201 protein-coding genes, 4 tRNA genes, 1 pseudogene and 1 riboswitch (2 of these 207 running past the window's edge) are annotated in these 229,737 nt (G+C 71.3%); of the genes and pseudogenes, 97 read left to right on the top strand and 109 right to left on the bottom strand.

What is annotated here, in order from left to right:
* Positions 1-175 carry the 3' portion of a hemolysin III family protein gene (locus ABZ809_RS01385; protein ID WP_357560334.1) on the top strand. Its footprint begins 503 nt before the window's first position, so only the last 175 of its 678 coding nucleotides appear in the window; its start codon lies off the left edge, out of view; its stop codon occupies positions 173-175.
* Positions 176-235: 60 nt separating this feature from the next.
* Here the strand turns inward: ABZ809_RS01385 and ABZ809_RS01390 are convergent, their stop codons facing one another.
* Positions 236-520 carry a DUF6458 family protein gene (locus tag ABZ809_RS01390; protein WP_357560335.1) on the bottom strand — a complete coding sequence of 95 codons (285 nt, stop codon included), beginning with the start codon at positions 518-520 and terminating at the stop codon, positions 236-238.
* A gap of 115 nt (positions 521-635) precedes the next feature.
* Between ABZ809_RS01390 and ABZ809_RS01395 the strand changes: the two genes are divergently transcribed.
* Positions 636-1,172, top strand: coding sequence for a histidine phosphatase family protein (locus ABZ809_RS01395; protein ID WP_357560336.1), 537 nt, complete (start codon positions 636-638; stop codon positions 1,170-1,172).
* 46 nt (positions 1,173-1,218) lie between these two features.
* Here ABZ809_RS01395 and ABZ809_RS01400 read toward each other — a convergent pair whose 3' ends face one another.
* From ABZ809_RS01400 to ABZ809_RS01415, 4 genes are all read right to left on the bottom strand, one after another.
* Complete coding sequence (locus ABZ809_RS01400; RefSeq protein ID WP_013730795.1) at positions 1,219-1,488, bottom strand: DUF6458 family protein; 270 nt, start codon at positions 1,486-1,488, stop codon at positions 1,219-1,221.
* Between the two features lie 693 nt (positions 1,489-2,181).
* Complete coding sequence (locus tag ABZ809_RS01405; protein WP_357560337.1) at positions 2,182-4,038, bottom strand: acyl-CoA dehydrogenase; 1,857 nt, start codon at positions 4,036-4,038, stop codon at positions 2,182-2,184.
* Positions 4,039-4,154: 116 nt separating this feature from the next.
* The gene (locus ABZ809_RS01410) at positions 4,155-5,282 is read right to left on the bottom strand and encodes a PP2C family protein-serine/threonine phosphatase (protein WP_357560338.1); all 1,128 of its coding nucleotides are present in this window, start codon (positions 5,280-5,282) and stop codon (positions 4,155-4,157) included.
* A 100-nt stretch (positions 5,283-5,382) separates the two neighbouring features.
* A complete protein-coding gene (locus tag ABZ809_RS01415; RefSeq protein ID WP_357560339.1) occupies positions 5,383-6,012 on the bottom strand; it encodes a septal ring lytic transglycosylase RlpA family protein in 630 nt (209 codons plus the stop codon).
* A gap of 242 nt (positions 6,013-6,254) precedes the next feature.
* Here ABZ809_RS01415 and ABZ809_RS01420 point away from each other — a divergent pair, with 242 nt between their 5' ends.
* Complete coding sequence (locus ABZ809_RS01420) at positions 6,255-6,806, top strand: phosphoribosyltransferase family protein (RefSeq protein ID WP_357560340.1); 552 nt, start codon at positions 6,255-6,257, stop codon at positions 6,804-6,806.
* 34 nt (positions 6,807-6,840) lie between these two features.
* On the top strand, positions 6,841-7,953 hold the full coding sequence (locus tag ABZ809_RS01425) for a hypothetical protein (RefSeq protein ID WP_357560341.1): 1,113 nt from the start codon (positions 6,841-6,843) through the stop codon (positions 7,951-7,953).
* Here the strand turns inward: ABZ809_RS01425 and ABZ809_RS01430 are convergent.
* On the bottom strand, positions 7,941-8,477 hold the full coding sequence (locus ABZ809_RS01430) for an alpha/beta hydrolase (protein WP_357560342.1): 537 nt from the start codon (positions 8,475-8,477) through the stop codon (positions 7,941-7,943). The two genes, ABZ809_RS01425 and ABZ809_RS01430, sit on opposite strands and share 13 nt — an antisense overlap.
* A 104-nt stretch (positions 8,478-8,581) precedes the next feature.
* Between ABZ809_RS01430 and ABZ809_RS01435 the strand changes: the two genes are divergently transcribed.
* On the top strand, positions 8,582-9,013 hold the full coding sequence (locus ABZ809_RS01435) for an ASCH domain-containing protein (protein ID WP_357560343.1): 432 nt from the start codon (positions 8,582-8,584) through the stop codon (positions 9,011-9,013).
* 8 nt (positions 9,014-9,021) lie between these two features.
* On the opposite strand, the gene ABZ809_RS01440 is transcribed toward ABZ809_RS01435, so the two are convergent.
* Complete coding sequence (locus ABZ809_RS01440) at positions 9,022-9,909, bottom strand: LLM class flavin-dependent oxidoreductase (protein WP_357560344.1); 888 nt, start codon at positions 9,907-9,909, stop codon at positions 9,022-9,024.
* 88 nt (positions 9,910-9,997) lie between these two features.
* On the opposite strand from ABZ809_RS01440, the gene ABZ809_RS01445 reads away from it, so the two are divergent.
* The 3 genes from ABZ809_RS01445 to ABZ809_RS01455 all read left to right on the top strand — a co-directional run bounded on the left by ABZ809_RS01445 (position 9,998) and on the right by ABZ809_RS01455 (position 12,421).
* A complete protein-coding gene (locus ABZ809_RS01445) occupies positions 9,998-10,318 on the top strand; it encodes a helix-turn-helix transcriptional regulator (RefSeq protein ID WP_357560805.1) in 321 nt (106 codons plus the stop codon).
* Positions 10,319-10,453: 135 nt separating this feature from the next.
* Positions 10,454-11,548, top strand: coding sequence for a hypothetical protein (locus ABZ809_RS01450; protein ID WP_357560345.1), 1,095 nt, complete (start codon positions 10,454-10,456; stop codon positions 11,546-11,548).
* Between the two features lie 75 nt (positions 11,549-11,623).
* Positions 11,624-12,421, top strand: coding sequence for an AAC(3) family N-acetyltransferase (locus ABZ809_RS01455; protein WP_357560346.1), 798 nt, complete (start codon positions 11,624-11,626; stop codon positions 12,419-12,421).
* A gap of 33 nt (positions 12,422-12,454) precedes the next feature.
* Here ABZ809_RS01455 and ABZ809_RS01460 read toward each other — a convergent pair whose 3' ends face one another.
* Entirely contained in the window at positions 12,455-13,381 is a 927-nt protein-coding gene (locus ABZ809_RS01460; RefSeq protein ID WP_357560347.1) for a helix-turn-helix transcriptional regulator, read from the bottom strand.
* A gap of 103 nt (positions 13,382-13,484) precedes the next feature.
* Between ABZ809_RS01460 and ABZ809_RS01465 the strand changes: the two genes are divergently transcribed.
* From ABZ809_RS01465 to ABZ809_RS01490, 6 genes are all read left to right on the top strand, one after another.
* On the top strand, positions 13,485-14,993 hold the full coding sequence (locus ABZ809_RS01465) for an MFS transporter (protein ID WP_357560348.1): 1,509 nt from the start codon (positions 13,485-13,487) through the stop codon (positions 14,991-14,993).
* Between the two features lie 469 nt (positions 14,994-15,462).
* The gene (locus ABZ809_RS01470) at positions 15,463-15,762 is read left to right on the top strand and encodes a hypothetical protein (RefSeq protein WP_357560349.1); all 300 of its coding nucleotides are present in this window, start codon (positions 15,463-15,465) and stop codon (positions 15,760-15,762) included.
* A 599-nt stretch (positions 15,763-16,361) separates the two neighbouring features.
* Positions 16,362-17,174: an alpha/beta hydrolase gene (locus ABZ809_RS01475; RefSeq protein WP_357560350.1), complete on the top strand. Its 813-nt coding sequence runs from the start codon at positions 16,362-16,364 to the stop codon at positions 17,172-17,174.
* A gap of 53 nt (positions 17,175-17,227) precedes the next feature.
* Positions 17,228-18,385, top strand: a complete 1,158-nt coding sequence (locus ABZ809_RS01480) for an MFS transporter (protein WP_357560351.1) — start codon at positions 17,228-17,230, stop codon at positions 18,383-18,385.
* Between the two features lie 504 nt (positions 18,386-18,889).
* Positions 18,890-19,411: a SigE family RNA polymerase sigma factor gene (locus tag ABZ809_RS01485; protein ID WP_357560352.1), complete on the top strand. Its 522-nt coding sequence runs from the start codon at positions 18,890-18,892 to the stop codon at positions 19,409-19,411.
* The gene (locus ABZ809_RS01490) at positions 19,408-20,406 is read left to right on the top strand and encodes a hypothetical protein (protein ID WP_357560353.1); all 999 of its coding nucleotides are present in this window, start codon (positions 19,408-19,410) and stop codon (positions 20,404-20,406) included. Before ABZ809_RS01485 ends, ABZ809_RS01490 begins: the two co-directional genes overlap by 4 nt.
* Before the next feature lie 175 nt (positions 20,407-20,581).
* On the opposite strand, the gene ABZ809_RS01495 is transcribed toward ABZ809_RS01490, so the two are convergent.
* A tRNA-Gly gene (locus ABZ809_RS01495) sits at positions 20,582-20,655 on the bottom strand.
* Positions 20,656-20,944: 289 nt separating this feature from the next.
* Here ABZ809_RS01495 and ABZ809_RS01500 point away from each other — a divergent pair.
* Positions 20,945-21,934: a zinc metalloprotease gene (locus tag ABZ809_RS01500; RefSeq protein ID WP_357560354.1), complete on the top strand. Its 990-nt coding sequence runs from the start codon at positions 20,945-20,947 to the stop codon at positions 21,932-21,934.
* A 106-nt stretch (positions 21,935-22,040) separates the two neighbouring features.
* On the opposite strand, the gene ABZ809_RS01505 is transcribed toward ABZ809_RS01500, so the two are convergent.
* Positions 22,041-22,589, bottom strand: coding sequence for a pyridoxamine 5'-phosphate oxidase family protein (locus ABZ809_RS01505; protein ID WP_357560355.1), 549 nt, complete (start codon positions 22,587-22,589; stop codon positions 22,041-22,043).
* Positions 22,590-22,667: 78 nt separating this feature from the next.
* Here ABZ809_RS01505 and dcd point away from each other — a divergent pair, with 78 nt between their 5' ends.
* Positions 22,668-23,246: a dCTP deaminase gene (gene dcd, locus ABZ809_RS01510; RefSeq protein ID WP_357560356.1), complete on the top strand. Its 579-nt coding sequence runs from the start codon at positions 22,668-22,670 to the stop codon at positions 23,244-23,246.
* A gap of 71 nt (positions 23,247-23,317) precedes the next feature.
* On the opposite strand, the gene ABZ809_RS01515 is transcribed toward dcd, so the two are convergent.
* Complete coding sequence (locus tag ABZ809_RS01515) at positions 23,318-24,358, bottom strand: NlpC/P60 family protein (RefSeq protein WP_357560357.1); 1,041 nt, start codon at positions 24,356-24,358, stop codon at positions 23,318-23,320.
* A 12-nt stretch (positions 24,359-24,370) separates the two neighbouring features.
* Positions 24,371-24,505, bottom strand: a riboswitch (cyclic di-AMP (ydaO/yuaA leader).
* A 249-nt stretch (positions 24,506-24,754) separates the two neighbouring features.
* Here ABZ809_RS01515 and ABZ809_RS01520 point away from each other — a divergent pair.
* Complete coding sequence (locus ABZ809_RS01520; RefSeq protein ID WP_357560358.1) at positions 24,755-26,764, top strand: peptidoglycan recognition family protein; 2,010 nt, start codon at positions 24,755-24,757, stop codon at positions 26,762-26,764.
* A 65-nt stretch (positions 26,765-26,829) separates the two neighbouring features.
* Here the strand turns inward: ABZ809_RS01520 and ABZ809_RS01525 are convergent, their stop codons facing one another.
* A complete protein-coding gene (locus ABZ809_RS01525) occupies positions 26,830-27,828 on the bottom strand; it encodes an NlpC/P60 family protein (protein ID WP_357560359.1) in 999 nt (332 codons plus the stop codon).
* A gap of 343 nt (positions 27,829-28,171) precedes the next feature.
* On the opposite strand from ABZ809_RS01525, the gene ABZ809_RS01530 reads away from it, so the two are divergent.
* Complete coding sequence (locus ABZ809_RS01530) at positions 28,172-28,849, top strand: GPP34 family phosphoprotein (RefSeq protein ID WP_357560360.1); 678 nt, start codon at positions 28,172-28,174, stop codon at positions 28,847-28,849.
* A 60-nt stretch (positions 28,850-28,909) separates the two neighbouring features.
* Here the strand turns inward: ABZ809_RS01530 and ABZ809_RS01535 are convergent, their stop codons facing one another.
* The gene (locus ABZ809_RS01535) at positions 28,910-31,111 is read right to left on the bottom strand and encodes a heterodisulfide reductase-related iron-sulfur binding cluster (RefSeq protein ID WP_357560361.1); all 2,202 of its coding nucleotides are present in this window, start codon (positions 31,109-31,111) and stop codon (positions 28,910-28,912) included.
* A gap of 342 nt (positions 31,112-31,453) precedes the next feature.
* Positions 31,454-31,717 carry a cell division protein CrgA gene (locus ABZ809_RS01540; RefSeq protein ID WP_357560362.1) on the bottom strand — a complete coding sequence of 88 codons (264 nt, stop codon included), beginning with the start codon at positions 31,715-31,717 and terminating at the stop codon, positions 31,454-31,456.
* A 226-nt stretch (positions 31,718-31,943) separates the two neighbouring features.
* Here ABZ809_RS01540 and ABZ809_RS01545 point away from each other — a divergent pair, with 226 nt between their 5' ends.
* From ABZ809_RS01545 to ABZ809_RS01560, 4 genes are read left to right on the top strand one after another with little or no spacing between them, the layout of a single operon-like run.
* Positions 31,944-32,750, top strand: a complete 807-nt coding sequence (locus ABZ809_RS01545) for a DUF881 domain-containing protein (protein WP_357560363.1) — start codon at positions 31,944-31,946, stop codon at positions 32,748-32,750.
* Positions 32,747-34,471, top strand: a complete 1,725-nt coding sequence (locus tag ABZ809_RS01550) for a class E sortase (protein ID WP_357560364.1) — start codon at positions 32,747-32,749, stop codon at positions 34,469-34,471. Before ABZ809_RS01545 ends, ABZ809_RS01550 begins: the two co-directional genes overlap by 4 nt.
* A gap of 3 nt (positions 34,472-34,474) precedes the next feature.
* Complete coding sequence (locus ABZ809_RS01555) at positions 34,475-34,753, top strand: hypothetical protein (protein WP_357560365.1); 279 nt, start codon at positions 34,475-34,477, stop codon at positions 34,751-34,753.
* Positions 34,754-34,760: 7 nt separating this feature from the next.
* The gene (locus ABZ809_RS01560; protein WP_357560366.1) at positions 34,761-35,411 is read left to right on the top strand and encodes an aminodeoxychorismate/anthranilate synthase component II; all 651 of its coding nucleotides are present in this window, start codon (positions 34,761-34,763) and stop codon (positions 35,409-35,411) included.
* Positions 35,412-35,442: 31 nt separating this feature from the next.
* Here the strand turns inward: ABZ809_RS01560 and ABZ809_RS01565 are convergent, their stop codons facing one another.
* From ABZ809_RS01565 to ABZ809_RS01600, 8 genes are all read right to left on the bottom strand, one after another.
* The gene (locus ABZ809_RS01565) at positions 35,443-36,132 is read right to left on the bottom strand and encodes an ElyC/SanA/YdcF family protein (protein ID WP_357560367.1); all 690 of its coding nucleotides are present in this window, start codon (positions 36,130-36,132) and stop codon (positions 35,443-35,445) included.
* Entirely contained in the window at positions 36,126-37,931 is a 1,806-nt protein-coding gene (pknB, locus tag ABZ809_RS01570; protein WP_357560368.1) for a Stk1 family PASTA domain-containing Ser/Thr kinase, read from the bottom strand. Before pknB ends, ABZ809_RS01565 begins: the two co-directional genes overlap by 7 nt.
* Positions 37,928-39,355, bottom strand: a complete 1,428-nt coding sequence (locus tag ABZ809_RS01575) for a protein kinase (protein ID WP_357560369.1) — start codon at positions 39,353-39,355, stop codon at positions 37,928-37,930. The genes pknB and ABZ809_RS01575 overlap by 4 nt, the downstream gene beginning before the upstream one ends.
* A gap of 1 nt (position 39,356) precedes the next feature.
* Positions 39,357-40,862, bottom strand: a complete 1,506-nt coding sequence (locus ABZ809_RS01580; RefSeq protein WP_357560370.1) for a penicillin-binding transpeptidase domain-containing protein — start codon at positions 40,860-40,862, stop codon at positions 39,357-39,359.
* Complete coding sequence (locus ABZ809_RS01585; protein ID WP_357560806.1) at positions 40,859-42,238, bottom strand: FtsW/RodA/SpoVE family cell cycle protein; 1,380 nt, start codon at positions 42,236-42,238, stop codon at positions 40,859-40,861. Before ABZ809_RS01585 ends, ABZ809_RS01580 begins: the two co-directional genes overlap by 4 nt.
* A gap of 137 nt (positions 42,239-42,375) precedes the next feature.
* A complete protein-coding gene (locus tag ABZ809_RS01590) occupies positions 42,376-43,809 on the bottom strand; it encodes a PP2C family serine/threonine-protein phosphatase (RefSeq protein ID WP_357560371.1) in 1,434 nt (477 codons plus the stop codon).
* Complete coding sequence (locus tag ABZ809_RS01595; RefSeq protein ID WP_357560372.1) at positions 43,806-44,291, bottom strand: FHA domain-containing protein; 486 nt, start codon at positions 44,289-44,291, stop codon at positions 43,806-43,808. The genes ABZ809_RS01590 and ABZ809_RS01595 overlap by 4 nt, the downstream gene beginning before the upstream one ends.
* Positions 44,292-44,297: 6 nt before the next feature.
* Positions 44,298-45,089, bottom strand: coding sequence for a DUF3662 and FHA domain-containing protein (locus tag ABZ809_RS01600; protein ID WP_357560373.1), 792 nt, complete (start codon positions 45,087-45,089; stop codon positions 44,298-44,300).
* A 294-nt stretch (positions 45,090-45,383) separates the two neighbouring features.
* On the opposite strand from ABZ809_RS01600, the gene ABZ809_RS01605 reads away from it, so the two are divergent.
* The 3 genes from ABZ809_RS01605 (at position 45,384) to ABZ809_RS01615 (ending at position 47,454) form a co-directional block, all read left to right on the top strand.
* A tRNA-Leu gene (locus ABZ809_RS01605) sits at positions 45,384-45,469 on the top strand.
* A gap of 66 nt (positions 45,470-45,535) precedes the next feature.
* Positions 45,536-46,651: an NAD-dependent epimerase/dehydratase family protein gene (locus ABZ809_RS01610; RefSeq protein WP_357560374.1), complete on the top strand. Its 1,116-nt coding sequence runs from the start codon at positions 45,536-45,538 to the stop codon at positions 46,649-46,651.
* The gene (locus tag ABZ809_RS01615; RefSeq protein WP_357560375.1) at positions 46,633-47,454 is read left to right on the top strand and encodes a WecB/TagA/CpsF family glycosyltransferase; all 822 of its coding nucleotides are present in this window, start codon (positions 46,633-46,635) and stop codon (positions 47,452-47,454) included. Before ABZ809_RS01610 ends, ABZ809_RS01615 begins: the two co-directional genes overlap by 19 nt.
* 71 nt (positions 47,455-47,525) lie before the next feature.
* On the opposite strand, the gene ABZ809_RS01620 is transcribed toward ABZ809_RS01615, so the two are convergent.
* Positions 47,526-49,388, bottom strand: coding sequence for a S8 family serine peptidase (locus ABZ809_RS01620; protein ID WP_357560376.1), 1,863 nt, complete (start codon positions 49,386-49,388; stop codon positions 47,526-47,528).
* 218 nt (positions 49,389-49,606) lie between these two features.
* On the opposite strand from ABZ809_RS01620, the gene ABZ809_RS01625 reads away from it, so the two are divergent.
* Positions 49,607-50,206 (top strand): hypothetical protein, encoded by a 600-nt coding sequence (locus tag ABZ809_RS01625; RefSeq protein WP_357560377.1) that lies wholly within the window; start codon positions 49,607-49,609, stop codon positions 50,204-50,206.
* On the opposite strand, the gene ABZ809_RS01630 is transcribed toward ABZ809_RS01625, so the two are convergent.
* The 3 genes from ABZ809_RS01630 to ABZ809_RS01640 all read right to left on the bottom strand — a co-directional run bounded on the left by ABZ809_RS01630 (position 50,174) and on the right by ABZ809_RS01640 (position 51,846).
* On the bottom strand, positions 50,174-50,578 hold the full coding sequence (locus tag ABZ809_RS01630) for a hypothetical protein (protein ID WP_357560378.1): 405 nt from the start codon (positions 50,576-50,578) through the stop codon (positions 50,174-50,176). The genes ABZ809_RS01625 and ABZ809_RS01630 overlap by 33 nt on opposite strands.
* Before the next feature lie 195 nt (positions 50,579-50,773).
* Positions 50,774-50,995, bottom strand: a complete 222-nt coding sequence (locus tag ABZ809_RS01635; RefSeq protein WP_357560379.1) for a DUF397 domain-containing protein — start codon at positions 50,993-50,995, stop codon at positions 50,774-50,776.
* Positions 50,965-51,846 (bottom strand): helix-turn-helix transcriptional regulator, encoded by an 882-nt coding sequence (locus ABZ809_RS01640; RefSeq protein WP_357560380.1) that lies wholly within the window; start codon positions 51,844-51,846, stop codon positions 50,965-50,967. Before ABZ809_RS01640 ends, ABZ809_RS01635 begins: the two co-directional genes overlap by 31 nt.
* Positions 51,847-52,446: 600 nt before the next feature.
* Between ABZ809_RS01640 and ABZ809_RS01645 the strand changes: the two genes are divergently transcribed.
* Complete coding sequence (locus tag ABZ809_RS01645; RefSeq protein WP_357560381.1) at positions 52,447-52,734, top strand: hypothetical protein; 288 nt, start codon at positions 52,447-52,449, stop codon at positions 52,732-52,734.
* Between the two features lie 99 nt (positions 52,735-52,833).
* Positions 52,834-53,271, top strand: coding sequence for a hypothetical protein (locus tag ABZ809_RS01650; protein WP_357560382.1), 438 nt, complete (start codon positions 52,834-52,836; stop codon positions 53,269-53,271).
* 30 nt (positions 53,272-53,301) lie between these two features.
* On the opposite strand, the gene ABZ809_RS01655 is transcribed toward ABZ809_RS01650, so the two are convergent.
* A complete protein-coding gene (locus tag ABZ809_RS01655; protein WP_357560383.1) occupies positions 53,302-54,018 on the bottom strand; it encodes a PASTA domain-containing protein in 717 nt (238 codons plus the stop codon).
* Positions 54,019-54,280: 262 nt separating this feature from the next.
* Positions 54,281-54,961 (bottom strand): PASTA domain-containing protein, encoded by a 681-nt coding sequence (locus tag ABZ809_RS01660; RefSeq protein WP_357560384.1) that lies wholly within the window; start codon positions 54,959-54,961, stop codon positions 54,281-54,283.
* Positions 54,962-55,073: 112 nt separating this feature from the next.
* On the opposite strand from ABZ809_RS01660, the gene ABZ809_RS01665 reads away from it, so the two are divergent.
* Positions 55,074-56,582, top strand: coding sequence for a hypothetical protein (locus ABZ809_RS01665; RefSeq protein WP_357560385.1), 1,509 nt, complete (start codon positions 55,074-55,076; stop codon positions 56,580-56,582).
* Between the two features lie 15 nt (positions 56,583-56,597).
* On the opposite strand, the gene ABZ809_RS01670 is transcribed toward ABZ809_RS01665, so the two are convergent.
* Both ABZ809_RS01670 and ABZ809_RS01675 read right to left on the bottom strand, forming a co-directional pair.
* Positions 56,598-58,076, bottom strand: a complete 1,479-nt coding sequence (locus ABZ809_RS01670; RefSeq protein WP_357560386.1) for a glutamate--cysteine ligase — start codon at positions 58,074-58,076, stop codon at positions 56,598-56,600.
* A gap of 419 nt (positions 58,077-58,495) precedes the next feature.
* A complete protein-coding gene (locus ABZ809_RS01675) occupies positions 58,496-59,077 on the bottom strand; it encodes a YceI family protein (RefSeq protein WP_357560387.1) in 582 nt (193 codons plus the stop codon).
* A 102-nt stretch (positions 59,078-59,179) separates the two neighbouring features.
* Here ABZ809_RS01675 and ABZ809_RS01680 point away from each other — a divergent pair, with 102 nt between their 5' ends.
* Positions 59,180-59,689: a MarR family transcriptional regulator gene (locus ABZ809_RS01680; RefSeq protein ID WP_357560388.1), complete on the top strand. Its 510-nt coding sequence runs from the start codon at positions 59,180-59,182 to the stop codon at positions 59,687-59,689.
* 252 nt (positions 59,690-59,941) lie between these two features.
* Here ABZ809_RS01680 and ABZ809_RS01685 read toward each other — a convergent pair whose 3' ends face one another.
* The 3 genes from ABZ809_RS01685 to ABZ809_RS01695 all read right to left on the bottom strand — a co-directional run bounded on the left by ABZ809_RS01685 (position 59,942) and on the right by ABZ809_RS01695 (position 65,614).
* Positions 59,942-62,620, bottom strand: a complete 2,679-nt coding sequence (locus tag ABZ809_RS01685; RefSeq protein ID WP_357560389.1) for a helix-turn-helix domain-containing protein — start codon at positions 62,618-62,620, stop codon at positions 59,942-59,944.
* A 143-nt stretch (positions 62,621-62,763) separates the two neighbouring features.
* Complete coding sequence (locus ABZ809_RS01690) at positions 62,764-63,918, bottom strand: acyl-CoA dehydrogenase family protein (RefSeq protein ID WP_357560390.1); 1,155 nt, start codon at positions 63,916-63,918, stop codon at positions 62,764-62,766.
* A gap of 163 nt (positions 63,919-64,081) precedes the next feature.
* The gene (locus ABZ809_RS01695; protein ID WP_357560391.1) at positions 64,082-65,614 is read right to left on the bottom strand and encodes an acyl-CoA carboxylase subunit beta; all 1,533 of its coding nucleotides are present in this window, start codon (positions 65,612-65,614) and stop codon (positions 64,082-64,084) included.
* Between the two features lie 187 nt (positions 65,615-65,801).
* Here ABZ809_RS01695 and ABZ809_RS01700 point away from each other — a divergent pair, with 187 nt between their 5' ends.
* Complete coding sequence (locus ABZ809_RS01700) at positions 65,802-66,359, top strand: snapalysin family zinc-dependent metalloprotease (RefSeq protein WP_357560392.1); 558 nt, start codon at positions 65,802-65,804, stop codon at positions 66,357-66,359.
* 53 nt (positions 66,360-66,412) lie between these two features.
* Here ABZ809_RS01700 and ABZ809_RS01705 read toward each other — a convergent pair whose 3' ends face one another.
* Positions 66,413-67,324: a hydroxymethylglutaryl-CoA lyase gene (locus ABZ809_RS01705; RefSeq protein ID WP_357560807.1), complete on the bottom strand. Its 912-nt coding sequence runs from the start codon at positions 67,322-67,324 to the stop codon at positions 66,413-66,415.
* A 213-nt stretch (positions 67,325-67,537) separates the two neighbouring features.
* Between ABZ809_RS01705 and ABZ809_RS01710 the strand changes: the two genes are divergently transcribed.
* Complete coding sequence (locus tag ABZ809_RS01710; protein ID WP_357560393.1) at positions 67,538-68,071, top strand: hypothetical protein; 534 nt, start codon at positions 67,538-67,540, stop codon at positions 68,069-68,071.
* Positions 68,072-68,204: 133 nt separating this feature from the next.
* Here the strand turns inward: ABZ809_RS01710 and ABZ809_RS01715 are convergent, their stop codons facing one another.
* The 6 genes from ABZ809_RS01715 to ABZ809_RS01740 form a co-directional block, all read right to left on the bottom strand.
* Positions 68,205-69,572 carry a biotin carboxylase N-terminal domain-containing protein gene (locus ABZ809_RS01715; protein WP_357560394.1) on the bottom strand — a complete coding sequence of 456 codons (1,368 nt, stop codon included), beginning with the start codon at positions 69,570-69,572 and terminating at the stop codon, positions 68,205-68,207.
* A 223-nt stretch (positions 69,573-69,795) separates the two neighbouring features.
* A complete protein-coding gene (locus ABZ809_RS01720) occupies positions 69,796-70,428 on the bottom strand; it encodes a TetR/AcrR family transcriptional regulator (RefSeq protein WP_357560395.1) in 633 nt (210 codons plus the stop codon).
* A 131-nt stretch (positions 70,429-70,559) separates the two neighbouring features.
* Positions 70,560-73,430, bottom strand: a complete 2,871-nt coding sequence (locus ABZ809_RS01725) for a hypothetical protein (RefSeq protein ID WP_357560396.1) — start codon at positions 73,428-73,430, stop codon at positions 70,560-70,562.
* Between the two features lie 3 nt (positions 73,431-73,433).
* Positions 73,434-75,221: an HSP90 family protein gene (locus ABZ809_RS01730; protein WP_357560397.1), complete on the bottom strand. Its 1,788-nt coding sequence runs from the start codon at positions 75,219-75,221 to the stop codon at positions 73,434-73,436.
* A 116-nt stretch (positions 75,222-75,337) separates the two neighbouring features.
* The gene (locus ABZ809_RS01735) at positions 75,338-75,796 is read right to left on the bottom strand and encodes a hypothetical protein (RefSeq protein WP_357560398.1); all 459 of its coding nucleotides are present in this window, start codon (positions 75,794-75,796) and stop codon (positions 75,338-75,340) included.
* A gap of 3 nt (positions 75,797-75,799) precedes the next feature.
* Complete coding sequence (locus ABZ809_RS01740; protein WP_357560399.1) at positions 75,800-78,235, bottom strand: molybdopterin-dependent oxidoreductase; 2,436 nt, start codon at positions 78,233-78,235, stop codon at positions 75,800-75,802.
* 185 nt (positions 78,236-78,420) lie between these two features.
* Here ABZ809_RS01740 and ABZ809_RS01745 point away from each other — a divergent pair, with 185 nt between their 5' ends.
* Together ABZ809_RS01745 and ABZ809_RS01750 are read left to right on the top strand one after the other, a co-directional pair.
* Positions 78,421-78,717 (top strand): metalloregulator ArsR/SmtB family transcription factor, encoded by a 297-nt coding sequence (locus ABZ809_RS01745; RefSeq protein ID WP_357560400.1) that lies wholly within the window; start codon positions 78,421-78,423, stop codon positions 78,715-78,717.
* A complete protein-coding gene (locus ABZ809_RS01750; RefSeq protein ID WP_357560808.1) occupies positions 78,717-79,103 on the top strand; it encodes a VOC family protein in 387 nt (128 codons plus the stop codon). Before ABZ809_RS01745 ends, ABZ809_RS01750 begins: the two co-directional genes overlap by 1 nt.
* Positions 79,104-79,266: 163 nt before the next feature.
* Here ABZ809_RS01750 and ABZ809_RS01755 read toward each other — a convergent pair whose 3' ends face one another.
* Positions 79,267-79,785 carry a hypothetical protein gene (locus tag ABZ809_RS01755; RefSeq protein WP_357560401.1) on the bottom strand — a complete coding sequence of 173 codons (519 nt, stop codon included), beginning with the start codon at positions 79,783-79,785 and terminating at the stop codon, positions 79,267-79,269.
* Positions 79,786-80,087: 302 nt separating this feature from the next.
* The gene (locus ABZ809_RS01760; RefSeq protein WP_357560402.1) at positions 80,088-81,242 is read right to left on the bottom strand and encodes an FAD-dependent oxidoreductase; all 1,155 of its coding nucleotides are present in this window, start codon (positions 81,240-81,242) and stop codon (positions 80,088-80,090) included.
* Between the two features lie 109 nt (positions 81,243-81,351).
* Between ABZ809_RS01760 and ABZ809_RS01765 the strand changes: the two genes are divergently transcribed.
* The 3 genes from ABZ809_RS01765 to ABZ809_RS01775 all read left to right on the top strand — a co-directional run bounded on the left by ABZ809_RS01765 (position 81,352) and on the right by ABZ809_RS01775 (position 84,115).
* The gene (locus ABZ809_RS01765) at positions 81,352-81,930 is read left to right on the top strand and encodes a TetR family transcriptional regulator (protein WP_357560403.1); all 579 of its coding nucleotides are present in this window, start codon (positions 81,352-81,354) and stop codon (positions 81,928-81,930) included.
* A gap of 122 nt (positions 81,931-82,052) precedes the next feature.
* The gene (locus ABZ809_RS01770; protein ID WP_357560404.1) at positions 82,053-82,496 is read left to right on the top strand and encodes a SigE family RNA polymerase sigma factor; all 444 of its coding nucleotides are present in this window, start codon (positions 82,053-82,055) and stop codon (positions 82,494-82,496) included.
* A gap of 53 nt (positions 82,497-82,549) precedes the next feature.
* Entirely contained in the window at positions 82,550-84,115 is a 1,566-nt protein-coding gene (locus ABZ809_RS01775; RefSeq protein WP_357560405.1) for a recombinase family protein, read from the top strand.
* A 21-nt stretch (positions 84,116-84,136) separates the two neighbouring features.
* On the opposite strand, the gene ABZ809_RS01780 is transcribed toward ABZ809_RS01775, so the two are convergent.
* Together ABZ809_RS01780 and ABZ809_RS01785 are read right to left on the bottom strand one after the other, a co-directional pair.
* Positions 84,137-85,396, bottom strand: coding sequence for a hypothetical protein (locus tag ABZ809_RS01780; RefSeq protein WP_357560406.1), 1,260 nt, complete (start codon positions 85,394-85,396; stop codon positions 84,137-84,139).
* A 271-nt stretch (positions 85,397-85,667) separates the two neighbouring features.
* Complete coding sequence (locus ABZ809_RS01785; protein ID WP_357560407.1) at positions 85,668-85,979, bottom strand: hypothetical protein; 312 nt, start codon at positions 85,977-85,979, stop codon at positions 85,668-85,670.
* 1,094 nt (positions 85,980-87,073) lie between these two features.
* Between ABZ809_RS01785 and ABZ809_RS01790 the strand changes: the two genes are divergently transcribed.
* The 3 genes from ABZ809_RS01790 (at position 87,074) to ABZ809_RS01800 (ending at position 89,685) form a co-directional block, all read left to right on the top strand.
* Positions 87,074-87,820 (top strand): DUF2637 domain-containing protein, encoded by a 747-nt coding sequence (locus ABZ809_RS01790; RefSeq protein WP_357560408.1) that lies wholly within the window; start codon positions 87,074-87,076, stop codon positions 87,818-87,820.
* 447 nt (positions 87,821-88,267) lie between these two features.
* Positions 88,268-89,224 carry a replication-relaxation family protein gene (locus ABZ809_RS01795; RefSeq protein WP_357560409.1) on the top strand — a complete coding sequence of 319 codons (957 nt, stop codon included), beginning with the start codon at positions 88,268-88,270 and terminating at the stop codon, positions 89,222-89,224.
* Between the two features lie 320 nt (positions 89,225-89,544).
* Complete coding sequence (locus tag ABZ809_RS01800) at positions 89,545-89,685, top strand: hypothetical protein (protein WP_357560410.1); 141 nt, start codon at positions 89,545-89,547, stop codon at positions 89,683-89,685.
* A gap of 220 nt (positions 89,686-89,905) precedes the next feature.
* Here the strand turns inward: ABZ809_RS01800 and ABZ809_RS01805 are convergent, their stop codons facing one another.
* Positions 89,906-90,538: a 2'-5' RNA ligase family protein gene (locus tag ABZ809_RS01805; protein ID WP_357560411.1), complete on the bottom strand. Its 633-nt coding sequence runs from the start codon at positions 90,536-90,538 to the stop codon at positions 89,906-89,908.
* A 15-nt stretch (positions 90,539-90,553) separates the two neighbouring features.
* Complete coding sequence (locus tag ABZ809_RS01810) at positions 90,554-92,023, bottom strand: helix-turn-helix transcriptional regulator (protein WP_357560412.1); 1,470 nt, start codon at positions 92,021-92,023, stop codon at positions 90,554-90,556.
* Between the two features lie 383 nt (positions 92,024-92,406).
* Between ABZ809_RS01810 and ABZ809_RS01815 the strand changes: the two are divergent.
* The 11 genes and pseudogenes from ABZ809_RS01815 to ABZ809_RS01865 all read left to right on the top strand — a co-directional run bounded on the left by ABZ809_RS01815 (position 92,407) and on the right by ABZ809_RS01865 (position 103,009).
* Positions 92,407-93,812 (top strand): annotated as a pseudogene (locus tag ABZ809_RS01815) (APC family permease).
* 5 nt (positions 93,813-93,817) lie between these two features.
* Positions 93,818-94,837 (top strand): acetamidase/formamidase family protein, encoded by a 1,020-nt coding sequence (locus ABZ809_RS01820; protein ID WP_357560413.1) that lies wholly within the window; start codon positions 93,818-93,820, stop codon positions 94,835-94,837.
* Complete coding sequence (locus ABZ809_RS01825) at positions 94,834-95,508, top strand: GPP34 family phosphoprotein (protein ID WP_357560414.1); 675 nt, start codon at positions 94,834-94,836, stop codon at positions 95,506-95,508. The genes ABZ809_RS01820 and ABZ809_RS01825 overlap by 4 nt, the downstream gene beginning before the upstream one ends.
* A 25-nt stretch (positions 95,509-95,533) precedes the next feature.
* On the top strand, positions 95,534-96,415 hold the full coding sequence (locus ABZ809_RS01830; RefSeq protein ID WP_357560415.1) for a hypothetical protein: 882 nt from the start codon (positions 95,534-95,536) through the stop codon (positions 96,413-96,415).
* 60 nt (positions 96,416-96,475) lie between these two features.
* Complete coding sequence (locus ABZ809_RS01835; protein WP_357560416.1) at positions 96,476-97,045, top strand: DUF4254 domain-containing protein; 570 nt, start codon at positions 96,476-96,478, stop codon at positions 97,043-97,045.
* A complete protein-coding gene (locus tag ABZ809_RS01840; RefSeq protein ID WP_357560417.1) occupies positions 97,042-98,949 on the top strand; it encodes a hypothetical protein in 1,908 nt (635 codons plus the stop codon). Before ABZ809_RS01835 ends, ABZ809_RS01840 begins: the two co-directional genes overlap by 4 nt.
* The gene (locus tag ABZ809_RS01845; protein WP_357560418.1) at positions 98,946-99,500 is read left to right on the top strand and encodes a phosphoribosyltransferase; all 555 of its coding nucleotides are present in this window, start codon (positions 98,946-98,948) and stop codon (positions 99,498-99,500) included. The genes ABZ809_RS01840 and ABZ809_RS01845 overlap by 4 nt, the downstream gene beginning before the upstream one ends.
* On the top strand, positions 99,497-100,573 hold the full coding sequence (locus ABZ809_RS01850; RefSeq protein WP_357560419.1) for a glycosyltransferase family 9 protein: 1,077 nt from the start codon (positions 99,497-99,499) through the stop codon (positions 100,571-100,573). Before ABZ809_RS01845 ends, ABZ809_RS01850 begins: the two co-directional genes overlap by 4 nt.
* Complete coding sequence (locus tag ABZ809_RS01855; protein WP_357560420.1) at positions 100,570-101,703, top strand: hypothetical protein; 1,134 nt, start codon at positions 100,570-100,572, stop codon at positions 101,701-101,703. The genes ABZ809_RS01850 and ABZ809_RS01855 overlap by 4 nt, the downstream gene beginning before the upstream one ends.
* A complete protein-coding gene (locus ABZ809_RS01860; RefSeq protein ID WP_357560421.1) occupies positions 101,700-102,437 on the top strand; it encodes an SDR family oxidoreductase in 738 nt (245 codons plus the stop codon). Before ABZ809_RS01855 ends, ABZ809_RS01860 begins: the two co-directional genes overlap by 4 nt.
* The gene (locus tag ABZ809_RS01865; protein ID WP_357560422.1) at positions 102,434-103,009 is read left to right on the top strand and encodes a histidine phosphatase family protein; all 576 of its coding nucleotides are present in this window, start codon (positions 102,434-102,436) and stop codon (positions 103,007-103,009) included. Before ABZ809_RS01860 ends, ABZ809_RS01865 begins: the two co-directional genes overlap by 4 nt.
* Here the strand turns inward: ABZ809_RS01865 and ABZ809_RS01870 are convergent.
* The 12 genes from ABZ809_RS01870 to ABZ809_RS01925 all read right to left on the bottom strand — a co-directional run bounded on the left by ABZ809_RS01870 (position 103,001) and on the right by ABZ809_RS01925 (position 124,875).
* Positions 103,001-103,447: an NUDIX domain-containing protein gene (locus ABZ809_RS01870; protein WP_357560423.1), complete on the bottom strand. Its 447-nt coding sequence runs from the start codon at positions 103,445-103,447 to the stop codon at positions 103,001-103,003. The two genes, ABZ809_RS01865 and ABZ809_RS01870, sit on opposite strands and share 9 nt — an antisense overlap.
* 241 nt (positions 103,448-103,688) lie before the next feature.
* A complete protein-coding gene (locus tag ABZ809_RS01875) occupies positions 103,689-109,139 on the bottom strand; it encodes a hypothetical protein (RefSeq protein WP_357560424.1) in 5,451 nt (1,816 codons plus the stop codon).
* Positions 109,136-110,734 carry a hypothetical protein gene (locus tag ABZ809_RS01880; protein ID WP_357560425.1) on the bottom strand — a complete coding sequence of 533 codons (1,599 nt, stop codon included), beginning with the start codon at positions 110,732-110,734 and terminating at the stop codon, positions 109,136-109,138. The genes ABZ809_RS01875 and ABZ809_RS01880 overlap by 4 nt, the downstream gene beginning before the upstream one ends.
* Positions 110,734-114,870 (bottom strand): protein kinase, encoded by a 4,137-nt coding sequence (locus tag ABZ809_RS01885; protein WP_357560426.1) that lies wholly within the window; start codon positions 114,868-114,870, stop codon positions 110,734-110,736. The genes ABZ809_RS01880 and ABZ809_RS01885 overlap by 1 nt, the downstream gene beginning before the upstream one ends.
* Before the next feature lie 2 nt (positions 114,871-114,872).
* Complete coding sequence (locus tag ABZ809_RS01890) at positions 114,873-116,285, bottom strand: hypothetical protein (RefSeq protein ID WP_357560427.1); 1,413 nt, start codon at positions 116,283-116,285, stop codon at positions 114,873-114,875.
* The gene (locus tag ABZ809_RS01895) at positions 116,282-116,926 is read right to left on the bottom strand and encodes a hypothetical protein (RefSeq protein WP_357560428.1); all 645 of its coding nucleotides are present in this window, start codon (positions 116,924-116,926) and stop codon (positions 116,282-116,284) included. Before ABZ809_RS01895 ends, ABZ809_RS01890 begins: the two co-directional genes overlap by 4 nt.
* 28 nt (positions 116,927-116,954) lie before the next feature.
* Positions 116,955-118,253, bottom strand: a complete 1,299-nt coding sequence (locus ABZ809_RS01900; protein WP_357560429.1) for an AAA family ATPase — start codon at positions 118,251-118,253, stop codon at positions 116,955-116,957.
* Entirely contained in the window at positions 118,250-120,376 is a 2,127-nt protein-coding gene (locus ABZ809_RS01905) for an N-6 DNA methylase (protein ID WP_357560430.1), read from the bottom strand. Before ABZ809_RS01905 ends, ABZ809_RS01900 begins: the two co-directional genes overlap by 4 nt.
* A gap of 103 nt (positions 120,377-120,479) precedes the next feature.
* Positions 120,480-120,674 carry a DUF397 domain-containing protein gene (locus tag ABZ809_RS01910; protein ID WP_357560431.1) on the bottom strand — a complete coding sequence of 65 codons (195 nt, stop codon included), beginning with the start codon at positions 120,672-120,674 and terminating at the stop codon, positions 120,480-120,482.
* Between the two features lie 330 nt (positions 120,675-121,004).
* Positions 121,005-122,996, bottom strand: a complete 1,992-nt coding sequence (locus ABZ809_RS01915) for a hypothetical protein (RefSeq protein ID WP_357560432.1) — start codon at positions 122,994-122,996, stop codon at positions 121,005-121,007.
* Complete coding sequence (locus ABZ809_RS01920) at positions 122,996-124,150, bottom strand: 5'-methylthioadenosine/S-adenosylhomocysteine nucleosidase (RefSeq protein ID WP_357560433.1); 1,155 nt, start codon at positions 124,148-124,150, stop codon at positions 122,996-122,998. The genes ABZ809_RS01915 and ABZ809_RS01920 overlap by 1 nt, the downstream gene beginning before the upstream one ends.
* Positions 124,147-124,875, bottom strand: coding sequence for an NUDIX domain-containing protein (locus tag ABZ809_RS01925; protein ID WP_357560434.1), 729 nt, complete (start codon positions 124,873-124,875; stop codon positions 124,147-124,149). Before ABZ809_RS01925 ends, ABZ809_RS01920 begins: the two co-directional genes overlap by 4 nt.
* A 324-nt stretch (positions 124,876-125,199) precedes the next feature.
* Between ABZ809_RS01925 and ABZ809_RS01930 the strand changes: the two genes are divergently transcribed.
* The 4 genes from ABZ809_RS01930 (at position 125,200) to ABZ809_RS01945 (ending at position 128,073) form a co-directional block, all read left to right on the top strand.
* Positions 125,200-125,610: a RusA family crossover junction endodeoxyribonuclease gene (locus tag ABZ809_RS01930; protein ID WP_357560435.1), complete on the top strand. Its 411-nt coding sequence runs from the start codon at positions 125,200-125,202 to the stop codon at positions 125,608-125,610.
* On the top strand, positions 125,607-126,461 hold the full coding sequence (locus tag ABZ809_RS01935) for a hypothetical protein (protein WP_357560436.1): 855 nt from the start codon (positions 125,607-125,609) through the stop codon (positions 126,459-126,461). Before ABZ809_RS01930 ends, ABZ809_RS01935 begins: the two co-directional genes overlap by 4 nt.
* 305 nt (positions 126,462-126,766) lie before the next feature.
* The gene (locus ABZ809_RS01940) at positions 126,767-126,892 is read left to right on the top strand and encodes a hypothetical protein (protein WP_357560437.1); all 126 of its coding nucleotides are present in this window, start codon (positions 126,767-126,769) and stop codon (positions 126,890-126,892) included.
* Positions 126,889-128,073 carry a hypothetical protein gene (locus ABZ809_RS01945; protein ID WP_357560438.1) on the top strand — a complete coding sequence of 395 codons (1,185 nt, stop codon included), beginning with the start codon at positions 126,889-126,891 and terminating at the stop codon, positions 128,071-128,073. The genes ABZ809_RS01940 and ABZ809_RS01945 overlap by 4 nt, the downstream gene beginning before the upstream one ends.
* Positions 128,074-128,180: 107 nt before the next feature.
* On the opposite strand, the gene ABZ809_RS01950 is transcribed toward ABZ809_RS01945, so the two are convergent.
* Positions 128,181-129,083, bottom strand: coding sequence for a sulfurtransferase (locus ABZ809_RS01950; RefSeq protein ID WP_357560439.1), 903 nt, complete (start codon positions 129,081-129,083; stop codon positions 128,181-128,183).
* A 113-nt stretch (positions 129,084-129,196) separates the two neighbouring features.
* On the opposite strand from ABZ809_RS01950, the gene ABZ809_RS01955 reads away from it, so the two are divergent.
* Together ABZ809_RS01955 and ABZ809_RS01960 are read left to right on the top strand one after the other, a co-directional pair.
* Positions 129,197-129,724, top strand: coding sequence for a SigE family RNA polymerase sigma factor (locus ABZ809_RS01955; protein WP_357560440.1), 528 nt, complete (start codon positions 129,197-129,199; stop codon positions 129,722-129,724).
* Positions 129,717-130,955, top strand: coding sequence for a hypothetical protein (locus ABZ809_RS01960; RefSeq protein WP_357560441.1), 1,239 nt, complete (start codon positions 129,717-129,719; stop codon positions 130,953-130,955). The genes ABZ809_RS01955 and ABZ809_RS01960 overlap by 8 nt, the downstream gene beginning before the upstream one ends.
* A gap of 51 nt (positions 130,956-131,006) precedes the next feature.
* Here the strand turns inward: ABZ809_RS01960 and ABZ809_RS01965 are convergent, their stop codons facing one another.
* Together ABZ809_RS01965 and ABZ809_RS01970 are read right to left on the bottom strand one after the other, a co-directional pair.
* Complete coding sequence (locus ABZ809_RS01965; RefSeq protein ID WP_357560442.1) at positions 131,007-131,453, bottom strand: hypothetical protein; 447 nt, start codon at positions 131,451-131,453, stop codon at positions 131,007-131,009.
* 3 nt (positions 131,454-131,456) lie between these two features.
* On the bottom strand, positions 131,457-132,224 hold the full coding sequence (locus tag ABZ809_RS01970; RefSeq protein WP_357560443.1) for an SGNH/GDSL hydrolase family protein: 768 nt from the start codon (positions 132,222-132,224) through the stop codon (positions 131,457-131,459).
* A 418-nt stretch (positions 132,225-132,642) separates the two neighbouring features.
* Between ABZ809_RS01970 and ABZ809_RS01975 the strand changes: the two genes are divergently transcribed.
* The 6 genes from ABZ809_RS01975 (at position 132,643) to ABZ809_RS02000 (ending at position 137,067) form a co-directional block, all read left to right on the top strand.
* Positions 132,643-133,014, top strand: coding sequence for a hypothetical protein (locus tag ABZ809_RS01975; RefSeq protein ID WP_357560444.1), 372 nt, complete (start codon positions 132,643-132,645; stop codon positions 133,012-133,014).
* Positions 133,011-133,502 carry a roadblock/LC7 domain-containing protein gene (locus ABZ809_RS01980; protein ID WP_357560445.1) on the top strand — a complete coding sequence of 164 codons (492 nt, stop codon included), beginning with the start codon at positions 133,011-133,013 and terminating at the stop codon, positions 133,500-133,502. Before ABZ809_RS01975 ends, ABZ809_RS01980 begins: the two co-directional genes overlap by 4 nt.
* A gap of 146 nt (positions 133,503-133,648) precedes the next feature.
* Positions 133,649-135,424: a proline--tRNA ligase gene (locus tag ABZ809_RS01985; protein WP_357560446.1), complete on the top strand. Its 1,776-nt coding sequence runs from the start codon at positions 133,649-133,651 to the stop codon at positions 135,422-135,424.
* A 58-nt stretch (positions 135,425-135,482) separates the two neighbouring features.
* Entirely contained in the window at positions 135,483-135,908 is a 426-nt protein-coding gene (locus ABZ809_RS01990) for a CBS domain-containing protein (protein WP_357560809.1), read from the top strand.
* Between the two features lie 74 nt (positions 135,909-135,982).
* Positions 135,983-136,411 carry a SufE family protein gene (locus ABZ809_RS01995; RefSeq protein ID WP_357560447.1) on the top strand — a complete coding sequence of 143 codons (429 nt, stop codon included), beginning with the start codon at positions 135,983-135,985 and terminating at the stop codon, positions 136,409-136,411.
* A gap of 20 nt (positions 136,412-136,431) precedes the next feature.
* Entirely contained in the window at positions 136,432-137,067 is a 636-nt protein-coding gene (locus ABZ809_RS02000; protein WP_357560448.1) for a DsbA family oxidoreductase, read from the top strand.
* 74 nt (positions 137,068-137,141) lie between these two features.
* Here the strand turns inward: ABZ809_RS02000 and ABZ809_RS02005 are convergent, their stop codons facing one another.
* From ABZ809_RS02005 to ABZ809_RS02025, 5 genes are all read right to left on the bottom strand, one after another.
* Entirely contained in the window at positions 137,142-137,690 is a 549-nt protein-coding gene (locus tag ABZ809_RS02005; protein ID WP_357560810.1) for a YbaK/EbsC family protein, read from the bottom strand.
* A 131-nt stretch (positions 137,691-137,821) separates the two neighbouring features.
* Complete coding sequence (locus ABZ809_RS02010) at positions 137,822-138,016, bottom strand: hypothetical protein (protein WP_357560449.1); 195 nt, start codon at positions 138,014-138,016, stop codon at positions 137,822-137,824.
* 88 nt (positions 138,017-138,104) lie between these two features.
* Positions 138,105-138,746, bottom strand: a complete 642-nt coding sequence (locus ABZ809_RS02015) for a GAP family protein (protein WP_357560450.1) — start codon at positions 138,744-138,746, stop codon at positions 138,105-138,107.
* Between the two features lie 66 nt (positions 138,747-138,812).
* Entirely contained in the window at positions 138,813-140,195 is a 1,383-nt protein-coding gene (locus ABZ809_RS02020) for an MFS transporter (protein ID WP_357560451.1), read from the bottom strand.
* Between the two features lie 178 nt (positions 140,196-140,373).
* Entirely contained in the window at positions 140,374-140,634 is a 261-nt protein-coding gene (locus ABZ809_RS02025; RefSeq protein ID WP_357560452.1) for a hypothetical protein, read from the bottom strand.
* A 242-nt stretch (positions 140,635-140,876) separates the two neighbouring features.
* On the opposite strand from ABZ809_RS02025, the gene ABZ809_RS02030 reads away from it, so the two are divergent.
* Complete coding sequence (locus ABZ809_RS02030; RefSeq protein WP_357560453.1) at positions 140,877-145,382, top strand: HAD-IC family P-type ATPase; 4,506 nt, start codon at positions 140,877-140,879, stop codon at positions 145,380-145,382.
* Between the two features lie 210 nt (positions 145,383-145,592).
* Here ABZ809_RS02030 and ABZ809_RS02035 read toward each other — a convergent pair whose 3' ends face one another.
* Positions 145,593-146,579 (bottom strand): L-threonylcarbamoyladenylate synthase, encoded by a 987-nt coding sequence (locus ABZ809_RS02035; RefSeq protein ID WP_357560454.1) that lies wholly within the window; start codon positions 146,577-146,579, stop codon positions 145,593-145,595.
* Positions 146,580-146,588: 9 nt separating this feature from the next.
* The gene (locus ABZ809_RS02040; protein WP_357560455.1) at positions 146,589-147,212 is read right to left on the bottom strand and encodes an MFS transporter; all 624 of its coding nucleotides are present in this window, start codon (positions 147,210-147,212) and stop codon (positions 146,589-146,591) included.
* 276 nt (positions 147,213-147,488) lie between these two features.
* Between ABZ809_RS02040 and ABZ809_RS02045 the strand changes: the two genes are divergently transcribed.
* From ABZ809_RS02045 to ABZ809_RS02055, 3 genes are all read left to right on the top strand, one after another.
* Positions 147,489-147,710: a hypothetical protein gene (locus ABZ809_RS02045; RefSeq protein WP_357560456.1), complete on the top strand. Its 222-nt coding sequence runs from the start codon at positions 147,489-147,491 to the stop codon at positions 147,708-147,710.
* A 139-nt stretch (positions 147,711-147,849) separates the two neighbouring features.
* Positions 147,850-148,428, top strand: coding sequence for a SigE family RNA polymerase sigma factor (locus ABZ809_RS02050; protein WP_357560457.1), 579 nt, complete (start codon positions 147,850-147,852; stop codon positions 148,426-148,428).
* Positions 148,425-149,630: a hypothetical protein gene (locus ABZ809_RS02055; RefSeq protein WP_357560458.1), complete on the top strand. Its 1,206-nt coding sequence runs from the start codon at positions 148,425-148,427 to the stop codon at positions 149,628-149,630. The genes ABZ809_RS02050 and ABZ809_RS02055 overlap by 4 nt, the downstream gene beginning before the upstream one ends.
* A gap of 206 nt (positions 149,631-149,836) precedes the next feature.
* On the opposite strand, the gene ABZ809_RS02060 is transcribed toward ABZ809_RS02055, so the two are convergent.
* From ABZ809_RS02060 to gyrB, 6 genes are all read right to left on the bottom strand, one after another.
* Positions 149,837-149,909, bottom strand: a tRNA-Ala gene (locus tag ABZ809_RS02060).
* Between the two features lie 41 nt (positions 149,910-149,950).
* Positions 149,951-150,079, bottom strand: a complete 129-nt coding sequence (locus tag ABZ809_RS02065) for a DLW-39 family protein (protein ID WP_357560459.1) — start codon at positions 150,077-150,079, stop codon at positions 149,951-149,953.
* Between the two features lie 44 nt (positions 150,080-150,123).
* Positions 150,124-150,197 (bottom strand) — tRNA-Ile (locus ABZ809_RS02070).
* 220 nt (positions 150,198-150,417) lie between these two features.
* Positions 150,418-151,362: a DUF3566 domain-containing protein gene (locus tag ABZ809_RS02075; RefSeq protein ID WP_357560460.1), complete on the bottom strand. Its 945-nt coding sequence runs from the start codon at positions 151,360-151,362 to the stop codon at positions 150,418-150,420.
* Positions 151,363-151,366: 4 nt separating this feature from the next.
* A complete protein-coding gene (gene gyrA, locus ABZ809_RS02080; protein WP_357560461.1) occupies positions 151,367-153,886 on the bottom strand; it encodes a DNA gyrase subunit A in 2,520 nt (839 codons plus the stop codon).
* A 130-nt stretch (positions 153,887-154,016) separates the two neighbouring features.
* Positions 154,017-155,963: a DNA topoisomerase (ATP-hydrolyzing) subunit B gene (gene gyrB / locus ABZ809_RS02085; protein WP_357560462.1), complete on the bottom strand. Its 1,947-nt coding sequence runs from the start codon at positions 155,961-155,963 to the stop codon at positions 154,017-154,019.
* 508 nt (positions 155,964-156,471) lie between these two features.
* On the opposite strand from gyrB, the gene ABZ809_RS02090 reads away from it, so the two are divergent.
* Positions 156,472-157,026 carry a hypothetical protein gene (locus tag ABZ809_RS02090; protein WP_357560463.1) on the top strand — a complete coding sequence of 185 codons (555 nt, stop codon included), beginning with the start codon at positions 156,472-156,474 and terminating at the stop codon, positions 157,024-157,026.
* On the opposite strand, the gene ABZ809_RS02095 is transcribed toward ABZ809_RS02090, so the two are convergent.
* On the bottom strand, positions 157,011-157,499 hold the full coding sequence (locus ABZ809_RS02095) for a MarR family transcriptional regulator (RefSeq protein ID WP_357560464.1): 489 nt from the start codon (positions 157,497-157,499) through the stop codon (positions 157,011-157,013). The two genes, ABZ809_RS02090 and ABZ809_RS02095, sit on opposite strands and share 16 nt — an antisense overlap.
* A 97-nt stretch (positions 157,500-157,596) precedes the next feature.
* On the opposite strand from ABZ809_RS02095, the gene ABZ809_RS02100 reads away from it, so the two are divergent.
* Positions 157,597-157,824: a hypothetical protein gene (locus ABZ809_RS02100; protein ID WP_357560465.1), complete on the top strand. Its 228-nt coding sequence runs from the start codon at positions 157,597-157,599 to the stop codon at positions 157,822-157,824.
* Between the two features lie 36 nt (positions 157,825-157,860).
* Here the strand turns inward: ABZ809_RS02100 and ABZ809_RS02105 are convergent, their stop codons facing one another.
* From ABZ809_RS02105 to dnaA, 5 genes are all read right to left on the bottom strand, one after another.
* Positions 157,861-158,484, bottom strand: a complete 624-nt coding sequence (locus ABZ809_RS02105) for a DciA family protein (RefSeq protein WP_357560466.1) — start codon at positions 158,482-158,484, stop codon at positions 157,861-157,863.
* Entirely contained in the window at positions 158,474-159,607 is a 1,134-nt protein-coding gene (gene recF / locus ABZ809_RS02110) for a DNA replication/repair protein RecF (protein WP_357560467.1), read from the bottom strand. Before recF ends, ABZ809_RS02105 begins: the two co-directional genes overlap by 11 nt.
* A 17-nt stretch (positions 159,608-159,624) precedes the next feature.
* On the bottom strand, positions 159,625-160,497 hold the full coding sequence (gnd, locus tag ABZ809_RS02115) for a phosphogluconate dehydrogenase (NAD(+)-dependent, decarboxylating) (RefSeq protein ID WP_357560468.1): 873 nt from the start codon (positions 160,495-160,497) through the stop codon (positions 159,625-159,627).
* Between the two features lie 40 nt (positions 160,498-160,537).
* Positions 160,538-161,671 (bottom strand): DNA polymerase III subunit beta, encoded by a 1,134-nt coding sequence (gene dnaN / locus ABZ809_RS02120; protein ID WP_357560469.1) that lies wholly within the window; start codon positions 161,669-161,671, stop codon positions 160,538-160,540.
* A gap of 791 nt (positions 161,672-162,462) precedes the next feature.
* The gene (dnaA, locus tag ABZ809_RS02125; protein ID WP_357560470.1) at positions 162,463-164,313 is read right to left on the bottom strand and encodes a chromosomal replication initiator protein DnaA; all 1,851 of its coding nucleotides are present in this window, start codon (positions 164,311-164,313) and stop codon (positions 162,463-162,465) included.
* A 684-nt stretch (positions 164,314-164,997) separates the two neighbouring features.
* Here dnaA and rpmH point away from each other — a divergent pair.
* The 9 genes from rpmH (at position 164,998) to ABZ809_RS02170 (ending at position 173,528) form a co-directional block, all read left to right on the top strand.
* Positions 164,998-165,135 carry a 50S ribosomal protein L34 gene (gene rpmH / locus ABZ809_RS02130; RefSeq protein WP_089002791.1) on the top strand — a complete coding sequence of 46 codons (138 nt, stop codon included), beginning with the start codon at positions 164,998-165,000 and terminating at the stop codon, positions 165,133-165,135.
* A gap of 36 nt (positions 165,136-165,171) precedes the next feature.
* Positions 165,172-165,585 (top strand): ribonuclease P protein component, encoded by a 414-nt coding sequence (gene rnpA, locus ABZ809_RS02135; protein WP_357560471.1) that lies wholly within the window; start codon positions 165,172-165,174, stop codon positions 165,583-165,585.
* A gap of 44 nt (positions 165,586-165,629) precedes the next feature.
* Entirely contained in the window at positions 165,630-165,869 is a 240-nt protein-coding gene (gene yidD, locus ABZ809_RS02140) for a membrane protein insertion efficiency factor YidD (RefSeq protein ID WP_357560472.1), read from the top strand.
* Between the two features lie 3 nt (positions 165,870-165,872).
* Complete coding sequence (gene yidC / locus ABZ809_RS02145) at positions 165,873-166,850, top strand: membrane protein insertase YidC (protein WP_357560473.1); 978 nt, start codon at positions 165,873-165,875, stop codon at positions 166,848-166,850.
* Positions 166,851-167,064: 214 nt separating this feature from the next.
* A complete protein-coding gene (locus ABZ809_RS02150; protein WP_357560474.1) occupies positions 167,065-167,655 on the top strand; it encodes a R3H domain-containing nucleic acid-binding protein in 591 nt (196 codons plus the stop codon).
* A 4-nt stretch (positions 167,656-167,659) separates the two neighbouring features.
* Positions 167,660-168,520 (top strand): 16S rRNA (guanine(527)-N(7))-methyltransferase RsmG, encoded by an 861-nt coding sequence (rsmG, locus tag ABZ809_RS02155; RefSeq protein ID WP_357560475.1) that lies wholly within the window; start codon positions 167,660-167,662, stop codon positions 168,518-168,520.
* Positions 168,521-168,797: 277 nt separating this feature from the next.
* Complete coding sequence (locus ABZ809_RS02160) at positions 168,798-170,099, top strand: AAA family ATPase (RefSeq protein WP_357560476.1); 1,302 nt, start codon at positions 168,798-168,800, stop codon at positions 170,097-170,099.
* A 27-nt stretch (positions 170,100-170,126) separates the two neighbouring features.
* Entirely contained in the window at positions 170,127-171,173 is a 1,047-nt protein-coding gene (locus tag ABZ809_RS02165; RefSeq protein WP_357560477.1) for a ParB/RepB/Spo0J family partition protein, read from the top strand.
* Positions 171,174-172,796: 1,623 nt separating this feature from the next.
* Positions 172,797-173,528 carry a hypothetical protein gene (locus ABZ809_RS02170; RefSeq protein WP_357560478.1) on the top strand — a complete coding sequence of 244 codons (732 nt, stop codon included), beginning with the start codon at positions 172,797-172,799 and terminating at the stop codon, positions 173,526-173,528.
* A 74-nt stretch (positions 173,529-173,602) separates the two neighbouring features.
* On the opposite strand, the gene ABZ809_RS02175 is transcribed toward ABZ809_RS02170, so the two are convergent.
* Together ABZ809_RS02175 and ABZ809_RS02180 are read right to left on the bottom strand one after the other, a co-directional pair.
* Positions 173,603-174,601, bottom strand: coding sequence for a D-alanine--D-alanine ligase (locus ABZ809_RS02175; protein ID WP_357560479.1), 999 nt, complete (start codon positions 174,599-174,601; stop codon positions 173,603-173,605).
* A gap of 7 nt (positions 174,602-174,608) precedes the next feature.
* Positions 174,609-175,922, bottom strand: a complete 1,314-nt coding sequence (locus ABZ809_RS02180; RefSeq protein WP_357560480.1) for a PLP-dependent aminotransferase family protein — start codon at positions 175,920-175,922, stop codon at positions 174,609-174,611.
* 294 nt (positions 175,923-176,216) lie between these two features.
* Between ABZ809_RS02180 and ABZ809_RS02185 the strand changes: the two genes are divergently transcribed.
* Positions 176,217-176,882, top strand: a complete 666-nt coding sequence (locus ABZ809_RS02185; RefSeq protein ID WP_357560481.1) for a GNAT family N-acetyltransferase — start codon at positions 176,217-176,219, stop codon at positions 176,880-176,882.
* Between the two features lie 4 nt (positions 176,883-176,886).
* Here the strand turns inward: ABZ809_RS02185 and ABZ809_RS02190 are convergent, their stop codons facing one another.
* From ABZ809_RS02190 to murJ, 7 genes are all read right to left on the bottom strand, one after another.
* Positions 176,887-178,050, bottom strand: coding sequence for an N-acetylmuramoyl-L-alanine amidase (locus tag ABZ809_RS02190; RefSeq protein WP_357560482.1), 1,164 nt, complete (start codon positions 178,048-178,050; stop codon positions 176,887-176,889).
* A gap of 152 nt (positions 178,051-178,202) precedes the next feature.
* On the bottom strand, positions 178,203-178,526 hold the full coding sequence (gene trxA, locus ABZ809_RS02195) for a thioredoxin (RefSeq protein ID WP_132235478.1): 324 nt from the start codon (positions 178,524-178,526) through the stop codon (positions 178,203-178,205).
* Positions 178,527-178,559: 33 nt separating this feature from the next.
* Positions 178,560-179,513, bottom strand: coding sequence for a thioredoxin-disulfide reductase (gene trxB / locus ABZ809_RS02200; RefSeq protein WP_357560483.1), 954 nt, complete (start codon positions 179,511-179,513; stop codon positions 178,560-178,562).
* 179 nt (positions 179,514-179,692) lie between these two features.
* A complete protein-coding gene (locus ABZ809_RS02205; protein WP_357560484.1) occupies positions 179,693-180,667 on the bottom strand; it encodes a hypothetical protein in 975 nt (324 codons plus the stop codon).
* A complete protein-coding gene (gene sigM, locus ABZ809_RS02210; protein WP_357560485.1) occupies positions 180,664-181,467 on the bottom strand; it encodes an RNA polymerase sigma factor SigM in 804 nt (267 codons plus the stop codon). The genes ABZ809_RS02205 and sigM overlap by 4 nt, the downstream gene beginning before the upstream one ends.
* 43 nt (positions 181,468-181,510) lie before the next feature.
* Positions 181,511-183,112 carry a protein kinase family protein gene (locus ABZ809_RS02215; RefSeq protein ID WP_357560486.1) on the bottom strand — a complete coding sequence of 534 codons (1,602 nt, stop codon included), beginning with the start codon at positions 183,110-183,112 and terminating at the stop codon, positions 181,511-181,513.
* Positions 183,113-183,573: 461 nt separating this feature from the next.
* Positions 183,574-185,325: a murein biosynthesis integral membrane protein MurJ gene (gene murJ, locus ABZ809_RS02220; RefSeq protein ID WP_357560487.1), complete on the bottom strand. Its 1,752-nt coding sequence runs from the start codon at positions 185,323-185,325 to the stop codon at positions 183,574-183,576.
* 132 nt (positions 185,326-185,457) lie between these two features.
* Here murJ and ABZ809_RS02225 point away from each other — a divergent pair, with 132 nt between their 5' ends.
* Positions 185,458-186,918: a CCA tRNA nucleotidyltransferase gene (locus tag ABZ809_RS02225; protein ID WP_357560488.1), complete on the top strand. Its 1,461-nt coding sequence runs from the start codon at positions 185,458-185,460 to the stop codon at positions 186,916-186,918.
* A 126-nt stretch (positions 186,919-187,044) separates the two neighbouring features.
* Here the strand turns inward: ABZ809_RS02225 and ABZ809_RS02230 are convergent, their stop codons facing one another.
* The 3 genes from ABZ809_RS02230 to ABZ809_RS02240 are packed head-to-tail and all read right to left on the bottom strand — an operon-like array spanning position 187,045 to position 190,948.
* On the bottom strand, positions 187,045-188,562 hold the full coding sequence (locus ABZ809_RS02230; protein WP_357560489.1) for an SPFH domain-containing protein: 1,518 nt from the start codon (positions 188,560-188,562) through the stop codon (positions 187,045-187,047).
* 30 nt (positions 188,563-188,592) lie between these two features.
* Positions 188,593-189,114 carry a hypothetical protein gene (locus ABZ809_RS02235; protein ID WP_357560811.1) on the bottom strand — a complete coding sequence of 174 codons (522 nt, stop codon included), beginning with the start codon at positions 189,112-189,114 and terminating at the stop codon, positions 188,593-188,595.
* Between the two features lie 28 nt (positions 189,115-189,142).
* A complete protein-coding gene (locus ABZ809_RS02240; RefSeq protein WP_357560490.1) occupies positions 189,143-190,948 on the bottom strand; it encodes a DUF4132 domain-containing protein in 1,806 nt (601 codons plus the stop codon).
* 97 nt (positions 190,949-191,045) lie between these two features.
* Here ABZ809_RS02240 and ABZ809_RS02245 point away from each other — a divergent pair, with 97 nt between their 5' ends.
* Entirely contained in the window at positions 191,046-191,525 is a 480-nt protein-coding gene (locus ABZ809_RS02245) for a methylated-DNA--[protein]-cysteine S-methyltransferase (RefSeq protein ID WP_357560491.1), read from the top strand.
* Between the two features lie 25 nt (positions 191,526-191,550).
* Here ABZ809_RS02245 and ABZ809_RS02250 read toward each other — a convergent pair whose 3' ends face one another.
* The 3 genes from ABZ809_RS02250 to ABZ809_RS02260 form a co-directional block, all read right to left on the bottom strand.
* Positions 191,551-192,240, bottom strand: coding sequence for a hypothetical protein (locus ABZ809_RS02250; RefSeq protein ID WP_357560492.1), 690 nt, complete (start codon positions 192,238-192,240; stop codon positions 191,551-191,553).
* Positions 192,241-192,384: 144 nt separating this feature from the next.
* Entirely contained in the window at positions 192,385-193,464 is a 1,080-nt protein-coding gene (locus ABZ809_RS02255) for an inositol-3-phosphate synthase (protein ID WP_357560493.1), read from the bottom strand.
* Positions 193,465-193,487: 23 nt separating this feature from the next.
* Positions 193,488-194,126, bottom strand: a complete 639-nt coding sequence (locus ABZ809_RS02260; RefSeq protein ID WP_357560494.1) for a PadR family transcriptional regulator — start codon at positions 194,124-194,126, stop codon at positions 193,488-193,490.
* A 188-nt stretch (positions 194,127-194,314) separates the two neighbouring features.
* Between ABZ809_RS02260 and ABZ809_RS02265 the strand changes: the two genes are divergently transcribed.
* The 3 genes from ABZ809_RS02265 (at position 194,315) to ABZ809_RS02275 (ending at position 199,513) form a co-directional block, all read left to right on the top strand.
* Positions 194,315-194,782, top strand: a complete 468-nt coding sequence (locus ABZ809_RS02265) for a DUF5318 domain-containing protein (RefSeq protein WP_357560495.1) — start codon at positions 194,315-194,317, stop codon at positions 194,780-194,782.
* Positions 194,783-194,979: 197 nt separating this feature from the next.
* Positions 194,980-197,889, top strand: a complete 2,910-nt coding sequence (locus ABZ809_RS02270; RefSeq protein ID WP_357560496.1) for a transglycosylase domain-containing protein — start codon at positions 194,980-194,982, stop codon at positions 197,887-197,889.
* Positions 197,890-198,007: 118 nt separating this feature from the next.
* A complete protein-coding gene (locus ABZ809_RS02275; protein WP_357560497.1) occupies positions 198,008-199,513 on the top strand; it encodes a glycosyltransferase 87 family protein in 1,506 nt (501 codons plus the stop codon).
* A 52-nt stretch (positions 199,514-199,565) separates the two neighbouring features.
* Here ABZ809_RS02275 and ABZ809_RS02280 read toward each other — a convergent pair whose 3' ends face one another.
* On the bottom strand, positions 199,566-201,878 hold the full coding sequence (locus ABZ809_RS02280) for a hypothetical protein (RefSeq protein WP_357560498.1): 2,313 nt from the start codon (positions 201,876-201,878) through the stop codon (positions 199,566-199,568).
* Positions 201,875-202,666, bottom strand: a complete 792-nt coding sequence (locus ABZ809_RS02285) for a deoxyribonuclease IV (protein ID WP_357560499.1) — start codon at positions 202,664-202,666, stop codon at positions 201,875-201,877. Before ABZ809_RS02285 ends, ABZ809_RS02280 begins: the two co-directional genes overlap by 4 nt.
* 673 nt (positions 202,667-203,339) lie before the next feature.
* Between ABZ809_RS02285 and rpsF the strand changes: the two genes are divergently transcribed.
* The 4 genes from rpsF to rplI all read left to right on the top strand — a co-directional run bounded on the left by rpsF (position 203,340) and on the right by rplI (position 204,992).
* The gene (gene rpsF, locus ABZ809_RS02290; protein WP_074315517.1) at positions 203,340-203,630 is read left to right on the top strand and encodes a 30S ribosomal protein S6; all 291 of its coding nucleotides are present in this window, start codon (positions 203,340-203,342) and stop codon (positions 203,628-203,630) included.
* Between the two features lie 80 nt (positions 203,631-203,710).
* Entirely contained in the window at positions 203,711-204,250 is a 540-nt protein-coding gene (locus ABZ809_RS02295) for a single-stranded DNA-binding protein (RefSeq protein ID WP_199729229.1), read from the top strand.
* Positions 204,251-204,291: 41 nt separating this feature from the next.
* Positions 204,292-204,531, top strand: coding sequence for a 30S ribosomal protein S18 (gene rpsR, locus ABZ809_RS02300; protein ID WP_007073789.1), 240 nt, complete (start codon positions 204,292-204,294; stop codon positions 204,529-204,531).
* Positions 204,532-204,545: 14 nt separating this feature from the next.
* Entirely contained in the window at positions 204,546-204,992 is a 447-nt protein-coding gene (gene rplI, locus ABZ809_RS02305; protein ID WP_357560500.1) for a 50S ribosomal protein L9, read from the top strand.
* 143 nt (positions 204,993-205,135) lie between these two features.
* Here the strand turns inward: rplI and ABZ809_RS02310 are convergent, their stop codons facing one another.
* On the bottom strand, positions 205,136-206,599 hold the full coding sequence (locus tag ABZ809_RS02310; protein ID WP_357560501.1) for a hypothetical protein: 1,464 nt from the start codon (positions 206,597-206,599) through the stop codon (positions 205,136-205,138).
* 381 nt (positions 206,600-206,980) lie between these two features.
* Here ABZ809_RS02310 and dnaB point away from each other — a divergent pair, with 381 nt between their 5' ends.
* Together dnaB and ABZ809_RS02320 are read left to right on the top strand one after the other, a co-directional pair.
* Positions 206,981-209,596, top strand: coding sequence for a replicative DNA helicase (dnaB, locus tag ABZ809_RS02315; RefSeq protein WP_357560502.1), 2,616 nt, complete (start codon positions 206,981-206,983; stop codon positions 209,594-209,596).
* A gap of 17 nt (positions 209,597-209,613) precedes the next feature.
* The gene (locus ABZ809_RS02320) at positions 209,614-209,937 is read left to right on the top strand and encodes a hypothetical protein (protein ID WP_357560503.1); all 324 of its coding nucleotides are present in this window, start codon (positions 209,614-209,616) and stop codon (positions 209,935-209,937) included.
* Here ABZ809_RS02320 and ABZ809_RS02325 read toward each other — a convergent pair.
* The 5 genes from ABZ809_RS02325 to ABZ809_RS02345 all read right to left on the bottom strand — a co-directional run bounded on the left by ABZ809_RS02325 (position 209,903) and on the right by ABZ809_RS02345 (position 215,478).
* Positions 209,903-210,532, bottom strand: a complete 630-nt coding sequence (locus ABZ809_RS02325; RefSeq protein ID WP_357560504.1) for a maleylpyruvate isomerase N-terminal domain-containing protein — start codon at positions 210,530-210,532, stop codon at positions 209,903-209,905. The two genes, ABZ809_RS02320 and ABZ809_RS02325, sit on opposite strands and share 35 nt — an antisense overlap.
* A gap of 111 nt (positions 210,533-210,643) precedes the next feature.
* The gene (locus ABZ809_RS02330; RefSeq protein WP_357560505.1) at positions 210,644-211,045 is read right to left on the bottom strand and encodes a zf-TFIIB domain-containing protein; all 402 of its coding nucleotides are present in this window, start codon (positions 211,043-211,045) and stop codon (positions 210,644-210,646) included.
* A gap of 22 nt (positions 211,046-211,067) precedes the next feature.
* The gene (locus ABZ809_RS02335) at positions 211,068-211,700 is read right to left on the bottom strand and encodes a phosphoribosyltransferase family protein (RefSeq protein WP_357560506.1); all 633 of its coding nucleotides are present in this window, start codon (positions 211,698-211,700) and stop codon (positions 211,068-211,070) included.
* 3 nt (positions 211,701-211,703) lie between these two features.
* The gene (locus ABZ809_RS02340; RefSeq protein WP_357560507.1) at positions 211,704-213,014 is read right to left on the bottom strand and encodes a glycosyltransferase 87 family protein; all 1,311 of its coding nucleotides are present in this window, start codon (positions 213,012-213,014) and stop codon (positions 211,704-211,706) included.
* 37 nt (positions 213,015-213,051) lie between these two features.
* A complete protein-coding gene (locus tag ABZ809_RS02345) occupies positions 213,052-215,478 on the bottom strand; it encodes a bifunctional diguanylate cyclase/phosphodiesterase (protein ID WP_357560812.1) in 2,427 nt (808 codons plus the stop codon).
* An 881-nt stretch (positions 215,479-216,359) separates the two neighbouring features.
* Here ABZ809_RS02345 and moaC point away from each other — a divergent pair.
* Genes moaC through ABZ809_RS02365 form a run of 4 tightly spaced genes read left to right on the top strand, consistent with a single transcriptional unit; the run spans position 216,360 to position 219,043 of the window.
* The gene (moaC, locus tag ABZ809_RS02350; RefSeq protein WP_357560508.1) at positions 216,360-216,851 is read left to right on the top strand and encodes a cyclic pyranopterin monophosphate synthase MoaC; all 492 of its coding nucleotides are present in this window, start codon (positions 216,360-216,362) and stop codon (positions 216,849-216,851) included.
* On the top strand, positions 216,848-217,318 hold the full coding sequence (locus ABZ809_RS02355) for a MogA/MoaB family molybdenum cofactor biosynthesis protein (RefSeq protein ID WP_357560509.1): 471 nt from the start codon (positions 216,848-216,850) through the stop codon (positions 217,316-217,318). Before moaC ends, ABZ809_RS02355 begins: the two co-directional genes overlap by 4 nt.
* A gap of 16 nt (positions 217,319-217,334) precedes the next feature.
* On the top strand, positions 217,335-218,594 hold the full coding sequence (locus tag ABZ809_RS02360; protein WP_357560510.1) for a molybdopterin molybdotransferase MoeA: 1,260 nt from the start codon (positions 217,335-217,337) through the stop codon (positions 218,592-218,594).
* Between the two features lie 29 nt (positions 218,595-218,623).
* Positions 218,624-219,043 carry a molybdenum cofactor biosynthesis protein MoaE gene (locus ABZ809_RS02365; protein ID WP_357560813.1) on the top strand — a complete coding sequence of 140 codons (420 nt, stop codon included), beginning with the start codon at positions 218,624-218,626 and terminating at the stop codon, positions 219,041-219,043.
* 19 nt (positions 219,044-219,062) lie between these two features.
* Here ABZ809_RS02365 and ABZ809_RS02370 read toward each other — a convergent pair whose 3' ends face one another.
* Both ABZ809_RS02370 and ABZ809_RS02375 read right to left on the bottom strand, forming a co-directional pair.
* Positions 219,063-220,505 (bottom strand): glycosyltransferase 87 family protein, encoded by a 1,443-nt coding sequence (locus tag ABZ809_RS02370; protein ID WP_357560511.1) that lies wholly within the window; start codon positions 220,503-220,505, stop codon positions 219,063-219,065.
* A gap of 215 nt (positions 220,506-220,720) precedes the next feature.
* Complete coding sequence (locus ABZ809_RS02375; protein WP_357560512.1) at positions 220,721-221,266, bottom strand: DoxX family protein; 546 nt, start codon at positions 221,264-221,266, stop codon at positions 220,721-220,723.
* 125 nt (positions 221,267-221,391) lie between these two features.
* Here ABZ809_RS02375 and ABZ809_RS02380 point away from each other — a divergent pair, with 125 nt between their 5' ends.
* Complete coding sequence (locus ABZ809_RS02380) at positions 221,392-221,946, top strand: N-acetyltransferase (protein ID WP_357560814.1); 555 nt, start codon at positions 221,392-221,394, stop codon at positions 221,944-221,946.
* A gap of 41 nt (positions 221,947-221,987) precedes the next feature.
* Here the strand turns inward: ABZ809_RS02380 and ABZ809_RS02385 are convergent, their stop codons facing one another.
* The 3 genes from ABZ809_RS02385 to ABZ809_RS02395 all read right to left on the bottom strand — a co-directional run bounded on the left by ABZ809_RS02385 (position 221,988) and on the right by ABZ809_RS02395 (position 225,099).
* Positions 221,988-223,229 (bottom strand): ATP-binding protein, encoded by a 1,242-nt coding sequence (locus ABZ809_RS02385; protein WP_357560513.1) that lies wholly within the window; start codon positions 223,227-223,229, stop codon positions 221,988-221,990.
* 149 nt (positions 223,230-223,378) lie between these two features.
* Positions 223,379-223,795 carry a hypothetical protein gene (locus tag ABZ809_RS02390; RefSeq protein WP_357560815.1) on the bottom strand — a complete coding sequence of 139 codons (417 nt, stop codon included), beginning with the start codon at positions 223,793-223,795 and terminating at the stop codon, positions 223,379-223,381.
* A gap of 659 nt (positions 223,796-224,454) precedes the next feature.
* The gene (locus tag ABZ809_RS02395; protein WP_357560514.1) at positions 224,455-225,099 is read right to left on the bottom strand and encodes a hypothetical protein; all 645 of its coding nucleotides are present in this window, start codon (positions 225,097-225,099) and stop codon (positions 224,455-224,457) included.
* 80 nt (positions 225,100-225,179) lie between these two features.
* On the opposite strand from ABZ809_RS02395, the gene ABZ809_RS02400 reads away from it, so the two are divergent.
* Both ABZ809_RS02400 and ABZ809_RS02405 read left to right on the top strand, forming a co-directional pair.
* Positions 225,180-226,208 carry an EamA family transporter gene (locus ABZ809_RS02400; protein ID WP_357560515.1) on the top strand — a complete coding sequence of 343 codons (1,029 nt, stop codon included), beginning with the start codon at positions 225,180-225,182 and terminating at the stop codon, positions 226,206-226,208.
* Between the two features lie 10 nt (positions 226,209-226,218).
* Positions 226,219-226,959: an A24 family peptidase gene (locus ABZ809_RS02405; RefSeq protein WP_357560516.1), complete on the top strand. Its 741-nt coding sequence runs from the start codon at positions 226,219-226,221 to the stop codon at positions 226,957-226,959.
* Positions 226,960-227,119: 160 nt separating this feature from the next.
* Here the strand turns inward: ABZ809_RS02405 and ABZ809_RS02410 are convergent, their stop codons facing one another.
* Positions 227,120-229,737 carry the 3' portion of a UvrD-helicase domain-containing protein gene (locus ABZ809_RS02410; protein WP_357560517.1) on the bottom strand. It continues 577 nt past the right edge of the window, so only the last 2,618 of its 3,195 coding nucleotides appear in the window; its start codon lies beyond the right edge, outside the window; it ends in the stop codon at positions 227,120-227,122.

Consider the following 229,737-nt stretch of genomic DNA (forward strand, 5'->3'; position numbering starts at 1 on the left):
GCTGGTGCTGCTCATCGTGGGCGGCGCGATCTACAGCGTCGGCGCGTTCTTCTACGCGCTACGCCGGCCCAACCCGTGGCCCACCGTCTTCGGCCACCACGAGTTCTTCCACGCCTGCACGCTGCTGGCCGCCATCTGCCACCACATCGCCATCTACTTCGCCCTGTTCGCCTGACGGACGAGCGCCGGGGCCCCGCCGCATGACGGAGCCCCGGAGAGACGGTGTGCCAGGACGTCAGGCGGTGCCGTACGGCCGGCGCACCTCGCGGTACTCCTCCACGACCCGGTCGTCCTGCACCGGCACCACCCGCTCGGCGACCACCCGGTTTCCGCGCACCGGGGTGACCACCGTCCGGCGGCGCGAGTTCCAGAAGTGGAGGGTGACCAGCAGCGCCGCCACGCCGGCGAGCATCAGCACCCAGCCGACGACGGCCACGTTGAGCCAGCCCAGATCCGCCTCCACGGCGAACGCGAAGATCGCACCCAACGCGATCAGGAAGATGCTGCCACCAATACCCATGTCGTCGCCTCCTCGGCTGTCCCCTGGCGTTTCCCTCCGCCGCGGCCATCGGTGAGGGTGCGGCATCCATCGACTTACCCAGGCACTCTGATCGCCAATCGGGCAAGCTGGGGACATGACGGACGCTCACGCCCAGGGACGAACGTTGGTGCTGCTCAGGCACGCCAAGGCCGAGCAGCCCGGGGAGAGACCGGACGAACGCCGCCCGCTGGCCCCGCGGGGGCAGGCCGACGCCGCGGCGGCGGGGGCGTGGCTGGCCAGGCACGACCTGTTGCCGGATCTGGTCATCTGCTCGACCGCCCGGCGCACCCGGGAGACCTGGCACGCCGTGGCGATGGGCATGACCGGAGCGCCGCCGGAGGGCGGTTCGGCCGGTCCCGCTCCCGTCGTCCGTTACGAGGCGGACGCGTACGAGGCGCACCCGGAGGACCTGCTGACCCTGGTCCGGCGCGTGGACCCGGCCGTCCGTACGGTGCTGCTCGTCGCCCACAATCCGGGCATCTCGCTGCTCTCCGCCCTGCTCGATCCGGCGCGGGCGGATCAGGACGGGATGCGCACGAGCGACGTGGTGGTGCATCGGTCCGACGTCGACTGGGCGAAATTCGACCGGGATTGCGCGCCGATCACCGACCGGCACACGGCACGCGGCTGAGCCACCCGCCGGTGCGTGGCGGGTGGCTCGTGGGCCGTGCGTCGGCTCAGGACGGCGGCGCGGTCGGCGGCGGCGGGTCGGGCGGCGGCGGCATCATCGCGGTCGGATGTGAGAGCCGGTTCTCCTCCACGATCAGGGTCCGCGCCCGCTTTCGCCGGTCCTGCCAGAACCAGAGCGTGGTGAGCAGTACGCCCAGCCCGGCCAGGATGAACACCCAGCCGACCGCACGCAGGTCGACCCACCAGACGTTGGCCCTGATGGCGAAGGTGAGGATCGCGCCGATCGCGATCAGGAAGATTCCGCTACCAATGCCCATGTGCGCTGCACTCCTTCGTGCGGTGGCTCTGGGCGTTCTCTGACCTGGCCCAGCGACGGTTACCCGTCACATCGACCGGCTACCCGGATGGCGTCCCCGAATCCGGCCAGCGGAACGCCGCCGACGCCACCACGATCGGTGACTGCCCACCGAAGCGCGAGCGTCAAGAGCCACTGGGCCACCACCACGGAGCGTCATTGCCGCAAAAGGTGCAAACCCGAGGAACGGACTCAATTCGGCGCGCTTGGGCGCCGTAGTGACACCATCCCGCAGCCGCTTTGCTTTGCAGCCACGGAAGCAACAGCTACCGAGAGTCGCTGGTGCTTCCGTGGCTGCAGAGCAAAGGGCGGGGAGAGTGACTGGTCACGGAAGCGCGGGCCCACCACGCTGCGTGATCGGCCGAGCGGGCAAATCCGGTGATCGGCCGAGCGGGCAAACCCGGCAGAGCGGCATGGGGATCACGGCCCCGTCCCGGCCGCCGCCGCGCGACCCCCTCGGCATGCGGCGGAAGGACGACAGCGAGGGCAAGGGCGAGGGCAAGGGCAAGGGCAAGACGAAACGAGGGCCGACGGGACATGAACGACGACGGCCGGGAGCAACGACAACGGACGGGGAGCAAACGACGACGGCCGGCGGGTGCTGCCCGCCGGCCGTCGTGCCGAGTCACCGCCGGGACACGCCCGGCGGCCTACCTCAGAAGGCCTCCTCCGGGAGGTCCATGATGTCCAGGTCGGTGCCCTCGATGATCCGCCGGTCGGCGCCGATGCGGGGCAGCACCTCGCGGGCGAAGAACCGGGCCGCGGCAACCTTGCCGGTGTAGAACGCCTTGTCGGCGGCGCCGACCTCGCCGGCCAGCGCCTTCAGGGCCACGTCGGCCTGCTTCTGGAGCAGCCAGCCGACGACCAGGTCGCCGATCGCCAGCAGGAACCGGCGACCGCTCAGGCCGACCTTGTAGAGGGCACGGGTGTCGCCACCCTGCGCCTCGCCCAGCCAGCCGGTGAGCACGCCGACCATGTTCTGGATCTCGGCGAGCGCCTTGCCCAGCGCCTGCCGCTCCTCCTTGAGCTGACCGTTGCCGGCCTCGGTGGTGATGAACTCCTGGATCTCGCCGGCAACCGCCATCAGCGCCTTGCCGTTGTCCCGGACGATCTTCCGGAAGATGAGGTCCAGGCTCTGGATGGCGGTGGTGCCCTCGTACAGGGTGTCGATCTTCGAGTCCCGGACGTACTGCTCCAGCGGGTAGTCCTGGAGGAAGCCGGAGCCACCGAAGGTCTGCAACGACTCGTGGCCGAGCAGCTCGTACGCCCGCTCCGAGCCGACGCCCTTGACCAGCGGAAGGAGCAGGTCGTTGACCCGCTTGGCGAGCTTGGTCGTCTTCTCGTCGCCGGCCGCCTCGGCAATGGCGATCTTGTCCTGCCAGGTGGCGGTGTAGCAGACCAGGGCGCGCAGGCCCTCGGCGTACGACTTCTGCAGCATCAGCGAGCGGCGCACGTCCGGGTGGTGAGTGATCGTGACGCGCGGCGCGGTCTTGTCGGCCTGGTTCGTCAGGTCGGCGCCCTGCACCCGGCTCTTGGCGTACTCCAGGGCGTTCAGGTAACCGGTCGAGAGGGTGGCGATGGCCTTGGTGCCGACCATCATCCGGGCGTTCTCGATGATCATGAACATCTGCCGGATGCCCTCGTGCTTCTCACCCAGCAGCCAGCCCTTGGCCGGTACGCCGTGCTCGCCGAAGGTCACCTCGCAGGTGTTGGAGACCTTCAGGCCCATCTTGTGCTCGACGTTGGTGGCGAAGACGCCGTTGCGCTCGCCCAGCTCGCCGGTGTTCTCGTCGAAGTGGTACTTCGGCACCACGAACAGGGACAGGCCCTTGGTACCGGGGCCGCCGACGCCCTCGACGCCGACCGGACGGGCCAGCACGTAGTGGATGATGTTGTCGCTCAGGTCGTGCTCGGCGGAGGTGATGAACCGCTTCACGCCCTCGATGTGCCACGAGCCGTCGGGCTGCGGGATGGCGCGGGCACGACCGGCGCCCACATCCGAGCCGGCGTCCGGCTCGGTGAGCACCATCGTGGAGCCCCACTGCTTGTCGGCGAAGAGCTTGGCCCACCGCTTCTGCTGCTCGGTGCCCTCGACGTGCAGCACGTGCGCGAAGGACGGGCCGGAGGCGTACATCCAGACGGCGGCGTTGGCACCGAGGATCAGCTCGGCGAAGGACCACACGAGCGCCCGGGGCGCGTTGCTGCCGTCCAGCTCCGCCGGAAGCTCCAGCCGCCAGAACTCGGAGTTCATGAACGCCTGGTACGACTTCTTGAACGGCTCCGGCAGCGGCGCGGTGTGCGTGGCCGGGTCGAAGACCGGCGGGTTGCGGTCGCTGTCCGTGTAGCTGGCCGCCAGGTCCTCGCGGGCGAGGCGGTCGACCTCGGCGAGGATGTCGCGTGCGGTGTCGACGTCCAGGTCCGAGTACGGCGCCTGGCTGAACGCCTGGTCCGCCCCGAAGACCTCGAAGAGGTTGAACTCGAGGTCTCGAAGGTTGCTCTTGTAGTGGGTCATGCTCGCTGGCCCCGCTTCCGGACAGGTGTTACCGATCAGTAACCCCGACTGTATTACTGATCGGTAGGCAGCGACAACCCAGTCTCGGAAGTGACGGCGATTACACACTTGCCGGCTCAGCTCTCGGCTGCGCCGACCTCCCAGCTCGGCACGGCCGCCGTCGCGACGCCCCGCGAGCCCGTGTACTCCATGAGGACCAGGGCGATGTCGTCGTCGAGCCGGCCGTGCACCCACTCGACCAGGGCGGTCTCCAGCGAGGCGAGCCCGTCGGCGACCGTGCCGTGGCCCAGCAACCCCCAGGCCCGGTCGGCGGTCGGGAAGAACTCCCCGTCGCGGCGGGCCTCGCCGAGCCCGTCGGTGAACAGCAGCAGCCGGTCGCCGGGCTCCAGCCGTTCGACCCGGGGACGAACCACCGGCATGAAGCCCAGCGGCGGCGCGGGGGCCGGCGGTTCGAGCGGAATGACGGCGCCCCGGCGCAGCAGCAGCGGTGGCGGGTGCCCGCAGTTGACGATGGTGAGCGTCCCGCCCCGCTCCTCGACCAGCGCGGCCGTGACGAAGTCCTCGTCACCCACGCTCCGGGCCACCGCCCGGTCCAGGTCGGTCACGACGGCCCGCAGGTCCGCCCGCTCGTACGCCACGTGCCGGTACGAGCCCAGCACGATGCTCGCCAGCCGGACCGCGTCCAGGCCCTTGCCCCGTACGTCGCCGATGATCATCCGCACCCCGTACGGCGTGTCGACCGCCTCGTACAGGTCGCCGCCGATCTCTGCGGTGGCGGTGGAGGAGATGTACCGGGCGGCGACCGAGAGCGTCCCGACCTGCGGCCCGAGCGGACGGAGCACGGCCTGCTGGGCCACCGAGGCCAGCCGGGACAGCTCGACGATCTGCTCGGCCTGGCGCTGCCGTACGGCTGCCGTCGCCACCGCGATCGCGGTGCCCAGCGCGATGCACGCGACGGCGACCGCGGTGGGGAGCGGCACGGTCTCCGCGGCGAGGGCGAACGCGGCCCCGAGTGCCGTGGCCGCGACCCCCAGGCCGAGCACGATCCGCCAGGAGGCCAGTGCCGCGGCCAGGAACGGCGCGCCGACCATGAACGCGATGTAGTTCGCCGGACGGCCGTCGGCCAGCTCCACGGCGGAGACGATCGCGAGCAGGGCGAGGGCCGCGCCGAGACCGGCGCGGGATCCGGGGCTCAGCGGGCCGGGGCCCGACTGGAAGGGTCGCATTCGTACGAGGGACAGCATGCCTGATTGAAGTGAACGGGTGAATGAACCTGGCCCGTCGTCTGACAAGGTTCTGCCCGCGCGGGTCGCGGCACCGGCCCGATCGCCGCCCGGCACGGGCTCAGCCGAGCACCTCGTAGCGAACCTCGACGTGGCCGGCGTCGAGCGAGGCGATCCTGGCGAACGCGGCCCGGGACAGGTCCAGGCAGCGCCCCTCGATGAACGGGCCACGGTCGTTGATGCGTACCGTCACGGACTTGCCGTTGGCCGGGTTGGTGACCCGGACCCGCGTGTCGAACGGCAGGGTCTTGTGGGCGGCGGTCAGCGCCGACGGGTCGAAGTTCTCGCCGTTCGCGGTGAGCTGCCCCTCCGAGTAGAACGAGGCACCGCACGAACCGCTGTCCACCACCGGGCGGGCGGTGCTGCTCTTCTTCGTCGCGGTGGGCTTCGGCGTGGCCGTACGCGGCTTGCTCCGCGAGGGGGCCTGGGCGGACCGGGTGACCTTCGGGCTGGCGGTCGCGCTCGGCGACGCGCTGGCGCTCGGCGGAGCGGCCGGCGTGCTGGGTACGGTGCTGCTCGGCACAGCGGTGGGCGGGAGGTCGACGGCGACGGGGGCGGCGGGCTCGGCACCCGACGTCAGCTGGACGGCGCCGACGGTGCCGCCGACGGCGAGGACGACCCCGACCGCCGCGGTGGCCGCGATGCCGGCCGGCGAGGAGAACATGCGGGTACGGGAGTGCCTACCAGCCACCGGCCCGGTCCTTTCGTCAGCTGAACAAACCGGGTCGGACCGTAACGAGAGAAGCACTTCCGAAGTCAACGTGATCATGGCGTTATGCCCGGAATTGCGGCAGTACGTGTGTCCGATCATCCGACCCGTCGTGGGCCGCGCGGCCCGGTGCGGAACGCGTTAGGAAGGGCACCTTGCACAGCAGAAAGCGATAGCAAGGGGCCCTTCCTAACAGCCGGGCGCGGTGGCGCAGGATGGGCGACATGCCCTCCGAGCTGAGCGGACGTCTCGCCGAGCTGGTCCGGTGGATCGATCCCGGCCCCGGCGCCAGTCACCTGGTCAGCGACGTCTCCGGCTGGTGGCGGGATCCGCACGTCCTCGCCCGGTTGGGGCCGGCCCTCGTGGAGCCGTTCCGGGCCGCCCGGCCGACCGTGGTCGTCTCGCCGGCGGTCACGGGGTTCCTGCTCGGCCCGCTCGCCGCGACGGCGCTCGGGGTCGGCTTCGTGCCGGCGCACAAGCCGGGCGACGGCCGGTTGCCCGCCGGGCCGCTCACCTGGGCGCAGAGCCCGCCGGACTTCCGGGGGCGGCGGGTGGACCTGGCCGTCCGGGACCACGGTCTCGACCGGGGTGACCGGGTGCTGGTGGTGGACGACTGGGTCGCCACCGGGGCACAGGTCCGCGCGCTCTACGAGATCTGCGCGGCGCGCGGCGCCGAGCCGGTCGGCACCGCCACGGTGGTGCTGGACTGCGCCCCGGCGGTCGCCGCCGAGCTGCGCGTCCGGGGGTTGGTGAACGGCACCGAACTGACGGGTTGACCTGAACCTCGGTTCAGGTCCGAGGATCGGAGCCATGGACGAGGGAAGCGCCAGCGAGGACAGTTCGGTGGGCGAGGAAAGTGCCGTAGGCGAGGGGGTCCTGGACGAGGCGTACCGACGGCTGCACCGCACCGGGCCCGAGTACGAGGGCTGGCTCTCCAACCACGGGCCGATGGCCGTGGAGGCGCTGGTCCGACACGGCCACGGCCGTGGGGTGCACCGCTGGCTGGACTCGTACCTGCGGCGGCTGGACGAACTGCCGCGTGGCCTGCGCTCCATCGAGGACTGGCGCGATGCCCTGGGCGACCCGAAGCGGGCCGGGGACTGGCTGGTCCACTTCGACCGGGCGCTGCGGGAGCGCCCCTGGCGGGAGGTGCTCGGCACCTGGTGGCCGCGGCTGCTGCCCGGCATCGCCGCCGGTGCCACGCACGGCGTCATCCGGGTCGGTCACGCCGTCCGCGTCCTGCGGGAGATGCCGGAGAGCCCAGCGCGGCTCGCCGAGCTGGGTCAGGCCCTCGCCTACTGGGCCGCCCGGTGGCAACCGGTCCCCGGCCACGACCTGACGGGCGGGCACGACCTGACGGCGGCGGGCCGTCCACCGGCCGGCGGTGACGAGCCGCACGTCGCCGCCGCACTGGCCGGGCTGCCCCGGATCGCCGACCGGACCGGCGGCATCCGGGAGCGGCTCGGGCGGCTGCCGGCCGTACCCGACTGGCCGGCCGCCGTGGCGGCGCTGCGGCCGGCGCGGACCCCGGCCGGGGCCGAGCGGGACCTGGTCGCGCTGGTGCACGGCGCGAGCCTGGACTACCTACGCTTCGGGCACGCCGAGCCGGTGATGCTGGTGCACGCGGTGACCGCGCCGACCGCGGTGCTGCGTACCCTGCCGGCTCTCGATCCGGCGCTGTGGGCGCCGAGCGTCGCCGCGGCCTGGTCCGCGACGGCGGCCGTGATCTCGGTGTACGCGCCACCGCGGCCGGCCGCGCTCCCGGCGGTGGCCGGCGGCGACCCGGCGGAGGTCTTCGCACGGGCCGCCCGGCACGGCGACGCGCACGTGGTCAAGCTGGCAGACGCGGTCCTGGACGCGCACGCGACGAGCGGCGACGAGCGGGTGCTCGCCGCCGCCGGCTACGCCGGTCAGCTCATCTGAACGAACTCCTCGACGGCCGTGCAGACCCGACCGAGCGCCTCGGCGGAGCGGGCCAGCGGGCCCGGCACCATCAGCGCGTGATCGGCCTGGTCGATCTCCAGCACGTGCGGGGTGAGCCGGCGGGCGAGCGGACCGTCCCAGGAGGGGTCGGCGGTGCCGCCCACCAGCAGGAACGGCGCGGCGGCCCGGCGCAGGCCGTCGACCACGGCCGGCACCTGCAGTAGCGGCGTGAGCCAGACGGCCGGCAGCTCGCGGTCGGCGGCCAGCGGCGTGGCCATCGAGCCGAGCGACTTACCGACCAGCAGCTGCGTCGGCTCGGTGAGGGTCCGGGCGACCTGCCCGATCACCCAGTCGACGGCGGGGCCCGGCCCGTCGCGGTCGGGGGCGAACCGCTCCGGCACCTCCCAGGAGATGGCGTGCAGGGCATAGCCAGCGCGGCGCAGCGCCTCGCCGGCGTAGAGGAAGAGCGGGAACCGGGTGTCGTAGCCCCGGCCGGGGATGAGCACCGCGCGTCGGCTCGCCATGCCCGCCTCCTGATCGTCGCCCCACTCACCGTAGCGCCCACCACGCGATCTGTGGGGGCGGAAATGCCACGACGGGTGATCGACGGCGGCGTAGCGTCGGCAGGATGTGGCCTCGGATCGGCGGACTGCGCACCCTCGCCCTCGGCACCCCCGGCGAGCTGCGGGCACGGCTGAACGCCCTGGTGCTGGCCGGGGTGAAGACGGCGACCGCCGGGCTGGTCACCGAGTACGCCGCGGAGGACGAGAAGCTGGAGCACGCCGGCGAGCGGCTGGCCCTCGTCGACGACGCGGACGCGCTGGTCGGCGTCGTGGAGGTCACCGGCGTCGAGGTGGTCCGCTTCGCCGACGTGCCCTGGGATTTCGCCCGCTCGGAGGGGGAGGGCGACCGGTCCATCGAGGAGTGGCGCGAGGGGCACGCGGCCTACTGGGCACGGCTGGGCAACCACGTCACCGACGGCAGTGAGGTCGTCTGCATCCGGTTCCGGCTGGTCTCCGGCGGCGACGGCGGGATCGCCACCGGAGACCTCGGCACCTGAACGGCGCGTCAGGCGCGACGCAGCTCCGGCAGCAGGCGGGTGGCCACGTCCACCAGGACCGACTCGTCGCCGGCGTACCAGCTGCTGGCCCGGGGCCAGTGCGTGACCACGTCGGTGAAGCCGAGGGCGGCGGCCCGGCCGACCTGCTCGGCGAAGAAGTCGGCGCTGCGCAACGAGAACGCCGGCGCCGAGTCGAGCGAGAGGTAGCGGTCCAGGGTGCCCCGGTCGCGGTCGGCGGCGGCGAGCGCCGCGTCCATCCGGTCGCAGGCCCCGGCCACCCCGGCCCACCAGCTCTCCAGGTCCTTCTCGTCGGGGCCGGTGGTGACCCAGCCCTGGCCGTACCGCGCCACCAGCCGCATCGACCGGGGACCGTTGGCCGCCATCACGAACGGCACCCGGGGCGTCTGGACGCAGCCCGGATTGTTCCGCGCGTCCACAGCGGTGAACCACTCCCCCCGCCAGGTCGTGCCGTCCTCGCGCAGGATGAGGTCGAGCAGCTCGGTGAACTCGGCGAGCCGGTCCACCCGCTGGCGCGGCGGCAGCGTCTCCCCGCCCAGCACGGCCGAGTCGAAGCCGATCCCGCCCGCGCCGAGGCCGAGCAGCAGCCGCCCGTCGGAGACGTCGTCGAGCGCGGTGACCTGCCGGGCGAACGCCGCCGGGTGGCGGAAGTTCGGCGAGGCGACAAGCGTTCCGAGCCGGATGCGGGAGGTCACCGTCGCCGCGGCGGTCAGCGTGGTCACGGAGTCGAACCACGGCCCGTCGACCAGGTCCCGCCAGCCCAGGTGGTCGTACGTCCAGGCGTGGTCGAAGCCCCACTCGTCCGCCTGCCGCCAGCGATGTTGCGAGTCGGACCAGCGCTGGTCGGGGAGGATCACGATGCCAATCCGCATGATCACCAGCCTAACGGCGCCGGCCTCCGGACGTCCTTCACACGGGCCTTGACCATATATCGATGATCTGAATATGGTGACGCCCGTGACCGCGATGCGTGAGCCGACGTTCCTGATCCTCACCGCGCTGGCCGGCGGTCCGCGGCACGGCTACGGCATCGTCCGGGAGGTCACCGCCCTCTCCGCACAGCGCGTCACCCTGCTGCCGGGCACCCTCTACGCCGCGCTGGACCGGCTGCACGCGCAGGGGCTCGTCGCGCCCGACCGCGAGGAGACCGTCGACGGCCGGCTCCGCCGCTACTACCGCCTCACCCCCGACGGCGTCCGCGCCCTGGACGCCGAGACCGCCAGGCTCCGGCAGCTCGCCACCGCCGCCGAGACGCGGCTGCGCGCCCTGCGCCCCGGCACCGCCTGACCCGCCCACGCCACCTTCGCGACACCGCTCCGCGACCCACCACCGCGACGCCCGACCGCTACCGCGCCGACCCGCCGCCACACCGGCCCGCGCCGCCCGTGCGGCCGGTCCGGGCGTACCGACGAAAGGACGGCCATGCCGACGAACGGCGACCTGCTCGCCCGCCGCTACCGGCGGCTGCTGTTCTGCCACCCACGCGCCTACCGGCGAGCCCGGGCCGACGAGATGGTCGGTGTGCTGCTCGACGCCGCGCCCGCCGGTCGCACCCGGCCCACCGCGCGTGAGGCCGCGAACCTGATCCGGCACGGCCTGCGCTGCCGGCTGGGGCGCCCGGCCAGCCGCACCGTCGCCGCCTGGGCCACGCTCGCCGCCGTCGTCTGTGGCCTGTTCTCCGCCGCCGTCGCCGCCCGGGCCGCGTGGGAGACCGCCCGACCGCTGCCCGGCCGGGCCGAGACCGCCGCCCTCGTCGCCGCCGCGCTGCCCGGTCACGGCCTCGGTAAGGTCGACCCGGCGCCCCCGCTGTTCAGCTTCTACACCCGGCCGCTCACCGTGCGGCAGCTCGACAACCTGCTCCTCGGCGACGGCGGCGAATACCAGCAGGGCAGCGTCGTGGCCGAGGTGATCGCCGCACCTGCGACGTCCGCCGAGGAGACGCTCGCGCTGGCCCAGCGGCGCCTGCGCGAGACCGGTTGGCAGGTGTACGAGCCGACGGTCGCCCGCCACTCCGGTTGCGCCGACAAGTTCTGTACCCGGACCACGGTCACGACCGAGACCACGGTGCCCGCCCGGCGCGGCGACACCACGCTCACCCTGCAGGTCCGCACCGCCTCCGCGGACACCCCGCAGCTCTGGCTCGACCTGCGCCGGACGACCCCACCGGCCGTACTGCCAGCGGGCGTCGTCGGTGGCCTGCTCGGCGCGGGCCTCGGTTGGCTGGTGTTCGGCTGGGCGAGCCGCCGCACCGAGACACCGCACGGCGGCCGTGGCGCCGTCAGCGTGTCGTACGCGCTCACCATGGCCCTGTGGTGGGCGCCCGTCCTGCTGACCGTGCCGAACTTGCTCCGGCACCACCTCGACGAGCCGCACCCGACGTGGCATCCCCTGTGGGAGTGGCTCGGTCAACCGGCGGGCTCGCTCCTGTTCCTGGCCGGTACGGCCACCGCACTGCTCGCGCTGGCGTTGGCCGCGCTACCCCGCCGCGAGCCCCTGCCCACCGCCGCCGTCGACTGACGGGTCCGCCAGCGCGCGTCGCGCCCGGCGGAAACCCGGTGGGCGGGCGCGTGACCGCCGCATAGGCTGCCCGTCGTGGATCAGGCGACGCCGCACACCATCGAGTCCCTGGCCGCCGACCTGCGGGGCCTCGGCCTGGCCGCCGGGGACGTCGTGCTGGTGCACTCGTCGGTACGGGCTCTCGGGTTCGTCGCCGGCGGGACACAGGCGGCCGTCGCGGCCCTGTTGGAGGTGCTCGGGCCGGCCGGCACACTGGTGGTGCCCACCCACACGTCCGACAACACCGACCCCGCCGGCTGGCAGGCCCCGCCCGTACCCGAAGCGTGGTGGCCGGTGATCCGCGCGGCCACGCCCGGCTTCGACCCGGCGCGCACCCCCAGCCGGTACGTGGGCGTCCTTCCCGAGGTCGTCCGCGCCTGGCCCGGCGCGGTGCGCAGCGACCACCCTCAGGTCTCCTTCGCCGCCCTCGGCCCCCGGGCGGCGGAGATCGTGGCCGGCCACCGCCTGGACGACGCCCTGGGCGAGCAGTCGCCGCTGGGCGCGGTGTACCGCCTCGACGGCCGGGTGCTCCTGCTCGGGTGCGGGTACGACTCGAACACGTCGCTGCATCTCGCCGAGTGGCGACAGGCAGCCGCTCCGCGCGCCGAGCAGGGCGCCTCCGTGCTACGCCCGGACGGCGGCAGCCACTGGCTGACCTGGACCGACGTGCAGACCGACGAGGACGACTTCCCACAGATCGGCGCCGACTTCGAGGCGACCGGCGCGGCTGTCGTGGGCCGGGTCGGCGAGGCGACGGCCCGACTGATGTCCCAGCGTGCGCTTGTCGACTTCGCCACCGGCTGGATGGACACCCACCGGGGCGGTGTCAGCTGACGGGCATGTCACGGGTACGTCAGGCTCCGCCGGCTAGTTGTCGCGGGGCAGGCAGTTGTCGACGGATCGATCGCGACCGGCCGCAGGCCCCTCGGATGCCCTGACGCTCGGGTCGGTTTCTCCGGGTGCGCGTTGGGTGAGAACCCGTAGTGCGTCTGCCGAGGAGGCATCGTTCGGGGTGTAGATCTCGAGGCGGTGATCGGGGCTGTCGGGCTGAAGCCAGACCTGGTAGGCGACGCTCGCCGCGCCGACCGTGGGGTGTTGGAGATGCATGTCACCGGTGGTGCAGTCGGCGACTTCACCGGTTGCCCACATGGAGGCGAACTGGTCGCTGCGCATGGTGAGTTCACCGATGAGGTTCGCCAGGCGCGCGTCGGTCGGAAACCGTCCGGCGGTGAGACGCAAGTAAGCGACGTGGACCCGGGCGAGCTCGTCCCAATTTCGGTACAGATCCCTGGTGAGAGGGTCGAGGAAGAACATCCGCGGGACCGAGGGACGACAGCCCGGATCACGGGGCGACTCGAAGTCCACGTGCTCGGCGAGCAGCGCGTGTCCGGTGCGGTTCCAGGCGAGGACGTCGCCGCGCCGGCCCAGCACGATCGCTGGCGTCGCCTCGGCCAGTGATTCGAGCAGCGCGAGGACGCGCCGGTGGGGCTGCTCGACTGGTGGTTCGGCGAGGCCGGACCGGGAGGGCTGGCGGGCGAGATTGTGCAGGTGCACGACCTCCACGTCGTCCAGTTCCAGAACTCGTGCGAGGGCGTCGAGAACCTGTTCGGAGGCCGTCTCGGCCTGGCCCTGCTCCAGCCGTGTGTAGTAGCCGGCGCTGACCCCTGCCAGGTGGGCGAGTTCCTCGCGGCGCAGCCCCGGAACCCGGCGGGCGCTCCCGTAGGTTCGTAGCCCGATCTCGTCCGGGGTGACACGGTCGCGGCGGCTCTTCAAGAATGCTCCGAGGCTTTCCACGACATCGAGACTAGGTGCCGTCGCGCGTGGCTGGGTGTACCTGCTGGGTGTACCCACACCAGGTGGCTGGCTGCTCCCGGCTCTGCGCTGGAGCGTTGCCGGCATGGCGCAACACATTTCACGCACGACCGACGTCCGAGCCTGGCTCGGTCTGCTGGTCGTCCTCGGCCCGGTGCTCCTGGTCTCGATGGACGGGTCCATCTTGTTCCTCGCGATGCCACGAGTCAGTCAGGCCCTCAATCCCAGCGCCGACCAGGCGCTGTGGATCCTGGACGTCTACGGCTTCTCGGTCGGCTCCCTGCTTGTCGCATTCGGAAACATCGGCGACCGCTACGGGCGGCTCAGGCTGCTCATGATCGGCGCGATCTTCTTCGGCATCGGTTCGGCCGCCGCCGCGTTCGCGCCCACACCGGAGCTACTCATCGCCGCCCGTGCCGTGATGGGGATCGCCGGCGCCACCTTGCTACCGTCCGCCTTGGCGGTGCTCAGTGAGCTGTTCACTGACCCGAAGCGTCGGGCCCAGGCCATCGGCATCTTCGCTGCGGCATTCGCCGCGGGATTCGCGATCGGACCGGTCATCGGTGGCGTACTGCTGGAACGCTTCTGGTGGGGATCGGTGTTCTTGATCAACCTTCCCGTGATCGCGCTGTTCCTGTGCTTCGCACCCATGTTGCTCAGCGAGGTACGAACCACCCGCCCCGGACGAGTCGATCCGGTCAGTGTCGCGACCTCCGCGGTCGGTCTGCTGCTGGCGACCTACGGGCTCAAGCACGTTGCCGCCGAGGGCCTCTCCGTGTCGGCGGCGCTCGCCGGGCTCATGGGGGTCGCCGTGCTGGCATGGTTCGTCGTCCGTCAACGACACCTGGACCAACCACTCATCGACTTCTCCCTCTTCCGGGATCGGGTCTTCACCATCGCGGTGATCACCGGGCTTCTACCGCTGGCCGCGTGGTCAGCAGCCGCCTACCTGGCTGGCATCTACCTGCAGTCCGTCCTTGACATTCCGGTCCTGCAGGCTGCCTTGCTGGCGCTACCGGGAGCCGTCGTACTCATCGCGACCTGCATCGTCACCCCTGTGGTGGTCGATCGCGTCGGGAAACGCTCCGCGCTGCTGGTCTGCCACTTCTCCATCGCCACCGGGCTGCTCCTGCTCCTGCCCACCACCATCACTGGCGGGATCGGCTGGTACATCGCCTCCACCACGATCGCCGGCATCGGCTACGGCATCTCCTTCGCAGTCGTCGCTGACACCGCCGTCGGCGCGGTCCCGTCCGAGCGAGCAGGCTCAGCAGGCGCGATCGCCGAGACCAGCAACGAGATCGGTAACGCCCTGGGCATCGCACTGCTCGGCTCCCTGGCAGCACTGCTGTTCCGGCTCCAAGGGCCCGATCTCGCGCCGACCCTGGACGAAACGCTTCAGCTCGCCGGCCGGACAGACACGTTGATCACCGACGCCAAGTCGGCCTTCCTCACCGGCATGCACGTGGCCGCAGTTGCAGCCAGCTTGTTGCATCTCGTACTCGGCCTCGCAGCACTCCGCTGGCTACCCCGTGCGCGCAGGGACGACATCCCGGCTGATGGCGAGCACAGCGAGACGGTCCAGGCGCGATGACCGCGGCACACCGGCGACACCTCGGCTGGTGTCCGGCCGGGACCAGGCCGCGCTGCCTCACGCACCAGAGCCAGCCACGCGGACCTGATGGCCCGCATGGGCCACGCTTCGACCGGCCGCGCTGATCCGTCAGCACACCGCCCGCGAGCACGACGAGCACATCACTGATGCGCTCAGCTCGCAGATCAAGCAGAGCCGGGATCGGGCACGTGACGGGCACGGCCAGTGCAAGAAGCGGCAGCAACGATCAAGGCCCCAGCCAGGAATCCTGTCCTGAGCTGGGGCCTCACGCTGGAGCGGGTGACGGGAATCGAACCCGCACTGTCAGCTTGGGAACCGCACAGGATCGGACCGCCGCCCGGCGTTTCCCCTGCCTGGCGCGGCCCCAGGTGGCCTCGGTTGGCCTGGAGTTGCATCGGCTTGTGGCCCTTGGATGGCCCGGCACCACCGACCGCTAGCGTGGCCGCTCGTGGAAGAACCTTCACCGGGTACGGACGGCAGACGGCGGCTGCCGGTCAAGAATGTCGGCGACCGGGTGGTCTGCCTGTTCATAGAGCCGCTCGGCGAAGACTTCTGGATGCGGCCGGAGGAGACCTTCGTAGTGGTCGGCGATGCCGTCGATCCCGAGTTCTCCGTGAGCACCATGCCCGACCACGTGATCGTCTGGGTCAACGCCGGGGACCCGTACAACGCACAGGTTGTCGACGGCCGGTCCGGGAATGTCCTGGAGTGTGGTCACGGACGACCCGGCGAGCCTCCGCAAGAGTGAGGGCGACGAAGGCCCCTCCACAATCCGGCGTACAGGTCGACTCGTGCGTCGCCCACCAACTCAGAGCCACGATCAAGGCTGGAGCTGGTCTTTTATCTGGTGCCGTTGGTTGGCCTTGGTCATCGCTGGGAAGCGTTTGACGGCCTGGGACGGCCTGGGGACGGCCTGAGCGGGGGGGGGTCAGTGGACCGCCTTCTCCTGGCGCGTGCTGTCCCGTCGTGAAGCTTCCGGGCGGAATGGCAGGCACCCCTGTGCATTGCCGGCAGCGGTAGGCGAGGGCCGGGCACGTCCTGGCGGTGGAACTGCTGCCGCGATCCGGTGACACGGTGGCAGCCCCAGTCCCGGGTTTGGACTGGCTCGGCAGCCGAAAGCCCCGACCACGCGACCAGGCCGAGCCGCTGGCTTCCGTCACGGCCTCTCTGAGGCTGGTTCCTGCCTGCGATGGAGCGGCGCCCCGGCGGCTGCCGACTGATATGCGACACCTCAGCACGCTGATCGCGGCATGTGAGTGCGCTTCGGCATTGCCACAATGCGCCATACGACGACTGTGCCTATGCGCTGTATTGGTTGTTGCGTCGGGTGTCTAGCGGAGAGGCGATATGGATTTTGCGCTGCCGGACGGCCGAATCCTGGGCTGGGCGGAGTACGGCGATCCGGCTGGGCCGCCAGTGGTGTTCCTGCACGGCACGCCAGGCTCTCGGATCAGCCGCCCGGACGACACGGCGTTGGCGGGCGTCCGCCTGATCACCGTGGACCGGCCCGGGTACGGTCGGTCCACACCCGTCCGACAGCCAACGCTTCTCGGCGTCGCTGACGACGTCGGTGCATTGATGAGGTCTCTGCGGATCGAGCGCTTCGGCCTGATCGGATTCTCTGGTGGCGCCCCGTACGCCGTGGCCTGTGGGGCCAGGTTCCCGCATCGACTGACCGGGGTGGTCGCCGCAGGCTTCACCGGCCCTTATCGGGAACTACGCACAGTGCGTGGCTGGCAGCGGTTTCAGGCGTGGGCCTTGCGGACCGTTCCGGGGTTCGGGCACCGCTACGTAACCCGCGCCGCCGCATGGTACGCCGAGGATCCGCTCAAACAGCACCGGCAACTGCTTGCCGCGGGCCAGGACCTCTGGATGCGGCCCTACGAGGAGTCCAACCGCGAAGGTGCCCGCCAAGGCGCGGCCGGGCTGGCTGGCGACTGGCTCGCCGCCGACATCCGCCCATGGGGGTTCGGCCTGCGCGACGTCCCCTGCCGCGTCCTCATCTGGGCCGGTCGACACGACCCCGGCCGAGCCGTTCCCGACGCACCGCTGATCGCCGCACGGATGCCCAACGCCAAGATTCGCATCAGCGAGGACGCAGCCCACACGCCCTCGCCGGCCCATTGGCAAGCGATGCTGACGTGGGTAACGAGCGGCTGAGAATCGGGGTGGCAGCACCCCGCAGGGCACCGCCGTCGGAGATGAGCCGTCGGTTGACGTTCCTGTTCGCATTGGCGGCGGGAGTGGCCATCGGCAACCTGTACTGGGCGCAGCCGCTACTCGGCTTCATCGCAGGCGACCTGCGCGCCGCGACCGCGACGGCCGGCTGGCTCCTCACCGCGACGCAGGTCGGGTACGCCGTCGGCGTGCTGCTGCTCGTGCCGCTCGGTGACGTCCTGGACCGCCGCCGGTTCGTCCCGGTGATGCTGCTGACCTCGGCCGCCGCACTGCTGCTGTGCGCGCTGGCGCCGTCGATCGGCGTACTCCTGCTCGCACTGGGCGTGCTCGGCGTGACGACGATTTCCGGCCAGGTCCTCACACCGCTCGCCGGGGACCTGGCCGGCGACGCCCACCGCGGTCGGGTCGTCGGCGTTGTCGGGTCCGGAACCCTCACCGGCATCTTGGCCGCCCGCACGATCAGCGGGTTCGTCGCCGGCACCGCCGGGTGGCGTACGATCTTCGCCCTCGCCGCGGTCGTCGCCGTCCTGCTCGCGGTCCTCCTCTACCGCGCGATTCCACCGCTGCCACCGCGGACGCGCATGCCATATCCGCAGCTCATCGCCTCGGTCGGCGCGGTGGTCATGCGGGAGCGGGCAGCCCGATGGACGCTGGTCCTGGCCGCCACAGGGTTCGCCACGTTCTCGCTGTTCTGGACGGCGCTGACGTTCCTGCTCAGCGGCCCACCGTTCCGGTACCCGGTGGCGGTGATCGGGTTGTTCGGGTTGGCGGGCCTCGCTGGTGTCCTCTCCAGCCTGCACGGCGGTCGTCTGCACGACCGCGGTCGGTCACTCGCGGCCACCGGCACGGCCTGGGTGTTGGCCCTCGGCGCCTTCGTCGTCGCGGCGTTCGCTGGCCGCTCCGTCGCACTTATCATCGTCGCGATCATCATGATCGATGTCGCCCTACAGACGCAGGCCCTCCTCAACCGGGCGCGGCTGTTCGCCCTGTCCCACGAGGCCCGCAGCCGGCTCAACACGGCGTTAGCCACCGGCAACTTCATCGGCGCTGCTATCGGCTCCGCCGCCGCGACCACGCTCTGGTCCGCGGGCGGCTGGACAGCGGTCACGGTCACAGGCGCGGTGCTCTGCTGCTTCGCGCTCACCGTGTGGGCGCTGGGATGTCGGGGCCCACTCGTGATCGCCTCGCCGTGACGGACAACCGGAACGGGCCGCAGCGAAACCTCCTTTCAAACGGGCCGGAAGCAGCCCGACGACCCGGACGACGGGATGGCCGGAGGAAGTGGACCGGCGCCGGTAGTGGCCCGTGCATGGCCCGAGACATGATCGCGGGTCCGGTGAACGCCGAAAGCCCTGGTCGGGATCTGCGCGCCCTGACCAGGGCTTTCATGTTGGAGCGGGTAACGGGAATCGAACCGGCACTGTCAGCTTGGGAACCGTACAAGATCCGCTGACAACCGACGCTGCTGCCAGCTCGGCAACCCTTCGCGCGGCCTGGAGTGACCTGGAGCGGCCAGGCGTGATGGCCCGCTAATGGCCCGACCAGCTCAGGAGGGGGCACAGTGCTCGCCTCGATGGCGGGTGCCACGGTGGTACCCGGGCCCTGACGTGCGGCTGCCCCGCCTTGGACGGGATTGCTGCCGTCACCGGCGGCCAGACAGGGGAACCATCGCGCAGGTCCAGGACCCTTAGTTAGGTATGGGCTTGCTTCGCAGAGCGGAACCCGCCGGCTACGAGGACTTCGTCGCCAGCCGGGACCGAGAGATCGTTCGCTTCGGCGCGCTGTTGACCGGTGACGGCCGCCTGGGCGAGGACCTCGCCCAGGAGGGCCTGATCGCGGCCTATCGGTCGTGGCATCGGTTGAGCGTGCCGGACGGGCGACCGGAGGCGTACGTCCGGCAGGTGATGGTCCGTACCGCGATGCGGGCCAGGCGCCGGCGCTGGCGCGGCGAGGTGCCGACCGAGGAACTGCCGGATGCGTCCCGTCGTGGCTTCGCGGACCAGTCGGATCTCAGCGTGCAAGTGCTCGCCAGTCTGCGCCGGCTGCCCGCTGACCAGCGGGTGGTGCTCGTATTGCGGTTCTGGGCCGACGCCTCCGAGGCCGAGGTGGCGCAGACCCTCGGCGTTGCGGTGGGAACGGTCAAGAGCCGCACATCGCGTGCCCTGGCGGCGTTGCGCGCCAGTGGCCTGTTCGTCGGATCTTCCAAGGAGACTTCGTGAATCCCACCCACGTCAGCGAACTACTCGAACGCGCAGCCGCCTCCGTGACGCCGGCCGAGACCGATCCCACCTCCCGGCTGGTCAGCCTCGGGCGTCGCAGCGTGCAGCGCCGCCACGCCTGGGGAACTGCCGGCGCCAGCGCTGTCGCCGCCGCGGTCGCGGCCGTCGTGGCCCTGCCCTTCGCAACGGCGCCCCCGGACCGGCACGAGGCCGCCGGATCGCCCGAGACCACGGTGAGCCTGGATGGCCTGTCCGTGGCCGTCCCGGAGGGCTGGCGAACGAGCAACGTCACGACCTTCGACACCTGCAACGCCGAGCCACACACCGTCTACCTCGCCGAGCGTCGCGGACCGGGCCGCCTAAGAGGTGGCGTTCCTGGCCAACCCGTGGCTGCACCATCCAAGTGCAAGTCAGAAGGTCAAGCGTGGATCGCTCTCGTGCGGGACGCCTTCCCCCTGTACGTCAACCCGGACCGGCTGGTGGTCAAGGACGAGCAATTACTCCAAGTCGTGCAGGAAATCGAGCCCATATCGATGTACCGCGCCTTCAATGAGGAGTCCTTGGCGACGGGAGTCTTCATCTCGGGCGACGAGAAGGGTCGCGAGCAGCTGCTCAAGCGCGTCACCTGGCCCGCCGGCCCGCCGGCTCCGCCCTCCGGCGGCCTGGCGTTGCCCGACCGCATCACCAGCGCCGTCACCGAGGACGCGGGCCCGATGGTGACCGCGATGGACGCCAGGACGCTGACCCAGATCCGGACAAGACTCACCGAGCTGCGCGATCCCGTGCCCGCCGGTGAGGAATGCACCCTGCAGATGCCCGGTGCGGTCGGAATCGCCCTCAACGACGTCACGGTGGTGCTGGGTGACGCGACCTGCCCGCAGGCGATCTCGACCGGTGGTGGTCGCGTCCGGGTCCCGGCCGGGCTGGGCAAGGAGTTGCTCGACCTCATCGTGGCGAGTGACCGCGCTGCGGCCGAGCGTGCCACCAAGGATTGACCGAACTCTTCCCGCCCGTCGGCGTGAGACCTCGGAGGTCGGCCCCTGACCGGTAGATTGATCCGCCGGTCAGGGGCCAGAGCTGATAGCACGCTACGGGCACGTCGCGTGATTGCCGATCGTGGAACATCGAAGGCCCTGACCGGGACTGACGTCCTGGCCAGGGCCTTTGCGCTGGAGCGGGTGACGGGAATCGAACCCGCACTGTCAGCTTGGGAAGCTGATGTTCTGCCATTGAACTACACCCGCAGGCGGCACCACTGTACCTGAGTCGTCGCGACGGTGCACTGAGGCACCCCCTTCGGCGTGACGTGGCGACGAGATCTTGGCAGGAGGACGCCCCCGGGAGGGCCCGCTCGCTCCAAGATCGCGTAGGCCGGGAGGCCGGACAGCGGCGACAGGACTTGCCGGACGAAAAAGTTTCACCAGCGCAACATATAGGCGTTCTCAAACTCATCGATCGGTTGTAACGTCTGCCCAACGTTCTCAGCCATGGCGTGACATACCCCCTGTCGCGTCGCCAGAAAGAGGTGGGCCCATGGGACTCCGTCCCAACCTGCTGACCCGGCGTACGGCCGGTGTCGCGTCGACGACCCTCGCGCTGCTGCTCAGCACCGCCGCGGTGGGCGTCGTCCCGGCCGCTTCGGCCTTCTCCGCCGCCCCGGGCGAGGTCTGCGTCGAGCCGGCCGACGTCCACTCGGACGCCCGCGTCAAGCACGGCGGCGAGGCCAAGCACGAGCCGAACGAGCTGACCCTCGCGGAGACCCACGAGCGCGAGGCCGACCTGGCCGCCGCCCTGCGCGAGCGGGCGCGCTTCCGTACCGGCGCCGGTGCCGCCTCCACCACGCTGGCCACCGTCACCATCCCGGTGGTGGTGCACGTGATCCAGGAGAACAGCACCCGGGCCGGCGGCAACATCCCGGACTCGATGATCAACTCGCAGATCAGCGTGCTGAACCAGTCCTTCAGCGGGGCGACCGGTGGCGCGTCCACCGCGTTCGGCTTCCAACTGCAGAAGATCAACCGGGTGACGAACCCGGCCTGGTTCCCGATCGTGCAGGGCTCCTCGGCGGAGCGGTCGATGAAGTCGTCGCTGCGCGAGGGCGGCAAGAACACCCTCAACATCTACCTGGGTGAGCTGAGCGACGGCCTGCTCGGCTGGGCGACCTTCCCGACCCGGAAGCTCAGCAGCATGGATGGCGTCGTCGTGCTGAGCGAATCCCTGCCGGGCGGCACCGCCACCAACTACAACCAGGGCGACACGGGCACCCACGAGGTCGGCCACTGGCTGAACCTCTACCACACCTTCCAGGGCGGCTGCTCCGGCTCGGGCGACAGCGTCAGCGACACGGCGGCCGAGGCGTCGCCGGCCTACGAGTGCCCGACCGGGCGGGACACCTGCACCGCCCCGGGTACCGACCCGATCACCAACTTCATGGACTACACGTACGACTCCTGCATGTACCAGTTCACCGCCGGGCAGGCCAGCCGCATGCTGACCGCCTGGAACGCGTACCGCGCGGCCTGATCTCGCGTACGGCCATCGGTGCCGGCCCCGCTCGACGGGGCCGGCACCGATGTCTTGCACGGCGTGGCGCCCCGGAGGGGGACGACCCGGAGCGCCACGCCGCGTCTCAGGCGGCCGGGCGGGCGGCCTGGCCGCCGCCCCCCGACCACGTCTCGGGGACCACGGCGGTGCCGGCTGCAGTCGCCCGGGGATCGAGCCACACCTGGACGGCCGGCCCGCCGTGGACGCCGCCCACACCACCCGCGACGCCGGGCTCGCGGCGGGCCAGCATCGCCACGTCGACCGTGAACTCGAAGATCCGCCAGTCGACCTGCGGCGCGGCACGGTGGCCCCGGGCCAGCCGGGCGACCCGGGCCGGATCGGTCACCGGCCGGGCGTGACCGGCGACGTAGGCCTCGTCGTCGCTCTCCTCCGGCGGGAACGAGTGCAGCGCGTAGCGGCCGTCGCGCTCCAGGTCACGCCGCTTGGGCGAGTCGACGACGAAGCAGAAGAGCCCCTCGTCGGTGATCACCGGGGAGACCGGGTGCACCCGGGGCCCACCGTCGGCGCGGACGGTGGCCAGGTAGCCGAAGCCCGGCCCGTACTGCTGCATGAGGAGGCGGATCCCGTCGGCGAGGCGGGGCTCGTCGGCGGCGAATTCGGACCAGGAAGCCATGCCGGCATTCTATCGAACAAACGTACGAAGATGCACTCCGACACGCAGGTCACGCACATCGCTCGCTAAGGTGTTGCGATGCTGCTCTCCGACCGCGACCTGGTCTCCGAGATCGAGGCGGGCACGCTCACGCTGGAGCCGTTCGAGCCTGCGCTGGTGCAACCCTCCAGCATCGACGTACGCCTGGACAGGCTCTTCCGGGTCTTCAACAACCACCTCTACACCCACATCGACCCGGCGCAACAGCAGGACGACCTGACGTCGATGGTCGAGGTGCCCGAGGGCGAGCCGTACGTGCTGCATCCGGGCGAGTTCGTGCTCGCCTCGACGCTGGAGGTCATCTCGCTCGGCGACCAGCTCGCCGGGCGGTTGGAGGGGAAGTCGAGCCTCGGCCGGCTGGGCCTGCTCACCCACTCCACGGCGGGCTTCATCGACCCGGGCTTCTCCGGTCACGTCACGCTGGAGCTGTCCAACGTGGCCAACCTGCCGATCACCCTCTGGCCGGGCATGAAGATCGGCCAGCTCTGCATCTTCCGGCTCTCGTCGCCGGCCCAGCACCCGTACGGCTCGGCCGTCTACGGCTCGCGTTACCAGGGGCAGCGCGGCCCGACTCCCAGCCGCTCCTGGCAGCAGTGGCGCACCTGGCCGACCGGCTGACCCTGCCGCCATGTGTCAGGAAGGGCACCTTCCTCTACCGATTCCGTTAGGAAGGTGCCCTTCCCTACGTCTCAGCCGGGGCGGCCGTAGCTGTGGATCGGGCCGTCGTCGACCTTCTTCATCTTGATCGGCACCCCGGCCCGGGAGGCGTGCACCACCCAGCCCCCGCCGACGTACATGCCGACGTGGTGCAGGTCGCTGTAGTAGAAGACCAGGTCGCCAGGGCGCAGCTCGCCCCGGCTGACGGTCGCGGTGACCCGGCGCTGCTGCGCGGCGTTGTGCGGCAGCGAGACCCCGGCCTTCGCCCAGGCGGCGAGCATCAGCCCGGAGCAGTCGTACGAGTTGGGCCCCTCGGCGCCCCAGACGTAGGGCTTGCCGATCTGGGCGCAGGCGAACTTCACCGCCACGCCGGCCGCGCCGCCGGGATAGCTGGCCGGGCAGGGGGCTGGGCGCAGGGGCCCGCCGCCGCCGTTGCCGTAGATCCGCAGCCGCAGCTTCTGCAACCGGTCGATCTCGGCGTTGATCTGCTTCTTCTTCGCGGCGAGCTGGGCCTCGGTCCGGGCGAGCTGGACGACCATCTCGTCCAGCGGCGCCTTCTTCGCGGCCAGTTGGTCACGCAGCTCGGCGACCTGCCGCACGTCCTCCTGCTGGTGCTGGGCGAACCGGTCGAGCAGTTCGAGCTGCCCCACCACCTGGCTCGGTGAGCGACTGCCCAGCAGGGCGTTGATGGTGGAGACGTTCTCGCCCTTGTAGGCGCGGACGGCCAGCGCGTTGACCTTCGCCATCGCCTGGTCGACCCGCTCCTGCAGGGGCTTGATCTGGGCGGCGAGCGCGTCGGCCTGCTTCCGCTTGGCGGCGAGGTCTCCTCGGGTGGCGTTGTGTCGTTCGATGATCGGTTCGAGCTTGTTCCAGTCCTCGTCGATCTGGCGCTCGATCTCGGCGACCGTCGGTTCGGCGTGTGCCGCCGTGGCGCCGCCGGTCAGGACGACGGCGAACGCGGCCAGGGCGGCGAGGGCGGTGGTGCAGCGGTACCAGCGTGGGCGCGGCGCAGCCGTCGTCGGGTCGGCGAGCACCGACCGTGCCGACGGTGGCCGCGGGGCATGGTGTGCCACCGGGCTTCGTACTCCTTCTTCCGTACCGCCTACCGGGTTAGCTGACGGGTTCGGGCGGGAAGGGGGCGCCCTACCGCAGTGGCTGCGGATTCACCCCGGGAACCTGGGTCCCCGGCTCGCTCGGGAGCGACTCGGCGGTGTCGGACCGTCGCCCGCCCCGGATGGACGGACTGTCACCGGCCGACGAATGACCAGAGTAGAGACGACCGTTATCGATCCGCAACCCTCCGGGCCCTGACACTCCGTGCCCGACCGGCCGGTGGGACCGCAAGCCGGGCGGCGAAGATTTTCTTCCTGCTGAAGTGTCTGACGGAAAGGTATTGACCAAAGGCTGCGGGCGGGGCGAAGGTGGCCCCACATTTGCCCGTCCGAACTGGGGGTCTGATGCACCTGTCAGTGACAACGAGGAGCAGACGCGTCCTGCTGGCCGCCGCCGTGGCCGCCGCCCTGACCGCGACGCCGCTCACCGCCGCCGGATCCGCCGCCGCAGCGCCGGCGACCGACCGGCAGCAGCAGTACGCCGCCGCGGCAGCCGAGTACGGCGTGCCGGAGAGCGTCCTGCTGGGAGTCTCCTACCTGCAGTCCCGCTGGGACACCAACGCAGGCACGCCGAGCACCAGTGGCGGCTTCGGCCCCATGCACCTCACCGACGCCGAGCACGTCGCCGCCCTGCCCGGGGGCGGCCACCACGACGAGGGCTCGGAGGACCCGCGCGGCGACGACTCCCGCGTGTCCCTGGCCCCGGAGGCACCCGCCGAGGCGGAACCGGTGCCCGCCGAGCCGTCGTTGCAGACGCTCGACACCGCCGCCAGCCTGACGGGCGCCAGCGAGGAGGCGCTGCGGACGGACGTCACGGCGAACATCCGCGGCGGGGCGGCGCTGCTGGCCGCGTACCAGAAGGAGATCGGCGCCCCGGTCGGCGCCGACACCGACCCGGCGGCCTGGTACGGCGCGGTGGCCCGCTACTCGGGCGCGGACACCGCCGACGCCGCGGCGGCCTTCGCCAACGAGGTGTACACCACCATCAGCACCGGCGACAGCCGGCTGACCGACGACGGGCAGCGGGTCACGCTGGCCGCCCTCGCGATCCAGCCGGACAGCTCCTGGCTGGACCGGCTGGGCCTGCGCAAGCTCGCCCGGCCCGACGGGCTGGAGTGCCCCGAAACGATCTCCTGCGAGTGGATCCCGGCGCCCTACCAGAACTTCGGGCCCACCCTGGGCAACTACGGCAACCACGATCTCTCCGACCGGCCGTCCCGGCAGAAGATCGAGTACATCGTCATCCACGACACCGAGGGCTACTTCGGGCCCAGCGTCAACCTGGTCAAGGACCCGAAGCGGGTGGGCTGGCACTACACGCTGCGCTCCAGTGACGGGCACATCGCCCAGCACATCAAGACCAAGGACGTCGGCTGGCACGCCGGCAACTGGTACGTGAACGCCAAGTCCATCGGCCTGGAGCACGAGGGCTTCGCGGGGCACGGCACCTGGTACACCGAGGCGATGTACCGCACCTCCGCCAAGCTGGTCCGGCACCTGGCGCGGGCCTACAACATCCCGCTGGACCGCAACCACATCATCGGGCACGACAACGTCCCCGGAACCGTCGCGGCAAACGTGCGCGGCATGCACTGGGACCCGGGCCCGTACTGGAACTGGTCGCACTACTTCGACCTGCTGAAGGCGCCGTTCTTCTCGACCGGCACGTCGCGGACCGGGCTGGTCACCATCGACCCGGACTTCGCCACCAACCAGCCGCAGTTCACCGGCTGCAACCGGCAGCCCCCGGGCGTGCCGAACCCGCCGCCGCCGACGGCGCCCTGCCCGCTGCGCGGCTCGTCCGCGGTGCCCCTGCACAGCGCGCCGAGCCAGGACGCGCCGCTGGTCAACGACATCGCGCTGCGGCCCGACGGCACCCCGAACACGATGTACGTCTCCGACCACGGCGCCCGGGCCTCGGCGGGACAGACGTACGCCCTGGCCGGCGTGCAGGGTGACTGGACGGCGATCTGGTACCTCGGCCAGAAGGCCTGGTTCCACAACCCCGCCTCGGCGCCGACCGCGAAGTGGTCGCTCGGGCTCGTGGTGACCCCGAAGGCCGGCAAGGCCACCATCCCGGTGTACGGCCGGGCGTACCCCGAGCAGGCGGCGTACCCGGAGGGCGTGCCGTACCAGACGATCTCGCCCCTGCAGTACACGCTCTCGGCCGGCCAGCGGTACGCCGTCGGCAACGTGCTCCCCGGCGAGTACTACCGGGCCAGCACGTTCGACGGCTCCGCCCCGGGTGACTGGACGGTGATCCGCGGCGACAACAAGTACGTGCAGATCCAGTTCGGCCACCGGATCATGTACGTCAACCTGGACGACGTGAACGTGCTGCCCTCCCCGGTGGGCGCACCCCACTAGTCCCATCGCACGACGAGGGCCCCCGGTCGATCCGACCGGGGGCCCTTTCGTGTGCGGGTGCGGGATCAGCCGGGTCTGCGGAACCCGGCGACCGGCATCGTGTTGATGCTGGAGACGTTCACCGGTTTGCCGGCCCGGGGCGCGTGCACCATCTTGTCGTTGCCGAGGTAGAGGCCGACGTGACTCAGGTCCGACTTGAAGAAGACCAGGTCACCGGGGCGCGCCTCGGAGCGCGGGATGGCCTTGCCCTCGTTCCACTGGGCACCGGTGAAGTGCGTCAGGTGGATCCCCGCCGCCTTGTAGGCGTACTGGGTCAGGCCGGAGCAGTCGAACGAGTTCGGGCCGGTGGCACCCCAGACGTACGGGTCGCCGACCTGGGCGCAGGCGGTTCTGATCGCGATCCGGGCCTTCTCGCTGACCACGCCGTTGATGGTCGGGCAGTTCTCCGTCTTCACGGTGGTCTTCGGCAGCGACGCCTCGAGCTTCTTGATCTCGACGTCGATCTGCTTCTTCTTCGTCGCCAGCTCGGTCTGCTGCTTCTTCTGCGTCGTGATCAGCGTGTCGAGCTTCTGCTTCTCTCCCTCGTACTTGTCGCGGAGAGTGGTCACGCCCTGGATCTGCCTGCGCTCGTGGGCGGCCAGCCGGTCCAGCAGCGTCAGCTGCTCGGTCAGCGTGTCGGGCTTGGCGCTGACCAGCAACGCGCCGATGTCGTGCGACGGGCCGGAGATGTAGTAGCGGGAGGCGAGGTCGCCCACCCGGTCCATCGCCAGCTCGCTCTCGAGGGCCAGCGGCTGGATCTTCTTCTGCAGGTCCGCCGACTTCTTGTTGTTGACCTTGAGCTGCGCCCGCACCTTGTTGTACTGCTCGATGGTGGGCTCGAGCTGCTCCCACTTCTTGTCGATCGCGGCCTCGATCTCCTCGACCGAGGGCTCGGCGTACGCGGGCGCGGCCAACATGCCGGCGCCGACCGCCGCTGCGGCGACCAGGGTGAGCAGACGGTGGGCGACCCGGCGCAGGCCACCCGGACGAGCAGACCGTCCCGGTGCGTGACGATGAGGGGGCATGGTTGCCACCGGCACCGACTCCTTTTGCAACCCGACCGCCGGGCGCCTCGCGCGAGGGAAGAGGGGCGAGACAGACGACCCACAGCGGCCGGTGCCCAACATTAGGGAAGGCCGGCAGCGGAATCAAGGCGACCAACGTTCACATCACGCTAGCGCAACCGCTTGCGCACCAAGGGTATCGGCCCGGTCACCAACGATGACGGTCAATGCGCCGTCGAGCCCCTCGTGACGACACAGCAGGTCGGCGACCGTACGCGCCGGCGGCACCACCGCCAGCAGCTGGCAGACCGCCGCCGAGGCGCGAGACCCGGCCGCCCTCGTCCGGCCCGGTTACCGTCGAAACATGGCCTCCCTCACCCTCGCCCATGAACTCACCCTGCTCGGCTACGACGACGCCGGCGACAACCAGCTCGGCCGGCCGACCCTGGACTACGGCCTGGCCGGCGCCCTGCTGCTGGAGCTCGCGCTCGCCGGCCGGATCGAGGTCGCCGACGACCGGCTGGTGGTGACCGATTCGACCCCCGTCGGGCAGCGTCAGCTCGACGAGGCACTGGCCCGCATCGCCGCCGACGAGAAGCGGCGCAAGCCGAAGGACTGGATCAGCCGGCTCACCAAGGACCTGCCCGAACAGGTGCTGGACGGGCTGGTCACCGCCGGCCTGCTCCGCCGCGACCAGGACAGGGTGCTGTGGGTCTTCCCGCGTACCCGCTATCCGTCGACAACGGGCGCGGAGCCGGCGGCGGAGACACAGGCCCGACAGCGCATGGTCGCCGCCGTGGCCGGGGACGGGCCGGTGGACGGGCGGACGGCCGCGCTCATCGGCCTCACCCGGGCGGTGGGGCTGGACCGCAAGCTCTTCGCGGAGCTGCCGAAGCAGCACGTCACGCGCCGGCTGGACGAGATCGGTGCCGGCGACTGGGCGTCCGCCGCCACGAAGAAGGCGATCGAGGAGACGCAGGCGGCCATCATGATCGCGACCACCACGGCCACCACCGCCGCCGTCATCACCGCGGTCTCCTGAACGCGACGGCGGCGGCACCGCGAGGTGCCACCGCCGTCGGGCGTCGCAGCGGGGGACGCGTCAGCCGGCGACCGGCAACCGCTCGGTGTCGGTGCCGCCCGACGCCTGCTCCGGCTTGACCGAGCGGAGCAGCACGCTCGCCACGTCGACGACCTCGACCTCTTCCCCGGCGCCCTTGCCGTTCACCCCGTCGTTGAGCATCGTCGAGCAGAACGGGCAACCGACGGCGACCGTCTTCGCCCCGGTGGACATGGCCTCCTCGACCCGGTCCACGTTGATCCGCTTGCCGATCTTCTCCTCCATCCACATCCGGGCGCCGCCGGCACCGCAGCAGAAGGAGCGCTCGCTGTTGCGGGGCATCTCGGTGAGCTCGCCGGAAATAGCCGTTCCCAGCACCTCGCGCGGCGGGGCGAAGACCCGGTTGTGCCGGCCCAGGTAGCAGGGGTCGTGGTAGGTGACGCCGCCGTCTACCGGCTGGACCGGGGTGAGCTTGCCGGTGGCGACCAGGTGGGCCAGGAGCTGGGTGTGGTGGACCACCTCGAACTCGCCGCCGAGCTGGCCGTACTCGTTGCCGAGGGTGTTGAAGCAGTGCGGGCAGGTGGCGACGATCTTCCGCTTGCTCTTCTCCCGGCCCTCGAACGCCTCGTTCAGGGTCTCGACGTTCTGCTGGGCCAGCATCTGGAAGACGAACTCGTTGCCGATCCGGCGGGCCGGGTCGCCGGAGCAGGTCTCGCCCTCGCCGAGGATGGCGAACTTCACGCCCGCCTCGTTGAGCAGCGTTGCGACCGCCCGGGTGGTCTTCTTGGCCCGGTCCTCGAACGCGCCGGCGCAGCCGACCCAGAAGAGGTACTCGAAGTCGTCGACCTCGCCGACCCGCGGCACCTCGAAGTCCAGGCCCTTGGTCCAGTCCTCGCGGGTGTTCTGCGGGGCGCCCCACGGGTTGCCCTTGTTCTCCAGGTTGCGCAGCATCACGCCGGCCTCGGAGGGGAAGCTCGACTCGATGAGCACCTGGTAGCGGCGCATGTCGACGATGTGGTCGACGTGCTCGATGTCGACCGGGCACTGCTCCACGCAGGCGCCGCAGGTCGTGCAGGACCAGAGCACGTCCGGGTCGATGACGCCGCCGTCCTCGGCGGTGCCGATCAACGGCTTCTCGCCCTCGGCCAACGCGAGCACGTCGACGTGGGCGAGCTGCGCGGCGGTGGCCTTCTCCTCGCCGGTCAGGTCCTTGCCGCCGCCGGCCAGCAGGTACGGCGCCTTCGCGTACGCGTGGTCGCGCAGGCTGAGCACGAGCAGCTTCGGCGACAGCGGCTTGCCGGTGTTCCAGGCCGGGCACTGCGACTGGCAGCGACCGCACTCGGTGCAGGTGCTGAAGTCCAGCAGGCCCTTCCAGGTGAACTGCTCGACCTGGGCGACGCCGAACTGGTCCTTCTCGGGGTCGGCCTCCTCGAAGTCCAGCGGCTTGCCCTGGCTCGTCATGGGGCGCAGCGCGCCGAGGCCGGAGACGTTCGCGCCCGGGTCGCGCTTGAAGAAGATGTTGAAGAAGGCCAGGAAGCGGTGCCAGGCGACGCCCATGGTGACGTTCAGCGAGATCACGATGAGCCAGGTCATCGAAATCACGATCTTGATCAGCGCGGCGACGCTGACGCCGGCTCCCCAGTTCGGCAGCAGGCCACCGATGGCGTGGCTGACCGGGGCGGCCCAGACCGGGTACTCGAAGTGGTCGGTGGCGACCTTGAAGCCCCGGATGACGAAGCCCATGATCAGTACGGCGAGGATGATGCCCTCGACGAAGTAGCCCTGCCACATGGTCGAGCCGGTGAACCGGGACTTTCCGCCCGGGCGGGTGGGCCGGTTGCGGAGCCGGATCGCGATCAGCACCAGGATGCTGACGATGCCGAGGATGGCCAGCCACTCGGTGACCAGCCCGTAGAGCGCCCAGCCGCCGACCAGCGGCAGCCCGCCCGTCGGGGAGACGACCTCGAAGTACGCCTCCAGCACCAGCAGCGACAGCACGATGAAGCCGACCATCACGAACCAGTGCGCCGCGCCCACCACGCTCCAGCGGAGCATCCGGGTGTGCCCGGCGGTCTCGGCCAGCATGGTCTTCGCGCGGGTGCCCGTGTCGCCGAAGCGGGTCGGGTCCGGCTGACCGAGCCGGATGACGGCCACCATCTTCATGACCGCGCGTACCGCAAGCCACACCGCCACCGCGGTGATGGCGAACGCGAGGATCGTGGTGACGATCTGGACGCTGCCCATCGAGTTGGCCTCCCGGTCTGCTGCCTGTCGAGCGGCTCGGCGACCGGGGGCCGGGTCAGGACGCGTACGGTGAGACGCCGCCGCACTCCCGACCGGACCGGTCGATGACCTCGCTCCGCTCGGTCATGCAGTGCAGCCTACGCGCAAGGTTACCCAGCAGTAACGTGAGTCATCTCGCATTCAGGCCACGCCGCCCTGCGCACACCATAGGGCGCGATGGCCTGAACCGCCGGCCAGGGGCTCCACTGAGTGACATGGATTGCCGACGGCCGCCACCAGCGCGGGCGGCCGACGGTCACCTCGGGCCCCGCCGCCGGGCCGACGGCGAGGCCACGGCGACGCTCAGCGCCAGCGGGAAAGCACGATCAGGGAGGCGACCATCGCGCCGAAGCCCACCGCGAGGTTCCAGTAACCCCACGACATGACCGGGTACTCCTGCTCGGAGAGGTAGTAGATCACCAGCCAGCCGATGCCGAAGACGATCAGCGCGACCGCCGTGATCGGCAGCCAGACCGGGCTAGGCTTGCGCGTCGCCGCCGTCGCCGTCGGACGCACGTCCGTCGGGGGGGTGTACACCTTCTTCTTGCGAACCTGAGACTTGGGCACGACGCTCTCCAGAGGGGTTACGACCTCGTCCGGCCTGACAACCGGGCGCGGGGGCGACGGTCCATGGCCAATAATGTTCGACAGCTAGCGTAGTCCCGAAGGCCCGTCCAAGCCACGAATAGGGTGAGGCCGGTGCTCGGAGTGACCGAAATAGGCGGGACTGTTCGGGTCGCCGCAGTGGCCCGCGCCCTCGCGGGCTGACCCAGACGACGGGAAGGAGCGCTCGGTGGAGTACACATCCGGCGCAGCCTCCTGGCAGAAGGTGATCCGGCGGGCGATCGCCGGGCTGCTGCCTCGGCGGCCACGGCAGCGACGGCCGGGCTGGTCGATCGGGGTGCCGCTGATCGCCGCCGCGGCCGGGCTGCTCTTCACCACCACGGCGACGACCGCCGGCGGCACCGCCCTGCGGGAGGACCGGCGTCCCCAGCTCAACCAACTCATCTCGGATCGTCGCGCGGAGGTGGCGGCAAGCGAGCAGCGGGCCGCCGACCTGCGCGCCGAGGTCGAGGGCCGCACCACCGCCCTGGCCAGCTCCGACGGCCCGATCAAGGAGCAGCAGGACCGGGCGGCGGGCAGCCGCCACTCGGCCGGATTCACCGCGCTCGCGGGGCCCGGGGTCACGGTGGAACTCAACGACGCGCCCCGGCGCAACGACGGCACCCTGCCGGCCGGGGCCACCAACGACGACCTGGTCGTCCACCAGGGGGACGTGCAGGCGGTGGTGAACGCGCTCTGGGCGGGTGGCGCCGAGGCCATGTCCATCATGAACGTCCGCGTGCTGTCGACCAGCGCGGTACGCTGCGTAGGTAACACCCTGCTGCTGCACGGCCGGGTGTACTCCCCACCATTCAAGATCGTAGCAATCGGCGATCCCGCAGCTCTGCAACGGGCCCTCGCCGACTCTCAGGGAGTCCGGTTGTTCAGGGACCTGGTCGACGACTACAAGCTCGGCTACAAGGAGACCGTTTCCTCGGTGACCGTGCCGGCGTTCGAGGACTCGACGACGCTGCGTTCGGCGAAGGTGCCCAGGTGAGCCGCACGCCGGACGACTGGCCAGAAGAGCGCGACGCCCGCCGCCCCGACCAGGGTGACGGGCCGACCGCGTTCCTGCCCAAGGTCGACCGGTCCGGGCCCACCCCGGCCCGCCCCGCCCAGGCCAGCACCTGGCCCGAGCCGATGCTCCCGCCCCGTTCGCCGGCGTCCCGCCCTTCCCACGCTCCCGCGCCAGCGGGTGGCGACAACGGCCCACCCGCCGCGCCGTCCACGGGCCGGCAGCATGCCTTTCCCGATCCCGCCCGCCCGGCACCTCCCGATTCCGCCCGCCGGGCGCCGGAGGCGGGCCGTCCCGCGAACCCCGGCTGGTTCGAGCCGCCCGCCGACCAGAGCCGTGCCACGGCCGGCCAGGACCGCTCCGCCGCCGGCTCGCTGGCCTGGCCCGGTGGCAGCACGGACCGGCCCACCGCCAACCCCGCCGCCCGGCCCGCCGCCAGTCCGGGCCCTCGCCCTGACAGCCCGGCCACCCGGCCCGCCGACTCCGGCCAGACCCGGCCCGCCGCGTCCACCGGGGCGCCGCCGCCGTGGCCGGGCACCGCCCCGGTCCGACCGGCTGCCCCACCGCCCTCGGCCCCACCGGCCGACGTCCTCCGCTGGCCGGACGCGGACCGGGCCGCCGGGTCCCACGGCGAACATTCGCGCCGCCCGCCGGTCGACCGCGCCGCCGCGCAAGCCCCCCGGCCGGCGGCCGACGCGCCGACCGCCTTCATTCCGAAGGTGGGCGCGCCGACCGGTCCGCCGGCTCCGGTCTCCCCGGCCGGCCCGGCCCGCTCCGCCGACCCCGAGGCCACCGCGCTGATCCCGGCCGTTCCCGGGCGTACCCAGACCACCTCGGCCGCCCTCGTCGAGTCGACCGCCCTGATGGGTGCCGTGCCGCGTCCCCCGAAGAGCAGCGAGCCGGAGGGTTCCGACGTGGCCGCCGAGCAGCCCCGGCCGCGCCGGGGCGAGCGGGTCGTCCAGCTCCGCCCGGAGCAGACCGGCGAGGGCTACAAGAGCGTCTACTCGGAGCTCACCCGGCCGTCGCTGGCCTCGCGGCTGCGTACCGGCGTCCGGTTCGGCGGCGAGCTGCTGATCACCTTCGGTCTGGTGGTGCTCCTCTTCGCCGGCTACGAGGTCTGGGGCAAGTCCGCGATCGTCGACGCCCACCAGAGCGACCTCAGCCAGCAGTTGGCGCAGGCATGGGGCCCCGAGGGCGATCCGACGGTGGCGCCGTCGGCGAGCGCGTCCACCAAACCGAAGCCGCCCGTCCACGGCAAGCCCCTCGCCGGGCTCCACATCCCCAAGCTCGACAAGAACTGGGTCGTCGTCGAGGGGGTCACCCAGAAGGACATCCGGTACGCGCCGGGCCACTACCCCTCCAGCGCCCTGCCGGGCCAGGTCGGCAACTTCTCCGTCGCCGGACACCGCAACCGGGCCACCTTCTGGCGGCTCGACGAGCTGAACGACGGCGACGCGATCGTGGTGGAGGGCAAGACCGACTGGTACGTCTACAAGGTCACCCAGAGCCGGATCGTCAAGCCCACCCAGGTCGAGGTCGTGGCGCCGGTGCCGGGCAAGGCCGGTCAGAAGCCGACCAAGGCGATGCTCACCCTGACCACCTGCAACCCGAAGTTCGACAACTACCAGCGCCTGATCATCCACGCCGAGCTGGCGCGCAGCCAGCCGAAGTCGGCGGGTCGCCCGACGGAGCTGGGGGTCTAGACGGTGTACGGCTGGATCTGGCGCAAGCTCCCGTTCGGGCTCCCCGGCAAGCTCGTCGGCAGCCTGCTGATCTCCAGCGCGATGGTGGCCCTGCTCTGGTACGTGGTCTTCCCGTGGGCCGAGCCCCTGCTGCCGTTCGACGACGTGCAGGTCACCCAGGATTCCGGCGACCCGGCCGGTGACGTGGTGCCCGGGGGTGAGGACGCCCCACCCGGCGACGAGCACGATCTGCCGTACGACACCGACCAGAACAACACCCCACCTCCTTCCCCGGACGAGTGAGCCCCTGATGCGTGTCCTCGTGATCGACAACTACGACTCGTTCGTCTTCAACCTGGTGCAGTATCTCGGCCAGCTCGGCGTCGACTGCGAGGTCCGGCGCAACGACGAGATCGAGGTCGCCGAGGTGGGGAAGGTCGGTGCGGCCGGGGTGCTGCTGTCGCCCGGCCCCGGCAGCCCCGACCGCGCGGGCGTCTGCCTCGACGTCATCCGCGCGTACGCGGGCGAGCTGCCGATCTTCGGCGTCTGCCTGGGCCACCAGGCGATCGGTGAGGCCTTCGGCGCGACCGTGACCCGGGCTCCCGAGCTGCTGCACGGCAAGACCTCCGAGGTGCGTCACCACAACGTCGGGGTGCTCGCCGGTCTACCGAACCCGTTCACCGCCACCCGCTACCACTCGCTCGCGGTGCTGCGCGAGACGCTGCCCGAGGAGCTTGAGGTCACGGGCTGGACGGATTCCGGAGTGGTGATGGCGATGCGGCACCGGACGTTGCCGATCGAGGGCGTCCAGTTCCACCCGGAGTCGGTGCTTACCGAGGGCGGTCACCTGATGCTGGCGAACTGGCTCGCCGCCTGCGGGCACCCGGAGGCGCTGGAGCGGGCCCCGGAGTTGGCCGCAGAGGTGGACGCGCGCCGCCGCGCCGCCTTCGCCAACGCCTGAGGCCGACAGGGCGTCCCGCGTCGCCGGACGATCAGCCCTTCAGGGCGTCCCGCACGGCCGGGTCGGCGGGCGAGCTGACCGCGGGCGGCCTGCTCCGGACGGCGTCCCAAGCCGCCTTGCCGCTGGCGAAGTAGTCCCGGACCGTCTTGCGGAAGAGCAGGGCCGGCCCGCAGCCGGGACAGCGGGCGACCACCCCCTCGGCGTCCAGTCCGAGGTGCCGGCACAGCGTCACCGCGCGGGACAGGTGGTAGGACTGCGTCACGATCAGGGCACGCTCGATGCCGTACACGTCGCGCGCCCGGGCGCAGGTGTCGTAGGTGTCCAGGCCGAACGGGTCGGCCACGACGCGGCGCGGATCGACCCCGAGCCGCTCGGTCAGGTGGGAGGTCATCGTCGCCGGCTCGTCACCGGACGCCCCGCCCGCGTCGCCGGAGACGAGGACGACCCGGGCCCGTCCGCCGTTCACCAGCGCGGCGGCCGTCTCCAGGCGGCCGGTCAGCCGGTCACCCGGTTGGCGACGGTCCGCCGCCACCGCCGTGCCCAGGACGATCACGACGTCGGCCGTGGGTGCGTCGGCCTCGTCGTGCACGTGGCCGTGGGCGGCGATCGTCGTCCACAGCCAGGGAATGCTGACGAGTAGCAGCGCGACGAGGCCCAGCGCCGCCGCACCGGCCAGGCGTCGCCGCCGGCGGGTCCACCGGACCCGCCGGCCGGTCACCACTCAGGCAGCCGGATCGGCGGCGTGGTCGGCAGCGGGAGACCGCCGCCACCCCCGTTACCGGGGGTGGTCGGGGTGGTGGTGGGGGCCGGGGTCGCCGAGTCGGTGGGCGTCGGCTCGGCCTCGGGCACGGTGACGAAGATGGTCACGGTCTTGCCCTTCTCGAGCTCCGATCCGGCGCGCGGGTTCTGATTGGTGACCCGGCCGGCCTCGTCCGGCGGCACTGCCCGGCCCGGCTTCACGTCGACCCTGTAGCCCGCCTCGTCCAGTTCGTCCCGCGCGTCCTCCTCGGTGGAGTTGACCACGTTCGGCACCTGGCCCACCTTGCCGTTGGAGACGACGAGGGTCACCACGCTGCCTTCGGCGACCTGCTTGCCCTCCTCGGGCTTCACCTCGAGGACCTGGTCCTTCTCCTTCGCGCTGCTCTTTTCTTCCTTCTTGACCTCGAATCCCTCTCGGTCCAGTTGGGCCTTCGCGCTCTCGTAGGTGGAGCCCACGAGGCTGGTCGGGATCGCCTTCGTGGCCGGGCCGGCGCAGACCTGGACGACCACGTCCCGGTCGGGCTCCAGCGCGGAGTTGGCCGGCGGGTTCTGGCTGACCACCTGGCCCTTCGTGCAGTTGCGGTTGGCGACCTGCTCGCCCTCCTTGGGCACCAGGCCGGCCTGCTGGATCCGGGCGAACGCCTCCTGCTGCGTCAGGCCGGTCACGGTGGGGACCGTCACCTTTTCGTCGCCGCGCTGGCTCAGCAGGGCACCGGCGAGGGCGATCACCGCGAGCACCCCCACCGCCGCGAACGTCGCGATCAGCCAGGACGACGCCTTCCGCCGGCGCGGGTCGCCGACCCGGGCCGGCATCTGGCGGGTCTGCGGTGCCCCGGGGGCGCCCCCGTAGCCGGCGGCGGCGGGGGCGAGCTGCGTCGTCTCCTCCTGCGGCAGCACCGGGGTCGCCATCACCGGGCGGCCGGCGGCGGCACGGAGCAGGTCGGCCCGCATCTCACCGGCGCTCTGGTAGCGGTTGAGCGGGTTCTTCGACAGCGCCTTGAGCACGATCGCGTCGACTGCCGGGTTGACGTCGTGGTTGATGTCGCTCGGGGTCGGCGGGGCCTCCCGCACGTGCTGGTAGGCCACGCTGACCGGGCTGTCGCCGACGAACGGGGGGTGCCCGCAGACCAGCTCGAAGAGCACACAGCCGGCGGCGTAGACGTCGGAACGGGCGTCCACCGCCTCACCGCGCGCCTGTTCGGGCGAGAGGTACTGCGCCGTACCGATGACCGCGCTGGTCTGGGTCATGGTGGTGGCGCCGCTGGCCAGCGCCCGCGCGATGCCGAAGTCCATGACCTTGACCTGGCCGGTCTGGGTGAGCATCACGTTTCCGGGCTTGATGTCCCGGTGGATGATGCCGTGCCGGTGGCTGAACTCCAGCGCCGCGCACATGTCGGCGCAGATCTCCAGCGCCCGGCGCGGCTGGAGCCGACCCTCGGCGCCCAGCACCTCCTTGAGGGTCCGCCCGTTGACGAACTCCATGACGATGAACGGCAGGGTCTCGCCGGTCGGGGCGGTCTCCTCGCCGGTGTCGTAGACGGCGACGATCGCCGGGTGGTTGAGGGACGCGGCGTTCTGCGCCTCCCGGCGGAACCGCATCTGGAACGTGGCGTCCCGGGCGAGGTCGGTCCGGAGCATCTTGATCGCGACGTCCCGACCGAGCCGGAGGTCGCGACCGCGGTGCACCTCGGCCATGCCGCCGTAGCCGAGCAGCTCGCCGACCTGGTACCTGCCACCGAGCAGGCGGGCCTGCGCTGTCATCGCGTCTCTCGTCCTTCGCTCGTCGTCTCGTCGCCGCCCGACCGGGACGGTTCCTGTCGACGGTACGACGTCCCGGCCGGATCGTCGCGTCCGTCGAGCCGCAGCGCGCCGGACGTCACCGTCGGCGGGGTCACCGCACTCGACTGACTGCTGTCTCGCACCTTGTAGGAAATCACGCCGGAGCAGACCAGGACCAGTACGGCCACGAGGATGGCGAGGAGCACCATGCCGGGCCGGGACCCCCCACCCGACTGCGGTGCCGGCGGGTACGCCTGGCCCGCGTACGGCATCGGCCGCGACTGGGCCGGCGGCACGGCCGACGCGCCGCGCTGGTAGCCGGGCGGGGTCAGCTGCGGACGCGGCGCCGCTGCGGCGGGCGCGACCGACGTGGGGCGGTGCGGCGCGACGGGCGGGTGCGGGTTCGCCACGGGCGGACGCGGCGGCTGCCCGGTGGCGGCCTGCGGACGCGGCGGCTGCGCGGTGGCCGCCGGCGGGCGGTGCGGCGAGACCGGCGGGCGCGGCGGCGGCACCTGGGCGCGGCCGGGCGGCGCGGCCGGCGACGCCGGGGCCGCAGAGATGGGCTGACCGGCGGCCCGCGCCTGCTGGGAGAGCTGCGCCTTCATCTGGCGGGCCACCCCGGCCAGCGCGGCGGCGCTCGACCAGCGGGCCGACGGGTCCTTCGCCAGGGCCCGCTCGACCACCGACCGGACCTGCGGCGGGATGTCGGCGGGCAGCGGGCGGGGGGCCTCCCGGACGTGCCGCATCGCGATCTCGAGCGGGTTGTCGCCCTCGAACGGGCGCCGGCCGGCGAGGCACTGGTAGGCCACCACACCGAGCGCGTAGACGTCGGAGGCGGCCGTGGCGACCCCGCCGGTGGCCTGCTCCGGAGAGATGTACGAGGCGGTGCCGAGCACCGAGCCGGCGGCGGTGAGCTGGGCCACCAGCTCCGACCGGGCGATGCCGAAGTCGGTCAGCACCAGCGTGCCGTTGGGGCGGACCAGCAGGTTTCCGGGCTTCACGTCCCGGTGCACGATGCCCTTGACGTGCGCCGCGTGCAGCGCGTCGGCGGCCTGCGCGACGAGCGCCATCGTGCGGGCCGGGGTGAGCCGGCCGACCCGGGCCAGGGTGGCCGACAGCGCGTCACCCTCGACGTACTCCATGACCAGGAAGGCGATCTGCTGGTCGTTGCCGAAGTCGTAGACGTCGACCACGCCGGGGTGGTTGATCGTCGCCATGGTGCGGGCCTCGCCGCGGAACCGCTCGGCGAAGTCGGGGTCGTCGAGCAGCGCGGGGAGCAGGCTCTTGACGGCGACCGTCCGGCCGAGCACCTGGTCGGTGCCGCGCCAGACGTCGCCCATGCCGCCGCTGGCGATCCGCTCGTCGAGGCGGTAGCGGTTACCGAGCTGCACTCCGGGACTGAGCATGTCAGCGCCCCCCGGGATCCGCGATGACCGCCCGCATGATCTGCCCGGCGATCCGTGCCGCCTCACCGCTGCCGCCCGGCCCCGCCTGTTCCAGCACCACGCAGACCGCGGAGATCGGGTTGCCGTTCTTGTCCAGCACGAAGCCGATGAACCAGCCGTGGTCGGGCCGGTCCGGCGCGGACTGGGCGGTACCGGTCTTGCCGCCGACCGTGTAGCCGTTGATCTGCGCGTTGGTGCCGGAGCCGTTCTCCACCACGCTGACCATCATTTCCCGCAGGTCGTCGGCGACCTGGCCGCTGACCGGCTGCCGCAGCTCGCGGGGCTTGGCGGTGTAGTAGCTGGTGGTGCGGTCCGGGGCGAGCAGTTGGCGGACCAGGTACGGCCGCATCTGGCTCCCGCCGTTGGCCACCGAGGCGGCGATCAGAGCGCCCTGGAGCGGGGTCATCCGCACGTTGTTCTGGCCGATCGAGGACTGCGCCAACGCGGCCGGGTCGGTGCCGCCGTCCGGGTTCTGCATGTCCCCGGTGCGGCTCGCCGCCACCGGGTAACCGCCCTCGCCGAGCTGGCCGACGGTGAGGTCCTCCTGCTCGAAGCCGAACTGCCGGGCCTTCTCCTTGATCTTGTCGGCGCCGAGCTTGACGCCCAGCTTCGCGAAGCCGGTGTTGCAGGACTCGGTGACCGCGCTGATCAGGGTCACCTCGTCCTCGGGGCAGATCGACGGCGCGGCGTTGCGGATCGGCGTGCCCGAGGTCGGCGGGGTCCAACTCGACCCGGCCGGGATCCTCGTCTGCTGGCCGATGCCGTTCTCCAGCGCGGCGGCGGCCATCACGATCTTGAAGGTGGAGCCCGGGGGCAGCACCTCGCCCAGGGCCCGGTTCTTCAGCGGGCCCGCCGGGTCCTGCTCCAGCTTGTTGTACGCGGCCGTGGCCTCGCTGGTGCTGTGGCTGACCAGCGGGTTCGGGTCGAAACTGGGCATGGAGACCAGTGCCTGCACCGCCCCGGTACGCGGGTCGATGGCGATGGCCGCACCCCTGGAGGCGTCGTTGCGGTTGTTCCGGAGCTGCTCGTACGCGACGTCCTGGGCCCGCTTGGAGACCGTGAGCAGCACGTTGCCGCCGCCGGTCTGGTCGCCGGTGAACATGTCCCTGACCCGGTTGGCGATCAGCGCGTCGCTGGTGCCGGCCAGGAAGTCGTTCTCGAACTTCTCGATGCCGGTCTCGGCGAGGTTGACCGGCTTGTAGCCGAGCACGTGCGCGTACTTCGCCCCGCCGGGGTAGCTGCGCAGGAACTTAAGCTCGCCGTCGGTCTCCTTGCTCAGCGCGAAGGCGGTGCCGCCGGCCTCGATGTTGCCGCGCTTGCGGTCGTACTCGGCGACCTGGACCCGGCCGTTGTAGTCGCTGGTGCGGTACTCGTCGGCCTTGTAGGCCTGGATCCAGTTCAGGTTCGCGAAGAGCAGCCCGAAGAGAACCATCACGACGACGCCGACGCGGCGCAGGGGTGCGTTCACGGCCTGATCACCTCCGTGGGTGCACCGTGCAGCTGCTCCGGCGGACCGCCGGACGGACGGGCCGCCTTGCCGCCCCCACCCGTCACCGGCCGGCGGGCGCCGTCGGAGACCCGGAGCAGGACCGCGATGAGCAGCCAGTTGGCCATCAGCGAGGAACCGCCGGCGGAGAGGAACGGGGTGGTCTGACCGGTCAGCGGGATGAGCTTGCTGATCCCGCCGACGATCACGAAGACCTGGAGCCCGAGGGTGAAGGCCAGGCCGCCGGCCAGCAGCTTGCCGAACGAGTCCCGCACCGCCAGTGCCGCCCGCAGCCCCCGCTCGACGATCAGCAGGTAGACGACGAGCAGCGCGGAGAGGCCGAAGAGCCCGATCTCCTCGCCGATGCCGGCGAAGATGAAGTCGTTCTGCACCTCGGGCAGCAGACCCGGCTGACCGCCGCCCGGGCCGGCACCGAACAGGCCACCGGTGCCGAGCGCGAGCAGCCCCTGCACCAGCTGGTAGCCGTCGTTGTAGGGGTCGGCGAACGGGTCCAGCCAGATCTGCGCCCGCAGGTAGAAGTTGGCGAACGGCCCGCCGACGATGTCGCCCAGCACGTACGCCAGGTAGACGCCGCCGAAGAAGAGCACCAGACCGATGAGCAGCCAACTGACCCGCTCGGTGGCGATGTAGAGCGTCACCACGAACATGCCGAAGTAGAGCAGCGAGGTGCCGAGGTCCTTCTCGAAGACGAGGACCAGGACGCTGATCAGCCAGACCACGACCACCGGGCCGAGGTCCCGCCCACGCGGAAAGTCGATGCCGAGGAACCGGCGGCTGGCCAGCGAGAGCACCTCGCGCTTGCGCACCAGGTAGTAGGCGAAGAAGACCAGCAGGGCCAACTTCGCGAACTCACCGGGCTGGATGGAGAAGCCGCCCACCCGGATCCACAGCTTGGCGCCGTTGATCTCCGAGAACCGGCTGGGCAGCACCGCCGGGATCATCACCAGCACGATGCCGGCCAGCCCCAGGGTGTACGCGTAGCGGGACACCGAGCGGTGGTCGCGCATGATGGCGAGCAGGGCGGCGGCGAGGACGACCGAGGCGAGCGTCCAGGCCAACTGCCGACCACCCGTGCCGGCGAAGATGGCCAGGTCCTCCCGCTCGGCGGGGGCGGCGTTGCCCAGGTCGAGCCGGCGCAGGAAGCCCACCCCGATCCCGTTGAGCAGCGCGACCGCCGGCAGCAGGGCAGGGTCGGCGAAGGGCGCCAGGAACCGGATCACCAGGTGCAGCCCGAGGAAGACGGCGGTGAGCGCGGCAGCCGGCATCCAGAAGTCGGCCGTGACCGTGTCGAGCACCTTCGCCTCGACCATCGCGCCGTAGGCGGCCACCAGCACCATGGCCACCAACAGAAGCGAGAACTCGGCGTTGCGCCGGGACCGGGCCAGGCGTACGCCGGGCTGCTCGCCCACGGTGGCGGGCGAGGCTGCCGGAATGGCCGCTGCGGTCACGGATCGTCCTCGGATCGAGCCGCCGCCTACTCCGGCGACCGGCACGCGGCGGGTTCGAGCGCCGGCGAGACGGTGTCGGAGGGCGGGGCGTCGGGTGTGGTGGTCGGCGCGGCGGGAGTGCTCGGCCGGCTGGGGCTCGCGCTCGCGTCAACCGTCGGGCCGGGCGACGCCGAGCCGGTGGTCGGCGTCGGCGTGGTGGTGACGGAGTCGGCGCTCGGGCTCGGGCTCGGCGTGCAGACGGGCTTCAGATTCGGGTTCGTCGGGTCGTCGCTGGTCAGCTCCGCCAGTCGACGCTCGGCGTCCGGCTCGCTCTTGGCCGGGATGCCCTGCTTGACCTGCTCCTGGGCGGCCAGGGTCAGGTCGTCCAGGTCGGCGGGGCTGGTGGAGTGCACGGTCGAGAGGTCCATGCCCGCGATCTCGCCCTGGATGCCCCGGAACACGGCGACCTGGCCGTCCTCGGTCGCGCCGACGTAGTACTGCCGCTGGGTGTAGCTCCAGCCGCCGAAGACGCCCCCACCGACCAGGACCAGCAACGCCAGGGACATCGCGGCGGCCCGCACCGGCCGGTGCTTCGGGCGCTCCGGCTCGTCGTCGGCACCGGCCGCCGGCTCCTCCGGAACGGGCGGCCGGGGTGCGGCGAGGGCCGATGCGCGGGCGGCCGGCGTGGACACGTCGGCGGAGGTCGCCATGCCCCGGTCCCGGGCCGCGGCGCCGCCGACGATCGGGCTCGCCTCGACGATGTCCTGGTCGGTGGCGTCCGCGATGATCACCGTGATGTTGTCCGGCCCGCCGCCGCGCAGGGCGAGCTGCACCAGCCGCTCGACGCACTGCTGCGGGTCGGCGTACTCCCGCATGGTCTCGGCGATGGTGTCGGCACTGACCACGCCCGAGAGGCCGTCGCTACAGATCAGGTAGCGGTCCCCGGGGAGCACCTGGCGGACGCTGTACTCCGGGTCGATGTCGCGGCCGTCGAGCGCCCGGGTGAGCAGCGACCGCTGCGGGTGGCTGCTCGCCTCCTCGGCGCTGATCCGGCCCTCGTCGACGAGCATCTGGACGTACGTGTCGTCCTTGGTGATCTGCGCGAACTCACCGTTGCGCAGGAGATAGGCCCGCGAGTCACCGATGTGGACCATGCCCAGCTTGCTGCCGGAGAAGAGGGTCGCGGTGAGCGTGGTGCCCATCCCCTCCAGCTGTGGGTTGGCGTCCACGGTGTCGCGGAGCTGCTGGTTGGCGGTGCCCACGGCCGAACGCAACGCGTCGACGAGGGCGTCACCCGGGACGTCCTCGTCGAGCGGCGCCATGGCACCGATGACGATGTTGCTGGCGACGTCACCGGCGGCCATGCCGCCCATGCCGTCGGCGACGGCGAGAAGCCGCGGCCCGGCGTAGACGGAGTCCTGGTTACCGTCACGGATCAGACCGCGGTCGCTGTGGGCCGCATAGCGCAGGGTCAGAGTCATGGCCGTAATTCGAGAGAAGTGCGGCCGATCCGGATCGGCACGCCGAGGGGTACGGGGGTTGGTCCGGTGACCTTATCGCGCTCCAGGTATGTGCCGTTAGTCGAGCCGAGATCCTCGACGAACCACTGGCCGTCGCGGGGCACCAGCCGGGCGTGCCGTGCCGAGGCGTAGTCGTCGGTGATGACGAGGGTGGAATCCTCGGCCCTGCCGATGGTGATCTGCGCTTCGCCGAGGGTGATCCGGGTCCCCGCCAGTTGACCGGCGGTCACCACGAGCTGGTGCGCCGCCCTGCCCCGCTTCGCCTTCGCCGGTTTCGCCGCCTGCCCGAGCGAGGCGCCCACCGCCCGGGGAGCGGCCACCAGCCGGCTCGACCGCGCGCCTGCGAAGAGGTCCCGGCGGATCACGCCGACCACCGTGAACACGAAGATCCACAGCAGGATGAGGAACCCGAACCGGGCGACGGTGATGACGAGTTCCGGCAAGGCGGGTCAGCCGTCCACGCGGAAGGTCAGCGTCGTGGTGCCGAGCTGGACCATGTCTCCGGGGTTGAGCGCGACGGCGGAGACCCGCTGGCCGTTGACCATGGTGCCGTTGGTCGACCCGAGGTCGGTCAGCACGACCTGGCCGCCGTCGAAGTCCAGCCGGGCGTGCCGCCGGGAGATGCCGACGTCGGGCAGGCGCAGGTTGGCCTGGTCGCCGCGGCCGATCACGGTCGAGCCCATCTGGAGAGGGTAGGTGCGCCCGTCGCCGGAGACGAGCCGGACGTTGCGACCGCCGCCGTGGCCGGGCGGGGGCCCGTAGCCGCCGCCCTGGTCGTACCCGGGGTAGGCGGGCGGGCCCGCGTCGTAGCCGCCAGGCGCCGAGACCGGGGCGACCTCCCCGCCGGTGTAGACCTCGGCCGTGACCCGGAACATGCCGGTGTCCAGCCCTTCACCGCGTTCGATCTCGACGATCACGTCGCCGTAGACCGTCCAGGCCTGCTCGCCGATGAACTCCGCCTGCGACTGGGCCAACTCCTGCGCCAGCGCGGCGGCGTACGGCGCCAGACGACTGTGGTCGTAGGGCGAGAGATCGATCACGTAGCGGTTGGGCACCAGCGTGCGCCCACCGGCCAGGATCGCCTTGTGCGCCTCGGCCTCCCGCTGCATGGCGTTGAGGATCTCCACGGGGTGGACCACCCCTTTGAAGACCTTGGCGAAGGCCCCTTCGACCAGGCCTTCCAGACGCTTCTCGAAGCGTTGCAGCACGCTCACCGGCTCCTCCTCGGGTCCCGAGGACATGATGGTATCCGGCCGGCGCGCGCGCAGCTCACACGCCGCTCGGCCGTTTGACGGCGGCCCGTTCGGAGGGGCCGATGTTGCCGTGCTACTCTTTCGTCCGCCACGAACGGTAACCGCTCCACGAAACCCTAGTGCTTCACGGACGGTAACCGGTCGACGCAACGATCTACAGATCGACGGTTTTCAGATCGATGGTTTGCAGATCGACGCGATGATCACGGATCGGGTAGGATGTTCCGGGCCCGCTGGAGACAGCGAGACCGACACAGACTACAGTGTCCGAGGTCAAGCCACGGGGAAGTGGCGGAATGGCAGACGCGCACGGTTCAGGTCCGTGTGCCCGAAAGGGCGTGGGGGTTCAACTCCCCCCTTCCCCACCAACAAGCAAGGGCTCCGCAGCGATGCGGGGCCCTTGCGCCGTATCGGGGCGTGCCGAACGTCACGCTATGCTCCGATGGTCTCTGCCTCCGACGGACCAGGAGTGGCGTGTGAGTGTCGCATTCGTGACCGGATCGGGCGGGCTGATCGGCTCCGAGGCGGCCCGGCACTTTGCCGGCCTCGGTCTCGACGTCGTCGGCATCGACAACGACATGCGGCAGGAGTTCTTCGGCGCGGAGGCGTCGACCGCCTGGAACGTGCGGCGGCTGACAGACGAGCTGGGCTCCGCGTACTCGCACCACAGCATCGACATCCGTGACCGGGGCGCGCTGGGCAAGCTGTTCGAGCAGTACGGCACCGCCGTCGCCGTGGTGATCCACACCGCCGCCCAGCCGTCGCACGACTGGGCGGTGCGCGACCCGTTCACCGACTTCGACGTGAACGCCGCCGGCACGCTGAACGTCCTGCAGAACGTGCGCGAGCACTGCGTCGAGGCGCCGGTCATCCACTGCTCCACCAACAAGGTCTACGGCGACCGGCCGAACAGCCTGCCGCTGGTCGAGCTGGAGACCCGCTGGGAGATCGAGCCGGGGCACGCGTACGAGCAGGGCATCCGTGAGGACATGTCCATCGACGCCTGCCTGCACTCGATCTTCGGTGCCTCCAAGGTGGCAGCCGACGTCATGGTGCAGGAGTACGGCCGCTACTTCGGCATGCGGACGGCCTGCTTCCGGGGCGGGACACTGACCGGCCCGGCCCACTCCGCGACGGAGCTGCACGGCTTCCTCGGCTACGTGATGCGCGCCAACATGGAGCGTCGGACCTACAAGATCTTCGGCTACCAGGGCAAGCAGGTCCGGGACGCCATCCACAGCTCCGACGTGGTCTCCGCGTTCGAGGCGTTCTTCCGCAACCCGCGCTCGGCGGCGGTCTACAACCTCGGCGGCGGGCGGCACTCGAACACCTCCAACCGCGAGGCGTTCACGCTGGCCGAGCAGATCACCGGCCAGGAGATGGTCACCGAGTACGTCGAGGCCAACCGGATCGGCGACCACAAGTGGTGGATCGGCTCGAACGAGGCCTTCCAGGCCGACTACCCCGACTGGAAGCAGGTGTACGACGTACCCATGATCATGCGGGAGATCTACGAGGCCAACGTCGACAAATGGGTGCCGGGCGCATGATCGCGAAGGGCAAGCGGAACGTCCTCGGCGTCCTCGTCGACGCCACCGACTACGCCACGGCGACCGAGCAGGTGGTGGCGGCCGCGCAGGAGCGCCGGCCGCTGGCGCTGACGGCACTCGCCGTGCACGGGGTGATGACCGGGGTGCTCGACCCGGCGCACAACGCACGGCTGAACTCCTTCGAGGTGGTCACGCCCGACGGCCAGCCGGTGCGCTGGGCACTCAACCTGCTGCACGGCGCCGGGCTGAACGACCGGGTCTACGGCCCCACGCTGACCCTGCACGTGCTCTCCCGGTTCGCCGACGAGGGCCTGCCGGTCTACCTGTACGGCTCGACGGACGAGACCCTGGCCCGGCTGATCCCCGCGCTGGAGCGAATGTTCCCGGCGCTCAAGATCGCCGGGGTGGAGCCGTCCAAGTTCCGGGCGGTGCAGCCGGGCGAGGATGTCGAGATCGCCGACCGGATCAGGGCCAGCGGTGCCCGGCTCGTGCTGGTCGGGCTCGGCTGCCCGCGCCAGGAGGTCTTCACGTACGCCATGCGGCCGCTGCTGGACATGCCGCTGATGGCGGTCGGGGCGGCCTTCGACTACCACGCCGGGCTGCTGCGCCAGCCCCCGCCGTGGATGCAGCGGGCGGGCCTGGAGTGGTTCTGGCGGCTCGGCCTGGAGCCGAAGCGGCTCTGGAAGCGCTACGTGATCCTCAACCCGGCCTACCTGACCCGGCTCGCCGGGCAGAAGACGGGGCTGTGGAAGGCGAAGCCGCCGGCCCCGGCCACCGAGCGCCCCACCAGCTTCGCGGTCTGACGCCAGAGGTGCAAGGAAGGGCCCCTTCCTATCGCGTACGCGATAGGAAGGGGCCCTTCCTTGCACTCAGGTCAGAGGGTCAGGGTCCAGGTGTTGAGGTGGCCGGTGTCACCGGAGTAGACGTCCCGCACCCGCAGCTGCCAGGTGCCGTTCGCCGCCTCGCTGGAGAGGTTCACCGTGTAGGTGGCGTTGATGTTGTCCGCGCCGTCAAAGAGGCTGCTGTTCTTCAGGCGGTAGGACGTGCCGTCCGGGGCCACCAGGTCGATGACGACGTCACCGCGGTAGGTGTGCACGATGTCCACCGCGACGGTCGAGGCCGCCGAGGCGTTGCGCGCGCACCCCGAGATCGGGATCGAGCTGCTGACCGTGACGCCCGTGTCCGGGATCGCCACGTCGGTGCCGTTGCTGCCGGAGCAGCCGCCACCGGTGCCGGTCACCGTGAGCGAGTAGGTGGCGGTCCTGCTGCCCGAGGCCCCGGTACCCGTCACGGTCACGGAGTAGGTGCCGGACGGCGTGCTCGCCGAGGTGCTGATGGTCAGCGTCGAGGAGCCGCCCGAGGTGACGGTGGACGGGCTGAACGAGGCGGTCGCCCCGGACGGGAGCCCGCTGGCCGCGAGGTTCACCGACTGGGGGGAGCCGTTGGTCGTGGCGGTGGCGACCGTGGCGGTCACCGAGCCGCCCGGCGCGGTCGAGCCTGAGGTCGGCGAGACCGAGACGGCGAAGTCGTCGGTCGGCGGCGGGGTGTCGTCGTTCACGACGTAGAGCAGCTTGTTGGGCGAGCCGGTGCCCGGGTTGCCGACCGCGTTGTTGGTGGCGTTGTTCACCAGGTAGTCGCGGACCTGCTGCGGCGTCCAGCTCGGGTTGGCGCTGGCCACCAGGGCCGCCGCGCCGACCACGTGCGGCGTCGCCATCGAGGTGCCGCTGATCGTGTTGGTCGAGGTGTCGTTGGTGTGCCACGCCGAGGTGATCGACGAACCGGGCGCGAAGATGTCCAGGCAGGTGCCGATGTTGGAGAACGACGACCGGGCGTCCGTGTTGGTCGTCGACCCGACGGTGATGCCCTCGGCGGTCCGGGCGGGCGACGTGTTGCAGGCGTTGCCGCCGGAGTCGTTGCCGGCCGCCAGGCCGTAGCTCACGCCCGAGTTGATGGAGTTGCGGACGGCCGTGTCGAGCGAGGCGTTGGCGCCGCCGCCGAGGCTCATGTTGGCCACGGCCGGCTTGACCGCGTTGGCGGTCACCCAGTCGACGCCGCCGATGACGCCGGCGTTCGTGCCGCTGCCCTGGCAGTTCAGCACCCGGACGCCGACCAGTTGGACGCCCTTGGCCACCCCGTACGCCGAGCCGCCGACGGTGCCGGCGACGTGCGTGCCGTGGCCGTTGCAGTCGTCGGCCGAGCCGCCGTCGACGGCGTCGAAGCCGGAGGTGGCCCGGCCGCCGAAGTCGCTGTGGCTGAACCGGATGCCGGTGTCGATGATGTAGGCGTGCACGTTGCCCGCGGTGTTCGGGTACGTGTAGGAGCTGTCCAGCGGCAGGGCCCGCTGGTCGATCCGGTCCAGGCCCCACGAGGGCGGGTTGGCCTGGGTGCCGGAGATGGAGACGGTGTGGTTCTGCTCGACGTACGCCACGGCGGGGTCCGCCGCGATGCGGGCGGCGGCCCTGGCGTCGACCCGGACCTCGAAGCCGCGCAGGGCGGCGCCGTAGGTGCGGGCGACCGCACCGCCGTGCCGGCCGACCAGTCGCTGCGCGGTGTCACCGACGCTGCCGCGGGCGACCGAGCTGTCCTTGAAGACGACGATGTAGCTGTCGGCCACGGCGGTGGCTCCGCCCGCGGCACGGATCGTGCCGGTGGGCTCGGCGGCCATGGCGGGCGTGGCGGTGGCCACCATCGCCAGCGTGGCCACCCCGACGAGTACGGACCTGCGTGGAAGACCCATCCTTCTCCTCCCTCCGACCGGCATCCGACCGTCCGACTGCCGTGACGAGTGGATCGATGAATGCCGATCAAGCCGAGAGTAGAGTGGCGCAAACGCAAATCTAAACATGTCGACTTCCCCATACCACCGGGAAGATGACCCCTACGGGAGGCGGTTGCGGGACGAACCCGGGACCGGCCCGGATTCACGGACGTCGAGATTGGGCAAGGCTCTCCGTCATGGAGAGTCACCTCACCGTCCTGCTGCCGCTGGCCGCCGTCTGGCTCGCCGCCGGCTGGCTCGCGGACGGGCTGCCCCGGCTCGACCACGCACGGGCCCTGCGCCGGCGTACCGGATGGGTGCTCGCCCTGACCCTGGCCGGCCTGGGCCTGACGGCCGCCGTGCTGGTCGCCGGGCTCTCCAGCGCCGGTGCGACCGCGGCGGACCGGGCGGCTGCCGGCCTCGGGCTCGCCGCCGCCCCCGCGCTCGTGGTCGCGGCCAGCACCGTACGCCGGATGCGTCGGCTGCGGGCGGGTGCCGGAGCGCTCGCCTCCGCGCCAGGGACCCCGGCGCCGTACGGCCTGCGGGCCGCTGCCGGTCACCCGCTGGTCGGGCTCCCGGTGCAGGTCACCGGCCTGACGATCCTGCCGGCGGTGGTCACGGCGAGCAGCCCGGGCCTGCCGTTCGGGCCCGGCGCGACCGGCGCCGCGATCACCGTGGGCGTGCTGGGCGTCGCCGCCATCGGCGTACGCCACGCGCTGCGGCACAGCCGGCTCGTCGAGCGGGCGACACCGGCGCGGCCAGCGTCACCGCGAGCGGCCAGCCCCCTGCACGTATAGCAGTTCCAGGATCGCCCGCGTCGCCTCGAACCATCGGTCGAGCCAGCCGGGCGGCGGGACGCTGCCCTTCGGCGGCAACTCCATCAGCAGCCCGCGCAGCAGCGGGTGGTCGACGAGCGATTCGTTCGGCTCCACCCCCCAGCCACCGGGCGGGAACGACGGCTCGGTCAGCGGGTTGGGGTCCAGCGAGGGCAGGGAGAGCGACGGGCCGGCCTGCTCCGGAGCGGCGGGAACGTCCCGGCCCCCGATCTCGGAGTCGGTCGACACCACCTCGGTCAGGACGGTGTCCCGGCGTGCCCCCCGGTACTTGCCCCCGAACCGTTCCGGCTTGCCCGGCCCGTTGGTGAGGTTGTCTGACCCGATCGTCGTCATCCGTCTCGCCTGCCTCGCTCGGTTGCCGATCCGTGCGGCGGGTTGTCGCCCGCGCAGTATCGAGGGGTACAACGACACTGGCCCGATGTGGCGACGGGACAGCCGGACGTCTTCACGCCGGACCCGTACGCGGGCGCGACGATGCCCCCGCCCGGCCGCACGCCGGACGGGGGCACCCGTCACGTCACAGTCCCGTCAGTACCGGTCGAACACACCACTTCTGGCACCGGCGACGAAGGCATGCCAGTCGCCCGGGGCGAAGACCAGCGCCGGACCCGACTTGTCCTTCGAGTCCCGCACGCCGACCGCCCCCGTCACGTACGCCACCTCCACGCAGTTGTCACAGTTCGGCCCGCTCTTCGAGCTCTTGAACCACGCTGCCTGCGTCAGGTCCAGGGGGAACCCCTTGGTCGCCATTTCCACAACGGCTCCTCTACCAGTTTCGCGATATGCGCGATGGACTCCTCTGGACGAATGGCCGCCGCTCGGATGTGATCGAAGATGAAGCTGTACTTCTGCAGTTCGTCACTCTTCTCCAGGAAGAGCCCACCCGTGGCATTCTCCGCGTACACGACATCCGGATCACCGGGCTCGGGGAAGCTGAGGATCGTGAAGGTGCCGTCCATGCCGGCGTGCGCCCCCACCTCGAAAGGCAGGATCTGGAGCGTCACGTTCGGCAGCTCCGCCACCTCGATCAGCCGTTTCAGCTGGTCACGCATCACCGCGTCCCCACCCACCGGACGGCTCACCACCGTCTCATCGAGCACCACCCACAGATCGACCGGATCTTCCTGCGTCAACAACGACTGACGGCCCAAACGGACACGCACCCGTTGCCGTACTTGTTCGGGCGTGAAGTCGGGCCGGGCGGCCCGGATCATCGCGCCCGCGTACTCCTCGGTCTCCAGCAGGCCGGGCACCACCTGCTGCTCGTACGCCCGGATCGAGCTGGCCGCGGCCTCCAGGCCGACGTACGCGCCGACCAGCACGGTGCTGTAGGGGTGCCACCAGCCCTTCTGCCGCGCCTCCCGGGCGATCTGGACCAGCTCGTCGCTCTCGACGCCCACGACGCCGTAGATCCGCAGCATGTCCCGCACGTCGCGCGGGGTCGCCGTGGTGTGCCCGGTCTCGATCCGCGACACCTTCGACGCCGAGCACTCCAACTGCTCGGCGACCACCTCGATGGTGATTCCCGCCGCCTCCCGCTGCCGGCGCAGCTCGGCGCCGAGGCGACGACGGCGGATGGTGGGGCTGCGCCGCTCACTCAAGGGTCACCTCGACAGGCCTCACCCGGTCACCTCCGCCTCGCCGCGCGCCACTCTCGTCACCCGCCAGGGGCACGGCCGTCGGACGGCGGGTAATCGTTCGCGGCGGGGGTGGTGCCGGTCATCGACCGGCCGCGACGGGCGAAACCGACCCTAAGTGTGCCGGGCGAACGTGAACGCCTTCAAGCGTCGCTTTGCGCGAGCCGCTCACGTATCGGCAAAAGTCGACGTGCAACTTGCATACAGCACGTCGCTCATGCACTCTGTCCGTATGGCACGGGTTACTCACCGTCTCCGTCCGCTCCCTCGCCGTGGTGATCCCACGGCCCACGGGACGTGGGCCGGCGCGGTGGCCCGGCCATTGGCCACCAGACCTGCCCCGGGTTGATGACCCCGCCGCTGCAAGCCAGTTGGCTGCGGCGGCGGGAGCGGTCCCGGAGCAGCCGGGTGTTGGTCGGGTGACGGCTCGCCACCAGCGGGTACGGCCCGACCACCACCGCCACGAACACCGGTCCACGAGGCACGACCCGCCACCGGGCCATCGACGTCCCCCGACCCGCACCCGCCGGCCCGCGTGCCGGCCAACCCTTCCCAGGAGCCCATGTGCTGCCCCGCTCCGGTGACGTAGTGCACGTGACTCGCGCGGCGAGTGTCCAGTTCCTCAGGCCCATCATGTTCCGGGTCATCCGAGTGCTCGACTGGCCGACATACGACGGCTGGGTCTGGCTCGACGGCTACGAGTTGAACGCGTCGGGGGACGCGGTCGACCGGCGGACGATCTTCGTCCAGCGGGAGGGGCTGTGCCTCCTGCGGTCGGCTCCCGAGCCGCGTCCGCACACCGTGCGGGCGCCGCGCCGCCCCGCCGCCCGCACCCCGGCCCGGGTGAGCTGACCTGCGCGATCGGCAGCCGGTGGGCGTGCCGTCGCCATAGGATTAGGTACGCCCACCCCGGCACGTTCCACCCCGCGCGTCCAGGACCCCGAACCTGGGATGGCCATGGTCTTTCAGTCCGCCGCGCGGCGGCACCACCGCTCCCGTATCGCCTACACCTTCGGACTCCTGGTGCTGCTCGGCGCCGCCACCGCCCTGGTGGTCGCGGTCCGAGCCCCGGCCCTCTCGTCCACCACGCGGCTGACCGCCCCGGTCCCGGCACCGGAGATCACCGTGGTGGACGAGGACCCGCCCGACGAGAGCTGGAACGGGTCGGACCACCCCGATGCGCTGAACGAATCGGGCGTACCCGAAGCCGCCGACGGGCCGGCGCCGGCAGCCGCCGGGACCGCCGCCGGGGCTCCGGACGACACGGCCCAGGCCGCCCGTCCCGCGCCGGACGACGTACGCCGTTCCCTCTTCTGGTCCGGCGTCTTCGGGCTGGCCATCTCGCTGGCCGGCCTCGGCCTGGTCGGGACGAGACGGCGCATGTGGTGACGCACCGCCCCGGCCCACGGGGTCAGCGGCTCACCGGGTGGCGGTCGGCTCGACCGACGGCGTGACCTCGCCGGTCGACGGGGTGGCGGCCCGGGCCACCACCAGCGTGACCTCCTCACCGTCGGGCACCAGTTCCCCGGCCTCCGGGTCGGTACGGAGCACCGTGCCGGCGGGCCGGTCGGACGTCTGGTACTCCACCCGGTGGCTCAGCCCGACGTCGTCCAGGATCGCCTGCGCCGTCTCCAGCGGCAGGTTCACCACGGGTGGCATCGCCAGTTGAGGCGCGGCCGAGGTGGTCGGCGGCGCCGAGGGCGACGCGCTCGTGGGGGCGGCCGACGTCGGTGCGGCGGTGGTCGGGGACGGCCGGGTCGCCGACGGCGACGGCTCCGGCCCGGTCGGCTCGTCGTTCGCCGACTGGAGGGCCAGCCACAGCCCGCCGCCGAGCAGGCCGAGCAGCAGCAGCGCGACCACGCCCCACAGGATCGGCAGCCACCAGCGTCGAGTGCCCTGTTCCTCGGCGTACCACTCGGCCTCCCGGGGATCGGCGGGCCGGGGCGGGGGCACCTCCGCCCGGCCGGACCATGCCGCCGGGCCCGCCCCCTCCGGCGGCATGGCGGCCGTACGGTCCATCGGGGTGGTGCGGTCGACGGGCATCGGCCGGGTGGCATCCTCGGCGCCCGGCGGAGGCAGCGGGCGGGTCCGGTCGTCGTCTTCCCCGGCGGGCGGTTCCTGGCGGTCGTCGCTCATGCCGGCACTCCGCTCCGCTGCGTGCCGACCTGAGGCACCACCGCGCTGTGCCGATGATTCGCTCGCTGACGCTCACTCATGCCGGCACTCCGCTCCGCTGCGTGCCGACCTGAGGCACCACCGCGCTGTGCCGATGATTCGCTCGCTGACGCTCACTCATGGCACGTCCTTTCCCGGGCCCGGGCGGGGCGTCGCGGTCCCCTGACCGCCAACCTAGCGGTCCCGGGGGCCATCGGCCGGGATCAGCGTGCCGGACGCACCGTCACGGCGTCGGGGAGGCCGATCCGCCGCCCTCCGGCTCGTCGCCGCACCAGATCGACACCTGGTCGTTCCACCGGCCCGTGCTGTCGCCGGCCGGATCCTGGCGGGTGACCCTGCCGTTGCGTCCCGCCTTGTAGTCCGGGTAGAAGCCCTCGTCGACGAGGTCGTCCGCCGCGTCGCCGCACTTGTCGCCCACCACGTCCGGCACGGTCGCGGCCGGCGCCGGCCCGCTCACGTAGAGCGTCACGGTGTTTCCCGGCTCCACCCCGGTGCCGACCGCCGGGGAGGTGCGTTCCACGGTCGTCCCCGTGCCGCTGCCGAAGACGAGACGCCAGCCCAGCCGCCGCTCGCGCAGCTCGTCCCGGGCGTCCTCGAAGTCCTCGCCGATCAGCGCCGGCACCGTCAGCCCGGCGCGGCGGCTCGGCGTGGCCTTCGGCGGCGCCGGCGGCGTCGACCTGGCCGCGGACGACCGCTCGACGCTCGGGGTGCCGGTGGGCGAATCCAGTGCCGCCGAGGACGGCGGGACGGGGGTGTCGTCCTCACCGGCCAGGAGCCACCCGCCCGTGGCGCCGACGGCGGCCAGCAGCACGACGGCCAGCCCGCCTCTGAGCAGCATGTTCGGCCGGTTCGGCCCGGCGTCGTCCCACGTGCCGGTGCCCTCGTCCGGGTATTCGTCCGTCATCCGCCCACCCCGCCTCGATCACCGGCGACCGTACCCGTCCGCTTCGTCCCGGGCGTACCGGGGCGGCCCGCACGACTCGCCGCGCCGACCATGGGACGTTACGCTGCCCGGCATGGCCAGACGGGGCTGGGGAGGATCGACAGCGACCGCTGTCGGCGTCGCTGCCGGCGCGGGCGCGGCCCAACTGGGCTTCGGCTACGGGCTGGGCATCATCAACTGGGCACCGGCGGACGCGACCGCCGGTGCGACCGCCTGGGTGGCGGGCCTGATCTGGGGTACCTGGATCGCGGCCACCTCGACGGTCTTCGGCGCGGTCTGCGCGCAGCGGCTGCGCGACCGCGCCCCGGTCGCCGGCCCCGCCGCCGATCCGGCCGGTGATCCCGCCGGTGCGGCGGTCGACCCGGCCGGCGCTACCGTCGCCCCCGCCGAAACGACTGTCGACCCGGCCGCCGCAGCCGTCGGCCCGGCCGACACGGCGGTCGACCGGGCCGAATCGGTGGTCGACCGGGCCGGCCAGGCGGTCGACCGGGCAGGCACGGCCGGCGGTCCCGCCGGTGTGACCACGGGTGGACCGACCGGCGGCGTGCTCGGCTCCGTCGCGCTCGCCGTGGCCGCCGGGGTGGGCGCGCTGGTCACCGTGCTGCTGGTGGCCGTACCGGCGCGGACGGCGGTGGCGGACGTCGGCTCGCCCCGCAACGTCGCGGCGACCTACGCGGCGATCGGCGTGCTGGTCGGGGTGCTGGCCGCCCTCTGGGCGCTGCGCTCGCGAGCCGCCGCGAGCAACGTGATCGCCACGGTCGGCTGGCTCTGGCTGCTGGCCGTGGTCGCGGTGGTGGACGGGGTGCTGGCCGGGCGCGGGCTGACCAGCGCGCAGCTCGGCATCTGGCAGCTCGGCCCCGACGACGGGCGGTACTGGATCCGGGACTACTTCTACTGGCCCGGCGCGCTGCTCTCCCTCGGCTCCGCACTGGTGATCGGCGTTCTCGCCGCCCGCCGCGACGCGCGGCACGCCGACCACCGGGTCGGGGCTGCCGTGTCGGGCGCGGCCGGGCCGCTGCTCGTCGCGACCGCGTACTTCCTGGCGGTGCCGAGGCTGACCGCGATCAGCCCCGAGCAGGTGTCGGCACACCTGATCGCTCCGTACGCCGTCATCATCGGGGTCGGCGGCGCCGCCCTGTTCGTCGCCCTCGCCCAACGGGCCGCCCGGCGGGCCGCGGCCCGCAGGTCGGTGACAGTGCCCCGGCAGCGCACCGACGAGCCCGCCGACCTGGCGGAGGGCCGGGAACCAGCGTCCGGAAGGCACGCCGCCCGGACCGGCCACGGCGACACCGACTCCCCGGGGACGGACCGGGACGTCGTCCCGACAAGCGGGCAGGCGTTCCCGGGTCCCGTCACCGACCGCGGACAGGGGCCCGCCGCCGCCTCGAAGGCCGTGGGCACGACCCGCAGGCGTGCCGGCACCCCGGCCGCTCCACCGGCCCGCGACGGCGAGGCGATGGGTGGCGACGGCGAGGCGATGGCCGGCGACGGTCAGGCGGTGGCCGGTGAGCCGACCGGCGAAGAGTCGGCGGCGAAGTCGCCCACCACCCGCCGGCCCCGTTCCGGCCGCCGCACCGGCTGAGCGCGGGCAGCCCGGTCAGTCGACGGGCCAGGTGTGCACGGGCTCGTTGCCGCGTTGCAGTTCGGCGTACCGCTGCACCATGTCGTGCAGGGCGGCCTTCCGGTCCATGCCACGGTGCCGCTCGGCCGCCCATACCGCCTCGGTCTGCCAGACCGCGCCGTTGCGGCCCGTACGGCAGCGCTGCTCGATGATGCCGAGCAGCCGGTCGCGTTCGGCCGGGGCCACCCCGAACCGGTCGAGCCCGGCCGCGGCCGTGGGCAGCAGGACGTCCAGCACCAGCCTGGTCACCGGCACCTCGCCGAGGCGGGGCCAGTGCAGGACGGCGGACATGCCGCGCCGCGCCGCGGCGTGGAAGTTCTCCTCGGCCGAGCTGAAGGTGAGCTGGCTCCAGATGGGCCTGTCCGCCTCCGCCAGCCCGCGCGCCAGCCCGAAGTAGAAGGCGGCGTTGGCGAGCATGTCGACGACGGTCGGCCCCGCCGGCAGCACCCGGTTCTCCACGCGCAGGTGCGGACGGCCGTTCATGATGTCGTAGACCGGCCGGTTCCACCGGTAGACGGTGCCGTTGTGCAGGCGCAGCTCGCCCAGCTTCGGCACTCCGCCCGCGTGCAGGACCTCGACCGGATCCTCGTCCTCGCAGATCGGCAGCAGCGGCGGGAAGTAGCGGACGTTCTCCTCGAACAGGTCGAAGATCGAGGTGATCCAGCGTTCGCCGAACCAGACCCGGGGGCGTACGCCCTGCGCCTTGAGCTCGTCCGGCCGGGTGTCGGTGGCCTGCTCGAACAGCGCGATCCGGGTCTCCGCCCAGAGCTGACGGCCGTAGAGGAACGGCGAGTTGGCGCCGACGGCGACCTGCACCCCGGCGATGGCCTGGGAGGCGTTCCAGTAGTCGGCGAAGCTGTCCGGGGCGACCTGGAGGTGGAACTGGAGGCTGGTGCAGGCGGCCTCGGGGGCGATGGAGTCGGTGTGCGTCTGAAGCCGCTCGACGCCCCGGATGTCGAGCTCGATGTCCTCGCCCCGGGCGCCGACGATCTGGTCGTTGAGCACCCGGTAGCGCTCGTTGGTGGAGAGGTTGTCCTCGACCAGGTGGCGCTCGGTGAGGGTGGGCAGGATCCCGACCAGGACGATCTTCGCGTCCGACTTGCCCGCCCGTTCGTCGGCCCGGGAGAGACTGCCGCGCAGGTCCTGCTCGTAGTCGGCGAACCCGTTCCCCTCGATCAGTCGGGGCAGCGCGTTCAGCTCCAGGTTGAACTGGCCCAACTCGGCCTGGAAGAGCGGATCGGCGATGTCGGCGAGGATCTGGGCGTTGCGCATCGCCGGCTCGGCCGACGAGTCGACCAGGTTCAGCTCGATCTCCAGCCCGGTCATCGGCCGGTCGGCGTCGAAGCCGAAGTCGTCGAGCATCAGGGCGAAGACGTCCAGGCACCGCCGGACCTTGTGTCGGTAGCGGACCCGGTCCTCCCGGGAGAAGGCGCCCTGCTCGACGTCCCTGCCCATGTTTCCTCCCGGCGCGAGGCGCAGTCGGACCGCATCGGCCCGGACAGCGCGGGTGAACCCTCCACGTTAGGAGCGTCGGCATCGTCGCGGCCAGAGGCGTACTGCCGTGATCGAACTGCCGAGGCGACCGCCTCCGGTCGACGGTGTGCTCCTGGCGGCATCTCTACCCAGCGTGTGCCCCCTGCCATCAACTGCCCGGGCGAGCGCCTGGTGAGAAATCGCACCCGCCCCGCACCGCCCGCCCCGGCGTCGACCAAGATCGCGCTACTTCCCGGAAGTTGTCCCCTCCGAGGCGTGGGAGGCCACTCTTTCCTGCGAGTAGTCGGAATCCCCGGGCGGATCTCGGGCGGGAATCGCGGGACCACATGCGCCGGGCCCGCGCCGTGGGACGGCGCGGGCCCGGAAGCGGTACGGCGGGATCAGGCCTGGCGGACGGCCTCGCCCTCGATCTCGATCTTGATCTTCTTGCCGACCAGCACGCCACCGGTCTCCAGGGCGACGTTCCAGGTCAGGCCGAAGTCCTCACGGTCGATCTCCGTCGTGGCGGAGAAGCCGAAGATGTCCTGCCCGAACGGGCTCCGGCCGACGCCCTCGAACTCGACCTCCAGGTCGACCGGGCGGGTCACACCCTTGATGGTCAGCTCGCCGGAGAGGACGAACTCGTTGCCGTCGTGGGACTTCACGCCGGTGCTGCGGAACTCCAGCGTCGGGAAGGCCTCCGCGTCGAGGAACTCGGGGCTGCGCAGGTGGGCGTCCCGGTCGGTCTGGTTGGTGTTGATGCTGGCCGCCTGGATGGTGGCACTGACCGAGGACTGCAGCGGGTCCTCGCCGACGGTGATGGTGGCGGTCGCGTCGGCGAACTCACCGCGTACCTTGCTGACCATCATGTGGCGGGCGACGAAGCCCACGCGCCGGTGCGCCACGTCCAGCAGGTAGGTGCCGGCGCTCGGGATCGTGAGGCCGTCCCAGTCGCGGGTGACGGATTCGGTGCTGCTGGTCATGGAACTGCCCTCCGAGGGAAGATTGTTTAGTAGCCCAACGACTGCTTAAGCAACTATAGGCACAACAACATTCCCAGTGTCAAGGACTGCTACGATGGCCAGGTGGACCAGAACGTGTTCGACGATCCCCGGATCACCGCCGTCGGCCTGCTCGTCGAGGCGCACGCCGGCCTCTCGGCCCGATTCGCCGCCCAGTACGAGGAGCACGGCCTCTCACCGGTCGAGTTCGAGGTGCTGACCCGGCTCGCCCGATCACCCGGCAACCAGCTACGGATGACCGACCTGGCCGCGCAGACCTCGCTGTCGACGAGCGGGGTCACCCGGGTGGTGGACCGGATGGAGCGGGACGGGCTGCTCACCCGCCGCGCCTGCCCCTCCGACCGGCGCAGCTCGTTCGCCGTGGTCACGGCCTCCGGCCTGCAACGGCTCGACGAGACCCTGCCCGGGCACCTGCGGATCATCGAGCAGTGGTTCACCGGCCAACTCGACCCGGATGCGCTGAAAGCCCTGCTCGACGCTCTGCGCCGGGTGCGGGACGCGGTGCACCCGGGCGCCACCGCCGGAAGCACCGAACCAACCCCCGACGGCGACGGGTCGGCCACCGCCTGCTGACCCGTCCCCAGGCCGCCCGACACCGGCAGAAAGAGACACCGGCAGAAAGAGCGGCAGAACTGCCGCAGCCACGGGGCGTAGGCGATCAAACCGGACGTAGTCGCTGGCGCGCGGTGGCTAGTCTTCGGGCAGTGGGGACGCACCGGGGGGTGACGGCGCGGGCGACGAGCGAGGGGTAGCAAGAGGGGCTTCGTCGCCCGCGCCACCCCCGGTTTGCCGGGTGCAGCACCCCCTCTCGCGACCACGGCAACATCAGCCATGGTCGCTTGCTCCGGGCGAACCGCCACGGCTCTCGCCGGGCGACAGACCCCGGCCCGCGGTCACCGCGTGGATCAGTTCCTCCTCGTGCGGCAGCAGCCGGATGCCGTTCTGCCGGCAGACCCGGTCGAGACGGTCCAGCACGGCCGGATCCCCCGAACTCGCCGCCAACCCGACCAACGCCTCCACGACGTCGCGCCGGTCCTGGCCCTCCACGCCCGCCTCGGCCGCGGCGGCGAACCACTCCGCCGCCAGCTCACGATCGCCACGGTGCAGGGCCAGGTTCCCCTCGATCAGCGCACAGATCCCGTCCTCCCGACGCACTCCGTACGGTGGCGTCGCCCGGGAGTGCCTGGACGGCCAGGCATCAGCGGTGCGCGGCCCGGGCAGCCCCGGGATCGGGCGCAGCTCGGCCAGCACGCCGGCCGCCTCGACGGACCGGCCGTCCCGGGCCAACGCCAGACCCACCGTGCCGAGGGCCCGGCGGCGATGACCGGGGTCGCCGAGGTCCTCCAGCGCCTCCACCACCCGCCGGCCCTGGTCGACGGCGTCGGCGTACCGGCCCTCCAGGCGGGCCACCTCGGCGAGGTTGGCCCGCGCGAGCAGCCGCAGCCGCTGCTCTCCGCACTGGGCGGCGAGCCGGTCGACCACGGCCAGCCGACGCCGGGCCGCCGTCAGGTCGCCGCCCCGGATGTCGTGCCAGGTGAGGTTGTTCTGCGCCACCGCCATGTCCCTGACCCGTCCCGCCTGAACGGCCAGCGCGAGCACCGCCTCGGCCTGCTCCCGCGCCTCGTCGTGCTCGCCGAGGGCGACCAGCAGCGCGCAGAGCACCGTACGCGCCTCCAGCTCCCCGGTGACGTCCCCGGCCTCCCGGAACACGGCCAGCGCCCACCGGGCCGCCGGCATCTCCTCGGCTCCGCCGCCGTGCTCGGCGGCGAGCCGGGCCACGCCGACGGACGCCCACGCCCGCAGCACCGGATCCACGTCGGCGGTACGCGGATCCGCCAGCAGCCGCCGGAGCCACTGCCGGCCGCTCATGTCCCGCCCCCGGAACCGCCACCACCGGGGCAACGCCGCCGCCAGCCGCAGCGCGGTCAACGGGTCGTCGACGGCGGCGTGCGCCAGGGCCGAGCTGATGTCGCCGGTCACCTCGTCCAGGCGGTGCACCGCCGCCGGCAGGTCGGCGCCGACCAGCTCCGGCGCGTTCCGCACCACCAGCCGGGCGACGACCTGCGCGTGCCGGCGGCGGATCACGGTCAGCTCACCGGAGCCGATCGCCTGCTCACCGGCGAAGTCCCGCACGGCGTCGAGCAGGCGGAAGCGGAACGGCCCGGTGCCCCGGACGCTCAACAGGCCGAGTTCGAGGAGCCGGTCGAGCAGCGGGACCGGGTCCACCACGACCGTCCCGTCCCGGTCGGCGGGGTCGGCGAGCATCTCCTCGGCCAGCTCGACCGACCAGCGGTTGCCGAACGCGGCGAGCCGGCGCAGCGCGGCCCGCTCGTCCGGGGCGAGGAGCCGGTAACTGGTCGCCACCGCGTCCCGCAGGGTCTCCCCGACCGCCGCCCGGGGGCCCTCCGGGCGGCCCGGTTCCGCCATGTCCCAGCCCGGCCGTTCGGCCGCCGATGACGTGGCCAGGTCGAGGACGCGGTCGCCGTACCGGTCGAGCAGCTCGTTGACGTCGAGGATCCGCCCCCGGGCCGCCATCAGCTCGATGGCGAGCGGCAGCCCGCCCAGGCGGCGTACCAGCGCGGCCAGGGCGGGCAGCTCGGCGGGGCCGGGTGGCTCCCGGCGGACCTGGGCGAGCCGGGCGGTGAAGAGCGCCACCGCGGGATAGTCCGCCAGCGCCGTCGGGCCGGCCTGCTCGCTCCCCGGCGGCGGCACGTCGAGCGGGCACACCGGCCACACCCGCTCCCCGGGCAGGCCGACCGGGTGCCGGCCGGTGACCAGCACCCGCAGTGACGGGATCGCGCCGGCGAGCCGGTGCACCGTCTCGGCGACCGCGTCGGGCGAGCGCTCGGCGGCGTCCACGAGCAGCAGCGCCGGCCGGCCGTCGAGGCGGACGGCCAGCTCGGGCACGCGGGCGGCGCCGAAGACCGCGACCGAGGCGGAAAGCACGTCGGCGGTGTCCGAGCCCTCGCCGACGAGCACCCCGGCCGCCCCGCCCGGGTGGTCGTCGGCGACGGCGTGGGCCACCGACAGGGCCAACGCGGTCTTGCCCACCCCGGCCAGCCCGACCAGGCTGACCAGTTGGGGCCCGCGCTCGTCGGTGAGCAGCTCGACCAGCTCGGCGCGGTCGCGGTCCCGCCCGATCAGCGCGACCGGGGCCGGGAGCGGGGCCGGCGTACCGGCGTGGTGGTCGACGTCGGTGCCGGCCGGCGGCGCGCCTCCCGGGGCGACCGGCGGGGCGGCCGAAAGCTGGCCCCGGGCGGCGGCCAGGAACGCCGACCGGGCGGCCCCCCTCAGCTCCAACGCGCCGACCAGCAACTCGACAGTGGTGCGCTGCGGCCGGGATGACCGCCCCCGCTCCAGGTCGCGGACGGTCCGGACGCCGACACCGGCCCTACCCGCCAGCTCGGTCTGGGTGAGGCCGGCGGCGAGGCGGTGCCCGCGCAACAGCTCCGGCAGTCCGGTACGCCCACCCGAATGCCGCGAACGATCATGGTCCGGCGTCATGGGCAGGAAGGGTACGGAGGGGGTGTGACCGATGGCAGCCGACCGTCGCCCTGCGGACGCCTTCTGCGGATATCCGACAGGACGCGCAAGGGTGGGGTGTGTGCGGGGTGCCGGTCAGCGACCGCCACCCCCCACCGTCGTCGTCACATGCCCAGATCGCGCGCGATGATCATGCGCTGCACCTCGGACGTACCCTCGCCGATCTCCAGGATCTTGGAGTCACGCCAGAAGCGGGCCACCGGGTACTCGTTCATGAAGCCGTAGCCACCGTGGATCTGGGTGGCCTCGCGGGCGTTGTCCACCGCGATGGTGCTGGCGTGCAGCTTGGCGATGGCGGCCTGCCGCTTGAACGGCTCGCCGGCGAGCATCCGCGCGGCGGCGTCGTAGTAGGCGAGCCGGGCGGTGTGCGCCTTCATCTCCATGTCGGCGATCTTGAACTGGATCGCCTGGTAGTTGCCGATCGGCTGGCCGAACGCCTGGCGTTCCTTCGCGTACCGGACCGACTCGTCGACGCAGCCCTGGGCGAGGCCGACGGCCAGGGCGGCGATGGCGATCCGCCCCTCGTCGAGGATGCGCAGGAACTGGGCGAAGCCCCGGCCGCGCTCGCCGAGCAGGTTCGCCGCCGGCACCCGGCAGTCGTCGAAGGTCAGCTCGTGGGTGTCGGAGGCGTTCCAGCCGACCTTCGAGTAGCCCGGCGCGACGGTGAAGCCCGGCGTGCCGGAGGGCACGATGATGGTCGACAGCTCCTTGGCGCCGTCCGGGCGGGTGCCGGTGACCGCGGTGACGGTGACCAGCGCCGTGATGTCGGTGCCCGAGTTGGTGATGAACGCCTTCGACCCGTTGATCACCCACTCGTCCGTGGACTCGTCGAGCACCGCGCGGGTCTGGGTGCCGCCGGCGTCGGAGCCGGTGCCCGGCTCGGTCAGCCCGAAGCCGGCCAGTGCCTCCCCGCTGAGCAGCTTCGGCAACCACTGCGCCTTCTGCTCCTCGGTGCCGAAGCGGTAGATCGGCATCGCGCCCAGCGAGACGGCCGCCTCCAAAGTGATCGCGACGCTCGAATCGACCCGGGCCAACTCCTCCAGCGCGAGGCAGAGCGCGAAGTAGTCGCCGCCCATGCCGCCGTGCTCCTCGGCGAAGGGCAGGCCGAAGAGGCCCATCTTGCCCATCTGGCGGACCACCTCGTACGGGAAGGTGTGCTTCTCGTAGTGCTCCGCGATCACCGGGGCGACCACCTCGCGCGCGAATTCCCGCACGCTCTCCCGGAGCGCCTCTTGCTCCTCGGTGAGCCGGAAGTCCATGGAATCCTCCTGTGTGGATGGGCCGCCGGGCGCTCGTGACGCCGGAGACGGTCGCTGGTGCCGTTCGGGCCCGCAGGCCGGGTGGACCGGCGTACGAGCCCCACGCCGCCGGGTGGGCCGGCGGTTCGAGCCTGCGCCGGCCGGGGTGCGGCCGGCCGCGGGGTCAGACCGGGGTGACGCCGTGCCGGCGCCGGGAGAAGTGGCGGTCCTTGGTGCGGGCGGCGGTGAACCGGCGGACCAGCTCGGCGCGCAGCTCGTGCGGCTCCACGATCGCGTCGACGACCAGCTCGCTGGCGAGCCGGACCACGTCGATGTCGCGCTCGTACTCCTCGCGCTTCGCGGCGACGAACGCGGCCCGCTCGGTCTCGTCGGCGATCGCGGCGATCTTGTTCGCGTAGACCGCGTTGACCGCCGCTTCGGCCCCCATCACCGCGATCTTGGCGGTGGGCAGCGCGATCGTGGCGTCCGGCTCGAAGCCCGGGCCGGCCATCGCGTAGAGGCCGGCGCCGTACGCCTTGCGGACCACCACGCAGATCTTCGGCACGGTCGCCTCGGAGATGGCGGTGATCATCTTGGCGCCGTGCCGGATGATGCCCTGCTTCTCCACCGCGCTGCCGACCATGAACCCGGGCACGTCGGAGAGGAACAGCAGCGGCACGTTGAACGCGTCGCAGAGCTGCACGAACCGGGTCGCCTTGTCGGCCGAGTCGACGAAGAGGACCCCGCCCTTGAACATCGAGTTGTTGCCGACCACGCCGACGACCTCGCCGTTCAGCCGGCCGAAGCCGATGGTCAGCTCCTTGGCCCAGAGCGCCTGGATCTCGAAGAAGGAGCCGTCGTCGAGCAGGCCCTTGACGTACCGCCGCATGTCGAACGCCTGCCGCTCGCTCGCCGGCACCAGCGCGGCGAGGTCCGCCTTCTCCGGCGCTTCGACGGCGGGCGCGGCCGGCGGCTGCTGCGTCCAGTTCGCCGGCAGGTACGACAGGTAGCGCTTCACCACGTCGAGGGCGTCGGCCTCGGTCTTGCAGAGGAAGTGCCCGACGCCCGACTCGGCGCAGTGCACCTTGGCCCCGCCCATGGCCTCCAGGGTGGTCTTCTCGCCGGTGACCATCTCGACCATCCGGTCGGAGCCGAGATACATGCTGGCGTTGCCGTCCACCATCGCGACGACGTCGCAGAACGCCGGGATGTAGGCCCCGCCGGCCGCGCTCGGCCCGAACAGCGCGCAGACCTGCGGGATGGAACCGGAGGCGCGGACCTGGTTCCAGAAGATCTTGCCGGCGCCGCGGCGGCCGGGGAAGAGGTCGACCTGGTCGGTGATCCGGGCGCCGGCCGAGTCGACCAGGTAGACCATCGGCACGCCGGTCGAGTAGGCCCGCTCGATGATCCGGATGATCTTCTCGACGGTACGGGCACCCCAACTGCCGGCCTTGACCGTGGAGTCGTTCGCCATCAGGCAGACCTGGCGGCCGTCGATGGTGGCCGTGCCGGTGACCACCCCGTCGGCGGGCAGCCCTTCGGCCATGGCGTTGGCGTAGAGGCCGTCCTCGACGAAGGAACCCTCGTCCACCAGGAGCGCGACCCGCTCCCGGGCGAAGAGCTTGCCCTTGGCCGCGTTGGCCGCATGGTATTTGTCCGCACCGCCGGCCCGGGCCCGCTTGCGCAGTTGCTCCAGTGCCTCACCGTCGAGCGTCACGCCGACTCCCTCGCCGTACCGACCTGAACGATCGTTAGGCTATCGCATCCGCGCGACGGCCGGCGAGCGGCGGGCCGGCGGCGCGGCGACCTGAGCGTCATTCGTTCGCGCCAGGCGAAGAAACATTGAAAATCATGAATCTCTATGTCTAGGCTCCAGACATCCTCCTCTCGGATTGGAGTCAGCGATGACCTCACGACTCAAGCGGCTCGCGGTCTCGTGCGTCGCGGCGGCACTCGCCACCCTCGGCCTCACGGTCGCCAACCCGTCGCCCGCCTCCGCCGCCACGACCATCTGCTACAACACCAGCCAGGCGGGCAGCTTCGTCAACATCGCCAACCAGGCCGCCACGATCTGGAACAACGCCACGTCGAACCTGACGCTGACCGCGAACTGCGGCTCCAACCTGCGGATCTACCAGATCACCGGCGGCGGCTCGTACGCCGTCCGGACCAGCCTCGGCAACGGCCGGGTCTACATCGACACCCAGCAGGCCCAGCAGTACAGCCCGCTGCGGATCATGACCCACGAGATCGGGCACATCCTCGGCCTGCCGGACAACTACAACGGCAACTGCGCGCTCCTGATGTCCGGCGGCAGCGCCGGCACGAGCTGCACCAACCCGTACCCGAGCACCACCGAGGCGAACCGGGTGACCAGCCTCTTCGCCGGCCTCGGCACCAACCGCGCCGGGTCGCAGATCTTCCAGGACAGCTGGCCGGCCACGCTCACCACGGTGGGCTGACCGACCAGGTGTGACGGAGGGGCCGGCGTCGTGCCGGCCCCTCCCGCGTGTGGTCAGCCCGGCAGCGGCGTCAGCCGGGTACGCGGACCCGCGCGGAGCACCCCGGACGGAAGCTGCCTGCCGACCAGCCGCTCGGCCAGCTCGGCCACCTCGACGAGGGCGTCCAGGTCGATGCCGGTCTCGATGCCCATGTCGTGCAGCATGTGCACCGCCTCCTCGGTGGCCAGGTTGCCGCTGGCCCCCGGCGCGTACGGGCAGCCGCCGAGGCCGCCGACGCTGGCGTCGAACTCGGTCACCCCCAGCTCCAGCGCGGTCAGCATGTTGGCCAGCGCCGTACCCCGGGTGTTGTGGAAGTGCAGCAGCACCGGCACGTGCGCGTTGCGGTCGCGTACCGCCGTCAGCAGCTCGCGGACCCGCCGGGGCGTACCCATGCCGGTGGTGTCGCCGAAGGCCACCCGGTCGGCGCCGTCGCGGACCACCCGGTCCACGATGGCGGCCACCCGGGCCGGGTCGGTGTCCCCCTCGTACGGGCAGCCGAAGCTGGTCGCCACGATCACCTCGGCCTGCGCGCCCGCGCCGTGCAGCAGGTCGATCAGCTCGGCGATGTCGTCCAGCGACTCCTCCGTGGAGCGGTTCACGTTGCGCCGGTTGTGCGTGTCGCTGGCCGAGACCACCACCTCGATCTCGGTGAACCCGGCGGCCAGCGCCCGCTGTGCGCCCCGGGTGTTCGGCACCAGCGCCGAGTAGCGCACGCCGTCGGCCTTCGCGGCCCGCCGCCACACCTCGTCGGCGTCGGCCATCTGCGGAATCGCCTTCGGATGCACGAACGAGACGGCCTCGATCCGCTGCACCCCCGTGCCAGAGAGCGCGTCGAGCAGCCGCACCTTGGCGTCGGTCGGGATCGGCTCCTCGTTCTGGAGCCCGTCGCGCGGCCCGACCTCCCGGATCGACACCGCCGCTGGCATCTGGCTCATGGTCACCTCGCTGTGACGTCGGGCCGCCGGGATACCGTCGCGCCGCGCCGCCTCTCGTGGAGGCGGCCGGCGGCGACGCCGACCGACCGGTGATCCTCCCAGGGAACCAGAACGCCGGCACCGACCGCCAGGGTGGCCGGGGATGCTCACCTCGCCGAGGCCACAGGATCGTCCGGCTCCCGCGTGGCTGCTAGTCTCCGCGCCGTGGACGCCGTGGACGCCGTGACGGACGACGACTCGACGCGCGAACTGCGACAGGTGCGCGAGCGGGTCGACCGGCTCGAGACGATCCTGCTGCGCCTCGTGTCACTGGCTGCCGCCGCCCTGGTCGTCGTCGGGCTGCTGCTGCCGTACGCGGCCTTCGAGGAGCAGGAAGAGCTGTACGACGAGAGCATGCTGACGATCGGATTCACCGCCGGCGGGGCCGACGCGTTCTTCGCCGTCACGTTCCTCGCTCTCCTCGTGGTCGCGGGCGCGACGCTGCTCCTCCTCGCGATGATCGGCAAGCGCTCGGCGGGTCGCACCGGGGAGCGCACCGGGCTCGTTGTCGGCTGGCTCGTGCTGCTCTCTGCCGTCGGGGCCGGGCTGCTCGCCATCGTCCCGAGCGGGGACGGGTGGGACGCGGGGCCGGGGGCCTGGGTGTACGCCGCCGGGGCGGCGCTCGCATTCGTGGTGCTCGCCACCGAGCAGGGACGCGACTTCTGGGTCGCCGAGCGGCGCGGGAAGATCCGCCCCTGAACCTTCCGGGCCATGACGTCGCGTCGGCTCGTTCCGGAGGATCGTCCGGCTGCGGGAGCCGGGCCGCGCGTGGCCCGGCCCCCGCAGACGTGATGGTGGCGCGCCAGGGCCACGGACCGGCGGGCCGGAGGGGTCAGCGCATGCGGCCGACGATGCCGGTGTCGTAGTCGCCGGAGAGGAACTCGTCGTTCTCCAGCAGCTCCGCGAAGAACGGGAGATTGCACTTGGGGCCGGCGATCTCGAAGGCCGCCACCGCCGCCCGGGCCCGCTCGACCGCCTGCGCCCGATCCTCGCCGCTCACGATGAGCTTGGCCATCAGGCTGTCGTAGAACGGGGTGACGGTGTTGCCCTCGACGTAGCCGGAGTCCACCCGGACGCCCTCGCCGGCCGGCTCCACCCACGTCCTGACCACGCCGGGGCCGGGGAGGAAGCGCTTCGGGTCCTCGGCGTTGACCCGCAGCTCGATGGCGTGCCCCCGCGGGGCGAGCGCGTCCGGGTCGAAGGTCGGTGCCAGGCCGGCAGCCACCCGCAGCTGCTCCTCGACCAGGTCGACGCCGTAGACCAGCTCGGTGACCGGGTGCTCCACCTGGAGCCGCGTGTTCATCTCCAGGAAGAAGAACTCTTCGGAGTCGGAGCCGTCACCCCTGGCGTCCCGCTGGCGCGGGACCAGCAGGCATTCGACCGTGCCCGCGTTGCGGTAGTCCACCGCCTCGCCGGCCCGCACGGCGGCGGCCAGGATGCGCTCGCGCAGCTCCGGGGAGACCGCAGGGGACGGCGACTCCTCGACCAGCTTCTGGTTGCGTCGCTGCACCGAGCACTCCCGCTCGCCGAGGGCCACCACCCGGCCGTCGGCGAGGCCGAGGATCTGCACCTCGACGTGGCGCACCCGGGGAAAGTAGCGCTCGATCAGCACCGAGCCGTCGCCGAACATCCGCTCGGCGAACGAGCGCACCTTGTCGTACTCGGTGCGCAGTGCGGCCTCGTCGGTCGCCACTCCCATGCCCATGCCGCCGCCACCGGCCGCGGCCTTCACCATCACCGGGTAGCCGATCTCCGCCGCCGCCGCGACCGCCGCGTCGAGGTCGGCCGCCGGGTCGGTGGTGCCGGGCGCCACCGGCACCCCGGCCGCCGCCATCAGGTTCCGGGCATTGATCTTGTCACCCATCGCGGTGATCGCGTCCGCGCCGGGCCCGATCCAGATCAGCCCGCTCGCCTCGACGGTACGGGCGAAGTCGGCGTTCTCCGACAGGAAGCCGTAACCGGGGTGGATGGCCTGCGCCCCGGTCGACTCGGCGGCGGCGAGAATGGCCTCGACGTTGCGGTAGCTCTGGGCCGGGTTGGCCGGTCCCACGCACACCGCCTCGTCGGCCTCCGTCACGAACGGCAGGCCGGCGTCGGCCTCCGAGTACACGGCGATCGCACGGATGCCGAGCCGCCTGGCGGTACGGATGATCCGGCGGGCGATCTCGCCCCGGTTGGCGACCAGCAGCGACTCGATCATGTTTCCTCCAGCGTCCGGGGTCAGGACGGGTGCCAGGGGGCCCGGAACCGTACCGACGAGCCGGCGGAACCGCCTCTCGCCGCCACGGTCCACCAGACGCGGTAGCGTCCGCCCGAAACGACACCCGGGCGGACGCTACCGGGCGCCACGGGTGGCAGCGGCCCGGGCCTGGCTGCCACGCCGGACCGGGGCCACGAACAGGCGGCCACGGATCGGGTCGCGGTCAGGCCCGGTCAGGTTCCAGGGGGGCCAGGAGGGCGGACAGGGTGGCGGCGCGCAGCAGCTCGGCCCGGCGGCGACGGTCCACCTCGCCGCCGAGGAACGGCGTCGAGTTCATCAGGCCGAACGCGGCATGGGCCAGCACCCGCGCCTCGCCGTCGGGCAGCCCCGGGTGCAGCGTGGTCAGCACGGTCACCCACTCCTCGACGTAGAGCCGCTGGAGCCGGCGGATCCGGTGCCGGGGCTCGTCGGGGAGACGATCCAGCTCGTGCAGGTGCAGGGCGATCACGGCCGGATTCGCCAGCGCGAAGTCGACGTGGAAGTCGATCAGCGACTCCAGCGCGCCGCGCGGGTCGTCGGGGCGGCCGGCGGACCGTTCCTGGCCTCCGGTGAGCAGTTCCTCGCTGACCGGGATCAGCGCGGCGACCAGCATGGCCTCCTTGCCGGCGAAGTGGTGGTAGAGCGCCGGCCCGGTGACCCCGGCGGCCGCGCCGATGTCGTCCATCGAGACACCGTGGTAGCCCCGGGCGGCGAAGAGGCCGACCGCGATCTCCAGAATCTCGTCCCTGCGGGACCGACGTCGACCCGACCCCGCGGCACCGTTGGCCCTGCCCCGGGCCCGCTGCTCGACCGTCACCGGGCAAGCCTAGACCGCGAGCGCCCGGCACGGAGCCTCGGTTATCGGTCGGTTGGCTCACGTGCGGCCGGGTTCCGCCCCGGACCGGGCCCGGGCGAGCAGGAATAAGGGCCTGCTCGCCCGACCGGCGGTCAGTCCTCGTCGTGCAGGTCGTACTCGGCCCGCAGGGCGGCCGCTTCCGCCGGTCGGTCGAGCCTGTCCAGCGCGTGGGCCAGCAGGTGGACGGTCTGCGGCACCGGTCGGGAGCCGGTGGGCAGCCCGCCGAGCACGACGCGCAGCAGTTGTTCCGCCTCGGCCGGCCGCCCCAGCCGCAGCAGCAGCTCGCCGGCGAGGATCTCCACCTGCGCGGCCTCGCCGAACGCCTCGATCGACCGGAGCCTCGCCGGCACCCCGGCCAGCCGGTCGTACGCCTCGGCCAGCCGGTCGCCGCTGGCCACCACCCGCGCACCGACCTCGGCCGCCAGGGCCAGCTCGTACGTCACCAGGGGTGGCTCGTCCGGCTGCCCGGCCAGCTTCGCCGCCAGGTCGTCGACCACGTCGACGGTGCGCCGGGCCGCCTCCCAGTCGCCGGACCAGAGCCACGCGTACGCCTCCCGGCGGCGGGCCCGAAGCTCGTCGAGCGGCATCTCGGCCTGCCGGTACGCGGTCGCCGCCGCCGAGAACCTGGCCGCCCCGGTCCCGTCCCGGTCGGCGTCGACGAGAAGCCCGCCGGCCTCCTCCAGGATCTGGGCGCGGTGCGGTAGATTGTCCGGACCGTCCAGGTTCGTGACGAGCTGCTCCAGCAGGGCGAGTGCCGGATCGACCTCGCCGAGCCGCTCGTAGACGCCGGCCAGCAGGTGCCGGCACTGGTCGGCCTCGGCCTGGGCGCCGAGCCGGTCCAGCCCGAGCACCGCCTCCTCGGCGACCTCGGCCGCGTCGGCCAGCCGGCCCGCGACCGCGTACGCGTTCGCCAGTTCCCACCGCAGGTGGGCATCCCCGGCGGCGCCGCGCTCCACGCAGAGCGTCACCGCCTCGACGTAGTCGTCCACCGCGTCGGCGGCCCGGTCGGCGGCCATCGACGCCCGGGCCCGGGTGACCCGGACCGGCAGCCGGGCGTCGGCCGGAGCCACCCGCAGCGCCTCGTCACAGGCGGCGACCGCCTCGGCCGGATCGTCAGCCGTCTGGGCGTACGCCAGGCAGGCGGCCGTGACGACGTCGCCGAGGCCGAGTTCCCGGCCGAGGTCGCGGGCCCGGGCCGCGGCGGCGTGGGCCTCCGCCTCCCGGTCGAGCTGCCTGAGCAGGTGGGCCCGGTGCAGCGCGATCCGGGCGGCCAGGTAGGGGTCGCCGCCCGCGTCGGCCGGCACCCGGTCGAGGGTCTCGACCGCCTCCGACCAGCGTTCCCGGTGCAGCAGCGCCAGCGCGACGCGGTCCAGCCCGGCGGCCCGCTGCCGGTCGTCGCCCCGCGCGTCCAGCACCTCGGCCGACGCCCGGACCAGTTCCAGCCCCTCGTCCGCGGTCTCGTCGGCCATCGCCAGCAGCACGCCGAGTCGACCGGCGACGATCTGCGCGCGGACCTCGTCACCCAGCTCCCGGTACGCCGCGAGCGCCGCCCGGTGGGCCGCGACCGTGGCCGCCACGTCGTCCTCGTCGCCCAACTCGGCGGCGCGCAGCTCCAACCGGTGCGCCACGGTCGACGCCGGGGGTTCCCCGGACCCGAACCGGTCGTCCCAGGCGGCCAGCGCGGCGCGGAACGCCTCGTGGTCGTGGCGGCGCAGCCGTTCTTCGGCGAAGTCGAGCAGTTCGTCGGCGTCGGCGTCGGTCGGCACCGGCACGGTGGCGGCCGTGGTGGTGGCCGGCACCGGGGCCTGGTCGGCCACGTCGGCCGGACCGGCGGTCGTGGCCGGAGCGGGTCGACGGCGCAGGCTGGCCGAGAGCGGCACGTGCTCACCGGTCGGCTCGACGGCGATCCGTCGGGCGATCCACTCCGACTGGTACGACGTGCCGTTGCGGGCGTCGAACCGGGCGGCCAGACCGGTGGCGGTCGCGGCCAGCTCGGCGGCCAGTGCCTGCGCACCGATCTCGCCGGCCGGCCGGTCACCGGCCGCCCGCCGGTAGACGGTCGACTCGCCGGCCTGGCGCAACGCGGCGGCACCGACCGCGGCGAAGTGCATGGCGGCGGCCGGTGACGGAGCCCGGTCGAGCCAGTCCAGATGCCGCTCGACGATCTCCACCGCGCGGGCGTCGTTGCCGGTCAGCGTGCAGAACTCGACGTGGTCCGCGATCTCCCACAGATCCGACAGGTTGCCCCGCTGCCGGCGGTAGGCCTCCCGATGGGCGTCGCGCGCCTCCTCCGTACGGCCGGTGCGCAGGTAGGGCACCAGCAACGCGGTGAGGATGTTCTGCGGCTGCTCGGTGCAGGTCAGCCGGCCGGCGAGGACGGGCTCGGCCAGCGCGACCACCTCGGCGTACCGGCCACTGTTGGCGAGGTACCGGGCAGTGGTCGTGGGGTCGCAGCCCGCGCAGTCGGAGAGTTCGTCGCGCGGGGTCGTCTGCCAGAGCCGGTACCAGTGCGCGGCCGTCTCGGCGTCGCCCAGGTGATCCGCCACGAGGAACCGGTGCTTGTGGACCGCCTGGAGGCTGTGGCCACCGGCGCGGTAGCGGCGTTCCATGTCGTCGAGCACCGCGTGCGTACGGTCCAGCGGCACCTCGGGGAACTTCAGCAGCCCGTTGACCATGTACTTGAAGTGCCAGAGCAACTGGTGGAGGTGGCGCTGGTGGTAGGGCTGCGGATCGCGGTCGAACTCGGCCAGGCACCAGGAGAAGGTGACGAAGGACTTCGCCGGCTCGCCGCCGTAGACGTACGCGGTGGTGCCCCGCATCCGGGTCAGGAAGGCTAGCTCCCGGTCGTCACCGGCGTCGACCCGCCGCAGCAGCTGCTCCAGGGCGGCGATCTGCCCCGCGCCGTACGGCATGTTGCTGACCTCGCGGAACACCCGCCACAGGTCCTCGTCTTCGGCGCTCACCACTCACTCCTGTCCCGGCACGGCCCGGCCGAGCAGGCCGAGGAAGGAACTGTTCAGCAACGCGGCGTCGGCCGCGCGGATCGGATGGTGCCCGAGCAGCAGCGCCTGCCCGTAGAGCGCCTCGACGGCCAGCCCGGCCAGTTCCGGGTCGGCCAGCGTGGTCACCCTGCGGACCAACGGGTTGCGGTGGTTGAGCACCAGCTGCGGCCGGTCCGGCGGGGCGGACGCCGCGAGCGCGTCGAGTACGCCGCCCCACAGCTCGTCGGCCCGGTCCCGGGTCGCCGCGAGCTGGTCGTTGAACGCCGCCGACCGGCTGACCAGGTAGAGCGCCGGCAGCGAGACCGGGTCGTACGCCCGCACCACCACCTCGCAGCCGAGCCGTTCCAGTGCCCGCTGGGCACCGGTGAGGAACGGCCGCAGGGCCAGCTCGACCTGGGGGTCGAGGCTGGCGAAGCGGGTGGTCAGGTCGCTGGGCTCCAGCCGTTCGATAAGCACGGACCGGTCCACCGTCGGCAGCCGCTCGATCAGCTCCGTGTCGTAGGTGAAGCCGCCGTTCACCACGGCCACGTCCTGTGCGGCGGCGACGGCGGCGAGCTGACGGAACTCGTCCAGGCTGGCCGCGTAGCGGACGAGCCCGTGCCGCTGCCGGAACTCGGCCAGGGTCAGGGTGCCGACGTTGGTCTCCATCGGCCACCACTGGTCGACCAGGCGGAGCATCTCGTCGTCGTGCAGGGCGAGCGCCTTGACCCCGAGGTGGTGCACCCGGAGGAACTCGGCGAGCCGCCGCGGGTCGTGCTTCGCGAGCCGCACCAGCCAGCCACGAACCTGGTCGCCGAGGGCCTCCCGGGTGGCGGCGAGCAGGGTGTCCTCGTAGAGCGACTCGCGGCTGGCCGTCGGCCGCAGCTCGCTGGCGTCCACCACGCAGTGGGCGAAGAACGCCCAGTCGGGCAGCAGCCCGTCGGCGTGCTCGGTGAGCAGCATCCGCTTGAGGTAGACCCGGTGGCCGGCCCGGGACGCCGGGTTCACCCCCGTCGGCAGGATGAAGGCGACCCCCATGAGGCCCGCCTCCGGCACCGACAGCGGCAGCACGTCGAAGGGGTCGAAGCCGAACGTCTCCCGGGCGTAGCGCACCAGGGCCGCCCGGTCGACCGGCGCCCCGGGGGTGGTCGGCCACGGCGGCGGGCCGGCCGTGGTGACCACGTCACCGACCCGGACGGTGACCGGCAACAACGAGCCGAAGAGCCGGGCCAGGTCGACCACGGTCGGGGTGCCGAACCACTGGTCGGCGTCCCGGCGCGGCACCAGCGTCACCGTGGTGCCGGGGGCGGACCGCCCGGCCCCGGGCGCGGCCAGCTCGACGGCGTACCGGCCGTCGGAGTGCCCGGTCCAGTGCACGGTCGGGTGGTCGCCGTGCCGGGTCACCACCCGGATCTCGTCGGCCACGAGGAAGCAGGAGAGCAGGCCGATGCCGAACTGGCCGAGGAACTCGTGCCGGGAGAAGCCCAGCTCGTCGCGCTTGGAGCTGCGACCGATGGTGGCCAGCAGCTCGTGCACCTGCGCCTCGGTGAGGCCGATACCCGTGTCGTGCACCCGCAGGGTGCCGTCGTCGGTCAGCTCCGGCGGCTCGATGCGTACCAACGCGGGCGCGTCGGGGTCGGCCGCCCGACGCGCGGTGATCGCGTCGGCGGCGTTCTGCAGCAGCTCGCGGACGTACACCCGCGGGCTGCCGTAGAGATGGTGACTGAGCAGGTCGACCACGCCACGGAGGTCGACCTGGAAGGTGTGGTCCACGCTGGTGCTCCCGGTCCGATGCCGGCGCCCACCGTACCGATCATCACCGACACGCGCTGGCCCTCACCGCTGTCGAGCCGCGAACGACTCGTCAGCCCGGGCGCGCCCGGGGCTCGTCAGTCGGCGACGACGAGCGCCTGGGGCGCGGCGGCCTTCATTCGCGTACGCAACCACTTGAGCTGGATTGCCGTCTCTCCCTCGCAGCGCCGCACGACGGCGAGCAGGTCCTCGTCGCGGGCGCCGTAGGCGGCCTGGCCGACGACGGTCCAGGCGACGTCGCACTCGGCGGCCATCAGATACAGGTCCTGCAGGTCACGGAGGAGGCCGATGCCGCCGGTGCGGGTGCCGGTGAACAGTTGCGAGTGCAGCCGGTCGGGTTCGGCGCTGGCGTCCTCGGAGTAGTGGGCGGCGAACGGGCGCAGTTGCTCGGCGTGCGCGTCGCAGCGCTGCGCCTGCTGGCGGCAGAGATGGCGGAGGTCCGGTTCCTCGGCGTGCGCGTCGGCGACCTGCCGGAACGCGGTGGCCAGGTTGACCTGCGCGCGGTGCAACAGGCCTAGGTAGTGGGCGAGGTGCACGGCTCACTCCTTCCCGCTGGTGGCCTGGGCGGCCGGGCCGCCCACGGTCGGCGGCACGAGGGCGTCCGCCGGTGGGGCGCTGCCGCCGACCGTGGGCGCCGGCGACGGTACGCCGCCGCTGTCGGCGAGTTTCGCCACCGCAACGGCGGCGACCTTGAAGATGGGCTGCTTGGAGACCGGGTCCCACGCGGTGACGGTCAGCTCGTTCGCCGCCCGGGGGCCGCGGTCGGCCGGGTCCTGGTCGAAGTGGCCGTAGTGGAACGGCACGAAGACGACTCCGGGGCGGATGCCGCTGATCCGGGCCCGGGCCGTGATTCCGCCGCGCGGGGACGAGATGCCGACCAGGTCGCCCTCGGCGATGCCGAGCCGGGCCGCGTCGTCCGGGTTGAGCTCCACCCACACGTCCGGTGCCGCCCGGTTCAGTTGCGGGGCGCGGCCGGTCTTGGTGCGGGTGTGGAACTGGTAGACGGTACGGCCGGTGGTCAGCACCATCGGATGCTCGTCGTCGGGCACCTCGGGTGAGGGTTGATAGTCGACGGTGTGCAGGAACGCCCGCCCGCGCGGCTCCTTGGCGCGGTACTCCGGCTCGGTGAACTCGGCGCCGGTGGCGAGGTCGTGGCCGTACGTCTCGCAGTAGTCCGGGTCGGTGTTGAAGTGCCCGTCGGTGTAGAGGCGCTCGATGCCGTCGGGGTGCTCCGGGGTGCAGGGCCACTGGATGCCGGAGCCGCCACGCAGCCTGGCGTAGGTGATGCCGGTGTAGTCGCACGGTCGCCCCCGCGAGTATTCCTTCCACGCCTCGAACACGTCCTCCGGCCCGGTCCACCGGATCAGCGGCTGCCCGTCGCGGTCGCGGAAGTCCATCCGGCGGGCGTAGTCGAGGAAGATGTCCAGGTCCGGGCGGGCCTCGCCGGGTGGGTCGACGGCCTTGTCGGAGATGTGCACGGTCCGGTCGACGCTGGTGAACGTGCCGGTCTTCTCGCCCCACGTCGCGCCGGGCAGCACCACGTCGGCCAGCTCGGCGGTCTCGGTCAGGAACAGGTCCTGCACCACCACGAAGAGGTCCGGCTTCGCCAGGATGCGCCGGATGCGCGACAGGTCGGGCAGGGACACGGCCGGGTTGGTGGCGGAGATCCACAGAAGTTTGATCGAGCCCTGCTCGGCGTACCTGAAGATCTGCATGGCGTGCGTCGGGGGCGCCCAGTGCGGGATGGTGTCGACCTCGACGTTCCAGAGCCGGGCCAGCTCTTCGATGTGCGCGGTGTTCTCCCAGTTGCGCAGGCCCGGCAGGTCACCGTCGGCTCCGGTCTCCCGGGTGTTCTGGGCGGTGGGCTGGCCGTTCATCTGGTAGATCCCGGCACCGGGCCGGCCGATCATGCCCCGGACGAGGTGCAGGTTGTTGACGCCGCAGGCGGCGGCCGTGGCCTGGTTGGACTGGTAGAAGCCCTGCAGCACGGTCGACAACAGCCGCTGTGAGGCGCCGAGCAGTTCGGCGGCGCGTTCCACGTCGGCGGCCGGTACGCCGCAGATGTCGGCGACCCGCCGGGGCGGGTAGCCGTCGACGATCCGGCACAGTTCCTCGAAGCCGAGCGTGTGCGCCTCGACGTAGTCGCGGTCGTACCAGCCGCGCCGGATGACCTCCCGGAGCAGGCCGTTCATCAGTGCCATGTTGGTGCCGCTGCGCACGGCGAGATGCACGTCGGCCTCCCGGGCGACCGGGGTGGCGCGCGGATCGACCGCCAGCATCGTCGGCGGATTGGGGCCGCGTCGGCGGTCCAGCATCCGCATCCAGAGCACCGTCTGGGTCTCCGCCACGTTGTGGCCCCACAGGGCGATCGCGTCGCAGTGGTCCACGTCGGTGTACGAGCCGGGCTGCCCGTCGGTGCCGAAACTCGCCTTCAGCGCGGCGGCGGCGGTGGCCGTGCAGAGCCGGGTGTTGCCGTCCATGTGCGGCGTGCCCAGCCCGGCCTTGCCGATCACCCCCAGCGCGTAGTACTCCTCCAGGAACAGCTGGCCGGTGGTGTAGAAGCCGAAGTGTCCCCACCCGCCCGGTCCGGCGAGGAGTTCCTTCGAGCGGGCCACGACCCGGCCCATCGCGGTGTCCCAGTCCGTCTCGACCAGCCGGCCGCCCTCGCGCACCAGCGGCCTGGTCAGCCGGTCGGGGCTGTGGTTGGCCTGCCACCCGTAGAGGTCCTTCGGGTCGAGCCGGCCCCGGTTGACCCGGTCCACCGCCCGACCCCGCACCCCGACGATCCGGCCGTCGGCGACTGCGATGTCCAGCGCGTCGCCGTTGGAGTGCAGCACCGACGCCGACTGCACCCACCGGTCGACGTCCGACTCGGTCAGGTCGCCGCCGAGGAAGCGGTCGACCCGCACCGGCCACTCCTGGCCCGGCCCGTACGGGGTCCGCTCACCCCACGGGTCGGCGATCCGGTCGACCATCACACGCTCCCTCCGATGACTGTTCCGGGTGCCGCCCAAGCCGGCATCGACCTGCCCGCATCCGTCGTATACCCAGTCAACGATCGAGAAGAGCACGACCGCACCGGCCGCGACGAGCAACCGGTGTCCAGATCCGCGCAGGCCGCCTTGACACGCAAGTGCCCACTTGCCTATAACTGGTCCACGTGGAGGCGGAACGGGACCTGTTCAAAGCCATCGGCGACGCGACGCGACGCGTCATCCTGGACGAGCTGACCGACAAGGACGGCCAGACGCTGTTCGAGATCTGCGGTCGCTTGACCATGAAGCACGGTCTGTCCTCCTCGCGCCAGGCCATCTCGCAGCACCTCGCGGTGCTCGAACAGGCCGGCCTGGTGCACACCCGGCGGCAGGGCCGGTTCAAGTTCCACCACATCGACACGGGCCCACTGCGCTCGATCGTCGACCGGTGGCCCGTCCAGGGAGAGGTGTCCAACCCGTGATTCGCATCAACATCACCAGCGTGTTCGTCGACGACCAGGCGAAGGCGCTCGCCTTCTACACGGAGAAGCTGGGGTTCATCAAGAAGACCGACGAGCCCGCCGGCGGGGCCCGTTGGCTCACGGTGGTCTCCCCCGCCGACCCGGACGGTGTCGAGCTGCTGCTGGAGCCGGAGGGGCACCCGGCGGCGGGCCCGTTCAAGAGCGCCCTGGTCGCCGACGGCATCCCGTTCACCCAGTTCGCCGTCGACGACGTGCCCGCCGAGGTCGAACGGCTCAAAGGGCTGGGCGTCGAGTTCACCCAGGACGCCACCGACCTGGGTCCGGTGGTCACAGCCGTCCTCGACGACACCTGCGGCAACCTCATCCAGATCATCGCCCTGAAGTAGCGCTTGACAGATGCAGGCACGGTCCTCCCAGCACGATCGCCGACTTCAAGGCAAAAGTGACAAGGAGAACCGCGCCTGCCCTGTACGCACCAATCACCACGACCGGCATACGCCTGCCGGGCACGAACTACCGGGACATCCCGCCACCTTGCCGGAGCCGCAACTAGCCGGCCACGTTGAGAACGAACTTCTCGTGGCCGCCACCGTTGGCGGCAAATTGGCAGTTGACTATCCCACCACCTGAATCGGTGGCGGCCGTCACCCCGGAGCCGACCATTCGCAGATATGCGTTCGGAAAGGCCGTCGCCGACTCGAAGGAGAAAGAACCGTCCGCCTGCGCACGGAGCTTGAACTTCTCGTAGGGCTCCGCGCCGAACTGGCAGTTCACCGTCCCACCGCCAGGCCCCGAGGGGACGGCCGGCAACCCGGCGCCGTCCATACGCAGATAGACGTTCGGAAAGGCCGCCGACTCAAAGGAGTAGGAGCCGTCCGCGTGTGCGTGAAGCCTGAACTTCTCCAGGGGCCCCGCGCCGAACTGGCAGTTGACCGTCCCGCCGCCGGACCCCGTGAAGGTCGTGACCCCGGTGCCGTCCATACGCAGATACACATTCGGAAAGAACGTCGACTGGATCGTGATCGGCGCGTTCCCGAGCGCCGGGAAATCCACCACTGACAACGGCATGAGTCCCTCTCCTTCTTTGGGGAAACTCACGATAACCGGGCCATCACGGAGAGATAAGGCCCGACGCTTGGCAGGGGGTGAACGTAACGACGATCGTGGGCGTATGCAACAGAACCTGAAATCGACTGATATGCAGGTATCCGCATAACTGGCGAGGGCGACGGCATCGCGTGGCCGGGGCCCGAGGCGAGCACAATCCCGGGATTTCTTTCTCTTTCACCGAGAGTTCCTGGGAATGTCGAGTTCGCCAACTTAAACCCGGAGAACTCAGCTGTCCACCGCTTGCGCCACGGCGCCCTTCCTTACCCGTCACGGCGGGTGAGGCCGGAGAGGCGCATCGCGATCCGGTGCCGGGCCGGTGGGATGGCGCCCAGCAGCCGGAACAGCAGGTTCCGGGCCGGCCGGGCGGCTGGCGGCAGGGTGGCCAGCCGGGTCAGCCGCGCGGCGAAGGCCACCACCTCCTCCGCCATCGGCCGGCGCCGGGCCGCGTACCCGTCGAGCAGCCCGTCGGGCGCGCCGGCCAGCACCTCGGCGAGCGTCTCGCCGAGGTCGACCGCGTCCACGATGCCCAGGTTCATCCCCTGGCCGCCGGCTGGGCTGTGCACGTGCCCCGCATCGCCGGCGAGCAGCACCGGGCCGCTGCGGAAGGTGTCGGCGATCCGGTGGTGGATCCGGAACCGGGAACCCCAGAGCACCTCCGTCACCCGGTCGGGCCGGCGGACCAGGCCGCGCTCGTCGAGCAACGCCTGGAGGTAGGCCCGGTCCGGAGTGGCGGGCGCCTCGTCCACCGCGGCGACCAGCCGGACCGACCCGTCGGGCAGCGGCGCCCAGACCAGCGGGCCGGAACGGGCCAGGAAGAGGGACACCCGGTCACGGGGCAGGGCGCTCTCCACCCGGACGTCGGCGAGGGCGAAGGACTCCTCGCCACCGGCCTGGCCGGAGAAGCCGATCCCGGCCCGCTCCCGCACGGTGCTGTGCATGCCGTCCGCGCCGACCAGGTACCGGGCCCGGACGGTCGCGCCGCCCGCGAAGGTGGCGACCACGCCGTCCGCGTCCCGGTCCAGGCCCGTCATCGCGTACGGCCGCAGCACCGGCACGCCGAGCGCGGCCAACTCGGCGGCGAGCACCTCCTCGGTGACCGACTGGGACACCATCAGCGCGTAGGCGTGCGGGGACGGCAGCGTGTGGAACGGCACCGCGAGCAGCACCCGGTCCCGGTCGCGGACGGTGAACCCCGGCGACCGCAGCCCACGCGCGACCAGCGGGGCACCGGCACCGATCCGGTCCAGCGCCTCCAGGGTGTACGCGTGCACGACCGCGGCCCGGGAGGTCTGCGGCGGCCGGTCCAGCCGGTCCACCACGGTCACCCCGACGCCGCGCCGGGCCAGGGTCAGCGCTGCGGTCAGTCCGGTCGGGCCGGCACCCACCACCAGGACGTCCGTGCTCGTGGGCAACATCGTGAACCTCCGCCACCATCTATGCCAACGGCTGTTGGCCAACTGTTGTTGGCAACGCTAGGCCGACCGCGACTGGAATGTCAACACGTGTTGGCATACAGTCGTTGGCATGACCGAGGCCGCGCCGACCCGTACCCGCCGCTCCGACGCCACCCGGGCGGCGATCCTCCAGGCCGCCCGGGAACGCTTCGCCGCCGACGGCTACGACCGCGCGACCATCCGGGCCATCGCGGCGGACGCGCGGATCGACCCGTCGATGGTGATGCGCTACTACGGCAGCAAGGAGGGCCTATTCGCGGCGGCGGCCGAGTTCGACCTGCGGCTGCCAGAGCTGACCGCCGTACCACCCGACCAGCTCGGCGAGCGGCTGGTCCGGCACTTCGTCGACCGGTGGGAGAACGACGAGACGATGGTCGCGCTGCTGCGTACGGCCGCCACCAACCCGGCGGCGGCCGAGCGGATGCGCGGCATCTTCGCCGACCAGCTCGCCGCCGCGGTGGCCCGGGCGGTGCCCGACCCGGAAACCGCCCCCCGGCGAGCCGGGCTGGTCGCCAGCCAGATGCTCGGCCTGGCCCTGACCCGGTACGTGCTGCGGCTGCCCCCGATCGTCGACACGGACCCGGCCGAGCTGGTCGCCTGGGTCGCGCCGACCGTCCAGCGCTACCTGCGCGGCACGCCCGACGCCTGACCGCGCCGCCACGCCCAAGCTCTACGCCCGACGCCTGACTTTGCCGCCGCGCCCAACCTTTTCCGGCCCCGGTGCGTCTGCCTGGTGGGAACTGACTGCGACGGCCGGCCGGGGGAGGGCGGATGGGACCGCCGACGGGCGACGACGGGCGGGACAGCTACGTCACCTTCGTCGAATGCCACCAGCACCGGCTGCTGCGCGCGGCCTACCTGGTCTGCGGCAACCGGCACCAGGCCGAGGACCTGCTCCAGGACGCGCTGCTCAAGCTGGCCCTGCGCTGGCCCGCCGTGCGCAACGGCGATCCGGCCGCGTACGTGCGGGCGATCCTCTACCGGGACGCGGTCTCCTGGTGGCGACGCCGCCGCCGGGAGTGGCTCGCCGCGTACCCGCCGGAACGGGCGACGCAGGAGGGCGACGGCACACTGCGGCTCGCGCTGCGCGACGCCCTCGGCCACCTGCCGCCCCGGCAGCGGGCCGTCCTGGTGCTGCGCTACTTCGAGGACCTCACCGAGGCCGCCACCGCGGAGGCGCTCGGCGTCACCGTCGGCACTGTCAAGAATCGTTAGAAGCTAGGGTCGATGTTGCCGACACGAACGTCGATCTAGGGGGGACGGTTCTGATGGTACGGCGGAGCACCCGGCCTGGGGGTCGGGGCCGGTTCGACAGCAAGGACGCGTTGCTGGCTGGTGGCGCGGCGGTGCGGGCGTTGCGGTATCAGCGCGCGAGTCAGGACAAGAAGGAGCAGGGCAAGAGCGTCCACGACCAGGGCGTACTCAACCTGGCGGAGATCACGAAGCGGTCCTGGACGGACGCGGGGTCGTTCACGGACAACCATCGCTCGGCGAGTCGCCGCGCCAAGAAGGAGCGCGAGCAGTTCGAGTTGCTGATCGAGCAGATCCGGGCGGGCAAGGGCGATGTGCTGGTGGTGTGGGAGATCTCCCGCAAGGAACGTGACCTCGCGGTGTTCGTGAAGATCCGGGACATGTGTCACGAGGTCGGCCTCTACTTTTGGCTGGTCGGCGGGGTGCTGTATGACCTGCGGGACAAGAACGACCGGATGATGCTCGGTTTCCAGGCGGTGCAGGCCGAGTGGATGGCCGACTCGATCCGCGACAACGTGCTGCGCGGCATCGTCGGCGCCGCCGAAGCCGGCCGCCCACACGGAAAGATCACCTACGGGTACCGGCGGATCTACGACCAGCGCACCCGAGCGTTGCTTCGTCAGGAGCCGGACACCGAGATCCACACCGCCGTGGCGGCCGACGGAACGGTGACGCGGTACTCGCGTGAGCAGGTGGTACGGGACAACTTCCGCAAGATCGCCGAGGGCATGCCGTTGACCGCGCGGGAAGCCGAGTTGAACCGGCTCGGGATCCCCGCCTCGCAGGGCGGGATCTGGCGGCGGGGGATCCTGCGTAAGCAGGTGATGAACCCGGCCTACATCGGCAAGCGCGTCCTGCGCGGGGAGATCGTCGGCGACGGGATTTGGCCCGCCCTGGTGGACGAGGAAACCTACTGGGCGGTCGTGCGGATGCTGCAGGACCCCTCGCGCACGACGACCCGCCCCGGCCGCGCGGTGCACCTGCTGTCGTACATCGTGCGGTGCGGCGTGTGCGACGGGCCGTTGTCGTCGCAGCGGCAGAATCGGCACGGCTGGACCGGGCAGGTGTACTCCTGCCTGCACAAGCGGCACGTCGGGGTGAAGGCCGAGTTCCTCGACGAGTACGTGCAGCGCGCGGTGGTGGCGTGGCTGTCCCGCCCCGACGTCTACGACATCCTCACCGCCGCCAGCGCCAGCGACGAGGAGGTCACGCACGCCCGAGCGGAAGCGCAACGGCTGCGCGGAGAGTTGGAGGACTGGCGGAAGCTGGGTGAGGAGGGCGAGGTCACCGCGATCGCCTACGCCCGCGCCGAGAAGGGCCTGCTCGCGCAAATCGCCGAATACGAACAACGCGCCGCCGACGCCGGCATCCCCGCCGTGCTACGCGGACGCATCGGCAACCAGGCCGTGACAGCGTGGCAAGAACTCGACGGCGACATCCCCGTCAAACGCGAGATCATCCGCCTCGTCGCCGACATCAAACTACTGCGCGCCGGCTTCAAGGGCGAACACCGCACCTTCGGCCGCCACCGCGTCAACTGGACGTGGAACTTCGGCCCGCAAGACCAGCAGACGGCTTGCTGATCGGCTTGGCGGGTCGGGTCGCTACCACCGGCTTTTCCACTGAACATCTGGAATCGGATCAGGGAAGAGCCTTGCCCGCTTCAGCTTGTCAACATCAAGGTGCTTCTCATCCGGGGCCAGGGCTTCGGCCGCGCCCTTCCCATGCCGGTCAAGCCGGAGGAACTGGCGAGTGTGTGTAAAGAACCCGAACGTGTGATCTCGGTTAGCCAGGACGTGGGGCGGTTCGTGGAACGCGTCCCCCAGATCGTCGACGAGTAGAATGTCATCCAGCAAGATCCATCCGAACACCTCCAGCCACCCACGCTCGTCCTCCGGTACCTCGTTGTGGAAGAACCGCCACGCCCGGTCGCAGAGCTCTGAGTCGCCTCTTACGGCCTTGTCGAAGCCGTTGCGGTGTGGCATGACGTGGGAGCACGAGTCGATGACGTCGAACGTGGTGCGGTCGGCTGAGATCCAGGCATGGTGACGCTTGATGACGAGGGCGAGCGTGTCGGGGTTCGAATGATGGCGGAACGCCGTCCACATCCAGGGCGGGTTCTCGTCGTCGAAGTCGGCTACTCGTTCTCGGAACGGATAGCCGTCAACGGTCGGGTCACGCACGAGCACCGGCTTGAACCCTCGGTGGCTACGGTCCCCGACCGCTCGGTAGACCTCACGCTTCCTGACCAAACGGCTGCGCAGCTCCGCGACCTGGCTGCGTCGGCGAACCTGGAGCGAAACCCCGAAGTACGCGAAGAGCAGATGATCGTTCTCTGGCATGAACAGCATGTCTTCGAGGTCGGCACGTCCCCACGCGAACACCTGGCGCACACCAGCCGCGCGAAGGTCGGACGCCAACGCGTCACGGGTCCGTTTGGATAGATCGCAGGGAGCCGCCAGCACGAACCCAAACGGTGGTTCTGCTGCGCCCGCGAGGGCTGCCGAGGCCACCGTCCGCGCCTTGGCGGGGCCGAACGTCTTCTCTCGCTTGCACTGGATGAACCACACCCGGTCCTCGAAACCCTCATCCTGGCCGGGTTCGGCTGAACTCACCACACCCCGCTTCCCCACCTGCGTCTGCTCGATACCGCGAATGTCGACGCCGTCGTCGGCGCCGGAGCGGCCGAGAGGCTCAAGGCGGACCCAGTCTCGAAACCCGTACGCGAGTTGCCGCACCAGATCCTCGAACCGGTGCGGCTCAAGATCCTCAAAGTGCAGTTGGCCGACAGTCCGGCTCGGGCGAGGCTTCACCAGCTCATCCTTCCGCGTCGGTATGACAACTCCTACCGCGACCTCACCCAACCGAGCGAAAGGCTGGCAGCCGGTCGCCACTAGCGTGATCCGCCGCCAGTTCAACGTCGAGCAGGAGACCAGACAGGGATGGATCGACGACGCCCCGGCCCGGCGTCACTGAGCGCCCGGGAAGCGCACCGGTGCCGACGGCTTTCGGTTGAGGGCCGGCGTGAAACGGCTACGAGTCAGCGCTGGTCAGCTCCGCCCTCATGGCACCGCCAACCCGGCGACGGCGCGGCACAACGCCTCGATATCGGTGATGGCCCGACGGCAGAGTTCCTCATTGATCGTGAGGCGCTGACGCGATGCTGAAGGGAATGTCGCGGAAGTACTCACGGCTGGCGGGCGTGCGGCTTCCGATCTTGGTGAGGTTCGCGATCAACTGCTGCTCTGCCCAGTGGGCACTTTTCCATTCGTCGGAGACCCAACGACGTGCGATCGTGAGCCCGTAGCGACCGCAGTCTCGCGCGTGACGCTCATTGCGCGCGCGAGGGTCGGTCCAGCGGCCCATCTTGACGACGCCGTTGTCGAACTGCAGGACGTAGAGGTGCTCTTTGCCCGTGCGCATTGATGCTGACCGGCTTCTCGTCACGGGCGGGGAGTGTAGCGGCTGCCTCTGACAGCGGCCGGCAAGGACCGACTGTCATCGCCGCTTCACGTTTCTCGCTACCTGCGCAGCGGGCCTCTGCGCGCCGTCGCGGCACCATAGCCGCAGGAGGGTGGCCGGTCATTGGCCAGGGACTCATACCAGGGGTTGAGTCATCGTCTCTCACGCGGGCGTCCACATCTAGAGATCGGCGTCCCGATATGCGGTCGCCCCTCGGAGAATTTTTGCCGTCATTTCACGGACGCGCACGGACCAGCGCGGACGCGGCCGACATTTACAGCATTCAGTCGGACTGGTAGCAAGAGTTGGCGGCTGATCTGTTGGAATTGATGGTTGACTCCACCGGTATCCCGGGGCGTAATGGGAAGACGATCCCGCAGCGCCAGCTGGCGCGGTCGGCCACAGACGCAGCGGGCAGGCACCCCCACTATGGGGGTGCCTGCCGTTGCTGGTGCCGACGCTGCCGGAGTGCGTCGAGTGTTGGGAGGCCCCATGAAGGATCACCTGTCGGCGAGTTGAGCCGCCGCACCACCTGAGCGCCTTTGGGCTGTCCGGTGGTGGCTCCACACATCTACGTGGCGCGGCTTGGCCGTCTGCCCTGTGTCCACGCTGTTACCGAGGCCTGCTGTGCGGGTCGCGGTGACGCCTACTTGCCCTGGTGCCTGCCCCTCGTGGGGTCTGGCGTGTTCGTTGACTCGACCATAGTGACTTTGCCGTCCCCCGCTGCTTGAAGGGGTCCGCCCGGCCGGGCGTCACCCGGCAGGGTCGCGCCTGCCCGTCACCGATTGGGCAGGCGCGACCGGGCGACCCCCCTTTGTACCGCGCCTGGAACCTACAACCGCAATCCCTGGAGAAGACCTGTGACTTCACTCAACATCATCTCTCTGGACCTGGCGGTCGCGACCGCCGCGACCGTCCTTCCGGTCCGCCTCGGAGGGGTGACGGCCTATGCGGTGTCACCCGGACCGGCCTGTCGAAGGCGGTGGGCCTTTGGCAGCGCGTGAACGACGTAGCCGCGACTCGCCCGATGAGGCGGGGTCGGGCGGCAGCGGCTGGAAGATCGGGCACAGGTGGCGATCATGCTCCTGATCGGCGCGGCGGCCGGAGCGGCGTCTTTCACCCACGTGCATGACGTCGCCGCCGCGCACGGCCAACCGGGCTGGCTGGCCTGGGCCGACGCGATCGTCCTTGAGCTGACCTCGATCGCCGCTGGTCTGGAGTTGCGCCGCAACCGGCGCCTGGGCAAGAGCGTCGCTTTCCCCGCCACCATGCTCACCGCGGCGGTGCTGCTGTCACTTGCCGCGCAGGTCGTCGAGGCCGAGGCATCGCTGATCGGCTGGATCGCCGCTGCCCTGCCCGCGCTCGGCTTCCTCGCGATGGTGAAGATCGCCCTCAGCCGCGCCGACCCCGCCCCATCTCACCGGGCCGTCCGCCCCGCACGGACGGAGCCCGGACCACGCCCGACCGTCCACCCTGCTGTCCCGGACAACCACCCGCCGATGCCCGTCGCCGCTGGCGCGGTCCGGGACCACACGGCCACAGTCCCCGCCGTCACGGACCACCCTTCGACGGTCCCGGACCGCCCGGACCGCCAGCCGGCGTCCGACGATGACAGTCCGGAAGTCGCCGCGCTGGTCCCGGCTGCCCGGACCGCCGCCCACACCGTCACCGCTGAAGGGACACCACTGTCCCGCAAAGCCCTCGCCCGACAGCTCCGCGCCGACGGACACCAGTTGTCCAACGCCACCGCCTCAGCGCTCGTGCGCGTCCTGCGTGCCGAAGGCATCTCATCGGCACCAGATCTGTCACCGGGGGAGGCCGCGTGACCGCACGTCTGTCTGCGGCTTCTGTCAGAGCGAACCCGCCGCTGTCAATGCACCGCCCGCGTCTGTCAGCAGTCCCACGAGCTGACAGGCGCTGACCGGACCTGTCCACCTCGCTCCCGCCCGCGCAGCGAGCGCACCCGACTCACCCCACACGCATCCCTGAGCATGGAGCACGAACGATGATCACCCCGCACCGCAAAACTCACCCGCATCGCCGGTCCTGTCGCCGGCCCGCCCCACACCCGCTCTATGCACGCCGTGACACCGGATCCGGTGTGCCCGACCGCGTCGGAGTCAGCGTCGACCCCCGTTGCACCGTCCGCCTTGAACCTGACCCCCGAACCGACCCCCCGCAGCCACTCACAGCCCAGGTCAACCCCCCTGTCAGCGGCGCGATACCGCTCCAGACAGACCCTCAAGTCTCAGGTCTCCCCCCGGGGGCCACCCATGCGTAACCGCCTTCCGTCTGCAGATCCGCTGCTCCGCCTACAGGCCAGCATCACCGCCCGTGACGACCAGCTCCTCGGCTGGCTCTACGACCACGGAGTCCTCACCACCGATCAGATCGCCACCGCCCTGTTCCCGTCCCTGGACTTCGCCCAACGGCGGCTACGCCGCCTCACCGTCCTGCGCGCTGTGGACCGGTTCCGGCCCAACAAGGCCGACGGCGGCTCCTACCCGTACCACTACGTCCTGGACCAACTCGGCTACGACCACGTCCACGCCCAACGCGGACTCGGAGCGCCCCGCCGGGACCAAGCCCGCCGCCGCAAACAGTCCCTCACCCGCCGCCCGGACCTGCCACACCTACTCGGCGGCAACCAGGTCTTCATCGACCTCGCCGCCCACGCGCGCATTCACCTCAACAACCACCTGGACCGCTGGCAGCCCGCCGCCGCCTTCCACGACCCGGGCGTGTTCTACCGCGAAGGCGGCAACCCCGAGATGATGGTCCACGGACCGACAGGACTACCCCGCCCCGACGGCGCCGGCGTCTGGACCGAGCACGGGCGGTCCGTGCCGTTCTTCATCGAGTACGACACTGGCCTCGAACGCCTCGACATCCTCACCGAGAAGATCGCCAAGTACGAACGGGTGTACGCGATGAGCACCTGGGCGTGGCCGGTCCTGTTCCACCTACCCTCCGCCCGACGCGAGACGAACCTGCACCACCGCCTTGCCGAGGCCAGGCCAAGGGCGGTCATCGCCACCACCACCGCCGGACTTCGCACCGCACTCGGCGCTAGCCCTGCCGAACAGGTGTGGCAGCTCATCGGCCGCAGCGCCGGCCGTCACCGCCTCATAGACCTGCCCTACACCGACCCCCACCACGACGACGAGTACGACAACGCCCCCTACTCCGACCATGAAGACGCGCGCTCACACCAGCAACTCGACCTGTGAGTTCCTGTGACTGGCGGTGTCTCTACTTCCTCGGCCACCGGAGTCACAGTCCGTCGCCTTTGACCGCTGCCTTCCTCCCGACGGAGCGGTCCGGCGATCTTCAGCGAGTTCCTACATCCCAAGGAGTTGCCCATGGCCCCATATGTCGACCTCACGCCACGAGCCGTCCTGGGAGGGACATGGCCACACGCCGTGACCAGACATCACGCGCGAGCACATCACACCCGTCGCCGACGACCGCGCCCACGCGGAAGGCCGTTGGCGAGGCCCCGACAGCTGTTCCCGACGCCGACACTCCAATTCTGCCGGGGACGCTGTCGATGGCCCACTACCTGACCGACCCACAGACCGAAGCGGAGATTCAAGCCCTCGCCGCCGAAGCCGACCTCCCCACCATCGACCAAGCCGCCACACTCGCCCGCCTGCTCCGCCTGCACCACCCCGCTGCACCCGCCGCGTGACCGCCGTCCGCTCCCGCCGCCTAATCCTGCGCAGCCAACGGCCGGGGGTGGGTACCGATGCCCGACCCAGACGACGACATCGGCCTCCCACCTCCCGGCCGCCTGCCTGAACCGTCCGTTACGGCCAGACATCGCACAACACTCTTCGGTCTGTTCCGCTGGCGACAAGCAGACGGACCCGTGGCTGATTACCGGGGTGCGGCGACCGGCGCGGCCGACATCACGATCCGAGCTTGACGGTGGCGTAGGGCTCCCAGACATACATGCCTTCGTCGCGGTTGAGAACGATGAGCTGGCATGCGTCGATGACGGCGTCCGCGCCGAGCTGCGGCGCGTCCTCCAGAGCCTCGATCAGCGGTGCCGCAGGAGCGTCGGTGTTGGTGTAAGCCAGGCTGAGGTGAGGGTTGTACGGCTCCGCGGCTTCCGGAACCCGGTCGGGCCCCCAGACATCTGCGATCGCGGCGCGGATCGCGGCTCGTAGCTGTCGCACGGGTTCGACCGGGTCGACGGCGATCTGGATGGACTCGGGGTCGACGTGAGGCGCGCCGATGGTGAGCTGGAAGGGTGCGAGCTGGGCGCAGTGGTCCTGTGCTGCGGCGACGATGGCGTCGACGTCCTCGACGGGAACGTCCTGGACGAAGCCGATGCCCTGCATGGTGAGGTGGAGCCATCGGTTCGGGATGACGTCGAGGCTCGGGTGCGGTGAGAGCAGGGAGCGGTACTGGTCAGCGAGTTCGTCGACCTCGGGTTGTCCGTCGAAGGTGATGTGCCAGGTGTAGAAGCGGGAGCCGACTCCCCAGCCCGGGCGCCAGTACCAGTGGTTGCGGATGCTGCTGCTGTGCGGAACTGCCATCGGTTCTCCAAGTCATCATGGGAGCTGGCGGGCGGCGCTGGCGGCGCAGAACTCGGTTATCGCTGCTTGAACAGTGCGGGCCTCGATGCTCGTCCGCAGCGCCGGATCGCCGGCGAGGGCTCGGCCGACGTCACGCAGGCGATGAACCAACGGGTCGAGTCGCTGTTCGGGCGGCAGTGCCAGTACCGGGGACAGGATCGAGACCGCGCCGTCGAGGCTGCCGGCGTTGAGGTGTGCCGAGGCGGCCCAGATGCGGATCTGCGCGAGCGTGCCGTATGCGATCGAGGGATCGATGGCGGCTTGCGCGAGAGCGCGTTCGGCGTGCTGGATGGCGCTGGCGGGGTCGCCGATCCGGAACAGCACAGACCCGGCGTAGTTGTGCTGGCGCACCATCCCGCAGGCCAGAAGTCCACCTACCGGATCGCCGGTGACGTGTTCTCGGGCCTCGTCGGCCCGTCGCAGCGCCGAGCGGGCCGGTTCGGCAGCGCCGATCTCCGCCCAGGCGTCCGCTTCTTGGCAGGCCAACATGACTGCCGCGCTGCCCTCGGTGGCGTAGCTCAGACCCCGGGCGGCGGCGTTCGCCGCGTCCTCGAAGCGCCTCTCCCAAAGATGGATCTTGCTGATTGTGGACAGGACCCAGGCGCGGAGCGTGTTGTCGCGGACGGTCTCGGCGCACATCCACGCGGTGCGTGCCTGAGACTCCGCCGCAGCGGGATGACCAAGGTCGCCCGCCATCCAGGCGAGCAGGCTGCAGAGGTATCCCGCCCATCGGTAGAGCTCCCGCGACTGGTCGGGGTTCTGGTGACCTGTCTGCAGCAGTCGGAAGACACGGTCGGCCAGTAGGCCCGCTCGGGCGTAGACGACAACCGGCGGCTCGGTCAGATAGTCGGTGGCGATCCTGCGGGTGGAGGCGACGACATCCTCAAGGGTGAACGGCCCCACGTTGGATGCCTGCGCCCATGCGCCGAAGCTGGCCGTGCGTTCCGCCACCGCGATCACCAATTCCGTCTCGTCCTGCAATGCGCCGAGGTCCCACCGCAAAGGCTCAGCCATGGCGCCTGGCGGAGCTGAGGGTGTGACGGACCGGCTAGGCATCGGGGTCGCACTTCGACCGATCAGAACCTCTCGGTCCGCGTCCGGCATAGCGGTCAGATCGTCCAGGTCGACCAGGCAGCCCGGCTCGGCGCCGAAAACCTGGGCCAGGGCGTTCAAGGCGGCCAGGGTGGGCCGACGGCCGCCGAAGGGCCACCGCTCGTAGTCGCTGACCCGTGCACCTGTGAACGTCGCCGAACCGGTTCCGTTGGCGTTCAGCCTCTCGGCCACCGCGTCCTGAGTCCAGCCATGGGCCTGCCGGAACGCATCCCGCGGGCGTAATCCGAACCTGCGCTGCAACTCGGCGGCGATGGCTACCGGTGTCGCGCCGAAGCCGGCCAACGTCTGGCGTACGTGGTCGCGCTCGGCTTTGGTGCCGGTTGTCCTTGCCATCGCGGTCACCTCCGAACGTGCGGCCTTCCCGTCGCACGGTATCGCCCCACCCGTCAGCACCGGTACGGACGACGGCGAGGCCACCGACCCGACGGTGGGTAGTTCCTCACGGAATGATCAAACTTTCCGCAGGTCACCGGCTTGCGTGTCTGGGGGAAAAACTCACCACACCTGGGAATCCATTCACGTCCATGCGTCGGCAAGCTGAACGGACCGGATCGCCGAGCGTTCCGGATGTGGCCACTCAGAGTGATGCGCGGAGTGGCTTCGGATTAGCGCCATCGGTGGATGACCTGCTGTCGCCGGCCTCCTTGACTTCGGCCGCGTCGCGGACGCCACTGCGTTCCTTGCTGACACTTCTCGCCCGGGTGGGGATGCTTGAGATGACAACGACGAATGACCTAGCCCGCTACGGCTACCGCCAGGAACTCGCACGCCAGCTGCGGTTCCGGGACCTGGTCGCGTACGGGCTGGTGTACATGGTGCCGATCGCGCCGATGGCGATTTTCGGCAGCGTGTACGCCGGCTCCGGCGGGATGGTGGCTCTGGCGTACGCGGTCGGTGTGGTGGCGTTGGTGTTCACCGCGTTCTCGTACGCGCAGATGGTGAAGGCGTTCCCGATGTCGGGCAGCGTCTACAACTACGCGGGCCGGGGCATCAGCGCGCCGGTCGGCTTCCTGGCCGGCTGGGTGATCCTCCTCGACTACGTCCTCGTCCCGGGGCTGCTGTACCTGGTGGCGTCGGTGGCGATGCACGCCACGGTATCGGCGGTGCCGGTGTGGCTGTGGCTGCTCGGGTTCGTCGCGGTCAACACGGTCGTCAACTCGGTCGGCATCCGCATGACCGCGATGGTGACCCGGGTGATGCTCGTCGGCGAGCTGATCGTCCTGGCGATTTTCCTGACCGTCGCCGGCTGGGCGCTCGCGACCGGGAAGGGCCGGTTCAGCTGGGACGCGTTCTACAACTCCGACACGTTCACCTGGTCCCTCGTCGCGGGGGCGGTGTCGATCGCGGTGCTGTCCTTCCTCGGCTTCGACGGCATCTCCATGCTGGCGGAGGAGACCAAGGGCGGCTCCCGGCAGATCGGCCGCGCCATGGCCGCCGTCCTCGTCCTGGCGGGCGTGTTGTTCATCGCCCAGACGTGGCTGGCCGCGATGCTCGTCCCGACCCCGGCACGCTCCTCACGCAGGGGGATCCGGACGGCACCGCGTTCTACGAGGCCGCCGCTGTGGCCGGCGAGGGCTGGTTGGCGACGGTGTGCGCGGTGGCGACGGCGATCGCGTGGGGCCTGCCGAACTCGATGGTCGCCCAAGTCGCCACGTCCCGGCTGTTGTACGCGATGGCCCGAGACCGGCAACTGCCCGCGTTCCTGGCGAAGGTGTCACTTCGCCGTAACGTGCCGATCAACGCGACCCTGCTCACCGGCGCCGTTTCCCTCGCGCTCGGTCTCTACATGGCGACCCGTACGGACGGGATCACGCTGCTGTCGTCGCTGATCAACTTCGGGGCGATGGTCGCGTTTCTGGTCCTGCACGTCTCCGTGGTCGTGCATCACCTCATCCGCCGTCGCAGCGGAAACTGGTGGGCGCATCTGATCATGCCCGGGATCGGGTTCGCGATCCTCGCATTTGTGGTGGCCAACGCCAACATCGCCGCCCAACGCCTCGGCCTGGCCTGGCTCGCCCTCGGGGTTGTCGTCCTGGCCGGCCTCTACGCCACCGGCCGCCGTCCAGCGCTGTCCGGCCTGGCACCGGCCCAGCCGTCCGGGCGTGACCTGGAGCGGGTGTGACCACGATGTCTCATGGAAACCACTTCACCTACCGGCCGGCGCGTGACGAGTTGGCCTACACCTTCGGCGGCCGGATCCCGGTGGCGCACGTGCGCTCCGGTGACGTGTTCACCGTGCACACCGAGGACTGCTTCGGCGGCCGGGTGCGTGGGCCGGCGGATCTGCCGTCGCAGATGTGCGCGCTGCCGTATCTGAATCCGGTGTCGGGGCCATTCTTCGTCGAGGACGCCGAGCCCGGCGACACCCTCGCCGTGCACGTCGCCGCAATCGAACCCGCCCGCGAATGGGGCGTGTCCGCGACTTTCCCATACTTCGGGGCACTGACCTCAACCCCGCACACCGCCACCCTCCAACCACCTCTCGACGAACGCGTATGGGTCTACGACATCGACCCCGCAGCCGGGATCGTGCGGTACCGGGCGACCACCAGCGACCACACGGTCGACCTTCCGCTGGACCCGATGATCGGCACGATCGGCGTCGCCCCCGCCGCGATGGAAGCCCGCGCCACGATCGTGCCGGACTACTACGGCGGGAACCTCGACACCCCCGAACTGCGTGCGGGCACCACCCTCTACCTCGGCGTCAACGTCCACGGTGCACTCTTGGCCCTCGGCGACGGACACGCCCGCCAAGGACACGGCGAAGCCTGCGGCGTCGCGGTGGAGATCGCCACCGTCACCACCCTCGCCGTCGAAGTCATCAAGGGTGGCCCTACCACCGCCTGGCCGCGGCTGGAAACCGACACCACCCTCATGTCCGTCGGCTGCGCCCGACCGCTCGAAGACGCCTACCGCATCGCCCACCAGGACCTCACCGCCTGGACCGCCGACCTGTGCGGACTCGACGCCCTCGACGCCTACCAACTCATCTCCCAAGCCGCCCGAGCTCCGATCGGCAACGTCTGCGACCCCAACTACACGATCCTGGCTGCCATCGACAAAACCCACTTACCCCGCCCGCAGCCCTCCTACCACGACGCCCACACACGGCTACGCGCCCTAATCAGTCAGAGGCGACCATGACCGCCTCGGTACCGGAACTGCCACTGCGCGACGAGCTGTACCTACTCGCCCACAACGACGACACCGGCCAACCCCATATCCACCGCCAGGCACTGGCCCTCGGCCTCGCCGGCGCCGTCCTCATCGACCTCGTTCTCACCGGCCGCACCGCCCTGAACGGCGACACATCCGGCGTCGGGGTGCAGCGGGTCCGGCTGAACATCGACCGGCCCGTCGGCGACCTCATCGCCGACACCGCCCTCACCAGCCTCCGCCACACCCATCCAGCCCCGCCGCTACGCAATTGGATACGCGGGTTCGCCGACCACCTCTACGAACGCACCCGCGCCGGCCTACACGCCGCAGGGATCCTGCGGCACACCAGCCGCCGTCGACTCGGCGGACTCATCCGCGCCGACACCTACCTGCCCACCCACAACCGATGGCCCGTCATCGCCCGCGCCCGGCTGCGCTTCCTCGCCGACGGCCGCGAACAACCCGACAACCACACCGCCGCCCTCGCCGGACTCGTGGTCGCCCTGCACCTCACCCACCACCTCTACCTCAGCGACACCGCCACCGTTACCGCCCAACTGCGCGCCATCGCCGACCAACACCACCGACCCGTCCGCGACATCACGGCCGCCGTCGACGCCGCAGTCGGCGACCTCGCCACCGCCACATACCGCTAACCGCCCAGTAAGGACCTCTCACACCGTGATAGTCACGTCGACTGTCCCCGCTCGCCGCCTGGCGGCAAGCCTGCTCGGCGGCGTCCTGCTCGCCGGCTGCCACACCAGCACCCCGACCCACCAGACGCCCGCCCCGACCACATCCGCAGCCACCGGGAGTCGGCCCGCCATCACGCATCCGACCGTTACCGGCCCGGGCCTGACCCCGTCGCAACGGCTGACCGTCCTTGCCAACACCATCGCTGCCACACCCGGCGACGACACCACCGCCCTGCCCTACACCTACCTGCACACCCGGTCCTGGACCCGCGCCACCAACGCCATCACCCGCACCGACCTGCGCCATTGGCGCCGAGACACCGACGGCTCCGGCCGCGAGACCACTCGACGCCTACCTGACCTGCCAGGACTCGACCATCAGCCCGAAGGCGAAGAGCAGGCATTGTTCGCGCGAGCGCCCGAGACGACGACCGAGCATCTGCCCGGCGGCCTGCACCCGTACCTGCCCGAACCCCTCCTGCGCGACGCGAACACGCTCGCTGGCGCGCTCGCGCCCCCAGAACTCGCCGCCGACCCCGCGTACCCAAGGCTGCTCGTCAACGGCGTCGTCGCACACGCGACCAGCCAATACCTCAACCGGAGCCAGCGGGCCACCAGCCTGCGCATCCTGGCGACCATTCCCGGCATCACCTACCGAGGGCAGAGCACCGACATCGTCGGCCGCACCGGCCTGGCCTTCACCATCACCGCCGACGGATCGACGTCGCAGCTACTGGTCGATCCGGGAAGCGGCGAGATCCTCGCCGCGCACGAACGGCTGACCAGACGCCGGCCGGGTCTGTTCTCCCACGTCCTCATCCTCGAACGCGGCCACACCACCCACGCTGGCACCACCCTCCGGCCCTGACGGGCCCGGCAATGCCCGCCGCCCGCAGTGAACCTGCGAAGGATCAAAGGAGGTTCAACCATGCCCCTCCGTTCCGTCCGTGATTTACCAAGCGCCCCTAACCAGCAGCGTTTTCGACCGCTGCCCAGCTCCGACCTGATCACCAGTACGTTCGGTGGCCGCCCACAGGTTCTGCCAGAGGTGTGGGCGGTACCCCTTCATGCGGCATCCCGGCTCGCCTCGCACCACCGGGCGCAATGGGCGGCGGAGACAATCTCTCGCGACCCATCCGCTGACGACCACGTTGTGGCTGCCGCCAAGAGGTCGATCGACCGCCTCAACGCCACTCGTATCGCTCTGATCGGTGAGATCGACGCCTGGGTTGAGCAGGTGATCCAGCCACCGGGCGGGGCCCCTTTGCACACCGAGACGATCGGCTCCGTGATCGACCGCCTGGCCATCGCGTGGGTTCGGTGGAGGCGATTCTCGGAGACCGCTGAGCTAAACCTGCGCGATGTCGATCCTTCGCTGGCGTTCCAGCAGTTCACCGAGCTCACCGAGGCCTTCGACGTCCTTGTGCTCGACATCCATGAAGGCCGCCGCCGAATTCCTCACTGGCGAACGCTGAAGAGCTATCGGGAGCCGCGATGAGGATCGCCGTCACGCTCAACGGCGCCGACAACGTCGGCAAGACCACGAACGCCCGCTGGTTGGCGGCGGCGATGCCGGACGTCGAGTTCACCGGGACAATCGACCGGTGGGACCGGCGATGGGCCGAGGTGTCGCGACGAGACTTCAGTCAGTGGTGGTTCGTCGACAGCACCACCGACGAACACATCGACCTCGTGTTCAGCTCCCACGCCTCGCGGTGCGCCGGTGGCGGCCTCTTGGTCTTGGAGGACCGCGGTTGGCCGATGCTTGTGGCGACCTGCGCGGCGACAGCGGCGGTCAAGGACGGCATCTCCACCGCCGAGGCGCTCGCGCGAGTCGAGGCCAAAGCACGTCGTTACGCCCCCGCGCCGCGTCGCGAACTACACCTGCTGCTGCGCCACAGCGACCAGCCGGCGGCCGAGGCGCACCACGCCGTGGCACGTGAGCCTGTACCGACCACCGAGCGCTACGCCGAGTATCAGCGGCGATTGGCTGAGGCGATCGATCTTCAAGTTGACGGCGGGCAGTACCAGGGCATCGTGGTGCGGGGGGACCGCCCGCTTCTCGATGTGCAGCGTGAAATCCGTGAGGCCCTGACGCGGCTCGACGTGCCGGTCGTTCCGCTGCCGCCGGACCAGGTCCAGCACCTGTGGGTCCTCGCTGGTATGTCCGAGAGCGGAAAGAGCACGGTCGGCGAGTTGCTACGCACTGAGCACACAGCCACTCGGCTGAAGATCGGCTACCTCATGCAGCTTGCCGCCGATCGACTCGATACCGCCGATCCGTATAGCGAATGGGACGAGGTGACCCAGGCGCAGATGCTCACGGAAGAGATCCTGCGGTTCGCCGCGCTGAACCCGGGCTCGCCCCGGATCAGCCTGGAGAGCGCACACCGCTTCGACGCCACAGCACACCTCCGCAGGATCTGGGGCGAGCGCTGCGAGATCCTGTTCCTCCGCCTTCCGGACAGGCTTCGCACGCAGCGCGCCACCGAGGCCATGGAATCGCTCTCCGCCCGCGACGCGATCAAGCGAAGCCGGGGCGGAGACCGCATCGCGTCGATCGCCGACACGGTCATCGATAACGGCCGCAGCCTCGCGGCGCTGAAGAGAGCGGTCACGGAGGTTGTTCACCGCAGGTCCGGGGCCAGGGTTCCGCCGCACGGGGACACGGGCATCCCGGAGGCGCTGCAACCGGTACTCGCAGACTGCGTCGCCAGGCTGACCGATTCTGAGACCACGATCATCGCCGCCACCGGCAGCCTCGCCCATCAAGGCTGGCTACCGGGATGGAGCGACATCGACCTCCTTGTCGTACGCGACACGCTGCCGCTGGACTGGCTCCAGAACAGGCGTGTACCCCGGAGCGGGCCGGCGGGGGAGAAGATCGCACTGTCGTCGTTCACCACCCGGGAGATGCTCACCGGGGCGGTCCCGCCTCGGGTACTGCACGCGGTGCGGCAGATTGCCCACGACGGCCGCGGCCTGCTCTACCGCCGAACTGACCTCGCACTCAACGCCTTCGACGCACCGACCGACGACCGGGCCTCACGCGGCGAGCTGCCGCTCGTGGTGATGGTGCTGCGGCGACTCGCCGCGAAACCCGAACCCGATGTCCGCGATGTCTACAAGCACGTCGTGCTGATCATGAAGATCATCCTTCGTGCCGACGGGGTGGACCTCGACGGCAGCGAGGAGGTCCGCCTCGCGTTCACCACCAGCCATCCGGATGCTGAAGTCGACCTCCCGGCAGTGGTCGAGGTCAGCGGCGACCGGTGGCGACGAGACGAAACCCTCTCCCACCGGGTCCGCGGTGCCGCCGCCAAGATCCTCGCCTACCACGACACGCTCGGCCGCACGGCCGACGCTCACACCCTCCCCACGGAAGGACCAGATCTTCGATGACCGCCGCCTTTAACGAGGTTCTTCACGCCGATCGAGTGACCCGGCTCGGGGTGGGAGACACCACTCGTCCGGTCCGCGTCGTTCACGGCCTCGATGGCATCCGCACCGACGTAGCCGCTGAACAGGTACTGGCGACCGGGCGCAGCTTGTGGCAGCGATGGTGCGAGCACCCGGCGTACCGGCCGCACGATCTTCTCCTGGGCCTCGACGCCGGCGGCATCGTGCCGACGATCGCACTGGCCTGGGCCAGTGGTAGCGAGTACCGGCTCGCATGGAAAGTCAACCTCGACCTACCCGGGAAGCTCGTCTTCCACGAGCCGCATGCCCGGCGTCTTGAGGTCTTCGCCTACGGCGACTTCAAAGGACTACGCATTCTCATCGTGGACGACGAGATCACCACCGGACTCACTCTGGCCAACCTCGTCGAGGCGCTTCGCGCGGCCGGCGCCGACATCACCGGCGCGCTCTGCCTCGTCGAAGACACCGCCGGCGACGGCCGACAGCTACTCGAGCGCAACGAGGTCCCGCTGTGCGTACTGACCACGCTGTGACCCTCGTCGAGGAACCGATGCGCCACCGCGGCGGACGGTACCTCGTCCGACGTGAACAGGCGCCACTCGGCCGGCTCCTGCCGTATCGACGGGCCAAGGGCGAGACCCCACCCCGACGGGCACGCCTCGACGCGGTACGCGAAAACGGGTGGCGCGTCGACTTCGGCTCTCGCGGACTCGGCGACCTGCTGCTCGGCCTCGCCATGGCACAGGCACTTCACGACGCCACACACGAGCAGTTCGGAACCCTGGAGTACGCCGGCAGCCGGGCGGACCTGATCGCCCGGTGCACCCTTCCAGTCACGGTCACGGGCGGCGACGGGCACCAACTGGGCGTGCTCGGCAGCGGAAACGCCTCGGAGTTTCACGCGGTACCGGAATCACCTCCAACGCTGCTCGACCTCATCGACGCCGACATTGTCGAGGTCCATGCGGCCTTGCCGATGCGCTACTACCTCAACATCGAGCAAACCCTCGGCATCGGGCTTCCCGCTTCCGATGACCCATGCCCCAGGTTCCGGGCGGCCGTCGCAGCCCCGGACCCACTCCACGTGGTCTTCGTGGCCACGACGAGTCGCCCCGACCGCAAGGACTACGGCATCGACAACTTCGGTGCCCTCGCCGACCGACTGTCGACCCGCCAACCGGGCGCCTGGCGCTTCAGCCTGGTGACACCACCGGGCCACCAACCCCCGACACCCGCAGGGCAGATTGAGGTACTTCACGGCCCAACGGCGGCCGACTGCGTTGACCTCTTCGCCACCGCCGAGTTGGTGATCGGCAACGACACCGGACTGACCCATCTCGCCGCGCTCACCATCCGAACGGACGACACCCAGCCACACGTGGTCGGGCTCTACGGGCGGCACGGCTACGCCAAGTGGATCACCGGCTCACCACGCCACCACGCGGTGGCCACCCCGTTCTCGCACCTGATGTCGGTCGCCGACGCGTGTCCCGTGCGGGACCGCTACGACGACACTCTCTGGTCCACCGCGAGCGACCTCCGCGCCATCCCCGCCAAGGTCATAGCCGACTTCGCGGGGCAGTGCGCGGGCTGGTGGACTCGATGATCCGCGTCGGCCGCTACCGCCGCTTCACCATGAACCGCACCTTCCATCTCGACATCGGCGCACACCGCCTTTTCGCCAAGGTGAACCCGAACCCCGTGGAGGCTGCGGCCGAAGTCGCCGGGCACCACCGAATCCGCCATTACTACCGGCTACCGAGGCTGCATTCCCAACACCGCGTCGGGCACTGGACCCTCACCCTCTACGACCGCCACCGACCCGATCTTCCGGACACCGGCCTGCTCCTCGACGCTCTCACATCCACCGGCCCCGGTAGCACGGCCAACCTCGACCGCGGGCTCGACGCAACCTTCCGGCACTACCGCCGAACCATCGACGCGACCATCTGCCGAGTCCCCGCCTCACGCGCCAACAGCAAGCTCTACCGCGACCGGGCCCAGGCCGGCGGCAGGCTGGACCACTACTACGGCCACAACCCGATCATGCTCAAACTTACCGACGCCGACGGTCTCCGGCCCTCTGAACTGCGGGAGACCACCCTCATGGTCAACGGACAGCCCCGACGGCTCGACCTTCCTGCCCTCCTCGGCGAGCTACGCGACGCCTTGCACCCGGACGAGCAGGTCTGGGCCGCGATGACGCAGGGCGACCCCACCGACTTCAACATCGGCCTTGACGCCGACAACCAGCCCGTCTGGTTCGACTACGACACCGCAGGCATCAACGCCCTCCCCGGCGAGATTGCGTGCTTCCTCTGGTACCAGAGACTGCACGGCGCCTGGCTCGTCCCGCACTACAACACCGACGCCTACGCCGACCACAGGAAGGCCCTCGCCGACGCTGTCGAACCCACGGTACGGCTCAGAAGACTTTCCCACCGAGCCGTCGGCATCGACTACCAGCACCAACCATCGCCGGCCCGGCAGCAAGCCATCACCCGATACCTCACGACGCTCGCCCGGCCGCTCGCACTCTCCGCCGCCACGGATCTACTCACCTGGATACGCCCGTACCTCGCCATGCGGATCCTCGCGGTATACCCACTACAGCTCCTGGAACCCCGCGACGCCGCTCTGTCGCTGGGCCTACTCGCCGACCTCTACGCACCCGACGCCGACCTGGAGCAGATCCTCGGACTCACCACTCAGACGCCACCGGAGCCGCCCTCATGAGCCGCCCCACCGCCGTCATCACCGGAGCAGGCACCGGCATCGGAGCGGCCATCGCCGCCCGGCTGTCAGCCGCCTTCGACCTCGTCCTGACCCACCGATACGACGACACCAACCTCGCCGCGGTCGTCGAGGCCGCCCGCCGCCACGGCGCACAGACCCACACCGTCACCGGCAACCTGACCGCCGCTGACACCCAGACCGCACTCCGCGCCACCATCGAGCAACACGCCACCCAACTCGCAGTCCTGATCAGCAACGCCGGCGCGTACCCCCGCATCCCGTGGAGCCGGACGGACCTCAACGTCCTTCGCGACCAGCTCGAACTCAACCTCGTCACGCACGCCGCTGTCATTCGCGCCGCCACACCAGCCTTCATCGCCAACGACTACGGCCGCATCATCGTCGTCTCCTCAGTCATGACCCAGCTCGGACGCGTCGACCTCGCCGGCTACATCGCCGCGAAAAGCGGCTTGGAGGGACTCATACGCGCCCTCGCCCGCGAACTCGGCCCCCACAACATCACCGTCAACACCGTGCGGCCCGGCTCGATCGAGGTCCCCGCAGAACACAGCGTCGTACCCGACCACGACGCCATGGTCCGACGCCAGCTCGACCGACAGTGCATCAAACGACGGTCGGACGTCGCCGCCGCCATCGCCTTCCTGGCCAGCCCCGAAGCGGGATTCATCACCGGCCAAGCGATCAACGTCGACGGCGGCTGGCACCTGTCATGACGACCCTCTGGATCCGCCACGGAACCAGCCTCGACGGAATCACCCGCCCCCACGCCCATGCCCGACCCGACACACCCCTCACCGCGCGCGGCGCGGCACAGATCGCCGCCACCGCCCACGCACTCCGTGACCGCGGTGTCCGGCCCGCAATCGTGTTGACCAGCCCGCATCCGCGCGCCGCCACAAGCGCGGAGATCCTGGCCGCGCTGCTCGGCGTGCCGCTCGCCGCCCCCAACCTGCTGTACGCCGAGTGGCGCGCCCCCGATTGCGTCCTCGGCAAAGGACCTGAGGAGTACCCATCTGAGTACCAGAACTGGCGAACAAACCGGCTCCGCGACCCAGATTCGACTCTGGCCGGCGGCGAAAGTCTCACAGCGCTTTACAAACGAGCGATGGCCGCTGCGGTCCTCGGACACCCCGTCGAAGGAAACACCGCCCTGATCGTCTCGCATCGAGTGCTCATCGGCGCCGTCGCAGCGATCATCGCCGGAGCGAGCCGCCCCCAGGAGGTGTTCCAGGCCGCGCGCCGATTCACGCTCGAACCGGCAGGGATCTGGCCCGATTCAGGTTAACTCCGATAGCAACGCGTCAGCGTTCGCGAGGATGAACTCCTTCAGGGCCTCAGGCTTCAGGTCCACCTCAGGAAGGTGGTCGACGGCCACCCGGTCCAGGGCATAGCCACCACGGCCCGGATCAGTGAACTCCGCACCCGTACGGGCGCTCTCGTCTACCCGGGTGAGCCGGCAGGAGACGAAGTGCTGTACGGACACCCCATCGCCCGACGGCGAGCTGAACAAGAACACCTGGCTAAGCCGCTCTGCCTCCGCCCCCAACTCCTCCCGCAGCTCACGTCGCAGGGCTGCATCGAGGGATGCATCAGTCGGTTCAAGGCCGCCACCGGGCGCAGTCCAGTAAGGGGCTTGGCCAGGCTTCGTCCTCTTGATCAACACCAGCTGATCGCGTTCGTCCCACAGGATCGCTCGTACCGACCGACGTAGAACCTCACGCATGTAAACCCCAATCAACAGCAGCCAGGGCGCAGGCGAATCGAAGTTACACCGTGTGGCCTGCCAAGGACGAAACCTAACTTCATACCGGCGCTGTCGGCCGAGCCCGGGAGTGTGGATCTAACGGAGACCTCTCTGTTGCCGGCGCCTTAACACAGAGATTTTCCTCTATGGCAGCGGTATCGTCACCGGTCAGGCCGATGCCCCAAGTCGGGTCTGCCGAGTTGTGGCGAGGCTCTCCGGGTCAGTCGGCGGCGACTGCGGTCTTGGTGCTGCCGCCGTGTTCGGTGATCCGCGGCCGGATGTGTGCCTTGACGGCGCGGCGGCTGAAGTCTGGGTCGGTCGCCTTGCCTGACCAGATGTAGGCCTCTCCTCGTCCCAGCGCTGCCATCTTGGCCGGCGTTAGATCGGCGAGAGCGGCGTTGGCCTTCTGTAGATGCTTCAACCATGCTGGAGAGGTGAACCGGTGCAAGATGAGTTGGTTGGAGAGCTCGATGAGGGCTATCGGCACTGATGCTGGTTCCTGGCTCGCCACCAGGATGCTCATCCCCTTGTGTCGCATCTCTCGCACGCTCTCGATCAGCCCGGCGGCGAGATCCGGGCTGTCGATGAACTTGTGTGCCTCGTCGAAGACGACGAGTTTGTTGAACCGACGCCCGGCGCTGGTGGCTTCCGAGAACAGCTCCATGAGTACGACGAACAGGCCGAGAGCCTCGTCCTTCTCGATCAGTTCGTCTCGAAGATCTACAATGATTACCCGACCGGGGCGGACCAGGTCCTGAATCCGGGCCGTGTCGTCGATGTAGTCGGCGGCGAGGTCCAGACGCTGGTGGGCCAGCTGTTTGATGGGATCCGACAACGACGATTGGTCGACCCCGGCGCGCAGAGCGTTGATGGACAGGTTGTTGCGGTGCGCCTTCATGATCCGGCCGAGTTGGCGGATGTAGGTGGACTGGTTGCCGACAGCTCCCATCAGAAAACGCCAGTGTGCGGCCCGTAGCTCCGTCGAGCTGAATTTTAGTGCCCGCAGCTCGATGCCGGGATATTCGGTCCGGCGTTGTTCCAGTTGGTCTTCGGGAATCAGCATCAGCACATCGTCGAGCCCAGCCGGCGCTACGCCGTAGCGGTCCCGCAGACGTTGGACCTGCGTCGCGTCGGAGTTAGGGGCGACCAGGCTGGTGAACTCAGGTACGTAGCTCAGGATCGGACTGTAGTGGAAGATGATGGTAGCCAGCGGCTGCGGCAGCCGGTTGACCGGTGGCGTGGCGAGGGAAGCAGCTTCGACGATGGTGCCCAGCGTGTAGCTCTTCCCAGCGCCCTGCACGCCGAACAGGCTGATGGTGTGGGTCTCGTTCAGGTCGAGAGCAATATGCCGTCCGCCGTACTCGCCGATGATGCCGTACTGGGGGGACGGACCGGCTGCGCCGATGTAGATGTCAGGCTGAACCGATGGAGCCGGTGGGTCGGGCAGCGGTTGTTCTGACCGGTCTGTCGACTCCAGCAGTTCCGCTGGTCCGGTGGATTCCACCGGCTCCGGCCCAATTGGCGTTGCATCGGTGATCGCATCGTCTTGGTTGTTTGGGGTCTCGGGGTCGCGGTCGCTCGGTGGCCGGCCCTGCGGCACGACATGGTCGCGGGCAGGTGCCCGGAACGCGGCCTGTGGCAGACGTGCGACGGTGGACTGACGTGTTCCGAAGGTCCCCTCGGAGTGGGTGTCGGTCGGCGAAGCCGCCGCCAGAACCGGATCGGTGGCGATGCCGCCGAGTAGTTCGCTGATAACGTCGCGGCCGACGCGGTGAAACTCGACCTCGCCCTCGTCGTCTTGGTCAGTTCCGCTGCCCCGCAGGTCGAAGATGAGTCCGGTCTGGGTGAAGCTCAGCTGATATCCCCAGTCGAGGTGATCCAACATCCAGTGAGCTTCTTCCGCGATCTCACTGGCACCATCGATGATGCCGTGGCGGACCGCCCGGCCGAGATAGAAGCGCAACAACGCGGCGAGCTCCGCGTTGCGGCTCGCCCGGTCAGGACGATCGGGCTGGTAGTACGCGGGGTCGAAGCCCTCGGCGAGCACGTCTCTGCTGCGGCTGAGCTGCTCGGTGATCTCGTTTCGGACCTTCTGCAGGTCCGCGATGCTGGTCAGCGTGCTGTGACACTTCACTTCGACGAGCCGGCAGGTGATGGCGCGTCGCTGCGCGTCGAGACTGAAGAGGGCAAGGTCGGTGCGTCGAAGTCCGACGCTTTCGGCGACCTCGTCGGCTCTGCGGCGAGCGTCGCGGTATAGCTCCAGGTGGGAGTCGAGGGGGACGAGGATCTGGTCGCCCAGGACTGCCTGGTGCGACAGGTAGAGCCGGGCGAGCGCCAAGCCCAAGACTTCGGTCCGCTGGTTCGGTGCGGTGGACGCGATCTTGAAGGCCAGCCTGCCGGACAGTAGCCGAAGCTGGTCGAAGAAGGTCCCAGCGTGTCTGCGGTCGACCTGGAATCCGTGCTGATCCAGCATTGGACGCAGCAAGGAGCGCAGCTCGTCGACAGACCTGGAGCTGACCACCAGTTGGTGGCCGAGGCCGTCTGGTCCGGTGCTGGCGAAGTCGATGATGTAGTCGGTTCGGCGGGAACTTCCTGGACTGTCGAAGTACTCGACGCCCAAGGTCCGGTCCACGGTGATCACCCAGTCGCTGCAGCGGTGTGCCTGATGTAGCAGGCTGGCGTCGGCGGCGGTCAGGTTCAGCGTTATCCGTGGCACCAGCCCGGTTCCTGCTTCGCCGGTGGCCACCGTCGCTGTGGCGACCGAGATCGTCTGGGGAAGTGCGGTGAGCAGGTCGGAGTATTCCTCGGACCCTGGAATGTCCCGGCCAGGGCCGTGCCGAGGCTGCTTGTGCCAGGCCACGATGCCGTCGGTGGTGTCGACGTAGTCGACGGTCAACTCCTGGACCAGCCCGTGCACCGGTGCTGTCGAGTCGGGGCGGGCCGGACCGACACCGAGATCTTCGCCGCTGAAGGCATCGAAAAGCAGCGTGAGGTGTGCCGTGTGCCGGCTTGTCGCCGAGCGGAAGTCGTCGAGCGGCAGCACCGCGACGGCGAGTTTGGGCGCCAACCCGGTGCTGGTCGGTGTGCAGAACGTCTCCGCCTCGGCGGTGGTGCTCCACTCGCCGCTGAGCAGTTGAGCGAGCGCCATACCGGTGCCGGTCTGCTGCGGGTCTGCCGCGAACAGTCGCAAGTCGTACGAGAGATGCCGAAGGTTCTTGCGGCGCTCCAGCTCGATGAGGGTGTCCGCCAGCTGCTCCGCGCGCCCTGGGTTGACCACGCACAGGACCAGGGTGGCGACGTAGGGGTGCATCCGGACGTAGCGCTCGATCCGGTCAGCGAGTTGTCCGGCGGTGACCGTCAGGGCCGCGCTCGGACTGTCCGGCACGCCGAGCGCCGATGCCACGTCGGCCAACAGGGTCTGCGGGTCGCCCGTTTCCGCTGGTAGGTAGACCCCCCAGTGGGTGGCGAGATCGACGGCAGCGGCGCTGAGCCGGCCGTCGGTGCCGACGGCGGTCAGCGGGAAACCGGTCGGTGCCAGGGCGAACAACCGCTGGGCCGCCGCCCTTACCCGGTCCTTGTCACCCGCCGCTACCACGTGAACGAGCGGGGCGACGGACGAGGCTTCCGCGAGCCAGTGTCGCCCAAGCCGGGCCCAGGTGACCATCCACAGCAGACGCAATGGGTGGGTGGGGGCGACCAGGGTGAGCTGGTGCAGGTTGCCCCGGATGTCCTGGTGCTCCACCACGACGGTGTCGATCTGCAACAACGTCGTCAGTTGCCGCGTCAGCTCGGTGTCAGCGATCCGCCCGGTGCTGTGCAGCGATCCGTTGAGCAGCTCGGTGTATGCCTCCGCGTAGGCGAGTACGGCGGTGTCGATCCGGCTCAGATCACGGCCGGCGACGACCATGCCATCGTCACCACTGATTGCGGTCAGGACGGCGGCCCGGGTGGCGAGGAACTTGTCGAGCCGTTCCGAGGCAGCCAACGGTGGGTGCTGATGCTCGACCTCGACAAGGCGGGGCGATTGCCCGGCCGCTGTGCTCAACTGACGACCGGCGAGCCGGGTGGGCTCGGCCAGGATCTGCCGTTCCAGCTCGGCGAGGATCGGAGCGAGCGGCACCTGCGCGGTGCCATGCCCGCCGAAATCGGCCTCGACGATGGTGCGGGCCGGATCCTTCCATGACGTCTGCTGGCAGCTGACCTCCTGCCAGTCCCGCCCGTCCGCCGACGCCTCGAACGCCAGCCGGAGCAGCTCCTGGGTCACTCCGGCGGTCCGGCGGTTGTTGGGGTGGCTGGGCGGCTCGTCGAGGTCGTTCTCCGCGACCACGTAGAACCGGTGACTCTCGTTGTCAGGGTGGCTGGCCGGAAGCTCGGATTCCGGCTGGTCGCGGCGGCTCGCGTGCTGGGACGTCTCGACCGGCAGCGGCACGCCCGCGCTGTCCATCGGCGTGACCCGGATGTAGTGCCAGCCGTGGTCGAGCCGGGCGGGGCGCAGCCGCTTCAGCATCGCCTTGTACGTCTGCCGTCGGTTGGTGCCGACCTTGACGGTGGTGTGTATTCCAGTCGGGCCAGACTCCTCGGACATCAGTTGGACGGAGAAACTGGTCAGGCCACGGACCTGTCGGGCGTCCGGGGTCACCCCGAAGACCACCGACAGCTGGTTGTGGCCGGATGTGCCGCCTGGCAGGTAAGCCTGGCCGGTGATGCTGCCCAGGACCGGGTGGTCGCGGTGCTCAGGACGTCCGCCGGCGCGCGGCAGGGGCAGCTCATCGATGGTGATGCGTACGGCCGATGCGATCCGGTCCTCCGGCAGCGGCCAGCGGTGAAACGACAGCCCCCAGTTGGCGCGGTCGACGACGATCCGGCGGGTCCAGTCCAGGGAGGTGTCCCGGCCGGCGTCGGTCAGAAACTCGGCCACCTTGGTGCGGAACGCGGCATCGGTGAGCCGCAGGTCCACGACGCGTTGCCGGACCGACCGGTCGGCACGGTTGAGCGCCTGGATGGTCCGGGCGTTGCGGGTGGCCCGGGTGCGCACCTGGGCGGGGTCGGCGAACAGCTCGAAGTCGGGGATGAGCCCGAGCTCGAACAGCGCGCCGCCAGCGGCCTGCGGGTCCCGATCGTTGTGTTCGACGCTGAGCAGGAACCGGGCCCGCTGCAGCGGGCCGGCGACGATCCCGTACGCCTCGGTTGCCTGCTCGTCGAGCACGCCGAACAGTTCGCTGATCGCCGTGCGCAGCCCGTCGGGTAGGGCGGTCTGCAGGCGGGTGGCGAGCTCCTGGTAAATGTCGCCGGGTTCACTCTGCTCGAAGGTGGCGACCCCGAAGGAGTCTTCGGCGCTGGCGTGGGTGCCGGGTGGGATGAACACGAGCAGCGGTGGGCGCTGGCGGTCATCGGCGTCGGGGTTGCGCAGCTCGACGAGCTTGGTGCCGCTGATCGCCACATCGTCGGGCACCTGGGGTGGTTGCCCGAGGACGTGGATCTGGGCAGCGGTGCCGGTCGCGGCGCGTAGTCGGCGGCACAGCTGGGCGGCAAGCGGCGCGCCGAGGTCGGTCACCCGTACGCAGTGCCCCGGTGCGCGGGCGGCGAGCAGCGCGGCGAACCGGGGCACCAGGACCCGTTCGAGGGCTTCGTCGAGGTCGGTGTCGGTGACTTCGCGCAGTCCGGTGCTCATTGTGGCGCTCCGTCGGGCCCGAGGCGATAACGCGGGGTGATGGTCTGGGTGAGGTAGGCATCGGAGAGGTCGGTGTAGAAACCGATCTCCCGCAGCCGGGCGACGAACGCGGCTCGGTTTTCCCGAAGCGCCCTGTGGTCGGTGATGCTGGGTTGGCCGAAGCCGTCCCCTGGCGGAAGCTCGTCGATGTAGAGCCCATACCGGTCGCGTAGCACCGCGAGGAATTCGTCGACCCGGATCGCGGTGGTCCGCAGCGCGCCGGTGCCGTCGGGGCGCAGTAGGGCCAACTGGAGGAGCACTTCGAGTAGTCGGCTGTCGAGCACGAAGCGGCGCTGTCCGCGTCGTGGCTGGGTGAGCATCGCGCCCGGTCGGTGTTTGAGTAACAGGCTGTCGAGGCAGTCGGTCAGATAGCCACGGTGGAACTTGATTCGGTACGCGGTGATGATCTCGATGTAGGTGGCGAACGGGTCGAGTTTCAACTGCAGCAGGTCGGCGATCTGCGGGTCGAGGCCGTTGTCCTCGCCGGATGCCGCCTCCACGACCCGGGCCAGCCGGGCTTCGGCGAACCGGCCCCGGTCGGCCTTGTGCGCCGGGCCCAGCAGCGACAACAGTTGCTCGATGAGGAACATGCCATCGGCCGGCTTGCGCAGCTTGCCGATCTTCACCAGGTGCCAGCCGAAGTCGTCGAGTTTCTTCACGGTGAAGGTTGCCTGCACGAACGCCGAGATTCGGTCGTACCAGATCTGGGCGCTGGTCTCGGCGAGCCGGGCGGCGGGTGTGCCGGGCACCCCTGCGACGTCGAGGAAAAACCCGCCACCGGGCGCAACGCGGTCGCCGGCCGTCCAAACCGGCAGCGCTTTCATGATCCGGAAGTGGTATCGCGCCAGGTGGAAGGCGAACAGGATCTTCAGGTGGTCGACCAGCACCGATCGGGGTACGACTCCCCGGTGGTACAGCAGCCGGGTGACGTCCTGGGTGAGTAGCTCGGCGGCGGCGGTGTCCAGCGGTGGGTAGATCTTGCGGACCCGGCTGCGGTCCTCCCGGTCGGTGACCTTGGTCTTGGCCGCCTCGCAGAGGTTGATCAGGGTCTGGGTCTCGACGTCGATCTCGGTGGCGTCACCGACGCCACCGATCCGCTGGTCGACCCCCGCGAAGAAGAAACGTTTCAGCTGCTCCAGCACGGTGCCACGAGTTGTGGAGCCGTGATGGAGCATCCAGTAGAGCTGTTCGTCGGCACCGTATGGCCGGGATCGGCGCGCTACTCGGAAGCGGTAGGTGAAGCCGTGCAGTGGTCGCAGGCCGGCGATGGCCTGGCCAGGTTTGCCCCGGTTCACCAGGTCGAGCAGGTGCGTTTCCAGCCAGCGGGCGGTGACCTCCGGGTCAAATCCGACGAAGTGATCAGGATGCTTGGTGATCTCTTCGACGAAGACGTCGACGCTCAGATCCGCCCCCGAGCCGACCAGCACGCTCGGCGAGCCCTTCCACCGGAGCCGGGGCAGCAAGGCGGTGAGCACCCGGTCCATGTCGAGCTGTTTGTAGTCGAGGTAGCTGACCGCCGGGTGGCGGAACTCCTTGTCGTCCTTGTTTAGCCCCACTAAGACTCCTCCCGTGGGGCCACCGGCTGCATCCGGATCTGCCCTGTTGGTTCCCGCAGCACCTGCCACAACTCCCGCCCGGTCACGGTGAGCAGCAGCTCCTGGTACGGGGCGGCGGACAACTCGTGCTTGAAGATGGTCAGGCCGAGATGCAAACCCTGGCGTTCGGCGATGCCGGGCAGGTAGCCGTCCCGCAGCCGGTTGAGTAGCTCGAACAGGTCGAGCCGGATCCGCAGCGCGGCCTGATGGTGGGCGCTGCCCTGGTAGCCAAGCACCAGCTCCTGAGCGCCGCCCTCCAGATAGGGCGACTTCGGCGTACCGTCCGCACGCAACGACAGCTGCCCGGCAGGGAACAGCCGGTAGCTGCGGATCCTGCCGTCGGGCACCGCTCGGACCTGCAACGCCAGCGCGTTAGCGACCCGGGCGGCGTCGCCGAGCCCTTCGCTGCGGTTCAGCGCGCCGATGAGCTCCGGCAGCCGAGACGGCAGGTCGTCCGGGCGGGCCAGCAGGTTCAGGAAGTCCGATGCCGAGCGGTACGGCAGCATCCGTCGTGACCGTTCGTCGTCGACGCACTCGAAGTAGAACCGGCGACGGGCGGTGGCGAGGTAGCGGCGGTGCGCCTGGCCGGTGGCCGAGCTCAGTGCCGTGCCACGTGGCAGCTCGTCTACCAGGCGTTGCAGCATCTGCAGGTCGTATTCACCGCGCTGGTCGACCGTCATCAGGGCGCGGCCGGCGTCCGGGCCGACGTAGTCGAGCCGGCGGTCCAGGCCCGGATCGGCGACCGCAGCGATATCGACTTGGGTCAACAGGTTCAGTAGTCGGTCGGTGCCGTCGACCGGCCCAGCCCAGCTGTTGAAGTAGAAGCCGTCGAGCACTTCGGTAAGCTGGTCGCTGGCGTACAGCTCGTGGATGTCCGCGCAGTCGCGACCGCTGGTGAGCATGAAGGCCAGCGCCGACTGGACGTCGCGGACGGTGATGTGCGCGATGCCGCGCAGCTCGGTCAGGCGGTAGAGCATCCGCAGCCGTGCCGTGATCTTCGGCCCGATCGCTGGGTGCGCGAAGGTGCGGGCGTTGTGCCGGGCGTAGCACTTGTCGATGAGCACACACCCGTCGCACCCCTCCCACCGTTGTGGGTGGGTCATCCGGCCTAGCATCCGGTCGAAGACGGCACCGTTGAGCTCGTCGGAGTCGTCCAGCAGGCTGCGGCGGTTGAGGTTGATAACCACGACGCCTGACTCAGCGGCACCTGGACCAGCGGCACTCGTGCCAGTGACGTCGGCCGGTGCGCCCGACCGGTCGTGCAGACCGGCCAGCACCTGGTCGGCCAGGGCCGGGAACTCCGACCGGTGGGTATCGAGGAAGTCGACCAGTCGACCTTCGTTGATCGCGATCAGCCGGGTCTCTCCGGCGACCCCGGCCAGGTCGGCACCGGCGAACGGCGCGAAGAAGTCCAGCAGGACATCGTCGTTGTGCTTGTCCGACTCGTCCTGGCTGCCGTCATGGTTGGTCCGCAGGACCAGGCCGGTCGGGGTCTCGAAGTCCGCTCCGTTGCTGCGCCGCACGGGTGTGCGCGGCCCGTCCTTGGTGGCGACCGTCAACAGCCGTTCTAGGAACGCGGTCTTGCCGTCGCCAGCGTTGCCGGTGATGACCACCAGCCGGTAGGTGCCGGCCAACACGTCGGGGGTGAGCCTGTCGTCCAGCGCCGTGGTCACGTACAGGTCGAACGCCGGGTTGCCGCCGGCGCGGGTGCCGGCGTTGCTCCGGACGCTCTGGCTGTAGAGCGTTTGCAGGTGCCCGACGAACGGGTTACTGCCGGCCGACGACGGCGTTGGCGACGGGAGCACCGGGTCGGCGGGCTCCGGTCGCACCGGCTCGAACACCTGGTCGCCGAGGTCGCGCAACGCGTCGCGTAGCTGCTGGGCGCTGGTGTACCGCTCGCTGCGCAGCGGGGCGATGGCGGTCGACAGAGTGCGGACAAGTCGCGCGGAGAGGTTGTCGAGCCCAGGCACCTGGCGCGGGTCGTCGGGCCGTCGACCCATGGTGGCGGCGCGATCCGAGTAAGGCCACTGGCCGGTCAGCACCTCGTAGAGGGTCAGCCCAAGCGCGTAGACGTCCCGGTCGATGAGGTCGGCGCGGGTGACCGGCCCGCCGGTGGCGAAGTCCGGCGGGGCGTAGCGGGCGGTGCCACCGGTGCGCGACAGACTGGAGTCGTCGGAGACTGCCACGTTGAAGTCGATGATCTTGCAGCCGTTGTCGGTCCGCAGCAGGTTCGCGGGCTTAATGTCGCAGTGGTAAATGCCGTTCTCGTGCAGGTAGACAAGCCCGTCGGCGACATCGACGCCGAGCCGCACGGTGTCGGCTGGCCCCAGCGCCCGCTGACTGACCAGGTCGGCGACCTGCTGACCGTCGACGTATTCGAAGACCAGATACGGGATGTCGCCGCCGTCGAGGAAGTCGGCGCTCTCCACCTTGACCACACTGGGATGCGCCGGTAGCCGCAACAGCAGTTGATACTCGCCCCGCAGCCGCTCGACCACCGAATCCCGGTCACGGTGCACGATCTTCACCGCCCGGTCGAGGCCGGCAAGACGGTCGTACGCCTGGTAGGCGGTGCCGTAGGAGCCCGGTTTGCCGAGCCGGCGGCGGATGGTGAACTTGTGCGTCAGCTGATAGCCCGGCGGCAGGTCCCGGAAGTCGGGCTGCGGCGGCGTCGGCGCGGAGGTCGCCTCGGCCCGCCTGGTGTTGCCCGGTCGGATCAGCCACGCCAGGTCCCGCAGGGCCTCGGTGGCGGTCGGCCGCGCCGATGGCGCCAACGCGCACATCCGGCGCAGCAGCTCGGCCAGCGCTGGGCTGAGCCCGGCAGCGGTCATCACCTGCGGCGGTAGCACACTGCCCCGGCGGGTCTGGTCGTCCGTGGTGGCGAACGGCAGCTCGCCGGTGAGTAACCGGTACGCGATCACTCCGGCGGCGTACACGTCGGACGCCGGGCTCATCGCCTGGGCCCGCCGCTGGCATTCGGGGGCAACATAGGCCGGGTCGAGTACGTCGGCCAACCGATCGATCACCGAGTGGTCCCGTGGCCCCGGCGGCCGAGCGTAGTCGAACCCGGTGAGCACGCCCCGGTTTTCCCCGGTGACCAGCACCGACGCCGGGGTCAACGCCCGGTGCAGCACCCGGTGGGTGTGCGCGTGGGTAAGCCCACGCAACATGTCCGCGACGACCCGCAGCCGCACGTCGGCGCTGAGCGCCTGCCGTGGGTCGGTCAGGTGTACGGTCAGTGGCTGGCCGTTGACGTCGTCGAGGACAAGGACGAACTGTCCTTCGTCGTCGGCGGGGAAGAAGTCGCGCCGGCCCACGATGTGCGGGCTCGGCGGCATCTTCGTCAGAACCTCGTACGCGTTGCCGATCGCGTGGCGCTGCGCCGCCCGCTGATCGGCGGGCAGGAACGGGTCGGCCCGGTAGACCCGCAGCAGCACGGTCTCCGACGCGGCGGCGAAGGTGGCGTTGCGGGCCCGGTATTCGGTGACCTCTTCGTCGCCGCCTAGCCGTTCGCAGACCTGCCAGTTGCCAAAGTGTCGCGGCCCGGTGCGGCGCCGGACCCCACTTCCCAGGGCGTTGAGGACGGTCGCCTGATCGGATCGGATGTCGCGGATCATGCCGGCCCGGATCCGGGCCGGGTCGTCGAGGGCCGGGATCAGGCCGGGCAGGTCGACGACGTCGATGGCGTCGGCGTCGGGGCGGTCGCTCGGGTCGACCAGCCGGGCGTCGCGACCGACCAGGACCACCAGGTGGCCCACGTAGACCTGGGACAGCTCGGGTCGGGCCCGCTCCAACACGCCCTTGAGGGCCCTGGCGTGCCCCCGGAGTTTGCGCACCGGCGAGGCGAACGAGTCGCGACCCTGCGGATACCATCGGACGCCTGCGACGTCGATCCGCCCGGCGGTGCCCTTCACGTCGATCAGGTGCACCGCGCGGGTGGTCACCACCACGAGATCCACTTCGTATGCGGAGCCGCGCACCGGGATCTCGATGTTGTGCAGCACGAACCAGTCGCCGGGAGCGTTTTCCCGCAGGTGCGCGATGACCCGGCGTTCCCCGTCGTTGGCCGGGGTGGACCCACCAACGATCTCAGCCACGATCAGCGAGCCGCCTCTCGCACCGCCTTGTCGAGTAGAGCAAACGCCTCGTCCTCCTTGCGGTCCGCATCGTCGCGGTCACGATACGCCTGCCGCACCACCCCGGCGATCCGCTCCCGGTCCGACCCCGCCGCCATCGGCACCGGCAGCCGGGCCCGCAGCGACTCGTGGATGTCCTGCTGCTTGCCGCCGGTACTCATCGAGCGGAGCATCCGGAACGCCACCTCGGACCGGAGGAACGCGAAAAGGTACGCCCCCGACACCTGCGGATCCCCCGAGACAACCCGGAGAAAGTGCTCAGAGAAGACGTACTTGTCGAGCCAGGCGCCGGTCGCCAGGAGCGGGCGGCAGTACACCTCGGTCTCGCCCAAGGTCCCCTGTGAAGCGATCAGTGTCGTCTCGTCCTGGCAGTGCATGGTGTCGAGGGTGTCGGCATCGAGACTGATCCACCGACCCTCGGGGCGCAGCCAGAATGCCTGGCGTTGGCCGAGCAGCCGGTGACCCGCCCCGGGTGAGCTGTCGACCCGCTTGAATCGGCTGCCGCGAGACAGTTGGCCGCCGGTGCAGATGTCGCCGAGGGAGCGGTGCGGGACGGAGCGGAGGGCCTCGATGATGCGGCGGGCGCGGGGGGAGTAGTTGAGTGCCCGCAGAGACAAGGCGGTGGGCCGCTCGATGGTGAAGCCGAGGTCACGCTCCCGGTCGTGCCAGCGCAGGTCGAGCAGCTCGGGGATGCCGGCGCTGACGAAGAGATCGCGGGTCGCCTCCCGTACTCCGTCTTCGTAGTGCTGCCGCAGCTGCATCGCCTCGGTGATCAGGGCGTCGATCCGTTGCTCGACGCCGCCACCGAAGCGGGGCACCGGCAGGTCGGCGATGTGGCTCGGCTCGATGTGCTTGACGCTGGTGCCGTAGATGCCGCCCTTGATCACCGGGATGCCGAACGGGCTGGCCAGGAAGGTGTAGAGGTAGCCGGCCGGGATCCGGGCGAGGTTCGGCACCACCCGCATGACATCTTGGCTGCACGCCGCACCGGCCATGCTGAGCCGAGCGTAGGTGACCCGGCCGGCGGTCATCCCAGAGCAGGTGACCAGGGTCCAGCCCGGCTCCAGCGGGAGGTTCGGGATCTTCGCGAACGACCTCTTGGTGATCATCGGCAGGTTGGCCAGGTCGGCCTCGAAGATGTCCGCGCTGCCGAGGAACGGCACCCCGTGCGCCGGGTCGGTGGTCCACTCACGGCGGAACCGGCCGGCGTGGAAGACCCGGGCGGTGACCGAGTGCAGCGGCTCGCTGTGCGGCATCCGGTCCAGGTATTTGCGGGCGGCGTAGGCGTCGGAGACGTACGGCCCCGGGTCGAGGCGGAACCCCTGCTCGGCCAGCCAGCTCGCCTGGACGGGATTGTCTGGGCTGGCCAGCTTCACAGCTCCTCCTCGGGGAACCAGTCACGTAGCGTGTCGCGCAGTTTCAGGAACGCCGGATCGACGCAGCCCCTGACGGAGATCCCGGCCGCCAGCCGCTTGAACAGCGCCGGGGAGCGGTCCACCTTGTGCCCATCGCGGCGCAGGTCGCGGTAGCGGTCGCGTAGATGCTCGAGGGCTTCCTTCGGCCGCGCCGGTTTGGCCCGGTCGCGCGGCCAGTGGCCGCTGTCGGCCAGGATCTGCCGGAAGTTGGCGGGGCAGTTGAGCGCCTGGGCGACCCAGGGGTTGTCCTGCCAGATCCACGCCTCCAGCTCCGGTTCGATCACGATCACTGCAAACTCGGCCCAGGTGTCGCGCATCCGCCGGCTGAGTTCGTCGTGGATCTTCCCCGGCCCGGGGGTGCCGTCCCAGTCGTTGTCCAGCACGATTACCGCGCGGTGGTAGTCGCGCCGGTACGTGCGCAGCAGCTCCGGCCCCTGCCGGTAGACCCCGGGATCCTTGGTGTCGGAGACGACCACGTCGTGACGCGGATCGAAGGCGAACCGTTGGCAGCCAACGCTGCGGTGGAACTCGGGTCGCCCGAGGAATCCGTGCAGCAGCTGCTGCATCGAGCCGTCGGCGACCAGGAAGATCACGTCACGCATGGGTGGGGGCATCCGGGGGGTGGGAGGGTCACGAGAGCACTCCTGATGCGAAGAGGGTGCCGATGTCGATGCTGCCGTGCCAGTCCTGCATCCGAGGGTGCGCGGTGCCGGGGATGACCTCGACCGCGCCGTCGCCGTCGAGCCGGGCGAGCACGATGTTGGCGAGGTCGGTGTTGGCCAGCACGATCGGCGACTGGGTGGAGATCCACACCTGATCGTCGGTAAGGGCGGCCAGTGACTGCACCACGGTCTCGATGGCCCGTGGGTGGATGCCGTTCTCCGGCTCCTCGGTGACCAGCAGGCGGGGCCGCGCGGAGCTGGGCAGGTAGGGCAGCAGCGACAGCGACAGAATCCGCAGGGTCCCCTCGGACAGCCCGGACGAGGTAACCCGGTAGCCGCCGGCGTACTCCACCGACAGGTAGGCGTAGTGGTCGTCGGCACGCTCGATCGCGGTGACCCCGGTGATCTGCGGCAGCGCCGTCTGCAGGTGATCGATCCAGTAGCCGAACCCTTGCGGATCTTCCTGTTGCAGGTGCAGCACCAGCCAGGGCAGGTTGCGCCCGGAGGGCAGCACCCGCAGCGGGTCACCGGGCGCGGCGGCCTGGCGCAGTTGGGCCCAGTCCGGATCGAAGAAGACGGCACCTTCACGCAGCAGGTTGGCGAACCAGAGCGCCGCCGGGAACAGCTCCGGATCGGCCGGCACGGCGGCGAGCGCTACCTGACTGCCCGGCACCCGGAAGTCCGGCACCCGTGGGCCTCGGGTGGTCGTCTCGGCGGTGAACGCGGTCGGCTCGCCCGGCCCGCGTTGGATGACCGGCTGGGCGGCTTGGCGGGCGGACCGGCCGCGCTTGGGCAGGTTGGCTCCCTGCATCGCGATGCCCGCGGTCGGGCGCCGCCGGTCGGCCGCGGAGAAGAGGTAGAGGTATTCCTCGTCGACCTGCAACTCGTCGTTGAAGATCCGCAACCGCAGCTCGTACCGCAGGTGATCCGGGATCCGGTGCATCATCGCCGCGGTGCTGCGGCCGGCCATGGTGTTGACGATGTCGGCGGGCAACGCGGCCTCGATGGTGAAGGCGATGCTGTCGCCGCGCCCCTGGTGCACCAGCTCGGTGAGGGTGTGCGCCCGGGGCACGCCGCGCCACCCCGGTGGTCGGAGGAAGGCGTCGGCCACCCGCTGCTGGGCGAGCAGGTCACCGAGCAGCACCGGGATGTCCAGCAGAGTGCTCTTGCCGGCACCGTTAGCACCGGCGAGCACGTGGAACTCGCCCAGGTCGATGCTGAGCTGCGCGAAGCAGCGGTAGTGGTAGGCCTCGATCCGGGTGATCATGTGCGCTCCCCTGGCTCGGGGTGCTCCGCGCGGAATCGCCGGTAGGCTTGGACGATCTCCGGCAGGTCGTTGTCGACGACCTCCTTCTTGCGGGTGACGTCTCGATAGCTGGTGCCGCCGTTGCGGTAGACCGGGATGCGCTCCACAGTGTCCTGCAGGATCGGCACGCCGTCCGGCCGACACTTGTAGATCTTGTTGCCGCGCCGGTCCACCCCGACCTTCTCCGCCACCGCCATGAAGACCGGATAGTCGGGTTGCTCACCCAGCTCGGCTGCCAGCTTCTCCCGGTCGGTCTTCTTCTTGAGCAGCAGCACCGAGGTGAGGATGTTGACGTGGGCGTCGACGATGAAGGTCTCCACCGGCAGCTCGACGCTGGCCAGGATCCAACAGTTGTCCAGCACCCAGCGGCGGATTCCTTCGTCCACCGGGCCGGGGTTGGACAGGATGCCATTGGGCAGCACGATGCCGATCCGCCCGCCGGGCCGGACCCATTCGACCGCCCGTTGGATGAACAACTGCTCCGGCGACATCGCCGACACCCGGCCCGGCCCGGCCTCGACCTGGCCGGTCTGCCGGTTGCGGGCCCAGGACTGGGCCACCCCGTCGCGGTACGCGTCGAGGATGTCCGCGTCTTCGATCTTGATGTCCGAGCCGAACGGGGGGTTGGTCATCAGGACGTCGATGCTGCCCAGCGGGATCTTCTCGGCTGCGGCGTGCCGTTCGGTCAGGTGGCCGCCGGGGAAAGCGAGGGAGTCCAAGTGGAAGACGTTGCCCTCTTCGCCGGTGGAGAGCATGACGCTCATCTGCGAGGCACGCACCAGGAATGGGTCGAAGTCGGCCCCGAACAGATGCGTCCGCGAGTACTGGGCCAGCCGCTCCTGGTGCTCGATCAACTGTGCCTCGGTGTCGGGCAGACCCTTGGTGCCCGCCGCTGCACGCCACTGGTCGAGCAGGTAGCGCAAGGGCTCCCGGAGGAAACCACCGGTGCCACAGGCCGGATCGAGGATGGTTTCGTGCTCCTTGGGGTCGAGCATCTGCACCATCAACTCCACGGCGCCCTTCGGGGTGAAGTACTGCCCCCGGTCGCCGCGCAGGTTGATGCCAACCAACTCCTGATACGCCATGCCCTTGACGTCGATGTCGGTGCCGGCCAGGTCGTAGGAGGCGAGCTCGCCGACGATGAAGGCGAGCGCACGCGGCGAAAGGCTGATCTGGTCGCGGTCGGTGAACAGCGGATAGTTCTTCTTCACCTCGTCGAAGAGCTCATGAATGCGCCCGGCGATGTCGGCGCGGCCTTCGTTGGTGAAGGGTTCGGCCGGCAGGGCGTAGAACCGGGGTGCGCGGTGCTGTCGGCGGCTGATCCGCTCGTCGTGCACCTTGGCGAAGATCAGGTAGAGGAACTGCCAGAACGCGGCGTCCTTGGGCAACCCTTCGTTGCCGTGCACGTAGTTGTGGCAGCGCCGGAAGGCGGTCTTGAGCATGGCTGCCTCGCCTCGGCGGAGCCGAGCTGCAGAGCCGCTCGTGGCGCCGAAGCTGCTGGCGGCGTCGATCGGCCAGTCGGCCCGCGCCGGGAATTTGACACCGAATCTGGTGTTTTCCCGCTGCAGGAAGAAGAAGTCCAGGCCGTTGGTCCACAGGCCGTACTGCGCGTTGGGGGTGGCTGGCGTGCCGAGCAGATCCTCAAGCTCCTCCAGATCCTGCCGGGCCTGCTCATGTGTCCTGATTTTGGTGACGGCCCGGCTGACCTTCGGCTCCGGTTTGCAGATCACCACCCGTTGCAGGTTCTCCAGGGTCTGCGGCGCGCCAGGGGTGAAGACCGCGATATCGGCCTTGCGGATGCGCCGGCGCCGCCCCTCGATGTCGACCGGGATCGGGAAGTCGCGCGCCATGTCGTCGACCGAGATGCCGTACTCCACGGCCAGGGCTCGGGCGATGCGCTGGCGGACCTCTTCGTTGCCGCGCAGCCGGACCGCCTTGTTGGTGATGAAGTCGATGGTCTCGTCTGTTGCCAGGGACTCCGGCCCAGCTCCGGCGACCGCTGCCGTGCGGGATTCGTCGCCCGACGCGACGTCATGGCCCCTGTCGTCAACCATCCGCTGTGCCAACCCCTCTGAGCCGATCAAGTCTCGATCATTGTCGCCTGTGTGACCGACACTCCCGCGCGACACCCCCGAATCTGCCCGGGGTGGCGAGGGCCGAGCCGGAGGTGACCAGCGCAAGAGGTGGTCAGCGGTGGGTGCTGACCTGGGCGACGAAGGCCGACCAGGCGGTCGGGCCGAAGGTGAGGGTGCCGTCGGTGCGGTCCTTGCTGTCGCGGACCAGTACCCGGCCCGGCAGGTTGTCGGCGACCTCGACCCAGTCGCCGCCATTGCTGCCGCTACGGGTGCTCTTGTGCCAGTTTGGTGCGTCACTCATGTTCATGGATCACCCAAGGATCAAGTCGCGGGACAGATCACAGGGTAGCGCTCGCGCGCAGATGGCTTCCCAGACAGTTGCCGCGTAGTGCACGTCCTTCATCCTGGTGCCGATCTCACCCTCACCAGGGTGTCGATGTATACCACCGGCGATCCGTCCGGAAAGTGGCGATTGCAAAAGCGCCCGTGAGCCCGGCGTGCACGCCTGCCGTGAACGGGGTTGTTTAGACGGGTGACGGACCCGTCTGGCTTCTTTCGCGCATTGACTACTGTCAAGGCGCACTATTCGAAATGGGTTTACTCCTACCCAATAACCGCATTTTTAGACCGCCCTGACCTAATCGAGCAGTCCGCGTATGGCGCTCGCGAGGTTGGCAAGCCTTTCGTCTGCGCGGCCGCGTCGGTGTTTGACCCATTCCTTGCCTTCGGCGGCGACGCCTTCGAGGACGTGCAGGGTGTGACTGAGCCCGGCAGCGTCTAGCGACAGCTCAGCGATCTTGGTCGGGTTCTCGTCGTGCTGGAGCGTCCCGTTGTCAGGATCGCTAACTTGGATCGAGATGGGTTCTCCGTTGAACAGAGTCAGCTCGAAGGTCTGCTGTCGGGTGGCGATGCCGTCGATCCGTACGGCTGCGACGGCGTCGAAGCGGTAGTTGAGCCGTTGGGTGGTGCGGCTTGCGGAGGTTTCGAAGTCGAGATCGATGTCTACCTGCCGGACGCCGTCGTCGGTGAGGAGAAACAGCAGCAGGCGATACCGGGAGTACCGCCACGGTCCCTGCGGATACCGGGCCTTCTTGCAGGAGGGTGCCGGCGCCTCGATGAAGGCGTGGGCGATCACCTGGCTGGGGCGGAGTCGGTATTGCCGCATGGCCTGGTCGACCAGGACCTTGCGGTCGCTTTCCAACCAGGTGGCCATCTCGGTGTCCGACGGCTTGTCGGACAGCTTTTGGCACCACCGGTGGTATGCCGCCCAGCGGGCCGTATTCTTGTCGTTGCGTTCGGCATGGTCGTCGGCGACCCTGCGTCGCTCGGCGACGATCCGAAACGACGAGCGCACCGCCGCCACCGCGGACGCCACCGCGAGCAGGAACCAGCCTGTGCCGGACAAGGGGGCGCTGGTCACGACGGCAGGAACGGCCCAGAGGCTCCCGGCGGCAAGGAGGGCCAGTCCCCCGACGTGGAGGGCCGTGGTCCTGGCGGGGTTACGCAGCTGCTGGCGGTACGCGGTCAGCGTGTCTCGTTCCCATTGCCCTCGGACATCTCCCACCAGGTGTCGGACGAGCCAGGCGACCCGTTCGGCCTCGATGCGCTGTTCCCGATAGAGCTCGACCACCTCGTCGCGGAGGTGCCGGCGGATCCCCGCCGTCTGGTCGAGCCAGTAGGCTCGGTCGGTCCCTTCGGGCACGTAGCGGCGGAAGTAGCGGTCGAAGAGCCGGTCCACTTTGCGGGCGAAGCCTCCCGGTGGTGCATTTCGTCGCTGCTGCCGGGGTGGACGGATCTGGGCTTCCTTTGCGCGCAGCCGTGTTCCGCGGTAGTACCGGTCCGCCCCACCGACGCAATACGCGGCCAGTCCGACCAGGGCGGCGAGTAGACCGAGGAACGGGTCGAGCGTGCCACGGGCCGTCACCAGTACGATCATCTGCACTAACGCGAAAGTAAACACGGCCGCGCCAGCGCCGGCGCGTAGCCAGTCGCGCAGCGCAACAGCAGCGGGTTGCACCGGTAGGGTCCGAGGCTGAGCGGGTGTGGAGTGAAAGAACTTCCAGACGCGGTTGAATCGGTTCTTCGCTGTGCGCTGCCAGTCGGCCAGGGCCACGGACTTCCGCCACATCTCTTCCTGCATCGCGCCTTCGAGTAGCGCCTCGAGATGGCCGTAGATCCCGTCGCGTTGACGCCGGTTCAGCGCGTCGATCTCTTTGACCACGAGATCGGTCTCGGCAGCGCCGACGGGAGCCAGGAGGCGGATAATTATCTTCAACCCCGCAGCCCACTCGTCATGGTCGTCGAGATGGGGCAGGCTGGCGCAGATGGCGGTGAGGCGATCCAGCTCCTCGGGGGCGAGTTGGCGCAGGGTGCGTCCGCTCAACAGGGCGATCAGCCGGTAGAACTGGACCTCCGTTGTCACATACCCGCCGGCGACAGCCTTTTCGATGAGCTCGCGCGCCTGATCACGAACTCGCGCGTCGAGGTACTTCAGCGCGAAGGCGAACTGCTCCTCCGGACTCGGGTTTGGCGGCAGTCGGTAGAAGTTGATGTCGCCGTGGACTACGCCTGCCTGTACGTCGACGTGCGCATCTCCTTGGGCGATGTTGGTCGTGGTCGGGGTCGTCATCACATGCCCCGCACTACGGCGATGATGGCCGCGAGCCGCGCGGCCAGCTCGGACACGTCGGCTACCAGTCCCCGCAACCGCTTGAGCGCGACCATCAGGCCGCTCTTCTTCTCGGGTGTGCCCGCCGAGACGCATGCCGTTGCCGCTTCCAGTTCCGACTCTGCGGCGGCGTAGGTTTCTTCGTCCAACTGTCCGTCGAGGTGGGCCTGCTTGAGGTGGGTTCGCAGGTCCGCGATGCTCGCTGCCAAGTCGATCGGCTGGTTGGCGCCAGCGCCGACGGTGACGTTGCCGTAGATCTGCCCGGCTTGCACCCCGACGTGGGCGTTTCCGGTGGCGATGTTGCGGTTGGTCATTGGCATCGTGGGGCTCCCGTCCCGGTCCGCGCCGCCTCGGCTGGCCGGCCCGTCGCTGATCAGTTCTCGCGCCAGTGCGGTGGCGAACGCGGCGGCGTGGCGTGCGGCCTTCGGTTGCCAGTCCTGTCCGTCCGTGGCTGCCTTGCTGCCGTCCGCGTGGTCGCTGATGCCGCGCACGACCACCACGGGCAGGGCACGGTTGAGATGGCCCGCCTGGGCCACACCGGCCGCTTCCATCTCGATCGCTACGGCGTCGTTGTAGTGCTGGCGGATCCAGCGGGCCTGTTCGGAGATTCCCGAGTCCTGCACCACTTCCCCTGCGGCGATCGGCCCGAAGTGGACCTTGGGCGCTGCGCCGACGGGAAGACCACGGCGCCACCCGGCGGACCTGTCGACGTGGTGGGCGATCTGGTCGGCCTCGTGGGGGATCTCCCACGCCTTCGGTCGGGCCTTCAAACCGTCGTCCTCGCTGGTGCCGCCGTGGTAGGCGTAGATTTTGCTGGCGACGACCACGTCACCGAGTCGGATGTTGGGCCAAAGGCCACCGGCGACTCCCACGAACAGCACAGCGGCCGGGGAGAACTCGGCCATCGCCCTCTCGGCGAGCACCGCGGCCGGATGATTGCCCTTACCGACCAGCCCCAGGGCGACCCGGCAGTCGCTTTGTCTGATCCGGCCGACCTCGAAGCGGGTGCCGGCGGGGTGCCGCCGTACACGTAGGTCGGTCAGCTGGTCGCGGACCGCTGCGTATTCGAGGTCCAGCGCCGTGAGGATCACGACGAGACCGCTGTTCGTGCTCACGCTTTCTCCCTGTCTGTCTGGCTGAGGGGTCGGATCATCGGAGGGTGAAGAGTCGTGCGGGGCCCGGGACGGAATAGCCGAGCGGGACGTCCGCCATCGGTCTTGCGACTCGGCCCGGCGGGGACGATGAAACCGTCCACGCTCTGCACTTTTCGGTAGAAGTTCCGCGCATCGAGCGGCACGCCCCACACCGCCTCGTAGACGTCCTGAAGCTCCGAGATCGTGAAGGTCGGACCACAAAAGGCGGTGGCGAGCGCTGAGCGCTCCAACTTCTCCCGCGCCCGGTCGACCCCATCGGTCAGGATCTGCCCATGATCGAAGGCGAGTTGCGCGTCACCGGACAACGCCTGCGCCACCGGGGTCCAACACGCCCGGGATGCGTCGGTGCCGGCGACCGGCTCGGGTAGCCGAGGGGCGATGGCCAGGTAAGCCGCGGAAACCACGCGCCCTCGGGGATCACGATCCGGCGCACCGTAGATGCCAAGTTGTTCGAGGTGCAACTGATCCGGTCCCAAGCCCGCCTCCTCGGCAAGCTCTCGATGGGCAGCCGTCACCAGGTCTTCCTTCTCGTGGCCGAGGAAACCGCCAGGCAGAGCCAAGGCGCCCTGATAGGGCTCAATCCCGCGCTCGATCAACAGCACATGAAGGCAGGACTCCCGCAAGGTGAGAATGACGAGGTCAACCGTCAGTAGAACTGGCGGTGGCACCCAGTGATCGTGAGACATGGACCGACCATAGACTTATTGTCACCCTGACAGCGAGCCTGCGGTGCTGTCGGATTTCAGCGTTTCCCGCGCGTACGGAAGCGCGTTCTTCGCCGCTTGGCTCACCAGGCGCCGGCCAGCCGCTCTCGCTGCTGGTCGGACTGCGCTGGCTTGACCTTGGCCGACCAGCGTCGCACCACAAGCGGCCACCGATCTGCGTCGTCGTACTACCGGCTTGTGGCGAAGCCCGGGACGGGGAGGCTGGACGCCTGAAGCCGGTTTGGCATGCGGACTAGCGGCGTGGCCGGTGCCGGAGTCGTCGGCCTGGCCACATAGGATCTTTTCGTGTCCTCCCTGCCGTGGGACTTTGTTGTGCTTGGCGTGCCGGTGTCGGTGCAAGCCAAGTCGACGAGTCGTACCCGGTGGAAGGCGGCTGTCAGCGCAGCAGCTCGTGCAGCGTGGCCAACTGGAGGCGAGCCCCTCCGGGGTAGGCTCCAGATCCACGTGACGTGTTACCACGACAGCGCTCCGCCACTGGACGTGGACAACATGCTCAAGCCGATCCAGGATGCCCTCATCGGCATCGTGTACGTCGACGATGGGCAGCTTGTGGACTGCCACGGGCATCTCCGCGATGTCAATGCTCAGTACGGAGTAAGGGGCATGACGCCCGCGCAGGCGCACGGGTTTGTCTCCGATGGCCCCTTCGTGCACGTTAGGATCGAACCGGCCCCCGAGCTAGGGAGGCTGCCATGAGCCCTAAGCGCCGGAAGAATCTTTTCACCAGTCATCTGCAGCGGATTGTTGCCGAACTGCAGGCCGATGGCTGGATTGTGAGCACAGAAGATCAAGGCTTGCCTGGTGCGTTCAGAGCCGATCTTGTTGCGCGGCGCGGGGACGAGATGCTTATTGGTGAGCTCGCATCACGGGAAACTGCGAAACGTGACTCGCTTGAACAGTTGGCGCGACTTGCCGAAAGCATTCCGGGTGCTAGATTGCAGGTTTATTGGCTTGGCGATGCTGTCGAGAACCTGCCGGCGCCAGCCAATGTCGAACGCATCATCGTCGAAGCGCGAGGGGTTCTGCCACACTCGACACCAGCAAGTCTACTACTTGCTTGGGCTGGTCTTGAAGCGGCGGTTACGCATCTCTCTTCGGAGCTTGAACTGCAAGTGATGGAAGCCGGCGCATCATCATGGCAGACGCTGACAAACTTGTACAGCCTCGGCCATATCGATGAATCCGACTTCAAGCGACTTAGTGAGCTTTGGCGTGTCCGCAACGACATTGCTCATCGCGGGAGCCCAACTAAGCCGTCGAATGAGGACGTTTCATTCGTGCTTGATCTGGCTCGGCGCATGGTGAGAGGCCAGTACGCCTCTGTGGATGACATGATCGATTGGTTCCTTGAGCGCTACGAAGACCCGGTTAATCAGTTGCCATACGACGGCGCTGAGGGCGGCTACCAGTATCAAGGCGATGGGCCATTTGACGCGGATGAGGTGCTTCGGGAAGCGTTTCCACAATCCTCGGAAACGTCGCTCCTTGAGGCGGCCCACCTTCTCAACAGCATAGCTGCAGAGTGGGTTTTGAAGCGCGACGAATAGTTGAGCGTGCTAGATTTTTAGGTATCATGCCGTGATCTCGCATGCCCTACTTGCCCTGAATGTTTGGGGAGTTGTTCTTATCGAGAGGAGCGATTCATGGCGTGCGGCTCCCGGTCGGGGCTTCGAGTCTTGGTCGACAGCTGTCCTACCTGGAGCCTCGCACCCATCGACCACCGGGCCAGCCACACCCGTCCAGAGCTGCAAGATCGCTAAAAATGCTCACTGCGTCAGACGACCTCGAACATGCCAGCGCGGAAATTCGCGACCCTCACACGGACAGTTTTGCAGCAGGCTTCTATCAACCCTTGACTACCGTGAAGAGCCAGTGCCACGCGGCGCTGCGCCGGCTCCGCGAGGTCGCGCCCGAACTGGGCCGCGACGAGGGACGACCCGGCGGCGGCCTGGTCACCGGAATGGAGGCGAACCAGTGAGGCAGGAGGAACTGCGCCGACTGCTGGCCGACGCGGCCGAGGACGTCCGACTGTCGCGCCCGGCGTCGACCGGCTGGGAACGGGCCCGCCGCGTCCGCCGCACCCGCCGCACCGCCGCAGCCGTCGCGGTCGCGGTCGCTTTGCTCACCGGCGGAACGGCGCTGGCCCTGCGCCCCGCCGAACCGCCGCCGGCACCGGCCACCACGGCGACACCGGCCCGGAGCCCGATCCCGAACCCCGTGCCCGTGCTGACGCCGCCGGCCGACCTCGCCTATCCCGGTGACCCGCTCGGCCGCCTCGGCGACCCGGTGACCGCCGCGCTGTCCGCCCGGCCGGTCCGCCGGGCACTGGCGCTGTACCAGCCGGTCGACCCGGCATCCGGCGTCGAGGGGCGGATCCGGGTGCTCGGCGACGACGGCTTCGTCCGCGAACTCGACGTGGTCACCCCGGCCCGCACCCGCGACGCGGGCGGCAACTACGCCGTGCCGCTGAAGACCGGGAGCCTCTCCCCGGACGGGCGGACCGCCGCCTTTGCCCAGACCGGCGAGGTGATCGTGGTCGACCTGACCACCGCCGCCGTGCGCCGCCACCCGATCGAGGGCTACCTGGAGCAGGTCCTCTGGGCCGGCGACCGGCTCCTCGTCGGCGACGACGACACCACGTACGAGGTGGACCGGGCCACGGGCACCGCCCGCAAGCTGCCCGTGTCGCCCTGGGACATGGTCACGCCCGACCCGACCGCCCGGACGGGCACCATGCTGTCGGTGGGCGGCCCGCAGGCGGGTCTGGTCCTGACCCGGTGGAGCGCCGACGGCGCCCAGCGGGCCCACTGGCCGCTCGATTTCCGCGCGCTGCCCCGCGGCAACACGGTCGACGAGTTCTACGGGCGGGGCTGGCAGCGTGGCGACCTGGTGGCCCGGGCCGGCTGGCTCACCACCGGCAACACAGGTTCACTGGAGGGGGTCGCGCTGCTGAACGCCAGCACCGGCGTGGTGACCCATCTGCTCAATCTCGGCCGGGACCACGGGAAGGGCTGCTGCGAGGTGCTCGGCTGGGACCGGGACGGAGGGGTGCTGCTGCGCTACGACTCGGGCGGGCTACTGCGCTGGCGACCGGAGACCGGCGAGGTGACCGGCGTGGTCCGGGTCTTGTACGGCGAGGTGTCGCTCGCCGCCGGTTGAGCAGGTGGGCGTAAAACGCTGGGCACGTCGCCGCCCGCCCTGCCGTCGTACCGCCGCAGGGCCGGTCCCCGCGCGACCGCGGCGGCGCGCGGGGACCGGCCGGCGGGTCAGCTCGCCAGGCCGCCGGGCTGGTCGCCCTTCACGACGGGAGCCCGGACCAGGTTGCCCCACTCGGTCCACGAGCCGTCGTAGTTGCGCACCTGCGGGTAGCCCAGCAGGTGCCGCAGCACGAACCAGGTGTGGCTCGACCGCTCGCCGATCCGGCAGTACGCCACGATGTCGTCGTCCGGGCTGAGCCCGAGCTGGTCGGCGTAGATCGCACGCAGCTCGTCCGCCGACTTGAACGTGCCGTCGTCGTTGGCGGCGGACTTCCACGGCTTGCTGACCGCGCCCGGGATGTGCCCGCCGCGCAGCGCGCCCTCCTGCGGGTAGTCCGGCATGTGCAGCATCTCGCCGGTGTACTCACCCGGCGACCGGACGTCGACCAGCGGCCGGCCCGCCGCCACGTGCGCCATCACCTGCTCGCGGTACGCCCGCACCGGCGCGTCGTTGCGCTGCGGCACCGGATACTCGGCGCGGGGCCGGGCCGGCCTGTCGCGGGTCAGCTCGCGGCCCTCGGCGACCCACTTCTGCCGGCCGCCGTCGAGCAGCCGCACGTCGGGGTGGCCGAAGAGGGAGAACACCCACAGGGCGTACGCGGCCCACCAGTTGAAGTTGTCGCCGTAGAAGACGACCGTGTCGCCCCGGCCGATGCCCTTGGCGGCGCACAGCTCGGCGAAGCTGCGGGCGTCGAGGTAGTCCCGGGTCACCTGGTCGTTCAGCTCGGTGTGCCAGTCCACCTTGACGGCGCCCGGGATGTGGCCGGTGTCGTAGAGCAGCACGTCCTCGTCGCACTCGACCACGACGAGGCCCTCGTCGCCCAGGTGCGCGGCCAGCCATTCGGTGGTGACCAGCCGCTGCGGGTCCGCGTACGACTGGAGTCGGGGATCGGGATCGCTCGGCACAGACATGGTCCCCAAGGTACGCCGCTTCGCAGTCCCGCGACCGGCCATCGGGAATCGGTGCAGCGGATGTGACGCGCCAGACGTGACAGTGACGAGACCACCGACCAGCAAGGAGTCCCATGACCGTACGGCAAGGGACCGGGCCGCCCCGGAAGGCCGTGTCGCCTGTGGACTTCACCGAGTTCTACCAGGCGCACTTTCATCGGCTGGCGGTGCAATTGTACGCGTACCTGGGGGACCACGCCGAGGCGCAGGACCTGACCCAGGAGGCGTTCTGCCGGATGCTGGAACGCTGGGACCGGATCAGCGCGTACGACGACCCCTTCGCGTGGGTTCGCCGGGTCGCCTGGAACCTGGCCACCAGCCGCCTGCGCCGGGTCCGCACCGCCGTGCGGCACCTGGCCCGCCAGCGGGAGGAGCACGTGCCCGGCCCGGAGCCGGACCGGGTGGCGTTGAGCCGTGCCCTGGCCGCTCTGCCCGCGAATCAGCGTCGGGCCATCGTGCTGCGCTACCTCGCGCACCTGAGCGTCGCGGAGATCGCCGACCAGATGGACGCCCCCGAAGGCACGGTCCGCTCCTGGTTGTTCCGGGGCCGGGCGACGCTGGCCACCTTCTTCACCGAACGGCAGGAGTCCCACGATGCGTGAGACCGCCCTGGACGAGATCTTCGCCGAGTTCGAGGCCGACGCCCTGACCAGTTTCCGCCCGCCGGGCGTGCCGGTGGCGGAACGCCGGGTACGCGACCGGCGGCGACGACGGTTGCTGGCGGGTGTGGCTGCCCTCCTCCTGGCCGGACCGGCCGGAGCGTTCGTCGCCGCCGGCCGGGGCGCGGATCCCGACCCGCCGGCCCCGGCACCCACCCCCTCCGTGTCACCGACATCCACCGGGCAGCTCCCCGAGCGGAGAGTCGCCCTGCCCGGCGAGCTGACCGACCTGCGATTCGTCGACGCCCGGCACGGCTGGGCGATCTTCGACACCTGCGACTCGGGCGACCTCGACGCGACCGGCTGCCGGCGGACCGTCGGACGGACCACCGACGGCGGGGTGACCTGGCAGCAGAGGATGATGCTCGCCGACGTGAAGGGGTCGGCGAGCCTGTTGCCGGTCGACGACCAGACGCTCACGGTGTTGGTCCACGACGGATATTTCGTCACCACGGACGGCGGCACTCGCTGGTTCCACCACCAGCTCAGCGCTCCGCCGCCGGCCGCGCAGGCGAGCGCCGCCACCCGCAGCGGGTTCCTCGTCCGCTGCCCTGGCGAAAACGGCCTGGAAGGCAGACCATGTCCCCGACGGGAGCTGATCCGGGTCGGCTCCGGCCCCGTCCGCCCGCAACCCCCGGTGGCCCTCACCGAAAAGACCGGTCACCGGGTCGTCGAGGGCGGCGACGGGCGGCTCTGGCTGGCCGTACGCGACGGGGACCGGCTCACCGTCCTGCTCAGCACCGACGGGGCGGCGAGTTGGCGGAAGCTGCCGGCCGTGACGGGAGCCGGGCGGCTCCTGGTCTCCCCGGACGGCGCCGACGTTTGGCTGGCGAGCGTCCAGGAGGACGGATTCGACATGGCGGTGACGAAGCAGATGTGGCGGCTGGCCGGGAGCAGGTGGGAGCAGCGACCGGGCCTGCCCGACAACACCGTTGACGTCGCCGCCGCGAACGGCGGGATCCTCGCCGTCACCAGCGCCTACGGCAACGCCGGCTTCTGGGCCGACGGACGCTATCTCGACGTGCCCGAGCTGCGCGCCGCGCTGCGGTACGACACCGACCCGAGCCCGGCGGTCGAGGTGCTGCGGGACGACACGGTCGTCGTGAGCACCGGATCCGCCCGGATCATGGGCGTCGGCTCCGGCGTCACGCGTACGTGGACCCGGATCTTCTGAAGAGGGACCGGCGTGCGCCGGTGCATCCTTCGGCGGTACGAACCGGAGCGGTCAGGCGCGGCGGTGGGCGATCCGGCCGGCCACCACCGTCACCAGGCAGGTGCCGTCGGCGTCGAGGACCGCCAGGTCGGCGCGCCCGCCGGGCGCCAGCGTCGGCGGTACGGCGCTCGGCAGCACCCGCAGGTCGCTCCGCTCCACGGCGGCCCGCAGCGCCGGCTCGGTCACGTGCTCCGCCAGCACGGCGGTCACCCCCCGGCGCAGCAGCGCGTGCACCCGCTCGCGGGGGGTGTCGGCGGCCGGCAGGGGCTGGTCGTGCACCAGCCCCGGCCCGAGCGTGCCCGGCCAACGGCGGACCCTGGCCCCGGCGTACGCGTCGATCAGCTCCGCCAGCGGACCGACCGCGACGATCCGGTCGGCCCGGACCACGACGGCGGCCCCGGCGACGGGCGGGGTGCCGGGCGCGGTCCGCAGCAGCGGCGCGGTGTGCAGGGTGAGCATGTGTCAGTCGGTGACCGGGCCGAGCGACGGGCGTTTCGCGGTGACCGTGTCGCCGGAGGACCTGCCGGTGAGCCGGCGCTTCACCCACGGCGCCAGGTGCCGCCCGGCCCAGCGCAGGTCGGCGGCCCGGGCGGCCAGCCAGGGCGTGGGCGCGGGATGCGGCGGCACCAGCAACCACTCCTCGTCGCAGCCCACGCCCAGCGCGGCCAGCACCTGCCCGGCGACCCGGCGGTGACCGGCCTCCGACAGGTGCAGCCGGTCGGTGCTCCAGAGCATCGGGTTCAGGTAGGTGTCGTCGGCGTAGAGGTCGACCAGGATCGCGCCGTGCCGCTCGGCGGTCTCGCCGACCGCCCGGTTGAGCAACTGGACCCGGGGGGCGACGAGCCGCTGACCGGGCAGCCGGGCCATCACGTCGGCGAACCGGAAGAGGACCACGTCGGCGCCGCCGGAGCGCAGCTCCCGCACCACGTCGTCGAAGCGGGTGACCAGCGCGTCCGGGTCGAAGTTGCGGCGGAGCACGTCGTTGCCGCCGGCCGCGAAGCTGATCAACTCGGGCCGCATGGCGAGCGCGGCGGGCACCTGCTCGGCCACCACGGCCGGGAAGAGCCGGCCCCGGATGGCCAGGTTCGCGTACTGGAAGTCGGGGCCGGCCTCAGCTGCCAGCCGGGTGGCCACCAGATCGGCCCAGCCGCGGTAGCTGCCGTCCGGGTACGCGTCGTCCATGCCCTCGGTGAAGCTGTCTCCCACCGCCACGAAACTGCCCCAGCGCACCTGTTCATCCCTCCGCCGTGGTGGTAAGGAAGGGCACCTTGCTAACGCTTCCGGTAGAGGAAGGGCCCCTTCCTAACGCGGGACAGTCTCCACCAGCAGCGTCGGCGGCGGGGGCGGTCGACGGGCAAACGTGGTGGAGGTCATCGACCCGGATCAGGAGCGTGCTCCGCACCCCGTCGCAACGTGGCCTATCAGGGCAAGCTCCCTCGGTCATCCGACGATCCGTCGCATTTGTGGTCCTGCCGGCTGGTCGGCGGCTCCGGTCAGATAGATGGCGGTGCCCCCCGGATGCGCTGCGGCCCCTGGTGTGCGAGCCTCTTCCGAGCCATTTTCACGGGGTTGTGTCGTTTGTCACCACCGCGTCACCCTCAGCACGGCTGAGGAGATGACGTCGCCCGGTCCTGGGGGGAGAAACACCGTGCCAAATCTTGACGTGGCGCTGAAGAGTGCGATGAGCATCGACGGCGCGATCGGCGCCGCACTCGTCGACTACAACAGTGGCATGACGCTCGGCGTCGCCGGTGGCGCGGGGGAGGTCGACCTCACCGTCGCCGCCGCCGGCAACACCGACGTGGTCCGCGCCAAGCTGCGCACCATCGAGATGCTCAACCTCAACGACGAGATCGAGGACATCCTCATCACGCTCGGCACCCAATACCACCTGATCCGCCCGTTGACCAGCCGTACCGGCAAGGGGCTCTTCCTCTACCTGATGGTGAGCAAGAGCGGCGCCAACCTGGCGATGGCGCGGCACCGGCTGCGCACCATCGAAGAGAGCCTGGAGTTGTGAGCGGGATCGACGACAGCCAGACGCCCCTTCCCCGCCGAACCGCACGCGGCACGGACACCCTGCCGCCACCGCACCGGCTGCCTCCGTCGCTGGCCGGGAACACCTCGCTGCCGTACCCGGCGATCGGGCAGGAGATGGCGGAGCTGCGCCTACAGATCCCCGGGGTGCAGGGCTGCGTCCTCGGCGGGGTGGACGGCCTGCTCATCACGCACAACCTGCAGAACGACGTCGACCCGAACGAACTGGCAGCGCTCGCCGCGACCACGTACGGGCTGGGCCGGCAGGTGGGACTCCGGCTGGGGCAGGGCGACTTCCAGCAGTCCACGGTCCGCAACGCCGACGGCCACCTGAGCGTCTACGCGGTCAGCCCGCAGGCGCTGCTCGCCGTCGTCGGCGAGGACACCGTCAACGTGGCCCGGCTGCACCTGCACGCCCCGGCCGTGGCCGAACGGCTCGCCGCCCTGCTGGCCTCGGCCCCGCCCCGCTGAGGCCACTGCGGCTCACCGAGGCCCGCTGACGGCATCCCGCGCCGCCGGCTCCGGCACCAACCGCTGGCAGCGTCCATCGGGGACCGGCCCGGGCGTCGTACCCGAATTGGGTCGTCGCCCGGCGCCGGTCGCCGTACATTTCGCCAATGCTGCTGCGTATGTCGACCCTGCTGCTCCGGACCCTGCGCGAGGACCCGGCGGACGCGGAGGTGCCGAGCCACCGGCTGCTGCTGCGGGCCGGCTACATCCGTCGCGCCGCACCGGGCGGCTACACCTGGTTGCCGCTGGGCAAGCTGGTGCTGGACCGGGTCACCGAGGTGGTCCGGCAGGAGATGACGGGGATCGGCGACCAGGAGGTGCACTTCCCGGCGCTGCTGCCGGCCGAGCCCTACCGGACCTCCGGCCGCTGGGCGGAGTACGGCGACGACATCTTCACCCTCGCCGACCGGCGCGGCGCGGAGCACCTCCTCGCGCCCACCCACGAGGAGCTGGCCGCGCTGCTGGTGAAGGACCTGTTCAGTTCGTACCGGGACTTCCCGGTCACGCTCTTCCAGGTGCAGACGAAGTTCCGGGACGAGGCCCGGCCCCGCGCCGGACTGCTGCGCGGGCGCGAGTTCCTGATGAAGGACGCCTACTCGTTCGACCTCGACGAGGCGGGACTGGCGGCGGCGTACGACCGGCACCGGGGCGCGTACCGGCGGATCTTCGACCGGCTCGGGCTGGAGCACACGATCGTGCACGCGACGTCCGGGGCGATGGGCGGTTCGGCGTCGGAGGAGTTCCTCGCGGCCACGCCCGTCGGCGAGGACACGTTCGTCGGCTGCACCGGATGCGACTACGCGGCCAACACGGAGGCGGTGACCACGCCCGCCCCGCCGGCCGGCGACCCGGACACGCAGCCGGCGGCCGAGGTGCACGACACCCCCGAGACCCCGACCATCGCCAGCCTGGTCGCGCTGGCCAACGCCCGACGCCTGGGTGGCCGGCACAACTGGACCGCAGCCGACACCCTGAAGAACGTGGTGCTCGCCCTGCGCCGGCCCGGTACGGGCGAGGCTGAGGCCGAGCTGCTGGTGGTCGGGCTGCCCGGCGACCGCGAGGTCGACCTGAAGCGGCTCGGCGCGGCCGTCGCCCCGGCCACGGTGGACGTCTTCGACGGCTGGGACGCCCATCCCGAGCTGGTTCGTGGCTACATCGGCCCGCAGGTCATGGCGAAGCTCGGCATCCGCTACCTGGCCGACCCCCGGGTGGTGCCGGGCAGCGCCTGGCTGACCGGCGCGAACGAGCCGGGCCGGCACGCGACGGGGGTGGTCTGCGGCCGGGACTTCGTGCCCGACGGCACCATCGAGGCAGCCGAGGTACGCCCCGGCGATCCCTGCCCGGCCTGCGGAACGGGCGAGCTGACCATGCGCCGGGGCATCGAGATCGGGCACATCTTCCAGCTCGGTCGCCGCTACACCGACGCGTTCGCGGTCGACGTGCTCGGCCCGGCCGGCAAGCCCGTCCGGCCGACCATGGGCTGCTACGGCATCGGCGTGTCCCGTGCGGTCGCGGCGATCGTCGAACAGCACCACGACGAGCGGGGGTTGGTGTGGCCGGAGACGGTCGCGCCCTGCGACGTACACCTGGTGGCCGCCGGGAAGGGGCCGCAGTTGGACGCGGCGCTGGAGCTCGGCGGACGGCTGGCCGCCGCCGGGCTGCGGGTGCTCGTCGACGACCGGACGCACGTCTCCGCCGGGGTGAAGTTCACCGACGCCGAGCTGATCGGCATCCCGCGCGCCGTCGTGGTCGGCCGCCGTCTCGCCGAGGGGTACGTCGAACTGCGCGACCGGGCGTCCGGCGAGCGCGTTGAGTTGCCAATCGACGGAGTGGCGGATCAGCTCGTCGAGCGGGTAAACCGGGTGCGCGGGGACATGGTGTAGCGAACGTGTCACGGGGTACCGCAGTCCGATCGACCGAGTGGCGTTTCTGGAGGCTCTCATGACCGGTTACCGGGTCAGCGACGTGATGACGAAGCAGGTCATCTACCTGCCCGCGGAGACCACCCTGGACGAGGCTGCCAGGGTGATGAAGGAGGCGGACATCGGCGACGTGGTGGTCACCGACGGCGCCACCCTCGCCGGCATGCTCACCGACCGGGACATCGTGGTGCGGGCGGTGGCCGAGTGCAGCAACCCGGCCACCACCACCATCGGCTCGATCATCACCCGCGAGGTGGTGATGATCGAGCAGCACTCGACGGCGTCCGAGGCGGCGGCCCTGATGCGCGAGCGGGGCATCCGGCGGGTGCTGGTCTGCGACAGCGACCGCAAGCTGGTCGGCATCGTCTCCCTCGGTGACCTCGCGATGCAGCTCGACCCCAGCTCGGCGCTGAGCGACATCACCGAGCAGGCACCCACGGTCTGAGGTGTGAGGAAGGGCCCCTTCCCAACGCCTCCGGTCGAGGAAGGGTCCCCTGCAAACGGCGGTAGCCTCGGGGCATGCCATCCATGCCGGCCCGGCTTTCCGAGATCGTCGACGAGTTCGCCGCCGCGCCCCGCGACGTGGTGCTGGAGATGCTGCTGGAGTACGCCGACGTCATTCCGCCGCTGCCCGCCGGTTCCGCCGACCGGGAGGGCATGGAGCAGGTGCCGGAGTGCCAGACGGCGTTCTTCCTGCGTGCCCGGGTGACCCCGGACAAGACGGTGGAGACCCTCTTCGACTGCCCGCCGGAGGCGCCCACCACGCGCGCGTTCGCCGGCATCCTCGCCGAGGGGCTGGCGGGCGCGAGCCCGGACGAGGTGCTCGCCGTCCCCGACGATCTCTACCAGCGGATGGGGCTCGCCCAGGCGATCAGCCCACTGCGCGTACGCGGCGGCACGGCCATCCTGGCCCGGCTCAAGCGGCAGGTCCGGGAACAGATCGGCTGACCGGAGGGTTGTCATCCGGCATGGAGATCGACATCTACGCCGACGTCGTGTGCCCGTGGTGCTACATCGGCAAGCGCCGGCTGGAGCAGGCCCTGGAGTCGTACGAGGGCGAAGTGACCGTCCGCTACCTGCCGTTCCAGCTCGACCCGTCTCCGGTGCCGGAGCCGCGCCCGCTGGTCGACGCCTTGGCCGCGAAGTTCGGCGGGGCGGAGCGGGTCAGCCAGATGTTCGGGCAGGTGACGGGGGTGGCCGCGGCCGCCGGCCTCAAGCTCGACTTCGACCGTGCGGTTGCCGCGAACACGTTCGACGCGCACCGCCTGGTCGCCTGGGCCACCGAACGTGGACGCTCCGCCGAGATGGTCGACGCGCTCTACCGCGCCCACTTCACCGACGGCGTCAATGTGGGCGACCGGGAGGCGCTCGCCGCTCTCGCCGCCGAGGTGGGCCTGGACGCCGCGGAGGCGCGCCGCTTCCTCGACTCCGACGAGCGGGTGGCGGAACTATCCGAGGAACTGGCCGCCGCCCGGCAGATGGGGGTCACCAGCGTGCCCACCTTCGTGCTGGCCGGCAAGTACGCGGTGACCGGCGCCCAGGAACCGGAGACGCTGCTCGCCGCCCTGGCCGAGGTGGACCGCCGCGAATCCGAGGCCGACTGAACTGTTCCGCCGATCGGCACGGACATCGACCAACGCGATGTTTCACGTGCAACGGTATCGGTGGATGTGATTACTCAGGCCGGCCTGGCCAGGCCCTCCACCACCTGCGCGCCGGGTAGCACGCCGAGCGCCGGCCCCGGCAGTGCGATCTTGCTGTGCCGTACGCCGGACCCGATGATCACGTGCGGCGTGGCGACCACCCGGGAGTCGACCAGGATCGGCCACTGCTCCGGCAGGCCGATCGGGGTGATGCCGCCGTACTCCATGCCGGTCAGCTCCACCGCGTCGGCCATCGGTGCGAAACTCGCCTTGCGGACGTCGAGCGCCCGGCGGGCCACCCCGTTGACGTCGACGCGGGTGGTGGCGAGCACCACGCAGGCCGCGTAGCGGACGACGCCCTCACGCTTGCCGGCCACCACCACGCAGTTGGCCGACACGTCCAGCCCCACCTCGTACGCGGCGCAGAAGGCGGCGGTGTCGGCGAGTTCGGCGTCGATCGGCGCCACCAGCACCTCGTCGGCGTCCACCGGAGCGTCGGCGGGCCACTGCCCGAGGGCGGCGGCGACCGGCGGAGCGAGCAGGTCGAGTCGGGCGCGGGCGGACTCGGTCTTCAGCGTTCCCATCACGCCTGCGATCCTCGCACCAACCACCGCCCGGCCGGCCCGGAGCCCGGAGCATCCCGAAGCCCGGACCGCCCCAGCCCTGGTCGACAGGGCCCGAACGGCGCGGCGGGCCGGCAGCTCGACCGCGCCGGTCAACTGCCGGTGAGGAAACCGTTCTCGCGGAGCAGAGCGCGGTCCCGGACGGAGGCCAGTTCCTCCGCCCGCTCGGCCTGGACCCGACGCACCTCCATCTCCTCCAGGGCGTGACGGACGGCGAGCCGGATCACGCCGTAGAGGAAGACGAAACCGGCGACGTAGAGAATGACGGTGGCAACCATGGCGAACATGGCGTCACCGTAGGCCGAACATGAACGCGCAGGCCGTTCATCTTGCGTCCGTTCCCCCGTACGTGTGCGTGACGGGTTGTGCGTTGGCTCACCGGAGCAGGTCGGCCACCGTTATCAGCACGAAGAGGCCGATGACGATCTCGCTCACCACCCAGGAGTGCTGCTGGGCCCAGTCCCGCATCCGGGGCAGCACCACCTCGGCGCGGTGGCCGAGCAGCAGCAACGCCAGCAGCGGCAGGGCCAGCAGCATGAGGGTCAGCAGGACGAACGGCAGCAGGTGCCACCACGACAGGTCGTGCCGGCCGGCGGTCGCCCCGACGGTGAGCATCGTGAGCTCGTCCGAAGGCATCGCCAGAAAGAGCAGCGCGCCGAGCCGGAACGCGTAGCCGGGGCCGGCCTGCTGCAGTTTGCTCATCCACTTCGGCGGGTTGGTGTCGTGCCGGCGCAGGAAGACGACCACCGCCAGGACGACCAGCAGCACCAGCACCGCCACGTCGATCCAGCGGCCGACCGTTCGGCGCCCACCGGAGCCGTCCCCGATGTTGATGTTCACCACCCGGATGAGCAGCCAGCTCGCCGTCACCCCGACGGTGACCACGGTCCCCGCCCCGGCCAGGTAACCCAACGAGGCGGCCCGTGGACGGTCGGCCGAGGCGAGGAAGACCGCCGCGACCAGTTGCGTCCCGGCGACCATCACCACGGCCATCGGCAGGATGGTCAGGAGGTTCATCGTCCGCCCATCATCCCGGGCGTACGGTCCGGACGGGCCGGATCGGCATGTTCCAGCGCGCGTGGATCAGGCCGCCGGGCCGGGCACCACCCGGCCCGCCAGTGCTACCCCCAGCACGGCCAGCCCGGTGGCCACCGCGAGAGTGCCGGCGTAGCTGGCCGGACCCGGAGCCGCGCCCGCGGCGAGTACCGCACCGGTGAGCGCCAGCACGGTCGCCGCGAAGAGCGAGTCGCCCAGTTGCAGCGAGGAGCTGTTGCGGCCCTGCTCACCGGGGGCGGACAACTCCAGGGTGAGCACCGACAACGAGGGATAGAGCAGCCCCATGCCGACCCCCGCGCCCGCCCAGCCGAGTATCCCGACCCAGACCGGCACCGCCGGCGCGACGACAAGCGTCACCACGGCGGTGCCGGCGGCGATGCAGGTCAGACCAGCCCTCGGCAGGGTGGCCCGGGACCGTGGCGCGGGCATCCGCCCCTGCACCCAGGAACCCACCGACCAGGCCACAGCGCCGGTGGTCAGGACCAGGCCGGCGGCCGTCGGCGACAGTCCGCGTTCCCGCGACAGCATCAGCGGGATCACCACCTCCGCGCCGACGAACGCCGCCGAGGCGAGGCCACGGAGCCCGACCACCGTGGGCAGGCCCCGGCCGGCGCGCAGGAACCCGGCCGGCAGCAGCCGGGGCGCGCAGACCAGCAGCCCGGCCAGCGCCAGGGCCACCAGCCCGACGGCGGTGCCGCCGTGCTGCTGCCCCCCGACGTGCAACAGTGCGGCGCTCACCCCCGCCCCGCAGGCCCAGCCGATCCGGGCCGCCGCGCCAACCGGCAGCGCGGTGATCGTCGCCCCGCCGACCGCACGCAGGCCGGGGTGGATCAGCAACACCGCCGGCACCGCCACCACCGGCACCGCCAGGAAGACCCACCGCCAGCCGAAGTACTCCACGATCAGGCCGGCCAGCGCCGGACCGACCAGCGACGGTACGACCCACGCGGCGGCGAACGCCGCGAAGATCCGCCGGTGCAGCACCTCCGGGTACGCCTGCCCGACGATCACGTAGAGCGCCACCGAGAGCAGGCCGGAGCCGAACCCCTGCACGATCCGGCCGGCCACCAGCACGCCCATCGTGGTGGCGCTGCCGGCGATCACCAGCCCCAGCACGAACCAGACGAGCCCGTGCCACATCGGCACCCGGGGGCCACGGGCGTCGCACCAGATGCCGGAGGCGACCATGGCGAGCACGCCGATGGCGAACGGACCCCCGAAGGCGATCCCGTAGAGCGCCAGCCCGTCGAGGCTGCGGGCGACGGTCGGCATGGCGGTGCCCACCGCCAACGCCTCGAACGCGAGCAGCGAGATCAACGCGACGCTGCCGACCGTCATCGCCCGCAACCGGGGCGAGAAGAGCCCCGGTTCGCTGGCAGCCGGGGCCGTCGGCGGTGACGTGGTGGTCACCGCCGGCCGGTCCGGCGCGGCCGGTGCTCGGCACGGATCGGCGGATCCGGCTGTGATGGCCCCGCCTGGGCCCGGCGCAGTTCGATCAGCACGGGTCAAGCCTCGTACCTGAACCCGCATTGAGGTCAAGGGTGGACGCCGTCACAGCACCAGCCCGGCGCCGACCGGCCCGGCGCTCTCAGGCCGTCTCCAGCGCCTCCCCGATGCCCTTCGCCAGGCCCGACAGGTGCTGGTCCGCCAGCACGTGACCGGCGGTGATCACCAGCGCCAGCGGCCACTCGATGACCTGGAGCGCGGCGAGCACCCCGATGCCCGCGTAGTAGGCGATCTTGTCGGGTGGCGGCACGGCGACCTCGCCCAGCACCGGGATCTCCACCCGGCGGCCGAGCGCCCGGATCGTCTCGTGCGCCCCGCTCAGATGACGCGTCAGTGTGCTCATCCCAGCCTCCCCCGATGACGGTGACGACGATCCGGATTCCACCGGCACCACCGTCCATGCCCGCCGCGCGGAGAAACTTCCGGCCCGCCGCGCGGGAGAAACTTTGCGCTGCTCGGAGGGCATAACGGACGGTACGCCGGGAAGCCAGGCCGCCGGAGTTGAGGCGTGGGAGGCGAGATGGCGTACGGCAGAGGCATCGGCAGCGGGGGGCCCGACCGGCGCCTGTCCGGTCGTACGCCTCGATGACCCCGCTGGGCCGCGCCGCCGCTCGGCTCCTGCCGCCGGTCGCCGTGCCGCAGGTCGTCGGCGAGGCCTCCCGGAGTGTCGGCGCCGCCGCGAACCGGCTGGCCCGGATGGCCGGGCTGACCCGGCGTCGGGTGTGGTCCCGCCCCGGCCGGCACCACATCGAGGTGCACGGCGTGTGCCAGGACGGCGGCGACGCCCTCGCGCGGCAGGTCGAGGCGGCGCTGGAGCAGGTGCCTGGGGTGGAGTGGGCCCGGGTCAACGCCCCGTCCGGACGGGTGGTCGTGGCCGTCGGCACGCCGCAGCCGGAGTTGCGGCACCTCATCGCCACCGTCGCCCGGGCCGAACGCGTCTGCCCGCACCAACCGGACCCGGACATCCCGCCGCCGCACCCGCCCGAGGAGGGGCCGCGCACGCCGCGCACCCTCGGTGCGCTGGCCTCCGACGCCCTGGGCCTGACCATCTCCGCCGCCACCCGGATCCTGCCGTTCACCCCGGTGCCGGGGGAGGTCGCCGGGCTGCTCGGCGCGGTCGACCTGCACCCGAGGCTGCACGCGCTGGCAAACCGGGGGCTGCGCGCCGACCCCCGCGCCGACGTGCTCTTCCCGCTCGCCGAGGCGGTCGTGCAGGGCCTTTCCGGCGGCTGGACCGGGATCGTGCTCGACGGCGCGCAGCGGGTGGTGCAGTGGGGTGAGGCACGCGCCCAGCTCCGCACGTGGGCACAGGCCGAGCCCCGGCTGACCGGGGATCCGGACCGGGCGGTCGCCCGGGCACCCAAACTCGACCGTCCCCGGCCGAAGCCGGACGGCCCCGCCGAGAGATACGTGACGCGCATGCTCACCGCCGGCGCCGCCGCAGCCGCAGCCGCCACGCCGGTCGTCGGCCGGAAGCGGGCCGCCGCGCTGGGCCTCTCCGCGCTGCCCAAGGCCCCGGGCAGCGGACGCGAGGGGTACGCCGCCCAGCTCGGCCGGATCCTCGCCCGGCGCGGAGTGATCGCGATGGACCGCAGCGTGCTGCGCGAGCTCGACCGGATCGACACGCTGGTGCTGGACGCCGCCGTCCTCGGCTCCGACCGGGGCGTGCTGGCTGACCTCGCCCCGCTGGCCGGGGCGGACACCGGGCGGGTGGCGACGCACGCGTTCACCCTCTTCGACCCGGCCGCGCCCGGGGAGCTGCGGCAGTCCGACGGTTGGCGGCTCGGGCCGCTGGACGCCCTGGATGCCGATGATCCGGGTGACACCCCGGACAGCCGGCGGCTACGCGAGGGCGGCGGGAGCCTGCTCGGCCTCGCCGAGGGCGACACCCTGGCCGCCGTACTGCGGGTCGAGCCGGAGCCGGCGCCGGGCGTGGACGCCCTGCCGACCGCCGCCCGTCAGGCCGGTCTGCGGCTGGTCGTGGCCGGCGACGACGACCGGCGGTACGGCTTCGCCGACGCCCACCTGCCCGGCGGCGACCGGCTGGCCGAGTCGGTGCGGGCGCTCCAGGCCGACGGTGCCGTGGTGATGGTGGTCTCCGGCGACCGGGCCGCGCTCGGCGTCGCCGACTGCGGGCTGGGGTTCTCCGCCCCCGAGGATCTCCCGCCCTGGGGCGCGCACCTGCTGGTCGGCGCCGACCTCCGGGTGGTGACGCTGGTGATCGAGGCGACCGGGGTGGCCCGCTCGACGACCCGGCAGAACATCGGCCTGGCCCTGGCCGGCACCGGCCTCGGCGCGTTGGGGGCGTTCACCGCCGCGCCCGCGCAGTTGCCCGGCCGTACCCTCGCCGCCGTGAACGGCGCGGCCGCGCTGGCCTTCGCGCACGGCGTCGTACGGGCGCACCGGCTGCCCGACCGGATGGACGCCCCCGCGCCGACGATCACCGCCTGGCACCTGATGCCGTCCTCGACGGTGCTCGACCAGCTCGGCACCGGTCCGGACGGGCTGGCCAGCGACGAGGCCCGGCGCCGCCGGATCGCCTCGCCCGACGGTCCCTCGGGACCGACGGGTCTGCTGCGCGCCTTCGTCGACGAGCTGGCCAACCCGCTCACCCCGGTGCTCGCCGCCGGGGCGGTGCTCTCCGCGACCTTCGGCTCGCTGGTCGACGCGGCCCTGGTCGGCGGGGTGGTCGGCGGATCGGCGCTGCTCGGCGCGGTGCACCAGCACAACACCGAACGGTCGCTGGCGGAGCTGCTGTCCCGCTCGGCGGTGACCGCCCGGGTACGCCGCGACGGCGCGGAAGCGGTGCTGCCGGCCGACGAGTTGGTGCCCGGCGACGTGATCCTGCTCGAAGCGGGCGACGCCGTTCCGGCGGACTGCCGGGTGCTGGAGTCGGCCGGCCTGGAGACCGACGAGTCCTCGCTCACCGGTGAGTCGCTGCCCGTCGGCAAGTCCGACCAGCCTGTCGTTGCCGCCGCCGTGGCCGACCGCCGGTCGATGCTCTACGAGGGCACCACCGTCGCGGCCGGCCACGGAACGGCGGTGGTGGTCGCCACCGGCGCGGACACCGAGGCCGGGCGGAGCCTCGCGATGGCCCGGCAGGCCCCGCCGGCCAGCGGTGTGGAGGCGCGGCTGGGCAGGCTGACCCGGGGGGCGATCCCGCTGGCGGCGGGCTCGGCGGTGGCGGTGGCCGGCGCGGGTCTGCTGCGGGGCGTACCGCTGGCGGAGACGGCCGCGACCGCCGCGAACCTGGCGGTGGCGTCCGTGCCGGAAGGGCTGCCGTTCCTGGTCAGCGCCGCGCAGTTGGCCGCCGCACGGCGGCTGGCGGAGCACGGTGCGTTGGTCCGCAACCCGCGCACCATCGAGGCGCTCGGCCGGGTGGACGTGCTCTGCTTCGACAAGACCGGCACCCTCACCGAGGGGCAGCTGATGCTCGCCGGGGTCGGCGACGACGGCCGGTACGTCCCGATGGACCGGGTCGACGACAGCCTGCGACCGGTCCTCGCCGTCGCGCTGCGGGCCACCCCGCCCGCCGCCGACCCGCACGACCTGGCCCAGCAGACGGATCGCGCGGTCCGGTCCGGCGCGCAGGCGGCCGGGGTGACCGAGCAGACCGGCGCGCAGGGGTGGGAGCCGGTCGGTGGCCTGCCGTTCGAGCCGTCCCGCGGCTACCACGCCACCGTCGGCCGCACCGGGGACCGGCTGCTGCTCAGCGTGAAGGGAGCGCCGGAGTCCGTGCTGCCCCGGTGCTCCGCCTGGCGCACCCCGGGGGGACGCGACGAGCCGCTCGACGACGCGGGGCGCGACGGGCTGCACGCGACGCTCGCCGCCCGGGCCCGGGCGGGGCACCGGATCCTGGCCGTGGCCGAGTGCCGGACCTCCTCACCCGGGGTCACCGACGACCAGGTGGACGACCTGACGTTCGTCGGCTTCCTGGCCCTCGCCGACGGGGTACGCGAGAGCGCCGCCCCCGCCGTGCGCCGGATCCGCCAGGCCGGCGTGCACACCATCATGATCACCGGTGACCACCCGGCGACGGCGGAGGCGATCGCGGCCACCATCAGCGATCACGACGAGCAGCGGGTGGTCACCGCCGCCGAACTCGACCAGCTCGACGACGACGCCCTCGCCGCGCGGCTCGCCGCCACGGACGTGGTGGCCCGGTGCACCCCCGCGCACAAGGTACGGATCATCCAGGCGTTGCAGAAGTGCGGCCGTACGGTGGCGATGACCGGCGACGGCGCCAACGACGCACCGGCGATCCGGCTGGCCGACGTCGGCATCGCCCTCGGCCAACGGGGCACCCCGGCGGCCAAGGCGGCGGCCGATCTGGTGGTCACCGACGACCGGCTGGAGACCATCATCGCCACGCTGGTCGAGGGCCGGGCGATGTGGTCCTCGGTACGCCACGCGCTCAGCATCCTGGTCGGCGGCAACCTCGGCGAGATCGCGTTCAGCGTGTTGACCGCCGCCGCCACCGGCCGGTCGGCGCTCACCGGGCGGCAGCTTCTCCTGGTCAACCTGCTCACCGACCTGGCTCCGGCGTTGGCCATCGCGGTCCGGCCACCGGGCGCGGACCACGCCGACGGCCTGCTCCGGGAGGGACCCGACACCTCGCTCGGCGAGACGATGACCCGGGAGATCGGACTGCGTGCCGCCGCCACCACGCTGGGCGCCACCGCCGGCTGGACGCTGGCCCGCTACACCGGGCGGCGCAGACGGGCGGGCACCGTCGCACTGGTCTCACTGGTCGGCACCCAGCTCGGGCAGACGGTACTGGCGGGCGGCACCAGCCCGGCCGTGCTCGCCTCCACCGTCGCGTCCGCCGGGGTGCTGGCGGTGGTCGTCCAGACGCCGGGGGTCAGCCAGTTCTTCGGCTGTACCCCGCTCGGTCCGGTCGGCTGGACCATCGCGACGGGCTCGGCGCTCGGCGCCACGTTCGCCAACGGCGCACTCACCCGCCTGGTGGAACGCCTGCCCCGGTCGGAGTCCGGTCCGGCGGACAGGCCAGACGCGGATGGGCCGGACGCCGACCGGTCGGACGTCGGCGATTCGACCGACACCACGGGCGACCAGGCGACGCGACCGTGACCGGCGTCTGTCTCCCCGTCGGCCCTGTCGAGCTGCCCGCACAGATGGGGCACGGCGCTCGGTGGTATCCGTCCGAGTTCCTCGTCGGCGTCGTCCACGAACCGTGCCCTGTCGTGTTGGTCCCATGGACGGGGCAGCTCGACAGCGCCCCGGCCAGAAGCTGTCCAGGCACCGTGCACCCGCCCGGCGGGCTGCCTGATCGGTCCCGACTCACCCCGCCGGATGCCAGGTGGCGGCGGCGCGACGCAACCGGTCGTTGATCGCGCGGCCGACGCCGACCTCGGGCACCGGCTCGACCAGGATCTCGCCGACGCCGGTGGCGTCCAGCTCGTGCAGCGCGTCGAACAGCCGCGCGGCGGCCTCGGTCAGGTCACCGGCGCCGGAGAGCACCTCCACCGCCGCCCAGTCGCCCGCCGGCCGCTCCCGGAAGGCCAGGAAGCCGCGCCGGACCCCGTCGGCCGCCGGCGGCTCGCCGCCCGAGACCAACCGCAGCGGCGTACGCGGGGCGTAGTGCGCCGCCAGCGTGCCGGGCGCGACCGGCTGCCCGGAACTGCCCGGGCGTACGGTCACCGGGCCGACTGCCTCCTCCAACGCCTCCACCGGCAGGGCGCCGAGGCGCAGCACCACCGGCTGCCCGCCCCGGGCGTCCACGATTGTCGACTCGATCCCGCACCGCGTCGGGCCACCGTCGAGCACCACGTCCACCGCGGCGCCCAGCCCGCGCACGACGTGCTCGGCCCGGGTCGGGCTGAGCTGGCCGAACCGGTTCGCGCTCGGCGCGGCCACCGGCACGCCGGCCTCGGCGATCAGCGCCCGCGCGTACCCGTTGTCCGGCACCCGGACCGCCATCGTCGCCAGACCCGAGGTGACGATCGACGGGACCGCCGCCGGCCGGTCCACGATCAGCGTGAGCGGCCCGGGCCAGAAGCGCTCGGCCAACGCCGCCACCGCAGCCGGCACCGCCCCGACCAGCTTCTCCAACTCGGCAGCCTCGGCAAGGTGCGTGATCAGCGGATCGAAGCTGGGCCGCGCCTTCGCCTCGAAGATCCGGGCGGCCGCCCGGGCGTCCAGCGCGTTCGCGCCGAGCCCGTAGACGGTCTCGGTGGGAAAGGCCACCAACCCGCCGGTACGCAGGATGGCGGCGGCCTCGGCGATGCCGGTGTCGGCCGGGAGCTGGCGCGGGTCTCGGGTGGTCACGTCCCGACGCTAACGTGCCGGCAGCGGTGCCCGGCGGGCGACAGCCCACGCGATGCCGCTCACCACGGTGCCCAGCAACGCGAGAACGGCCACCACCACGTCGACGAGGAACACCGACCGCCAGCCGAGCGCCTGCGCCAGCACGCCGCTCACGACGGGCCCGAGCAGGAGGGCGGCGCCGAGCGCGAGGCCCAGCACCAGCCGGGCCGGGGAACGCCAGCGGCCCACCTGACCGGAGAGGACGACGGCGACACCGGCCACGGCTCCGGCACCCAGCCCGACGACCACCCGCCCCGCCGCCAGCAGCGCCGCCCCCGACGCGGACGCGCTGAGCACGTTCCCCAGGACCAGGAGCACCAGCGCCGGCAACGCGGTGACGATGGGCCACCGCCGGCCGAGCAGGTAGCCGGGCACGACCAGCGCCACCGTCGCCGCCACGAACGACGCGGCCATGGTCAGCGTCATGGCCTCGCTGGACACTCCGAGATCGCGCCTGATCGCGCTGGCAAGTGGTCCGACAGGCGCGGCGAGCAGCCCGGCGGCGAGCAACGCACTGAACGCTGGGCCGGCAAGCAACCAGATCGGGCGAACCATCGACGGCGGCGCGGGTGCGGGGTATCCGGGCGCGGTCACGAAGCGAGTCTATGCATCGGGCTCCAACGTCGATGCGTGCGATCATGCCGCAGTGGTGGATCAGCCGGTCAGCGTGTTGTGGTCGCGGCCGTTACACCTGAGGTCGGGCCTGCAAGCGATGGCGGTGGCGTCCGGTCTCCTCGTCGTGGCGGAGCGGCACTCGCGTCTGGTCCGGCTGGAACCCCGCAGCGGGGCCCAGTTGTGCGAACAGCGTGTCGAGGACTGCTGGGGTACGTACGGCATCCACCGCACGGCGTTGTCCGCGCCTCGGCCCTCGTGCCCGGCGGGGCGCTGTTCGCCTTCGCGGACGGCTCGCTGCTCACCATCGACCGCGCTGGCAACGTCGTCGCCCGCACCCGGCTGTCGACGCGGGTCGACCGGCTGGTTCCCGCAGACAACGGCCGGATCCACGCAATCGGCAAAGGTCACCTCGTCACGCTCGACATGTGCCCGGCCCATGGCGTCATCCGAGGCAGCCAGAGTCTTCCTTACAACTGATCTCAATTCCGACGGGCAACCCGGCGCTGCTCCGGCCACGACATAGCGGTGTTGGAGACACAGCTACGGGAGGGGTGGAGATGCGGGTATGCGGACGATCACCGTACGGGTGGTGGCCGGTGGGAGGACAGGTCCGAGGATGCCGCTGAGGCGGGGAATCGCCGAGCGGGCCGCAGCCGATGCCGAGTACACCGAGTGCGTCCACGCCGGTCTGTCGCAGTGGCGCCGGACGGCGTATCTGATGTGCGGCGACTGGCACCAGGGCGACGACATCGTGCAGCGGGTACTCACTGAGCTGTACCGCAACTGGCCACGGGCTCGGCGGGCCGACAACCTGAATGCGTTGGTCCGGACGATGCTGCTGCGCCGGTTGATCGACGATCGGCGGCGCGGCTGGGCCAGAGTGTTGCTCACTGACCTGCTACCGGAGCGGCCCGCGCCGGCCGCCCCGGATGCCACGGAGCGGCTCGATGTGGTGGCGGCGCTGCGTCGGATCGCGCCGCGGCAGCGGGCCGTCCTGGTGCTGCGGTTCTTCCAGGACTTGACGGTGGAGGAGACGGCGCAGGCGCTGGACTGCGCGCCCGGCACCGTCAAGAGCCAGACCGCCAAGGGGCTGGCGACGCTGCGCCGCCTGCTCGCCCCTGGCAGAGATGACGTGCTGACCGGCGACGCGAGTGGCGCGCCGACCAACGTACTGCCTGACGGGAGTCGAAGATGACTGAGGAAATGGATGTAGCGCGGTTGATGCGCGCCGAAGTCGAATCGGCCGAACAGCCGTCGGCCGTGCTGAACATCGAGCAGGCGATGAGCACCGGGCGGCGGCAGCGCTGGTACGGCCGCGGCGCGGGTGCCGCGTTGGCAGCGGTCGTGCTGGCCGTCGGAGCTGTCACGGTGCCGGGTCTGGTCGCGCCGGACCGGCCGTCGGCGCCGTCGCTGGAGATGGTCGGCGCCCTGGCTCCACTGGAGCCGTTCACCGGGCAGGTACCGTCGCCCGGCTCGTCGCGGATCCCGGCCGTGTTGGAGATGGTCGACCCAACCGTCCAGTACGTTCGGTTCGGTTGGTTGCCGTCGGGCTTGAACGGGGTGCAGTACCAGGTGGGTCTGCTGCTGAGCGGCCCGGGAGTATCCCTGATCGGGCACGCTGCCGGCTCGCCACAGCCCAACTCGTGGGGAGGTGTGGCGGTCAGCCTCTACCCGAAGGGGGTGACGCCGTCGGCGCCTCAGGTGATCGGCATCGACGGGCGGGCGCCCACCGTCAGTACGGTGCCCGCGCCTCAGGTACGGGGCGCAGCGGCGACCTTCACCCAGTACGACGTCGAGGGCACCGACCAGCTCTGCCTCCGCTGGCAGTACGCCCCGGACGGCTGGGCCGAGGTCCGGGTCGCGCCTTGGGCGTCGGGACAGGATGCCCGGGAGATCGCCCTGCACGTGGCGCAGAAGCTCACGCTCAGTACGACCGAGCGGGTGCGGATGCCAGTCCAGGTCACGGGGGTGCCGCAAAACCTGCGGCCGATCCTGACCGACGTCGGCGGGCCGCTGACCTCGGACGGCACGCGGTGGCACGCCGGCGTTACGTACAGCGCCGAACCTCCCACCGCGAATCCCGGCTCCCAGCGGGCAAAAACGCTGGACGTCACCTTCTCCCCGTACTTCAAGATGACCGACAAGATCCGGACCGAACTGAACGGTAAGCTGCCTCCGCAGCCGAACACCACCGTCGACGGTCATCAGGCGTACTTCACCCCTGGCGGAGGCCCGGACTGGCTTGAGTCACTGACTGTGTACGACGTACATGGGCTGACGGTCAGTATCGACGCGCACCGCGGTACGCTCGCTGAGCAGGGCACCAAGGAGCTGTTCCAGCAACTCGACCTCACCGGCGCCACGCCGAACTGGCGCACCGCGCTGGTGGTCGACTAACACGCGCAGTCACCGCCCCGGAACTTGCCGGTCCTCGCCGGCGGCTCCGGGGCGGTTCGTTGTCCCGCCCAGGTCGTGACCGTCAACACCGGCAGCAGCGGAGTTGACCACTCACCGAGACGCGGTGGCACACGTGGAGGTAAAGAACGTCAATCAGAAAGCTGATTGCGCGAGGACTAAGCCCCGTGACCTGCATGGGAGCTGAGTGGAGCCCAGGGGACTCGAACCCCTAACCCCTGCCTTGCAAAGGCAGTGCTCTGCCAGTTGAGCTAGGGCCCCCGGGCCGGACGATGCCGCCGGTGCTGGCAGTGACCTGGGGATCAGCGCAGGTCGGGAGCGGTGGTCGCCTCGTGCCACAGGGCGCGCTCGTCGTTGGAAGCCTTGACCTTCGCGGCCACCACGGCCGCGACACCGATGACGCCGGCCAGGATCAGGAGCTTCTTGATCATTGGGATCTACCCCTCGTGCTCGACTGTCGTCGGACGATGTGCGGTGGGGCTAGCTGGAATCGAACCAGCGACCTCAGAGTTATCAGCTCTGCGCTCTAACCGACTGAGCTATAGCCCCGCGTAGCGACGAGCAAGGTTAACCCATCCGTCCGCCCGGCCCCAAATCGGGGCCGGCCGGGACGTCCGGCCGTTGCCGTCCCCCTGAACCTACCGGAGGCCGCGCGGCGGGCCCAGTTGATTTCGCCGGCCGTACGGCGTGCCCCGACGCCTCCGGACGTGCCCGGACACACGAGAGCCGGGACTCCGCGCTCGGCGGTGCCCCGGCTCTCGTCGGTGGTTCAGTCGCGCTCGGCGAGCGTCAGCTCGATGCCGCCGACCAGGTCGGCGCAGACGTTGTAGACGAACGCCCCGAGCGTGGCGAGCGCCGTGAACAGCACGACGTTGACCAGACCGATCAGCGCCGAGCTGAGGATCACGCCCTTGGCGGTGATCTGGAAGCCGCTGGTGCTCTGGCCGCCGCCCGCGCTGACCAGGTCGGTCAGGCTGTCGTTGACGCTGGTGAACACGCCCATCGCGTCGAGCGCCAGGTAGAGCACCGAGGTGGCCACCACGACGACGATGAAGAGCACCACCGAGACGGCGAACGCGAACTTCATCACGGACCACGGGTCGATCCGCTTGAGGTTCAGCCGGGCCCGGCGCGGTCCGCGCGAGGCGGCCGAGCTGACCGACGTACGCGCGGCGCGTACCGCGTCACCCACGCGGGCGGCACCGACGGCGGCCGCGCCGCTGACGCCCGGCGGCAGCCCGCCCCCGTTGGCGGGACGGCCCGCGCCGGCCGGTCGGGCACCGTCCGGTTGCGGCTTCGCGGTGCCGGTGACACGGGGCTGGGTGCCAGTGGCACCTGTGACCCTCGGCTGGGTGCCGGTGGCGCCCGTGAGTCGCGGCGATGTCCCGGTGGTGCCGCCCGACGGGCCGGCACCGAACTTCAACGGCTGGGTCGCCGTCGGCTTGGCCGCGGCCGGGCCGGCCGCGGGGGTCGGCTTGTCGGCCCCCGCCGCCACCTCGGTCTTGTCCGCCCCGTCCGCGTCCTCGGAGGGCTTGTCCGGGGGCGGCGTCATTCCGGGAGCCCGGGTGAATTTCGGGGCAGGCGCGTCGGCGGGGACGGTCGCCCGGCCCACGGCGGCGCGGCCGGTCGCTGGTGTGCCGCTCTTCGCGGCCTCCTCGTCGACCGGGGTGGCCGAGGTCCCCGTGTTCCCCGACTTCGCCTGTGTCTCCGTCATTCAACTAGTCCTGTTCGTCAGGCTCGTCGGCATTGCGAGCAATCGCCACGATAGTCACGCCATCCGGAAGGTCCATCAGCTTGACCCCCATTGTGTTCCGGTCACGTGTACGGCGTACAGGCTTCACCGGAGTCCGGATGACACCACCGTTGCTGGTGATCGCGAACAGTTCGTCGTCCGGGTCGATCACCACCGCGCCAACCAGACCACCGCGCCGCTCGGTAATCTTCGCAGTCAGCACGCCCTTACCTCCCCTGCCCTGCACGGGGTATTCCTCGATCGGGGTACGTTTCGCGTATCCCCCGTTCGTGGCGACCAGGACGTCCAGACCCTCACGGACGACCTCCATCGCCAGCAGGACGTCCTCCTCGCTGAACCGCATGCCGATCACGCCCGAGGTGGCCCGGCCCATCGGGCGCAGCGCCTCGTCGCTGGCGTTGAACCGGATCGCCTGCGCGTTCTTCGACACCAGCAGCAGATCCTCCTCGGGGGCGACAAGCGCCGCCCCGACCAGCTCGTCCTCGTCGCGCAGGTTGATCGCGATGATGCCGCCGGACCGCGGGGAGTCGAACTCCTCGAGCCGAGTCTTCTTCACCAGGCCGTTCTTCGTGGCAAGTACCAGGTAGGGGGCCACCTGGTAGTTCGGGATCTCGATGATCTGGGCGATCTGCTCGTCGGGCTGGAACGCGAGCAGGTTCGCCACGTGTTGGCCCTTCGCCACCCTACTGGCCTCGGGCAGTTCGTACGCCTTGGCCCGGTAGACACGCCCCTTGTTGGTGAAGAACAGCATCCAGTCGTGCGTCGAGCAGACGAAGAAGTGGCTGACGATGTCGTCCTGCCGCAGCGTGGCCCCACTGACGCCCTTGCCGCCGCGCCGCTGGGAGCGGTAGAGATCGACCTTGGTCCGCTTGGCGTAGCCCGTACGGGTGATCGTGACGACCACGTCCTCGCGGGCGATGAGGTCCTCCATGGAGACCTCGCCCTCGAACGGCACGATCTTGGTCCGCCGCTCGTCACCCCACTTGGCGACGATCTCGCCCAGCTCCTCGGAGACGATCTTCCGCTGCCGCTCGGGCTTGGCGAGGATGTCCTTGAGGTCGGCGATCTCCAGCTCCAGCTTGGCCAGGTCGTCGAGGATCCGCTGGCGCTCCAGCGCGGCGAGCCGGCGCAGCTGCATGTCGAGGATCGCGGTCGCCTGGATCTCGTCGATCTCCAGCAGCCGGATCAGGCCCTGACGGGCGTCCTCCACCGTGGGCGAGCGCCGGATCAGGGCGATCACGTCGTCGAGGGCGTCCAGCGCCTTGGACAGGCCGCGCAGGATGTGCGCCCGCTCCTCCGCCTTGCGCAGCCGGAACGCCGTACGCCGGCGGATCACGTCGATCTGGTGCTCGACGTAGTAACGGATGAACTGGGCCAGGTTGAGCGTGCGCGGCACCCCGTCGACCAGCGCCAGCATGTTGGCGCCGAAGGTCTCCTGGAGCTGGGTGTGCTTGTAGAGGTTGTTCAGCACCACCTTGGCGACCGCGTCGCGCTTGAGCACGAGCACGATCCGCATGCCGGTACGCCCGGAGGACTCGTCCCGGATGTCGGCGATGCCGCCGAGCTTGCCCTCCTTGATCAGCTCGGCGATCCGCTCGGCCAGGTTGTCCGGGTTCACCTGGTAGGGCAGCTCGCTGACGACCAGGCAGGGGCGGCCCCGCTTGTCCTCCTCGACCTCCACCACGGCGCGCATCCGGATCGACCCCCGCCCGGTGCGGTACGCGTCCTGGATCGCCTGCGTGCCCACGATCAGGCCGTGGGTGGGGAAGTCCGGCCCCTTGACGATCTCCAGCAGCGCGTCGAGGGTGGTGGCCTCGTCCTCCTCCGGGTGCTCCAGGCACCACTGCACCGCCGCGCCGATCTCGCGCAGGTTGTGCGGCGGGATCTTGGTGGCCATGCCGACCGCGATGCCCTCGGAGCCGTTGACCAGGAGGTTCGGAATCCGCGACGGCAGGATGGTGGGCTCCTTGGCCCGGCCGTCGTAGTTGTCCTGGAGGTCGACGGTGTCCTCGTCGATGTCCCGCAGCATCTCCATGGCCAGCGGGTCCAGCTTGCACTCGGTGTAGCGCATGGCGGCAGCCGGGTCGTTGCCCGGCGAGCCGAAGTTGCCGTTGCCGTCGACCAGCGGGTAGCGCAGCGACCAGGGCTGCGCCATCCGGACCAGCGCGTCGTAGATCGCCGAGTCGCCGTGCGGGTGGAACTGACCCATCACGTCGCCGACCACCCGGGAGCACTTCACGTAGCCCCGGTCCGGGCGGTAGCCGGAGTCGAACATGGCGTAGAGGATCTTGCGGTGGACCGGCTTGAGCCCGTCCCGGACGTCCGGCAGCGCCCGCCCGACGATGACGCTCATCGCGTAGTCGAGGTAGGAGCGCTGCATCTCCACCTCGAGCCCGACCGGTTCGATGCGGTCGTGCGCGACGACGGCAGCGGCGACCTCGGGAGCCTCGGGCTCGTTCGGTGTGGACTCGGGGATATCGGTCACTGTTAACCCTTATCAGACTCAGAGTCGTTTTCGTGCTGTGGATAACGGCTGTGGAAACCGGCCGTGCTGTGGATAACTCTGTGGATCGGCGGGCCGGCCGGTGGATTACCGGCGGGCCCGCCGAGGCCCGTCAGATGTCCAGGAACCGGACGTCCTTGGCGTTGCGCTGGATGAACGAGCGGCGCGCCTCGACGTCCTCACCCATCAGCACGCTGAACAACTCGTCGGCGGTGGCCGCGTCGTCGAGCGTGACCTGACGCAGCGTACGCGTCGCCGGGTTCATCGTGGTGTCCCACAGTTCGGGGTAGTTCATCTCGCCGAGACCCTTGAACCGCTGGATGTCGTCCGGCTTCGCGTTGGGCTTCTTCTGCTGACGCAGCGCGATCAGGCCATCCCGCTCGCGGTCCGAGTACGCGTACTGCGCGTCGTCGCCCTTCTTGTTCCACTTGATCTTGTAGAGCGGCGGGGCGGCCAGGTAGACGTGCCCCAGCTCGACCAGCGGACGCATGAAGCGGAAGAGCAGCGTGAGCAGCAGGGTCTGGATGTGCTGGCCGTCGACGTCGGCGTCGGCCATCAGAACGATCTTGTGGTAGCGCAGCTTCTCGATGTCGAAGTCGTCGTGGATGCCGGTGCCCAGAGCCGTGATCAGGGCCTGGACCTCGTTGTTCTTGAGCACCCGGTCGATCCGGGCCTTCTCCACGTTGAGGATCTTGCCCCGGATCGGCAGGATCGCCTGGGTCCGTGGGTCGCGGCCCTGCTTGGCCGAGCCGCCGGCCGAGTCGCCCTCGACGATGAAGACCTCGGACTCGCGCGGGTCGGTGGACTGGCAGTCGGCCAGCTTGCCCGGCATCGAGCCGGACTCCAGCAGTGACTTGCGGCGGGCCAGCTTGCGGGCCTGCTGCGCGGCGATCCGGGCGCGGGCCGCCTGGGACGCCTTCTGGATGATGACCTTCGCCTCGGCCGGGTTGCGGTCGAACCAGTCGACCAGCCACTCGTTGCAGACCCGCTGCACGAAGCTCTTCACCGGGGTGTTGCCGAGCTTGGTCTTCGTCTGGCCCTCGAACTGCGGGTTGGCCAGCTTCACCGAGATGATCGCGGCCAGGCCCTCGCGGATGTCCTCGCCGGAGAGCTTCTCGTCGCCCTTGAGCAGCTTCTTGTCGGCGCCGTAGCGGTTGACGACGCTGGTCAGCGCGGCCCGGAAGCCCTCCTCGTGGGTGCCGCCCTCGTGGGTGTTGATCGTGTTGGCGAAGGTGTAGACCGACTCGCCGTACGACTCGTTCCACTGCATGGCGATCTCGACCGACATGCCCTCCTCCTCGGCGCCGAACTCGACCACCGTCTTGTGGATCGGGCTCTTCGAGGCGTTGAGGTGCCGGACGAAGTCGGCGATGCCGCCCTTGTAGCAGAAGGTCACCTCGCGCGGCTTGCCCTCCTCGCCCTCCGGGACCCGCTCGTCGAGCAGGTGGATGGTGAGGCCCCGGTTGAGGAAGGCCATCTCCTGGATCCGCCGGTAGATGGTCTGGAAGTCGAAGTCGACCGTCTCGAACACGTCCGCGTCGGGCCAGAAGGCGACCGCGGAGCCGGTCTGGTCGGTCGGCTCGCCCTTCTCCAGCGGGGTCGGCTTGGAGTTGTGGTACTGCTGCCGCCAGACGAAGCCGTCCTTGTGGATCTCCACCGCCATCTTGGTGGAGAGGGCGTTCACCACGGAGACACCGACGCCGTGCAGACCGCCGGAGACGGCGTACGCCTTGCCGTCGAACTTGCCGCCCGCGTGCAGAACGGTCAGCGCCACCTCGACACCCGGCTTCTTCAGCTTGGGGTGCAGGTCGACCGGGAAGCCCCGGCCGTTGTCGGTGACCCGGACCCCACCGTCGGCGAGCAGCACCACGTCGATGGTGTCGCAGTGGCCGGCCAGCGCCTCGTCCACGGCGTTGTCGACGACCTCCCACACCAGGTGGTGCAGACCGCGTTCACCGGTCGACCCGATGTACATACCGGGGCGCTTCCGGACCGCTTCCAGCCCTTCGAGGACGGTGATCGACCCGGCGCCGTACTCCTGCTTGTCCTGCGCTGCCACCCTCGGCCACTTTCTCGCGCCGTCCGCACCTGGTGGCGCGTCGGGCGCGGGTTCGGCGGACAGGACGCGACGTCGACGCGCGGACCGGCACCGGGGACAATTCCGGGGTACGGATCGAACGCGCCGGTCGCCGCGGTTGCCCGCGGATCGCGATCGGCTAGACCCGACATGGACAATGATCGCGGGCCCTGCTCCGGGCCCGTGTCTCGTCGCTCCGCACCGGGTCTTCGTCTCAGCGTCAATCTTACTGTGCGCGGACGACAGAACCGCCACTCGGCACCCCTGCGAAGCGGCTGAGACCGACGTAGCCGGCCGAACCGCGCCGCCCGCGACTCCCCCTACACGCGAGGGGGCCATAGGGGGCCGGCGCCGCCCGACGATCGGTGCCGGTCGGAGCGCCGGAGGCGTCCTCCCCGCCACGCCGTCGACCCGGCCTTGATCTTTTCCGGCCGGAACCGGACGATCGACCCGATCGAAACTATCCGTGCTCATTAAGAGGTGACGCCAGATGGGGCTGGACAACGTCGCGGTGCAGTGGCCGCGGACCGGCCGCTTCTACGATCCGGTCGCGCCGGCCGAGTTCGTCGACTTCGGCGACATCGTCGACGTGCCGAGCATCTCCGCACCCACCGCGGCGCTCGCCGAGCTGATCGCCAAGACCGGCACCGTACGGGCGACCGCGTACACCGAGCTGGTGGATCTGCTGCTCGGCCTCGAAGGAGTGCTCTACGCCACGGATGCCGCCGCCGAGGACGAGGACCCGGTGATCGACCCCGACGGCTGCGCCTGGGTCGCCGGTGGCATCGAGCGGTTCGTGGCGGGCCACCGGGCGCACGGCGAGGCGGTGACCTTCGACTCGGTGAGCGAGGTGCTGCGGGCGCTGCTCGCCGACGGCCGCCTGGCGGAGCAGCAGTTGCGCTGGCTCGACAGCCGGCTGGACGCGCTGCGCGACGAGAGCGGCGAACCGCCGCAGTGGAACTTCACCTGCGCCGAGCTGGCCGTCCTGGCCGCCTTCTACCGGCGCTGTGCCGACCGCGGCTTCGCCGTCTACGCCGACGCCTGACCGCCCCGGCGCCCCCCGCCGGCCGCACCGGCGCGGCTGGCGGCCGCGATGACCTCGGTCAGCACGGTGTGCAGGTGGCGCAGGTCGTCGACCGGCAGGCCGAGTCGTTCGACGATCGTGGGCGGGATCTGCTCGGCGCGCGCCCGCAGGGCCTCACCTGCGGGCGTCAGGGTCACCGCGAGGCTCCGCTCGTCGGCCGGGTCGCGCTCGCGCCGGACGTAGCCGGTCGCCTCCAGCCGCTTGAGCAGGGGTGACAGTGTGCCCGGGTCGAGCTGGAGCAGGCGGCTGAGGTCGCGTACGGACAGCGGCGCGTGCTGCCAGAGCGCGAGCATGACCAGATACTGCGGGTGGGTCAGCCCCATCGGCTCCAGCAGTGGCCGGTAGACGGCGACCACGCCACGGGCCGCGACCGAGAGCGCGAAGCACACCTGTTGCTCCAGCGCCAGGGGATCCCCGTCGAGCTGGTCGGGCACGGGTGGACCTCCTCGTCGTCGTTGCGATCCTACCAACGATTGGTGTACCAATTATTGGCATGCAAAACGTTCCCTGCCGTACCGGAGAGGCCAGGCGATGACCGAGGACAAGCCGACCCCGAAGGCCCCTGGCGAGGGTGGGCGCCTGATGGCCTGGGCCTTCCGGCGCCTGGCGGGCCCGCCGGAGGTGCAGGGCGCGGTGCAGGGCGGTTCGAGCCAGGCCCGGGAGGCGTGGAAGCAGGACCTGGAGCGGCGTAAGCAATGGAGCCGCGAGCAGCGGGAACGCAAACGCGCCGAGCGGGAGGCCCGGCACGACGGTCGCTGACGCGATCCGCCGGCCCGGTGCGCGCCCGGCTGCCGGTCAGCCGTAGGTGTCCCGGGGGCCCCGGCCACGGACCCGCCGGGGGCCCTTCGACCAGGACGGCGCGGCAGGGCCGTGGATGTGCAGCTTGCGCACCACGTTGTGGCCGACCTCACGGGCGATCTGCTGGAGCAGCGAACCGGCCAGCAGCCGGAGCTGGGTCGCCCACGCGGTCGAGCGGGCCTCCACGGTCAGCTCGCCGTTCTCCAGCTTCACCGGCCGGCTGTGCTGGGCCACCTCCGGGCCGACCACCCGCTCCCAGGCGCCGAACACCGTCGCCTCGGCCGCCGGCTGCTGCCAGCCGCGCGCCTTGACGAGCCGGTTGAGCACCGCGCCGAGCGGCTGCGGATCACGCGGGTCCGGCCCGGAGCCGGAGTAGCCGCGCAGCCGCCGCTCCTGACCGCCCTCGCCGCCCCCGCCGCCGGTGGTACGCCGCCGCGTCCGCGCCGCCGCCTCCCGGCGGGCCTTCGCCGCGTCCAGCACCGCCCGGGCCAGCTCCGGCCCGCTCGCGCCACCGGAACCCGCCGCGCCACCGTCCGGCGCGCCGCCGGAATTCCCGCCGGCCGTCCCACCGCCACCACGGCCGGGGCCGAGGCGGGCCGGCGGAAGCCGCTCATCCGACACGTTCCACCGTCCCCTCGCTGACGGCGTACCGGGCACCACGCAGCGACGCCGGCACGTCCTCGGCGACGGCGCAGGTCACCAGCAGCTGGCTCGCGCCACCCACCAGCTCCGCGAGCCGTTCCCGCCGGCCGGCGTCCAGCTCCGCGAAGACGTCGTCGAGCACCAGCACCGGCTCGATGCCGTCGGACCGGAGCAGGTCGTAGCCGGCCAGCCGCAGGGCCAGGGCGTACGACCAGGACTCGCCGTGGCTGGCGTACCCCTTGGCGGGCAGCGGGCCCAGGGTCAGCGTCAGCTCGTCGCGGTGCGGGCCGACCAGCGTCGTGCCCCGCTCGACCTCGGCGGAGCGGGAGTCGGCGAGCGCGGCGGCCAGCGCCGCCGTCAGCGCCTCCCGGTCGGTGGTGGGCTCCGCCAGCTCCACCGACGGCCGGTAGGCGATCCCGGCGGCCCCGCGGCCGGCGGCCACGGCGTCGTACGCCTTCGTCACGTGCGGGCCCAGCGCGGCCACCAGTTCCAGCCGGCCCGCGAGCAGTTCCGCACCGTGTCGGGCCAGGTGGGTGTCCCAGACGGCCAGGGTCGACAGGTCCCCGCCCCGCGACCCGCCCGTCTTGCGGGCCAGGTACGCGGTGCGCAGCAGGGCGTTGCGCTGCTTGACCACCCGCTCGTAGTCGGCCCGCACCCCGGCGTACCGGGGCTGGCGGCTCACCAGCAGGTCGTCGAGGTAACGGCGGCGCTCGGCCGGGTCGCCCCGGACGAGTTCCAGATCCTCCGGGGCGAACAGCACGAGCCGGAGTGCGCCGAGCACGTCCCGCGGCCGGCGGGCCGGTGACCGGCCGAGCCGGGCCCGGTTGGCCTTGCCCGGAACGATCTCCAGCTCGACCAGCAGCTCGCGACCGTCGTGCACCACCGCGCAGCGGATCACCGCCGAGGACGCGCCCATCCGGACGAGGGGGGCGTCCGTGGCGACCCGGTGCGAATCCAGGGTCGCCACGTAGCCCAGCGCCTCGACCAGGTTCGTCTTGCCGACGCCGTTGGCGCCGATCAGGACGTTGGCCCCCGGCTCCAGATCCACGCCGACCCGCTCGTACGAGCGGAAGTCGACCAGTTCGAGCCGGCGGACGTACACAGGCCTGTGGATTCCGGTCAGCGCTTGTGGACGGCGTGCCCGCCGAACTGCTGGCGCAGCGCGGCGACGGCCTTCATGGCCGGCGAGTCGTCCTGGCGGGAGGCGAAGCGCGCGAAGAGCGAGGCGGTGATCACGTTCAACGGCACGGCCAGCCGGACCGCCTCGTCGACCGTCCAGCGGCCCTCGCCCGTGTCCTCCGTGTAGCCGCTCAGCTCGGCCAGCTCCGGGTCCTCGTCGAGGGCCCGGTCCAGCAGGTCGAGCAGCCAGGAGCGGACCACGGTGCCCTCGCGCCAGGACTTGAACACCCCCGGCACGTTGGTGACCAGCTCGGAGGCGGCCAGCAGCTCGTAGCCCTCGGCGTAGGCGTGCATCAGGCCGTACTCGATGCCGTTGTGCACCATCTTGGCGTAGTGCCCGGCGCCGACCGGCCCGGCGTGCACGAACCCGAACTCGCCCGCCGGCTTCAACGAATCGAAGATCGGCATGAGCCGGTCGACGTGCTCCTGGGCGCCGCCGACCATCAGCGCGTAGCCGTTCTGCCGGCCCCAGACGCCGCCGGAGACGCCGGCGTCGAGGTATCCGATGCCGCGGGCGTTCAGCCGCTCGGCGCGGGGCCCGTCGTCGCTGAACCGCGAGTTGCCACCGTCGATGACGATGTCGCCCTCGCCGAGGAATCCGGCGAGCTCGTCGATGGTCGCGTCGGTGACACCGGCGGGGACCATGACCCAGACCGCACGCGGCGACTCCAGCTTCTCCGCGAGCTCCGCCAGGGTCGCGACATCGCTCAGCTCCGCGTTGTGGTCGAAGCCGACCACCTCGTGCCCGGCGGCGCGCAACCGCTCGCGCATGTTGCCGCCCATCCGGCCGAGCCCTACCAGGCCGAGCTGCATGTGTTCCTACCTCCGTGCGTCGGGGTCCTGCGGGATGCGATCAGCGGGAGACGCGGATCGGCATGATGAGGTACCGGTACCCGGGGATGACCTCGCCATCCTCGCCCGCGGGCGAAATCACCGCGGGCTTGAAGGCGTCGACGAACGAGAGCACGGCGAACTGGGCCCCCAGGTTGGTCAGGCCGTCGATCAGGTACTGGGGGTTGAAGCCGATGGTCAGCGGGTCGCCCGTGAAGGTGGCCTCCATGGCCTCGCTGGCCCGCGCCTCCTCGGTGCCGCCGGCCTCGACCACCAGGCCGTCGGCGCTGAAGCTGAGCAGCACCGGGGTCGTCCGCTCGGCCACCAGGGCGACCCGCTTGACGACCTCGATCAGGGTGCTGACGGGCACCCGCGCCTCGGCGTTGTGGCTGGCCGGGAAGAGCGAACGCACCGGCGGGTAGTTCGCCCCGTCGAGTAGCCGGCTGGTGGTGCGCCGGGTGCCACCGGCGAAGCCGATCATTCCCTCGCCGGTCTTGCCCTGGGAGAGCGCCATGGTGACCTGCCCGCCGATCGGGCCGAGCGCCTTGGCGGTGTCGTGCAGGGTCCGGGCCGGCACGAGGGCGTTGAAGCTCACCTCGGGGTCGTCCGGGTTCCACTGCATCTCGCGCAGGGCCAGCCGGTAGCGGTCGGTGGCGAGCATGGCCAGCGTGCCGCCGGAGAGCTCGATGCGTACGCCGGTCATCATCGGCAGCGTCTCGTCGCGGCCGGCGGCCACGGCGACCTGGGCGACCGCACCGGCGAAGGCGGCGGCGTCGACCGTGCCGGCGCTCTCCGGCATCTCCGGCAGGGACGGGTAGTCCTCGACCGGCATGGTGGGCAGGGTGAACCGGGCGCTGCCACAGACGAGTTCGAGGTGGGCGCCGACGGCGGCGATGTCCACCGGTTTGGCGGGCAGCGCCTTGGTGATCTCGGCCAGCAGCCGACCGGAGACCAGAGCGGCACCGTCGGCGTCGCCCTGCACCTCGACGGTGACCTGGCTGGAGACCTCGTAGTCGAATCCGGAAACCTGCAGGTTGCCGTCGGTGACGCGCAGCATCACGCCGGCGAGCACCGGTACGGACGGCCGGTTGGGCAGGCTCTTCGCGGTCCAGGCCACGGCCTCGGCGAGCGCGTCTCGCTCCACTCGGAACTTCATCAATGCCTCCGCGTCGACGTCAGCGACAACTCTCTCATGCCGACCGCTGCCTACCGACCCGCCTGTCCGTGCGGGTACCCATCGCACCTTATGGCGCGTGAGCATCGGCCGTGCGCCCGACCCCGTGGATCCAGGTGCCGGGGCGACCGCCGACGGCGGTGCACGGCCCGATCCACAGGAAGTCCAACGGTGATGATTGGTTTTTGTTCTCTTAGAAGAGATAACTCGTCATCTTCATCGCACCTGTGCAAACTGTGGAGAACCTGCGTCTGCGCAGCTCAGGCACGTTATCCACCGGTGGTTTACCTGTGGAGAACCAGGGGTATAACCCGCCTGGCGGTCCACAGGCGGCCGGCGTCCCCAGGTTGTCCACCGTTGTCCACCGGTTGTCCACCGGTAATCCACCGACTTTCTCCCCAGTCCTGTGGATAGCGGGAAAGGGTGTGGACGCCGTTGTCCCCAGAACCTTCAACAGGATCCCCACAGGCGGACCGTCTTCGGTGGACAACGGACCGGTTGTCCCCAGGCGTCCACAGGGTCGTCCCCAGGGTTTGTCCACAACCTGTGGGTAACCGCGAGGTGGGCGGACGGTAGTTGTCCACAGGCAGTGGACAACGAGCTGTGGACAACGATCCGAGCGGCGAACGGACACGGCCCTGATGTTGTGGTCTCCACCATGTCGAGGGTCAAGCCGTGGCCCGCTGTGGAAGACGAAAAAGCGCCCGGCCGGTGGTCCGGCCGGGCGCGTCGGGTCCGTCCCCGTCCGCCGTACGGATGGGGTGGGGCACGTCTCAGGTGTTCTGCTTGATCCGGTTGGTCAGCTCGGCGATCTGGTTGTAGAGCGACCGGCGTTCGGCCATCTGCTGGCGGATCTTGCGGTCGGCATGCATGACGGTGGTGTGGTCCCGGCCACCGAACGCCTGCCCGATCCGGGGCAGCGAGAGGTCCGTCAGCTCCCGGCACAGGTACATGGCCACCTGACGGGCGTTCACCAGCACCCGGGATCGGGAATGGCCACGCAGGTCCTCCAGGCTGACCCCGAAGTAGTCGGCGGTGGAGACCATGATCTGGTCGGCGGTGATCTCCGGCCCGGCGCCGTCCGGGATGAAGTCCCGCAGCACCTCCTCCGCCAGCGACAACTCGACCGTCGAGCGGGTCAGGCTGGCGAACGCGGTCACCCGGATCAGGGCGCCCTCCAACTCCCGGATCGAGTTCGACACCCGCGAGGCGATGAACTCCAGCACGTCCGGCGGCGCGTACAGGCGCTCCTGCGCCGCCTTCTTCTGGAGGATCGCGATCCGGGTCTCCAGGTCCGGCGGCTGGATGTCCGCGAGCAGCCCCCACTCGAAGCGGGTACGCAGCCGGTCCTCCAGGGTCGCGAGCTGCTTCGGCGACCGGTCGGAGGTGATGACGATCTGCTTGTTCGCGTTGTGCAGGGTGTTGAACGTGTGGAAGAACTCCTCCTGGGTGCGCTCGCGGTTCTCCAGGAACTGGATGTCGTCGATCAGCAGGATGTCGACGTCGCGGTAGCGCCGCTGGAACGCGCTGGTCTTGTCGTCCCGGAGCGAGTTGATGAAGTCGTTGGTGAACTCCTCGGTCGAGACGTACCGGACCGAGCGCGCGTTGCCGAGCGTCGTGGCGTAGTGCCCGATGGCGTGCAGCAGATGCGTCTTGCCCAGCCCCGAGCTGCCGTAGATGAACAGCGGGTTGTACGCCTTGGCCGGCGACTCGGCCACCGCGACGCTCGCCGCGTGGGCGAAGCGGTTGGAAGAGCCGATCACGAACGTCTCGAACATGTACTTCGGGTTGAGCCGGTTGCCGCCCGTGTCGGCGCCGGGCAGCCGGCGGTCCTCCCGGACGCCGGGGCGGTGATCCGCGCCACTCCGGCCGGGCCCGTTGTCGGTGCCGGTGTCACGGGGCAGCGCGCGGATTACGTGCTGGTCCCGGGGGGAGACGGCGTCCTCGCGGTAGCGCGGCTCGTACCCACGGGCGTCGGCCGTCGGCGGATCCAACTGGGCGGCCTGCTCCTCGTAGCCCCGTCGCTCCCCGGCGCCCCGGGCCGGAGCGGACCGGTCAGGCCGGGACGGCTCGGCGAAGGCCGTGCTGAAGAGCGCCTCCTGCCCGTCCCGGTCGCCCGGACCCGGGCGGTGCCCGCCGTCGCCCGGCGTCGGGGAGGACGGGTCGGGCCGCCGCTGGGGGTGCGCCTGCTCGGGGATGAGGGGTGGCTGCCCGGTGTCGTGGCCCGGGCCGCCCCGCTGCCCGACTATCCCGTCGAAGCCCACCGGCGCGTCGGCGAAGTCGAGCGGCCCGCCGTCGTGGTCGGCCGGCCCGGGCTCCGGGGCGCTGCGGTAGACGGTGCCGGCCGGCCGGCCGGAGCCGTCGTCGGGCAGCCGTACGGTCACCGCGACCTGGATCGGCCGGCCCAGCCGGCGGGTGAGCGCCTCGGTGATCGCCGGGCGCAGCCGGGACTCGATCACGTCCCGGGTGAAGGCGTCCGGAACGGAGAGCAACGCGGTGTCCTCGACGATGGCGCGCAGCCGGGTCAGCCGCAGGTAGGCCCGCTGCTGCGCGGAAATGATCTCGTCGGCGAGCTCGTCGGTCGTCGCCGTCCACACCGCGGCAAGGTCGGTCGTGCCGGTCACCGTCGTGCCACCCCCTCGCCTCTGCTCCGACGACGCCGCCGCCTACTCCGGTCGGCCCTCCCTGACCCGTCGCTGTTCGCGCGGGTGGGACGACACCCACCTGGGCGGCCGACCGGTTCTCGTCCACAAGTTATCCACAGCCTGTGTACGTACCGATTGTGGCCACCCGCCGGACGCGGGTCGGACCTGCCCCCTGCCTGAACGGGCGCTGAAGCGGGTTCACCGTGCCGAACGATTCACTGCCTTGTCCGGTCTTGCCCGCCAGCGACGACCGGACGTTTCGACGCTGACCGCAATCGGGCACGGTAACAGCGTTGTCGGCGCGCCATCAACCGCCGACGCGCGGTGGCCCTTGGCAACATCAGCGAAAACCGCCGCTTCGGTCGCCGGAGCGGTCCGGTGTCCGCCCTGCTGAGGGTGTTTGACGGTGGTTGCGGCCCTGCGTAGGGTGGAATGGCTGCTCTCTCGCCCTCTGCTAGGGTGATGGGTGCTTGCTGTCCGCGGTCGCTTCCCCGCATCGCCGAGGTCCGCGTCGCCGGGCAGCGTCGCATCGATTGCAGCCTGAGTCGATTGCAGCACCGAATCGATCGCAGCACCGATCGGGGGCCACCGCCGAGGTGGCCTGGACCACCACACGACCCCGGCGACCCCTCGTCCGAGGCGTACGAAAACGGAGAGCCTGACGTGAGCAAGCGCACCTACCAGCCGAACAACCGCCGGCGCGCGAAGACCCACGGCTTCCGGCTGCGCATGCGCACCCGGGCCGGCCGCGCCATTCTTTCGACCCGTCGGTCCAAGGGCCGCGCCCGCCTGTCGGCCTGAGGCCGACCGGGGCAAGTCCGGGGAACGTGGGCAGTCGTGCTGGCGGCCGCACAGCGACTGCGGCGCAGCACTGACTTCGCCGCAGCGGTCCGGGGTGGCCGTCGCGCCGGCCGTGGCGCCGTCGTCGTCCACCTGAGCCTGCCGACCCCCGACGCGGCGACAGTAACCTCGCCGGAGCCGGCGCGGAGCAGCGGTGCGGAGCAACCCTCCGGGCCGGCCCGCGCCGGCTTCGTCGTGTCCAAGGCTGTCGGCAACGCCGTGGTCCGCAACCGGGTCCGGCGCCGCCTGCGGCATCTGGCCCGCGAGCGGCTGGCCGAGCTGCCCGGCGGAAGCACCCTGGTCGTACGGGCGTTGCCGGCTGCGGCCGAGGCGTCGTACCCGCGACTCGGTGCCGACCTGGACGCGGCGATCGCCGCGGCGAGGGCCCCCCGCGGACGGCGGTCCCGGTGACGTCAGGACCAGCCACGTCTCGGCCGGCCACGATCGGTGCCCGAGTGCTGAGCGGGCCCATCATCGCGTACCGTCGGTGGATAAGTCCGGCTCTGCCGGCCCGCTGTCGGTTCTACCCGTCGTGCAGCGCCTACGCCCTGGAGGCGGTGGCCCGGCACGGCGCTATCCGGGGAGCGGGCCTCACGGTCCGGCGGTTGTTGCGCTGCCACCCCTTCCACCCAGGTGGACACGACCCGGTGCCGGAGCCGGGCGGCCGCCGCCGTGCCGATGTGACTGGAGCCTGAGAATTGAGTCTCGACTGGATCTACTACGCGATTTCGTGGATCCTGCTGGCCTGGCATGGGGCCTGGGACGCCATCGGGGTGCCGGACGGGGCGGCGATCGGCAGCAACTGGGCCTGGATCCTCGCCATCATCTTCCTGGTGGTCACCGTCCGGGTGATCCTCTTCCCCGTCTTCGTCAAGCAGATCAAGTCGCAGCGTGCCATGCAGGCGCTCCAGCCGAAGGTCAAGGCGCTGCAGGAGAAGCACAAGGGTGACAAGGAGACGCTCCAGAAGGAGATGATGGAGCTCTATCGGAAGGAAAAGGCCAACCCGCTCATGGGCTGCCTTCCGATGTTCCTCCAGATCCCCGTCTTCCTGGGCCTCTTCCACGTGCTCCGCCGGCTCGACCCGGCCAACCAGGGCAAGACGCTCTACGGCTGGACGGTCACCCAGTTCGAGAGCGCCTCGGCCGCCAAGCTCTTCACCGCCCCGATCGCCGGCAAGTTCGGCTCCACCGCCGAGGAGTTGGCTCGGCTCGGCGCCAACGGCACCACCGTGAAGATCATTGCCGGCATCCTGGTGCTGGTCATGATGGGCACCACCTACCTCACCAGCCGCCAGATGATCCTCAAGACCGGCTGGGCCGAGGACCCGCAGCAGCGGATGATCCAGAAGCTGATGCTCTACGGCATCCCGCTGTCCCTGCTGATCTCCGGCGCGATCTTCCCGATCGGTGTGATCATCTACTGGGTCACGAACAACCTCTTCACCCTCGGCCAGCAGCAGTGGGTGCTGCGGAAGTTCCCGCCGCCGCCCACCGCCACCAGCAAGCCGGGCACCTCCGCCCGCAACCCGGTGCAGCCGGCCAGGACCGGTGGCCTGCTGGGCCGTAAGGCCGCTCCCCAGCCGCCGGCCAAGCCCGCCGCGCCAAAGGTCGCCGGCCCCAAGCCGGGCGCCAAGCCGGTCAACCCCAAGAAGGGCCCCGCCAAGCGGCAGGGCTGAGAGCCTCCGGGCCGCCGTGGGGAGACCTGCGGCGGCCCGTTCCGCACCGTGCAGCCGCCGGATGGCCGGCGCCGGGCGGAACCGCCGCGCGCGGCGCGGTCACGGGCGAGACTGCCCGTACGACAGACGTGCCCGTGGGCACCGGCGACCTCCCGCCGGCCCCGGGAAACCAACGGACCCGACGGTCCGGCCGAGCGACTACGGAGATGAAACCGTGACCGACACCAGCACCCCCCACGCCGACCAGTCCCTGGGCGACGAGGGGACCGAGCCGACCGCGGTGAACGGCGAGACCGAGGGGACCGACGAGGAGCCGGGCACCAAGGAGAAGAAGGCCGCAGGCGAGAGCGAGCTGTTCCGGCAGAGCGAGATCGCGGCCGACTACGTCGAGGGGCTGCTCGACATCCTCGACTACGACGGCGACATCGACGAGTTGGTCTCCGGCGGTCGTCCCGTCGTCGAGGTGGTCGGCGGCCGGCTCCAGAACCTGGTCGGTCAGCGCGGTGCCACCCTGGAGGCGCTTCAGGAACTCGCCCGGCTGGCTGTCTTCCGGCAGACCGGCACGCCGAGTCGGCTGCTGCTCGACGTCGGCGGCTACCGGGCCAACCGCCGCAAGGAGCTCGCCGCCGTCGCCAGGAACGCCGTCGAGAAGGTCAAGGAGCACGGCGAGCCCGTGCGCCTGGAGCCGATGTCCGCGTTCGAGCGCAAGTGCGTGCACGACGTGGTCAACGCGATGAGCGGCGTGGAGAGCGAGTCCGAGGGTGTCGAGCCGAACCGGCGCATCATCGTCCGGCCGGCGGACTGACCGGGTGACTCACGACGACCCCACGGCCGGTGCCGTGGCCGGCCCGGGCGGCACGCCGCCCGGGCCGTCGCCTGTCCGGGACGAGCCGACCGTGCACCCTGACTCCACCCCGCCCACGACACCCGAGGACCGGGCCCCGTCGCCCACCGACGCGGTGCTGCCGCCGGAGTTGGCGGGCGCGGCGCGTACCCTTTTCGGCGACCGGATCGACCTGGCCGCCGCGTACGCCGAACTGCTGGCCACCGACGGCGTGGTTCGCGGCCTGATCGGCCCGCGCGAGGCGCCCCGGATCTGGGACCGCCACCTGCTCAACTGCGCGGCGGTGGCCGAGCGGATCCCGGAGGGTGCGACGGTGCTCGACGTCGGCTCCGGGGCCGGACTTCCCGGCCTGGTCCTGGCCATCGCGCGTCCGGACCTGACCGTGACCCTGATCGAACCCCTCGCCCGGCGCACCTCGTTCCTCATCGAGACGGTGCAGCGGCTCGGACTGGCGAAGACGGTCCGCGTCTTCCGGGGGCGGGCCGAGGAGGCGGCGACCGGCTCGACTGGCGTCGGCCCGTTCAGCGGGGACGTGGTGACCGCCCGTGCCGTCGCGCCGCTGGACCGGCTGTCGACCTGGTGCCTTCCGCTCGTCGTGCGCGGCGGACGGCTGATCGCCCTCAAGGGCGCGTCCGCGGCCGACGAGGTCGCCGAACACGCGGAGACGGTGGCGCGGCTGGGCGGCGGCGAGCCTGAGGTACGCCGTTGCGGCGAGGGAGTGATCGATCCGCCGACGACCGTGGTGGAGATCGTGCGGGAACGGGTGGTCGGCCCCCGGCCGAAGGCTCCGAAGGGGTCGCGCGGCGGTCGGAATCGGCGACGCTGAATTCGGTCGCACGCCGCGCCGGTTGCCGCGCAATGGCTTCCCGTCTGCCCGTTGTGTCGTTGAAACCGGTACGGGTGGACGGAAGGATGAGAACCCGACGTGGACCGGCTGCGCCCGTGAGCCGTAGGCTGGCCGCGCGTCGATAGTGTGGAGCGGGCGGCAACGGATGTTCACCGGTCCCGACCGCTCCCGCCGGGCCGTACGCTCGCGCGGTGCGATCACGTGCGGCCAGTTGACGGGGTGCGGACCGACCATCCGAAGCGGGCAGGGATGACAGGTGCATGACGACGGCAGGTACGACGATCCGCGCGTGACCGGGTCACGCGACCCGGTTTCACGTGAAACCGACTACCCGAGCTGGTCCCCCGACGAGCCGTCCCGTGGCCCGTCGATCCAGCCGCAGGACTGGGAGCCGGCCGCCCGGCCGAGTGCTGCGGAGCCGGACGCGCCAGCGCGGGCGGCAGTCGACGGGCCATACCCGGGTGGTGCGGCCGGCGGTCGGGTGATCCCCATCCGCCGCAACGCTTCGTCCCCGGCCCGGTTCGAGTCCGCCGTGCCGCAGCAACCCACCCCGGACGCGGTGCCGGACGCGTCCCCCGACCCCGTATCCGTCACCGACACGTCCGGGCCCCCGGCCGGCTCCTACGAGCCCGCTGCCGCCGAGGCCGCGTACGTTTCACGTGAAACCCCGACGCGCGAAGAGGATGACCCACCGTTGGCTATGGAGGCGATGCGCGCCGTGCAGATCCTGAATCCGAGTGGCGAGGTGATGATGCCTCGGCCGGAGCGGACCCGGGTCATGTGCGTCGCCAACCAGAAGGGCGGCGTGGGAAAGACCACGACCACGGTGAACCTGGCGGTGGCGCTCGCCCTGCACGGTAACCGGGTCCTGGTGGTCGACCTCGACCCGCAGGGCAACGCCTCGACGGGGCTGAACGTCCCGCACCACACCGGCGTGCCCGACGTCTACGACTGCCTTATCAACAGCGTGCCGCTGGCGGAGGTCGCCCAGGGGGTAGAGGGCATCCCGAACCTCTGGTGCGTACCGGCCACGATCGACCTCGCAGGTGCGGAGATCGAGCTGGTGTCGGTGGTCGCGCGCGAGTCCCGGTTGTCCCGGGCCATCGAGGCGTACCCCGGTCACTTCGACTACGTCTTCATCGACTGCCCGCCCTCGCTCGGTCTGCTCACGGTCAACGCGCTCGTGGCCGCGCAGGAGGTGCTCATCCCGATCCAGTGCGAGTACTACGCGCTGGAGGGGTTGAACCAGCTGATCAACAACATCAACCTGGTCCGGCAGCACCTCAACCCCAGGCTCGACGTCTCCACCATCCTGCTCACCATGTACGACCGGCGTACCCGGCTGGCCGACGCCGTCGAGCAGGACGTCCGGAACCACTTCGGCGACAAGGTGCTCCAGGCGGTCATCCCCCGCAACGTCCGGGTTTCGGAGGCACCCAGCTACGGTCAGTCGGTGATGACCTACGATCCGGGATCGCGGGGGGCGACGAGCTACTTCGAAGCCGCCCAGGAAATCGCCGAGCGCGGGATCAAGGAGCCGGTGGGCCGGAATGGGTAGTGGGGAACAGTCGCTGGGAGGCGTGGCATGAAGAACCGTCCTCGGGGCGGTCTGGGGCGAGGCCTCGGAGCACTCATCCCGACCGGGCCGCCGCCGACCACCGCGGTTGAGCCGACCACCACGGCAGTGCCGGCCGTCCCGGACGAGCCCGCTGTCGGCGTTGCCACCGCCGTGCCGACCGAGCCGCCGCCGGCCGTGGCGAGCCAGCCCGTGGCGGCACAGCCGGAGCCAGAGCCCGCGCTCAGCCCGGTGCCGGGCGCCCGGTTCGCCGAGATCCCGGTCGACGCCATCGTGCCCAACCCGAAGCAGCCCCGCCAGGTCTTCGACGAGGACGCTCTGGAGGAGCTGAAGACCTCGATCCAGGAGGTCGGCTTTCTCCAGCCGATCGTCGTACGGCAGCTCGACGACGAGAAGTACGAGCTGGTCATGGGTGAGCGACGCTGGCGGGCCGCGCAGGCCGTCGGGCGGGAGAACATTCCGGCGATCGTCCGGGACACCCGCGACGACGCCATGCTCCGGGACGCGTTGCTGGAGAACATCCATCGGGCGAACCTGAACCCGCTGGAAGAGGCTGCCGCCTACCAGCAACTGCTGGACGAGTTCGGCGCCACCCACGAGGAGCTGGCCAGGCGGATCGGGCGGAGCCGACCGCAGATCTCGAACACCATCCGGCTGCTCAACTTGCCCGCCCAGGTCCAGAAGCGGGTCGCCGCTGGCGTGCTCTCGGCCGGGCACGCCCGAGCGCTCCTCAGCCTCGACGAGGCCGACGCACAGGAAAAGCTCGCGCTCCGGATCGTCGCCGAAGGGCTCTCGGTGCGGGCGACCGAGGAGATCGTCGCTCTGGCCCTGAGCGACGGTACGAGCAAGAAGGAGACGGCCAAGCGCCGTCCGAAGCCGCACGCCCCCGCCCTGACCGATCTGGCCGACCGCCTCTCCGACCGTTTCGACACCCACGTGAAGGTCGACATCGGCCGGAGCAAGGGCAAGATAACGATCGAGTTCGCGACGGTCGACGACCTGGAGCGGATCGTCGGCATCATCGGCGTCGGCCAGGAAGAGGAGCCGGAAGCCTGATCTCTGGCGTACCGCCGGCCGCGTGACCCACAGGGTCACGCGGCCGTGTCATGTCTGGCCGCCGCCGTCGTGCGTTCCTCTGCCCGAAGCGGGGGATGCCGCCGGGGATTCAGAGGGGACGCACCGGCCATCGCCGAGCGGCTCGGCGACGGCCGGGGTTCTGCCCAGCGGCTGTGTCGGCTCGAAGGGCGAGGCTTGTCGGGGTGGGTGCTCCGGTGGCGATCGAGTGCCTGAGATCGTCAGGGCGGAGGCGGAAGCCGTGCCGACAGCGGAACAGCACCGAACGCGGTAGCCGGCCCGGACTCGGCTCATGGCCCTGAGCGCGGCCCGCCCTCGCCCGCGCGCTGCCCCTACGCGCTCTGGAGCCCGTGCCGCGCCTTGAGAGGAATCGCCTTCCGAAGCTGACGCGCCTAAATCGACCCGCGCTCGGAAACTCTCCCGTCTCCCGTCTCCCGTCTCCCGTCTCTCGTCTCCCGTTTCACGTGAAACGGGAGCACTCCAGGAGGCGCCCGAGACCTCTGGACGGGCAGAGCAAATGACCGCTGAGCCCACGCCAGGGAGGGCGGGCCGACGGGAACCCCAAGAACCGCCCCTGTGGCCCGCAGAAGGCAGGAAAGAGGGCCGGACCACTCCGAGTGCAGGATCGGGTCTGCGGGGCCCCGTAGCGCTTCCTGGCGGGCTCGACCAATGCCCATCCCGAACCGGCGGCCGCCCCCGACAAGACGCAAGGACGGCCTCGCGGCGATACCCGGCCAACGGCGCGTCCGACGAGCAGGGCAGGGAACGTCCCTGCCGAGGCAGTTAGGCACAGGCTGGTTTCACGTGAAACCAGCCGGGCTCGTGCACGCCGTCCAGGTCGGCGGATTGAGAGGGGTTCGACGGCCCGGCTCTTGGCGAGATCGGAAGCTTCGGATCGGCCGCCCGGAAGCGGTCAACGGCTTGCCGTAGCGGCTACGCCGCCAAACCCGCAGCGGCAGTCCTCGCTCGTCTCGGCCCATGGTCGCCCTGGCGTTGGCCCGAGCTACTGGGTGCACGACGTATGGCGTTGACGTCGGTCCGTTTGGACGTCATCGGAAGGCCTGCCTGTGGACAGAGACCCACCCCGCCGGGGCGGCGTTGGAGGATCCGACACGACCCGGCAGTTTGTGGCCGTGTGTCACAGGGAGCAGGGCGAGGCTGAGCGACTGAGAGCAGTGCCGCCCCGGGATGCAGTGCTGTCGGCAGGTCCCCACCGACACGCGCTGCCGCCCGCCCCTGCCCTCGGCGAATCCCGGACGCGCGGATTTCTCCTGCCAACAGAACCGCCGGTGGGACGGATGGCACAGGAGAGCGGGGACGCCCTGCCGGCCGCTCTCCCGTTTCACGTGAAACGGCGCGCGTCCGCTGCCGGTCGGCACCCGGCAGTGGACGCAAGTTATCCACACCGGTTATCCACAGGGGCACCCCCCGCCGGGTGAATTCCCGCGTGAAACGGGGTGTCAGCCTGTGGATGACGGCAGGTGTGCGGCGTCCCGTCGGCCTGTGGATAGCTGTGGACAAAGCCGCGCCGGCTATCGCGGTCGCGCTGCCTCGTTGATCGTTCGGGTGGGGACAGCGGTCCTGGAACCGGTTAGTGTCAGCGTCGTGCACGACACCCCTCCCTCTGCTCCGGACTTCACCCAGTGGCCGTCCTTCCCCTTCGAGGGCGACCTTCGCGTCAAGCAACTCGATGACCCGGTCCCGGTCGAACCGCCGCGTAAGGGCGAGGGGCACCGGGAATGCACCGCCTGCAGCGCACCCGACGACGCCTACATCTGGGTGGGCGAGCGGTGGCGGGTACGCGCCATGGATCGCCCGACCGGGCTGCCGATGGTGTTGATCCTGGAATCCCGTTCGCACCTGGACCTCGGCGACCTGCCGAACCTGCTCGCCGCCGAGCTGGGTGTGATGACCGTCCGCCTGGAGCGGGCGATCCGGTCCCTCGACGGGGTCGCCCGGGTGCACGTCAACCGATGGGGCGACGGTTCGGCGCATCTGCACATCTGGTTCCTGGCGCGGCCGTACGGTCAGCTCCAGCTACGGGGAACCTTCCTCTCCCTGTGGGACTCCATCCTGCCGGCCATCTCCGAGGCGCAGTGGCGAGAGAATCTCGCCATGGTCGCCGCCTGGTTGGCGGAATTCGGAGGCCGGCCGCTCGCCGAGCCGCCGCGCATCCAGTGGCAGGCGCCGTCCAGCTTCGCGGGCCAGCCCATGGCGGGCGGCGACCCGCCGGAGGGCGAGGCGGTGTCCGTCATCTCCTCCGCCGAGGAGATTCCGCCGGCAGAGGTGCCGGAGGCCGGGCCGACCGCCACGGACGAGAGCCGGTCCGACGCCTGACGCGCCGCGGGCGGCCACCCGAAGGAGATTCCTCGGGGTGGCCGCCCGCGGCGCGTCAGGCCAGAAGCGGGGATTCAGGAGTGGCGGGCCACGGCGCGGGCCACCAGGGACCCGAGCATCCTGCCGAAGTCCAGACCGGCCGCCTGCACCGCGAGCGGCAGCAGGGAGGTCTCCGTCATCCCCGGTGAGACGTTGACCTCCAGCACGTGCGGCTGGCCGGCCGAGTCCACGATCAGGTCGACGCGGCTCAGGTCACGCAGGCCCAGCGCGTTGTGCGCGGCCAGCGCGACGTCGGCGACCGCGTCGGCCACCTCCGGCTCCAGCCGCGCGGGCGTGTGCCAGGTGGTGCGGCCGGCCGTGTACCGGGCGGCGTAGTCGTACACCCCGTTGCGGGGCACGATCTCCACCGCCGGCAGGGCACGGGGTCCGTCGCCCAGGTCCACCACGGAGACCGCGACGTCCATGCCGGGCACGTACCGCTCGACAAGCGCCGTGGAGTCGTACGCGAAGCAGCCGACCATCGCGGCCGGCAGGGACGCGGCCTCCCGGACCACGGCGGCGCCCAGCCCCGAGCCGCCCTGGGCGGGCTTCACCATGAGCGGCAGGCCCAACCGGTCGACGATCCGGTCCAGCACCGCCACGGCGCCCAACTCGGAGAACCGGTCGTGCGGCAGGGCGACCCAGTCCGGGGTGGGGATGCCCGCCTCGCGGAGCACCGCCTTGGCCGACGGCTTGTCCCAGGCGAGCCGCGACGCGCGGGCGTCGCACCCCACGTACGGGATGCCGCAGAGGTCGAGCACGCCCCGCAGCGACCCGTCCTCGCCGGTGGCGCCGTGCAGCGCGATCACCACGGCGTCCGGCGGGTCGGCGGCCAGGGCCGGCAGCAGCGCCACGTCGGCGTCCCGCAACTCGGCTTCCATCCCGACGGCGCGCAGCGCGTCGAGCACCCGACGGCCGGACCGGAGGGAGACGTCACGTTCGTAGGAGAGGCCGCCGGCGAGCACCAGCACGCGCAGGTCGGTGGTGACGGCGGAGCCGGTCACGAGAGAACGGTCGGCAGCGGTGGGAGCCATGCCGGAATCATGCCAAGTCGGGTCCCGGCGCATCCGCGCCGGCCTGCCTCCGCCGCGTGCCGGGGCGGCCGACCGCGCCGAACACCCGCCGCATGGCGATGTCCTGCTCCATCACGCCGGCCAGCCGGCGCACCCCCTCGCGGATCCGTTCCGGCGACGGGAAGGAGAAGTTCAACCGCATGTTGTCGCCGCCGGTGCCGTCGGCGTAGAAGCCGGTGCCCGGCACGTACGCCACCCGGGCGGCGATGGCCCGCGGCATCATCGCCTTCGAGTCGAGGCCGTCGGGCAGGGTCGCCCAGACGAAGAGACCGCCGCCCGGCGTGGTCCAGGTCGTGCCGGCCGGCATCAGGTCGTCCAGCGCGGCCAGCATCGCGTCGCGCCGCTCCCGGTAAACCTCCCGGTAGACCTTGAGCTGCTCCCGCCAGGGCATGGTGCCCAGATAGGTGGAGACGGCGGCCTGCGCGTAGCCGCTCGGGCAGAGGATCTGCGCCTCACTGGCGATGACCAGCTTGTCGCGGACCGCGTGCGGCGCGAGGATCCAGCCGACCCGCAGGCCCGGGGCGAAGGTCTTGGAGAAGGTGCTGAGGTAGAAGACCCCGTCGCGGCGCCGAGCGCGCAACGGCGCCGGCGCGTCCCCCTCGAAACCCAGCTGGCCGTACGGGTCGTCCTCGACCACCAGCAGGCCGGCCCGCTCGCAGATGTCGAGCACCCGCTCGCGCCGCTCCTCGGTCAACGTCACGCCGGTCGGGTTCTGGTAGGTCGGGATGGTGTAGAGGAACTTCACCCGCCGGCCGGCGCGCGCCTGCTCGGCGATGGCCGCCTCCAGCGCCTCCGGGATCAGCCCGTCGTCGTCCATCGGCACGTGCGCGACCTGAGCCTGGGCGGCCTGGAACACCCCGAGCGCACCGACATAGGTCGGCCCCTCGGCGAGCACCACGTCACCCGGGTCGAGGAAGAGACGGGCCACCAGGTCGAGGGCCTGCTGCCCGCCCACGGTGACCACCACGTCGTCCGGGGAGGCGCCACAGGCGGCGTCGATGCCGGAGAGCGCCATCACCTCGCAGATCCGCTCGCGCAACTCCAGGGTGCCCTGGCCGATGCCGTACTGGAGGGTGGTGGCGCCGTGCTCGGCACCGAGCCGGCCGAGCATCTCACCGACGGCGTCGAGCGGCAGCGCCGCGATGTAGGGGGCGCCGCCGGCGAGCGAGACCACCTCCGGCCGGCTGGCCACCGCGAAGAGCGCGCGGATCTCCGAGGCGGTCATGCCCCGCACGCGCCGGGCGTACCGGTCGGTGTAGTCGTCGAGCGTCGTGCCGGTCATGACATCACCTCGATGGCTGCTCGGGTGGCTCCCGCCCCGGCGTACCCGGGACACCGACGGCCATGGCGACGCGGGATGCCGGTTGTCGATCCTAGTCCCCCCAGGTCAGGAGCGTCGCTGTGACGTGATAGGCGTCCACATCGCGGACCGCCGGCCGGTGCCCGGAACGTGGGGCATTCGCGCGTCCTCTCCCGTGGCGTCCGTTCGCGGCGTACGATCGCTCGTCGGGAGCAGGAGGGCGGCGTGGTCGTGCCGTGCCGGTCCCAGCTTCGAGCCTAATGTGGGGATGCGCCAATGTCGCGACGTCTGGTGAGCTTGACCCTCGACACCTTGGAGGACCTGCCCCGTCCGTGCCGGGAGTGCGTCTACTGGGAGCTTGATCCGGTTTCTGCGGACCGGGCGTGCGCCGCCGGCGACCCGGGGCTGGAGAAGGAGGCCTGGGTCTCGCAGACGCTGCTGGAGTGGGGGTCCTGCGGGAAACTCGTCTACGTCGACGGCATGCCGGCCGGTTTCGTGCTCTACGCCCCACCGGCCTACGTGCCCCGCTCGATGGCGTTCCCCACCTCGCCGGTATCCGCCGACGCGGTGCTGCTGATGACGGCCAACGTGGTGCCCGCGTTCGTGGGCGGTGGGCTGGGCCGGATGCTGGTCCAGGGCGTCGCCCGGGACCTCACCAAGCGTGGTATCAAGGCGATCGAGGCGTTCGGTGACGCCAAGGTCGGCGACGCGGCCGACCCCGCCGGCACCTGCGTCGCCCCGGCCGACTTCTTCCTCTCCGTGGGCTTCAAGACCGTCCGCCCGCACCCGCGCTTCCCCCGCCTGCGGCTGGAGCTGCGTACCGCGTTGAGCTGGAAGTCCGACGTCGAGTACGCGCTGGAGAAGCTGCTCGGCTCGATGAGCCCCGAGACGTTGCTCCGTCCGGTCCGGCCGACCCCGGCCACCCGCTCGTCCGTCGGCTGACCGCTCAGTCCACCACCGTGCCGGCGGCCACGACCGCCCGCAGCTCGCTCACGTCGATCGAGCCGGTGGGGACGTCCCGCTCGACGGGGAAGTACATTCGCTGCACGGCGGCCACGATGGCTTCGACCACCCTGTCCCGGAACCGGGGGTCGATCAGCCGGGCCCGGTCGGCGGGCGAGGTGAGGTAGCCGACCTCGACGCGTACGGCGGGCATCCGGGTGAGCCGGAGCAGGTCCCAGGCCTTCGCGTGCGTACGGCAGTCCCGCAGCCCGGTACGCGCGACGACCTCGCGCTGCACCAGCCCGGCCAGCCGCTCCCCGGTCGCCGAGGTCACCCCGTTGTCGGTGCCGTAGTGGTAGGTCGCCACGCCCTCGGCCTCCGGGTTGTGGTGCTGGTCGACGTGCAGCGAGATGAACACGTCGGCACCGAGCGAGTTGGCCAGCTCCGCGCGGCTGACGTCCGGCAGGCACTCCTCCGGCGCCGGCCCGCGGGTGAGCTGCACCCGGACCCCGGAGGCGGCGAGCCTGCCCTCCAGCCGGCTGGCCAGGTCGTGCACCAGGTCCGCCTCCGTCCAGCGCAGCGGTCCGTCCGGAACCACCACGCCCGGATCGGTGCCCCCGTGGCCGGGGTCGATGACGACGGTCCGGCCCACCAGCGTCGGGCCGGACTGCCGGATGGCGTCGGACTCGCGCAGCCACTGCGGCCGCCCACCGACGACCTTGCGGCCGAGCCTGCGCAGCGCGTTCATGGTGTGCGGCCCGCACGAGCCGTCGGGGGTCAGTCCGACCTCGCGCTGGAACTGGGCGACCGCCCGGGACGTCCGTACGCCGTAGATGGCGTCCGCGCGCCCGACGTCGTAGCCCATCTCCAGCAGCCGTTCCTGGAGCGAACGGACGTCCTCGCCGGTGAGCGGCTCGGGAATCGCGTGGTAGAGGGTGCGGGCGCCGAGCCGCCAGCGGGCGGCGTCCAGGGCCCGCCAGGTCTCCGCGCCGACCCGACCGTCCACGCTGAGCCCCCGGGACTGCTGGAAGGCCCGCACGGCCCGCTCGGTGTGCGCGTCGAACTCGTCGGCGTCCGGCGCCGTCGGGACGAGCAGGTCGAGGCCGGTCAGCACCGTACGGATCTCCGTTACAGCGGGTCCACGGTCACCGGGTCGGATCGGACGCACGCACGACCCCCTCTGTGCGACGGTTGCTGGCCGGGCGGCCCCCGGGGTTGAGGTTATGCGTTCTTGCGGTTCCAGGTGCGGTGCGCCGGGAAAAAGGCGTCGACCCCGTACCCGGCGGACCGGATTCGGGGTCGACGTCGCGTTTGTGCAGCTCAGAGCGCCGATTCGATGAGCCGCACCAGCTCACCCTTCGGCTTGGCGCCAGCGATCGACTGCACCGGCTCGCCGTTCTTGAAGACGGTGAGGGTCGGGACCGACATCACCCGGTAGGCGCGGGCGGTCTCCGGGTTCTCGTCGATGTTGAGCTTGACGATGGTGACCTGGTCGCCCATCTCGCCTGCGATCTCCTCCAGCAGCGGCGACACCTTGCGGCACGGGCCGCACCACTCGGCCCAGAAGTCCACCAGAACCGGCTTGTCGGACTTCAGCACGTCGGCGGCGAAACTCGCGTCGGTGACCGACTTCGTTGCTCCCACTATTGACCCTCCTCCGGGATGTGTTTCCGTTGTTCAGCCCTGCAACGTGGCGATGAAGCGCTCGGCGTCCAGTGCGGCGGCACAGCCCGTACCGGCGGCGGTGATCGCCTGCCGGTAGGTGTGGTCCACCAGGTCACCGGCGGCGAACACGCCGGGCACGTTGGTCCGGGTGCTGGGTGCCTCAACCTTGACGTAGCCCTCGTCGTCCAGGTCCACCTGCCCCCGGAACAGCTCGCTGCGGGGGTCGTGACCGATGGCCACGAACACGCCCGTGACGTCCAGGACCTTGGACTCGCCGGTGTGCGTGTTACGCACCCGCACCCCGGAGACCTTGCCGTCGTCGCCGAGGATCTCCTCGACCACGGTGTTCCACTCGACCTTGATCTTGTCGTTGCTCAGCGCCCGATCGGCCATGATCTTGCTGGCCCGGAAGGAGTCCCGGCGGTGGAGGATGGTGACCGACTCGGCGAACCGGGTGAGGAAGCTGGCCTCCTCCATCGCCGAGTCGCCGCCGCCGACGACCACGATGTGCTGGTTACGGAAGAAGAAGCCGTCACAGGTCGCGCAGGACGAGACGCCGTGGCCGAGGTACTCCTGCTCGCCGGGAACGCCGAGCGGGCGCCACGCGGAGCCGGTGGTGAGGATGACCGCCCTCGCCCGGTACGCGGTCTGCCCCACCCAGACGGTGCTGACGGCGTCGGAGCCGATAGTGCCGGTGTCCTTCAGCTCGACCCGTGTCACGTCGTCGGTGAGGAACTCCGCGCCGAACCGCTCGGCCTGCTTGCGCATGTTGTCCATCAGTTCCGGGCCGAGGATGCCGTCGGCGAAACCGGGGAAGTTCTCCACCTCGGTGGTCGTCATCAGCGCGCCGCCCGACTGCACGCCCTCGATGATCAGCGGCTTGAGGTTGGCGCGCGCCGCGTAGACCGCCGCCGTGTAACCGGCGGGCCCGGAGCCGATGATGATCAGGTTGCGGACCTCGTCCACTGCCGTCTCCCGAGTGTGTTGTTCGCCATCGGCGCGCACCGATGCCGATCCGATGCCGACGCCCCTCGCGGTGCCGGCAGTCTGATGTGCAGAACGTCATCGTACGAACCGGGGATTCCCGAGCCGGTCATCCGGTGGGTCAGGTCACGTGGACGGTCAAACGTCCGGTGGCCGCGAATTCACCCTACCCGCGCGCGGTGGCGGCTGTCCGAGCCGGACCCGGGGACGCCGCACTCCGGACCGGTCGCCCAGGCCCAGCTCGCGCCGGCGGCGTCGGTGAAGCGTACGACCAGCGCCGGCAGTCCCTGGAACCGGGCGTAGTCGACCACCTCGACCACCAACGGCCCGTTGCCGTGCTCCGCCCTGATCGCCTCGATGCAGGCGGCGAGCGCGCCGGGGTCGGTGAGCCGGTCGAGGCCGAGCGCCAGAGCGGGCCGCCGCCCGCCCTCCGCCTCGACACCCGGCACCGCGGACCGACCGCCGGCGGAGCCCTGTGACTTCTTCGCCAACGCCGAGAGCCTGGCCAGGGACTCCGGTGTGTAGTCCGTGCCGCTGGACACCGACGGTTCGCCGGCGACCCGGAACGGGGTGGCGGCCTCGGGGCTGACGCTCTCGCGGCTCGCGCTGCCCGGCAGGGCGCTGTCCCCGGTTCTGCTCGACTGCTGGTCCCCGGTGAGTTGGCTGACGCCGAGCCCGACCGCCGCGACCGACACCGCGGCAAGCGCGACCGGCCCGGCCACCCTGGCCCAGCGGCGTCGCCGTCGCCCCGGCCCGGTGCCTCCGCCGCGCCCCGGCTCCGACCGGGGTACGCCGGCAGGACGCCGCCCGGAGCCGCCGAGCGGCTGCTGGGGCACCGCCCCGACGCCCGGCCTGGATGCCACCGGCCCGTCGGCCACCTCGGTGGCGTGGGCCAGGGCGCTGACGATCCGGTCGGCGACGTCCGCCGGCATCTCCACCGAGGGTGCGCCCCAGTCGGCCAGATCGGCGTGGACGCCCGCCAGGGCCGGTGCCAACAGCGCGTGCGCCTGCGCCCAGGCAGGGTCCTCGTCGACCAGCCGGGCGACGAGGACCTCGTCCGGGGTGCCGTCCAACGCCCCGCCCAGATAGTCGGCGAGCAGGTCGTGGTCGACCTCCCTGAACCCCCCGGCAGTCACGCGTCCTCCTGGTGGGCATCCCGCCGGGACCGTCCCGACACCGATCGGACGCCCTCGGGCGACCGTGGGTTCCCCCGGGTGACGGCCGGCACGTCCGGACCTGTCGTCGGGGCGGATTTCGACCCCGGCGTAACGACCTGTCGCTCCGCCTGCCGGGTCACGGGGCCGGGGCGCAGGTGCCCGAGCTGGGCCGCCAGGCGGGCCCGGCCCCGGGCGCACCGGCTCTTGACCGTTCCCTCGGCCACGCCGAGGATCTGGGCCACCTCGGCAACGGGGTAGCCCTGCACGTCAACCAGGATCAGCGCCGCCCGCTGTTCGGCCGGCAACCCGGCGAGCGCCTGACGGACCACGAGCGCGGTGTCGTGGTCCTCGACGGGGGCCGCCGGTTCGACACCCCCGGTGGCGGCGCCTGAGTCGTCCCGGGCGCCGTCCGGTAGCGGCACCGTGGGATGCGCCTGGCGCCGGCGGATCCGGTCCAGGCAGGCGTTCACCACGATCCGGTGCAGCCAGGTGGTGACCGCCGAGTCACCCCGGAACCGGCCGGCGGCCCGGTGGGCGGACAGCAGGGCGTCCTGGAGGGCGTCAGCGGCCTCCTCGCGCTCGCCGAGCGTGCGCAGGGCCACCGCCCAGAGCCGGTCGCGGTGGCGGTGGAAGAGCTCGGCGAAGGCGTCCCGGTCGCCGGCCACGTGGGCGTGCAGGAGATCGAGATCCGTGGCCCCGGACTGCGTCGACGACGTGACCGGTGAGCCGCTTGCCTCGCCCACCGGTCCACCGGTCGTGCGCTCCTCGCGTACGCCCATCACCACGTCCGTCGGAGGCGGTGCCCGGGGTACGGCGGCCGGCTCACGACCCCTGGACCGTGATTTCCTGGACGCCGAGCTTGTAGCCGCCGTCACTCGAGGGCAGCTCGGTGATCCAGAACATCAGGTAGCGGTACTTCTGGTCGGCGTTGAAGCCGTTGAAGGTCATCGTGACGCCGTCGTGCTCTTCGAACGGCTGGCCGATCCGGGTCTTCTGGTAATCGGTGAAGAGCGCATCGTCCCCCGCCGAGGTGGAGGGCTGGTCGCTCGTGCCGGCGAGGAGTTGGGCGGAGGCGCCCCGGGCGGAGAGCAGGACCTGCACCGACTTGACGGTGCGCTCGTCGCCGAGGTCGATCCAGACCCCCATGCCCTTCTTCAGGTTGCCGAAGTTGGACCTGTTGTAGGTGTCGGTCTCCCAGCCCTTGTCCTCGTTGCCGTCGAAGACCTTGTCGGCCCCTTCGAGCTCGTCCCGGGACTTGCTGTCGGGGTCGATGATCCGCGCCGCGCTGATCTTCAGCGGCCCGGTCGTGGTGGCGGCCGGCGGGTCCTCGTTTGCGGGCGGAGCGGACGAGGGGGCGGCGACCGGGTTGGGCCGTGGATCGTCGTCGCCGCCCAGGGTGCTGATGCCGATCAGCAGGCCGACCAGGGCGACGGCAAGCAGGGCGGCGATGCCGAGCGCGACCTTCCGACCGCCCGCGGCGGCCAGCGGGGACGGCTCCTCGCCGGTCTCGGCCGCGAAGCGTAGCGGGCCGCTGTTGTCCAGGAACTGCTCGTCGGCCGGCACGTCCAGCCGCGCCAGTTCGGCCGCGAGCACGTCCGACGAGGGCGGCTCGATTCCTGCGTCGAGCAGATCCATCGTGAGGTCGTCGAGGTATGCCGGCACGCCCGCCCGGACCTGCCGGGGGGCGGCGATCGCGCCGTTCGCGTCACGGACGGCGTCGGGGATGGCGGCCCGGCCGTGGCCGGCGGTCGCGCCGCGCAGCGGAGCCTCGGCGTGCGGCCAGTGGCCGGTCAGGGCGAAGTAGAGGATGCCACCGACCGCGCGGACGTCGCTCTGCTGGCTGTCGTCACCGTCGGTGCGTGCGTCGGCCAGCACCACCCGACCGTCGTCGCTGACCATCACCGTGCCGGGGTGGACGTTGCCGTGCACCATGCCGGTGGCGTGCACTGCGGCGAGGGCGCTGGCGACCGCGTTGCCGATGGTGGTGGCACGGGTCGGGTCCAGCGGGAAGTCCGCGGCCAGCTCGCGCAGCGACTGCCCGTCGACCCACTCGCGCACCACGTACGCCCGCTCGGCCTCGTCGATCGCGTCGTAGACGCCGACCAGGTTGGGGTGGATGACTCGGCTGGCCGCGACGGCACCCTGGAGCATCTCGGTGGCCGAGTCGCCACCCGGGTAGCGCAGTACGACCGCGACGGGGCGGCGCAGGATGACATCGACCCCGCGCCAGACCAGTCGACCCGCGCTGTCGTTGTTGATGTGCTCGACCAGCTCGTAACGCTCGGCGAGGATCTCACCGGCCGTGGGAGCACCGAAGGTCACGACCTGAGGAGCGCTCTCCTCCGCGGCCTGACCCTCGCCGACCTGGGTCACCCGTCCTCCCTCGGTGATCGTGTCGATCGATGGACCCGCGCTGCTGGGCATGTGGCTTCCCGCTCTGCCTTCGAAGGAACCGGTAGACCGGTGTCGACGCGGAGCGCCGGCGCCTGCCGTACCCGTCGGAAGCGACCTTACCCGGGTTGGCCGTCTCCCCGACATGTCATCTTCACGCCGCTCCCGGGTCGAGCTGCCGCCAGGCGGCCGACTTGTCCGGTTGCGACCGTTGTCGCCCGCGTTGCTGGCACATGTACTAGCCAATCTAGAGGTTGCCCGCAAGCGCCCACCGGGAGGGGGCCGGCCGAAACGGCGATCGCGCCGACGCTGCCGGGGTTCCCTCCGACCGGGCCCGTCATGCTCAGCCGTACGGTTGGTTATCCACAGGCCCATTCGGCGTCTGAGCGGTGGATCACAGAGTTATCCACAGGCGCATCCCCAGGCTGGTGATCGTCGTTCACAGAGAGTGCAGTGCATCCGCCGGCGCCGGCCGAGGCGGCGGAGTCGACCGATCAACGGCCCAGCCGGCGGCGGACCATGCCCACGACTTCGGTGATCTCGCCGATCCGCAGGACCATCGCCAGCCCGAGGTACGTCCCGCCGATCACCGCGCCGCCGACCACGAGCTGAACGATGGCCTCCAGGCGGCTCGGCGTGTCGTCGCCGGGCAGCAGCTTGACCACGATCAGGCCGACCACCGCCGCGCCGAGCGCCGCGACCAGGACCCGGCCGCCGGTCCGCATGATCTCGCCGAGGCCGATGCGACCCACCCGGGGGCGGAGCAGCCAGGCGGAGGCGATCGCGGCGGCCAGGTAGGAGACGGCGTTGCCGATCATCATGCCGGCACCGGCGAAGCTCGCCGAGAAGGCCACGAAGAGCACGATCTGCACCCCGACACGGAGCGCCACCACCGGGATGTTGATCAGCGCCGGGGTGCGGGTGTCCGGCAGCGCGTAGAAGGCGAAGGTGAACAGCTGGCTGACCGCGAACGGCACCAGCGCGAGTGCGGCGGCGAGCAGCACCACGGAGGTGGCGGTGGCGTTCTTCTCGTCGAAGGCGCCCCAGCGGAACAGGGTGAACGCGATCGGGGAGGCGAGCACGGCGTAGCAGACGGCGATCGGGGCGAGCACCGCGGTCACCATCCGGGTGCCCCGGGACAGGTCGGCGGCCAGGTCCGCGTACCGGCCGTCGGCGGCGGCGGCGCTCATCCGGGGCATCAGCGCGGTGATGATCGAGACGGCGATGATGCCGTGCGCCGTCATCAACAGCAGGAAGACGTTGTTGTAGATCAGCGGGCCGGCGGCGTTCTCCCGGCCGGCCTGGTTGAGCAGGTTGAACAGCACGATCAGGCCGATCTGGCTGACCGCGACGTAGCAGAACATCCAGGCCCCGAGCCGGCCCAGCTCGCGCAGGCCCAGCTCGCGGAAGTCGAAGCGCAACTTCCAGCGGAAACCGACCTTGCGCAGCGCCGGCAGCAGACCGGTGGCCTGGATCGCCACGCCGAGCAGGGTGCCGCCGCCGATCAGCAGGATCCGCCCCGTGGTCATCTCGCCCGGCTGGATGATCTCGGCACCGAAGATCGCGATGTAGAGGCCGGCGGTGGCGATCACCACCAGGTTGTTCAGGATCGGCGCCCACATCGGGGCGGCGAAGTGGCCCCGGGTGTTGAGCACCGCGCTGATCAGCGCGCTCAGCCCGGAGAAGAAGATGATCGGCAGCATCAGGCGACTCAGCATCGTGACCAGCTGCGAGTAGTCGCCGGACGACTCGCCGCTGCCGTAGAGCGTGGTCAGCTGGGTGGCGAACAGGACCGCGAGCAGAGCCGCCACGCCGAGCGCCAGCACCGCGAGGGTGAGCAACCGCTGGGTGTACGCCTGGCCGCCGTCGGCGTCGGCCTTGCGCCGGCGTACCAGCACCGGGATCAGCACGCTGGTGAGCACGCCGCCGAGCAGGAACTCGTAGACCATCCCGGGCAGGATCTGCGCGGTGGTGTACGCGTCACCGACCAGCGCGCCGCCGAGCGCCGCCGCGATCACCAGGTTGCGCAGGAAGCCCGTACCCCGGCTGACCAGGCTGCCGATGGCCATCACCGCGCTGTTGGTCGCGGCGCTGGCCTCGCCCACCTGCTCCTGCGGCGGCGCGGTCGACTCCATGGCCGGCTGGTTGAGCGGCTCGGCGGAGATGAACGTGGCGCCGTCCGACGGCCGGCCGGGCGCGGCGCCGCCCTGTGCGGCGTTCGCGCTGCGGTAGAGCCCGCCGCTCATCCTGTCGCCTCCAAGACCGGGGTACGTCGGAGCCGGATACCGGCCCGCACGTCACAGACGATAGTCAACGGGCACTCGTTACCCGCGCCCGGCGGACCACATCCCCACCGGGACCGATAGGCTGGCGCTCCCATGTCCGAAGCCTCCGCTCCCCACGCCGCCGACCGCCGCGAACTCACCGCCGCACAGCGCAACGCCGTCGCCGAACTGCTCCGGGTCTCCCCGGTCGCCGACGAGTTGGGCCGCCGGTTCGCGCGGGCCGGCCACGAGCTGCACCTGGTGGGCGGTTCGGTACGCGACGCCCTCCTCGGCCGCCTCGGCGACGACCTCGACTTCTGCACCGACGCGCACCCCGACGAGACCCTGCGCATCGTGCGCGGCTGGGCCGAGTCGATCTGGGAGACCGGCCGGGAGTTCGGCACCATCGGGTGCCAGCGGGACGGCCTGCGGCTGGAGGTCACCACCTTCCGCGCCGAGTCCTACGACCAGGTCAGCCGCAACCCGGTCGTCGAGTACGGCACGGACCTCGCCGAGGACCTTCGGCGGCGCGACTTCACCATCAACGCGATGGCGGTCAGCCTGCCCGAGCACCGGTTCACCGACCCGCACGGCGGGCTGGACGACCTGGCCGCCAAGGTGATCCGCACCCCGGGCACCCCCGGCGAGTCCTTCGGCGACGACCCGCTGCGGATGCTGCGCGCGGCCCGCTTCGCCGCCCAACTGCGCTTCGCGGTGCACCCCGACACGTACGCGGCGATGACCCGGATGGCCGCCGACCTGGACCGGATCACCGCCGAGCGGATCCGCGACGAGTTCACCAAGCTGCTCTGCGGCGCCGATCCGATCACCGGGCTGCGGCTGCTCGTCGACACCGGGCTCGCCGAGCGTTTCCTGCCGGAGCTGACCGGGCTGAAGCTGGAGATCGACGAGCACGCCCAGCACAAGGACGTCTACGAGCACACCCTCACCGTGGTGAGCAACGCCGTCTCGTACGAGACCGAGGGGCCGGACTTCGTCCTGCGGATGGCCGCGCTGATGCACGACGTCGGCAAGCCGGCGACCAAGGCGGTGGGCTCGGACGGCCGCGTCAGCTTCCACCATCACGAGGTGGTCGGGGCCCGGCTCACCAAGGCCCGGATGAAGGCGATGCGGTACCCCAAGGAGATCACCTCCAAGGTCACCGCGCTGGTCGCGCTGCACCTGCGCTTCTACGGCTACGGCCGGGGCGAGTGGACGGACTCGGCGGTGCGTCGCTACGTCGCCGACGCCGGTGACCTGCTGCCGCGCCTGCACAAGCTGACCCGGTCGGACTGCACGACCCGCAACCGGCGTAAGGCGGCCCAGCTCGCGGCCGACTACGACGCGCTGGAGGAGCGGATCGCCCGGATCGCCGCCGACGAGGACCTGGCGCGGGTCCGGCCCGACCTGGACGGCAACGCCATCATGGAGCTGCTGGGCGTGCCGCCGGGGCCGCTCGTGGGGCGCGCCTGGAAGCACCTCAAGGAGCTGCGCCTGGAACGCGGCCCGCTGGACCGCGACGAGGCCGAGGCGGAGCTGCTGCGCTGGGCCCGCGACGAGGGCATCGTCGGCTAGTCCGGCCGGGTGCCGCGGTCCGACGCGGACGAATCGATCCAACCGAACCGTACGAACAGGGCGCCGTCCCCCGGCGGGGGACGGCGCCCTGTCGCGCTCAGCGGACCGACCGCTGTGCGGGTGGCGTCAGCGGGTCTCGACCGCCGTGCCGTCGACCGACGGCTTGCCGTTGCCGGTGGTCGCCGCCGCCGAGCCGAGCTTCGCCAGCAGGCCGGTCAGGTCGATGCCGGTCAGGTCGCTGCCGAGTTGGAGCCCCTGGGCCACGTTGCCCGCCACCGACTTGGTCAGCGACGAGGCGCCGTCGGTGGAGATGACTGTCATCTTGTCGATCGCGCCGATCGGGGCACTGGCCGCCTCGACCACCTGCGGCAGCACCTTGACCAGCAGGTCCAGCACCGCGGCCTCGCCGTACGCCGCGAAAGCCTCGGCCTTGCGCGCCATCGCGTCGGCCTCGGCCTGGCCCTTGGCCAGGATGGCCGCGGCCTCGGCCGCACCCTCCCGCTCGACCGCCTCGGCGATCGCGGAACGCCGGCGCTGCTCGGCCTCACCCTCCTTGGCGCCCTCGATCGCGTTGGCCTCGGCCAGCGCGGCCCGGCGGGCCCGCTCGCCCTCACCGGTGAGCCGGGCCTGCTCGGCGGCGGCCTGCGCGGCCGCGATGACAGCCTGGCGCTGCGCGTCGGCGTTTAGCACGGCCGCGTTACGGGACGCCTCGGCCTCCTGCTCCACCTTGTACCGGGCGGCGTCGGCCGGCTTGCGCACCTCGGTGTCGAGCTGGCGCTGCTTGAGTTCGGCGTTGCGCTCGGCGACCTTCTGCTGTTCGGAGAGGATCGCCTGGTCCCGCTCGGCCTGGGCCAGCGGCCCGGCGGCGGCGGACTTCGCCTTGGCCGCGTCGATCTCCGCCTGGATGGCGGCCTGCTTCAGCGACAGGTTCCGGTTGGCCTCTGCGATCGCCTCCTCGGCGAGCAGCCGCTCCTGCTCGGCCTGCTGCCGGGCCCGCGCCTCGGCGATGGCCGCGTCCTTGAGTACCCGGGCGGCCTCCGGTCGGCCCAGGTCCTGGAGGTAGGAGCCCTCGGCCAGGATGTCCTGGAGCTGGAAGGTGTCCAGCACCAGGCCCTGGTTGGTCATCGAGTGCTCGGCCTCCTCGGCGACCGCGCTGGCGAACGCCGCCCGGTCCCGGATGACCTCCTCGACGGTGAGCCGGCCGACGATCGAGCGCAGCGCGCCGGCCAGCACCTCCCGGGTGAAGTCCTCGATCTCGTCCTGCTGGTGCAGGAAGCGCTGCGCGGCGGCGCGGATGGCGTCCTCGGTGCCGCCGACCTTGACGATCGCGACGCCGTGCAGGTCGGCGCGGATGCCCTGCTTGCTGACCGCGCCCTTGATGCCGACGTCGATCCGCCGGCTGGACAGGTCGAGGGACTGGAGCTTCTGCACCACGGGCAGGACGAAGACGGACGCGCCGAGCACGACCTTCTGCCCGGAGTTGTCGGTTGACCGGCCGCCGTCGGCAGTCTGCGTGGTGCGGCCCTTGCGGCCGGTGACGATGAAGGCCTCGTTCGGCCCGGCGACCTTGATCCGGGAGAGCACGAAGAGGACGAGCACGAGGACGAGGAGGACCGCGCCGCCGATGGCGATGAGAAGGGGCATGTGACCGTCCTTGTTTCTGTATGAGGGGGTTCAGTAGGTCTCGACGTGCACGCTGGTCTCGCTGAGCGCCTCGACCACGAAGATCTGGGCCCCGATCGGGATCGGGTGGTCTGCGCGGGCGTTGAGCTTGACCGGCTGGCCGGCCACCCGGACGCGGACCTCGCCGTAGCCGTCGGCGGGCACCGGGGTGACCACCAGGCCGAGCGCGCCGACCAGGTGGTGGCGGGTGGGGGTGGGGTCGGTGCGCATGTTGCGGGCCGCCCGGCTGAGCCGGGACGTGGCCCAGGCGGTGGGCACGGCCGCGACGACACCGCCGGCCAGGGCCGCCGCGATCATTCCGGGCGTACGCCCACCGAGCAACTCGTTGACGATCGCCGCGCCGAAGCCGAGCGCCCCGGCGAAGCCGGCGACCGTCTCCGTCGACACCGGGCCGTCGAAGTCCGGGTTGCCGAAGTGGAGCAACTCGGTGCCGAGCAGGGCGAGTGCCAGCACCGCGACACCCGCGCCGCCGATGATGAGAAAGATGAGTGTCCCCGTGGCCACGGCCTGCACGGTAGCGGTGCCCCGCAACGCGAACTGGTCAGCCGGCCGGCCGCGGGAGCCTCGGCAGCGACACAGGGCTGTCCAGTGCGAGGCTGGCCCGACATGTCCACTTCCAGCTCATCAAGGAGCGCACGTCGCGGACGACCTCCGAGATGCCGACCGGGCCGAGGTCGGCGACTTCGCCCCGGACACCCGCCAGGTGCTGGGGCAGGTCCGGCTCGTCCCAGCTGTAGCCGGGCGAGAATCCGATCCTGATGGTCCGGTCACCCGGCCAGTCCCGCTCCAGCGAGCTGTGCCCGTCGCCGAACCGCCAGCCGCGAGCGGTCAGCACGTTCAGCTTTCCGCTCTCCACCGGTGCGCCCGCCACGGTGTTCAGGTCGAGGTCGGCGAGGCTGAACAGTTCCCGGCCCACCTGCGGGAACGGTTGGATGATCAGGTAGTTGGCGAAGATCTCAGCCCAGGCCGCGCGGTCGCGATCGAAGTGCCAGGGGTGTGCCACACCAACGGTCGCGGCCGGGTCGAGCGTCCAGGTCTTGTCGTCGATGTCGGCGAAAGTGCGGTCCTCGGCCCCACGGAAGGCCGTGACGACCTCGCCCCGCTCGTCGAAGGTCGCCCACAGCAGGCGGCGCGTCAGGTGCCACGTCAGCGGATGGTCGACGAAGAAGCTCCGGTACTCCGCGCCGGTCCAGCGCCGGCCCAGGACCATCGCCTCCTCGATGGCCCGGCTGCGCTCCGTGACGGTGGCCGTGAGGTCGTTCGTCAGCTCGGTGTAGCGACGCCGGGCCGCCTGGACGAGGTTCTGGTCGTCGGCGGCGGTACGCCGGGGCAGCCGGACCATGCGGGCCAGGCGCCTGCCCCACTGATCGGTGTACCACGGCTGGAACCGCTCGTCGAAGGCGACGGTGAACCGGCGCGGACCGTAGTCGAGCACCGTCCGGCCGTTGGCGTCCAGGCCGAAGTCCGGGACGATACGGTCGGCCAGTTGTGCGGGCTGCAGCCCACGGGCCGCGGCGACGTCGTTGAGGCGCTTCTCGGCCAGGCGCCGGAAGCCCACGGTCTTCGCCTTGCGGGACAGCCGGTGCAGATGCGTCAGGGCGAGGTCGGTGCCGATCGCGGCGAGCACGTCCATGCCGGTGCGTACCCGTATGGACGTGCTCGCCCAACCGGGGAAGAGCGACGTCAGCGCGGGCACGGTGGTGTCGTCGCCGAGCAGTGCCAGCGCCACCATCGCGAGGCTGCTCTTCGCCGGATACTGGGCGGCCTGCCACTGCTCGAAGATCGCCCAGGCGAAGCCTGCGAGGCTGCGCGGGTCGCAGGCCGCACGCACGTCGGTGATCGCGGGGTGAGCCGCCGCGATCTTCGACACCGCGAGCAGCGCGCACAGGTTACGCACGGCATCCTGCGTCAGCGCGTCGCCGCCGTCCCGCAGAGGCACCGCGGGTAGGGCGGGCAGAACCATCCATTCCGGCAGATCGGGCACCCGCAGCGGCTTGCCGTCTGCGCGCCGTGGAGGCCCAGCAAGCACCGGCAGCACCGAGCCCGGCCGGTTCTGGTCGGCTTGATTTCCCCCGACCTGGTCGAAGGCCGTACCGTCCGAATCCGCCTGGGGCATCGGCCTGTCCACCGCTGCGGAGGCCTCCGCAACCGAACCGGCAGCCGCCGTCGGCGACGCCTGATCAGGCAGGTGCAGGCCGCCCGGGCGGGGACTCAGGCCCTCGCGCCATGCCGCGGGCAGCACCCAGGCGTCCTCGTCGGGCAACACGAACCTACGCAAGGAATCTCCCCTGAGCGATTGATCAGCGGCCCGCAGGCTAGACCACCGATAGGACAGAAAGATCAGCAACGCCCCAACGGGTCGCCGAGTGCGGAACGGGCGGGCAACCCGGGCCCGCCTGGCGGCTCGGGCGGGGTGACGTCCGGCCGCCGGGGACAATGGGTGGATGCGCTGGACCGTGCTCGACTCACCCATCGGCGAGTTTTCCGTGGCCACCGACGGGATCCACGTGTGTCGGGCCCATTTCGGCCGGGTCGAGGGCGCCGCCGAAGAGCCGGGCGACGAGGCGGCCCGGCAGGCGGTCGCGGAGCTGCGGGCCTACTTCGCCGGCGAGCTGACCGGGTTCGAGGTGCCACTGGCGGCGCCGGGCGGGTCCGACTTCGAGCGGGGCGTCTGGCGGGAGATGACCGGCATTCCGTACGGCGAGACGCTCACCTACGGCGAAGTGGCCCGGCGGCTCGGTGACCAGGGTGCCGCCCGCGCGGTCGGGGTGGCCTGCAACCGCAACCCGCTCCCGGTGCTCGTGCCGTGCCACCGGATCGTCGGCGCCGGCGGCAAGCTGGTCGGTTTCGGCGGCGGCCTGGACCGGAAGGTGAAGCTGCTGGAGCTGGAGGCCGGGGTGGCCCTGCGCCGCGCCTGGTCCTGACGCGGTCCCGCCCGCGCCCGCCCGGTCAGTCCGGGGCGGGGAGACAGCCGCCGTCTGCGATGCGGGCTCCGATCTCCACCACGACGTCGCCAGCCCGGACGCTGCCGAAGACACATGCCCGGCCGGTCCAGCCGGCGAAGATCAGGCCGTCGGCTGCGCCGAGGTCGAGCCGGCCCGGTGGCCGCACGGTGACCTCGGTCAGCCCCGTCGCGACGATCGCCCGCTGGATCGTTTCCTGCCCGGGCTCGCCCCGGCCGCCGGTGGTCAGGAGGTTGAGTCGCTTCATGACGTCCGCCGCGCAGGCCCGGGCACCGCTGGCCGCCTCCTCGCCGAGTGTGCCGCGCTGTCGGAAGGCGTCGTTGGCCGCCTGCTGGCGGCGGAACTCCTCCGCGCGAAGTTGCTCCTCGGTCACCGGATGGCGGGTGCCGGGCGGACGCGACGTGGCGGCCGGCGCGTCGCCACCGGGCCGGGCGGACTTGCCGGGCCGCGCAACCCGCTTGCCCGCGCTGGCGCAGGCGGCCTCGGCCGACGCCGTGGAGGTGGCTGGGAGGACTGACGCCCCACTGCTGGCCGGTGCGCCGCCTGCCGGTGTGGTGGTCGGGAGGGTGCCCGGCGCCGCGCAGCTGACGAGGACCGGAAGGAACACCGTGCCCACAACCGCCCCGATCAGCCGCCGCGTCGCGCCGCGAGCCGGGCGGCGAGGGAGGGATGTCACGCCGGTCAGCCTAACGGCGCGTCGCTCACCGCTCGACCCCGTGTGACATCGGTGGTCGTGGCGCGTACGACGCCGGGGGACCGGATACGGCAAGGGCCGGGTCCCGTACGGACCCGGCCCTTGGTGGTGCTGGTGGTCGGCGCGTCAGCGCTCGATCTCGCCCTTGATGAACGCCTCGACGGCGGCGTGCGCGTCGTGGTCGGCGTACTGCACCGGCGGGGACTTCATGAAGTACGACGAGGCCGACAGGATCGGGCCGCCGATCTTCCGGTCCAGCGCGATCTTCGCGGCGCGGACGGCGTCGATGATGACGCCGGCCGAGTTCGGCGAGTCCCACACCTCGAGCTTGAGCTCCGCGTTGAGCGGGGTGTCGCCGAAGGAGCGACCCTCCAGGCGGATGTAGGCCCACTTGCGGTCGTCGAGCCACGGCACGTGGTCCGACGGGCCGATGTGCACGTCGCTCTTGCTCATCTCGTGCGGGATCTGGGAGGTGACCGACTGGGTCTTCGAGATCTTCTTCGAGACCAGGCGGTTGCGCTCCAGCATGTTCATGAAGTCCATGTTGCCGCCGAAGTTGAGCTGGTACGTGCGCAGCAGCTCGACGCCCCGGTCCTCGAACAGCTTCGCCAGCGCGCGGTGCACGATGGTGGCGCCGACCTGGCTCTTGATGTCGTCACCGACGATCGGCAGGCCCGCGTCCTCGAACTTCTTGGCCCACTCGGGGTCGGAGGCGATGAACACCGGCAGGGCGTTGACGAACGCGCAGCCGGCGTCGATCGCGGCCTGCGCGTAGAACTTGTCGGCCTGGTCCGAGCCGACCGGCAGGTACGAGACCACGACGTCGACCTGCGCGTCGCGCAGCGCCTGGGCGACGTCGACCGGCGTGGCGTCGGACTCCTCGACGATCTCGCGGTAGTACTGGCCCAGACCGTCGAAGGTCGGACCGCGCTGCACGGTGACGCCGGACGGCGGCACGTCGCACAGCTTGATGGTGTTGTTCTCGCTGGCGACGATCGCCTCGGCGAGGTCCATGCCCACCTTCTTGGCGTCCACGTCGAACGCCGCGACGAACTGCACGTCCGAGACGTGGTAGTCGCCGAAGGTGACGTGCATGAGACCCGGGACGCGGTCGTTCGGGTCGGCGTTGCGGTAGTACTCCACGCCCTGCACGAGGGACGAGGCGCAGTTACCCACACCGACGATGGCGACGCGGACGGAGCCCATAGCGTCTGCCTCCTTCTTCTTCATCACGGCCGCTCTGTCCTGGACTCTCCAGGCGGGGGCGGGCTGTTGTCTTCTCGTCGGCCGCCGGCTGTCCCGGTTCGCGGGGCAGCCGGGGCGCGGCCGGAGCGCTCGTTGGCGATGAGCTCCTCCAGCCAGCGGACCTCGCGCTCACAGGCGTCCAGGCCGTGTCGCTGCAGTTCCAGCGTGTAGGCGTCGAGACGCTCTGCTGCCCGGCCGAGTACGTCGCGAAGCCCCTCGCGACGTTCCTCGACCTTCCGCCGGCGACCCTCCAGGATGCGGAGTCGGGTCGCCTGGTCGGTCCGGGCGAAGAACGCGAAATGCACGCCGAAACCCGTGTCGTCGTACGTCTCGGGCCCGGTCTGTGCGATCAGTTGGGCGAAGCGTTCCTTGCCCTCCGCGGTGATTTCGTAGACCACCCGACCTCGCCGGCTGGTCAGCGCGGGAACCTCCTCAGCAGTGGTGGGTGCCTCGGCGGCCTCGGTGATCCATCCCGACGCCTGTAGCCGGCGCAGGGTCGGATAGAGCGAGCCGTAGCTGATCGCCGCCCGGATGGCACCGAGCTTGGCGGTCAACTCCTTGCGCAGCTCGTAGCCGTGCATCGGAGCCTCCTGCAGGAGGCCGAGGATGGCGAGCTCGAGCACGGGCCATCCCCTCTGTAACCTCTACGCGAACGCGCAACCGCCGCGATGTATCGGTCCGATACATCGCACGCTAGCGGATCGCCGCGATCAGGGCAAACCCCTCCCGGGGCCCGCCCATTCCGAGATCGGGTGGTTACGCATCGTTACCGTGGTCGCCTCGTCCGGCCGGACCGCGTACCCTTCTCCGCATGCGTACGCAGCGCCAGGTCGTCGACTACTCGCTCCGGAAGCGAGCGGTGCTGCGTGAGCTTCTCGCCGGCAGGGTCGGCACGTACGACGTGTGCGACGCGTCGCCGTACCTGAAGAACGCTGCTCGCTTCCACGGCGAGCCGACCGACGAGCGGTGCCCGATCTGCCGGAGCGAGAACCTGACCCACGTCCACTACATCTACGGCGACGAGCTCAAGCAGTCGGCCGGCCAGGCCCGGACGCTGGCGGAGTTGCCCGTCCTGGCGATGACAGTGCGTGAGTTCCAGGTCTTCGTGGTGGAAGTGTGCCTCGGCTGCGACTGGAACCATCTCGTCGAGCAGTACCTGCTCGGCCGGGACGGGCTGGCCGGGGGACCCGAGGGCGGGTCCGATCAGGATGCGGTGGGCGGCGCGGCCGCCGTGGGTGGCGCCTCGGCCGGTCGACGGAGGCGAGAGGCGCAACGGTGACCCTTGCTCGATCGGCCGACGCCGGCCAGCACGTGCGGCCCCGGGGTCAGCGATGGGCCGTTGGTCTGATTGGCCCGAATGATTTCGCAATGCGACACTGTCGATCGGCACGCTCGTGCCGCAGTGACGGGTGTCCCATCTCACGGCAAACCGGTGGCGGTGCAGTCGCGCCCCACCGCAACGGCAGGGTGTGAGGAATGAACTCGTACGGCGATCCCAGTTCCCCGCGCGGGCGGGCCCATATCCCGGGTCAGCAGGGCGAGACCGGCGGTGACGCCGGCGGGGGCGGCTGGTCGGCCACACCGGAGGGTACGGCGCCGGCCGGTCGCGCCTCGGTCGCGCCCCACGCCGCCGCTGGTGGGCGGGCCTCGGTGGGCGGCTCGGCCGCCGTGCCGCAGAGCGGTTCGGCCTCGGCCGCTGTACCCCCGCGCGGTTCGGCCTCGGCCGCTGTGCCCCCGCGCGGTGGTTCGGCCGCCGGCTCGGCCTCGGTGGGTTCCGCCTCGGTCGGCCGGGCGGTGCCGGGCCGGGCCTCGGTGCCCGTCTCGCCAGCGCCCGGCGTGGGCCGGGCGGGTGCGGGCCGCGCGTCGGTGCCGGTCTCCCCGGCTGCCGGCGGGTCGGCCGGGCGGGCGACGGTCGGTGCCGCCGCCGTCGGTGCGGCCTCGGCGGGGCGGGCCAGCGTCGGGTCGGCCGCGGTCGGCGGCGTGGCCGGCCGGGCCTCGGCACGGGCGAGCGTCTCGCCGGGCGCGGGCGGCCCGGGTGGGCCCGGCGGACCGACCGGACCTGGTCGCCGTAGCCGCGGCGCGGGCGACCCGGCCGGCGCGGCGCGGGCGAAGAAGCGCAAGCGGATGAACATCCTGATCGCCAGCTTCGCCGTGTTCATCATGCTCGCCGGGCTCGGCGTCGTCGGCTTCACCTACTACTCGACGAACGTCGTCCTGCCCGACGAGGTCCCGCTGCCGCTCTCCACCACGATCCTCGCCAGCGACAAGAAGACACAGGTGGCGCGGCTCGGCAACGAGAACCGCACCTTCGTCACGATCGATGCCATTCCCGAGCATGTCCAGCGCGCCGTGGCGGCGGCCGAGGACCGCAACTTCTACAAGCACTCGGGCGTGGACTACAAGGGCATCGCGCGGGCGGCCTGGAACAACCTCAGCGGCGGCGACAAGCAGGGCGCCTCGACGATCACCCAGCAGTACGCCCGCAACGCGATCGAGAACCTGAAGGACGACACCTACGCCCGGAAGGTGAAGGAGGCGATCTTCGCCTCCAAGCTGAACGAGAAGTACACCAAGCCGGAGATCATGCAGCACTACCTGAACGTGATCTATTTCGGGCGCGGTGCGTACGGCATCGAGGCTGCCGCACAGACCTACTTCAACAAGCCGGCCAACAAGCTCTCGGTCGCCGAGGGGGCGGTGCTCGCGGCGCTGATCAAGCAGCCGGTGGGCAGCACGACCCACAAGGGCTACGACCCCGCCGTCAACCGCGTACAGGCCGAGGAGCGGTGGAACTACGTGCTCGGGGGCATGGTCGAGGAGGGCTGGCTGAACGCCGCCGAGCGGCCCACCGCCTACCCGAAGGTGGCGGCGGTGAAGAAGGACGGCAACGGCTTCGGCGTGAAGAGCCCCCGGGGCAACGTCGTCAACTACGTCCGCCAGGAGATGGAGCAGTGGGGCATCTGCTCCGACTCGGGCGCGGCGGGCAAGCCGTCCTGCGTCGACGAGCTGCGGTCCGGCGGTTACCGGATCACCACCACCATCAACGCGAAGATGCAGAAGGCGCTCGAGGAGGCCGCCCCGCCCGACCGGAAGGGGTCGGTGCTCTACGGGCAGCCGAAGAACCTGATGGCGGCGGTGGTCTCGATCGACCCGAAGTCCGGCCGGGTGCTCGCCTACTACGGTGGCGACAGCGGCGCCGACTTCGACTACGCGGGCAAGAACACCGATGCCAACGGTGACATCGTCGGTGGCCACCCGCCGGGCTCGTCGTTCAAGGTCTACACGCTGGCGGCGGCCATCGAGGCCGGCATCTCGGTCAAGTCGATCTGGGACGCCACCCCGTTCAGGCCGGAAGGCTTCAAGGACAAGGTGCAGAACGCCGGCCGCGACGTGACGAAGACCTGCAACAAGTCCTGCACGCTGGAGGAGTCGACCATCCGGTCGTACAATGTGCCGTTCTTCCACCTCACCGAGAAGATCGGTCCCGACAAGGTGGTCGCCATGGCGCGGCAGGCCGGGGTCAGCACGATGTGGACGGTCGACCCGCCCCAGCCCTTCGACCTGGTCAAGGAAAAGCCGGAGAAACTCGCGCCGAGCAAGTTCGACCGGGTGATCGGTTACGGCCAGTACCCGATCACGGTGCTCGACCACGCCAACGGGCTCGCCACGCTGGCCAACGGCGGCGTGTACAACAAGGCGCACTTCGTCCTCACCGTCGAGAAGCAGAACAAGGCCACCGGCAAGTGGCAGAAGGTCCCCGGGACCGGTGAGCAGCGCAAGCCGCAGCCGCGCATCAAGCGGGAGGTCGCCCAGGAGGTGACCGCGGTGCTGAAGGAGATCCCGGAAAAGAGCAACGCCAACCTGGACGGCGGGAAGGACGCCGCCGGCAAGACCGGCACCTGGGAGCACAACGGCACGCCGCGTAACGCGCACGCCTGGATGGTCGGCTACGACGAAAACCTCGCCACCGCGGTCTGGATCGGCAGCCGCGATGCCAAGAAGCCGACCATCATCGACAAGAACAAGAACGACATCGGCGGTAGCAGCTTCCCGGCGGAACTATGGAAGCGGTACATGGATGACGCCCTGAAGGGCTACGAGGGGTCGGACCTGCCGAGCATCACGGGAATCGGTGACGACAAGGCTGGCAACGGCGAGGAGCCGCCTCCGCCGACGCCTTTGCCTGGGCAGCCCGGGCAGCCGTGTACCGACCCGACCGGCATGTTCTGCCCAGGCGGCAACAACGGCGGTGGCAACAACGGTGGCGGCAACAACGGCGGTGGCAACACTCCGGGCGGCCCGACCGCGCCCACCAGCCCCGAACCGAGGCCGGGCGGCGGTGGTGGGCTGCTACCCACCATCAGCCCCAGACCGGGCGACGACTGATCGACGAACGCCGCCGGCGGCCGGAGCACCTCTCCGGCCGCCGGCGGCGTTTCGCGTACCGACTTGTCGGGGTCGGGAGGGGGACGCGGAGGCCTGAAGTACGGCAGGATGCACCCTCATGAGCACACAGTCGACGCGAGGCATCGACGACGCCGGTGCCCCCGACCACCCGTCCCGCTCCGACGGCTTCGTCCGGGGCCTGTCCGGCGCCATCGGCGGCCCGCTCGGCGACCACGCCGTCGCGCTGGACCGGCCCGCCGGTCGGGAGAGCCGGTTCTGGACGGCCACCCGGATCGTCCTGGCCCTGGTCTGCCTGACCCTGGCCCTGCACTGGGTGCAGAAGTCGCCCTGCCAGAACGGCGCCTGGCAGAACAACGTGCAGTACACCCGGTTCTGCTACACCGACGTGCTGGCGCTCTACTACGCCGAGCGGCTCAACGAGGGAGCAGTGCCCTACCGGGACCACCCGGTCGAGTACCCGGTCCTCACCGGGTACTTCATGGGCGCGCTCGGCCTGCCGGTGCACGCCGTCGGCCAGGACGACCCGGGGCTCAACCAGGGCATGTGGTTCTACAACCTGAACGCTCTGGTGCTCGGCGCGCTGGCGGTCGCCACGGTGGCGGTGATCCTCGGCCTGCGCCGCCGACGACCCTGGGACGCCGCGCTCTTCGCGCTCGCCCCCGCGCTGGTGCTCACCGCCACCGTCAACTGGGACCTGCTCGCCATCGGCCTGGCCGCGTTCGGCCTGTTCGCCTGGGCCCGGAGCCGGCCGGTGGCGGCCGGCGTCCTGCTCGGCCTCGCCGGGGCGGCCAAGATGTGGCCCCTGTTCATCCTCGGCCCGATCCTGGTGCTGGCACTGCGCGCCGGGCGGCTGCGCGCCGCCCTCACCGCCTTCGGCGCGGCCCTGGTGTCCCTGGTCGCCGTGAACCTGCCGGTCGCCATCCCGTACCGGGAGAACTGGGACCGCTTCTTCGAGCTGAACTCGACCCGCCCGATCGACTGGGGCACCCTCTGGTACATCGGACGCTACGTCGACGGCAAGTTCGGCAACGCCAACCCCGCCGACCTCGGGCCGTTCGAGTGGCTGAACGTGAACATCCCGACGCTGAACTATTTGTCGTACGCCCTCTTCGGGCTGGCCTGCCTCGGCGTGGCCGCGCTGGGGCTGCTGGCGCCGCGCCGGCCCCGGCTCGCCCAGCTCGCGTTCCTGGTGGTCGCCGCGTTCCTCATCTTCAGCAAGGTGTGGTCGCAGCAGTTCGTGCTCTGGCTGCTGCCGCTGGTGGTGCTCGCCCGCCCGAAGTGGGGTGCCTTCCTGGCCTGGCAGTTGGCCGAGGTCTGCTACTTCGTGGCCTTCTACGGGGAACTGCTCGGCGCGGCGACCGGAAAGCCGGTCTTCCCGGAGGGGGTCTTCGTGCTGGCGTCGACCCTGCGCCTGGCCACCGTCGTGGTGCTCTGCGTGCTGGTCGTCCGGGAGATCCTGCGGCCGGAACTCGACCCGGTGCGGCGCACCTACGCCGACGACCCGGACGGCGGTCTGCTCGACGGCGCACCGGACGCACCCTGGTTCGACCGCTGGCGACGCCGGCCCGAGGCTCCCGCCGAGCCGACGCCCGTCACCGCCTGACCCGTTCCGCCGGCCGGCACGGGTGGCACACCCGCCGGCCGGCGGAACACGGTCAGAGCCGGTAGACCACGATCTGGCCGATCTCTTCACGGGTGATGCCGAGCCCGTCGACCGGTGCGTCGATCGTGACCTCCCACGGCGTGCTCGCGATCTGGTCGCGCATCAGCAGCACGGTGCGAACCCCGAGGACGCGCAGGTAGTCGACGCTGGTCTGGTCGGGGAAGGCCAGCGTCACCCGGCGTACGTCGTCGAGCTGACGCGGGGTGAAGCCGCTGCCCCCGTTGACCACGTCCTGGAACTTGCTGGTGGACCACAGCATCACCGGCTGGTCGAGGTTCTGGCTGCTCGGCAGCACCAGCATCGGGCCGTCCACGGTGCGCATCGCGGCCGGTTGGGGCGGCACGATCGGGTGCGGCGTGGCGTTCAGCCCTTCGCCGATCACCAGCACCAGCGGCAGCAGGGTGGCCAGCCGTAGCCACGGGCTCGGCCAGGAGGGGATCCGCTCGGCGGAGAACTCCCGGACGCGGGTGGCGAACGCGGTGATCGCGCCCGCCGCGAGCAGCCCGAGCAGCAGCGTGGTCCAGAGCATCAGCCGGCCCGGCGTGCGGATGCCGTTCCACCCGGGCAGGTGCTCGAACAGCGGCATGTAGGTGAAGGTGCCGTCGAAGAACCGGGTGCCCATGGCGAGCACCATGGTCACCACCACCCCGGCGAACAGCAGCACCCGGTGGCGCACCTTCCAGATCGAGAAGAAGAGCCCGCCGATGGCGAGCGCGTAGAGCGCGAAGCCGGGCAGCAGGGTCATCTCCGGGTGCCAGGGCAGCGCCGCCCGCGCGCCCTCGTGCAGCGCGCCCCAGACCCGCGACTCCGCGGGTGCGGTCAGGAAGCCGGTCGCCGGCGGGGAGAACCCGCCGATGTCGCCGATGGAACGCTCCGCCTGCGGGTGCAGCTCCGCCACCTTGAAGTACGGAATGGCCAGCAGAGCGCCGACGCCGGCGAAGAGCAGACCGCCGACCAGGTCCGCGATGAACAGCCGGCGGCCGAACGGGCGCTTGACCGGCCGGATCACCCACCGCCGCAGGAACCAGGTGACGGCCGAGACCAGCACGGCCCCGCCGAGGAAGTACGCGAACGGCAGGCCGATGCCGAAACCGAGACTGAGCTGCCAGGCCGCGACCATCCAGCCGGTGTAGACCCAGCCGTCGTGCCGGCGTTCGGGCCGGTAACCGTGCCGCAGCGACCAGCCGTGCCCCCGGGCGAGCATGGCCAACGCCAGCGGGATGCCGCCGTTGGAGATCACGTGCAGGTGGCCGGCCTGGGACAGCAGCCAGGGCGCGTAGGCGTAGCTCGCCCCGGCCACCGCGGCGCCCATCCGGCCCGCGCCGAGCTGGCGGGCCAGCGCGTACGCCCCGAGCAGGGCGAGCGCGTGGGCCAGCACGAACATGATGTTGTAACGGAGTACGGCAGCCTCGGGGCCGGTGCCGATCATGCCCGCCGGGGCGTACCCGAGCAGGGTGTCCGAGAAGGCGAAGCTCCAGTTTTCCGGGAAGAAGGCGTTCGCCTGCCACAGCTGCGCCGGATTGGTCAGCAGGATGTGCCCCGACCAGGCCATCTGCCAGGCCTGGAGGCTCGGGTCCCAGTAGTCCTGCGGCAGGGTGTGCTGCGGGTAGCGCAGGGCGGGCCAGGTCATCAGCACGGCCAGCGCCAGCGCGCCGAGCGTGGCGAGCGTCCACTCGTGGATCAGCAGCCGGCCAGTACCCCGGCCGACGGCCCGGGCGGCGCGCCCGAGCCGGGTGGGTACGGGCTCGGGGGCGGTGGCGAAGGCCGTCCACGGGTCCGTCTTCGCGTCCCCCGCGCCGGCCCCGTCCTTGTCCTTCTTGTCCCCGTCCTTGTCCTGCTTCCCGTCCTTGCTCTTCTCCGACGCGTCCGCGTTGCCGACCTTGCCCGGGCCCTCCCCGGCCGCGTCGGTCCTGGTCTCGGCTTTGCCGGTTCCGCTGCCCGGTCCGGCTTTGCCTGCGGGCTCGCTCTTGCCCGCCTCGCTCTTGCCCGCCTCGCTCTTGCCCGTGGACTCGGCCTCGCCTCCGCCAGCGGACCCGGCCTCGCCCTTGCCAGCCGGCTTGGCTTTGCCGCTCGCGGCGCTGCTGCCAACCGTGTCGTCCTTGACGGCCGTGCCGGTCCTGCCAGTCGTGCCGTTGTTCTCGGCCGTACCGCTCTTCTCGGCCGCACCGTTCTTTTCGGCCGCACTGCTCTTCTCGGCCGTACTGTTCTTTCCGGCAGTCGGCGTGGCGTCGCTGCCGGTCGGCGCGGACGGGTCGGTGGTGCTGTCGGGGCGGCGTCCGCCGGCGGCGGACTGCTCGGTGGTCATGCCGCCGGGCTCCCCGCGCCCAGCCGGTCGCGCAGGAAGGCGATGTCGGCGCCCTGACCCTTGACCCCGCCCGGGGTCTCGACGATGACCGGCGCGTCGGCCGCGCGGATGACCGCCACCAGCAACTCCGGGTCGATCGTGCCGCCGTCGAGGTTGTCGTGCCGGTCCTGGCCCGAGTTGAACGCGCCCTTGGAGTTGTTGGCGTGCACCAGGTCGATCCGTCCCGTGATCGCCTTGATCCGGTCGACCAGCCCGAGCAACTCCTCGCCCCCGGCGTGGGCGTGACAGGTGTCCAGGCAGAAGCCCACCTCGTGGTCGCCCACGGCGTCCCAGAGCCGGGCGAGCGCGTCGAGCCGTCGGGCACACGCGTTGTCGCCGCCGGCCGTGTTCTCGATCAGGACCGGGACGCCGAAGCCGCCGGAGTCCGCCGCGTACGCGAAGGTCTTGCGCCAGTTGTCGAAACCGGTCGCCAGGTCGTCCCCGGCGTTGACGTGCCCGCCGTGCACGATCAGCCCCTTCGCGCCGATCGCGGCGGACGCCTGGGCGTGCCCGACCAGCAGCTTGCGGCTGGGGATCCGGATCCGGTTGTTCAGGGTGGCGACGTTGACGACGTACGGCGCGTGCACGTAGAGGTCGACGTCGGCGGCGCGCAGCGCGTCCGCGTCCTCCCGCGGCTTCGGTGCCTTCCACCCCTGTGGATCGGAGAGGAAGAACTGCACGGCCTCGGCCCTTCGGGCGGTTGCCTCCGCCACCGGGTCGGTCGAATCGACGTGGGCTCCGATACGCATGCATCGGAGCCTACGTCGCGTTGCCGACAGCCGGGTTGATGGCCGCGGCGGAGGCGTCGGCCTCGCGTCACCTCCCGGTGCCGGCGGTCGTTGATGCGAGTGGGATCCACGGTTGCCGCTCCCGGCCTGCACGGGTCGAAAGTTCGGCTCACCGGGGCGCACCCGCACGAGGGGCGAGCGTCGACAAGCGGGGGCACCCCCGTCGCGCGGCCCGGCGCGACGGGGGCCGCCCCGGGAATGCGAACCGCCCTCATCAGGAAATTTGTCAAGAATTCCGCTATTTCCCCCAACAAGGGGCGAGAGCCGATGTAACGTCAGGTAACAACACGATAAAGCTCCGCGGGGCGTCCCCGGTCCAACCTCATCGGTGTGGTCGTTCCTCCCCAGGTCCCACCCAAGGAATGCGGACGGGACGCCCCGCGGCCTCGTGCACGGGGGCTCGCATCGACACCGACGTCGAGGCGGGCCCCCGTCGCCTTGGCCTGACGACACGGACCTCGCCTCGCCTCGGCGGTGGGCCCGCCGACCACCCCGGGCATGATCCTTCGGACCGGGTATCCTGGTCCGGTTGTCCACGTCCGGCCGGGTTCCCCCGGGACCGGCGTGGGCACGACGCACGACCTCCTGCCACGGAAGGACCGTGGCCGCTTAGCCCACAGGAGGTGAGCACGTCTTGCGTCACTACGAAGTCATGGTGATCCTCGACCCCAGCCTCGAGGAGCGCACCGTCGCCCCGTCGCTCGACACGTACCTGAACGTGATCCGGACCGCGGGTGGCTCGGTGGAGAAGACCGACGTGTGGGGCCGCCGGCGCCTCGCGTACGAGATCAACAAAAAGGCCGAGGGCATCTACGCCGTCGTCGACCTGCAGGCGACGCCTGCGGCGGTGGCCGAGCTGGACCGCCAGCTGCGGCTCAACGAGTCCGTGCTGCGCACCAAGGTCATCCGGCCGGAGATGCGCTAAGCATTCAACCCCGGTCCACCCGGATCAGCCTCACCGGCGCTGTCGGAGGGCTCTGAGAGCCTGTACGGCAGAACTGATGAGTGCGCGAGGAGATGGTCATGGCAGGAGACACCACCATCACGGTCATCGGCAACCTGACCGATGACCCCGAGTTGCGGTTCACCCCTTCCGGTGCCGCGGTCGCCAAGTTCCGGGTCGCTTCGACGCCCCGGTTCATGGACAAGGCCTCCGGCGAGTGGAAGGACGGCGAGCCGCTCTTCCTGGCGTGCACCGTGTGGCGGCAGGCGGCGGAGCACGTCGCCGAGTCGCTCCAGCGGGGCGCCCGCGTGATCGTCTCGGGTCGGCTGCGTCAGCGGTCGTACGAGACGCGCGAGGGCGAGAAGCGCACCGTCATCGAGCTCGAGGTCGACGAGATCGGCCCATCGCTGCGCTACGCCACGGCGAAGGTGCAGAAGATGTCCCGCTCCGGCGGCGGTGGCGGCGGCTTCGGCGGCGGCGGTGGTGGAGGTGGCCAGGGCGGCGGCGGAGGCAACTTCGACGACCCCTGGGCCTCGGCTGCACCGGCACCCTCGCGCGGTGGTTCGGGTGGCGGCAACTTCGACGAGGAGCCCCCGTTCTAATGGCGCCGAGCGCCCGCGATCGCAAACCAGGAGCACGAGCAATGGCTAAGGCCGCTGCACTTCGCAAGCCGAAGAAGAAGGTGAACCCGCTCGACAAGGACGGGATCACCTACATCGATTACAAGGACACCGCGCTGCTGCGCAAGTTCATCTCCGACCGCGGCAAGATCCGCGCTCGGCGGGTGACCGGCGTGACCTCGCAGCAGCAGCGGCAGATCGCCCGTGCGGTCAAGAACGCCCGTGAGATGGCGCTCCTGCCGTACACGGCCACGGCCCGCTGAGAGGAGGCACCGATATGAAGATCATCCTGACTCAGGAGGTGTCCGGCCTCGGTGCCCCGGGCGACATCGTCGAGGTCAAGGACGGCTACGGCCGTAACTACCTGCTGCCGCAGGGCTTCGCGATCGCCTGGACCAAGGGTGCGGAGAAGCAGGTCACGGTCATCAAGCGGGCCCGCTCGGCCCGGGAGATCCGCGACCTCGGCCACGCCAACGAGGTCAAGGGCCAGCTTGAGGGCCTCAAGGTCAACCTGAAGGCCCGCGCCGGCGACGGTGGCCGGCTCTTCGGCTCGGTCACCCCGGCCGAGATCGTCGACGCCGTCAAGTCCGCCGGTGGTCCGGCCCTCGACCGTCGCCGCCTGGAGCTGCCCGGTCACATCAAGTCGACCGGCTCCTACCCGGTACGGATCAAGCTGCACCCCGAGGTGACCGCCAAGTTCGACCTCAACGTCGTCCAGGGCTGACACCCCAGCACCACGGAAAGGGCCCGCACCGACCGGTGCGGGCCCTTTCCGCTGTTTACGGCAGCCCCGCTCGACCGGCGGCGTCCGCTCGCCCACCACGCCGAGGGTGATCCCGCCGCCGATGACCCCTCGCCGGCAACGAGTCAGCCGAGCGGCTGACCGGTGATTGCGCTGATCATCACCGTGGAGAGGCCACCGCCGACCACGGCCGCCGCCAACGCGACGGTGCCCGCACGCCACGTCGCGCCGACACCGCGTAGCAGCAGCGCCACGACCAGGCTGCTGGCCAGCGCCAACCCGAAGCGCGGCAGCCCCGGCGCCAGCGAGCCCAGCGCCCGCGACTGCGGCGAGGCGCAACCCCCTCCGGTGACGTCGGTGACGCAACCGGCCGGCACCTGCCCGTCCAGGGTCAGCAGCCAGACGAAGACCAACACTGCCGGCACCAGGTAGCAGGCAACGGTGTAGAGCAGCGGCCGCCAAGGCCCGCCGGCATCGGCATCGAGCAGGTCGTCCTCGATGCGCCGACCCCCCGTGTCCGGCCCGGCAGCCCCGACCTGACGGCGTACGCCTGGCGGCGCCGCCCCCCGCGCGGCGCCCTCCGGATCTGCCCTCCCCTGTCCCGGCGCCGGACGCGGCCGAGGCGCCGGGGAGGGAACCACCGACGACCGGGGCGTCGACCCCGACGGAGCCACCCACCACGGATCGTCGCCCGACCAGAAATCCTCGTCCCCGTCGTGCCGCCCAGGCCACGACGCGTCGGCCCCGCCGGAGACCGGCGGCACGGTCCGGTCCCACCCGCCAGCACCGGGGTACCGCTCCCACTGACCGGTGCCGTCGGTCCGATCCCAGCGGTCGACGGCACCGGCGTGGTCGTCCCAGCGGTCGGTCCCGCCCGTCGGGTGCCACGCGCGCACACCCGACGCGTCCCACGGATCCACCGCCGGCGGGTGCGGAGGCGCCGCCTCGGGTGTCGCCCCACGTGACTCCCGGAGGTCGACGGAAGGCCCGCCCTCCGCCGCCCACCCGCCCTGCCGAGCGGGCCGTGCGGCCTCCCCCGTCGGCACGGGCTCAGCCGCCTCCGCCCCGGGCCAGGCGGCCCGTGGACGTTCGGAGGGCAGGCGTCTCGGGCCGGTCCGGGACGACACCCCGGGGGCCGGATCGTCCGCAGCCCGCCGGCGCCCGGAGTAGCCCTGCTCCTGGGGGCGGTCGAACGTCCACTCGCCAGTGTGCTCCGACTCCTCGGCCCCGCCGATCGTCGGTGTCTCACGCCAGCTCGTCTCGCTGACCCGGTGCCAACTGCTCGTGCTCTCGGTGGTGCGCCACCCGCCGGAACGGTACGGGCCGACCCCGACCTCGTCGTCCGGTGCGGCGTGCCGTCCGCCGTCCGCCCTGCGTACGCCCGACTCCAGCGCCCAGCGCGGCAGGTAGCTGTCCTCGGGCTCCCGCTGGCCGCGCTCGGCAGCGCGACGCCGACTCGGGGTGCGGTGCCGATCGGGGGCGTGCTCGTAGGGGGTCACCGGCGCGGGGTCGGCGGGAACGTCCCAGGAGACGACCGGCTGCCGCTCGCGCGGGCCATCTTCTCCGCGTCCCCAGTCCCGGTAACTCACGGCCGGAGCGTGACCCTTCTCAACCGATGGCGCAATCCGCTATCCGGGTGTAGCCGTTCGCTGGAGATGGTACGGGACGTTCGACCCGGCGACCTGGCCAAAAATTTGCTGTCCACAGGGTGGGGATTGCGTTTGGCCAGGTCAGCCGCGTGAGGTGAAGAATTCCCCAGCCGTTGTCCACAGGCTGTGCACACCCTGCGCACATGCTCGTCCACCGGCGTCCACAGGTTGTCCCGAGGCTCGTCCACCGAGGTGGTTGAGGGGCTGACCTCGGGTTCCGTAAGGTGGTGCACCCGACCGGCCCGCGCGATGACCCCCGATCGACCGGCAGGTCGAGGGGTGTCGTACCCAGGCGGTAGGGCTGGATCCGGATCCGACGCAGTGGAGGGGGAACCCGTGTCGGTCACCGACGACATGCGGACGGACTCGCGATCGGGCGGGGGGCAGGCGTCTCCGCCGCCGCAGCGCGACGGTCAGTTCGACAAGACCCCGCCGCAGGACGTCGCCGCCGAGCAGTGCGTCCTCGGCGGCATGCTGCTGTCCAAGGACGCCATCGCCGACGTCGTCGAGATCCTCAAGACCAACGACTTCTACCGGCCGGTGCACGCCACCATCTTCGACACCATCCTGGAGATCTACGGCCGGGGCGAGCCGGCCGACCCGATCACCGTGGCGGCGGCGCTGACCGACTCCGGCGACCTCGCCCGGATCGGCGGCGCCCCCTACCTGCACACGCTGATCGCCAGCGTGCCGACCGCCGCGAACGCCGCGTACTACGCCCGCATCGTGAGCGAGCGGGCGGTCCTGCGGCGCCTGGTCGAGGCCGGCACCAAGATCGTGCAACTGGGTTACGGCACCGCCCAGGGCGGCAGCCGCGACGTCGACGACATCGTCGACCTCGCCCAGCAGGCGGTCTATGACGTCACGGAACGCCGCGTCAGCGAGGACTTCGCCGTGCTCGCGGACATGCTCCAGCCCACGCTCGACGAGATCGAGGCCGTGGGCGCCCAGGGCGGCGTGATGACCGGCGTCCCCACCGGCTTCACCGACCTGGACCGGCTGCTCAACGGCCTGCACGCGGGCCAGCTGGTAATCGTCGCCGGACGGCCCGGTCTGGGCAAGGCGCTCGCCCTGGACACCCCGCTCGCCACACCGACGGGCTGGACCACCATGGGGGACGTCAAGGTCGGCGACGAGCTGCTGGGTGCCGACGGTCTGCCGACGAAGGTCACCGCCGCGTTCGAGGTGCGGCACGACCGGCCGTGCTACGAGGTCGAGTTCTCCGACGGCTCGGTGATCGTCGCCGACGGTGAACACCTGTGGAAGACCACCACTCGGGCAGGTCGTCGCGCTGCCCCTGCCCGACGGCGCAACCACTGGTCCCCCGAGGCCATCGAACGGCTGCGCCAGGCAGCCGCAGTTGCAGTACCCGGCGACGACGTTACGATCGCGGAGTTGGCCGCCGTGCTCGGACCGGAGCTCACGCACACCGCCCACCGGGTGGCTCAAGACATTGCCGGCGATTCGCCCGTGATCGTGCGTCGGCGCCCGCGTGTACGGCCAGCCAGGGCCTACCCGGCCCGCCGCCTCCACCGTCGGTTGTTGGATCGTGTCGAGCAGTGGTCGGACACGTTGGCGACGGCGGATCTGCCCGACGTGGTGACGACGGAGCAGATACGAGCGACCCTGCGCACGAACACGGCTGACCGGCGACTCAACCACGCGGTCGAGAACGCCGCCGCCCTCTGCCTCCCGGAACGGGATCTCCCGCTTGCGCCCTACACGCTCGGCGTCTGGCTCGGTGACGGCCACACGGCGGAAGGAAGGGTCACCACCGGCTACCTGCGCGCGGCGGGGGTGCTGGGCAACAAGCACATTCCCACCGTGTACCTGCGGGCCTCGGAGGCACAGCGGCGAGCGCTGCTGGCCGGGCTGCTCGACACCGACGGCACCGTGACGGCCACAGGGAACGTGCAGTTCACCACGACGTTCCCCCGCCTCGCCGAGGACATGCGCGAACTGGTCGTCAGTCTCGGTTACCGCTGCTCCATCAGCCGAAAGACCGTCAAGGGTCGCACCGCGGCAAGCTCGATCGCCTTCAACGTGAACTTCACGACGAGGGACGAGGTGTTCCGCCTGCCCCGCAAACGGGAGGCACACCGACTCCGGCGCCGTAGTGAGAGCAACGCCCGGACGGACAGCCGTTTCATCGTCGACGTCCGGCCGGTGCCGAGCGTGCCGGTCCGATGCGTCACGGTGGACAATTCCGATCACCTCTACCTGGCGGGTCGGGCGATGATCCCGACACACAACAGCACCGCGAGCATGGACTTCGCCCGCAACGCCGCAATCAGGGCCAACCAGGCGTCGGCGATCTTCTCGCTGGAAATGAGCAAGGTCGAGATCGTGATGCGGCTGCTCTCGGCCGAGGCGCGCGTGCCGCTGCACGTCCTGCGCAGCGGCCAGCTCTCCGACGACGACTGGACCAAGCTCGCCCGCTGCATGGGTGAGATCAGCGAGGCACCGCTCTTCGTCGACGACACGCCGAGCATGAACCTGATGGAGATCCGGGCCAAGGCGCGCCGGCTCAAGCAGCGGCACGACCTCAAGTTGATCGTGGTCGACTACCTCCAACTGATGACCTCCCCGAAGCGCACCGAGAGCCGGCAGCAGGAGGTCGCGGACCTCTCCCGTGGCCTGAAGCTGCTCGCCAAGGAGGTCGAGTGTCCGGTGATCGCGGTGAGCCAGCTGAACCGTGGCCCGGAGCAGCGCACCGACAAGAGACCACAATTGTCTGATTTGCGTGAATCTGGGTCTATTGAGCAAGATGCCGACGTTGTCATCCTTTTGCACCGCGACGACTACTACGACAAGGAGTCGCCGCGGGCCGGAGAGGCGGATTTCATAATCGCCAAGCACAGGAATGGCCCGACTGACACCGTGACGGTGGCGGCGCAGCTGCACCTGTCACGATTCGTGGATATGGCCATCGTGTGAGACAGACCGGAGCACGGATGCCGGAGGCTGCGCGGGACGCGGCCATCGAACGTGCTCTGGCCGGCGAGAGCCTGACCAGTATCGCCCAGTCGAACGGTGTGTCGCGGCAAGCGATTCGTGGCCTGCTGCGGCGCCGGGGCATACCACCGAGGACCGTCGGCAAGCTCACCGAGGCCCAGCGCGTCGAGGTGCTACAGGGTTACCAGGCGGGAGCGACGCTGGGCCAACTTGCTGTGGCGTACGGCATCACCGAACCCGCCATGCGGGGTCTCGTCTTGCGGCGAGGTATTCCTCTGCGGCGGTCGTTCACACGCTGCGACACGACGCATTCGAAGAGCTGAGCAGGTATTCCACGTCGCCCCACCCGGCTGGCCGGACGGTGTCGTCACCGAGCAGGCCGTCCATCGTGGCCACGGCGACGCGCGTCGCGAGCACCCCGGGCAGCGGCGCGTCGGGCAGGTCGAGAACCAGGTCCAGGTGGTGCACGACGGCCTCGGTGGTCAGGGTGGCGAGCAGGTCCGGCACCCGCAGCACGTGCCCCTGCGTGGTGACGCAGCCGTCGGGGTCGGCCGCGCCCGCGGCGCGTACGGCCGCCGGGGCGGTGTCGGCCCAGAGCCGGACGATCGCGCCGGGGCGGTCGAAGGCCGCGGCGGAGCGGCGGGCCCACCAGGCGTGCCGCGCGCCGTCTGGGTCACCGCCGGTCGGGAACGCGCGCCAGTAACCGACAGCGTCCACGTCGGGCGGGCCGCTGGCGGGGCTGGCCAGCGCGACCAGCGCCCGTTGGGCGTCGCAGAGCAGGTGGAACAGCAGGTCCGCGACGAGCCAGCCCCGGCACCGGGTGGGCCGTTGCAGGTCGGTGTCGTCGAGGTCGGCGACGACCCGGACGATCCCGTCGTACGCCTGCGCCAGCGCGAGGTGCTGTCCGCGGTGCGTCATCAAGGCAGCGTCGCACGGTCGCCACGGTGCACACGGCAGGCGGCGCTGCGCGAGGCGGCGTACCGCCGGTGACCGGGCCGGTCGAGTCGCCGGCCCGGTCGACGGGATGGCTCAGCCGAACATCTCGTCCAGGAAGCTCTTGTGCTTCTTGCGCTTGTAGTGCCCGTGGTAGCCGTGGTGCTGCTGGCTGTGCCCGTAGGCGGGGGCCGGCGGGTAGCCGTGCGCCGGCGGGGGCGGCGGCGGGACGGCACCGTAGCCCGGCTGGTGCGGGGCGGGGGCGGGCGGCGGGGGCGGCGGGGGCGCGTAACCGCCCTGCTGGTGGCTGGGCTGGGGAGGCGGGGCCGGGGCCGCCGCGCTCTGCTGGCGGTTCCAGTTGGCCTCCGCCTCGAACAGCTTCTCCAGCTCGCCGCGGTCGAGGAAGAGCCCCCGGCACTCTCCGCACTGGTCGACGACGACGCCGCTGCGCTCGTACTGGCGCATTTCACCGTGGCACTTGGGACAGGTCAGACTCATCCTCCGACCGTACCCGGTCCGGTCACGCAGTCGCTGTCAGCGCTTCCGTGACTTCTTGGTCGGCGACCTCGTGGAAGTCCTCGTAGTAGGTGCTCACCGCCATGAACTCCGGCGGGTGCTGGGCGCAGACGACCTGGTCGGCCTCGGCGGACAGCATCTCGTACGCCTCCTGCGAACCGACCGGGACGGCGACCACGACGCGGCGGGCGCCGAGGTGGCGGGCGACCTGGACGGCGGCGCGGGCGGTGGCGCCGGTGGCCAGGCCGTCGTCGACGATCACGGCGGTGCGCCCGGTCAGGTCGAGCGGCGGCCGGCCGGCGCGGTAGAGCTGCTCCCGCCGTTCCAGTTCGGCCTGTTCGCGGTGGACGACCGCGGCGATGTCGTCGGCGCTGAGCTGGCCGGCCACGATGTCGTTGAGCACCCGCACGTTGCCGGGGCCCAGCGCGCCGAAGGCCACCTCGCGTGCCTGGGGCATGCCGAGTTTCCGCACCACCAGCACGTCCAGCGGGGCGCCGAGGCGTTCGGCGACCACCCGGGCCACGGGCACGCCGCCGCGTACCAGTCCGAGCACGATGACGTCCGGTTCGCCGATCAGGGCGGTCAGCCGGTCGGCGAGCGTGCGGCCCGCCTCCTCACGGTCGCGGTAGGTGGTCATGCCTCAGGTGTACGCCGTGTCGCCGTCCTCCGCCCGGCAGTTCGCGGAACCGGTGGGCCGCAGGGCGGGTGCCCAGACCAGGAGGGCGAGCGGGTAGAGCAGGTAGCCGAAGCGGGTCGTCGGCATCAGCAGGATCGCGGCGAGCAGCCCGTACCCGCAGATCAGGGCGGCGGAGACGGCGGTGCGGGGCGGACGGCGGGCGAGCCGGACGGCGATCGTCAGCCCGGCCGCGAGCAGCAGTGCGACGGCGACGGCGCGGCCGGCGGGCAGCGTGGTGGCGATCAGGTGCCCGGGGAACGGCGACTGCGCCGGGCTGGTCACCAGACCGTGGCCGAGCGGGAAGCGGAGCACGTTCTCGACCAGGGCGTCGCGGTCGACCAGCAGGGCCGGCAGCAGGGCGGCGGCGGGCAGCCCGAGGGCGCCCGCGGCGACCCGCAGGCCGGCTCGTCTCGTCATGCCCCAGATGATCAGCACGAGGGCGACCGGCCAGGCGAAGAGTTTCAGCGCGCCGGCCAGGCCGACGGCGATGCCGGCCGGCACGGGCCGGCCGGTGGCGGCGAGGGCCAGCGCCAGCAGGCACAGCGCGAGTACGGGCAGGTCGTCGCCGCCCGTGGCCAGGGTGAGCGCGCAGACGGGGAGGACGGTGGCGGCCTGTACGCCCCGGAGCACGGCGGCCCCGGCGGGCTGGCCGCTCGCGGGGTGGCCGCCCCGGGTCAGGGCGCGGACGGCCAGGGCGAGCGCCAGCGCGGTGCCGACCGCGAACCAGACGCGGGCATCGGTCCACCAGGCGTCGGCGGCGGCGCGGGGTAGCCCGAACAGGGCCATTCCGGGCTGGTAGGGGGTGTAGCCGAGGAGTTGTTCGCCGGGCGGTAGCGCGGCGATGGCGTCGTGCCCGAGGTACGGGGTGCCGGTGTCGACCAGCCGCCGGCCGGACTCCTCGACGACCAGCACCTCCTCCTGTGCCCGGTCGGTGCGCCCGCCGGCCCGTTCGATGCTCTGCCAGGCCAGCGGTACGAGGGTGGTGCCGAGCCAGGCGAGCCCGGTGATCGCCCAGCGGGCCCGCAGGCCGGCCAGCGGCGATCCGGGGTCGCGTCGGCGGAGCAGGAGTTGGCCGGTCGCGGCGATGGCGGCGACGAGGTACCCGATGGCGGCGACGCTGCCCCAGGCCCGGTGCGGGGCCAGGGTGGACGTGGCTGCGGTGATCGCGGCGAACACCGCCGACGCGGCGTACAGGCCGAGGTCGAGGGCGAGGCCGTCGGCGGCGGAGTCGAGGGCCTGCCAGCCACGGCGGCGGGCGGTGGGGGCGGCGGTCACGCGGGCAAGTGTGGCAGAGAAGGTCCCCGTCGGGGCGTCAGGCGGGGAGGTGGCGGTCGGTGCGGCCCCGCCCGGCCGGCCGGCGCCCGGGGGCGAGGCGGATCACGGCTCCCGCGTCGTGCAGCGGGGGCGCGAGCGTGCCGGGGCTGCCTCCGGAACCGCGCCGGAAGGCCGCGAGGAGCGTGCCGGCGGGCATCGGCCGGGCGAAGAGGTGGCCCTGGCCGGCGGTGCAGCCCAACTCCCAGAGGGCGCGGCGTTGCGGCTCGCTCTCCACGCCCTCGGCGACCACGTCGAGGTCGAGGCTGCGGCCCAGGTCGAGGGTGGAGCGGATGACGGCGGCGGCCTCGGCGGAGCTTTCCATGGCGGTCACGAAGCTGCGGTCGATCTTCAGCTCGTGCACGGGGATGCGGGAGAGCAGCGACAGGGAGGAGTAGCCGGTGCCGAAGTCGTCGAGGGCGAGTCGGACGCCCTCGTCCCGCAACCGGCTGAGCACCCGGTCGACCACGTCGAGCTGGCTGAGCGTGAGGGTCTCGGTCAGCTCCAGCACGAGGCGGTCGGGGGGCAGGTCGTGGGCCCGCAGCCGGGCCAGCACCGAGCCGGGGAAGCGGGCGTCGAGCAGGCTGCGCGGTGACACGTTGACGGCCACGGGCACGTCGAAGCCGGAGTCCCGCCAGCCGACTGCCGCGATCAGCGCCTGGTCGAGGATCGCCTCGGCGAAGGCGGGGAGCAGGCCCGAGCGTTCCACCGCTTCGAGGAAGCGCAGCGGGTCGATCACTCCGTGGGTCGGGTGGTGCCAGCGGGCCAGGGCTTCGGCGCCGGTGACGCGGCCGGTGCCGAGGTCGACGATGGGTTGGAAGTTGACGGTGAACTCGTGGTCGGCGACGGCGCGGGGCAACTCGCCGCCGAGGGTGAGCCGGCCGAGGTCGGCGGTGTCCCGGGTGGGGGCGTACGTCGAGGTGCGTTGCCCGGCCCGTTTTGCCTGGTACATCGCCACGTCGGCGCGGCGCAGCAGCTCCGGCATGCCCCCGGTGGCGGGTGCCGCGGCGATTCCGCCGCTGGCTTCGACGCTGATCCGCATGCCGTCCAGGTCGAAGGGCTCGTGCAGCGCGCCGAGCAGGGTCTCGGCGCGGTGGGCGGCCACCGCTGGCGCCGGTAGACCCCGCAGGAGTACGGCGAACTCGTCGCCGCCGAGCCGGGCCACCAGGTCGCCGTCCTGGGCGGCGCCCCGCAGTCGCTCGGCCACCTGCACGAGGACCTGGTCTCCGGCGGCGTGCCCGAGGGTGTCGTTGACCTCCTTGAAGTGGTTGAGGTCGATGAGCACCAGGGCGGTCACCCCGTCGGCGTGCCGGGCGCTGAGGTGTTCGGTGCCCTGGTCGAGCAGGTGTCGACGGTTGGCCAGCCCGGTCAGCGCGTCGTGCATGGCGGCGTACGCGTGTGCGTCGGCGACCCGGGCCAGCTCGGCGTACGCCTGTGCGTTGCGGACGGCGGTGCACAGCGCCGAGGCGAAGGTGCGCAGCGTGTACTGCTCCCGCTCGGAGAGCTGCACCGGCCCGCGGAAGCGCAGGCGCAGGATGCCGACGTCGGCGGTGCGGTCGTGCCCCTCCAGCGGCGCCGGGATCAGCGTGCCGTCCACCGAGGTCGGTTCGCCGGCCGGCCCGTCGTAGGTGATGCCGACCGCGCCGCCGCGTACGGTCCTGCCGCCGTCGCGTAGCTCGATCTCCACCTCGTCGGCGGAGAAGAGTTCGGCGGCCTGGGTGACGGCGGTGGTGAGGACCTTGTCCAGGTCGACCACGTTGAGCGCGTCGGTGGTGCGGGCCAGCCGTTGCCAGGCCTGCTGCTCGGTGCGGGCGTTGACCCGGTTGGAGTAGAGCAGGTGGAGGCTGAGCACGAGGGGCGGGACCGCCAGCAGGAGCCTGGGGTCCGCACGCAGGATGAACAGGGTGGTGACGATGAGGACGAAGCGTGCGATCGCGCTGGTCAGGCGCAGCCCGAGATCCTCCCGGAAGAGCTGCCTGAGCCGGGTGCCGGTGGCGAGCGCGATGACCGGGAGGGTCAGCAGCTCGTCGAGGACCACGGTGACGGCGTAGGCGACGCCGATGAGGCCGATGGCGTGCCCCAGGTGGGCGAGCGTCGGGGACCAGCCGAGGGCGTGCAGGGTCGCCCCGGCGCCGGCCGCCAGGAGCATGCTCTTGGCGACGCCGAAGGCTGCCTTGAGCGGCGGAAGCTTGATGAGCAGCAGGGCGATCGTCACCCCGACGCCGGTGGTCAGGATGACCAGGGACGTCGGCGCGACCGCCAGGCTCAGGATGATCGCCGTCTCGCTCCAGGAGATGGCGTGGACGGTTGCCCGGATCCGGATCCGCCACTTGATCGTCATGCCGAGGGCGGCCAGGAGGATCAGGGTGAGGGAGAGGACGAGGTGTTCGCCGGACAGCTCCAGCCGCGTCAGGCCGCGAACGGACACGACCGACGCGGCGACCGCCACGACGCAGACGAGGCCGACATGCAGCGCCAGGCGCTGCTCGGCCTCTGTCTTGCCCACATCCGGTCGTGTCACCGTGTCCCCGACTGCCGTCCGCACTCGATGAGCAGAGGCCCAGGCTACCTACGGTCACTCGTTGACCACAATCGTCACTGCCACTCGTGAGCCGACATCACTGCACCCCTCCCGGCTTTCGTGTTGGCTTCTGCGCGGTGGTGTTCCGCGACTGCGCGGCTATGTTCCGCGACGCCGACAGCCTAAGTGCGGTTCGGCCAATTATGGAGGGATATATGTGACTATGAGCAATGGATGAGAAGCATACCCCGGTGCGTTACTTTCTGTTCGTGGCTGGGGACGGAGTGCTGTGTTTCTATCGACTCTCGGTTAACGCTAGATAATGAACCGGTGGCGGCCTGGTCGACATCGGGCGCGGGGTGCAGTTTGCAGCGGCCGAATGGCGTGGGCGTCGCCGCGGGGCGGGAGGAACCGGAGCAAGATGCAGCCTGTAACTTGCCCGGTGCCCTTCTCGGCCCACGTGATCGGCAGCCGGGCAATTCTGGTGACGGCAATGATCGCTGTCCGTGACGGTCGAGGTCAATGGGCGGGGACATCCGTTACCGGCGGGCACCTGGAGTGATGGCGTAACTGGCGTGGGTGGCTATCGGGTCGGTTCCACGGGCGCGGAGGTGAAACGGTCGTCGGGCGAAGGTGGGGAACGCGTTAGTTCTTCCGGTCAATTCGCGAGTGATGCCGTACGCCGATGTGAGGACCGTGGTGGAGCGGCGGTCGGCGTGGGCCCGTCCGCCGGTCGATGCCCGCGCCGGCAGCCCCTTTCCCCGTACCCGAAAGATAGGCTCGCGACCGTGACCGATCCCGCTCAGCTCACCCATGTCGATCCGGCCGGCGCGGCCCGCATGGTCGACGTCTCCGCCAAGGCGGTCAGCGGCCGGCTGGCCGTCGCCACCGGGCGGCTGCGCACCACACCCGAGGTGGTCGAGTTGCTGCGCCGCGACGGGCTGCCGAAGGGCGACGCGCTGGCGGTCGGCCGGCTCGCCGGCATCATGGGCGCGAAGCGCACCCCCGACCTCATCCCGCTCTGCCACCCCATCGCCCTGCACGGTGTCGCGGTCGACCTGACGCTCACCGACGACACCGTCGAGATCACCGCGACCGCGCGGACGGCGGACCGCACCGGCGTGGAGATGGAGGCGTTGACGGCGGTGGCCGTCGCCGGCCTGGCGCTTGTCGACATGGTCAAGGCGGTCGATCCGGCGGCCAGCGTCGACGCGGTCCGGGTGCTGCGCAAGGAGGGCGGGAAGACCGGCCTGTGGGTCCGCCCGGAGGATCGGCCGTGATCCGGGCACGGGTGGTCGTGGCGTCCAACCGGGCGGCGGCGGGGGTGTACGCCGACACCAGCGGGCCGCTGCTGGTGGCCGGCCTGCGCGACCTCGGCTGCGAGGTGGAGGGGCCGGTGGTGGTGCCCGACGGCGAGCCGGTGGGTGAGGCGCTGCGGGCCGCCCTGGCCGACGGGATCGACGTCGTACTGACCAGCGGCGGCACGGGAATCAACCCCTCCGACCGCACTCCCGAGGTGACCCGGGCGCTGCTCGACCACGAGGTGCCCGGCATCGCCGAGGCGATCAGGGCGCACAGCCGGGACAAGGTTCCCACCGCCGCGCTCTCCCGGGGGCTCGCCGGCGTCGTCGGCCGGATGCTGGTGGTCAACCTGCCCGGCTCGACCGGCGGGGCGCGGGACGGCCTCGCCGTGCTCGGGCCGATCCTTGTCCACGCCGTCGACCAGCTCCGCGGCGGCGACCACTGACCGTTAGGCTCGGCCGGTGAGCACGGAAACCGTACCGGCCGCCGAGCCGGCCACCGCGCCCCCGCCGGTCGGCTGGGAAGAGGCCCGGTCCCGGGTGTACGCGGTCGGCCTGGCCGCCGCGCTGCCCGCCGTCAGCCGGCCGCTCGCCGAGATCGACGGTCACACCCTCGCCGAGCCGCTGACCACCCGTACGGACCTGCCCGCCTTCCCCACCTCCAGCGTCGACGGCTGGGCGGTGCGCGGCACCGGCCCGTGGCGGCCCGTCGGGCGGGTGCTGGCCGGCGGCACCCCCGCGCCGCTGGCCGACGACGGGACGACCGTCGAGATCGCCACCGGCGCGATGGTGCCGGAGGGCGCCACCGCCGTGCTGCGGGTGGAGGAGTCCCGTCGTACGCCGGAGGGCCTGGTCGACGGCACGCCGCGCCCGGCGCCGGAGTGGCGTGAGCCGGGCGAGGAGGCGTCCGCCGGGGAGGAACTGCTTCCCGGCGGCACGCCGGTGGACCCGGCGCTGATCGGGCTGGCCGCCTCCTGCGGGCACGACAGCCTGCGGGTGCGGCGGCAGCCCCGCGCGGCGCTGCTGGTCTTCGGCGACGAGCTGCTGACCGCCGGCCCGCCGGGCGGCGGCCGGGTGCGGGACGCGCTCGGGCCGGCGGTGCCGGCCTGGCTGCGCCGCTACGGCTGCCTGGTCCACCCCTCGGACGTGGTGGGACCGGTGACGGACACCCTCCCCGCGCACGTGGCCGCCCTGCGCGCCGCGCTGACCACCGCCGACCTGGTGTGCACCACCGGCGGCACGATGCACGGGCCGGTCGACCACCTGCATCCCGCCCTGGCGGCGCTCGGGGCCGACTACGTGGTCAACACGGTGGCCGTGCGGCCCGGCTTTCCGATGCTGGTGGCCCGGCTGACCGGCACCGACGGCCGGGACCGGTTCGTGGCCGGGCTGCCCGGCAACCCGCAGTCCGCCATCGTCGCCCTGGTGTCACTGGTCGCCCCGCTGCTGGCCGGGCTGGCGGGCCGCCCGATGCCGGCGCTGCCGCACGCCACGCTCGCCGAGCCGGTGCGCGGCCGGGGGAAGTACACGCACCTGGCCCTGGTCCGGCTGGACCGGACCGCCGGCACCGCGCACCCCGTCCGGCACGTCGGCTCGGCGATGCTGCGCGGGCTCGCCGGCGCCGACGGGTTCGCCGTCATCCGGCCCGACACCTCCGGCGAGCCGGGCGACCGGGTGCCGGTGGTGCCGCTGCCGCTGCTGCCCGGGGAGCGTTCGTGGTGACCACGCCGACCGCCGACGCGTCGGCCCACCTGCCCGCGACGTTCGGGGAGATCACCGACCAGCCGCTCGACCTCGCCGCGCACGAGGCGGCGGTCGCGGACCGCCGGGCCGGCGCAGTGGTCTCGTTCCAGGGCGTCGTCCGCGACCACGACCACGGTCGCGCGGTGACCAGCCTGGAGTACGAGGGCCACCCGAGCGCCGAGCGGGTGCTGCGCGAGGTCGCGGCCGAGATCGCCGCTGACCCGGACGTGTACGCGGTCGCGGTGTCGCACCGGGTCGGCCCGCTCGCCATCGGCGACGTGGCCCTGGTGGCCGCGGTCAGCACCGCCCATCGGGCCGCCGCGTTCGCGGCCTGCTCCCGGCTGGTCGACGAGGCCAAGGCGCGGTTGCCGATCTGGAAGCGGCAGGTGTTCGCCGACGGCACCGAGGAGTGGGTGAACTGCCCCTGATTCGGGGCGGCCCACCCGCTCAGCGGCGAAGGCTGGGCGCGGCCTGCCGGCCCAGCCGGTCGGCGTAGAAGGCCGGCTCGGCGCCGGGGCGCCACGGCAGCGCGGCGACGAGCAGGATCAGGGCCAGCGCCAGCGAGTTCTCCATCAGCGCGCCGAAGAGGCCGTCCTGATAGTGCGACACCTCGGGGAGCTGGTGCTCGTATGGCCAGATCGGTGAGATCAGGAAGAGCAGGTAGAGCCCGATCGCGGCGACGCCGTGCCGGAGCCCGGTCAGCGTCGGGTACCAGATCGGCGGGCGCAGACCGGCCATCCCCGGCAGCCCGCCGTACGCGCCCTGGCCGGCCCGCTGCACCAGCCCCCGGCTGGCGTCGCGGCGGCGTACGGCGGCGTCGGCCAGCACGATGATCGCCGGGATCACCCACACGAGGTGGTGCGTCCAGGAGATCGGGCTGATCACGTTGGCGGTGAGGCCGACCAGGGTGAACGCGGTCAGCTCGTCGCCGTCGGCGCGGGCGTTGACGGCCCGGGAGAGGCCCAGCGCCAGCATCAGCACCGAGAACGACAGCCAGAGCAGGCCGGGCGTCTCGATCGAGTCGTACAGCCGGGCCAGCAGCCCGGCCAGCGACTGGTTGGGCGTCATGTCGGCGGCACCGACCCGCTCGGTCTGCCAGAGCACCCCGCCGAAGTAGGCCCGGGACTCGGTGCCGACGATCGCGAAGGAACCGACGGTCACGGCGATCACCGTGCCGACCGCGGTGGCCGCGGCACGCCACTGTCGCGTGATCATCAGGTAGACGATGAACAGCGCCGGGGTCAGCTTGATGGCGGTGGCCAGGCCGATGCCGACGCCCGCCCACGCGCCGCTGTAGACGAAGCGCAGCAGCAGGCCGTCGGCCGCGGCGACGTGGGTGCCCCGGCGGGACCGCCAGCGCAGGCCGATCAGGTCTGCCATGATCAGTGCGAAGAGGAGCAGGTTGACCTGGCCGTAGCCGAGGGTCTCGCGGGCGGGCTCGACGGCCACCGCCAGCGGCGTCGCGATCGCCACGGTGAACCAGAGCGGCCAGCCGAGCCGGTCGACGATCGGGCGGAGCAGCCCGGCCAGCACGATGGCGAGTGCGGCGATGCTGGCGAGTGCGTTGACCATCCCGGCCAGCTCGACCGGGAGGTGCGCCATCGGCAGCATCACCAGGCCGCCGAACGGTGGGTAGGTGAAACCCAGGGTGGTGTTGGGTGCGATGAACTCGTAGAGCTCGTGACCGCTCGCCCACCACACCACCGCGCCGTGGTAGATCTTCATGTCGAAGAAGTTGTACGGTCGCCCGAAAGCGCCGATGGCGAGCCATGCGGCATAGGCGACGGCGGCCACGATGCCAGCCCGTACGACTGTCCTACGATCGATCCCACGCGTTACGCGGCGGACTGGGGCGAGGCGGTCCACCCGTCTCCCGACGGTCGCCGGCATGGCGTGGCCACCCCCGTACCAAGGTCGTCCTATCCGTCCAGGTCCTGCACGGAGCCTAGAACGGCGCCTCACGTTAATGCCTCCCGCGTTATGCGACCGTGTCCGATCCCACACATGTTTTTGACATTTCCACCGCGTTAAACGCCTACTGCGTGGTTCAGGTGATTCGCGGGGTTGCCCGGGCAGGACCGGCGGAGGGGAGGTATCGACGCAGGTCAGCCCGGTAGTCGCCGGGCCGCTGCTGCCGATCGTACGGCGATCCGGGCCTCCCTGCGGGCGGTACGCACGGCTCGCTGCACCGAACGTCGGGAGTGGCCGACCCGGTGACCCGTCCGCCACCGCAGGCCCGGCTTGCCACCGGTGTCCGCGGCGGCGAGCAGCAGCCCGCCGAAGAGGCCGAGGTTCTTCAGGAAGTGGATCTGGTTGTTGCTCCGCGTCGCCGGGTCGTCGTTGCTCCAGAAGGGATGCCCGGCCAGGGTCACCGGGACCAGCGTACCTGCGAGGACGAGCGCCGCCGGCCTGCTGAACCGGCCGGTGGCGAGCATCAGCCCGGCGCCGATCTGCACCGCCGCGTTGACCCGGATCAGCGTCTCGGTGTCCGTGGGGATTCGGGGGTCGGCCTTCTCCAGCAGCGGCGTCACCCGGTCCGTCACGGGCTTCGCGGCCGGGACCAGCCGGCCGGGGTGCTGGAAGTTGTGGAACCCGCTGACCACGAAGATGCCGCTCAACATGGCGCGGGCGAGGGAGCGTACGGGTTTCATGGGTCAGTCATACCCCGTCACCAGCCCGGTTACCCCCGCAACGCCCGATCCGGATCGGCCCGGATGGACGGCGCGCCACGCCGATTCGAGCGACCGTCGCTGATGGACCGCCTGTGACGGGTAACGTGCCCCGCGTGACGACGCTGCGGCTGCGACCCGAGGACCCGGCCGACACCGGCGCGGTCCGCCGGGTGCTGGCCTCCGCCTTCGCCCGCCCGGACGTGTCCACGCCGCCCGAGGTGGGGTTGGTCGAGGAACTGCGGGACAGCGACGCCTGGCTGCCGGAGCTGGCGATGGTCGCCGAGTACGGCGGCGAGATCGTCGGCTACGCCCTGCTCACCCGGGTGCGGGTGAGATCCGACGACCACGCCGCGCCGGCGCTGGCCCTCGGGCCGGTGGCCGTCGCCCCGCACCGGCAGCGGATCGGCCTCGGCACGGCGGTGGTGCAGGCCGCCATCGAGGCGGCCACCGAGCTGGGTGAGCGGCTGGTGGTGGTGCTCGGCGACCCGGCCTACTACCACCGGTTCGGCTTCGGTCGGGCCGACCGGATGGGGCTGACCAGCCCGTGGTCCGGTCTCGGCGACCCCTGGCAGGCACTGGCACTCCCGCCGACCGTCAGCGGGGAGGGGCCACCGCCGCACGGCGAGGTGCTCTTCCCGCCCCCCTGGTCGAAGGTCTGACCCTCGCGCGGGTGTCGTCGCCGACGGCCGGCTGCCGCCGGTCAGGCCGGTTGGGTGCGCAGGTAGCGGCCGAAGTGCGGGACGGTGAAGGCGACCGTGCCGCGCTCGCCGGAGTAGATCAACCCCTTCTTGATCAGCGCGTCCCGGGCCGGGGAGAGGCTGGCCGGCTTGCGACCCAGGGCGCGGGCGATCTCCGCCGTCGGCACGGCGGCGTCCATGTCGTCCCGGCCACCGCCGTCCGCCTCGCCCTCCACCAGGGACAGCGTCGCCATCGCCCGCATGTACTCGCGTTCCGCCGGGGTGGCCCGCTCGAACCGGGAGCCGAAGAAACCGACGGCCAGCTCGGCCTCGGCTTCCGGCGCGGCGACCCGTACGTCGGCGGCGGTGATCGGCGAGCGGGGCGCATGGTCCCAGGTCGCCTTCCCGTACGCCTGGACGAAGTACGGGTAGCCGCCGGACTTCTCGTAGAGCAGGTCCAGCGCCTTCTGCTCGTACTCCACCTCCTCGCGCTGGGCCGGAGCGCAGAGCGCCTGGTCGGCGGCGAGCCGGTCGAGCCGGTCGATGCGCTGGTAGCGGAAGAGCCGTTCGGAGTACGACTTGGCGGCGCTGAGCACGGCCGGCAGGTGCGGCAACCCGGCACCGACCACGATCAGCGGCGCGCCGAGCTGGGACAGCTCGTGGCAGGCGGCGCAGAGCGCGGAGACGTCCTCCGGGCCGAGATCCTGCATCTCGTCGATGAAGATCGCGACACCGGTGCCGACGTCGGCGGCCACCGCGGCGGCGTCGGTGAGCAGCTCGACCAGGTCGATCTCGATGTCGCCGGAGTCGGCGCGACCGCTGGCGGCGGGCACGTCGATGCCGGGCTGCCACCGGTCGCGCAGCTTCGGGGCGGCGGTGCCGCGGCCGGTCGGCGCGGTCCGCTGGGCGAACGCCTTGAGCACGCCGAGGAAGGCGTCGATCCGGTCGGGGGCACGGTGCCGGGGTGCCAGCTCCCGGACGGCCATGTGCAGCGCGGCGGCGATCGGGCGGCGTAGCGACTGGTCCGGCCGGGCCTCGATCTTGCCGCTGCCCCAGAGGTGGTTGATCGCCTGGGAGCGCAGGGTGTTGAGCAGCACTGTCTTGCCGACCCCGCGCAACCCGGTGAGCATCAGGCTGCGTTCCGGCCGGCCCCTCGCGATGCGCTCCAGCACGACGTCGAAGACGTCCAGCTCGCGCCCCCGCCCGGCGAGCTCGGGCGGGCGCTGGCCGGCGCCCGGGGCGTACGGGTTGCGGACCGGATCCACGCATCGCACAGTATCGGCCCGTCTAGCTTGGGGACTAGACATGCGTATACGGGGCGATCGGCGTGTCGGGGTCGGGATGGCGTCGACACAAAACTAGGGCTGTCTAGCGTGGATGCTAGACAGCCCTAGTTTCGCCAATCAGCGCTTCGTCAGCGCTTCTTCAGGCACAGCACGTAGTCGAGGAAGTCCAGCGAGTTGTCGTGGACGTAGTTCGCGGTCGACTCCGGCGCCCGGGTCTTGCAGCGGTCGCCGTCCGTGGTGGCGGGAATCCGCGCCAGCACCTCGTACGTGTTCGGGCCGCAGGGCACCTTCCGTAGCTCGGCGTCGCTGGCCGTGCCGTCGTTGACCACGCAGTCGCCCACCGCGTAGGTGCTCCTGCTGGGGCTCGGCCGGGCCGTCGTCGGTGCCGCGCTGGGCCTGTCCGTCGGCCGGGCCGTCGGGTTGGCGGAGGCGCTCGCCGTCGGGAGCGCGATCGGGTCGTCCTCCTCGCCGGCCTGATAGAACGCCCAGCCGGCCAAGCCGAGGCACGGGCAGAGCAGGAGCACCACCACCAGGCCGATGATCAGCGCGACCTTCCCACCGCCCTTCTTCGCGGGCGGCGCCACCGGTGGCATCCCGTACCCGCCGGGGGCCGGCGGAGGGGCGCCCCACTGGTTGCCGGGCGCCGACGCGGACGCCGATCCGGCCGGCGGATACGCCGCTGCCTGCGAGTAGCCTCCCTGCTCCGCCGGCGGCGGGTACCCGGCCCCGGAGGTGGGCGGCGGCGGATATCCGGCCCCGGACGTGGGCGGCGGCGGGTACCCGGCCCCGGACGTGGGCGGCGGCGGGTACCCGGCCCCGGACGTGGGCGGCGGCGGGTAGCCCGCCCCGGAGGTGGGCGGTGGGTAGCCGGCTCCGGAGGTCGGCGGTGGGTAGCCCGGCTCCGGGGCGGGCGGAGGCTGCTGCCACGTCGGCGCGGCAGGTGGTTCGGCGGCCGGGTCCGGCTGCCCCCATTGCGACTGGCCCCACTGCGGGGCGGGCGGCTCGCCGCCGGGCCGCGGCTGCTCCCACTGCGACTGGCCCCACTGCGGCGCGGCCGGCGGCTGGGGATCGGCCGACTGCGGCTGCCCCCACTCGGGCAGCGTGGGATCGATGGGTCGCGGAGTGCCCGGCGGGCGCTGGTAGGGGTCGTCCGGCTGCCCGGGTGATCCGTAGGTCGTCATTTCTTCCCTAGGGGTGCGGTGACTCAGCGCTGCTTGAGGCAGAGCACGAAGTCGAGGGTGTCGAGCTCGCTGTCGAAGAAGTACCAGTTGGTGTAGCCGTTCACCTCGGCGCACTTCGCGGCGGCGTCCTTCTCGCCGCTGGTCGCCCCGTCGATCCGGCGCAGCACCTCGTACGTCTGCCGGGCGCAGTCGGTGATCAGCAGCTTGGGCCGGCCGTCGGCCACCCCGTCGTTGCGGACGCACTGGCCGGCCTTCGCGAAGCGCGGGTCGGCCGAGGACTCGGGGGCAGGCGCGGTCGGCGCCGGTGGCGTCTCGCTCGCGGGTGCCCCCGAGGTGGCGGTCCCGGCCGCCGGTGCCGGGCCACCCGACGTGCCGACGGATGCCCCCTCGTCCTGGCCGAGCAGGTAGAACACCGCCGCCCCACCGACGAGGGCCAGCACCGTCACGGTGGCCAGCACCGCGAGCACCGGCCGCCGGCCGCGCCGGCGATCCGGGGGGAGACCACCGGCGTACGGCTCCCCGCCGTGCGTCGGCGGGGGGTAGGAGGTGTGCGGTGCCTCCCAGACACCCCGCTCCGAGGACCCCGCCGACGGGTCGTACGCCTTGTCGGGGCGCCGCCCGTGCCACGGTTCCGGGCCCCCGCGACCCGGTGGTCCGTAGTTCGGCATGCACGTCTCCCGCGTGAGTGGTGAGAGGCCGGCCACCAACGAGGGACGCCGGCGCCCAGGCCACCGTAGCGTGTCCACCGATGAGCCCACCTCCCTCAAGTGCGTCGCCGTCCGTGGACGCCGGGACACCCAGCAGCCCGCGCGCCGGGACGGTCCCGGCGCCCGCCGCCGTGCCGGCCCTCGTCTGGACCGCGTTGATGCTGGTCTACGTCCTGTGGGGATCCACCTACCTGGGCATCCGGATCGTGGTGGAGTCCATGCCACCGCTCGGCTCAGCGGCCCTCCGGTTCGGCGTGGCCGGCCTGGTGCTGGCGATCGTGCTGCGGCTGCGGCGTGGCCCGGGCGCGCTGCGTGTCGACCGGCGGCAGTTGGGCTCGGCCGCGCTGGTCGGGGTGCTCCTGCTGGCCGGCGGCAACGGGCTGGTGGTGCTCGCCGAGTCCGGGCCGCCGGGTGTCGCCGTGCCCTCCGGAATCGCCGCGCTGCTGGTGGCCACCGTTCCGCTGCTGGTGGTGCTGCTGCGTACGGTCACGGGCGACCGCCCCCGGCACTGGACGCTGGCCGGGGTGACGCTGGGCTTCCTCGGCCTGGTGCTGCTGGTGCTGCCGACCGGGGGAGCGGACGCCGTGCCGTTGGCCGGGGCGCTGACCGTGGTGGCGGCCGCCACCTGCTGGTCGGTCGGCTCGTTCCTGTCCAACCGGATCCGCATGCCCGCCGATCCGTTCGTCGCCACCGTCTACGAGATGTTCGCCGGGGCGGCGGCACTGGCCGCCCTCGCCCTGAGCCGGGGCGAGCTGCGCGGCTTCGACCTGGGCACGGTGACGACCCGCTCGTGGCTCGCGCTCGCGTACCTGATGGTGGCCGGCTCGCTGATCGCCTTCACCGCGTACGTCTGGCTGCTGCACCACGCCCCGATCTCGCTGGTGTCCACGTACGCCTACGTCAACCCGGTGGTCGCGGTGGTGCTCGGGGCGATGTTCGCCGCCGAGTCGATCACCACGCAGGTCCTGCTCGGCGGCGCGGTCATCGTTGCCGGGGTGGCCCTGGTGGTGAGCACCGAGAGACCGCGACGTCCCGCGCAGGGGAGTACGCCGGAGCCGTCGCACCGGTAGCGTCCGGCCCGTGTCGACCGGGCTGCTGGCATGCGTGGCGCTGCTCGGTGCGCTGGCCGGCCTCGCCGCGCCCCACGTCGCCCGCCGCCACGCCCAGCCGGGCCCACCGACCGGGACCGGTCCCGGGCTCCCGGTCCTGGCGGGCGGTGCCGGGGTCGGGGCACCTGCGGGCGTGCCCGGTGCCGGGCCGCCGGTCGTCTCGGGTGCCGGCGAGGCAGGGCCTCCCGCGGGTCTGACCGCCGTGGTCGGTGCGGTCGTCTTCGCCGGCCTCGCGGCAGCCCTGGGGGCCGATCCCGCCCTGCCGGCCTTCCTCGGGCTGGCGGCAGTCGGGCTGGTGCTCGCCCTGGTCGACCTGTCCTGCCTGCGGCTGCCCGATCCGCTGGTCGGTGCCGCCGCGACGGTCACCGTCGTCGGGTTGGGCGGTGCGGCGCTGGTGTCCGGCACCCCCGGCCGGCTGCTCGGCGCGGTGGCCGGAGGCGCGCTCTGCTTCGCCGGTCACGTGCTGCTGGCGCTGCTGCCGGGGTCCCGGCTGGGCTTCGGCGACGTGAAACTCGCCGCCGTCCTGGGCCTGCCGCTCGGCTGGCTCGGCTGGTCGTACGTGGGGCTGGGGCTGCTCCTGCCGCACCTGCTCAACGGCGTGGTGGTGCTCGCCCTGCTGCTCACCGGCAGGGTGCGCCGAGACACCCCCCTCCCCCTGGGCCCAGCCCTCCTGACCGCCACCTGGCTGACCACCCTGACCCCCACCCCCTAACCCCCGCCCCGCCCCTCCCCGCCTCTACCCCCGCCGGCCCGCCCGGCGATCTTGCAGTTTGTGCCCCGGCAATTGGTGCATGAGGGGTATTTCGAGGGCCCAAAGTGCAAGATCGACGAGAATCAGGCGGAAGGAACCGCGGGCGAGGGGGGAGGGAGGGTCAGATCAGGCGGAGTTGGCGGTCTCGGGGGCGGCGGGGTTCCGCCTCGCCGAAGCGTTCGAAGAGGCCCGGGTCGATGGCGTCGAGGAACGGCGTCGGGCGGCAGTCGCGTTCCGTGCCGTGCCTGGTGCGGCGGGCCGCGTGCGTCACGTAGAGGCGGTCCTGGGCGCGGGTCAGCCCGACGAAGAAGAGCCGCCGTTCCTCGGCGATCGCGTCGTCGTCCGGGGTGCTGCCGGGCCAGCGCAGCGGCAGCAGCCCGTCCTCGGCCCCGACCAGGAAGACCACCGGGAACTCCAGCCCCTTGGCGGCGTGCAGGGTGAGCAGGGTGACGGCCTCGGCGCGCGGGTCGAGCGCGTCCACCTCGGCCCCGGTGGCGAGCTGGGACAGGAACAGCGGCAGGTCGTCACCGCAGCGGCGGGCCAGCGGGGTGAGCAGGTCGACCGCCGACCGGACGTCCTCCGGGCGTACGGCGCCGGAGCCGTCCAGCGTCGGCACGGCGAAGCGCTCCGCCAGCACCTGACCGGCCCGCCGGACCCGGGCGGTCAGCGAACCGTCGATCCCGTCGGCGTGCCGCAGCTCGCGGGCGATGGCGGTCACCCCGGGCCGGTCCCGCAGCCGGTCGTGCGAGCGCTTCTGCACCGGGATGTTCGCCCGGGCCAGCGCGTCCACGAGCGGTGCGGCCTGCGCGTCGGTGCGGTAGAGCACCGCGATGTCGGAGAAGGACAGCGCGGTCGACCGGCCGTCGATCCGCCCCGAGTCGAGGGACCGGTGGGAGAGCCCGCCGACCAGGTCGTCGATGGTGCGTACGACGAAGTCGGCCTCGTCGGCGACGGAGGCCGCGGGGTAGCGACCCACCAGCGGGGCCTCCGGGTCGAGCCGGGCCGGGTCGAGCCGGCGGCCACGCACGAGCGACGACGGCGCGATGGCCTGCACGGCGGCGGCCAGGATGGGGGCCGAGGAGCGGTAGTTGCGGTTCAGCCGCACCAGCCGGGCGTCGGTGAAGTCCTGCGAGAAGCGCAGGAAGTAGCCGACGTCGGCGCCCCGGAAGGAGTAGATCGCCTGGTCCGGGTCGCCGATCGCGCAGAGGTTGCCGTCGGCGGGGCTGAGCAGGCGCAGCAGCTCGTACTGCACCTCGTCGACGTCCTGGTACTCGTCGACGAAGATCCACCGCCAGCGCTCCCGGTACCGCTGCACGAGCTTGCGGTCGGCCCGGAGCAGCGCGACCGGCAGGGTCAGCAGCTCGTCCAGGTCCACCAGGTCCTGCTTGCGCAGCAGCGTCGCGTAGCCGGCCTCGTCGTCGCCGGCCTCGGCGCGGGCCTCCGCCCGCTGGGTGTCGTCGGCGATCCGGAAGTCCGCCGGCAGTCCGACGGCGTCGGCGTTCTCCCGGAGGATGGTCAGGCCCAGCGAGTGGAAGGTGCCGACGGTGACGTCCTCGGCGACCGGCCCGAGCAGCCCGTCGAGGCGGTGCCGCAACTCCTCGGCGGCCCGCCGGGTGAAGGTGATCGCCAGGCACTGCTCCGGGAAGACGTTCAGCTCCGCGCAGAGGTAGGCGATCCGGTGGGTCAGCGTCCGGGTCTTTCCGGTGCCCGGGCCCGCGACGATGAGCAGCGGCCCGCCCGGCGCGGAGGCGGCCACCCGCTGCATCGCGTCCAGGCGGTCCAGCAGGCCCGTGCCGACCTCCTCCATCCCGGCGAGCATCGGCTCGAAGGGCTCGTGCGGTGAGGGCGTCGGCGCGATCGGTGGCGGCGGCGCGGGCGGCTCGGCCTTGCGCTTCGGCTCGGCCTTCGCCGCCGCCGGGCGCTTGGCCCGCGGCTTCGGCGCCGGCTCCACGGGGGTGCGCTGCGCCGGCACGGGTACGTCGAAGAGCGTCTCCTGCGCCGTGCCGGTGCGTACGCCCAGCTCCACCGGGTCGAAGAGGGTGATGACGCCGTACTCGCCGTCGTATCCGGGGACCCGGCGGACGTCGCCCCGGCGCAGCCGGCCGATGCCCTCGGCGAGGAGTTCCCCGCCGACCTGTTCGATCTCGGCGAGCGGGGTGCTGGTGAGGATCTCCAGCTCCGGGCCGAGGGCGGCGACCAGTTCGTTGAGCTTCCCCTCGACCTTCTTGGACCGGGCGCCCACCTTGTTGATCTCGCCGAGGATCTCGGCCAGCGGCACCAGGTGGGTGACGTCGCGGGCGTGCGCGGGCCGGTGCCCGGAGGGTCGGTCGGCCAGCTCCTCGATCCGGCTGAGCACGCCGACGGTCAGCGGCTTGCCGCACTCCGGGCAGCGGCCGGCGGCGGCGCGGGTCTTCTCGGGCGACCAGTTGACCCCGCAGAGCCGGTGCCCGTCCGCGTGGTACTTGCCCTCCTCGGGGAAGAACTCGATGGTCCCGGCGAGCCCGTCGCCGGTACGCAGCGCGTCCCGGATGGCGAAGTAGTCGCGGGCGGTGGCGAAGACGGTGGCCTCGCGGGCCAGGGCCGGCGGCGAGTGCGCGTCCGAGTTGGACACCAGCTGGTAGCCGTCCAGGCTGCCGACCCGCCAGTTCATCTCCGGGTCGGAGGAGAGGCCGGTCTCCACGGCGAAGATGTGCTCGGCGAGGTCGGCGTAGCAGTCGGCGATCGCGTCGAAGCCCGACT

It is taken from the genome of Micromonospora sp. NPDC047074, assembly GCF_040643815.1.
In the GTDB taxonomy this organism is placed as follows: Bacteria; Actinomycetota; Actinomycetes; order Mycobacteriales; family Micromonosporaceae; genus Micromonospora.

What these genes read in the sequence shown, in the direction of transcription:
- ABZ809_RS01800 (WP_357560410.1), top strand. Translation starts at nt 89,545, where the DNA reads ATGGCCCACTACCTGACCGACCCACAGACCGAAGCGGAGATTCAAGCC.
- ABZ809_RS02370 (WP_357560511.1), bottom strand. Translation starts at nt 220,505, where the DNA reads ATGCCGGCGACCGTCGGGAGACGGGTGGACCGCCTCGCCCCAGTCCGC.
- ABZ809_RS01625 (WP_357560377.1), top strand. Translation starts at nt 49,607, where the DNA reads ATGGAGAGTCACCTCACCGTCCTGCTGCCGCTGGCCGCCGTCTGGCTC.
- ABZ809_RS01775 (WP_357560405.1), top strand. Translation starts at nt 82,550, where the DNA reads ATGGTACGGCGGAGCACCCGGCCTGGGGGTCGGGGCCGGTTCGACAGC.
- ABZ809_RS01950 (WP_357560439.1), bottom strand. Translation starts at nt 129,083, where the DNA reads ATGTCTGTGCCGAGCGATCCCGATCCCCGACTCCAGTCGTACGCGGAC.
- ABZ809_RS01985 (WP_357560446.1), top strand. Translation starts at nt 133,649, where the DNA reads ATGCTGCTGCGTATGTCGACCCTGCTGCTCCGGACCCTGCGCGAGGAC.
- ABZ809_RS01665 (WP_357560385.1), top strand. Translation starts at nt 55,074, where the DNA reads ATGGCCAGACGGGGCTGGGGAGGATCGACAGCGACCGCTGTCGGCGTC.
- ABZ809_RS01840 (WP_357560417.1), top strand. Translation starts at nt 97,042, where the DNA reads ATGAGGATCGCCGTCACGCTCAACGGCGCCGACAACGTCGGCAAGACC.
- ABZ809_RS02225 (WP_357560488.1), top strand. Translation starts at nt 185,458, where the DNA reads ATGTCCGAAGCCTCCGCTCCCCACGCCGCCGACCGCCGCGAACTCACC.
- ABZ809_RS01475 (WP_357560350.1), top strand. Translation starts at nt 16,362, where the DNA reads ATGGATTTTGCGCTGCCGGACGGCCGAATCCTGGGCTGGGCGGAGTAC.
- ABZ809_RS01770 (WP_357560404.1), top strand. Translation starts at nt 82,053, where the DNA reads ATGGGACCGCCGACGGGCGACGACGGGCGGGACAGCTACGTCACCTTC.
- ABZ809_RS01450 (WP_357560345.1), top strand. Translation starts at nt 10,454, where the DNA reads ATGCCGACGAACGGCGACCTGCTCGCCCGCCGCTACCGGCGGCTGCTG.
- ABZ809_RS02265 (WP_357560495.1), top strand. Translation starts at nt 194,315, where the DNA reads ATGCGTACGCAGCGCCAGGTCGTCGACTACTCGCTCCGGAAGCGAGCG.
- ABZ809_RS02165 (WP_357560477.1), top strand. Translation starts at nt 170,127, where the DNA reads ATGAAGAACCGTCCTCGGGGCGGTCTGGGGCGAGGCCTCGGAGCACTC.
- ABZ809_RS02270 (WP_357560496.1), top strand. Translation starts at nt 194,980, where the DNA reads ATGAACTCGTACGGCGATCCCAGTTCCCCGCGCGGGCGGGCCCATATC.
- ABZ809_RS01690 (WP_357560390.1), bottom strand. Translation starts at nt 63,918, where the DNA reads ATGGACTTCCGGCTCACCGAGGAGCAAGAGGCGCTCCGGGAGAGCGTG.
- gnd (WP_357560468.1), bottom strand. Translation starts at nt 160,497, where the DNA reads ATGCAGCTCGGCCTGGTAGGGCTCGGCCGGATGGGCGGCAACATGCGC.
- ABZ809_RS01650 (WP_357560382.1), top strand. Translation starts at nt 52,834, where the DNA reads ATGGCCATGGTCTTTCAGTCCGCCGCGCGGCGGCACCACCGCTCCCGT.
- ABZ809_RS01675 (WP_357560387.1), bottom strand. Translation starts at nt 59,077, where the DNA reads ATGACCAGCAGCACCGAATCCGTCACCCGCGACTGGGACGGCCTCACG.
- ABZ809_RS01925 (WP_357560434.1), bottom strand. Translation starts at nt 124,875, where the DNA reads ATGTCTCACGATCACTGGGTGCCACCGCCAGTTCTACTGACGGTTGAC.
- ABZ809_RS02255 (WP_357560493.1), bottom strand. Translation starts at nt 193,464, where the DNA reads ATGGGCTCCGTCCGCGTCGCCATCGTCGGTGTGGGTAACTGCGCCTCG.
- ABZ809_RS02335 (WP_357560506.1), bottom strand. Translation starts at nt 211,700, where the DNA reads ATGACCACCTACCGCGACCGTGAGGAGGCGGGCCGCACGCTCGCCGAC.
- dcd (WP_357560356.1), top strand. Translation starts at nt 22,668, where the DNA reads ATGCTGCTCTCCGACCGCGACCTGGTCTCCGAGATCGAGGCGGGCACG.
- ABZ809_RS01505 (WP_357560355.1), bottom strand. Translation starts at nt 22,589, where the DNA reads ATGGCTTCCTGGTCCGAATTCGCCGCCGACGAGCCCCGCCTCGCCGAC.
- ABZ809_RS01485 (WP_357560352.1), top strand. Translation starts at nt 18,890, where the DNA reads ATGGGCTTGCTTCGCAGAGCGGAACCCGCCGGCTACGAGGACTTCGTC.
- ABZ809_RS01500 (WP_357560354.1), top strand. Translation starts at nt 20,945, where the DNA reads ATGGGACTCCGTCCCAACCTGCTGACCCGGCGTACGGCCGGTGTCGCG.
- ABZ809_RS01590 (WP_357560371.1), bottom strand. Translation starts at nt 43,809, where the DNA reads ATGACTCTGACCCTGCGCTATGCGGCCCACAGCGACCGCGGTCTGATC.
- ABZ809_RS01855 (WP_357560420.1), top strand. Translation starts at nt 100,570, where the DNA reads ATGATCCGCGTCGGCCGCTACCGCCGCTTCACCATGAACCGCACCTTC.
- ABZ809_RS01910 (WP_357560431.1), bottom strand. Translation starts at nt 120,674, where the DNA reads ATGAACATGAGTGACGCACCAAACTGGCACAAGAGCACCCGTAGCGGC.
- ABZ809_RS02005 (WP_357560810.1), bottom strand. Translation starts at nt 137,690, where the DNA reads ATGGGAACGCTGAAGACCGAGTCCGCCCGCGCCCGACTCGACCTGCTC.
- ABZ809_RS02025 (WP_357560452.1), bottom strand. Translation starts at nt 140,634, where the DNA reads ATGAGCACACTGACGCGTCATCTGAGCGGGGCGCACGAGACGATCCGG.
- ABZ809_RS02400 (WP_357560515.1), top strand. Translation starts at nt 225,180, where the DNA reads ATGAGCCCACCTCCCTCAAGTGCGTCGCCGTCCGTGGACGCCGGGACA.
- ABZ809_RS02100 (WP_357560465.1), top strand. Translation starts at nt 157,597, where the DNA reads ATGACCGAGGACAAGCCGACCCCGAAGGCCCCTGGCGAGGGTGGGCGC.
- ABZ809_RS02175 (WP_357560479.1), bottom strand. Translation starts at nt 174,601, where the DNA reads ATGGCTCCCACCGCTGCCGACCGTTCTCTCGTGACCGGCTCCGCCGTC.
- ABZ809_RS01660 (WP_357560384.1), bottom strand. Translation starts at nt 54,961, where the DNA reads ATGACGGACGAATACCCGGACGAGGGCACCGGCACGTGGGACGACGCC.
- ABZ809_RS02015 (WP_357560450.1), bottom strand. Translation starts at nt 138,746, where the DNA reads ATGAACCTCCTGACCATCCTGCCGATGGCCGTGGTGATGGTCGCCGGG.
- ABZ809_RS02030 (WP_357560453.1), top strand. Translation starts at nt 140,877, where the DNA reads ATGACCCCGCTGGGCCGCGCCGCCGCTCGGCTCCTGCCGCCGGTCGCC.
- sigM (WP_357560485.1), bottom strand. Translation starts at nt 181,467, where the DNA reads ATGGGCGTACGCGAGGAGCGCACGACCGGTGGACCGGTGGGCGAGGCA.
- ABZ809_RS01430 (WP_357560342.1), bottom strand. Translation starts at nt 8,477, where the DNA reads ATGGCGAGCCGACGCGCGGTGCTCATCCCCGGCCGGGGCTACGACACC.
- ABZ809_RS02075 (WP_357560460.1), bottom strand. Translation starts at nt 151,362, where the DNA reads ATGACGGAGACACAGGCGAAGTCGGGGAACACGGGGACCTCGGCCACC.
- ABZ809_RS01740 (WP_357560399.1), bottom strand. Translation starts at nt 78,235, where the DNA reads ATGGTCGACCGGATCGCCGACCCGTGGGGTGAGCGGACCCCGTACGGG.
- ABZ809_RS02000 (WP_357560448.1), top strand. Translation starts at nt 136,432, where the DNA reads ATGGAGATCGACATCTACGCCGACGTCGTGTGCCCGTGGTGCTACATC.
- ABZ809_RS02215 (WP_357560486.1), bottom strand. Translation starts at nt 183,112, where the DNA reads ATGCCCAGCAGCGCGGGTCCATCGATCGACACGATCACCGAGGGAGGA.
- ABZ809_RS02230 (WP_357560489.1), bottom strand. Translation starts at nt 188,562, where the DNA reads ATGCCCCTTCTCATCGCCATCGGCGGCGCGGTCCTCCTCGTCCTCGTG.
- ABZ809_RS01585 (WP_357560806.1), bottom strand. Translation starts at nt 42,238, where the DNA reads ATGGTGCTGGTGGCCGCCTACGGCGCGATGGTCGAGGCGAAGGTGCTC.
- ABZ809_RS01765 (WP_357560403.1), top strand. Translation starts at nt 81,352, where the DNA reads ATGACCGAGGCCGCGCCGACCCGTACCCGCCGCTCCGACGCCACCCGG.
- ABZ809_RS01410 (WP_357560338.1), bottom strand. Translation starts at nt 5,282, where the DNA reads ATGCTGTCCCTCGTACGAATGCGACCCTTCCAGTCGGGCCCCGGCCCG.
- ABZ809_RS02065 (WP_357560459.1), bottom strand. Translation starts at nt 150,079, where the DNA reads ATGATCAAGAAGCTCCTGATCCTGGCCGGCGTCATCGGTGTCGCGGCC.
- ABZ809_RS01535 (WP_357560361.1), bottom strand. Translation starts at nt 31,111, where the DNA reads ATGGGCAGCGTCCAGATCGTCACCACGATCCTCGCGTTCGCCATCACC.
- ABZ809_RS01620 (WP_357560376.1), bottom strand. Translation starts at nt 49,388, where the DNA reads ATGGGTCTTCCACGCAGGTCCGTACTCGTCGGGGTGGCCACGCTGGCG.
- ABZ809_RS01445 (WP_357560805.1), top strand. Translation starts at nt 9,998, where the DNA reads ATGCGTGAGCCGACGTTCCTGATCCTCACCGCGCTGGCCGGCGGTCCG.
- ABZ809_RS02285 (WP_357560499.1), bottom strand. Translation starts at nt 202,666, where the DNA reads ATGCGTATCGGAGCCCACGTCGATTCGACCGACCCGGTGGCGGAGGCA.
- ABZ809_RS01865 (WP_357560422.1), top strand. Translation starts at nt 102,434, where the DNA reads ATGACGACCCTCTGGATCCGCCACGGAACCAGCCTCGACGGAATCACC.
- ABZ809_RS01995 (WP_357560447.1), top strand. Translation starts at nt 135,983, where the DNA reads ATGCCATCCATGCCGGCCCGGCTTTCCGAGATCGTCGACGAGTTCGCC.
- ABZ809_RS01525 (WP_357560359.1), bottom strand. Translation starts at nt 27,828, where the DNA reads ATGCCCCCTCATCGTCACGCACCGGGACGGTCTGCTCGTCCGGGTGGC.
- ABZ809_RS01755 (WP_357560401.1), bottom strand. Translation starts at nt 79,785, where the DNA reads ATGCCGTTGTCAGTGGTGGATTTCCCGGCGCTCGGGAACGCGCCGATC.
- ABZ809_RS01715 (WP_357560394.1), bottom strand. Translation starts at nt 69,572, where the DNA reads ATGATCGAGTCGCTGCTGGTCGCCAACCGGGGCGAGATCGCCCGCCGG.
- ABZ809_RS01395 (WP_357560336.1), top strand. Translation starts at nt 636, where the DNA reads ATGACGGACGCTCACGCCCAGGGACGAACGTTGGTGCTGCTCAGGCAC.
- ABZ809_RS01390 (WP_357560335.1), bottom strand. Translation starts at nt 520, where the DNA reads ATGGGTATTGGTGGCAGCATCTTCCTGATCGCGTTGGGTGCGATCTTC.
- ABZ809_RS02395 (WP_357560514.1), bottom strand. Translation starts at nt 225,099, where the DNA reads ATGCCGAACTACGGACCACCGGGTCGCGGGGGCCCGGAACCGTGGCAC.
- ABZ809_RS02185 (WP_357560481.1), top strand. Translation starts at nt 176,217, where the DNA reads ATGTCGCGACGTCTGGTGAGCTTGACCCTCGACACCTTGGAGGACCTG.
- ABZ809_RS01685 (WP_357560389.1), bottom strand. Translation starts at nt 62,620, where the DNA reads ATGACGCCGGACCATGATCGTTCGCGGCATTCGGGTGGGCGTACCGGA.
- ABZ809_RS01530 (WP_357560360.1), top strand. Translation starts at nt 28,172, where the DNA reads ATGGCCTCCCTCACCCTCGCCCATGAACTCACCCTGCTCGGCTACGAC.
- ABZ809_RS02090 (WP_357560463.1), top strand. Translation starts at nt 156,472, where the DNA reads ATGGGGCTGGACAACGTCGCGGTGCAGTGGCCGCGGACCGGCCGCTTC.
- ABZ809_RS01760 (WP_357560402.1), bottom strand. Translation starts at nt 81,242, where the DNA reads ATGTTGCCCACGAGCACGGACGTCCTGGTGGTGGGTGCCGGCCCGACC.
- murJ (WP_357560487.1), bottom strand. Translation starts at nt 185,325, where the DNA reads ATGAGCGGCGGGCTCTACCGCAGCGCGAACGCCGCACAGGGCGGCGCC.
- ABZ809_RS02280 (WP_357560498.1), bottom strand. Translation starts at nt 201,878, where the DNA reads ATGACCACCGAGCAGTCCGCCGCCGGCGGACGCCGCCCCGACAGCACC.
- ABZ809_RS01990 (WP_357560809.1), top strand. Translation starts at nt 135,483, where the DNA reads ATGACCGGTTACCGGGTCAGCGACGTGATGACGAAGCAGGTCATCTAC.
- ABZ809_RS02055 (WP_357560458.1), top strand. Translation starts at nt 148,425, where the DNA reads ATGACTGAGGAAATGGATGTAGCGCGGTTGATGCGCGCCGAAGTCGAA.
- ABZ809_RS01420 (WP_357560340.1), top strand. Translation starts at nt 6,255, where the DNA reads ATGCCCTCCGAGCTGAGCGGACGTCTCGCCGAGCTGGTCCGGTGGATC.
- rpsR (WP_007073789.1), top strand. Translation starts at nt 204,292, where the DNA reads ATGGCTAAGGCCGCTGCACTTCGCAAGCCGAAGAAGAAGGTGAACCCG.
- ABZ809_RS01875 (WP_357560424.1), bottom strand. Translation starts at nt 109,139, where the DNA reads ATGAGCACCGGACTGCGCGAAGTCACCGACACCGACCTCGACGAAGCC.
- ABZ809_RS01820 (WP_357560413.1), top strand. Translation starts at nt 93,818, where the DNA reads ATGTCTCATGGAAACCACTTCACCTACCGGCCGGCGCGTGACGAGTTG.
- ABZ809_RS02375 (WP_357560512.1), bottom strand. Translation starts at nt 221,266, where the DNA reads ATGAAACCCGTACGCTCCCTCGCCCGCGCCATGTTGAGCGGCATCTTC.
- ABZ809_RS01915 (WP_357560432.1), bottom strand. Translation starts at nt 122,996, where the DNA reads ATGACGACCCCGACCACGACCAACATCGCCCAAGGAGATGCGCACGTC.
- ABZ809_RS01700 (WP_357560392.1), top strand. Translation starts at nt 65,802, where the DNA reads ATGACCTCACGACTCAAGCGGCTCGCGGTCTCGTGCGTCGCGGCGGCA.
- ABZ809_RS01810 (WP_357560412.1), bottom strand. Translation starts at nt 92,023, where the DNA reads ATGGCAAGGACAACCGGCACCAAAGCCGAGCGCGACCACGTACGCCAG.
- ABZ809_RS01790 (WP_357560408.1), top strand. Translation starts at nt 87,074, where the DNA reads ATGCTCCTGATCGGCGCGGCGGCCGGAGCGGCGTCTTTCACCCACGTG.
- ABZ809_RS01845 (WP_357560418.1), top strand. Translation starts at nt 98,946, where the DNA reads ATGACCGCCGCCTTTAACGAGGTTCTTCACGCCGATCGAGTGACCCGG.
- ABZ809_RS01895 (WP_357560428.1), bottom strand. Translation starts at nt 116,926, where the DNA reads ATGCGTGACGTGATCTTCCTGGTCGCCGACGGCTCGATGCAGCAGCTG.
- ABZ809_RS02180 (WP_357560480.1), bottom strand. Translation starts at nt 175,922, where the DNA reads ATGACCGGCACGACGCTCGACGACTACACCGACCGGTACGCCCGGCGC.
- ABZ809_RS01400 (WP_013730795.1), bottom strand. Translation starts at nt 1,488, where the DNA reads ATGGGCATTGGTAGCGGAATCTTCCTGATCGCGATCGGCGCGATCCTC.
- ABZ809_RS01635 (WP_357560379.1), bottom strand. Translation starts at nt 50,995, where the DNA reads ATGGCGACCAAGGGGTTCCCCCTGGACCTGACGCAGGCAGCGTGGTTC.
- ABZ809_RS01870 (WP_357560423.1), bottom strand. Translation starts at nt 103,447, where the DNA reads ATGCGTGAGGTTCTACGTCGGTCGGTACGAGCGATCCTGTGGGACGAA.
- ABZ809_RS02010 (WP_357560449.1), bottom strand. Translation starts at nt 138,016, where the DNA reads ATGTTCGCCATGGTTGCCACCGTCATTCTCTACGTCGCCGGTTTCGTC.
- ABZ809_RS01935 (WP_357560436.1), top strand. Translation starts at nt 125,607, where the DNA reads ATGAGCCCTAAGCGCCGGAAGAATCTTTTCACCAGTCATCTGCAGCGG.
- dnaN (WP_357560469.1), bottom strand. Translation starts at nt 161,671, where the DNA reads ATGAAGTTCCGAGTGGAGCGAGACGCGCTCGCCGAGGCCGTGGCCTGG.
- ABZ809_RS01425 (WP_357560341.1), top strand. Translation starts at nt 6,841, where the DNA reads ATGGACGAGGGAAGCGCCAGCGAGGACAGTTCGGTGGGCGAGGAAAGT.
- rplI (WP_357560500.1), top strand. Translation starts at nt 204,546, where the DNA reads ATGAAGATCATCCTGACTCAGGAGGTGTCCGGCCTCGGTGCCCCGGGC.
- ABZ809_RS02320 (WP_357560503.1), top strand. Translation starts at nt 209,614, where the DNA reads ATGCCGGAGGCTGCGCGGGACGCGGCCATCGAACGTGCTCTGGCCGGC.
- ABZ809_RS01960 (WP_357560441.1), top strand. Translation starts at nt 129,717, where the DNA reads ATGCGTGAGACCGCCCTGGACGAGATCTTCGCCGAGTTCGAGGCCGAC.
- ABZ809_RS02050 (WP_357560457.1), top strand. Translation starts at nt 147,850, where the DNA reads ATGCCGCTGAGGCGGGGAATCGCCGAGCGGGCCGCAGCCGATGCCGAG.
- ABZ809_RS01965 (WP_357560442.1), bottom strand. Translation starts at nt 131,453, where the DNA reads ATGCTCACCCTGCACACCGCGCCGCTGCTGCGGACCGCGCCCGGCACC.
- ABZ809_RS01795 (WP_357560409.1), top strand. Translation starts at nt 88,268, where the DNA reads ATGCGTAACCGCCTTCCGTCTGCAGATCCGCTGCTCCGCCTACAGGCC.
- ABZ809_RS01825 (WP_357560414.1), top strand. Translation starts at nt 94,834, where the DNA reads ATGACCGCCTCGGTACCGGAACTGCCACTGCGCGACGAGCTGTACCTA.
- ABZ809_RS01655 (WP_357560383.1), bottom strand. Translation starts at nt 54,018, where the DNA reads ATGAGCGACGACCGCCAGGAACCGCCCGCCGGGGAAGACGACGACCGG.
- ABZ809_RS02275 (WP_357560497.1), top strand. Translation starts at nt 198,008, where the DNA reads ATGAGCACACAGTCGACGCGAGGCATCGACGACGCCGGTGCCCCCGAC.
- ABZ809_RS01615 (WP_357560375.1), top strand. Translation starts at nt 46,633, where the DNA reads ATGGGTGCCGGGCGCATGATCGCGAAGGGCAAGCGGAACGTCCTCGGC.
- ABZ809_RS01575 (WP_357560369.1), bottom strand. Translation starts at nt 39,355, where the DNA reads ATGCTCAGTCCCGGAGTGCAGCTCGGTAACCGCTACCGCCTCGACGAG.
- pknB (WP_357560368.1), bottom strand. Translation starts at nt 37,931, where the DNA reads ATGACAGCGCAGGCCCGCCTGCTCGGTGGCAGGTACCAGGTCGGCGAG.
- ABZ809_RS01835 (WP_357560416.1), top strand. Translation starts at nt 96,476, where the DNA reads ATGCCCCTCCGTTCCGTCCGTGATTTACCAAGCGCCCCTAACCAGCAG.
- ABZ809_RS02325 (WP_357560504.1), bottom strand. Translation starts at nt 210,532, where the DNA reads ATGACGCACCGCGGACAGCACCTCGCGCTGGCGCAGGCGTACGACGGG.
- ABZ809_RS01705 (WP_357560807.1), bottom strand. Translation starts at nt 67,324, where the DNA reads ATGCCAGCGGCGGTGTCGATCCGGGAGGTCGGGCCGCGCGACGGGCTC.
- ABZ809_RS02330 (WP_357560505.1), bottom strand. Translation starts at nt 211,045, where the DNA reads ATGAGTCTGACCTGTCCCAAGTGCCACGGTGAAATGCGCCAGTACGAG.
- ABZ809_RS01630 (WP_357560378.1), bottom strand. Translation starts at nt 50,578, where the DNA reads ATGACGACGATCGGGTCAGACAACCTCACCAACGGGCCGGGCAAGCCG.
- ABZ809_RS01435 (WP_357560343.1), top strand. Translation starts at nt 8,582, where the DNA reads ATGTGGCCTCGGATCGGCGGACTGCGCACCCTCGCCCTCGGCACCCCC.
- ABZ809_RS01805 (WP_357560411.1), bottom strand. Translation starts at nt 90,538, where the DNA reads ATGGCAGTTCCGCACAGCAGCAGCATCCGCAACCACTGGTACTGGCGC.
- ABZ809_RS01955 (WP_357560440.1), top strand. Translation starts at nt 129,197, where the DNA reads ATGACCGTACGGCAAGGGACCGGGCCGCCCCGGAAGGCCGTGTCGCCT.
- ABZ809_RS01670 (WP_357560386.1), bottom strand. Translation starts at nt 58,076, where the DNA reads ATGGGCAGGGACGTCGAGCAGGGCGCCTTCTCCCGGGAGGACCGGGTC.
- ABZ809_RS01405 (WP_357560337.1), bottom strand. Translation starts at nt 4,038, where the DNA reads ATGACCCACTACAAGAGCAACCTTCGAGACCTCGAGTTCAACCTCTTC.
- ABZ809_RS01600 (WP_357560373.1), bottom strand. Translation starts at nt 45,089, where the DNA reads ATGTCCTCGGGACCCGAGGAGGAGCCGGTGAGCGTGCTGCAACGCTTC.
- ABZ809_RS02245 (WP_357560491.1), top strand. Translation starts at nt 191,046, where the DNA reads ATGCGCTGGACCGTGCTCGACTCACCCATCGGCGAGTTTTCCGTGGCC.
- ABZ809_RS01560 (WP_357560366.1), top strand. Translation starts at nt 34,761, where the DNA reads ATGCGTGTCCTCGTGATCGACAACTACGACTCGTTCGTCTTCAACCTG.
- ABZ809_RS01610 (WP_357560374.1), top strand. Translation starts at nt 45,536, where the DNA reads ATGCTCCGATGGTCTCTGCCTCCGACGGACCAGGAGTGGCGTGTGAGT.
- ABZ809_RS01465 (WP_357560348.1), top strand. Translation starts at nt 13,485, where the DNA reads ATGGCGCAACACATTTCACGCACGACCGACGTCCGAGCCTGGCTCGGT.
- ABZ809_RS01860 (WP_357560421.1), top strand. Translation starts at nt 101,700, where the DNA reads ATGAGCCGCCCCACCGCCGTCATCACCGGAGCAGGCACCGGCATCGGA.
- ABZ809_RS01900 (WP_357560429.1), bottom strand. Translation starts at nt 118,253, where the DNA reads ATGATCACCCGGATCGAGGCCTACCACTACCGCTGCTTCGCGCAGCTC.